Source organism: Bacillus sp. MM09(2025), from assembly GCF_050496725.1.
Lineage (GTDB): Bacteria > Bacillota > Bacilli > Bacillales > Bacillaceae > Bacillus > Bacillus pumilus.
Genome location: NZ_JBNWEN010000001.1, coordinates 1 through 230686 on the forward strand (window position 1 = coordinate 1; position 230686 = coordinate 230686).

244 protein-coding genes, 2 pseudogenes, 7 riboswitches and 1 other annotated feature (1 of these 254 cut by a window edge) are annotated in these 230686 nt (G+C 40.7%); of the genes and pseudogenes, 178 read left to right on the forward strand and 68 right to left on the reverse strand.

Annotated elements, in window-relative coordinates; translation table 11 throughout:
* Positions 1 to 818: 818 nt before the first annotated feature.
* The 3 genes from ACQYAC_RS00005 to ACQYAC_RS00015 form a co-directional block, all read right to left on the reverse strand.
* Positions 819 to 1214 carry a hypothetical protein gene (locus tag ACQYAC_RS00005; RefSeq protein WP_429942499.1) on the reverse strand — a complete coding sequence of 132 codons (396 nt, stop codon included), beginning with the start codon at positions 1212 to 1214 and terminating at the stop codon, positions 819 to 821.
* Between the two features lie 623 nt (positions 1215 to 1837).
* Positions 1838 to 2026 (reverse strand): hypothetical protein, encoded by a 189-nt coding sequence (locus tag ACQYAC_RS00010; protein ID WP_342491643.1) that lies wholly within the window; start codon positions 2024 to 2026, stop codon positions 1838 to 1840.
* Positions 2027 to 2159: 133 nt separating this feature from the next.
* Positions 2160 to 2579, reverse strand: coding sequence for a stress protein (locus ACQYAC_RS00015; RefSeq protein WP_429942500.1), 420 nt, complete (start codon positions 2577 to 2579; stop codon positions 2160 to 2162).
* A gap of 162 nt (positions 2580 to 2741) precedes the next feature.
* Here ACQYAC_RS00015 and ACQYAC_RS00020 point away from each other — a divergent pair, with 162 nt between their 5' ends.
* The 5 genes from ACQYAC_RS00020 to ACQYAC_RS00040 all read left to right on the forward strand — a co-directional run bounded on the left by ACQYAC_RS00020 (position 2742) and on the right by ACQYAC_RS00040 (position 6790).
* Positions 2742 to 3572, forward strand: a complete 831-nt coding sequence (locus ACQYAC_RS00020; protein ID WP_429942501.1) for a sialate O-acetylesterase — start codon at positions 2742 to 2744, stop codon at positions 3570 to 3572.
* Between the two features lie 127 nt (positions 3573 to 3699).
* Positions 3700 to 4362, forward strand: coding sequence for a type A chloramphenicol O-acetyltransferase (catA, locus tag ACQYAC_RS00025; protein WP_429942502.1), 663 nt, complete (start codon positions 3700 to 3702; stop codon positions 4360 to 4362).
* 205 nt (positions 4363 to 4567) lie between these two features.
* The gene (locus tag ACQYAC_RS00030; protein ID WP_429942503.1) at positions 4568 to 5686 is read left to right on the forward strand and encodes a Rap family tetratricopeptide repeat protein; all 1119 of its coding nucleotides are present in this window, start codon (positions 4568 to 4570) and stop codon (positions 5684 to 5686) included.
* On the forward strand, positions 5676 to 5849 hold the full coding sequence (locus ACQYAC_RS00035; protein ID WP_012009624.1) for a hypothetical protein: 174 nt from the start codon (positions 5676 to 5678) through the stop codon (positions 5847 to 5849). Before ACQYAC_RS00030 ends, ACQYAC_RS00035 begins: the two co-directional genes overlap by 11 nt.
* A 110-nt stretch (positions 5850 to 5959) precedes the next feature.
* Positions 5960 to 6790 carry an SMI1/KNR4 family protein gene (locus ACQYAC_RS00040; protein WP_429942504.1) on the forward strand — a complete coding sequence of 277 codons (831 nt, stop codon included), beginning with the start codon at positions 5960 to 5962 and terminating at the stop codon, positions 6788 to 6790.
* Positions 6791 to 6821: 31 nt separating this feature from the next.
* On the opposite strand, the gene ACQYAC_RS00045 is transcribed toward ACQYAC_RS00040, so the two are convergent.
* The 4 genes and pseudogenes from ACQYAC_RS00045 to ACQYAC_RS00060 form a co-directional block, all read right to left on the reverse strand.
* Positions 6822 to 7685: a LysR substrate-binding domain-containing protein gene (locus ACQYAC_RS00045; protein WP_429942505.1), complete on the reverse strand. Its 864-nt coding sequence runs from the start codon at positions 7683 to 7685 to the stop codon at positions 6822 to 6824.
* A gap of 23 nt (positions 7686 to 7708) precedes the next feature.
* On the reverse strand, positions 7709 to 8407 hold the full coding sequence (locus ACQYAC_RS00050) for an aspartate/glutamate racemase family protein (protein WP_429942506.1): 699 nt from the start codon (positions 8405 to 8407) through the stop codon (positions 7709 to 7711).
* 112 nt (positions 8408 to 8519) lie between these two features.
* Positions 8520 to 9074, reverse strand: a pseudogene (locus ACQYAC_RS00055) (GNAT family N-acetyltransferase).
* A gap of 9 nt (positions 9075 to 9083) precedes the next feature.
* On the reverse strand, positions 9084 to 9980 hold the full coding sequence (locus ACQYAC_RS00060; protein WP_144462290.1) for a LysR family transcriptional regulator: 897 nt from the start codon (positions 9978 to 9980) through the stop codon (positions 9084 to 9086).
* Positions 9981 to 10107: 127 nt separating this feature from the next.
* Between ACQYAC_RS00060 and ACQYAC_RS00065 the strand changes: the two genes are divergently transcribed.
* Positions 10108 to 11262, forward strand: coding sequence for a CynX/NimT family MFS transporter (locus ACQYAC_RS00065; protein ID WP_429942507.1), 1155 nt, complete (start codon positions 10108 to 10110; stop codon positions 11260 to 11262).
* A 117-nt stretch (positions 11263 to 11379) separates the two neighbouring features.
* On the opposite strand, the gene lpdA (ACQYAC_RS00070) is transcribed toward ACQYAC_RS00065, so the two are convergent.
* Positions 11380 to 12774 carry a dihydrolipoyl dehydrogenase gene (gene lpdA / locus ACQYAC_RS00070; protein WP_429942508.1) on the reverse strand — a complete coding sequence of 465 codons (1395 nt, stop codon included), beginning with the start codon at positions 12772 to 12774 and terminating at the stop codon, positions 11380 to 11382.
* A 186-nt stretch (positions 12775 to 12960) separates the two neighbouring features.
* On the opposite strand from lpdA (ACQYAC_RS00070), the gene ACQYAC_RS00075 reads away from it, so the two are divergent.
* From ACQYAC_RS00075 to hag (ACQYAC_RS00125), 11 genes are all read left to right on the forward strand, one after another.
* Positions 12961 to 13530: a TetR/AcrR family transcriptional regulator gene (locus tag ACQYAC_RS00075; protein ID WP_339165546.1), complete on the forward strand. Its 570-nt coding sequence runs from the start codon at positions 12961 to 12963 to the stop codon at positions 13528 to 13530.
* 31 nt (positions 13531 to 13561) lie between these two features.
* Positions 13562 to 13987 carry an N-acetyltransferase family protein gene (locus ACQYAC_RS00080; protein WP_429942509.1) on the forward strand — a complete coding sequence of 142 codons (426 nt, stop codon included), beginning with the start codon at positions 13562 to 13564 and terminating at the stop codon, positions 13985 to 13987.
* A 168-nt stretch (positions 13988 to 14155) separates the two neighbouring features.
* Positions 14156 to 14677 (forward strand): ClbS/DfsB family four-helix bundle protein, encoded by a 522-nt coding sequence (locus tag ACQYAC_RS00085; protein ID WP_339165550.1) that lies wholly within the window; start codon positions 14156 to 14158, stop codon positions 14675 to 14677.
* A gap of 232 nt (positions 14678 to 14909) precedes the next feature.
* On the forward strand, positions 14910 to 16031 hold the full coding sequence (locus ACQYAC_RS00090) for a tetratricopeptide repeat protein (RefSeq protein ID WP_429942510.1): 1122 nt from the start codon (positions 14910 to 14912) through the stop codon (positions 16029 to 16031).
* A gap of 236 nt (positions 16032 to 16267) precedes the next feature.
* Complete coding sequence (locus ACQYAC_RS00095; protein ID WP_429942511.1) at positions 16268 to 16501, forward strand: hypothetical protein; 234 nt, start codon at positions 16268 to 16270, stop codon at positions 16499 to 16501.
* A gap of 227 nt (positions 16502 to 16728) precedes the next feature.
* A complete protein-coding gene (locus tag ACQYAC_RS00100) occupies positions 16729 to 17178 on the forward strand; it encodes a GyrI-like domain-containing protein (protein WP_429942512.1) in 450 nt (149 codons plus the stop codon).
* Positions 17179 to 17315: 137 nt separating this feature from the next.
* Positions 17316 to 17945, forward strand: a complete 630-nt coding sequence (locus tag ACQYAC_RS00105; protein ID WP_429942513.1) for a hypothetical protein — start codon at positions 17316 to 17318, stop codon at positions 17943 to 17945.
* A 163-nt stretch (positions 17946 to 18108) separates the two neighbouring features.
* Entirely contained in the window at positions 18109 to 19290 is a 1182-nt protein-coding gene (gene alr / locus ACQYAC_RS00110; protein WP_429942514.1) for an alanine racemase, read from the forward strand.
* A 108-nt stretch (positions 19291 to 19398) separates the two neighbouring features.
* Positions 19399 to 20898, forward strand: coding sequence for a Kelch repeat-containing protein (locus tag ACQYAC_RS00115; RefSeq protein ID WP_429942515.1), 1500 nt, complete (start codon positions 19399 to 19401; stop codon positions 20896 to 20898).
* Between the two features lie 232 nt (positions 20899 to 21130).
* On the forward strand, positions 21131 to 21970 hold the full coding sequence (gene hag / locus ACQYAC_RS00120; protein ID WP_106049058.1) for a flagellin Hag: 840 nt from the start codon (positions 21131 to 21133) through the stop codon (positions 21968 to 21970).
* A gap of 288 nt (positions 21971 to 22258) precedes the next feature.
* Positions 22259 to 23080, forward strand: coding sequence for a flagellin Hag (gene hag, locus ACQYAC_RS00125; RefSeq protein WP_044141245.1), 822 nt, complete (start codon positions 22259 to 22261; stop codon positions 23078 to 23080).
* A 32-nt stretch (positions 23081 to 23112) separates the two neighbouring features.
* Here the strand turns inward: hag (ACQYAC_RS00125) and ACQYAC_RS00130 are convergent, their stop codons facing one another.
* Entirely contained in the window at positions 23113 to 24585 is a 1473-nt protein-coding gene (locus ACQYAC_RS00130) for an NAD(P)/FAD-dependent oxidoreductase (RefSeq protein WP_429942516.1), read from the reverse strand.
* A gap of 220 nt (positions 24586 to 24805) precedes the next feature.
* On the opposite strand from ACQYAC_RS00130, the gene ACQYAC_RS00135 reads away from it, so the two are divergent.
* Entirely contained in the window at positions 24806 to 25630 is an 825-nt protein-coding gene (locus ACQYAC_RS00135; RefSeq protein ID WP_429942517.1) for a methyl-accepting chemotaxis protein, read from the forward strand.
* Between the two features lie 36 nt (positions 25631 to 25666).
* Here the strand turns inward: ACQYAC_RS00135 and ACQYAC_RS00140 are convergent, their stop codons facing one another.
* Entirely contained in the window at positions 25667 to 26038 is a 372-nt protein-coding gene (locus tag ACQYAC_RS00140) for a DUF5412 domain-containing protein (protein ID WP_058014230.1), read from the reverse strand.
* Between the two features lie 244 nt (positions 26039 to 26282).
* Between ACQYAC_RS00140 and ACQYAC_RS00145 the strand changes: the two genes are divergently transcribed.
* The gene (locus ACQYAC_RS00145; RefSeq protein WP_429942518.1) at positions 26283 to 26906 is read left to right on the forward strand and encodes a poly-gamma-glutamate hydrolase family protein; all 624 of its coding nucleotides are present in this window, start codon (positions 26283 to 26285) and stop codon (positions 26904 to 26906) included.
* Between the two features lie 16 nt (positions 26907 to 26922).
* Here ACQYAC_RS00145 and ACQYAC_RS00150 read toward each other — a convergent pair whose 3' ends face one another.
* Positions 26923 to 27471: an ImmA/IrrE family metallo-endopeptidase gene (locus tag ACQYAC_RS00150; RefSeq protein ID WP_058014228.1), complete on the reverse strand. Its 549-nt coding sequence runs from the start codon at positions 27469 to 27471 to the stop codon at positions 26923 to 26925.
* Positions 27472 to 27781: 310 nt separating this feature from the next.
* Between ACQYAC_RS00150 and ACQYAC_RS00155 the strand changes: the two genes are divergently transcribed.
* Positions 27782 to 28681: an N-acetylmuramoyl-L-alanine amidase gene (locus tag ACQYAC_RS00155; protein ID WP_429942519.1), complete on the forward strand. Its 900-nt coding sequence runs from the start codon at positions 27782 to 27784 to the stop codon at positions 28679 to 28681.
* Here ACQYAC_RS00155 and ACQYAC_RS00160 read toward each other — a convergent pair.
* From ACQYAC_RS00160 to ACQYAC_RS00185, 6 genes are all read right to left on the reverse strand, one after another.
* Positions 28670 to 28801, reverse strand: a complete 132-nt coding sequence (locus tag ACQYAC_RS00160; RefSeq protein WP_260850301.1) for a hypothetical protein — start codon at positions 28799 to 28801, stop codon at positions 28670 to 28672. The genes ACQYAC_RS00155 and ACQYAC_RS00160 overlap by 12 nt on opposite strands.
* 100 nt (positions 28802 to 28901) lie before the next feature.
* Entirely contained in the window at positions 28902 to 29078 is a 177-nt protein-coding gene (locus ACQYAC_RS00165; protein ID WP_080984789.1) for a type II toxin-antitoxin system SpoIISB family antitoxin, read from the reverse strand.
* Positions 29047 to 29817, reverse strand: a complete 771-nt coding sequence (locus tag ACQYAC_RS00170; protein WP_003211137.1) for a type II toxin-antitoxin system SpoIISA family toxin — start codon at positions 29815 to 29817, stop codon at positions 29047 to 29049. Before ACQYAC_RS00170 ends, ACQYAC_RS00165 begins: the two co-directional genes overlap by 32 nt.
* A gap of 137 nt (positions 29818 to 29954) precedes the next feature.
* On the reverse strand, positions 29955 to 30953 hold the full coding sequence (locus tag ACQYAC_RS00175; RefSeq protein ID WP_058014225.1) for an inorganic phosphate transporter: 999 nt from the start codon (positions 30951 to 30953) through the stop codon (positions 29955 to 29957).
* 15 nt (positions 30954 to 30968) lie between these two features.
* Positions 30969 to 31586 (reverse strand): DUF47 domain-containing protein, encoded by a 618-nt coding sequence (locus tag ACQYAC_RS00180; protein WP_003212390.1) that lies wholly within the window; start codon positions 31584 to 31586, stop codon positions 30969 to 30971.
* A gap of 206 nt (positions 31587 to 31792) precedes the next feature.
* Positions 31793 to 32251 carry an ASCH domain-containing protein gene (locus ACQYAC_RS00185; RefSeq protein WP_058014224.1) on the reverse strand — a complete coding sequence of 153 codons (459 nt, stop codon included), beginning with the start codon at positions 32249 to 32251 and terminating at the stop codon, positions 31793 to 31795.
* 227 nt (positions 32252 to 32478) lie between these two features.
* Between ACQYAC_RS00185 and ggt the strand changes: the two genes are divergently transcribed.
* The 14 genes from ggt to ACQYAC_RS00255 all read left to right on the forward strand — a co-directional run bounded on the left by ggt (position 32479) and on the right by ACQYAC_RS00255 (position 46458).
* Positions 32479 to 34230, forward strand: coding sequence for a gamma-glutamyltransferase (gene ggt, locus ACQYAC_RS00190; protein WP_429942520.1), 1752 nt, complete (start codon positions 32479 to 32481; stop codon positions 34228 to 34230).
* A 650-nt stretch (positions 34231 to 34880) separates the two neighbouring features.
* Positions 34881 to 35348, forward strand: a complete 468-nt coding sequence (locus ACQYAC_RS00195) for a PTS sugar transporter subunit IIA (protein ID WP_058014222.1) — start codon at positions 34881 to 34883, stop codon at positions 35346 to 35348.
* A 53-nt stretch (positions 35349 to 35401) separates the two neighbouring features.
* Positions 35402 to 36775 (forward strand): PTS galactitol transporter subunit IIC, encoded by a 1374-nt coding sequence (locus tag ACQYAC_RS00200; protein ID WP_058014221.1) that lies wholly within the window; start codon positions 35402 to 35404, stop codon positions 36773 to 36775.
* Between the two features lie 19 nt (positions 36776 to 36794).
* Complete coding sequence (locus ACQYAC_RS00205) at positions 36795 to 37073, forward strand: PTS sugar transporter subunit IIB (RefSeq protein ID WP_003212259.1); 279 nt, start codon at positions 36795 to 36797, stop codon at positions 37071 to 37073.
* Between the two features lie 61 nt (positions 37074 to 37134).
* Positions 37135 to 37581, forward strand: a complete 447-nt coding sequence (locus ACQYAC_RS00210) for a hypothetical protein (RefSeq protein ID WP_429942521.1) — start codon at positions 37135 to 37137, stop codon at positions 37579 to 37581.
* Entirely contained in the window at positions 37578 to 38609 is a 1032-nt protein-coding gene (locus tag ACQYAC_RS00215; RefSeq protein ID WP_429942522.1) for an alcohol dehydrogenase catalytic domain-containing protein, read from the forward strand. The genes ACQYAC_RS00210 and ACQYAC_RS00215 overlap by 4 nt, the downstream gene beginning before the upstream one ends.
* Before the next feature lie 182 nt (positions 38610 to 38791).
* Complete coding sequence (locus ACQYAC_RS00220; RefSeq protein ID WP_169056348.1) at positions 38792 to 39775, forward strand: thiamine pyrophosphate-dependent dehydrogenase E1 component subunit alpha; 984 nt, start codon at positions 38792 to 38794, stop codon at positions 39773 to 39775.
* A gap of 31 nt (positions 39776 to 39806) precedes the next feature.
* Positions 39807 to 40787, forward strand: a complete 981-nt coding sequence (locus ACQYAC_RS00225; RefSeq protein ID WP_144462509.1) for an alpha-ketoacid dehydrogenase subunit beta — start codon at positions 39807 to 39809, stop codon at positions 40785 to 40787.
* 17 nt (positions 40788 to 40804) lie between these two features.
* Entirely contained in the window at positions 40805 to 42130 is a 1326-nt protein-coding gene (locus ACQYAC_RS00230) for a dihydrolipoamide acetyltransferase family protein (protein WP_429942523.1), read from the forward strand.
* A gap of 12 nt (positions 42131 to 42142) precedes the next feature.
* Positions 42143 to 43525 (forward strand): dihydrolipoyl dehydrogenase, encoded by a 1383-nt coding sequence (lpdA, locus tag ACQYAC_RS00235; protein WP_429942524.1) that lies wholly within the window; start codon positions 42143 to 42145, stop codon positions 43523 to 43525.
* 25 nt (positions 43526 to 43550) lie between these two features.
* Positions 43551 to 44252: an SDR family NAD(P)-dependent oxidoreductase gene (locus tag ACQYAC_RS00240; protein ID WP_429942525.1), complete on the forward strand. Its 702-nt coding sequence runs from the start codon at positions 43551 to 43553 to the stop codon at positions 44250 to 44252.
* Positions 44230 to 45015, forward strand: a complete 786-nt coding sequence (locus tag ACQYAC_RS00245) for an SDR family NAD(P)-dependent oxidoreductase (RefSeq protein ID WP_429942777.1) — start codon at positions 44230 to 44232, stop codon at positions 45013 to 45015. Before ACQYAC_RS00240 ends, ACQYAC_RS00245 begins: the two co-directional genes overlap by 23 nt.
* A gap of 93 nt (positions 45016 to 45108) precedes the next feature.
* Positions 45109 to 46065, forward strand: a complete 957-nt coding sequence (locus ACQYAC_RS00250) for a sugar-binding transcriptional regulator (protein ID WP_058014214.1) — start codon at positions 45109 to 45111, stop codon at positions 46063 to 46065.
* A 63-nt stretch (positions 46066 to 46128) separates the two neighbouring features.
* Positions 46129 to 46458 carry a hypothetical protein gene (locus ACQYAC_RS00255; RefSeq protein WP_008358910.1) on the forward strand — a complete coding sequence of 110 codons (330 nt, stop codon included), beginning with the start codon at positions 46129 to 46131 and terminating at the stop codon, positions 46456 to 46458.
* Positions 46459 to 46582: 124 nt separating this feature from the next.
* On the opposite strand, the gene ACQYAC_RS00260 is transcribed toward ACQYAC_RS00255, so the two are convergent.
* Positions 46583 to 47908, reverse strand: coding sequence for an APC family permease (locus tag ACQYAC_RS00260; RefSeq protein ID WP_058014213.1), 1326 nt, complete (start codon positions 47906 to 47908; stop codon positions 46583 to 46585).
* Positions 47909 to 48226: 318 nt separating this feature from the next.
* Here ACQYAC_RS00260 and ACQYAC_RS00265 point away from each other — a divergent pair, with 318 nt between their 5' ends.
* Positions 48227 to 49183 (forward strand): ring-cleaving dioxygenase, encoded by a 957-nt coding sequence (locus tag ACQYAC_RS00265; RefSeq protein WP_339165573.1) that lies wholly within the window; start codon positions 48227 to 48229, stop codon positions 49181 to 49183.
* Positions 49184 to 49317: 134 nt separating this feature from the next.
* Here ACQYAC_RS00265 and ACQYAC_RS00270 read toward each other — a convergent pair whose 3' ends face one another.
* A complete protein-coding gene (locus ACQYAC_RS00270) occupies positions 49318 to 50634 on the reverse strand; it encodes a S1C family serine protease (protein WP_429942526.1) in 1317 nt (438 codons plus the stop codon).
* Positions 50635 to 50801: 167 nt separating this feature from the next.
* Between ACQYAC_RS00270 and proG the strand changes: the two genes are divergently transcribed.
* From proG to ACQYAC_RS00320, 10 genes are all read left to right on the forward strand, one after another.
* The gene (gene proG / locus ACQYAC_RS00275) at positions 50802 to 51626 is read left to right on the forward strand and encodes a pyrroline-5-carboxylate reductase ProG (protein WP_429942527.1); all 825 of its coding nucleotides are present in this window, start codon (positions 50802 to 50804) and stop codon (positions 51624 to 51626) included.
* A gap of 189 nt (positions 51627 to 51815) precedes the next feature.
* On the forward strand, positions 51816 to 52640 hold the full coding sequence (locus ACQYAC_RS00280) for a M55 family metallopeptidase (protein ID WP_169056356.1): 825 nt from the start codon (positions 51816 to 51818) through the stop codon (positions 52638 to 52640).
* An 18-nt stretch (positions 52641 to 52658) separates the two neighbouring features.
* The gene (locus ACQYAC_RS00285) at positions 52659 to 53594 is read left to right on the forward strand and encodes an ABC transporter permease (protein WP_003211100.1); all 936 of its coding nucleotides are present in this window, start codon (positions 52659 to 52661) and stop codon (positions 53592 to 53594) included.
* Positions 53591 to 54553, forward strand: a complete 963-nt coding sequence (locus tag ACQYAC_RS00290) for an ABC transporter permease (protein ID WP_429942528.1) — start codon at positions 53591 to 53593, stop codon at positions 54551 to 54553. Before ACQYAC_RS00285 ends, ACQYAC_RS00290 begins: the two co-directional genes overlap by 4 nt.
* Before the next feature lie 7 nt (positions 54554 to 54560).
* The gene (locus tag ACQYAC_RS00295; RefSeq protein WP_058014207.1) at positions 54561 to 55571 is read left to right on the forward strand and encodes an ABC transporter ATP-binding protein; all 1011 of its coding nucleotides are present in this window, start codon (positions 54561 to 54563) and stop codon (positions 55569 to 55571) included.
* Complete coding sequence (locus tag ACQYAC_RS00300; protein ID WP_429942529.1) at positions 55571 to 57193, forward strand: peptide ABC transporter substrate-binding protein; 1623 nt, start codon at positions 55571 to 55573, stop codon at positions 57191 to 57193. The genes ACQYAC_RS00295 and ACQYAC_RS00300 overlap by 1 nt, the downstream gene beginning before the upstream one ends.
* Before the next feature lie 111 nt (positions 57194 to 57304).
* On the forward strand, positions 57305 to 58246 hold the full coding sequence (locus ACQYAC_RS00305) for a S66 peptidase family protein (protein WP_429942530.1): 942 nt from the start codon (positions 57305 to 57307) through the stop codon (positions 58244 to 58246).
* On the forward strand, positions 58243 to 59322 hold the full coding sequence (locus ACQYAC_RS00310) for a dipeptide epimerase (protein ID WP_429942531.1): 1080 nt from the start codon (positions 58243 to 58245) through the stop codon (positions 59320 to 59322). Before ACQYAC_RS00305 ends, ACQYAC_RS00310 begins: the two co-directional genes overlap by 4 nt.
* Entirely contained in the window at positions 59322 to 60239 is a 918-nt protein-coding gene (locus tag ACQYAC_RS00315; protein WP_429942532.1) for an NlpC/P60 family protein, read from the forward strand. The genes ACQYAC_RS00310 and ACQYAC_RS00315 overlap by 1 nt, the downstream gene beginning before the upstream one ends.
* A complete protein-coding gene (locus ACQYAC_RS00320) occupies positions 60229 to 61197 on the forward strand; it encodes an ABC transporter ATP-binding protein (RefSeq protein ID WP_058014202.1) in 969 nt (322 codons plus the stop codon). Before ACQYAC_RS00315 ends, ACQYAC_RS00320 begins: the two co-directional genes overlap by 11 nt.
* A gap of 38 nt (positions 61198 to 61235) precedes the next feature.
* Here ACQYAC_RS00320 and ACQYAC_RS00325 read toward each other — a convergent pair whose 3' ends face one another.
* Positions 61236 to 62117, reverse strand: a complete 882-nt coding sequence (locus ACQYAC_RS00325) for a dimethylarginine dimethylaminohydrolase family protein (protein ID WP_429942533.1) — start codon at positions 62115 to 62117, stop codon at positions 61236 to 61238.
* Positions 62118 to 62296: 179 nt separating this feature from the next.
* On the opposite strand from ACQYAC_RS00325, the gene ACQYAC_RS00330 reads away from it, so the two are divergent.
* The 5 genes from ACQYAC_RS00330 (at position 62297) to ACQYAC_RS00350 (ending at position 65182) form a co-directional block, all read left to right on the forward strand.
* The gene (locus ACQYAC_RS00330) at positions 62297 to 62818 is read left to right on the forward strand and encodes an acyl-CoA thioesterase (protein ID WP_058014491.1); all 522 of its coding nucleotides are present in this window, start codon (positions 62297 to 62299) and stop codon (positions 62816 to 62818) included.
* A gap of 114 nt (positions 62819 to 62932) precedes the next feature.
* Complete coding sequence (locus ACQYAC_RS00335) at positions 62933 to 63259, forward strand: PadR family transcriptional regulator (protein ID WP_058014200.1); 327 nt, start codon at positions 62933 to 62935, stop codon at positions 63257 to 63259.
* Between the two features lie 4 nt (positions 63260 to 63263).
* A complete protein-coding gene (locus ACQYAC_RS00340) occupies positions 63264 to 64016 on the forward strand; it encodes an HAAS domain-containing protein (RefSeq protein ID WP_429942534.1) in 753 nt (250 codons plus the stop codon).
* A 114-nt stretch (positions 64017 to 64130) separates the two neighbouring features.
* Positions 64131 to 64619, forward strand: a complete 489-nt coding sequence (locus ACQYAC_RS00345) for a small multi-drug export protein (protein ID WP_061407489.1) — start codon at positions 64131 to 64133, stop codon at positions 64617 to 64619.
* Positions 64620 to 64636: 17 nt separating this feature from the next.
* On the forward strand, positions 64637 to 65182 hold the full coding sequence (locus ACQYAC_RS00350; RefSeq protein WP_058014197.1) for a GNAT family N-acetyltransferase: 546 nt from the start codon (positions 64637 to 64639) through the stop codon (positions 65180 to 65182).
* Positions 65183 to 65196: 14 nt separating this feature from the next.
* Here the strand turns inward: ACQYAC_RS00350 and ACQYAC_RS00355 are convergent, their stop codons facing one another.
* Complete coding sequence (locus ACQYAC_RS00355; protein ID WP_429942535.1) at positions 65197 to 66240, reverse strand: bifunctional transcriptional activator/DNA repair enzyme AdaA; 1044 nt, start codon at positions 66238 to 66240, stop codon at positions 65197 to 65199.
* 280 nt (positions 66241 to 66520) lie between these two features.
* Positions 66521 to 66629, forward strand: a riboswitch (guanidine-I (ykkC/yxkD leader).
* Positions 66630 to 66695: 66 nt separating this feature from the next.
* Here ACQYAC_RS00355 and ACQYAC_RS00360 point away from each other — a divergent pair.
* On the forward strand, positions 66696 to 67025 hold the full coding sequence (locus ACQYAC_RS00360; protein ID WP_058014195.1) for a DMT family transporter: 330 nt from the start codon (positions 66696 to 66698) through the stop codon (positions 67023 to 67025).
* A complete protein-coding gene (locus tag ACQYAC_RS00365) occupies positions 67022 to 67336 on the forward strand; it encodes a DMT family transporter (RefSeq protein ID WP_426972662.1) in 315 nt (104 codons plus the stop codon). The genes ACQYAC_RS00360 and ACQYAC_RS00365 overlap by 4 nt, the downstream gene beginning before the upstream one ends.
* A gap of 32 nt (positions 67337 to 67368) precedes the next feature.
* Here ACQYAC_RS00365 and ACQYAC_RS00370 read toward each other — a convergent pair whose 3' ends face one another.
* Positions 67369 to 67554, reverse strand: a complete 186-nt coding sequence (locus ACQYAC_RS00370) for a hypothetical protein (protein WP_058014194.1) — start codon at positions 67552 to 67554, stop codon at positions 67369 to 67371.
* A gap of 162 nt (positions 67555 to 67716) precedes the next feature.
* Here ACQYAC_RS00370 and purU point away from each other — a divergent pair, with 162 nt between their 5' ends.
* The 7 genes from purU (at position 67717) to ACQYAC_RS00405 (ending at position 74586) form a co-directional block, all read left to right on the forward strand.
* A complete protein-coding gene (gene purU, locus ACQYAC_RS00375) occupies positions 67717 to 68619 on the forward strand; it encodes a formyltetrahydrofolate deformylase (protein WP_169056367.1) in 903 nt (300 codons plus the stop codon).
* 43 nt (positions 68620 to 68662) lie between these two features.
* Positions 68663 to 68881: a binding site (T-box leader), on the forward strand.
* 55 nt (positions 68882 to 68936) lie between these two features.
* Positions 68937 to 70034, forward strand: coding sequence for a glutamate 5-kinase (gene proB / locus ACQYAC_RS00380; protein ID WP_180309119.1), 1098 nt, complete (start codon positions 68937 to 68939; stop codon positions 70032 to 70034).
* A gap of 12 nt (positions 70035 to 70046) precedes the next feature.
* On the forward strand, positions 70047 to 71294 hold the full coding sequence (locus ACQYAC_RS00385; protein ID WP_429942536.1) for a glutamate-5-semialdehyde dehydrogenase: 1248 nt from the start codon (positions 70047 to 70049) through the stop codon (positions 71292 to 71294).
* A 124-nt stretch (positions 71295 to 71418) separates the two neighbouring features.
* Positions 71419 to 72555, forward strand: a complete 1137-nt coding sequence (locus tag ACQYAC_RS00390; RefSeq protein ID WP_058014190.1) for a Rap family tetratricopeptide repeat protein — start codon at positions 71419 to 71421, stop codon at positions 72553 to 72555.
* A complete protein-coding gene (locus tag ACQYAC_RS00395) occupies positions 72545 to 72679 on the forward strand; it encodes a phosphatase (RefSeq protein ID WP_339165602.1) in 135 nt (44 codons plus the stop codon). Before ACQYAC_RS00390 ends, ACQYAC_RS00395 begins: the two co-directional genes overlap by 11 nt.
* A gap of 243 nt (positions 72680 to 72922) precedes the next feature.
* Positions 72923 to 73759 carry an ETX/MTX2 family pore-forming toxin gene (locus ACQYAC_RS00400; protein WP_429942537.1) on the forward strand — a complete coding sequence of 279 codons (837 nt, stop codon included), beginning with the start codon at positions 72923 to 72925 and terminating at the stop codon, positions 73757 to 73759.
* A 398-nt stretch (positions 73760 to 74157) separates the two neighbouring features.
* Positions 74158 to 74586 (forward strand): organic hydroperoxide resistance protein, encoded by a 429-nt coding sequence (locus ACQYAC_RS00405; RefSeq protein WP_044138892.1) that lies wholly within the window; start codon positions 74158 to 74160, stop codon positions 74584 to 74586.
* A gap of 32 nt (positions 74587 to 74618) precedes the next feature.
* Here the strand turns inward: ACQYAC_RS00405 and ACQYAC_RS00410 are convergent, their stop codons facing one another.
* A complete protein-coding gene (locus tag ACQYAC_RS00410) occupies positions 74619 to 75065 on the reverse strand; it encodes a MarR family winged helix-turn-helix transcriptional regulator (RefSeq protein ID WP_339165606.1) in 447 nt (148 codons plus the stop codon).
* 161 nt (positions 75066 to 75226) lie between these two features.
* Between ACQYAC_RS00410 and ACQYAC_RS00415 the strand changes: the two genes are divergently transcribed.
* The gene (locus tag ACQYAC_RS00415; protein WP_106049103.1) at positions 75227 to 75643 is read left to right on the forward strand and encodes an organic hydroperoxide resistance protein; all 417 of its coding nucleotides are present in this window, start codon (positions 75227 to 75229) and stop codon (positions 75641 to 75643) included.
* Between the two features lie 58 nt (positions 75644 to 75701).
* Here ACQYAC_RS00415 and ACQYAC_RS00420 read toward each other — a convergent pair whose 3' ends face one another.
* From ACQYAC_RS00420 to ACQYAC_RS00430, 3 genes are all read right to left on the reverse strand, one after another.
* Positions 75702 to 76172, reverse strand: a complete 471-nt coding sequence (locus tag ACQYAC_RS00420) for a nucleoside deaminase (protein ID WP_012009701.1) — start codon at positions 76170 to 76172, stop codon at positions 75702 to 75704.
* 139 nt (positions 76173 to 76311) lie between these two features.
* Entirely contained in the window at positions 76312 to 78600 is a 2289-nt protein-coding gene (metE, locus tag ACQYAC_RS00425) for a 5-methyltetrahydropteroyltriglutamate--homocysteine S-methyltransferase (RefSeq protein ID WP_429942538.1), read from the reverse strand.
* Between the two features lie 154 nt (positions 78601 to 78754).
* Positions 78755 to 78947: riboswitch (cobalamin riboswitch) on the reverse strand.
* A 112-nt stretch (positions 78948 to 79059) separates the two neighbouring features.
* Entirely contained in the window at positions 79060 to 80019 is a 960-nt protein-coding gene (locus ACQYAC_RS00430; RefSeq protein ID WP_012009704.1) for a S8 family peptidase, read from the reverse strand.
* 446 nt (positions 80020 to 80465) lie between these two features.
* Here ACQYAC_RS00430 and ACQYAC_RS00435 point away from each other — a divergent pair, with 446 nt between their 5' ends.
* The 7 genes from ACQYAC_RS00435 (at position 80466) to ACQYAC_RS00465 (ending at position 86451) form a co-directional block, all read left to right on the forward strand.
* A complete protein-coding gene (locus ACQYAC_RS00435) occupies positions 80466 to 81152 on the forward strand; it encodes a response regulator transcription factor (protein WP_058014183.1) in 687 nt (228 codons plus the stop codon).
* 3 nt (positions 81153 to 81155) lie between these two features.
* Entirely contained in the window at positions 81156 to 82505 is a 1350-nt protein-coding gene (locus ACQYAC_RS00440; protein WP_429942539.1) for a sensor histidine kinase, read from the forward strand.
* Between the two features lie 66 nt (positions 82506 to 82571).
* Positions 82572 to 83261, forward strand: coding sequence for a PepSY domain-containing protein (locus tag ACQYAC_RS00445; protein WP_429942540.1), 690 nt, complete (start codon positions 82572 to 82574; stop codon positions 83259 to 83261).
* Positions 83262 to 83354: 93 nt separating this feature from the next.
* Positions 83355 to 83873: a PepSY domain-containing protein gene (locus ACQYAC_RS00450; protein ID WP_058014180.1), complete on the forward strand. Its 519-nt coding sequence runs from the start codon at positions 83355 to 83357 to the stop codon at positions 83871 to 83873.
* Positions 83874 to 83949: 76 nt separating this feature from the next.
* A complete protein-coding gene (locus tag ACQYAC_RS00455) occupies positions 83950 to 84090 on the forward strand; it encodes a hypothetical protein (protein WP_003212346.1) in 141 nt (46 codons plus the stop codon).
* 131 nt (positions 84091 to 84221) lie between these two features.
* A riboswitch (M-box (ykoK) riboswitch) is annotated at positions 84222 to 84385 on the forward strand.
* A 207-nt stretch (positions 84386 to 84592) separates the two neighbouring features.
* On the forward strand, positions 84593 to 85951 hold the full coding sequence (gene mgtE / locus ACQYAC_RS00460) for a magnesium transporter (protein WP_169056375.1): 1359 nt from the start codon (positions 84593 to 84595) through the stop codon (positions 85949 to 85951).
* Positions 85952 to 86052: 101 nt separating this feature from the next.
* The gene (locus ACQYAC_RS00465; RefSeq protein ID WP_429942541.1) at positions 86053 to 86451 is read left to right on the forward strand and encodes a hypothetical protein; all 399 of its coding nucleotides are present in this window, start codon (positions 86053 to 86055) and stop codon (positions 86449 to 86451) included.
* An 85-nt stretch (positions 86452 to 86536) separates the two neighbouring features.
* Here the strand turns inward: ACQYAC_RS00465 and ACQYAC_RS00470 are convergent, their stop codons facing one another.
* Positions 86537 to 87400: a LysR family transcriptional regulator gene (locus ACQYAC_RS00470; protein WP_429942542.1), complete on the reverse strand. Its 864-nt coding sequence runs from the start codon at positions 87398 to 87400 to the stop codon at positions 86537 to 86539.
* 215 nt (positions 87401 to 87615) lie between these two features.
* Between ACQYAC_RS00470 and ACQYAC_RS00475 the strand changes: the two genes are divergently transcribed.
* Together ACQYAC_RS00475 and ACQYAC_RS00480 are read left to right on the forward strand one after the other, a co-directional pair.
* Positions 87616 to 87987, forward strand: coding sequence for a cupin domain-containing protein (locus ACQYAC_RS00475; RefSeq protein ID WP_144462222.1), 372 nt, complete (start codon positions 87616 to 87618; stop codon positions 87985 to 87987).
* Positions 87988 to 88198: 211 nt separating this feature from the next.
* The gene (locus ACQYAC_RS00480; protein WP_429942543.1) at positions 88199 to 88708 is read left to right on the forward strand and encodes a MepB family protein; all 510 of its coding nucleotides are present in this window, start codon (positions 88199 to 88201) and stop codon (positions 88706 to 88708) included.
* 104 nt (positions 88709 to 88812) lie between these two features.
* On the opposite strand, the gene ACQYAC_RS00485 is transcribed toward ACQYAC_RS00480, so the two are convergent.
* A complete protein-coding gene (locus ACQYAC_RS00485; RefSeq protein ID WP_012009715.1) occupies positions 88813 to 89142 on the reverse strand; it encodes a MerR family transcriptional regulator in 330 nt (109 codons plus the stop codon).
* A 191-nt stretch (positions 89143 to 89333) separates the two neighbouring features.
* On the opposite strand from ACQYAC_RS00485, the gene ACQYAC_RS00490 reads away from it, so the two are divergent.
* The 3 genes from ACQYAC_RS00490 to ACQYAC_RS00500 all read left to right on the forward strand — a co-directional run bounded on the left by ACQYAC_RS00490 (position 89334) and on the right by ACQYAC_RS00500 (position 90512).
* Positions 89334 to 89489 (forward strand): hypothetical protein, encoded by a 156-nt coding sequence (locus tag ACQYAC_RS00490; protein WP_200964041.1) that lies wholly within the window; start codon positions 89334 to 89336, stop codon positions 89487 to 89489.
* Positions 89490 to 89527: 38 nt separating this feature from the next.
* A complete protein-coding gene (locus ACQYAC_RS00495) occupies positions 89528 to 89692 on the forward strand; it encodes a hypothetical protein (RefSeq protein ID WP_061407531.1) in 165 nt (54 codons plus the stop codon).
* A gap of 355 nt (positions 89693 to 90047) precedes the next feature.
* Positions 90048 to 90512, forward strand: coding sequence for a MarR family winged helix-turn-helix transcriptional regulator (locus ACQYAC_RS00500; protein ID WP_088004396.1), 465 nt, complete (start codon positions 90048 to 90050; stop codon positions 90510 to 90512).
* 30 nt (positions 90513 to 90542) lie between these two features.
* Here the strand turns inward: ACQYAC_RS00500 and ACQYAC_RS00505 are convergent, their stop codons facing one another.
* A complete protein-coding gene (locus tag ACQYAC_RS00505) occupies positions 90543 to 92966 on the reverse strand; it encodes a bifunctional diguanylate cyclase/phosphodiesterase (RefSeq protein WP_429942544.1) in 2424 nt (807 codons plus the stop codon).
* Positions 92967 to 93211: 245 nt separating this feature from the next.
* Here ACQYAC_RS00505 and ACQYAC_RS00510 point away from each other — a divergent pair, with 245 nt between their 5' ends.
* The 4 genes from ACQYAC_RS00510 (at position 93212) to ACQYAC_RS00525 (ending at position 97052) form a co-directional block, all read left to right on the forward strand.
* Positions 93212 to 93826, forward strand: coding sequence for a DedA family protein (locus tag ACQYAC_RS00510; protein ID WP_058014171.1), 615 nt, complete (start codon positions 93212 to 93214; stop codon positions 93824 to 93826).
* A gap of 79 nt (positions 93827 to 93905) precedes the next feature.
* Positions 93906 to 94077, forward strand: a riboswitch (yybP-ykoY riboswitch).
* Positions 94078 to 94108: 31 nt separating this feature from the next.
* Entirely contained in the window at positions 94109 to 94900 is a 792-nt protein-coding gene (locus ACQYAC_RS00515; RefSeq protein ID WP_144462214.1) for a TerC family protein, read from the forward strand.
* 215 nt (positions 94901 to 95115) lie between these two features.
* The gene (gene sigI / locus ACQYAC_RS00520; RefSeq protein ID WP_429942545.1) at positions 95116 to 95871 is read left to right on the forward strand and encodes an RNA polymerase sigma factor SigI; all 756 of its coding nucleotides are present in this window, start codon (positions 95116 to 95118) and stop codon (positions 95869 to 95871) included.
* Positions 95868 to 97052, forward strand: coding sequence for an anti-sigma-I factor RsgI family protein (locus ACQYAC_RS00525; protein WP_429942546.1), 1185 nt, complete (start codon positions 95868 to 95870; stop codon positions 97050 to 97052). Before sigI ends, ACQYAC_RS00525 begins: the two co-directional genes overlap by 4 nt.
* Before the next feature lie 39 nt (positions 97053 to 97091).
* Here the strand turns inward: ACQYAC_RS00525 and ACQYAC_RS00530 are convergent, their stop codons facing one another.
* Together ACQYAC_RS00530 and ACQYAC_RS00535 are read right to left on the reverse strand one after the other, a co-directional pair.
* On the reverse strand, positions 97092 to 97286 hold the full coding sequence (locus tag ACQYAC_RS00530; protein WP_003211343.1) for an alpha/beta-type small acid-soluble spore protein: 195 nt from the start codon (positions 97284 to 97286) through the stop codon (positions 97092 to 97094).
* Between the two features lie 124 nt (positions 97287 to 97410).
* Complete coding sequence (locus ACQYAC_RS00535) at positions 97411 to 98124, reverse strand: DUF1836 domain-containing protein (protein ID WP_061407541.1); 714 nt, start codon at positions 98122 to 98124, stop codon at positions 97411 to 97413.
* A 279-nt stretch (positions 98125 to 98403) separates the two neighbouring features.
* Here ACQYAC_RS00535 and htpX point away from each other — a divergent pair, with 279 nt between their 5' ends.
* The 5 genes from htpX to ACQYAC_RS00560 all read left to right on the forward strand — a co-directional run bounded on the left by htpX (position 98404) and on the right by ACQYAC_RS00560 (position 101755).
* Positions 98404 to 99303, forward strand: coding sequence for a protease HtpX (htpX, locus tag ACQYAC_RS00540; protein ID WP_339165621.1), 900 nt, complete (start codon positions 98404 to 98406; stop codon positions 99301 to 99303).
* A 143-nt stretch (positions 99304 to 99446) separates the two neighbouring features.
* Entirely contained in the window at positions 99447 to 100793 is a 1347-nt protein-coding gene (locus tag ACQYAC_RS00545) for a TrkH family potassium uptake protein (RefSeq protein WP_429942547.1), read from the forward strand.
* 97 nt (positions 100794 to 100890) lie between these two features.
* Positions 100891 to 101409 (forward strand): DUF421 domain-containing protein, encoded by a 519-nt coding sequence (locus ACQYAC_RS00550; protein ID WP_058014165.1) that lies wholly within the window; start codon positions 100891 to 100893, stop codon positions 101407 to 101409.
* A gap of 6 nt (positions 101410 to 101415) precedes the next feature.
* Positions 101416 to 101580 carry a hypothetical protein gene (locus tag ACQYAC_RS00555; protein WP_200964040.1) on the forward strand — a complete coding sequence of 55 codons (165 nt, stop codon included), beginning with the start codon at positions 101416 to 101418 and terminating at the stop codon, positions 101578 to 101580.
* Positions 101573 to 101755 (forward strand): hypothetical protein, encoded by a 183-nt coding sequence (locus ACQYAC_RS00560; RefSeq protein ID WP_058014164.1) that lies wholly within the window; start codon positions 101573 to 101575, stop codon positions 101753 to 101755. Before ACQYAC_RS00555 ends, ACQYAC_RS00560 begins: the two co-directional genes overlap by 8 nt.
* Before the next feature lie 27 nt (positions 101756 to 101782).
* Here the strand turns inward: ACQYAC_RS00560 and ACQYAC_RS00565 are convergent, their stop codons facing one another.
* On the reverse strand, positions 101783 to 102802 hold the full coding sequence (locus ACQYAC_RS00565; RefSeq protein WP_342498152.1) for an acyltransferase family protein: 1020 nt from the start codon (positions 102800 to 102802) through the stop codon (positions 101783 to 101785).
* Between the two features lie 293 nt (positions 102803 to 103095).
* On the opposite strand from ACQYAC_RS00565, the gene ACQYAC_RS00570 reads away from it, so the two are divergent.
* From ACQYAC_RS00570 to ACQYAC_RS00580, 3 genes are all read left to right on the forward strand, one after another.
* The gene (locus tag ACQYAC_RS00570) at positions 103096 to 105291 is read left to right on the forward strand and encodes a PAS domain S-box protein (RefSeq protein WP_429942548.1); all 2196 of its coding nucleotides are present in this window, start codon (positions 103096 to 103098) and stop codon (positions 105289 to 105291) included.
* Between the two features lies 1 nt (position 105292).
* Positions 105293 to 105784: a methylated-DNA--[protein]-cysteine S-methyltransferase gene (locus tag ACQYAC_RS00575; protein WP_144462200.1), complete on the forward strand. Its 492-nt coding sequence runs from the start codon at positions 105293 to 105295 to the stop codon at positions 105782 to 105784.
* A gap of 91 nt (positions 105785 to 105875) precedes the next feature.
* Positions 105876 to 106010, forward strand: coding sequence for a hypothetical protein (locus tag ACQYAC_RS00580; protein ID WP_257474522.1), 135 nt, complete (start codon positions 105876 to 105878; stop codon positions 106008 to 106010).
* A 25-nt stretch (positions 106011 to 106035) separates the two neighbouring features.
* On the opposite strand, the gene mtnA is transcribed toward ACQYAC_RS00580, so the two are convergent.
* On the reverse strand, positions 106036 to 107097 hold the full coding sequence (gene mtnA / locus ACQYAC_RS00585) for an S-methyl-5-thioribose-1-phosphate isomerase (RefSeq protein ID WP_429942549.1): 1062 nt from the start codon (positions 107095 to 107097) through the stop codon (positions 106036 to 106038).
* A gap of 6 nt (positions 107098 to 107103) precedes the next feature.
* The gene (gene mtnK / locus ACQYAC_RS00590; RefSeq protein WP_429942550.1) at positions 107104 to 108297 is read right to left on the reverse strand and encodes an S-methyl-5-thioribose kinase; all 1194 of its coding nucleotides are present in this window, start codon (positions 108295 to 108297) and stop codon (positions 107104 to 107106) included.
* A gap of 79 nt (positions 108298 to 108376) precedes the next feature.
* Positions 108377 to 108535: riboswitch (SAM riboswitch) on the reverse strand.
* Between the two features lie 165 nt (positions 108536 to 108700).
* On the opposite strand from mtnK, the gene ACQYAC_RS00595 reads away from it, so the two are divergent.
* The 6 genes from ACQYAC_RS00595 to ACQYAC_RS00620 all read left to right on the forward strand — a co-directional run bounded on the left by ACQYAC_RS00595 (position 108701) and on the right by ACQYAC_RS00620 (position 113749).
* The gene (locus ACQYAC_RS00595; RefSeq protein WP_429942551.1) at positions 108701 to 109891 is read left to right on the forward strand and encodes a pyridoxal phosphate-dependent aminotransferase; all 1191 of its coding nucleotides are present in this window, start codon (positions 108701 to 108703) and stop codon (positions 109889 to 109891) included.
* Positions 109892 to 109935: 44 nt separating this feature from the next.
* A riboswitch (SAM riboswitch) is annotated at positions 109936 to 110037 on the forward strand.
* Positions 110038 to 110139: 102 nt separating this feature from the next.
* On the forward strand, positions 110140 to 111360 hold the full coding sequence (gene mtnW / locus ACQYAC_RS00600; protein ID WP_429942552.1) for a 2,3-diketo-5-methylthiopentyl-1-phosphate enolase: 1221 nt from the start codon (positions 110140 to 110142) through the stop codon (positions 111358 to 111360).
* Entirely contained in the window at positions 111361 to 112035 is a 675-nt protein-coding gene (locus ACQYAC_RS00605; RefSeq protein WP_339165636.1) for a 2-hydroxy-3-keto-5-methylthiopentenyl-1-phosphate phosphatase, read from the forward strand.
* Positions 112020 to 112658 (forward strand): methylthioribulose 1-phosphate dehydratase, encoded by a 639-nt coding sequence (locus ACQYAC_RS00610; protein WP_339165638.1) that lies wholly within the window; start codon positions 112020 to 112022, stop codon positions 112656 to 112658. Before ACQYAC_RS00605 ends, ACQYAC_RS00610 begins: the two co-directional genes overlap by 16 nt.
* A gap of 16 nt (positions 112659 to 112674) precedes the next feature.
* Positions 112675 to 113205 (forward strand): 1,2-dihydroxy-3-keto-5-methylthiopentene dioxygenase, encoded by a 531-nt coding sequence (locus ACQYAC_RS00615; RefSeq protein WP_429942553.1) that lies wholly within the window; start codon positions 112675 to 112677, stop codon positions 113203 to 113205.
* A gap of 301 nt (positions 113206 to 113506) precedes the next feature.
* A complete protein-coding gene (locus tag ACQYAC_RS00620; protein ID WP_058014153.1) occupies positions 113507 to 113749 on the forward strand; it encodes an aspartyl-phosphate phosphatase Spo0E family protein in 243 nt (80 codons plus the stop codon).
* Between the two features lie 47 nt (positions 113750 to 113796).
* On the opposite strand, the gene ACQYAC_RS00625 is transcribed toward ACQYAC_RS00620, so the two are convergent.
* Positions 113797 to 115302, reverse strand: a complete 1506-nt coding sequence (locus tag ACQYAC_RS00625; protein ID WP_058014152.1) for an ATP-binding protein — start codon at positions 115300 to 115302, stop codon at positions 113797 to 113799.
* Positions 115303 to 115507: 205 nt separating this feature from the next.
* On the opposite strand from ACQYAC_RS00625, the gene ACQYAC_RS00630 reads away from it, so the two are divergent.
* Positions 115508 to 115963, forward strand: a complete 456-nt coding sequence (locus ACQYAC_RS00630) for a MarR family winged helix-turn-helix transcriptional regulator (protein WP_003211701.1) — start codon at positions 115508 to 115510, stop codon at positions 115961 to 115963.
* Positions 115964 to 115992: 29 nt separating this feature from the next.
* Here ACQYAC_RS00630 and motB read toward each other — a convergent pair whose 3' ends face one another.
* The 3 genes from motB to ACQYAC_RS00645 all read right to left on the reverse strand — a co-directional run bounded on the left by motB (position 115993) and on the right by ACQYAC_RS00645 (position 120013).
* Entirely contained in the window at positions 115993 to 116760 is a 768-nt protein-coding gene (motB, locus tag ACQYAC_RS00635) for a flagellar motor protein MotB (protein WP_058014151.1), read from the reverse strand.
* Positions 116753 to 117547 carry a flagellar motor stator protein MotA gene (motA, locus tag ACQYAC_RS00640; protein WP_003212085.1) on the reverse strand — a complete coding sequence of 265 codons (795 nt, stop codon included), beginning with the start codon at positions 117545 to 117547 and terminating at the stop codon, positions 116753 to 116755. Before motA ends, motB begins: the two co-directional genes overlap by 8 nt.
* Before the next feature lie 363 nt (positions 117548 to 117910).
* Positions 117911 to 120013, reverse strand: coding sequence for an AAA family ATPase (locus ACQYAC_RS00645; protein WP_429942554.1), 2103 nt, complete (start codon positions 120011 to 120013; stop codon positions 117911 to 117913).
* A 244-nt stretch (positions 120014 to 120257) separates the two neighbouring features.
* On the opposite strand from ACQYAC_RS00645, the gene ACQYAC_RS00650 reads away from it, so the two are divergent.
* From ACQYAC_RS00650 to ACQYAC_RS00675, 6 genes are all read left to right on the forward strand, one after another.
* The gene (locus ACQYAC_RS00650; RefSeq protein ID WP_429942555.1) at positions 120258 to 121301 is read left to right on the forward strand and encodes a YkvI family membrane protein; all 1044 of its coding nucleotides are present in this window, start codon (positions 120258 to 120260) and stop codon (positions 121299 to 121301) included.
* A 71-nt stretch (positions 121302 to 121372) separates the two neighbouring features.
* Positions 121373 to 121417: riboswitch (PreQ1 riboswitch) on the forward strand.
* A 159-nt stretch (positions 121418 to 121576) separates the two neighbouring features.
* Entirely contained in the window at positions 121577 to 122233 is a 657-nt protein-coding gene (gene queC, locus ACQYAC_RS00655) for a 7-cyano-7-deazaguanine synthase QueC (protein WP_024424683.1), read from the forward strand.
* Positions 122234 to 122674, forward strand: a complete 441-nt coding sequence (gene queD, locus ACQYAC_RS00660; RefSeq protein ID WP_058014147.1) for a 6-carboxytetrahydropterin synthase QueD — start codon at positions 122234 to 122236, stop codon at positions 122672 to 122674.
* Positions 122667 to 123398, forward strand: coding sequence for a 7-carboxy-7-deazaguanine synthase QueE (queE, locus tag ACQYAC_RS00665; protein ID WP_339165650.1), 732 nt, complete (start codon positions 122667 to 122669; stop codon positions 123396 to 123398). Before queD ends, queE begins: the two co-directional genes overlap by 8 nt.
* A gap of 15 nt (positions 123399 to 123413) precedes the next feature.
* On the forward strand, positions 123414 to 123911 hold the full coding sequence (queF, locus tag ACQYAC_RS00670; RefSeq protein WP_058014145.1) for a preQ(1) synthase: 498 nt from the start codon (positions 123414 to 123416) through the stop codon (positions 123909 to 123911).
* A gap of 267 nt (positions 123912 to 124178) precedes the next feature.
* Complete coding sequence (locus ACQYAC_RS00675; protein ID WP_003211069.1) at positions 124179 to 124397, forward strand: hypothetical protein; 219 nt, start codon at positions 124179 to 124181, stop codon at positions 124395 to 124397.
* A gap of 120 nt (positions 124398 to 124517) precedes the next feature.
* Here the strand turns inward: ACQYAC_RS00675 and ACQYAC_RS00680 are convergent, their stop codons facing one another.
* Positions 124518 to 124706: a YkvS family protein gene (locus tag ACQYAC_RS00680; protein WP_003211747.1), complete on the reverse strand. Its 189-nt coding sequence runs from the start codon at positions 124704 to 124706 to the stop codon at positions 124518 to 124520.
* A 167-nt stretch (positions 124707 to 124873) separates the two neighbouring features.
* On the opposite strand from ACQYAC_RS00680, the gene ACQYAC_RS00685 reads away from it, so the two are divergent.
* The 6 genes from ACQYAC_RS00685 to ACQYAC_RS00710 all read left to right on the forward strand — a co-directional run bounded on the left by ACQYAC_RS00685 (position 124874) and on the right by ACQYAC_RS00710 (position 131610).
* A complete protein-coding gene (locus ACQYAC_RS00685; RefSeq protein ID WP_429942556.1) occupies positions 124874 to 125068 on the forward strand; it encodes a hypothetical protein in 195 nt (64 codons plus the stop codon).
* 307 nt (positions 125069 to 125375) lie between these two features.
* Positions 125376 to 126029, forward strand: a complete 654-nt coding sequence (locus ACQYAC_RS00690; RefSeq protein WP_429942557.1) for a cell wall hydrolase — start codon at positions 125376 to 125378, stop codon at positions 126027 to 126029.
* 311 nt (positions 126030 to 126340) lie between these two features.
* Complete coding sequence (locus tag ACQYAC_RS00695; RefSeq protein ID WP_427365924.1) at positions 126341 to 127657, forward strand: polysaccharide biosynthesis protein; 1317 nt, start codon at positions 126341 to 126343, stop codon at positions 127655 to 127657.
* Positions 127658 to 127711: 54 nt separating this feature from the next.
* Complete coding sequence (gene stoA / locus ACQYAC_RS00700) at positions 127712 to 128200, forward strand: endospore biogenesis thiol-disulfide oxidoreductase StoA (RefSeq protein WP_268498001.1); 489 nt, start codon at positions 127712 to 127714, stop codon at positions 128198 to 128200.
* 291 nt (positions 128201 to 128491) lie between these two features.
* Positions 128492 to 130411 carry a heavy metal translocating P-type ATPase gene (locus tag ACQYAC_RS00705; RefSeq protein WP_429942558.1) on the forward strand — a complete coding sequence of 640 codons (1920 nt, stop codon included), beginning with the start codon at positions 128492 to 128494 and terminating at the stop codon, positions 130409 to 130411.
* Between the two features lie 104 nt (positions 130412 to 130515).
* Positions 130516 to 131610 (forward strand): M24 family metallopeptidase, encoded by a 1095-nt coding sequence (locus ACQYAC_RS00710; RefSeq protein ID WP_058014138.1) that lies wholly within the window; start codon positions 130516 to 130518, stop codon positions 131608 to 131610.
* A gap of 53 nt (positions 131611 to 131663) precedes the next feature.
* On the opposite strand, the gene ACQYAC_RS00715 is transcribed toward ACQYAC_RS00710, so the two are convergent.
* Positions 131664 to 131807, reverse strand: a complete 144-nt coding sequence (locus ACQYAC_RS00715; RefSeq protein ID WP_162900848.1) for a hypothetical protein — start codon at positions 131805 to 131807, stop codon at positions 131664 to 131666.
* A gap of 93 nt (positions 131808 to 131900) precedes the next feature.
* Here ACQYAC_RS00715 and ACQYAC_RS00720 point away from each other — a divergent pair, with 93 nt between their 5' ends.
* The 11 genes and pseudogenes from ACQYAC_RS00720 (at position 131901) to ACQYAC_RS00770 (ending at position 143453) form a co-directional block, all read left to right on the forward strand.
* Complete coding sequence (locus ACQYAC_RS00720; protein WP_429942559.1) at positions 131901 to 132890, forward strand: LacI family DNA-binding transcriptional regulator; 990 nt, start codon at positions 131901 to 131903, stop codon at positions 132888 to 132890.
* A gap of 55 nt (positions 132891 to 132945) precedes the next feature.
* A complete protein-coding gene (glcT, locus tag ACQYAC_RS00725) occupies positions 132946 to 133800 on the forward strand; it encodes a glucose PTS transporter transcription antiterminator GlcT (RefSeq protein ID WP_003212366.1) in 855 nt (284 codons plus the stop codon).
* Between the two features lie 202 nt (positions 133801 to 134002).
* The gene (gene ptsG, locus ACQYAC_RS00730; protein WP_058014136.1) at positions 134003 to 136102 is read left to right on the forward strand and encodes a glucose-specific PTS transporter subunit IIBC; all 2100 of its coding nucleotides are present in this window, start codon (positions 134003 to 134005) and stop codon (positions 136100 to 136102) included.
* 93 nt (positions 136103 to 136195) lie between these two features.
* Positions 136196 to 136462 carry a phosphocarrier protein HPr gene (locus ACQYAC_RS00735; protein WP_003211078.1) on the forward strand — a complete coding sequence of 89 codons (267 nt, stop codon included), beginning with the start codon at positions 136196 to 136198 and terminating at the stop codon, positions 136460 to 136462.
* Complete coding sequence (gene ptsP, locus ACQYAC_RS00740) at positions 136462 to 138180, forward strand: phosphoenolpyruvate--protein phosphotransferase (protein WP_429942560.1); 1719 nt, start codon at positions 136462 to 136464, stop codon at positions 138178 to 138180. The genes ACQYAC_RS00735 and ptsP overlap by 1 nt, the downstream gene beginning before the upstream one ends.
* Before the next feature lie 97 nt (positions 138181 to 138277).
* A complete protein-coding gene (locus ACQYAC_RS00745; RefSeq protein WP_058014134.1) occupies positions 138278 to 138520 on the forward strand; it encodes a transcriptional regulator SplA domain-containing protein in 243 nt (80 codons plus the stop codon).
* Between the two features lie 82 nt (positions 138521 to 138602).
* On the forward strand, positions 138603 to 139631 hold the full coding sequence (gene splB / locus ACQYAC_RS00750; protein ID WP_058014133.1) for a spore photoproduct lyase: 1029 nt from the start codon (positions 138603 to 138605) through the stop codon (positions 139629 to 139631).
* A 117-nt stretch (positions 139632 to 139748) separates the two neighbouring features.
* Positions 139749 to 140771: pseudogene (locus ACQYAC_RS00755) on the forward strand (HAMP domain-containing protein); the annotation flags it as partial.
* Positions 140763 to 141710 (forward strand): methyl-accepting chemotaxis protein, encoded by a 948-nt coding sequence (locus ACQYAC_RS00760; RefSeq protein WP_429942778.1) that lies wholly within the window; start codon positions 140763 to 140765, stop codon positions 141708 to 141710. The pseudogene ACQYAC_RS00755 and the gene ACQYAC_RS00760, both read left to right, overlap by 9 nt.
* 74 nt (positions 141711 to 141784) lie before the next feature.
* Entirely contained in the window at positions 141785 to 142570 is a 786-nt protein-coding gene (locus tag ACQYAC_RS00765) for an SDR family oxidoreductase (protein ID WP_429942561.1), read from the forward strand.
* A 13-nt stretch (positions 142571 to 142583) separates the two neighbouring features.
* Positions 142584 to 143453, forward strand: coding sequence for an NAD(P)-dependent oxidoreductase (locus ACQYAC_RS00770; protein WP_339165658.1), 870 nt, complete (start codon positions 142584 to 142586; stop codon positions 143451 to 143453).
* A gap of 37 nt (positions 143454 to 143490) precedes the next feature.
* Here ACQYAC_RS00770 and ACQYAC_RS00775 read toward each other — a convergent pair whose 3' ends face one another.
* Positions 143491 to 144291, reverse strand: a complete 801-nt coding sequence (locus tag ACQYAC_RS00775) for a CAP domain-containing protein (RefSeq protein ID WP_058014129.1) — start codon at positions 144289 to 144291, stop codon at positions 143491 to 143493.
* 336 nt (positions 144292 to 144627) lie between these two features.
* Here ACQYAC_RS00775 and ACQYAC_RS00780 point away from each other — a divergent pair, with 336 nt between their 5' ends.
* A complete protein-coding gene (locus ACQYAC_RS00780; RefSeq protein WP_429942562.1) occupies positions 144628 to 146754 on the forward strand; it encodes a peptidoglycan D,D-transpeptidase FtsI family protein in 2127 nt (708 codons plus the stop codon).
* A 155-nt stretch (positions 146755 to 146909) separates the two neighbouring features.
* A complete protein-coding gene (locus ACQYAC_RS00785; protein ID WP_339165660.1) occupies positions 146910 to 148739 on the forward strand; it encodes a PAS domain-containing protein in 1830 nt (609 codons plus the stop codon).
* Positions 148740 to 148764: 25 nt separating this feature from the next.
* Here the strand turns inward: ACQYAC_RS00785 and ACQYAC_RS00790 are convergent, their stop codons facing one another.
* Positions 148765 to 149934, reverse strand: a complete 1170-nt coding sequence (locus tag ACQYAC_RS00790) for an aminotransferase A (RefSeq protein WP_339165661.1) — start codon at positions 149932 to 149934, stop codon at positions 148765 to 148767.
* A gap of 292 nt (positions 149935 to 150226) precedes the next feature.
* On the opposite strand from ACQYAC_RS00790, the gene ACQYAC_RS00795 reads away from it, so the two are divergent.
* Positions 150227 to 151111 (forward strand): cation diffusion facilitator family transporter, encoded by an 885-nt coding sequence (locus ACQYAC_RS00795; protein ID WP_429942563.1) that lies wholly within the window; start codon positions 150227 to 150229, stop codon positions 151109 to 151111.
* A gap of 62 nt (positions 151112 to 151173) precedes the next feature.
* On the opposite strand, the gene ACQYAC_RS00800 is transcribed toward ACQYAC_RS00795, so the two are convergent.
* Entirely contained in the window at positions 151174 to 151326 is a 153-nt protein-coding gene (locus ACQYAC_RS00800) for a hypothetical protein (protein WP_162839369.1), read from the reverse strand.
* 301 nt (positions 151327 to 151627) lie between these two features.
* Between ACQYAC_RS00800 and ACQYAC_RS00805 the strand changes: the two genes are divergently transcribed.
* The 3 genes from ACQYAC_RS00805 (at position 151628) to ACQYAC_RS00815 (ending at position 154585) form a co-directional block, all read left to right on the forward strand.
* A complete protein-coding gene (locus ACQYAC_RS00805; RefSeq protein WP_058014124.1) occupies positions 151628 to 152167 on the forward strand; it encodes an RDD family protein in 540 nt (179 codons plus the stop codon).
* A 125-nt stretch (positions 152168 to 152292) separates the two neighbouring features.
* Positions 152293 to 153603, forward strand: coding sequence for an MFS transporter (locus ACQYAC_RS00810; RefSeq protein ID WP_429942564.1), 1311 nt, complete (start codon positions 152293 to 152295; stop codon positions 153601 to 153603).
* 73 nt (positions 153604 to 153676) lie between these two features.
* Positions 153677 to 154585, forward strand: coding sequence for a chemotaxis protein (locus ACQYAC_RS00815; RefSeq protein WP_169056413.1), 909 nt, complete (start codon positions 153677 to 153679; stop codon positions 154583 to 154585).
* Between the two features lie 34 nt (positions 154586 to 154619).
* On the opposite strand, the gene ACQYAC_RS00820 is transcribed toward ACQYAC_RS00815, so the two are convergent.
* The 5 genes from ACQYAC_RS00820 to ACQYAC_RS00840 form a co-directional block, all read right to left on the reverse strand.
* A complete protein-coding gene (locus ACQYAC_RS00820; protein ID WP_012009774.1) occupies positions 154620 to 155081 on the reverse strand; it encodes a YkyB family protein in 462 nt (153 codons plus the stop codon).
* A gap of 508 nt (positions 155082 to 155589) precedes the next feature.
* Positions 155590 to 155805, reverse strand: coding sequence for a hypothetical protein (locus ACQYAC_RS00825; protein WP_003211341.1), 216 nt, complete (start codon positions 155803 to 155805; stop codon positions 155590 to 155592).
* A 398-nt stretch (positions 155806 to 156203) separates the two neighbouring features.
* A complete protein-coding gene (locus ACQYAC_RS00830) occupies positions 156204 to 157481 on the reverse strand; it encodes an MFS transporter (RefSeq protein ID WP_058014121.1) in 1278 nt (425 codons plus the stop codon).
* Positions 157482 to 157554: 73 nt separating this feature from the next.
* Entirely contained in the window at positions 157555 to 158052 is a 498-nt protein-coding gene (locus ACQYAC_RS00835; protein ID WP_339165663.1) for a L,D-transpeptidase family protein, read from the reverse strand.
* 156 nt (positions 158053 to 158208) lie between these two features.
* A complete protein-coding gene (locus ACQYAC_RS00840) occupies positions 158209 to 159066 on the reverse strand; it encodes a metallophosphoesterase (RefSeq protein ID WP_429942565.1) in 858 nt (285 codons plus the stop codon).
* A 137-nt stretch (positions 159067 to 159203) separates the two neighbouring features.
* Here ACQYAC_RS00840 and fadH point away from each other — a divergent pair, with 137 nt between their 5' ends.
* The 15 genes from fadH to ACQYAC_RS00915 all read left to right on the forward strand — a co-directional run bounded on the left by fadH (position 159204) and on the right by ACQYAC_RS00915 (position 170335).
* Positions 159204 to 159968 carry a 2,4-dienoyl-CoA reductase gene (fadH, locus tag ACQYAC_RS00845; RefSeq protein ID WP_058014118.1) on the forward strand — a complete coding sequence of 255 codons (765 nt, stop codon included), beginning with the start codon at positions 159204 to 159206 and terminating at the stop codon, positions 159966 to 159968.
* A 64-nt stretch (positions 159969 to 160032) separates the two neighbouring features.
* Entirely contained in the window at positions 160033 to 161253 is a 1221-nt protein-coding gene (locus ACQYAC_RS00850) for an EAL domain-containing protein (RefSeq protein WP_058014488.1), read from the forward strand.
* 303 nt (positions 161254 to 161556) lie between these two features.
* A complete protein-coding gene (locus ACQYAC_RS00855) occupies positions 161557 to 162453 on the forward strand; it encodes a manganese catalase family protein (RefSeq protein ID WP_012009782.1) in 897 nt (298 codons plus the stop codon).
* A 183-nt stretch (positions 162454 to 162636) separates the two neighbouring features.
* Positions 162637 to 162879, forward strand: coding sequence for a YkuJ family protein (locus ACQYAC_RS00860; RefSeq protein ID WP_003212254.1), 243 nt, complete (start codon positions 162637 to 162639; stop codon positions 162877 to 162879).
* 199 nt (positions 162880 to 163078) lie between these two features.
* Complete coding sequence (locus ACQYAC_RS00865) at positions 163079 to 163534, forward strand: ribonuclease H-like YkuK family protein (protein ID WP_199800926.1); 456 nt, start codon at positions 163079 to 163081, stop codon at positions 163532 to 163534.
* A 149-nt stretch (positions 163535 to 163683) separates the two neighbouring features.
* On the forward strand, positions 163684 to 163875 hold the full coding sequence (gene abbA / locus ACQYAC_RS00870; protein WP_003210802.1) for an antirepressor AbbA: 192 nt from the start codon (positions 163684 to 163686) through the stop codon (positions 163873 to 163875).
* A gap of 146 nt (positions 163876 to 164021) precedes the next feature.
* Positions 164022 to 164465, forward strand: a complete 444-nt coding sequence (cbpB, locus tag ACQYAC_RS00875; protein ID WP_429942566.1) for a cyclic-di-AMP-binding protein CbpB — start codon at positions 164022 to 164024, stop codon at positions 164463 to 164465.
* A gap of 96 nt (positions 164466 to 164561) precedes the next feature.
* Positions 164562 to 165443, forward strand: coding sequence for a LysR family transcriptional regulator (locus ACQYAC_RS00880; RefSeq protein WP_429942567.1), 882 nt, complete (start codon positions 164562 to 164564; stop codon positions 165441 to 165443).
* 123 nt (positions 165444 to 165566) lie between these two features.
* Positions 165567 to 165989 carry a DUF4275 family protein gene (locus ACQYAC_RS00885; protein ID WP_429942568.1) on the forward strand — a complete coding sequence of 141 codons (423 nt, stop codon included), beginning with the start codon at positions 165567 to 165569 and terminating at the stop codon, positions 165987 to 165989.
* 186 nt (positions 165990 to 166175) lie between these two features.
* Positions 166176 to 166652, forward strand: coding sequence for a flavodoxin (locus ACQYAC_RS00890; RefSeq protein WP_429942569.1), 477 nt, complete (start codon positions 166176 to 166178; stop codon positions 166650 to 166652).
* Positions 166642 to 167535 carry a WD40/YVTN/BNR-like repeat-containing protein gene (locus ACQYAC_RS00895; protein WP_429942570.1) on the forward strand — a complete coding sequence of 298 codons (894 nt, stop codon included), beginning with the start codon at positions 166642 to 166644 and terminating at the stop codon, positions 167533 to 167535. The genes ACQYAC_RS00890 and ACQYAC_RS00895 overlap by 11 nt, the downstream gene beginning before the upstream one ends.
* Positions 167536 to 167551: 16 nt before the next feature.
* The gene (locus ACQYAC_RS00900) at positions 167552 to 168010 is read left to right on the forward strand and encodes a flavodoxin (protein ID WP_003210879.1); all 459 of its coding nucleotides are present in this window, start codon (positions 167552 to 167554) and stop codon (positions 168008 to 168010) included.
* A 109-nt stretch (positions 168011 to 168119) separates the two neighbouring features.
* Complete coding sequence (gene dapD, locus ACQYAC_RS00905) at positions 168120 to 168830, forward strand: 2,3,4,5-tetrahydropyridine-2,6-dicarboxylate N-acetyltransferase (RefSeq protein WP_003212204.1); 711 nt, start codon at positions 168120 to 168122, stop codon at positions 168828 to 168830.
* 81 nt (positions 168831 to 168911) lie between these two features.
* On the forward strand, positions 168912 to 170042 hold the full coding sequence (locus ACQYAC_RS00910; protein WP_427128435.1) for an N-acetyldiaminopimelate deacetylase: 1131 nt from the start codon (positions 168912 to 168914) through the stop codon (positions 170040 to 170042).
* Positions 170043 to 170092: 50 nt separating this feature from the next.
* A complete protein-coding gene (locus tag ACQYAC_RS00915) occupies positions 170093 to 170335 on the forward strand; it encodes a YkuS family protein (RefSeq protein ID WP_003211408.1) in 243 nt (80 codons plus the stop codon).
* Positions 170336 to 170364: 29 nt separating this feature from the next.
* Here ACQYAC_RS00915 and ACQYAC_RS00920 read toward each other — a convergent pair whose 3' ends face one another.
* A complete protein-coding gene (locus tag ACQYAC_RS00920; RefSeq protein ID WP_268497774.1) occupies positions 170365 to 171171 on the reverse strand; it encodes a mechanosensitive ion channel family protein in 807 nt (268 codons plus the stop codon).
* A 271-nt stretch (positions 171172 to 171442) separates the two neighbouring features.
* Between ACQYAC_RS00920 and ahpA the strand changes: the two genes are divergently transcribed.
* The 3 genes from ahpA (at position 171443) to rok (ending at position 173578) form a co-directional block, all read left to right on the forward strand.
* Entirely contained in the window at positions 171443 to 171985 is a 543-nt protein-coding gene (gene ahpA, locus ACQYAC_RS00925; protein WP_003211758.1) for a biofilm-specific peroxidase AhpA, read from the forward strand.
* Positions 171986 to 172067: 82 nt separating this feature from the next.
* Positions 172068 to 172526, forward strand: coding sequence for a TlpA family protein disulfide reductase (locus tag ACQYAC_RS00930; RefSeq protein WP_058014108.1), 459 nt, complete (start codon positions 172068 to 172070; stop codon positions 172524 to 172526).
* 470 nt (positions 172527 to 172996) lie between these two features.
* Positions 172997 to 173578 carry a transcriptional regulator Rok gene (gene rok, locus ACQYAC_RS00935; RefSeq protein WP_044142051.1) on the forward strand — a complete coding sequence of 194 codons (582 nt, stop codon included), beginning with the start codon at positions 172997 to 172999 and terminating at the stop codon, positions 173576 to 173578.
* A 50-nt stretch (positions 173579 to 173628) separates the two neighbouring features.
* Here the strand turns inward: rok and ACQYAC_RS00940 are convergent, their stop codons facing one another.
* A complete protein-coding gene (locus ACQYAC_RS00940; RefSeq protein WP_429942571.1) occupies positions 173629 to 174546 on the reverse strand; it encodes a sigmaE regulated sporulation protein in 918 nt (305 codons plus the stop codon).
* An 84-nt stretch (positions 174547 to 174630) separates the two neighbouring features.
* Between ACQYAC_RS00940 and ACQYAC_RS00945 the strand changes: the two genes are divergently transcribed.
* From ACQYAC_RS00945 to moaD, 6 genes are read left to right on the forward strand one after another with little or no spacing between them, the layout of a single operon-like run.
* Positions 174631 to 175212 carry a molybdenum cofactor guanylyltransferase gene (locus tag ACQYAC_RS00945; RefSeq protein ID WP_169056423.1) on the forward strand — a complete coding sequence of 194 codons (582 nt, stop codon included), beginning with the start codon at positions 174631 to 174633 and terminating at the stop codon, positions 175210 to 175212.
* Positions 175213 to 175241: 29 nt separating this feature from the next.
* Positions 175242 to 176258: a thiazole biosynthesis adenylyltransferase ThiF gene (locus ACQYAC_RS00950; protein WP_429942572.1), complete on the forward strand. Its 1017-nt coding sequence runs from the start codon at positions 175242 to 175244 to the stop codon at positions 176256 to 176258.
* Positions 176259 to 176267: 9 nt separating this feature from the next.
* On the forward strand, positions 176268 to 177545 hold the full coding sequence (locus ACQYAC_RS00955) for a molybdopterin molybdotransferase MoeA (protein WP_306012088.1): 1278 nt from the start codon (positions 176268 to 176270) through the stop codon (positions 177543 to 177545).
* Positions 177527 to 178051, forward strand: coding sequence for a molybdopterin-guanine dinucleotide biosynthesis protein B (gene mobB, locus ACQYAC_RS00960; protein ID WP_429942573.1), 525 nt, complete (start codon positions 177527 to 177529; stop codon positions 178049 to 178051). Before ACQYAC_RS00955 ends, mobB begins: the two co-directional genes overlap by 19 nt.
* Positions 178048 to 178539: a molybdenum cofactor biosynthesis protein MoaE gene (locus ACQYAC_RS00965; protein ID WP_169056427.1), complete on the forward strand. Its 492-nt coding sequence runs from the start codon at positions 178048 to 178050 to the stop codon at positions 178537 to 178539. The genes mobB and ACQYAC_RS00965 overlap by 4 nt, the downstream gene beginning before the upstream one ends.
* A complete protein-coding gene (moaD, locus tag ACQYAC_RS00970) occupies positions 178532 to 178765 on the forward strand; it encodes a molybdopterin converting factor subunit 1 (protein ID WP_061407631.1) in 234 nt (77 codons plus the stop codon). Before ACQYAC_RS00965 ends, moaD begins: the two co-directional genes overlap by 8 nt.
* A gap of 46 nt (positions 178766 to 178811) precedes the next feature.
* On the opposite strand, the gene ACQYAC_RS00975 is transcribed toward moaD, so the two are convergent.
* Positions 178812 to 179189, reverse strand: a complete 378-nt coding sequence (locus tag ACQYAC_RS00975) for a hypothetical protein (protein ID WP_003211488.1) — start codon at positions 179187 to 179189, stop codon at positions 178812 to 178814.
* A gap of 507 nt (positions 179190 to 179696) precedes the next feature.
* Here ACQYAC_RS00975 and ACQYAC_RS00980 point away from each other — a divergent pair.
* The 8 genes from ACQYAC_RS00980 (at position 179697) to lepB (ending at position 187993) form a co-directional block, all read left to right on the forward strand.
* Positions 179697 to 180323 carry a YIP1 family protein gene (locus ACQYAC_RS00980; protein ID WP_058014100.1) on the forward strand — a complete coding sequence of 209 codons (627 nt, stop codon included), beginning with the start codon at positions 179697 to 179699 and terminating at the stop codon, positions 180321 to 180323.
* Positions 180324 to 180332: 9 nt separating this feature from the next.
* Positions 180333 to 181439: an efflux RND transporter periplasmic adaptor subunit gene (locus ACQYAC_RS00985; protein WP_429942574.1), complete on the forward strand. Its 1107-nt coding sequence runs from the start codon at positions 180333 to 180335 to the stop codon at positions 181437 to 181439.
* On the forward strand, positions 181436 to 182137 hold the full coding sequence (locus ACQYAC_RS00990; protein WP_061407637.1) for an ABC transporter ATP-binding protein: 702 nt from the start codon (positions 181436 to 181438) through the stop codon (positions 182135 to 182137). The genes ACQYAC_RS00985 and ACQYAC_RS00990 overlap by 4 nt, the downstream gene beginning before the upstream one ends.
* Entirely contained in the window at positions 182124 to 183317 is a 1194-nt protein-coding gene (locus tag ACQYAC_RS00995; RefSeq protein ID WP_180309072.1) for an ABC transporter permease, read from the forward strand. The genes ACQYAC_RS00990 and ACQYAC_RS00995 overlap by 14 nt, the downstream gene beginning before the upstream one ends.
* A gap of 322 nt (positions 183318 to 183639) precedes the next feature.
* The gene (locus tag ACQYAC_RS01000; protein WP_058014096.1) at positions 183640 to 184395 is read left to right on the forward strand and encodes a DeoR/GlpR family DNA-binding transcription regulator; all 756 of its coding nucleotides are present in this window, start codon (positions 183640 to 183642) and stop codon (positions 184393 to 184395) included.
* Entirely contained in the window at positions 184392 to 185303 is a 912-nt protein-coding gene (gene pfkB / locus ACQYAC_RS01005) for a 1-phosphofructokinase (RefSeq protein WP_429942575.1), read from the forward strand. Before ACQYAC_RS01000 ends, pfkB begins: the two co-directional genes overlap by 4 nt.
* Before the next feature lie 13 nt (positions 185304 to 185316).
* Complete coding sequence (locus tag ACQYAC_RS01010) at positions 185317 to 187209, forward strand: PTS fructose transporter subunit IIABC (RefSeq protein ID WP_169056433.1); 1893 nt, start codon at positions 185317 to 185319, stop codon at positions 187207 to 187209.
* A gap of 211 nt (positions 187210 to 187420) precedes the next feature.
* Positions 187421 to 187993 (forward strand): signal peptidase I, encoded by a 573-nt coding sequence (gene lepB / locus ACQYAC_RS01015; RefSeq protein WP_235567033.1) that lies wholly within the window; start codon positions 187421 to 187423, stop codon positions 187991 to 187993.
* 64 nt (positions 187994 to 188057) lie between these two features.
* Here lepB and ACQYAC_RS01020 read toward each other — a convergent pair whose 3' ends face one another.
* A complete protein-coding gene (locus tag ACQYAC_RS01020; protein WP_034619939.1) occupies positions 188058 to 188333 on the reverse strand; it encodes a hypothetical protein in 276 nt (91 codons plus the stop codon).
* A gap of 143 nt (positions 188334 to 188476) precedes the next feature.
* On the opposite strand from ACQYAC_RS01020, the gene ACQYAC_RS01025 reads away from it, so the two are divergent.
* Positions 188477 to 190096, forward strand: coding sequence for an ABC-F family ATP-binding cassette domain-containing protein (locus ACQYAC_RS01025; RefSeq protein ID WP_003212114.1), 1620 nt, complete (start codon positions 188477 to 188479; stop codon positions 190094 to 190096).
* Between the two features lie 38 nt (positions 190097 to 190134).
* Here ACQYAC_RS01025 and ACQYAC_RS01030 read toward each other — a convergent pair whose 3' ends face one another.
* The 3 genes from ACQYAC_RS01030 to mreBH form a co-directional block, all read right to left on the reverse strand.
* Positions 190135 to 191367, reverse strand: coding sequence for an aminopeptidase (locus ACQYAC_RS01030; RefSeq protein WP_306012091.1), 1233 nt, complete (start codon positions 191365 to 191367; stop codon positions 190135 to 190137).
* A gap of 107 nt (positions 191368 to 191474) precedes the next feature.
* On the reverse strand, positions 191475 to 191606 hold the full coding sequence (locus ACQYAC_RS01035) for a protein YkpC (protein WP_003210922.1): 132 nt from the start codon (positions 191604 to 191606) through the stop codon (positions 191475 to 191477).
* Positions 191607 to 191680: 74 nt separating this feature from the next.
* A complete protein-coding gene (gene mreBH, locus ACQYAC_RS01040) occupies positions 191681 to 192688 on the reverse strand; it encodes a rod-share determining protein MreBH (RefSeq protein WP_012009812.1) in 1008 nt (335 codons plus the stop codon).
* 276 nt (positions 192689 to 192964) lie between these two features.
* Between mreBH and ACQYAC_RS01045 the strand changes: the two genes are divergently transcribed.
* The 5 genes from ACQYAC_RS01045 to ade all read left to right on the forward strand — a co-directional run bounded on the left by ACQYAC_RS01045 (position 192965) and on the right by ade (position 198235).
* Positions 192965 to 193243: an AbrB/MazE/SpoVT family DNA-binding domain-containing protein gene (locus tag ACQYAC_RS01045; protein ID WP_012009813.1), complete on the forward strand. Its 279-nt coding sequence runs from the start codon at positions 192965 to 192967 to the stop codon at positions 193241 to 193243.
* A gap of 142 nt (positions 193244 to 193385) precedes the next feature.
* Entirely contained in the window at positions 193386 to 194696 is a 1311-nt protein-coding gene (locus tag ACQYAC_RS01050) for an ATP-binding protein (protein ID WP_061407655.1), read from the forward strand.
* A gap of 4 nt (positions 194697 to 194700) precedes the next feature.
* Positions 194701 to 195537 (forward strand): gamma-glutamylcyclotransferase, encoded by an 837-nt coding sequence (locus ACQYAC_RS01055; protein ID WP_339165667.1) that lies wholly within the window; start codon positions 194701 to 194703, stop codon positions 195535 to 195537.
* Between the two features lie 37 nt (positions 195538 to 195574).
* Complete coding sequence (locus ACQYAC_RS01060) at positions 195575 to 196243, forward strand: potassium channel family protein (protein WP_012009816.1); 669 nt, start codon at positions 195575 to 195577, stop codon at positions 196241 to 196243.
* Positions 196244 to 196504: 261 nt separating this feature from the next.
* Complete coding sequence (gene ade / locus ACQYAC_RS01065; RefSeq protein WP_429942576.1) at positions 196505 to 198235, forward strand: adenine deaminase; 1731 nt, start codon at positions 196505 to 196507, stop codon at positions 198233 to 198235.
* A gap of 99 nt (positions 198236 to 198334) precedes the next feature.
* Here the strand turns inward: ade and rnjA are convergent, their stop codons facing one another.
* Together rnjA and ACQYAC_RS01075 are read right to left on the reverse strand one after the other, a co-directional pair.
* Entirely contained in the window at positions 198335 to 200002 is a 1668-nt protein-coding gene (gene rnjA, locus ACQYAC_RS01070; protein ID WP_012009818.1) for a ribonuclease J1, read from the reverse strand.
* A gap of 5 nt (positions 200003 to 200007) precedes the next feature.
* Positions 200008 to 200217 (reverse strand): DNA-dependent RNA polymerase subunit epsilon, encoded by a 210-nt coding sequence (locus ACQYAC_RS01075; RefSeq protein ID WP_058014087.1) that lies wholly within the window; start codon positions 200215 to 200217, stop codon positions 200008 to 200010.
* A 395-nt stretch (positions 200218 to 200612) separates the two neighbouring features.
* On the opposite strand from ACQYAC_RS01075, the gene ACQYAC_RS01080 reads away from it, so the two are divergent.
* Positions 200613 to 201392, forward strand: a complete 780-nt coding sequence (locus ACQYAC_RS01080) for a Cof-type HAD-IIB family hydrolase (protein ID WP_144462134.1) — start codon at positions 200613 to 200615, stop codon at positions 201390 to 201392.
* A gap of 39 nt (positions 201393 to 201431) precedes the next feature.
* Here the strand turns inward: ACQYAC_RS01080 and def are convergent, their stop codons facing one another.
* On the reverse strand, positions 201432 to 201989 hold the full coding sequence (def, locus tag ACQYAC_RS01085) for a peptide deformylase (protein ID WP_044142028.1): 558 nt from the start codon (positions 201987 to 201989) through the stop codon (positions 201432 to 201434).
* A 111-nt stretch (positions 201990 to 202100) separates the two neighbouring features.
* Complete coding sequence (locus tag ACQYAC_RS01090; protein ID WP_151282361.1) at positions 202101 to 202286, reverse strand: YjcZ family sporulation protein; 186 nt, start codon at positions 202284 to 202286, stop codon at positions 202101 to 202103.
* A 234-nt stretch (positions 202287 to 202520) separates the two neighbouring features.
* Between ACQYAC_RS01090 and ACQYAC_RS01095 the strand changes: the two genes are divergently transcribed.
* The 5 genes from ACQYAC_RS01095 (at position 202521) to lpdA (ACQYAC_RS01115) (ending at position 208564) form a co-directional block, all read left to right on the forward strand.
* Positions 202521 to 203189 (forward strand): YkyA family protein, encoded by a 669-nt coding sequence (locus ACQYAC_RS01095; protein ID WP_429942577.1) that lies wholly within the window; start codon positions 202521 to 202523, stop codon positions 203187 to 203189.
* Positions 203190 to 203599: 410 nt separating this feature from the next.
* Complete coding sequence (gene pdhA / locus ACQYAC_RS01100; protein WP_007498599.1) at positions 203600 to 204715, forward strand: pyruvate dehydrogenase (acetyl-transferring) E1 component subunit alpha; 1116 nt, start codon at positions 203600 to 203602, stop codon at positions 204713 to 204715.
* A 3-nt stretch (positions 204716 to 204718) separates the two neighbouring features.
* A complete protein-coding gene (gene pdhB, locus ACQYAC_RS01105; RefSeq protein WP_012009824.1) occupies positions 204719 to 205696 on the forward strand; it encodes a pyruvate dehydrogenase complex E1 component subunit beta in 978 nt (325 codons plus the stop codon).
* A 107-nt stretch (positions 205697 to 205803) separates the two neighbouring features.
* Entirely contained in the window at positions 205804 to 207147 is a 1344-nt protein-coding gene (locus ACQYAC_RS01110; RefSeq protein WP_429942578.1) for a dihydrolipoamide acetyltransferase family protein, read from the forward strand.
* Between the two features lie 4 nt (positions 207148 to 207151).
* Positions 207152 to 208564, forward strand: a complete 1413-nt coding sequence (gene lpdA, locus ACQYAC_RS01115) for a dihydrolipoyl dehydrogenase (protein ID WP_003211097.1) — start codon at positions 207152 to 207154, stop codon at positions 208562 to 208564.
* 118 nt (positions 208565 to 208682) lie between these two features.
* Here the strand turns inward: lpdA (ACQYAC_RS01115) and ACQYAC_RS01120 are convergent, their stop codons facing one another.
* Complete coding sequence (locus ACQYAC_RS01120) at positions 208683 to 209063, reverse strand: hypothetical protein (protein WP_223250645.1); 381 nt, start codon at positions 209061 to 209063, stop codon at positions 208683 to 208685.
* 316 nt (positions 209064 to 209379) lie between these two features.
* On the opposite strand from ACQYAC_RS01120, the gene ACQYAC_RS01125 reads away from it, so the two are divergent.
* Positions 209380 to 209499, forward strand: a complete 120-nt coding sequence (locus ACQYAC_RS01125; RefSeq protein WP_003212464.1) for a GapA-binding peptide SR1P — start codon at positions 209380 to 209382, stop codon at positions 209497 to 209499.
* Positions 209500 to 209543: 44 nt separating this feature from the next.
* On the opposite strand, the gene ACQYAC_RS01130 is transcribed toward ACQYAC_RS01125, so the two are convergent.
* Positions 209544 to 211016: an aminotransferase class I/II-fold pyridoxal phosphate-dependent enzyme gene (locus ACQYAC_RS01130; protein WP_061407671.1), complete on the reverse strand. Its 1473-nt coding sequence runs from the start codon at positions 211014 to 211016 to the stop codon at positions 209544 to 209546.
* 190 nt (positions 211017 to 211206) lie between these two features.
* Here ACQYAC_RS01130 and ACQYAC_RS01135 point away from each other — a divergent pair, with 190 nt between their 5' ends.
* On the forward strand, positions 211207 to 211476 hold the full coding sequence (locus ACQYAC_RS01135; protein WP_429942579.1) for a UPF0223 family protein: 270 nt from the start codon (positions 211207 to 211209) through the stop codon (positions 211474 to 211476).
* 31 nt (positions 211477 to 211507) lie between these two features.
* Here ACQYAC_RS01135 and ACQYAC_RS01140 read toward each other — a convergent pair whose 3' ends face one another.
* Positions 211508 to 212143 carry a DUF1054 domain-containing protein gene (locus tag ACQYAC_RS01140; RefSeq protein ID WP_012009830.1) on the reverse strand — a complete coding sequence of 212 codons (636 nt, stop codon included), beginning with the start codon at positions 212141 to 212143 and terminating at the stop codon, positions 211508 to 211510.
* A gap of 288 nt (positions 212144 to 212431) precedes the next feature.
* Here ACQYAC_RS01140 and ACQYAC_RS01145 point away from each other — a divergent pair, with 288 nt between their 5' ends.
* Together ACQYAC_RS01145 and ACQYAC_RS01150 are read left to right on the forward strand one after the other, a co-directional pair.
* Entirely contained in the window at positions 212432 to 212620 is a 189-nt protein-coding gene (locus tag ACQYAC_RS01145; protein WP_003211901.1) for a hypothetical protein, read from the forward strand.
* Positions 212621 to 212753: 133 nt separating this feature from the next.
* Positions 212754 to 213560 (forward strand): inositol monophosphatase family protein, encoded by an 807-nt coding sequence (locus ACQYAC_RS01150; RefSeq protein WP_137054683.1) that lies wholly within the window; start codon positions 212754 to 212756, stop codon positions 213558 to 213560.
* A 143-nt stretch (positions 213561 to 213703) separates the two neighbouring features.
* Here ACQYAC_RS01150 and ACQYAC_RS01155 read toward each other — a convergent pair whose 3' ends face one another.
* Both ACQYAC_RS01155 and ACQYAC_RS01160 read right to left on the reverse strand, forming a co-directional pair.
* Positions 213704 to 214339: a hypothetical protein gene (locus ACQYAC_RS01155; RefSeq protein ID WP_012009832.1), complete on the reverse strand. Its 636-nt coding sequence runs from the start codon at positions 214337 to 214339 to the stop codon at positions 213704 to 213706.
* A gap of 273 nt (positions 214340 to 214612) precedes the next feature.
* The gene (locus ACQYAC_RS01160) at positions 214613 to 214792 is read right to left on the reverse strand and encodes a DUF5325 family protein (RefSeq protein WP_003211596.1); all 180 of its coding nucleotides are present in this window, start codon (positions 214790 to 214792) and stop codon (positions 214613 to 214615) included.
* Positions 214793 to 214905: 113 nt separating this feature from the next.
* On the opposite strand from ACQYAC_RS01160, the gene typA reads away from it, so the two are divergent.
* Together typA and ACQYAC_RS01170 are read left to right on the forward strand one after the other, a co-directional pair.
* Positions 214906 to 216744 carry a translational GTPase TypA gene (gene typA, locus ACQYAC_RS01165; RefSeq protein ID WP_012009833.1) on the forward strand — a complete coding sequence of 613 codons (1839 nt, stop codon included), beginning with the start codon at positions 214906 to 214908 and terminating at the stop codon, positions 216742 to 216744.
* A gap of 96 nt (positions 216745 to 216840) precedes the next feature.
* A complete protein-coding gene (locus ACQYAC_RS01170; protein ID WP_044334035.1) occupies positions 216841 to 217122 on the forward strand; it encodes a YlaH-like family protein in 282 nt (93 codons plus the stop codon).
* Between the two features lie 31 nt (positions 217123 to 217153).
* Here ACQYAC_RS01170 and ACQYAC_RS01175 read toward each other — a convergent pair whose 3' ends face one another.
* Both ACQYAC_RS01175 and ACQYAC_RS01180 read right to left on the reverse strand, forming a co-directional pair.
* A complete protein-coding gene (locus tag ACQYAC_RS01175) occupies positions 217154 to 217384 on the reverse strand; it encodes a YlaI family protein (RefSeq protein ID WP_012009835.1) in 231 nt (76 codons plus the stop codon).
* A gap of 101 nt (positions 217385 to 217485) precedes the next feature.
* The gene (locus ACQYAC_RS01180) at positions 217486 to 218106 is read right to left on the reverse strand and encodes a YhcN/YlaJ family sporulation lipoprotein (RefSeq protein ID WP_429942580.1); all 621 of its coding nucleotides are present in this window, start codon (positions 218104 to 218106) and stop codon (positions 217486 to 217488) included.
* 139 nt (positions 218107 to 218245) lie between these two features.
* Between ACQYAC_RS01180 and ACQYAC_RS01185 the strand changes: the two genes are divergently transcribed.
* A complete protein-coding gene (locus ACQYAC_RS01185) occupies positions 218246 to 219568 on the forward strand; it encodes a PhoH family protein (RefSeq protein WP_034619937.1) in 1323 nt (440 codons plus the stop codon).
* Between the two features lie 15 nt (positions 219569 to 219583).
* On the opposite strand, the gene ACQYAC_RS01190 is transcribed toward ACQYAC_RS01185, so the two are convergent.
* Entirely contained in the window at positions 219584 to 220066 is a 483-nt protein-coding gene (locus ACQYAC_RS01190; protein WP_061407693.1) for a hypothetical protein, read from the reverse strand.
* Between the two features lie 120 nt (positions 220067 to 220186).
* Between ACQYAC_RS01190 and glsA the strand changes: the two genes are divergently transcribed.
* From glsA to ACQYAC_RS01215, 5 genes are all read left to right on the forward strand, one after another.
* The gene (gene glsA, locus ACQYAC_RS01195) at positions 220187 to 221116 is read left to right on the forward strand and encodes a glutaminase A (RefSeq protein WP_429942581.1); all 930 of its coding nucleotides are present in this window, start codon (positions 220187 to 220189) and stop codon (positions 221114 to 221116) included.
* A gap of 121 nt (positions 221117 to 221237) precedes the next feature.
* A complete protein-coding gene (locus ACQYAC_RS01200) occupies positions 221238 to 221519 on the forward strand; it encodes a YlaN family protein (protein WP_003212509.1) in 282 nt (93 codons plus the stop codon).
* A 208-nt stretch (positions 221520 to 221727) separates the two neighbouring features.
* Positions 221728 to 222939 (forward strand): putative lipid II flippase FtsW, encoded by a 1212-nt coding sequence (gene ftsW, locus ACQYAC_RS01205; protein ID WP_169056450.1) that lies wholly within the window; start codon positions 221728 to 221730, stop codon positions 222937 to 222939.
* An 80-nt stretch (positions 222940 to 223019) separates the two neighbouring features.
* Positions 223020 to 226466, forward strand: a complete 3447-nt coding sequence (pyc, locus tag ACQYAC_RS01210) for a pyruvate carboxylase (protein ID WP_058014075.1) — start codon at positions 223020 to 223022, stop codon at positions 226464 to 226466.
* 99 nt (positions 226467 to 226565) lie between these two features.
* On the forward strand, positions 226566 to 227999 hold the full coding sequence (locus ACQYAC_RS01215) for a cryptochrome/photolyase family protein (protein WP_429942582.1): 1434 nt from the start codon (positions 226566 to 226568) through the stop codon (positions 227997 to 227999).
* 39 nt (positions 228000 to 228038) lie between these two features.
* Here the strand turns inward: ACQYAC_RS01215 and ACQYAC_RS01220 are convergent, their stop codons facing one another.
* Entirely contained in the window at positions 228039 to 228962 is a 924-nt protein-coding gene (locus ACQYAC_RS01220; RefSeq protein ID WP_429942583.1) for a COX15/CtaA family protein, read from the reverse strand.
* Between the two features lie 393 nt (positions 228963 to 229355).
* On the opposite strand from ACQYAC_RS01220, the gene cyoE reads away from it, so the two are divergent.
* Both cyoE and coxB read left to right on the forward strand, forming a co-directional pair.
* Positions 229356 to 230273 carry a heme o synthase gene (gene cyoE / locus ACQYAC_RS01225; protein ID WP_003211774.1) on the forward strand — a complete coding sequence of 306 codons (918 nt, stop codon included), beginning with the start codon at positions 229356 to 229358 and terminating at the stop codon, positions 230271 to 230273.
* Positions 230274 to 230551: 278 nt separating this feature from the next.
* Positions 230552 to 230686 carry the start of a cytochrome c oxidase subunit II gene (gene coxB / locus ACQYAC_RS01230; protein ID WP_058014072.1) on the forward strand. It continues 933 nt past the right edge of the window, so only the first 135 of its 1068 coding nucleotides appear in the window; the start codon lies at positions 230552 to 230554; its stop codon lies beyond the right edge, outside the window.

Sequence of the window (230686 nt, forward strand, 5' to 3'; positions counted from 1 at the left end):
ACGTAAGCCAATATTAAAATAAGGATGAGATATTTCTACTTGTTAAAATGGTATAAACCGATTTATTTTATTAATTTAAATGAGAAGCAGTTGCCCTAGGTCTTTCAGTATTTAGAGCAGAAACAGCGTTTCGCTTATGCTGAAGCATGCTAAATAGTATATGCAGATGAGTATGGGAAACAAGGTCGATTTGAAGACTACGGCTGCTGATCAAAAGATATTAGAAACACAACTCAAAACGTATAGGCAAAATTAAAACAGACCTGTAGGGTCTGTTTTTTGGGGCTATTGGGGACGAACCCTTTCGGTTTTATTCGGAAATGCACATTTTTTATCGGAAGGGCTCATCATAGAATCTTATTAAATCAGTCTTTTTAAGAGAACATCTGTTTGTTTCGGAGAGGTCATTCACCTTGACGGGTAGAGATCGCTGGTTCGAACCCAGTGGGAATCATCGTTCAAACCTTTGCCTAGCAAGGGTTTTTTTGTTTTGTTAATTAGTCACATCGAAGAAGTAAAATTGCTAACATATTATTAAATAGCACCTTAAAAACATACATAACAAGGATTTATGTAGACACCATTTTGGGCTTTAAATTTGGAGGATGTTATCAACTCTGGCCATGCCGAAGTGTTTGTATTATGTCTGAGTCTAATGGAGTTACTTATGGAGGACAAAAAAACTATAAATAATAAATACCTCGCTAAAAAACACCCTTACTTTTTGTTAGGGTGTTTTTACACTTATTATATCTGAAAAACGTATCAAATTTGTACGCAACGCCTTTTGAGTCACTTAATAAATGGACCAGTACCGTTTAAATCCTATATGATTTGATTTCCTTTATCTTTCCAGATTTTGCAGCACTACTAAAAATATAGACATCGCAGAAATCAATTTTTAAACCATTCGCTAATAACATTACACCATTTATTGAAGCGAATTTTCCGTGTGTGATTACTTGGTAAATTTCAAGGGCGCTAACGATTTCTCTGTCCTCTTTGTACAAAGTGGAGATTAAGGTATTTCGTCCTTCAAGCTTTGTATTATCCTTTAACTGAAACCATATAATAGATTCATCCGCATATTCATTAATTACTTCATTCTGCCGTGTTAATATAGCTACTGTAAAATCAATGATTATTTGCTTCCTGGGAGCATTGTCACATCCTGTTGGAATGGTAAGTTTCAATTCATTGGGGGAGCTGTTCACTAATGTTAACCTCCTAAAAATACATTTTATAAAAGCTTCTTGTGACGTAATCCGGATCGTTTGTTAAAGTTCAACAAAGGCTTTTTTAAACTGATATTGAATTATATCATAAAGAATTTATATTTCATTCCCTAAGATGGGAGAGATTAGTTTAGAAAAACAATTAAATTCTTCCTTTAAAATTGGTTGTTCAATTTTTTGTTTTGCAACTTTCAGTTTTCTTCAGAAGTGCACATTTTTTATTAGAAAGGCTTAGCATAGAATCTTATTAAATTTTTAAGAGAACATCTGGAAGTTTCGGATAAGGTCATTCACCTTGACGGGGAGAGATCGCTGGTTCGAACCCAGTCGGAATCGTATGAAAAGATGTTGATACAGAGCCATTCTTGAGATAGTCAAGAGTGGCTTTTGTTGTATTTCTAAAACAAAAGAAAACATTAGTGAAATGAAAAACCACACTGTATTTTTTCAGTGTGGTCAATTTAAGATACGACAGGTGAGCCATTTAACAATACAATAGTTTCATAGTGTGGTTAAGATCATAAAACCGTATTTTGGTAACCTTATTTCTGCTATTGAAGGACTCATTATCCTGTTTTTCATAGCTACACCTTCGAAAGTCATCAATTTTTCTTTTTTTTGTAGTCTTTTATTAAGCTTGAAACAGTTAAACCAATTACACCAAAAGCTACTACATAAAATAAAATGTTTGTTACAGGTGTATCAATTTTCCCTAAAATCAATACAATTGCGATAATAGCGGCGGGTAAAGTAATTAACAAACTTTTTGATGCCTTATTTTCCTGTGTCACTAACCAAGAACCTCCTCGTTACTTCACCATTTAGATGTGTTTTAGTTCATTATAATTGTTCGCCGCCATCTGAAATAGGGACCATCGGAATCCTCCTTTTTTAAAAATTAAAGAAGCAAGAAGTAAAATTAGACTAATCTATTTCCTTATCCATCACTTTCTTATATTCTTCAAATTCAGAATCTTTCATTTCCCCATTCATTTGTAATAAGAAGTTCCCTTTTGAATATGTGTGAGAGAAAAACATAGATCCAGCATTGCCCAACTCATCATAATAAGATTTTGCTTGCTTAAGATCAGTTTCATTTCCAAATTTAAAAATCCTTCCACCAGCATTTTCACCTAAAGAAGGAATGAGAATCCTTTTTCCTTCTTCTCTTATATTTCCAAACTCTTTTTGTTCAAGATCAGTTGGTTTTTCTGCTTCAAGCCCAGCACTTTTGAAAGCTTTAATCACGTTGTCTGTGGTAAGCTGTTTTTTAGTAGATGCTGCACTGTTACAAGCTGTTAACAATAATAAACATATAAAAAATAATACAAAACATTTTTTCATAGTAGATCCTCCTGATTGATAGATGCATAAGGATATTACACTAAGTAATTCCTATTTACTATCCTTTCGACAAAAGTAGACAAATATGAAAAACAAAGGAAGGGTGAAATGATAACGTTCAGGTAAATATATATTTGATAAAATATTTAGAGGGGGAAAGGTATGAAATCATTTTTACTAATTGGACAATCTAATATGGCGGGTCGAGGCTTCAAGCATGAAGTGCCTCCGATTTATAATGAAAGAATCATGATGCTGCGAAATGGAAGATGGCAAATGATGACTGAACCTATTCATTTTGATAGGCCGGTCGCTGGTGTAGGACTGGCGGCTTCCTTCGCGGAGACTTGGTGCAAGGATCATGAGGGAGAAAAGATTGGTCTTATTCCATGTGCCGAAGGTGGCAGTTCCATTGATGAGTGGTCACGAGATGGGGCATTATTTCGTCATGCAATAAATGAAGCTAAATTTGCAAAGGAAGATAGCGAATTGGACGGGATATTATGGCATCAAGGAGAAAGTGACAGCCAAGATGGGAAATACAAAGAATACGATGAAAAAATACGAAGATTATTTCATGAACTAAGAACTGAATTATCTGTCCCTAACATTCCGCTTTTGATAGGAGGTTTGGGCGATTTCTTGGGAAAGGCAGCATTTGGCGCAGGGTGTGTGGAATATCAACGTATTAATGAGGAACTACAAAAATATGCACAACATCATGAAAATTGTTATTATGTTACTGCGAAAGGCCTTATATCTAATCCGGACGGAATTCACATCAATGCGATGTCCCAAAGAATATTTGGTATAAGATACTATGAAGCATTTCGAAGAACACAACATATACATGAACCATTACCAAATGAACATGAGCTAGTGAATGAATGTCATAATAGAATGAATACCTCAGCGGAGAAAACATATATAGCACTAGAAAAATTCACGTTGGGCAAGATGACTTACGAAGAGTTGCTGAAGGCTTTATCGTAAGCAAAGCTCATGGTAGACTTTGAATAGACAGAAACATGACATATCTTTTGAAAGGATGATTGTGGTGGTGAAAACAGATAAAGTTTCCTCCTGAATACAGTAAATCAAATTCAGGAGGAGATAAAAAATGTTTAAACAAATAGACGAAAATTACCCGCGAAAAGAGCACTTTCATCATTATATGACATTAACCCGATGCTCATATAGCTTGGTGGTCAATCTAGACATCACGAAATTACATGCAATATTAAAAGAAAAAAAGCTAAAAGTATATCCTGTGCAAATTTATTTGTTAGCAAGAGCTGTGCAAAAAATTCCTGAGTTTCGGATGGATCAAGTGAACGATGAGCTTGGTTACTGGGAGATTCTCCATCCTAGTTATACAATTCTAAATAAAGAAACAAAGACGTTTTCAAGTATTTGGACGCCTTATGATGAAAACTTTGCTCAGTTTTATAAAAGCTGTGTAGCCGACATTGAAACATATAGCAAAAGCAGCAGCCTATTTCCGAAACCTCATATGCCAGAAAACATGTTCAATATTTCAAGTCTACCGTGGATTGATTTTACTTCTTTTAACCTTAATGTATCTACAGATGAAGCTTATTTACTGCCAATATTTACGATAGGCAAATTTAAGGTGGAAGAAGGAAAAATCATTTTGCCCGTTGCCATTCAAGTACATCATGCTGTTTGTGATGGCTATCATGTGGGTCAATATGTGGAATATTTGAGATGGCTTCTTGAACATTGTGAAGAGTGGTTAAATGATTCATTGCATATTACCTGAAGACAAAAGGTGTTCTCATGGAAATCTAGAAGATGAAGGCAGACTGAAATGAGTCTGCCTTTTTGTTTTGTGATGATCATGAATTGTGTCAAAGGTTTATTGATGTAACAATCGTTCTTTTTGCGGTTTCTTTTCGGTGCTTTGTAAATTACTGTATGTGATAATAAATGTCATATAAGGGATTTTGGTGGAAGGGGAATAAGGGATGGAGAAAGTTCTTTCTTCACATGTAGGTGTGAAAATAAATGAATGGTATAAAATGATTCGGCAATTCAGCGTTCCAGATGCAGAGATTTTGAAAGCTGAGGTAGAACAAGAAATTGAACGGATGGAAGAAGATCAAGATTTACTCATTTATTATCAATTGATGTGCTTTCGACATCAGCTTATGCTTGATTATATCAAGCCTTCAGAAAAAAGATCACCTTCTGTTTCTGATTTGGTTGATAAAATTGAGAATTCTAATCATCAACTTTCCGGTATGTTGCAATATTACAATGCCTTTTTTAGAGGAATGCATGAATTTAGTAAGAAAGAATACATACAGGCTATTCAATATTACAAGATCGCTGAGAGGCAGCTCGCATTGGTTGTCGATGATATTGAGCAAGCGGAGTTTCACTTCAAGGTGGCTGAGGCCTACTATATTATGAAGCAAACGCATGTGTCTATGCATCACATCATAAAGGCACTAGATATTTATAAAGAACATGAACAGTATAGAGTTCGTCAAATTCAAAGCCTAATTGTCATAGCAGGAAATTATGATGATTTCATGAGATATGAAAAGTCGCTGCAACATTTAAAGACTGCTTATTCAATTGCTGTGGGCGCAAACGATCAACGTTTAGTAGCAAAAACATTATTAAATATTGGTAATACATATGATAGGCAATCAAAGTATACAGAGGCAATAAAGCATTATAAAGAAGTGTTAGATGTCATTTCTTCAGAAAAAAGTGACATAACGCCAATCACTCTATTTAGTTTGTGTTGGTCGCTGTACAAGTCTAATCAAACTGATGAAGCGGATCTGCTCGTTGAAGATGGACTTATATATTCCTCAAAGGTAAATGATTCGCTAAGTGTCTTGTTATTTAAAGCATTAAAAGCTATTTATATGGATACTGATGAACAAGCTTTGAAAGAAGTGTTTGATATTTTTGAAGAAAAGAAACTACATGTCTATGTGGAAGCATTTGCTCAAAGTGTCGGGTTATTTTATGAAAAAAAAGGGGCCTTTGAAAAAGCTGCCGAATATTACAAAAAGGCTCTTAAGGCTCAAAATGATATTCAAAAAGGAGAGTGTCTGTATGATTATTAAAAAATTACTAATCATTTTATCCATTGTATTGTTAAGTGTTTCAACAGCAGAAACTTTAAAAATCATTGAAACAAAATCAATTCGGAATACAACAATGGAGGAACAAAAATCAAATCGAAACACGACTATGATTGATCGAAATACAACCTCTGAAAACGTATAGACAAGATTAAAACAGACTTTAAGAGTCTGTTTTTTTTATGAAGTAGAATGAGCAAATGAACATTTGGTCAATGTTATACTTATCTCAATAGATACGAGGAGGCACCCAATTTGAAATCATTCTGGGAGAAAGAAGAAGAGAGTCCTTTTACGTTAAAAAAGATAGATGAGGAACAAATTCATGAAGCAGAGGGCACACTTGGAGTCATTTTACCTGATACATACAAAAAGCTCATTTTAGAATGGAATGGCGGGTTTACAGTTCGTAATGCTTTTCCAACCGAACAGCCGAATTCATGGGCTGAGGATCATGTTCAATTTGACCATTTAAGAGGAATCGCCAAAGATGATGGCATCATGAATAGTCTTCGGTTAAGTAATGAATTGGATCTGCCTGAGGGACTTGTGATCATCAGCGGAGAAGAAGATACATGGATCGCCATGGATTATCGAGAAACGAAGGAACATCCTTCTATTCACTATTTTGATTTAGAGCTGGAAGTAGATTTTAAGCTGGCAGAAACTTTCGATGATTTTATTGAGAAGTTATATACAGCTGAAGATGCGATGGTAGAAGTAGTAGAAGTTGAGGAGGAAGCTTCGGATTTGTATGTCAGTAAAGAAGAGCTTGAACACATATTTGAGAGGCAGGACCTTCGTCAGCAGAATCTATTCAAAATGGCACATTATCCGATGGAAGAAACAGAAGAGATCGAATGGTTTTTCAATCGTATGAAACAATGCATCCAACAGATAAACGATCAACATGTTTTGTATGAAGCAGCAACAACGATTCACTCCATGCTTCTATTAAACCCAGATATGCCAAGAAATAACCGTATCAATCAAGAGCTGCAAGAAATGGCTGAGTTTTTAGAAAAGAGTGGGGATCCTAATACCGCTTTTTTGGGAGAAGACATTCATCCAGTGGAAAAACAATAGTGAAAGAAGAAAAGCCCCTGTAAAGGGCTTTTTAATCTAAATCATGAAAAAACTGTTTGAGTTGATCAATGAAAACGGATTTGGATTTCCCTTTTTTATAAATGAACTCGATATTGATGTTGAAATTGATGGATGGATCGATTGAAATTTGTTTTAATGTTCCCTGTTCTACCTCATTTCTAACGCAATGATGAGGAAGAAACGATAGGCCCATTCCTTGTAGCACGGTTTCCATGTGATCAACCTCAATGGAAATGTTCGGTGTGATGTTGTTTTTTTGAAATAATCGGTGAAGCATCAACCAATCAAATGACCCATAGTCAAAGAAAATAAAAGGCTGTTCTTCTAGTTCTTTCATATTGATATTGTCAAGGCTGGCAAGCGGATGATGAGTTGGGACGAACAGCCCAATTGGATCGCTGAAAATAGGGATTGATTCAATTTGAGGATGTGTTTCAGTTCTGACAATGCCAAAGTCTACTTGGTTGTTAATCACTTTTTGGACAACATCCTTTGAATGTCCTGTTACAATTTTCACTTTCAGGTTTTCGTATTTTTCTTTTAGGGCGGGCAATATGTTAGGCAATAGATTATTGGAAATAGAGGATGCGCATCCAATTGTCAATTCATAAGGGATCATCGTTTGTTTGAGACTATGCTTTGCTTCTTGATAAGAATGGAGAATCTTTTTGGCATGCGGGTAAAACTGTTCACCTTTTTCCGTCAGAGATAATTTATTTCTCTGTCTATCAAATAATTTCAGGTCTAATTCCTTTTCTAACGATTGAATACGTGCCGAAACAGAAGGCTGGGTTAAATAGAGTGCTTCTGCAGCTTTATTGATACTGCCTAGCTGGCATACATAAATAAACGCTTCTATATTCTCAAAATTCATGTTATCCCCTTATATGACGTTCTTTAAATGTTTAGCTTTTCAAGCTCATACACCAATTTTACAGCTTCTTTCGCCAAAATGACAGTAGGGTCAATCACTTTCACAGCTTTGGTTGGCCTTAGAACTAAAGGGATTTCTGTGCAGCCGGCAATGATGGCTTCGGCTCCTTGATTGATTAAAATTTCTGAAGTTAATGCCAGTTCACTTTCGCCTTTACTCAATTTTCCTACTTTCACTGCATATATCCCATTCATGACATTTTTCTGAAGCTCTTCACTTGGGGTCATGACATCAATCTTGTGATGAGCACAAGCTTTTTGGTAGAGCTTGGTTTTTAATGTGCCATCAGTACATAGTAAGCCCACAGACGTATAGTGATGTTTGATTAGGTAATTTGCGGTTTCTAATGGCATATTCATGATAGGGATATGAGTGGATTGTTGTACGTTTTCTAAAAAGAAGTGAGCGGTATTGCATGCAATCAGAATAAAGTCCGCTCCTGCGCGTTCTAATCTTTTAGCTGATGCAATCATATATTCTGTAGGATCTTCGCCTTTCCCAAATATGGCATTGGTTCTATCAGGAATTTGGGGATAATTATCAGCAATCACATGAAGATGATCCTGATCTTTTATCGCTGGAGTATGTGAAATGATTTTTTTCATCAGATCAACCGTTGCTAAAGGACCCATCCCGCCCATGATTCCGATCGTTGTAGACATATACGCCACCACATTTCTTTTTTTCTATTATAAAAAAAGAAAGCATGGTGAGCGTTATAGAAAAGTTCTATATGTATATAGAAGGTTTATCAAGAGCGTCTTTTAATGCCGCTTAAGCGGCCCACTCTGATTGAAGAATCGCATATTGATATTCATCAACCCAATGTCCTTTTGACATATCATTTTGAAGCAAATGTCCTTCGCGTCTCATGTCTAAACGTTCCAGCACTCGAATGGATTTTTCATTGCGCACATCAGTATAGGCAATGATTTTATGCTTGTTCAGTGTAGTGAAAATATATTCGATCATTGAACTCAAGGCTTCTTGAATATAGCCTTTTCCTTGAAATTCAGGTGCGAGTGTAAATCCGATTTCGACGATTCTAGGCTCACTGTCAAGTGTATGAATGGCGCAATCTCCTATCAGTTGATTGGATTCAGAAAATGCAATGGCGTATTGAAACCATGTCCCTGGTTGATTAGGTGTTTGCGTCATTTGTTGCTAAACAAATGATTCAGCTTGTTCATACGAATAGTTTTCCCAGGATTGATAGATTGCAATAGAGGGGGTTGCTCGATACTGATAAAATGCCTCAATATCTTGTAGATCAAATTGACGAATTACTATCCGGTTTGTTCTTGTAAATACGCTGTTTACCTTCTTCATGTTTTACCCTCATTTTTCGTTTGTTTTTGATTTGAAAAAGTCAATCAGCCATTCAGATAGCTGCTGCTGTGCTTTACTGACAAATCGATCTGCATAATAAGTTAATTCTAAGTGACGAACAGGTGCCGGATCAGCAATAGGAATCGACACAATATTTGACCATGTCGCATGTTGTTGCAGCAATCCTCGCGGCTGAATGGTTGCACCGATGCCGGCTTCAACCAGCTGCAATAATGAAGATGCGGAACCAACTTCCATGACAGTGTCTAGTTCAACACCCTGTTCTTTACATACGTCATCTACTAAATCTCTTCCTAGATATCCCTTCGGATACATGACCAAAGCATGCTGCGTCAGCTCTTCCAATGTCACTTCACATTTTTGGGCTAGTTCACTTTCTGAATGAGCAAATAATTCGTAGGGCTCACTTCCAAGTGGAATTTGAATAAGCCGCTTATCCGCAGGCCCTCGCAGCCCGATGCCGAGATCCACTTTATGCGACAGTACTTCTTCACGAACGAAGATCGTTGAATATGCTTTCAAATTGGTTTCGGGATAAAGTGTTTTAAATTCTACAAAAAGCGGAACAAGCTGAAAGTCAAGATCGGAGGGGAGAACGGCAAGTCGAACGTTTCCCCGTTTTTCAGATAATAGTTCTTTCATCGCATTTTTTGCATCTCTTTCAGCTTGAAGCATTTTCATCCCATATTGATAAAGCAGAGAACCCGCTTCGGTTGCAACGACTTTTTTGCCGATTCGATCAAAGAGCGGCATCCCAACTTCTGCTTCAAGCAGCCGAATCTGCTGGCTTAATGTAGGCTGTGATATCCCTAATTGCTCAGCAGCTTTTGTGAAATGTAAATGATCAAATACTGCCATGAAATATGTAATATGCCGAGTATCCATTTGTCATCCCTTCATTAATCATAGTTTTTTACTATCATCATAATACGAATTATTGTATTGATCAATGAATGCGGCGGATTTATACTCAAAGTAACTTCAACAAGTTGAGAGAGGAAGAAGTGCATTGATGAAAAAAATATTTTATTTAGCCGCTTTATTTTTAGCAGCATTAAACTTGCGCCCAATCATTACGTCCGTCGCTTCTATGATGAGTATGATCCAATCAGAGCTTGGTGTGAACGCACTGACAGCAAGTCTTTTAACCACTTTACCTGTCCTTTGTATGGGGGTATTTGCTCCCGTTGCGACGACACTCAGCAGGCGATTTGGTTTAGAGAGAACGCTTTTTTTCTCGATTCTTCTCATCACGATCGCTACAGCGCTGCGGGGTACAAGCCAATCAGTCGCTATCCTGCTTATGACTGCATTTGCAGGAGGGGTAGGGATTAGCTTCGCGGGTCCTTTATTGTCTAGTTTTATTAAAAAGTATTTCCCGAGAAATCCTGGTATCGTCAGTGTGTATTCCATTTCGATGACAATAGGTGCAGCACTTGCTTCCGGCTTCACCATTCCGATTTACCTGCGCAGTCACCATCTTCCGTTTGCATTGTCTTGCTGGGCTATTCTAGGGGTGATCGCGCTTATTCTCTGGGTAGGTATTGCTCGCAAAAATGAGCAGAGTGATTTTGTTGCCTTGCCGCTAAAATTGCCGCTGCGAAACAAAAAGGCGATTCAATTTACCTTGTTTTTTGGCTTTATGTCCAGCATGTTTTATTCTTTGACGGCATGGATTTCACCGATTGCTCTTAGTTTCGGAAACAGTCCGCAATATGCTGCCATGCTGCTGACCATATTTACACTCATTCAGATTCCGGTGGCACTACTCGTTCCAGCGGTCGTTACTCGATTAGGAAAACCGAAATTATTTCTCATCTTATGCAGTCTGTCTGAGCTGATTGGTCTCATCTTTCTTCTTCTGCCGATGCCAATCTTGCCAGCTGTCATTTTCCTAGGTATGGGTGCAGGTGGATTATTTCCTTTAGCGCTCATGCTACCGATTATAGAGACGCGTACTCCAGAGGAAGCCGGAACTTGGTCCGCCATGTCGCAGATGGGCGGGTATATCATGGGAGGATTCGGTCCGTTTTTCATTGGCTTAGTTTTCGATCTAAGCGGACATTTTTATGCTTCTATTGTGGCAATGCTTGTCATCGTCATGCTGATGATTGGCGTTCAGTTATCTATGAAGCTTGGTAAAAAGCGCGAAGTAGAATCCAATTAATGATCAATTGACCGACGTTTTAATATTAATACTCATTTGACATCGCCATAGCCTATTCCTAAATAAATAGGCTATGGCGATTATTTTGCTCAATTGTAGAAACTACACATTAAACAATTATCGTGATAGATATTTTTCAACTTTACGGGTGGCCATTTCTGCAGCTTCCATGATTATTTCACCTAATGTTGGGTGAGGATGAATCGTCATTGCTAAATCTTCTACTGTAGCACCAACTTCAATTGAGAGAGAAAGTTCTGATATAAGAGTAGATGCTTCTGTACCTACGATTTGTGCTCCTAAAATAAGTCCAGATTCAGCATGGGCTACAATCTTCACAAATCCTTCTGGTTCTTTTAGTGCCAGTGCTCGACCATTAATGGAGAACATTGATTTTCCAATGACAGTCGGAATGGATTGTTGCTTGCAATCTGTTTCGCTCATTCCGACACTCGCCAATTCTGGGCTGGAAAACACAACAAGTGGGATCGCTTTATAATCTATTATCGAAGGTTTCCCAGCGATTGCTTCAGCTGCCACCTTCGCTTCATAGGAAGCTTTATGAGCCAGAGCAGGACCCTTGGTGATATCACCAATGGCATATATGTGCGGAATGGATGTTTTGCATTGTTCATCAATTTCAATCAGTCCGTGTTGGGTAATAGACAACCCGATAGATTCAAGACCTAATGTTCCATCTGTATTTGGTTTTCTTCCGACAGTAATCAGAGCATATTCCGCTTTCACCGTGTAGCTTTCTTTCTGTTTCTCATAATGAAGATCAATTCCGTTTATATGCTGCTTGGCATCTGTGACATTTGCTCCTGTAATCAGGGTGATGTTATCTTCTTTCAATTGTCGAACGACAGGTGAGACAAGTTCACTTTCAAAGCCAGGCAATACTTGATTGCCGCCTTCCAAAATGGTGACGTTTGCCCCGAACCTTGCAAACATCTGTCCAAGTTCAACCCCAATATAACCACCCCCAACTACGACAAGGCTTTTCGGAATATTAGGAAGGGATAGTGCTTCAGTTGAAGACAATATACGATCCCCGAAAGGGAGTGATCTCATTTCAATTGGACGGGAACCAGTTGCAAGTATTAGGTGTTTGAAGTTGATTCGCTTTTTACCTTTTTCGGCAAGTTGAATCACCGCTGTATGCTGATCGATTAAGCTTGCCTCGCCTTCCAGAATGGTAACTCCCGCTGACTTTAGCAAAAATTGGACGCCTCCAGCTTGTTTTTCCACAACAGCTTTTTTGAACGCTTGAGCTTCATTGAAAGAGCCGCCTTCTTGAAAACCACTCCATTGTGTGCGGAGTTTGAAACGCTCTGCTTCTGCTATCAGTGCTTTAGATGGGATACAGCCTACATGGGTACACACTCCACCTAATTGATCACGCTCTACAATCGCTGTTTTCATGCCGAGGTGAGCTGAACGTAATGCCGCCACGTAGCCTCCCGGACCTGATCCGATCACTAATGTATCTACTGTTTCTAAATGAATCATTTCTTGCACCTCCATCTTCAAAATATGATGATCATAATATATTATATCCATCATATTTTAATGAAGTCAATCCCATCTAAGTGAGGGAAGTTGGATTTCAGTCAATTGACACTCGAAAATATGATGATTATAATATTTTGATAAACACACTTAGCAAGAGTTAAAGTGAAGGAGGGGAGAAAGAAGATGCCTTATCCGAAAGGTCATAAGTCAAAAGTGAGAGAGCAAATCATTGCAAGTGCTGCACGAGCATTTCGAACAAATGGCGTTCGTAATATCAGTTTGCCATTCATTATGAAAGGGGCAGGCCTAACTCATGGAGGGTTTTACGCTCACTTTAAGAACAAGGATCAGTTGGTGATAGAGGCTTTTCATTTTGCTATTACTGATACGATAAAGCTGCTGCAAAGTGTTGCAAACAAGAAAGCAGATCAGCCTCGAATTCAGACGATCATTGAATTCTATTTAAGTTCCGTTCACCGTGATCAGACGGAGGTCGGCTGTATACTGCCTGCGCTTGCAGGGGAGATTTCTCAATTATCGCAAGAGGTACGGAAAGTTTATACTGATGAACTGAAACGATTTATGGCGTTTATAGCTGATGCTGGAAACATAGATCTCTCTAAGAGTTACGCACTAGTAAGCAGCATGATTGGTACAATTGCTCTTGCACGAGCTGTCAATGATTCGCAGTTCAGTGATCAATTGTTATTGGCAGGCAGAACACAGGCAAAACACATTCTAGAGGCGACATAACATTCAAATAAAAAACATAGGGGATGATGCGATGTTGATTAGAGAAGCAAGCATAGAAGATTATCCACAATTAAGACAAATCTATTTAGCATCCCGCCGTCAGAGCTTTCACTGGCTTAATACAGAAGAAATCAATCTGCAAGACTTTGATCAAGATACGCAGGAAGAGCAAATTTTCTTAGCTGAGAAAAACAACAAAATCCTTGGATTCATCTCGCTCTATGTACCAGATCGTTTTATTCATCTCTTGTTTGTGCATCCAAAAGCTGCTGGTCAAGGGGCTGGTGATTTGCTGCTCAAACATGCTATCAAAGTGCTCGGAACACCGGTCACCCTCAAATGTGTCTCTGACAATCACAAGGCTTTATCTTTTTATCAAAAAAGAGGCTGGAAGGCTGTTGTAGAAGAAGGGGAGCCTGGGGAGAGATACTGGGTGTTTGTTTATGATGGAACGTAAAGAGTGTCTTCTTTTTTCGCAGCCGCTCTTATAGCTTTACTTTATTGAGCTATTGCTTTTTCGCTCGATTAAGAATAATTTCAGTATCATGAGCTACAGTTACTTTTTTGTACTTTTGCAAGATATGTTCCGAGAAAAATTTGCACAAAAAAACTAGAGGTGAGTCATATGACAAGCTATGAGTCAAAAGATGTTTTAAAGCAAGCAATCATGAAATCGTACAATCAATACGATGAAGAATTCGATATGATCCCAGAAGAAATGAAAGATGATCAAATAGAGGATGTAAGCCGAACTCCTGCAGAAAATTTGGCCTATCAAGTTGGCTGGACTACCCTGCTACTTCAATGGGAGCAAGACGAAACTGAAGGAAGGGTTGTCCATACGCCAGCAGAAGGTTATAAATGGAATCAGCTTGGCGCATTATATTCTCTTTTTAATGAGAAGTATGCTTGTCAATCACTTGTCGCATTAAGAGCTCAGCTCAAACAGAATGTTTTAACTATTTGTAATATGTTAGATCGTATGAGTGAAGATGAAGTGTTTGAACCTCATCAACGAAAATGGGCGGATGACGCTACAGCAAAGGCTGTCTGGCCAGTTTATAAATTTATTCATGTGAATACCGTTGCCCCTTTTAAAAATTTCCGTACTCAAATTCGTAAATGGAAACGATTAAAACAAGTATGACGTGAAGGATATACTAGATGTAGACCTGAATGTATCATTAGAGAGTACAGGAGGAGAGGTCGAGGGCACTGATTCAAGCTCAGTTATTCTTCCTTATCAAAATTACGATCACACACATGGCTTCTTTAAAGAAGCTTTTTTTGTTCTTTTGCGGTTTCTTTTCGGTGCCGGACGATTTATGAAATGATAATATATGTCATTATAGGGAAAATAGAGGGAGGGGGAAGGGCTGATGGAGAAAGTGCTTTCTTCTCACGTCGGTTTGAAAATCAATGAATGGTATTATCACATTCAACGATTTAACGTACCGGACGCCGAAGCATATAAAGAGGAAATCAAATCAATGCTTGATCATATGGAAGAAAATCAAGATTTATTATTGTATTTCTCACTTATGGAGTTCAGACATAAATTATTGCTTGATTACTTGAATCCTTTAGAAAATGGGAAAGAGCGGGCGAACTTTAGGGAACTCGCACTGAAGATCAAAAGGGATCAAGAGAAATTAACAGGATTGCTCGAGTATTATTTCAATTTTTTCTACGGCATGTATGAATTTGAAAACTATGAATACCTAAATGCGATTACCTTCTATAAGCGGGCAGAAAAAAAGCTGTCTCTTGTCAGCGACGATATTGAACGTGCCGAGTTCAATTACAAGATGGCAGAAATTTATTACCACATGAAACAAACCCACATGTCGATGCACCATATTGCACAGGCGATAGACTGTTACAGAGAAAAAGATACATACACAGTGAGAGAAATTCAATGTTCTTTTGTGATTGGATTAAACTATATCGATATGGGCTGCCCCGAAAAAGCGATACCCCATTTTCAACACGCACTAGAAAAAGCCGCCGACAACTCAACAAAACGATTAAAAGGATCAGCACTTTATAATTTAGGGTTGAGTTATTTTCATAACAAAGAATTAGCACAAGCGATTACTCATTTTAATGATTCAATTCGAGCATTTAAAGAGCAGGGATACGAGCATTTAAATAGAATCTTAGATCCGCTCATTATGTTGTCAAAAGCTTACTTCAAAAAGAAAGAACAGGACTTAGGTACATATGCATTAAATAACGGTATAGAACTATCTGAAAAGCTGAAAGACCATGTTCTATTATTGATATTCAAGTTTTTAAGATCTCTATACATTGACAACAATTTTGAGCAGTTGGAAAAAATAATGGAATTGTTAGAAGTAAAGTCAATGTATCCTGACCTCGAAGATTTAGCAAAAGATGCTGCAAAATATTATAATGAAATGGGAGATAAAGACAACGCGATGCATTTCTATGAAAAGATTCTTTATTTCCAAACTCAAGTAAAGCGGGGGGACTGTTAGTATGAAATTTAAAACGTTATCAGTGGTATTCGTGATGATTAGTGTCATAAGTGTTGTTGGTTATTTTACGTCTGAAGTGACAGCCAGTCATGATGAAGCTAGGAGAGGTCACACTGCAAGTATTGGTTATACTGCTTAAGTAAAAAGCCCTTTAAGGGCTTTTTACTATAAAACGGAATATACGCTATGAACAAAGAATATTTTCTCCATAGAAAACATACTGAGGAGGAAGTGAAATGACAATGTTAAAATCAACAGTATTTCGAAAGATTTTCATTATATTTTTTGCTTTAACCTTTATGATTAGTCTGTTCAATATGGCTGTGTTTCCAGGGGCGCCAGTGTCTTATTATGTTGGCCTGGTTTGTAAGATGTTGTTTATCAGCTTGTTAAATGGTCTGTTTTTCGGAACAATTATCTATTTGATTGTTACCCTTCTCTTTGCTAAATCTTCAAAGGAAAATCAATAAACCAGTGAGCGGCTAAAGACCGTTCTTTTTTATTTTTAAAAATGGGATATGCTATTTAAAGAGATGATGAGATGACTTAATTTATGATCTAAATCGCAATTCCAGTGAATATTTTTCCAACATAATTCAATTATTTTTAATAACCTGCTGTATTATATTTTAAAGGGTGTTACCGTTGGATGTAAGGAATGATTGGCCAATCTTCCACTAAGAGTTGGAGGGAAATCATGAATTACAAAATTGAAATGTTAACGAATATGAAAATGGTGTATATGAGAAATATAGGACCATATGGCAGCAGAGAAAATGTAGAGATGATGAAGAGATTTAAAAAATGGATCAATCAACATCAATTAATTGATGAATTAAAGGAATTTGGTATATATGGTGTTCCTCAAGATGATCCTGGAAAAATTTCACCAGAAAAATGCAGATACGACCTCATGTTGATGACAAATAGAGATTTCTCAAAAGATCAAATGGTTCAGACTGGACATTTTGAAGGGGGAAAGTATGCTGTGTTTACAGTGACACATACAACCGAAAAATTGAATTTATTTTGGAGCCAATTGCCTCAAATGATCCAAAACAATCAATTGAACATGCGTCAGGCATCTATTATGGAGAGATATAGAGAAGAAGAAGGCGTGTGTGAATTCTTACTGCCTATCTTTTAAATACTTGAATGAAGTTCAATGGGAAAGCAGATCTTTATGGTCTGTTTTCTTCATATAAATATTCTTAAATCGCCTTACTTCAAATGCTATACTATGGCTAAACCATTCATGAAGGGTCATGATAGGAGGAGCATTGTGTGATATTCATCATAGGCATTATCATTGCTTTTATGATTGCTGTTTTAGGTTTTACTGTTTTCGTAGATGTAGGGAATGGATTGGGAACGGCTCTCAGCATCATCGGAGGAATGGTCATTTTATTCATTGCCGGTAGATTACAAAGGCGAAAAGAACAGAATGATCCAAACATATTAATGGATAAAATGATGATGCTTTTTCACGAAGATGGGTTTCAAGCATCTACCTATTTCTTCTCAGAGCAAGTTGATAAGGGATTTGCGATTGATGATAAGTTAAAGAAAATGCGCTTTATTGAACATCAGCCTGATGGGTCAACTAGTAAAAATAGATTTGCAGTCACTGAGCTATACTTGAAAGATTTGAAACAAGTTGTGATGTTAGAAGATGGGGTGCCGATTGCTTCAGCTGAGAGAGATGATAAAGAAGAGGTCTCAACGCTTGAATTAAGATTAATAATGAATGACCGAGAGTCATCAACGATCACGATCAACTTCTTGCAATTTGATGTGCCTGTTCATAAAAGCAATGCTCAATACTTAGCTGAACGGGAAAATTTACAGGAGATTTATCATGATATTGATGCAATGATGAAATCGGCGGATGAAATTGAATATCATCGCACATAGAGAAGAAATCACAGTTGATGTGGTTTCTTTTTTTGTGAGACAAGACAAAGCAGGTTCAGTCATTGTAGCTGAATGTTTTTCTCAAAAATGAATAAAGATAGACTAGACACAAAAGTGAACATGGAGATAGAAAGAACACTCATGTGATGAGGAGGAAAAATAAATGAAAAAGCTATGCAGGGAAGTCTGGATCGAAGTCAATCTTGATGCGATTAAAAGAAATATCGAAGCCATTCAAGCGCATATTCCAAGGAAAAGTAAGATCATGGCTGTTGTGAAGGCGAATGCTTATGGACATGGCTCGGTGGAGGTAGCTCGGCAGGCACTGGAAAGCGGTGCGACGGAGCTTGCAGTTGCTAGCTTGGAGGAAGGCATTGTGCTGCGAAGAGCAAAAATTGAAGCGCCGATTTTGGTTCTTGGGTTTACTCCGCTCGATTGTGTGAAAAGGGCTGCGGCCTGGAGAATTGATCTATCTGGCCTTCGTGAAGACTGGATTGTTGAAGCAAATGAGATCTTAGCAGAAGAAGAAAGTCAGCGCCGGCTTGGGATACATGTCAATGTCGATACAGGGATGGGGCGACTAGGTGTACGGACGAAGGAAGAGCTGTTAGGAGTAGTGGAAGCCCTTGAAAAGAGTGAAAACCTTAGCTGGGACGGAATTTTTACGCATTTCTCCACTGCGGATGAGCCTGACCCTGATTTCACGCTGCTGCAGCACAGTATTTTTATTGATTTTCTTCGCTTTTTGAAAAAACAAGGAATTAAGCTGCCGACCGTACATATGAACAATACAGCGGCTGCCATCGCGTTTCCTGAATTTAGCGCCGATATGATTCGGCTGGGCATCGGACTTTATGGACTGTATCCCTCGCAATACATTGAAAGCTTAGACGCTGTTCAGCTAGAGCCGGCTCTCAGTTTAAAAGCGAGAATTGCGTTCGTGAAGGAAATGGTAACAAAGCCAAGGACCGTCAGCTATGGGGCAACGTATGTAGCAAAGCCTGATGAAGTCATTGCCACCATACCAATCGGTTACGCAGATGGGTACTCACGTGCTTTATCAAATCGGGGATTTATGCTTTTCCGTGGAGAACGAATGCCGATTGCTGGCCGAGTCACAATGGATATGACGATGATCAGTTTAGGAGAAATGAAAGCAAAGCAAGGCGAGGAAGTCGTCATTTACGGACGTCAAAAGGGCGGAGAAATTTCTGTCGATGAAATCGCTGAAATGCTCAATACAATCAACTACGAAGTTATCGCCACCCTAAGCCGCCGCGTCCCAAGATTTTATCGTCGAGGCGGGAAGATTATTAAAATATCGACGCCGGTGATGTATGTGTGAAGGTAAATAACAGGAAATGCTGATTCTAGTATACAATGATAAAAATTAAATTTTATTACAAATATGTCGATAAGAGGAGGGATATTTAAGATATGGAGGAAAAAAATGATGAAAAAAGGATTATTTCTAGTGCTTTTGACCATTTTTATGATGGTCACAATTCATCCGTTAAAAGCTGATGCAGCTGAGGCAAATGGCTGGACGAAGCGAGCGGATTTACCGGAAGAGAGACTTCATTCAAGTTCCGTAGTAGTAGATGGGAAGATTTTTGTTTTTGGGGGAAGTAGTGAAAAATCACATAGTAATAAAAATACCTACATGTATGATCCTGACAAAAATGAGTGGAGTTCAAAAGCTGAAATGCCAAGAGAAAGAACAGATAGTGCGGCAGTGGCGATAGGGAAAAAAATATATGTCATTGGAGGAGCATATCAAGATAGCACAAAAACAATTGATATTTATGATGTAGAATCCGATACATGGTCAGAAACACCAATTAATATACCAAACCTAGCTGTGACAAAAGGTGATATAAGCGCGAGTGTTGTAAATGATAAGATTTATATTCTTGCAACGAATAAAAGTCCTTATCAAGAACATAATTTTTATAGTTATGATACAAAAACGGATACATGGCAACAATTGAAAATGTTTCCTCAGCAATTTACTGGTATGTCTATGTCAGAAGTTATTAACAACAAAATTTATGTCACAGGTGGAGAAAGAACAGTTAGTAATCTCCATAATGCCCAAGTATATGAATATAACATTGAAACAAATCAATGGGTACAAACGAAATCAAAGTTGAATTTTTATCAACTAGGGGCTGCATTTACGACATATCAGGGGAAATTGTTTATGGCTGGAGGTCAGTATGACGACAGATCCAGTCTATTATCACCATACACACAGTTTTATGATGCTAAAACGAATTCTGTGAAAAGAAGCTCGATCAATTTACCTGAAGCTAGAGTAGGTTCAAGTGCTGTAACGATTGAGGATACCATATATATCATAGGTGGACGAAATTTCAAGCAAGATTATCATTCAAAATCGATTAAAAGTGATTACAAATCAGTAATCTCTATCTCATTAAAAGACCTGCAAATTGCTGAAGGTGAAACAAAGCCAGACGATGGTTCAGCAGAAGAACCAAAAGATCAGGACGGGACAAAGCCAGGTGATGGCACAGAAGAAGAACCAAAAGATCAGGACGGGACAAAGCCAGGTGATGGCACAGAAGAAGAACCAAAAGATCAGGACGGAACAAAGCCAGGTGATGGCACAACCGAAGAACCGAAAGATCAGGATGGAACAAAGCCAGGCGATGGCACAACCGAAGAACCAAAGGATCAAGATGGAACAAAGCCAGGTGAAGAAGTAACAAAAGGTATACTTTCAATTACCATGATAAACGGGTTGCAAAAGGATTATTTGCTTTCAATGAAAGAAATTAACGATTTTCTAAACTGGTATAAAGAGAGAAGTTTTGGAATTGGGATGAACTTCTATGAAATCAATGATGAGCATAATAAAGGGCCTTTTACAAGTAAGAAGGATTATGTGGTGTACCAAAATATCTTAATGTTTGATATCAAGCAATACTGATATTCATAAAACGATAAAGCTAACTGATGATAGATCAGCAGCTTTTGTTTTTATAGAATTGTTCAAATTAGGATCAACGTCATGAAAAAATACGATATTTTTTTAAAAATCTGCTAAACATCCTATAACTATGTCCGATAATAGAATTGTCAGGGTTGATAAGCCCTAGAACAAAGGACTTTTTTCAGACAAGGACGTCTGTCAGGTCCCACATACATGGAGGTAATAGGAAATGAGAATTAACCACAATATCGCAGCACTTAACACATTGAACCGTTTATCTGCAAACAACAGTGCTAGCCAAAAGAACATGGAGAAACTTTCTTCTGGTCTTAAAATCAACCGTGCAGGAGATGACGCAGCAGGTCTAGCAATCTCTGAAAAAATGCGTGGACAAATCCGCGGCTTAGAAATGGCTTCTAAAAACTCACAAGATGGTATCTCTCTTATCCAAACAGCTGAGGGTGCATTGACTGAAACTCACTCAATCCTTCAACGTGTTCGTGAATTAACAGTTCAAGCGGGTAACACTGGTACTCAAGATGCAACAACAGATCTTAAAGCTATCCAAGATGAAATTGATAACCTTCTTGATGAGGTAGATGGAATTTCTGAACGTACAGCATTCAACGGTAAAAACCTTCTTGATGGTACTCAAACTGATGGATTTACTTTCCAAATTGGTGCTAACAAAACACAACAGCTGACAGTTCAAATTAGTGACATGAGTACTGCTGCTACTGGTCTTGATATGTTGAAAGCTGATTATGTTGTAACAACTGCTACAACAGCTAATACAGATGCTCTATTAGACAAAGTAGATGCTGCAATCAATAAAGTATCTTCTGAGCGTGGTAAACTTGGTGCGGTTCAAAACCGTCTAGAGCACACAATCAACAACCTTGGTGCATCTTCTGAAAACTTAACAGCTGCTGAGTCTCGTATCCGTGACGTTGACATGGCGAAAGAAATGAGTGAGTTCACAAAGAACAACATTCTTTCTCAAGCGTCTCAAGCAATGCTTGCACAAGCGAACCAACAGCCACAAAACGTACTTCAATTACTACGTTAATGAAGAGCCCCTTTTATGGGGCTTTTTTTATGCTGTTTTTTCTTCGCATTTTCTCCAGTCTTATGATTCTTAAATCCCTCTGACAAATCATGAAAAATGACCTTTAAATTTGGCATACTCTAGCGAAACGATCATAACGAATGAGACTTTCACCTCATTTATCCCTTTTTTGTTAAACAAATTCCATTAAAGTTCGATAAATGGATTGTAAGGCTTACAAAAAAATTCTAATTTAGAACTTTTGGACAAGGATGTTCAATTGGTTCAAACACATGGAGGTCATGAAACATGAGAATTAACCACAATATCGCAGCACTTAACACACTGAACCGTTTGTCTGCAAACAATGGAGCAGGGCAAAAGAACATGGAGAAGCTTTCTTCTGGTCTTCGTATCAACCGTGCAGGAGATGACGCAGCAGGTCTAGCCATTTCTGAAAAAATGCGTGGACAAATCCGCGGATTAGAAATGGCATCTAAAAACGCACAAGATGGTATCTCTCTTATCCAAACGGCTGAAGGTGCATTAACTGAAACACATGCGATCCTTCAACGTATGCGTGAACTAACTGTTCAAGCGGGTAACGTTGGGACTCAACAAACAGAAGATTTAACAGCTATTCAAGAAGAGCTCACGGCTTTGGTAGATGAAATTGATGGGATTTCTCAGCGTACAGCATTTAACGGAAAAAATCTGTTGGATGGTAGCGTTGAAGATGGATTCCAATTTCAAATTGGCGCTAACATTGAGCAAAATATCAACGTTCAGATCGGCAAAATGGACGCTGAAACCTTGACTGTCAAAGATATTAAAGTAAATGAAGATGGTTTTGACTTTGACGTTGAAGTAGCAAAAATTGATGAAGCCATCGGCGCAGTATCTAAACAGCGTTCAGCACTTGGAGCCGTCCAAAACCGCCTAGAGCACACAATCAACAACCTTGGTGCTTCTGCTGAAAACTTAACGGCTGCTGAGTCTCGTATTCGTGACGTTGACATGGCGAAAGAAATGAGTGAGTTCACAAAGAACAACATTCTTTCTCAAGCGTCTCAAGCGATGCTAGCACAAGCCAACCAACAGCCACAAAACGTACTTCAATTATTACGTTAATCAAAAAGCCCCATAAAGGGGCTTTTTTTGTTTCAATTGAATGACAGTAGTTGCTGTAAACGAAAGTCAGGAACCGCTTCATGGAAAAAAGCCCGATTGCGTTCATCGTCCTCTTGATTCCACTGACTCCACCATTCAGCCGTTTCGCCAGAAGTGTCGGCTTGAATCATGTCATGCAGCTGTTCTAAGTTGATGATGTCTCTTGGTTCTGTTAAGAAAGAATGCATTCGGTGATACTCCTCAAGACGTTCAGGCTGTTTTGTTACTATGGCGTATTGTACGTAGCGATTTAAAAATCCTTGTACGAACGTCAAATGGGGAATGGTTGTTTCTCCTTTTAATTCAACGCCTTCCCACGCCATATCAGCAATCGCACAAAGCCACCAGCCAAGTTCATTGGCATGCTGCATTTGTTGTAATGTGTCCTTTTCAAAAGATAGCCGCTTATTTTTTTGTGCTTGTTTGAGCATACGCTCAAGAACTTGTGCTTCGAGTGCGGCCTTTGTCATTCCTTGCCCGTGAATAGGGTCTAATGTACACAAGGCATCGCCCATCACCAATAATCCAGTTGGCCATTCGTGCATTTGTTCATAGTGATGTCTTACGCAAGAAGGGACTCTAAACCCTTTTGGTTTAGTATAGGGCGTTAAATGAGTGATGGCATCTGCTATTGCGGGATGCGCGAGTGCAGCTGTTTCTGAATCAAATTGATCAGCATCCGTTGTTGGATAATGTGATCCGCCAGCTGCAGAGAGAAGAACAGCTACTAAATCATGATCTACGCGTTCAAACAGTCCTGTTGGAATTTGCCTGTCTGGCTGACCCACGACGACCATTGATTGCTGGTATGGCGCTTCTGGTGGTATTTTGTAATATCTAGTGCTGTAACCGAGTGACACACTTAATTCATCTGTCTGCGGTAAGGTTAGTCCAGCATCTTTCAGCCATTTTGGCAATTTAGACATTCTTCCAGATGTATCGATCACTAAGTCTGCTTTCATTTCAAAAATGCGTCCTGGCTTTTGATGCCGATCTTTTACGACCAGTCCGATAACTTGATTCGTTCCCTCTTTCAACTGAAGTGAGAGGGCTTCATGTTTTTCTAAACATTGCACCCGTCCCTCATTTAACATTCTTTGCATTAGCACCCACTCTAGCATGGCACGTCTTGTAACGGCTGTTTCTTCTGTATCAGTAAGCGTTAATTCACCATCTTTTGTGATAAATCGAGAGGTTTGTTGCCATGTATTAAATCCGCCCATTGTCAGTAACTCTTTTGTATAGCCAGGGAATAGACGTTCAATGATTTGCTTGCCTAGTGGCAGCATTCTATGTGGATGAAAAGCTTGAGGAGTGCCGAGACGATTCTTAGGAGAGTCTGGCGTTTCGTCCTTTTCGATAATAAAAACTTGATGATAAAACGTTGATAAAACTTTTGCAGCGAGTATTCCCGTCATACCGCCGCCAATGACGATCGCCCGCTCATATGTCATAGGTTGTCTCACAACATGCGCCTCCAATGAATATATATATAATGATTACATGACCATTTCATCATATGTTGATGCTTAAATTATAGCAAATTTACGTTTTGTTGAATATAGAGAGGGAATTTCCCTCTTTTTACTCATACATATGAGAAATAACTTTCATCATCATTATTTTTAAAAAATAACTATTATTTTAAGAAAAGCGGCCGATAAATAATATAAGGGGGTAGAGAAATTGGATATACTACAGAGTATAGTGACAGCAGCACCTTATATGATGCAGATTTTAAAAAATGAAGTGACGATGGGTGTCATTGACCGAGAGAAATTTTTGCTGTATTTGCCATCGAAAGATGTTGATTTTCAAATTCGAGCTGGTGAACGTATTAAACCAGATGATCTGAATATGAAAAAAGCGCTGAGAGGTGAGACATCGAGTATGTTTGTGCCTGAATCAGTATATGGAGTACCTTTAAATGCAATGGGATTGCCCATTTTTGATGAAAACGGGCAAGTGATTGGTGCCCTCGCTTTAGGATTTCCGCTCAAAAATCAAATAGAGCTTGAAGCGTATATGGATTCATTGAATGACATTATTCAAAGTATTCAAGAAAAGGTGCACGTGGTGGCGGCGCATTCAGAGGAGCTTTCTGCTACAAGTGAGGAGATGACCTTACAAACGCAGCAAACTCTTGAAAGCTCGAAACAAACAGCTGATATTACAAAAATGATTAAAGGCATCTCGAAACAAACGAGTTTGCTAGGATTGAATGCGTCAATTGAAGCGGCCAGGGCAGGAAAAGAAGGAGCAGGTTTTAGTGTTGTAGCAAGTGAGGTTCAAAAGCTTTCAAGTGAAACTTCACGTGCAACAGAAAACATCGAAAGCTCATTACAAGGAATTTCCTCCAATATACATACATTACTTGAAAGTATGGACCATATGAAAGGTTCTTCATCAGAACAGGCTTCACTTGTGACGGAATTTAGCGAAATTGTTGATCGATTGACAACGGTTAGTACAGATATGAAGAAATTTATGCAAACCGTCATGGCAACGTAAAAAACGAATCCAAGAGGATTCGTTTTTTGTATGTCGTTATTTTCTCTTGTTCTGATCAAAGCGATAATCGTAGGTGTCGCCTTTCACCACATTTAAAAACTCATGTCCAATTTGAACAAGCTGTCCGTTTTTCCATTTGATGAGAGGGTCCTTATCAGGGTATTTCCAGTAAATCGTTTTCTTGCGATGGGTCAGTTTGTTTTCAATTTCTGCTCTGACTGCGTTTTCCTTTAGCTTTCCTCCGCTATGCTGATAGGTGTTGATGATATACATTCCGTCAGGTGAGGACATCGAGCGGATGAATGTTCCGTGAGACACGCCTTGAAGAGAGAAGCATTTCCAATAAATAATGCCAGCGAAGCTAAGGAGTAAGATGATAAGAGTGAGGGTGGTTTTCTTTTTTAACATGAATTCCTCCAGATGTAGATCACAATATTTCTAATTTATGAGAGAGAATACAAAAAGATTCATATAGTCCAAAAGTTCTATTCGTTTCAATTATCGGTCATTTTTTCTCAAAATTCAACAGAATGCCGTAAAAGTAAGGAAAATTTAAGGAAGAATTCAAGTGGTATATTTGATTCGAAACCTCTTTACAAAAGAATGAGGGATCAGTAGACTTATGCTCATATAAAGAAATGGAGCAGATGACATGAGGCAAATTATCGATACGTATCAAAATTATGAAGAGCTCTCCGCTCATGAAAGAAAAGGGATTGATTATCAAATTCTTCACGAGCGAAAAGGTGACCAGCTGCTAGTTTTGTCTCCTCATGCTGGAGGAATTGAATCAGGCGTGAGTGAGCTTGTTCATGAAATTTCTAGTGACTATTCTATGTATTTATTTGAAGGCCTTAAAGTAAAAGGCAATCATGTGCTTCATATTACAAGTACACGCTTTGATGAGCCGCTTTGCCTTTCAGAGGTGCATACCCATCATTATACGTTTGCACTTCATGGCTACGGAGAAACAGAGGTGCTTCAAACGTTAGTGGGAGGTACGGACAGAGAAAGAGCGGCAGAAACTGTGAAGCGTTTAACGCAAAATGGCTTTCAAGCATTGCTGCTAGCCGAATCTGATCGTTTTTCTGGAACGCATCCTGATAATATCAATAACAAATGTCTGACAGGAAAAAGTGTACAACTTGAAATTAGTCAGGCGCAAAGAAGAGCATTCTTTCAAGACTTTAGGCGTCAATACCGGCGAGATACACAAACTGAACAATTTTATCGGTACACAAATGTACTCAAACAAGTATTAGCCCTTTATGAATAAACTTTTATGCGATGATTTACGTTTGATAAACAGCTTCTTTTTCAGCGACTCTTTCTGCTTTCATTAAATAAGACGTAAACTCCTGCTGAAAGCGAATACCTGCTTTTCGCTGTTCGAATAAGGCAAGCCGCTTTTCAGCAAAAGTCCAAGTGACATGAAACGTTTGAGCAATATGAAAAATGGCTTGCTGCCGAAGGGGTGGAAGCTTCATTTTCATCAGCATAAAGGTTGGAACACAAAAGTGATACATGAATTGTTTTGCCTGAAACTCCTGCAATTCTCGAAAGAGTTTGTTCATTTTAAAATGATTTCCTGTATGCTTTAGCACATGACAAAGCTCGTGGGCAAAATCCTGCCACTGTTCTTCAGGTGATAGGGATCTGTTTAAGATAATACTGTAAAGACCTTGATGCTGGATCATCATGCTGCCAGTCTCCTCGTAATGGACCCATACGCGAAATTCAGAAGCGATCCTTTGCATCTCTCTATAAGCAGGACCGCTTATTTGTAATTGAGCATATAAACGCTTAATATCTTCTTCTAAATGGGTTAAAAAACCAGTCATTTGAAAACCTCCATACAAACGTATGTTCTATTCTTAACGTAAAAGAAAAGTCCATATAGGACTAAATAGCTAAATGAGCTATTACTTACTTTTATTATCGGTTTATTTTTAACAATTTTAACATAAAATCAAGGAAAAATGGAATTAATTCCTGTTTTTTTCTGTATTTTTGCACGTTTCACGACTAAAAAGAGTGAATTGAATTCAAATTTTACCATAGTCGTCTCATGAAAACAAACAAGTATTGTCTTACGAATGCCACCGATTGATGAGAAAGATCAATTCAATCTAGCAAAAGGGAGTGCAGTACATGGTACAAATTTATCAAGATTTTATTCCAGTTGGAAACGGAAACCGCCCAGGGTATGCGATGACACCGGAGTATGTAACGGTGCATAACACAGCAAACACGTCAAAGGGAGCGGATGCGAAAAGTCATGCGGCCTATGTAAAAAGCCCAACGACAGAGGTGAGCTGGCACTTTACAGTGGATGATCATGAAATCTTTCAGCATCTGCCGGTAAATGAAAATGGTTGGCATGCAGGGGATGGTCATGGGAATGGTAACCGGAAGTCGATCGGAATTGAAATTTGTGAGAATGTAGATGGGAATTTTCAGCAAGCGGTCAAACATGCACAATGGCTCATTCAAAAGCTGTTAAAAGAACATCACATTCCGCTAGCAAATGTGGTCACACATCAGTACTGGTCAGGAAAAGCATGTCCACGCCAGCTTCTATCTACTTGGAATGAATTTAAAAAAGGGATTGAAACAGCAGAAGATCCTGAGGCGGTCATCACATATGTCGTGAAAAGCGGGGATACGTTAACGAGTATTGCGAAAGCTCATGGGGTCACAGTTCAAGATTTACAGAAGTGGAATGACATTAGTGATCCGAATAAGATTCAAATTGGACAAGTTCTCAAAATTTATCGTAACGATGCAAAGAGCTTGTATGAGCTGCCAGATGGGGTTTTAAAGGTGACTTCTCCATTGACAAAGGGAGAGCACGTACGCCTCGTCCAGCAGGCGCTTGCTGCTGTTTATTTTTATCCTGATAAAGCAGCTGCAAATAAAGGAATAGACGGAGTTTACGGAGAAAAAACGGCGAACGCCGTAGCGCGTTTTCAGCTGGTAAATGGTCTGACAAGTGATGGGGTATACGGACCTAAAACGAAGGAAAAGCTTCTGAAGCTGTTAAATCAGTGAGTGTTTCTGTTTGGATGATTGGATGACTGCTTCACTTTGCTCATTTAATCGACGCATATAAGGCGACGACTTAAATTCAGCAAACTGAACATATCTCAATTGTTTGATTTTCTTTTTCATTTATTGGCACCTCAATCGTTGCAGCGTATAGATTATTGTATGCAAGTCTATGTAAAAATGGAAGCAGGACGCGGATTTTGTTCCGCGTCCTTTAGTGTAATCAAGCCCTTTTATTTTTATACTCATCCAATAGCTGTTCATTCTTTTTAAAAATACGCTCTGTATGGGGGCTTACCTTGTAATCCGCCATACTGATATGTTGCTTTTTCTTTAAAATCTTAAAAGGGTTTTTCTTGCGATTGTTGTTATCCCCTTGAAGTGCGTGGTCCATCTTCATCACCTTCCTCTTCGTCAGGCAAGATTAGGTCATAAATTGTTGTAAGTGACGTCATTAATAAATAGTCGAACTCAGTGACAATATCATCAGAGGTGAGCTTAATGACGAAGTGATCATCTGCTACAGAAAACGGGATGAGCACCAATTTGCCGAAATCATCGTAATAGACTTCCTGCCTGTCAAGCTTCGCCTGAATAAGAGCTCGCTGGTCAAGTGTCCGGAGCAGGTCATCTTTTTGTTCCTGCGTATCGTAAGGACAAAGAACCGCTTGAATATTCATCTTGTCGGCAAAAGAATAAATGAGCCGTTCAATTCCCTCTATATATGCCTCTACACTTCCATAATATACATGAATCGGTTCGTTTTTCAATAGGTATTGGTACGTTTTTAGTTTATTGAGGTAAGAATGAAGTAGATCGTTATTTTGTTCTAGGAGTTGGTGGGTGTCGGTTTCTAGTTCGTGATTTCCGAGTTTTTTAATATAGGAGCTGAGAAAGATGAATGCATCGGTTAATGCGAAAAAAACGGCAATAATCAAGTAGTGCATCCAATCGGTGAAGATTGAAGAAGGATCATTTGTCCAGTACACAACAGCACCAGCTACATAAATCCAATACCACGTTTTACGAATGGCAAACATCTTTTCTTTTACTTTTTGTTCAAAACGCCATACGGCAAATACATATACAGCAAGGGCACCCAGCAATAACCACACGGTCAATTGAAAAAATAATAGCATGATTTTCTCTCCCATAGACAGATGGATACTTACTTTATTTCTATGGATATGATTGGAAACCCTGCTTCATGAAAAAATGGCTTGTAGGAAAAGGGTGCAGACAAATAAAAAAAGACCTGTCAGACAGGTCTTTGATATTAGATAATCGCATTTAACACAAAGTATATAAGAGCCCCGAGAGTTCCTGAAATCGGTAATGTAATTACCCAAGTGACAAGCATACGTTTTGCCGTACCCCAGTTTACCCCTTTTACTCTGTGTGCAGAACCTACACCTAGAATAGAAGATGAGATCACGTGAGTGGTACTAACAGGTAAGTGAATAAATGTCGCACCGAAGATAATAGCTGCACCCGTTAAATCGGCAGATACTCCGTTTACTGGACGAATTTTCATAATTTTACCGCCGACTGTTTTAATAATCTTCCAGCCGCCAATAGACGTACCTAGTCCCATTGCAAGCGCACAAGAGAATTGTACCCAGAAAGGAATATCGTCTGTTGTATGCAAATTCCCTGCAATTAAAGCCATCGTAATAATTCCCATCGCTTTTTGCGCATCGTTTGTTCCGTGGGTATACGATTGTAGTGCTGCAGTTAAAATTTGAACACGACGGAATTGTTTATTTGTTTTTGCGAGATTGTGGTTTCTAAATATAAATTTGACAATGGTGTACACGATATATCCTAATACGAAAGCTAGGATAGGTGAAAGCAACAGTGCTTGAATGATTTTAATGAACCCCGAATAGTTTAAAGCGCCAAAACCAGCAGAGGCAATAACAGCTCCTGCAATTGATCCGATCAGTGCATGCGAAGAACTACTCGGAATCCCGTAATACCAAGTAAGCAAGTTCCAAGTAATGGCCGCAATTAAAGCAGCCAAAATGACGACAGAACCGTTTTGAAGTGTAAAAGGATCTGCGATGTCTTTTGTAATGGACTTTGCCACACCTGTAAATGTCATTGCTCCTAAGAAGTTCATAAACGCTGCCATAATAATAGCATGTCTAGGCTTTAACGCCTTTGTTGAAACCGAAGTGGCAATGGCATTTGCTGTATCGTGGAATCCGTTGATGAAATCAAAAGCAAGTGCACAAATGACAATAAATATGGTAAGGATGAGTAATGTGTCCATGTTTAACTAACCCCGTTACGCATTCTTCATTATGATTGTTTCTAGATTGTTGGCAACACTTTGACAGGAATCGGCAATTTCTTCAAGTGTTTCGTAAATTTCTTTGTATTGAATGACCTTGATTGGATCCGTTTCTTTTCCAAACAAGTTCTTGAGTGATTTACGATAAAGATTGTCACAATTGTGCTCGATCTCTTTGATTTTGATTGCGTGTGGTTGAATATCTTTTAAGCGATTTTCAGCCAGTAAATCGATTGTAATTAAGATTTCCTTCGCACATTCTCTGATGTAGTGGCTGAATTTGTCGATATGTTCGTCAGAGCTTGTCATTGAATAAATTTCCATTGTGGCTGAAAAATGCTCAATTCCATCTAAAACATCGTCGAGGCTATTCGTCAATTGAAGAATGTCTTCACGTTCAATCGGTGTAATAAAGGCTTTGTTCAGCTCTTTAATCATAGTATGAACATGATTATCACCTTTTGTCTCATATTCCTTCAATGTGTCAGAAAATTCTTTCAGAGTGGTTTGATTTGTTACTTTATAGCTAACAAAATACTCAGCAGTTTCATCTAAATTTTTAGCAATTTCCGTTAACAAGACGGAAAACTTGTCTTTTTTCCTTTTTAACATGTAAAAACCCTCCATTGTATAAATGAGACAATGCACACATCAAATAATTATATATTCTTTTGTCGAAAAAAAACAGGTGTAGTCGAAAATTTCTTCACTTTTTCTATTTGATCTTATTCTGACCTAAAGATGTGTTCTCATCACACCTTTTTCAGAAAGGAGAAAAGAAATGAAAAAAGCGGTCCTTTTTTGGCGCCGCTTAAAGCTTAAGAAGCTGAATAAACAAGTTTAAATCGCTCGCAAACGAGGAGCATGTCTTCTTTAAATTCTAATCCGTACGGTTTGAGTGATTCTGTGAAAAATGCTTCATGGGCTCTGTACCAATAGTGATAAGAAAGATCGCCTTCACCTTCTGCTTGGGCAAATGATTCTGGAACTTCATTCATTGGCATGACATCTACATGCGTGATCTCTATGATGGCTTTTGGTTCGTCATGGCTGTCCAAAATGACCGCATATTGCCCTGCCTTTGGAAGCGGCTCCTGTTCCTTTTCGTAAAAAAGATGTCCAGAACATGTCGCTGTTTTTTTCCCTTGCAGAACAAGGTCAAGTAAATGATCTGGGTCTGCTCCAAATGCCCAAGCGGAAACAGATGCGTCAATTGGTGCGCTTTCTGATTTTTCTTTCCAATATGTTTCCCAAAATAAAGTGCTTTTTTGATTCATCATTCTTCCCCCTTTGCGATGCGTTTATTATACCGCGAAATCAAAAACATGAAAGGATAGTGTCTTTATCCCTACTTAGTACGTGTGTCATATGTTTTGAAAATCCGCTTTACATTTGATGAATATAGGATGATAGAATGAAAATTTTAGAAATTTTAGAATAATCTATTGTATTCTGGTCAAGAAGTCGGTATGGTCAAAGTAAGAATATGGAAGGGGTGTTGTGTATGAAACGCATTTCTCTGACTATTTTGTCCATATGTCTGTTGGTTTTCTCGTTTTTTCTGCCTGTCGGTCAGGTCACTGCAAACGAAACTCATGGGAATAAAGTAGCTGTTGGGAAAGATGGCATGGTGGCTACTGCCCATCCGCTCGCATCAGAAGTGGGTGCAGATGTATTAAAGAAAGGTGGAAACGCTGTTGACGCTGCTGTTGCCATCCAGTACGCACTGAATGTGACAGAGCCAATGATGTCTGGAATTGGTGGCGGAGGATTTATGATGGTTTATGATGGGAAGACAAAAGAAACATCCATCATCAATAGTCGAGAAAGAGCACCACAAGGCGCAACACCTGACATGTTTTTAACAGATGAGGGGAAAGCCATCCCGTTTGCTGAGCGATCCACACATGGTAATGCTGTTGGTGTTCCAGGGACTGTGAAAGGTCTTGAGGCGGCATTAGATAAGTGGGGAACCCGCTCGATGAAGGAATTGATTAAGCCTTCCATCCAGCTTGCAGAGGATGGATTTGAAATCGATTCTGTCTTGGCAAAAGCCATTGATGATCATCAAGGAAAATTGAAAAAAACGGCTGCAGCGCCCATCTTTCTTCCAAATGATCAGCCGCTCAAAGAAGGAGACCTCCTAGTTCAGCCAGGCCTTGCAAAAACATTTAAGCTCATTGCGAAAAAAGGAAGCAAAGCATTTTATGAAGGAAAAGTAGCAAAGGCACTTGCAAATACAGTCCAAGATTTTGGCGGGACAATGACAACTGATGACATTGGTCGTTATGAGGTCGAGACTGACAAGCCTATCTGGGGAGACTATAAAGGATACCAGCTTGCAAGTATGCCTCCACCAAGCTCAGGCGGGGTGTTTATGCTGCAAATGCTCAAAATACTTGACCACTTTAACCTATCTCAATATGACCCCAAATCATTCGAAAAATATCAACTACTTGCTGAAACGATGCATCTCTCCTATGCAGACCGTGCTGCATATGCCGGTGACCCCGAGTTCGTAGATGTTCCACTAAAAGGACTATTAGACGATGATTACATTTCAGAAAGAGCCTCTCTTATTCAATTAGACAAAAAGAATCTTAACCCGAAAGAAGGAGATCCGTGGGCGTATGAGGATGAAAAAAATCCATCTCCTATTGTACCGCAGCCTGAAGATAAAACCATTGGTGAGACCACACATTTTACTGTTGCTGATCAGTGGGGAAATGTTGTGTCGTTCACGACAACCATTGAACAGTTATTTGGTACAGGGATTCTCGTCCCGGAATATGGTTTCTTCTTAAACAATGAACTAACAGATTTTGATGCAATACCAGGCGGAGCAAATGAAGTTCAGCCGAATAAACGACCGTTGTCCAGTATGACACCGACCATCATTTTTAAAGATAATGAGCCTGTCATGACAGTAGGTTCACCGGGAGGAACAACCATCATTGCTTCTGTTTCACAAACTATTTTGAATTTGCTTGAATATGAGATGGAGCTTGAGGATGCAGTTGAAGAACCAAGAATTTATACAAACAGTCCAACTTCTTATCGTTATGAAGTAGGTGTCCCTCTCGATGTGAGAACAAAGCTTAATGATATGGGGCATCGTTTCGGCAATTCGCCTATTGATATAGGAAATGTTCAAGCGCTACTCATTGATCGAAAAGCAGGAACCTTTACTGGTGTGGCTGATTCCTCGAGAAACGGAACTGCCGTTGGCGTCAATTTAAAGCTCTCTGCCCAATAAGAACATTTCCCGGGAAAAGAAGCGCCTCTTGAGGATGGCGTTTCTTTTTTTATTTATATAAAAAAAACATCGGATCAGAGAGCCGAAGACGCCTTGGCCATTTGAAGTACAGGACTGTAATGTATTTCAATGGCTAAGGGTCTTTTTGCGTATGAATGACAAAGTTGTTGCTCACAACAAAGATCAAGTACTGAGTGATTAGAAGAAGTCACATTTAATAAGAAGTAGAGCAGAGTTGATGAAAGATGCAGAAAAGATTGCATCTCAGCGTGTAGACAAACCCTCGCATTGGTGTCAGTCCTGCGCGTCGGTACTCACGAATGTCAATTCGCTCCATTCCGGTGCTCGTCCTTCCTAGACTGCAAAGGTTTTCTATCACGCTGAAAAGAAGACAAAGGGCTAAAATAAAAATCATTTTAGCCCTTTGTCAACAATCTGAGAGGCAGAAAAGACTGCATCTTTTTTTATAAAATTTTTCCTAGGAACATTGACTTATAATTTAGAATATTATAATATCTTCACAAAGGTAACAACATTGAACATTTTCAATGATGTATATTTGTAAGCGCTTTATAAAAGGTTCTATTCTAAAATGTTCTTTCTTTTTGTTACATGTGTTCACATTTATACCAAATGAAAGGGGTGGTTGTTTGAACAACTTGTTTGAGTTAGATGAACAACTGATCAAGCTGCAGTACGATGCATCTTCGAGAGAGGAGGTGACCACATATTTAGCAGAGCAATTAGAAGCAGGAGGATATATTAAGTCGAGCTTTTTACCAGCGGTGCTTGAAAGAGAAAAAACATATCCTACAGGCCTTCCACTTGCGACCTTTGGGGTAGCAATTCCACATACAGATCCTGAGCATGTGAACAAACCGGCGATTAGTGTAGCCACTCTAAAGGAACCTGTTATGTTTCACAAGATGGGGAGCCCTGATGAAACTGTGCTGGCCAAAATTGTGTTCGTCCTAGCAATCTCTGAACCTAGTAAGCAGCTTGTGATGTTAGAGAAGCTCATGACACTTTTTAGAAAAGAAGAGGTGATGACGAAGCTGTCTGACATGACGTCGTATGAAGAAGCGGTTGCTTTGCTTCAGAAAGAATTAAACCAATAGCCTTTCTCAAAAGAATGTAAGCGCTTTATTTAAAAAATCCAGGAGGTGGATGTATGATCAAGCAAGCTGTCGATTTTATATTAGACCTTGGACCAACTATTATGCTCCCGATTATTATGACGCTTTTCGGTATGATTTTAAGGCAAGGCTTTAAGAAATCCTTCCGAGCCGGTATTACGATCGGAATTGGGTTTGTCGGTGTCAACCTTGTCATTAATTTGCTTGTGAGCGGCCTTGGGCCAGCAGCAAAAGCCATGGTTACTTCCCTTGGGCTAAAGCTCGATATTTTGGATGTTGGATGGCCGATTGGAGCTGCTATATCCTTTGGAACACCCGTTGCCCCTTTGATGATTCCTCTTGTGCTTTTGTTAAATGTCATCTTATTGTCCGTTAATTTTACGAAAACACTGAATGTGGATATTTGGAACTTCTGGCATTTGATTTTCGCAGCCTCTGTGACTTACTACGCTTATCATAATATGTTCTTGGCACTTGCTGTTGGTTTGATCGTCTCTGCTATCACACTTAAATTAGCCGATTGGACGGCACCGACAATCGAACACCACTTTGGATTGAAAGGCGTATCGATGGCTCATGCTGAAACGGTCAACTTTGCGCCGCTTATGTATGCGTCTAACCGCATCATTGACAAGATCCCTGGTTTAAACAAAATTCATGCTGATCCAGAAACATTGAAGAAACGTTTTGGCATTTTTGGCGAACCACTTGTGATGGGTCTCATACTTGGTATCATTATTGGTCTTTTAGGTGGATATGATGCGAAAGGCGTCATGACGCTTGGTATTCAAATGGCAGCAGTTCTTGTGCTAATGCCAAGAATGGTTGCGTTATTAATGGAAGGTCTTATTCCAATCTCTGAGGGCGCTCGTTCTTATATTCAAAAGCGCTTCCCTGGAAAAAATGTCTATATTGGTTTAGATACAGCGATTGTGATTGGTCATCCGGCAAATATGGCGGTAGCCCTTCTTATGGTGCCGATTACGATTCTACTTGCGGTCGTTCTGCCTTACAATGGCATGCTGCCGTTTGCTGACTTATCAGTTCTGCCGTTTACAGTTGTATGGGCAGTAGCAGCCGCTCGTGGAAATATTATTCGCGGTCTTATTAACAGTATTTTTACATTAATGATTGTCTTCTTTATCGCAACGAATCTCGCACCGCTTGCGACAACAATGGGGAAAGCAGTCGGATTTGACTTCCCAGAAGGAGCCAATATGATTTCAGGTATTGACCTTGGTTCCCACGTCATTCCTTGGATCATGGTGAGACTTCTTGATCCGAGCAATCCATACTTTATTGCAGCCATCATCTGTGCTTTGGCTTATGCGCTTCTATGGTACTGGGTGCGAAATGATATTAGAAAGCAGTATGCGAAAGAAATGGGCTTAGATCAGAAAGATCAATAAACGAGCTGGAGGGATTCTTATGGCAAAGAAAATATTGGTTTCATGCGGAACAGCGGTTGCAACATCAACGGTTGTTGCTAAAAAGGTCGAAGAGACGTTAAAGGAAAAAGGATACGATGTTGTGGTGGAACAGTGCAAGGCATCTGAAGTCCCGCAAAAAGCGGAGGGCGCCGATTTAATCGTAACGACAACACCAGTGAGTGATACGAAAGGAACGCCTGTGATTCAAACATTATCCTTTTTAACCGGATTTGGCATTGAAGATGATATTGAAAAAATCATCGATCATATTAAGTAAACAATCATTCCATGGAGGAGCTTTCCCGGCTCCTTCTAAGTATCTGAAAGGAGGACGTCTCATGCAGCATCATGCTTACAGCCGAACGTCTGCAGTGTTGTCTATTTTTCTTCCAGCCGTACTCATCTGTCTGTTTTTCCTTTGGTCTCTTTATACGTTAATGTCAGCAGGGCCTGAACCGTTAGCTGTGTTAGGCGTTTATACGCTGCCTATCCTCATGCTTTCTAGTATCACTGGACTGAACCAGCCGACAAACGTCATCATTAGTGAAGATAAACTCAAAATCGGAGCGTTTGGCAGATGGCACACATATGCGGTCTCTGATATTAAAGGAAAGCTTTTTATTAAGCCATACCCTCATATCGGAAAAGTCTATGTCAGGGTGGGCCCATCTCGTATATTCGGAGGACGTTACTGGATATCCAGTGAGATGAGTGAGTACAAGCAGCTTGTGCAAACGTTGCAGGGTTTTGCGAAAGGTGATGAAAAGGAGGATGCAGCTACATGAAATCAGCTGTCTTTTATTCTTCAGAGGACATTCGGTATGAGAAGCGGAACCGGCCTGCGATAAGTGAGGATGAAGTTCTATTAAGGATGCGTGCCTGCGGCTTATGCGGCACAGATATTTACAAAGCAACACATGAGACGGTACCTCCAGGAACGGTACTAGGGCACGAAATCGCTGGTGATATTGTTGAAACCGGAAAGCATGTGACAAATATAAAAACGGGAGACAGGGTTTATGTTGCGCACCATGTGCCTTGCTTTACCTGTGACTTTTGTCAAAGGGGATTTTATACAATGTGTTCGCAGTTTGCAGCCACTAATGTAGAGCCAGGCGGGTTTTCAGAGTATATCCGCGTACCTGCATTACATGTCAAGCACACAATGGGCAAGCTCCCAAATGACGTCTCATATGAGCAAGGGGCGATGGTGGAGCCAGTCGCCTGCTGCCTGCACGGTTTTGAACGTGCACCTGTTCATCCAGGAGATTCTGTACTGATCCTTGGAGCGGGGCAAATTGGCTGCATTCAACTACAGCTTGCCAAACATTACTTGGCTGGGAAAGTGATGATAACGGATGTGAATGAGAACCGGCTGCTGCAAGCGAGAAATTTAGGGGCAGACGTCGCTTTTCATCCAGCCTCTGAGCCGGTGGAAGACCGGGTCATGAGAGAAACAAATGGAAAGGGAGCAGACCTCGTCATTATTTCTGTTGGGAGTAGTGCGCTTTTAAAAGAAGCGTTTCAAGCAGTAGCGAGAGGCGGAACGATTTTAGTATTTGCTCATTTCCCAAAGGGAGACGTCTCCATTCAGGCTGATCGATTTTTCCATGATGAAGTGAAAGTAGTAGGAGCCTATTCCTCGCATCCTTATCACTACCTCGAAGCCCTTGAACTTCTAAGAGCTAAAGTGGTCAACACAGAAAAGATGGTGACGCATCGTTATCCGTTAAGTCAGCTGCTTCAGGCGATAGAATGCGCAAGGCACCCTGAAGGTGAGAGTGTCAAAATCATGATGTATCCAGATGAATGAGAACGTAAGGGATTGGAAGAGAAAGAGAAGTTCTTTAGAAAAGGGCTTTGCCTTTCTCTTTTTTTCTGATAAAAGGTGAAAACGCTTAAAAATGAAAGAGAAATGCTTGACTTCAATGATACTTAAACGTATGATAATTACAAATGTAACACATAAGAACAAATGTAAAGGGGAGAGAAGAAATGCAAAAACAAATCACTTTGCCTGAACAGATTAGTCATGAGAGATTAGCAGATTTATATAAACAAATGTGGTTAGTGAGATATTTTGATGAAAAGGTCGATCAATTCTTTGCGAAAGGACTTATCCATGGAACCACTCATTTATGTGTCGGACAGGAAGCGTCAGCTGTTGGATCAATTGCCGTATTAAAGGACGAAGATAAGATCGTCAGTACGCACCGTGGACATGGTCACTGTATTGCAAAAGGTGCAGAGGTCAATAAGATGATGGCGGAACTATTCGGGCGTGAGACTGGTTATTGCAAAGGAAAAGGCGGCTCGATGCATATCGCTGATTTAGAAAAAGGGAACCTTGGCGCAAATGGAATCGTTGGCGGCGGTATCCCGCTGGCAACAGGTGCAGCGCTCACATCTAAAATGAAACAGGAAGGCTTTGTCGTTCTTTGTTTCTTCGGAGATGGAGCGACAAATGAAGGAAGCTTTCACGAAGCACTAAATCTTGCATCCATTTGGGATTTGCCTGTTGTATTCATTTGTGAAAATAACCAGTACGGTATGTCTGGCCCTGTAAAAGAAATGATTAACATTGAAGACATTTCAACAAGAGCAGAAAGCTATGGAATCCCAGGAAAATCAATTGATGGAAATGACATGGTTGAGATTATGAACACAGTAGATGAAGCGGTCAGCCGTGCAAGAGCTGGAGAAGGTCCATCACTTGTTGAAATGAAAACGTATCGCTGGAAGGGTCACTCTAAGAGTGATGCGAAAAAATACCGTACACGTGAAGAAGAAACAGAGTGGAGACAAAAAGACGGGATCAAGCGCTTTAAATCTCTCTTGATTGAACTAAATGTTTTGACAGAAGAGCAGGCAGCGGTCTTACAGGAAGAAGCGAAGAAAGAAATTGAAGCGTCTGTAGAATTCGCTAAAAATAGTAAAGAACCGTCAATCGATACACTATTAGAGGATGTATACGCCTAATTAGGAGGGGAATCACGTGACAAAAACAACAGTGAGAGAGATTTCATATTTAGAAGCCGTTCGAGAGGCTATGAGTCAGGAAATGAGAGAGAACCAAGATGTATTTATTTTAGGTGAGGATATCGGCGTATATGGCGGTGCTTTTGGGGTCACGCGCGGCATGATTGAAGAGTTCGGTCCAGAGCGCGTACGCAATACACCAATCTCTGAGGCTGCCATCGCAGGAGGTGCAGTCGGAGCGGCTTTGACAGGTATGCGTCCGATTTTAGAGCTTCAATTCTCTGACTTTATTACAATCGCAATGGATCAGCTTGTAAACCAAGCAGCTAAAACACGATACATGTTTGGCGGAAAAGGAAAAGTACCACTTGTTGTGAGAACACCAGCAGGATCAGGAACGGGTGCCGCAGCGCAGCATTCACAAAGCTTAGAAGCGTGGATGGCTCATATTCCAGGATTAAAGGTGGTTCAGCCTTCAACAGCTTATGATGCCAAAGGACTTTTAAAAGCAGCAATGGATGATGACAACCCTGTCATTTTCTACGAGCACAAGCTTTTATATAAAACAATCGGCGAAGTGCCTGAAGAGCCTTATTCGATTCCTTTAGGGAAAGCTGATGTGAAAAGAAGCGGGAAGGACGTCACAATTGTAGCAACAGCGATTATGGTACACAAAGCATTAGAAGCGGCGAAGGAACTAGAAGCAGAGGGAATCGATGTTGAAATCATTGACCCAAGAACACTCGTCCCATTAGATGAAGAAACCATTATCGAATCTGTGAAGAAAACGGGTAAATGTATCGTGGTTCATGAGGCGGTCAAACGAGGCGGCTACGGCGGAGAGATTGCAAGTATGATAGCGGAAAGTGAAGCGTTTGACTACTTAGATGCGCCGATTAAACGACTTGGCGGCCTTGCAGTTCCAATACCATACAACCCGACACTGGAAAAAGCGGTCATTCCACAAGTGCCAGATATTATTGAAGCAGCAAAAGAGCTTGCACGCTCTTAAATAAAGGGGAGAAGATCATGCCAAAAGAGATATTTATGCCGAAGCTAAGCAGTACGATGGAGATCGGAACCTTGCTTCAATGGTTTAAAGAAGAAGGAGATTCGGTTGAAATCGGTGAGCCTCTTTTTGAAATTATGACAGACAAGATCAACATCGAGGTGGAAGCCTATGATGACGGCATTTTTCTAAAAAAATACTACGAAGCTGATGATCAAATTCCAGTCAATGCTGTTATTGGATATATTGGAGAGGCAAATGAACAGGTGCCAAGCGAGCCGCCAGCACAGGCAGATGAGGATTCCTCAGAAAGCAGCGAATCATCTTCACCAGACTCGTCTTCATCCAGTTCTACTGAAGCTCCAAAAACATCTGATGAAAAAGTACGTGCCACGCCCGCAGCGAGAAAAACGGCAAAGGATCATCATGTGGCGATTCAAGAGGTATCTGGCACAGGACCAAAAGGCAGAGTCCAAAAGCGGGACGTCGAGGCAGTCGTTCATTCTAGTGAGAAAGACCGACGCGTCTCACCACTTGCAGAAAAAGTCGCTGCTCGTGAAGGAATCGATTTAGCAGCAGTTTCTGGATCTGGCGCTCACGGCAAGATCATGAAGAGTGACGTACAAGCAGCAGCAACGCAAACAGCAGAGGCTTCGCCTGTGAAAACACAAAAATTAGCTGGCATGAGAAAAGTGATTGCTGATCGCATGTCACAAAGTGCTTTTACAGCACCGCACGTCACATTAACAAGTGAAATTGATATGACGAAAGCAAAAGAAGTGCGTCAGCAGCTACTCCCGGCGATTGAAAAAGAGACAGGCTACCGGTTGTCGTTCACAGAAATCATCATTCATGCGGTCAGCCATGTACTCACGCGCCACCCGCAGATCAATATGACATTTGAACAAAATGAGCTCCATTCCCATGAGGATGTACACATTGGTCTTGCTGTTGCAGTGAAAGACGGCTTGATGGTACCAGTCATTTCTCATGCGAATCAAAAAGGATTAAAACAACTAACAAAAGAAGCGAAAGAAATTGGCCGAAACGCACGCGATCAAAAGCTGCTTCCGGACCAGCTGAAAGGGTCCACTTTTACGATTAGTAACTTAGGCATGTATGCCATTGATACCTTTACCCCGATCATTAATCAGCCGGAAGTGGCGATTTTAGGAGTAGGACGGATTCAAGATAAGCCTGTTGCAGTGGATGGAGAAATTCAGGTGCGGCCAATGATGGGTGTCAGTTTATCGTTTGATCACCGAGTGGTAGATGGCGCACCAGCAGCTGCCTTTTTAACAGACCTTAAAAAAGTGCTTGAACAACCATTTGAATTGCTAATGTAGGAGATGAATCGGATGACGAAAACGTATGATCTGACAGTCATTGGCGGAGGGCCTGGCGGGTATACTGCCGCCCTTCAAGCGGCTGAGCGCGGACGGAAGGTTGCTTTGATTGAGGAGGATTTTCTAGGCGGTACTTGTTTAAATCGAGGCTGTATCCCTTCAAAGACCCTGCTGAAACATGCAGAAGTCATTGAATCAATCGAGAAGGCGAAAAGCTGGGGAATCGAAACAGGTGACATGATCCTTTCCTTCGATAAAATGAGAAAGCGCAAAGATGACGTCATTGAAAAGCTCAGAGGCGGAATCGCCTTTTTATTAAAGCAAGGAAAGATTGATGTATATAACGGCAGAGGCACAGCGGTGACTAAGCATCGGATTGAAATAGAAAAACAAGATGGATCAGAATCGATTGAAACGAAAGAGTTAATCATTGCTACTGGATCTTCACCGGCCATTCCGCCAATACCGGGGCTTAAGGATATTTCATTTGATACAAGTGATACAATCTTTGACATCCCAGATATCCCTGCTTCTGTCGTCATTATTGGCGGAGGTGTCATTGGTCTTGAACTTGCTTGTATCTTCCAAAGTCTTCAATCAAAAGTGACCATTATTGAAGCGGCACCGTCCATTATCCCGCAAGAGGATGAAGAAGCATCTAAGCTGCTAGAAAGAGAACTCAAGAAAAAGGGCATCCATATTGCGAAGAAGACCACTGTGACAGAGTTGACGGAAAGCGAAGGAGTCAAAGCGGTTCATGCAACAGATGATAAAGGGGAGACGCACATCTTTACAGCGGAAAGACTGCTTGTCTGCGTTGGAAGAAAACCGAATGTATCAGCTGTCAGCCAGCTTGATCTTCAGCTCGATGGTCCGTTTATCAAGGTGAATGATCAGATGCAGACAAGTGCTGATGGTGTATACGCAGTTGGGGATGTCGCCGGCGGCTATCAGCTGGCTCATGCGGCGATGGCAGAGGCTGCTGTTGCGGTCAGCAATATTTGCGGAGTGCCTGAAAAAATGAATGCAGATATTATGCCTAGATGTATTTATACATTACCAGAGGTGGCAAGTGTCGGCCTAACGGAGAAAGAGGCAATAGCCAAAGGGCTCAGCGTACAAACAGAACGATTTGATTTAGCGGCAAGTGGTAAAGCGTTAGCGGCAGGTGTTCAAACAGGCTTTATTAAATTGGTGTACGATACAGCATATGGTGAAGTAATCGGCGCAACGATGGTTGGTCCGCATGTCACAGAGATGATTTCAGAAGCTTCTTCCTTTATGTATTTAGAAGGAACAGCAGAAGAGATGGCGAAAATGATTCATCCACATCCGACCATCTCAGAAGGTTTTTATGAAGCAGCTCTTGAGATCGTGAGTAAGCTGAGAAAATAAATGCTAAACAAGGGATAGGGAGGAGATGCATGTGCACGTCCAGCTTCATCAGAAAGCGGCACTTGTGACAGGTAGCACAGATGGGTTTGGAGAAGCCATCTGCCTGGCTTTAGCCCGGGCAGGTGCACATGTTTTTTTACACACATTTCATGATGAATCAAAGGCTAGAACCATTTGTGAAGACATTCAAAAAATGGGCGGTCAGGCGAGTATCATCATGAACCCGCTGGAGACGCCGCGTGATGCCACGCGTATGCTGAGGCAAGTGATCGATACGTGCGGGAAACTGGATATTTTGGTCAATCAAGCAGCGCAAGGAGCGGAAGCGGAGCTTGATGCCACTCACCCTAATGAGTGGATGGACGAAGTGGAAACAGCTGTGAATACTGTCTTTCTTTCCAGTCAAGCTGCCGTATGGCACATGGTTGACCAGAAGAAAGGCTGTATTATTAATATATCGTCATCAGGCAGTATCACAGGTGATGGCGGGATTTCACATGCGACATCGAATTCCATGCTGAATGCCATGACAAAAGGGCTGGCGCGAGAATTTAAAGACAAAGGCATTCGGGTGCTCGCCTTATTACCGCCGCCTCTCCATTTGATTCCTAACACAGAGCAAATCAAGGAGACTGTGGCCCATATGACGGTCTTTTTAAGTACATCATATGGTGCATTTACAGATGGTGCAGCGATTATGCTTGATGGGGGTGAGAGTGCTGGCTAATGATCAAAAACCAGTTCTCATCGTTGGCGGTGCCCAAGGGATAGGAAAGGAAATTGCCGAGCGTTTTTTAAAAGAAGGACACCGAGTGGCTGTGTCTGATATAGATAAACAAGGACTTTCACTTTTAAAAAAACAGCACTCTGAGCTGCTGACATTTCAAGCTGACGTTTCATCGTGGGAAAGTGTTCAGCAGATGATCTCAGCAGCTGAAAGGGAGCTAGGCGGCATTGCTCATCTTGTGTATTCAGCTGGGATGACAAAATCACTTCCTTTTTTAGAAGTCGATTTTTCACTTTGGAAAAAGACACTGGCTGTGAACTTGTATGGTCTTTATTATTGCATCAAAGCGTCAGCACCTTATATATGTGAGCGGCAAGAAGGAAGCATTGTTATTATTGGCTCAGGATCTGCTATAACTGGCTCAGGCGGCGGAATTCAGTATTACGCCTCAAAAGCAGGTGCTTTTGGTCTGATGCGTTCGCTCGTAAAGGAATTAGGGGCGCACCATGTGCGTATCAATGTGATTGCCCCCCGCGTAATTGAATCTCAAATGCTTGATACGCTCTATCCTACTGAGGTGGAGAAAAGGCAGCTGCAATCGCTCATTCCTGTCGGGAGATTAGGAAGACCAGACGATATTGCAGGACTCACTTTATTTCTTACAAGTGAGGAGGGAAGCTATCTGCACGGACAAATTATCCTGTTAGACGGCGGGAGAACGTATCAGCCAAAATATACGGAGGGAAAAAGAGCGGAGAGGTAATCGCTCTTTTTGTCATTTTCGTAACAATTGTTCCAATTAGAAACGAATGTTTGGTATACTGGGAATCATAGTATATTAAAAGGATGATGTCACATGCTGAATTGGGAAGAAAGACGACAGCTCGTCAAAGTTGCTCATCTTTATTATACAGACGGGTGGACGCAGCAGGAAATCGCAAAAAAGCTCAATGTCTCGAGACCAGTCATTTCAAAGCTCTTACAAAAAGCAAAAGATGTGGGAATCGTTGAGGTGTACATTAAAGACGAAAGTATTCACACGGTGGAACTGGAAAAGCAGCTAGAAACAACTTTTCAATTAACAGATGCTGTCGTTGTCCCAAGTGTCGGGACAATGTCTGAGATGGTGAAACGTGCCGTCGGTCAAGCTGGTGCCTATTATTTATCTAAAAACATGAAAGATGCGGAGAAAATCGGCATTTCATGGGGAACTACGCTAGCTGAGCTTGTAAAGGAATACCCGTTCGAGCGAAGAAACGATGTGAAGGTCATTCCATTAGAGGGTGGAATGGGCAGGCAGGCAGTCGACATTCATGCCAATCAGCTGGCATATGAGCTGGCAAAGAAAATGAATGGCACGTGTTCCTATTTATATGCCCCGGCGATTTTAGAAACAGAAGAATTAAAAGAGCGGCTTATGGCAATGCAGGATATAGAAGCTGTGCTTGAAGAAGGTAAAAATGTCGACATTGCCCTCATCGGTATTGGCAACCCGCATAAAGGTTCAACGTTAAAAACAGTTGGTTACTTAAAAGAAGAGGATTTATCTGGTTTAAGGCAATCAGGGGCTGTAGGTGATATTGGCTTTCGTTTCTTTGACGGTCAAGGCAAACCTGTCCAAGATGAACTGAATCAAAAGGTCATTGGTTTATCACTGGAGCAGTTAAAGAGCGTCAAAACGGTCATTGCTGTTGTAGAAGGAACCCATAAAGCTGAAAGTATTTTAGGGGCTTTAAATGGCGGATTCATTCAAGTGCTGGTGACAGACGAACTAACGGCGGCAGCCATTTTAAAGGAAGCTTCCGTCCAATAAACGGCTCATAGCCATCGAATTGTATAAAAAGAGCAACATCAAACGAGAAAGGAGCTGTGTATCTTGAAGAAAACCGAAATGGAAGCGAACCTACATTGTACTCGGTGCCAAGAAGAGACCCTCCACAGCATCGTTTATGTGAATGATCAGATGAAAAGCGTTGAGTGTACAGAGTGTCATCAGAAGATCAGTGTGCAAGTCGACATCATGAAGGAATTTTACAAAGAAGTATACGAAAAAATTGCGACAAAGCCAAAACGGATGACGCAAGAATATAAGGCGAATTTGAATGGATTTATCTCAAGACTCCCAATCCGCGTGCTTAGTAAGCCATACCGGCTCATGAGATATTTAAACGAATCATACAAAGTGATTAAGCAATATAAAAAATAGCAGAGCACTAGCGCGTTTAGACAAAACCTCGCATTCTTTGACAGGTCTGCGCTCAGATGCTCGTTCTTTCTAGAAAGCAAAGGTTTTCTATCACGCTGTGAAGAAAGAAAAAAAGCAGAGCTGATTAGCGCTCTGCTTTTTTGTGTGCTTTTTTCATATAATAATAAATAGGCAGTCCAGCAATTCCGATCAGCATGGAGATGAGACAGCTTTTCCAGTCGGTGATCATGGTGCTGATTAAGACGAATAAAGAACCGATAATTGCAACGATTGGAGTGAGCGGGTAAAGTGGTACGCTATAAGCACGCTCCATTCCTTTGTTTTGTTTTCTCAATTTAAAGACTGCGAAAAAGGCCATGACATAAAAGATGTAGATCATGAAAATCGAAACCTCTGACAGTTTTTCTGGATTGCTGACGATCATAAATACAATGGCGATCAAAATTTGTACAAATACCGCAATCCACGGTGTTTTAAATGTAGGGTGAATACGCGAAATCGCGTTTGCGAAAGGAATTTGCTTTCGCTCTGCCATCGCGAAAATCACACGTGGGAATGAAAGAACCTTTCCGTTCAAACAGCCAAAGATACTAATGATGATGCCGATACTAATGACCTTACCGCCGATTGGGCCAAAGAGCATTGTCGCAGCAGTACTTGTCGCATTTTCTCCAAGCTGTACGATTTGATCTGCTGGTAACACGTGTAAAAGAGCAACATTAATAAAGAGATAACAAGCCGTGACGATTAAAATCCCGCCTGCCATTGCACGAGGCAGCAGCTTCTCTGGGTTTTTCATTTCACCGCCAAGTGCTGCAAGCAATATCCAGCCATCATAAGCAAACAACGTAGCCAAAATCGCTGCACCAAAGTTCATTTGAGCGATACTATCGTTGACTGCCATCAAAATATTTTCGTTTCCTTTCCATAAGCCAAACACAATAATAGCGGCAATCGGGACAAGCTTTCCGATGGTGGTCAGTCCTTGTACAAAACCGCCGTATTTTGTTCCCATAATGTTAATTAAACATAAAAATAAAACAGTGATAATGCCGATTGTTGTCGACCATAAAGAAGAAAGAGAAAATAAATTGGCTAACAATGAACCAAAATAAAGACCGAGCGCACCGATGATGGCAGGCCCGTAAATGATAATCTGCACCCATCCGCATAAATAGCCCCAAAACTCACCATACACTTCTTCAAGGTAGGCATACAATCCGCCAGTCCGAGGGATTTGTGTGCCAATTTCAGCAACAGTGAGTCCGCCTGCAAGGGTTAAAATGCCACCTAGCAGCCAAGCGAATAATGCGATATCTGAGCTTCCTGAATAGGAAAGGACGTTGCCTGGCTTCATAAAGACGCCGGACCCGATAATCGTCCCGATGACAAGAGATAGGGCGAAAAATAAGCCGATGTCCTGTTTTAACGCTGGTTGTTCTTTGTTCATTACACACGACCTCCTGCATCACTTTCGTACGTTACTGTGACATGTATTTTGTTCATTGTAATACGATTTTAGGAAAACAAGAATTAAAAAAATTTTCTGATTTTCGTATTTGTATTTAAAAGTGTTCGTTTATTGGAGAAATTAGGGTAAATGTTTCGTTAAAAACGAACGATAAAAGATTATTTTTGATTTAATGTTAATTTTATCGTTAGAAACCGAACATCTAGCCAAATGGTTGACTTTTCTTGAAAAATGACCTATTTTATTCATAAGGATATTATCTTGAATTCGAGATGTTTTGAAATAGGAGTGAATATAATGAAAATCAATGGGATTCACCACGTATCTGCATTAACAGCCAATGCTCAAAAGAATGTTGATTTCTATCGCCAGATTCTTGGCTTAAAACTTGTAAAGAAAACGGTCAATCAGGATGACCCATCTATGTATCACTTATTTTATGGAGATGAGGTCGCTTCACCGGGAACGGAGCTCACCTTCTTTGAAATACCAATGCTCGCCCGTCGTTTGAAAGGAACAAATGCCATCACAAGCACAGGCCTTCTCGTTTCTTCTGAAGAAGCACTTTCATTTTGGGAAAAGCGTTTTGAAAAAAAAGGCGTGCAGCAAGAAACGGCTTCCTTAAGAGGGGGTAGACCTGCCTTGCGCTTTCAAGATCCAGAAGGGCAGCAGCTATTTTTAACAGTAGAACCGAACGCACAAGAAGCAGGCTCACCGCCAGTGCATGATGATATTCCGGCAGAGTTTGCCATTAGAGGTTTGGGGCCAGTGGAATTAACCGTTGCAGAAGCGGACAAAACGATCCGTGTTTTAACAGACATCCTTGGCTTTACCGAAAGAGCGCGTGAACAATCAAATGATGGTGAGATCGTGACCATTTTTGAGTCAGGAAATGGCGGTGCTGGAACAGAAATTCATGTGATCGAAAAAACGGAAGGACCTTCTGAGCGTTCAGGCAGAGGAAGTGTGCATCACGTAGCCTTTCGCGTGGAAGATGCTGAGGAATTGGAAAAATGGTATGACAAAATATCAAAAGCAGGCTTCACAAACTCTGGTGTTGTGGAACGTTTCTACTTTAAAGCCCTTTACTTTAGAGAACCGAATGGTATCTTATTTGAAATCTCAACAGATGGTCCTGGGTTTACAGTGGACGAAGGAGTAGATGAGCTTGGCGATCAATTAGCCCTTCCTCCATTTCTAGAGCACAAACGAGCAGAAATAGAGCAGAGATTAACGCCAATTCAGTCATCATAAAAAGCAGTTCATTCATGAGCTGCTTAGCGTATAGACAAACCCTTGCGTTTTTTGTCAGGTCTGCAAATGTTTTCTATCACGCTGAAAAGAAAAAAGGGTAAAATCATCTTGATTTTAGCCCTTTTTCTTTTGCATTAGGAACTTACCTGCTTAGATTCAGTTTGTGTTAATGTCACCTTCTTCGTTTCTTCTTTTCCGTTTCGAATGAGTGTGATGTTTACGGTGTCTCCAACTTTCGTATTCGTGTATAGTTCATGACGTAATTCACTTCCGGTTTTGATTTGTTTCCCATTGATGGCGGTAATGACATCCTCAGACTTTAAGCCGGCTTTGGCGGCAGGTGAGCCTGCGGCGATTTCTTTGATGTATACGCCCTGATCAAGCTGACTGTTTTTGAGACCGAGTGTTTCTTTCTGATATATGTCTGGGACTTGTTCGAGATCCAGCATGCTGATGCCGATATATGGACGCTCAATCTTTCCTTTTGCGAGAAGCTGATCGGCGATTGGTTTGACATCATTGATTGGAAGCGCGAATCCAATACCTTCAACACCTGTTTCAGAAATTTTCATACTCGTGATCCCCACAACCTTTCCATCTGTCGTAAGAAGTGGTCCGCCGCTGTTTCCTGGGTTAATAGCTGCATCTGTTTGAATCACATTAATGCTGCTTTCGCCTGCTGATGTGTTCATTGAGACTGTTCGGTCGACACCGCTGACAATTCCTTGGGTAACGGTTCTTGATAGATCTTCACCAAGCGGGTTTCCGATCGCGATGACAGTTTCCCCAGCACGCAGCGAGGAGGAATCGCCTAATGCCGCGACCTTCGTTACATGACTGCTGCTAATTTCTACAACTGCTAGGTCAGTCAGCGGGTCAGCTCCGACCAATTTACCTTTGGTGGTTTTGCCATCGTGCAAGGATACTGTGAGTTTATTTGCCCCTTCAATGACGTGGTTGTTTGTTAAGATATAGGCTTTGCTGCCGGATTTTTTGAAAATCACCCCTGAGCCTGTACCGGTTTTTTCCTCTTGACTGCTTTTATTTTGCTGTGATTCATCAAAAGGCGTATTGAAATCGCCAAAGCCCATGTCTGTTTGACTTTGCGCTTGATAGTTTGTAATGCCGACAATGGCTGGCGATACATCTTCGACCATGCTTGAGATACTGCTTGATGAATGTGATGTTTGGACAGCAGTTGTTTTTGACGAACTGGCACTTGTATCATTTGTTGATACAGCTTCTGTTTTTGCAGCAGAATCGCTTGCTGTGTTGTTTGATGCGTGCTGGGCATATGGCGTAAGGACATACACACCTAACGCTAGTATGCCGCCTACAATGCCGCTAACAAATGGCTTAAACCAGCTGTTTGGCTTCTTCTTTTGTTTTTGTGGCTGCTTCATTGTTTGAATCTCATGAGAAGGTTGGTTTTCATGTTTGTGATGTGTCATTCGAATCACTCTCTTTCTTCAATTTTTCATGTATGGTTCGAGGTGGGATGACCTTATGTGTGGCGATTGGCTTTATCGTAAGAAAAAAGTGTGGGATAAAAATGAAAACATTGTGGGAAATTGTTAAAATAAGTAGTGAATCTAAGCCAAATAGAGGAGATTAAACTGTGGAGAAAATTGGAATCATTGGATATGGAAGCATGGCTGATATGATGGTGCAAAAATGGCTGGAAAAAGAAGTGCTCAATGCCCATCAAATCATGATCCATACAAGAAGTGAAACGGACCGCCTGCTTCAACTCAAAGACAAGCATCAAGAAATAAACATCTGCTCATTAGACGAACTTTCTGCGTCATGTGATGTACTTTTTATCTGCGTGCCGCCGCTTGCTGTACTTGATGTACTCGATCAACTGCCTTCAGCAGCCAAATCGGTTCATATTGTGTCAGTAGCCGCGGCTGTGACGTTAGACAAGTTATCAAAGTATACGACTCAACCAATTTCCAGATACATCCCAACGCTCACGTCAGCTGTTGGAACGGGCGTATCCCTCATTGCGCATGGTGAAACTGCTGGAGAGGAAGAAAAGGCACGTTTGCACCGTCTCCTTTCAGCTTTTAGCATCGTACGTGAAATAGGGGAAGACCAGTTTGATGCGGCGAGTAACTTGACGAGCTCATCTCCTGGTTTTATCGCTGCTCTTTTTGAAGAAATGGCGAGAGCCGCTGTGAGAAATAGTGAGCTTTCCTTAGAGGAAGCGTATGAATTTTTAACGTATGCCCTTTTAGGCACAGGTCAAGTTCTTGTAGAACGAGGCCTCACCTTTGCTGAAACCGTCGATAGAGTGGCGACAAAAGGGGGCATTACAGGAGAAGGCGCCGATGTTATTCAAAAGCAGGCACCTCAGATGTTTGATGATCTATTTACACAAACCATGAAGAAATATGAACAGCTGAAATCACAGATTAACGAAGCAGACAAACACCACTAAAGACATAGTTAGTGGTGTTTTATTTGTTAAAAAAATCCTTTCGTATTCAGCTTATTGACCTGTATTATCTGAGTCTAATTTCCTTATTTTCAGACATTGTATTGAAAAATCAATCAAGTAATCATATAATTTTTTAGAAAATTTAGAAAAATATACACAAATTTTAAGTTTAATTAAAGGGGGATGGGGATGAAGCTCTATGTATCTGTCGATATGGAGGGGATTACTGGTCTAGCTGATCATACATTTGTCGATGCCCGTCAGCACAATTATGAACGGGGCAGAAAGATCATGACAGGTGAAGTGAATGCCTGTGTGGAGGCTCTTCTTCAGCATGGCGCAACCGACATTTTGGTCAATGACAGTCATTCCAAAATGAATAATTTGTTGATTGAAGAATTGCATGAAGAGGCATCTCTTATATCTGGTGACGTCAAGCCTTATTCAATGGTTCAAGGGCTAGATCAATCCTATGACGCTGCTGTTTTTTTAGGCTATCATGCGAGGGCGTCTATGAAAGGTGTGATGTCCCACAGTATGATTTTTGGTGTCAGACATTTTTACATAAATGATCATCCAATTGGTGAAATGGGCTTTAATGCGTATGTTGCAGGCTACTACGGTGTGCCGGTGATTCTTGTTTGCGGAGATGATCAAGCAGCACTTGAAGCAGAAAAGCTGATGCCTGGTGTGAAAACAGTGGCAGTAAAAGAGACCATATCAAGATCTGCTGTGAAATGTCTCACTCCTGCCAAAGTCAACCAACAAATCTCGCAGCAAGTGGAAGCCGCAATGAAACAGATTCATCACATCAAGCCGCTGACGCCTCCTGATCAGCCGCTGCTGAAGATTGAATTTGCCAATTATGGACAAGCTGAATGGGCGAATTTAATGCCAGGTACTGCCATCATAGAAGGAACAACAACGGTGACGTATCAAGCAGAGAATATATTAGAAGCCTACCAAGCGATGCTTGTCATGACAGAGCTTGCCGCACGTACAACATTTTGTTAAACGAGGGGGAGACGGCAGATGACCAGCTTTTTGCTCAAGCGTTTTATTGCGATGATTGCCACGATCTTAACAATTACAACGTTAACGTTTATTTTAATGAAGGTCATCCCAGGATCGCCTTTCAATGAAGAACGAAATACAAACGAAACGGTCCAGCGAAACCTCGAAAGCTACTATCACTTAGATGAACCACTGTATGTTCAATATGTCATCTATTTAAAATCCATCGTTACCTTTGATTTTGGTCCTTCCATTAAAAAGCCTTCTGAAAGTGTCAATGATCTATTGGCGAGAGGCTTCCCAGTCTCATTAGAACTTGGTCTTATCTCAATATTGATTGCTGTCATCTCCGGCATCCTGCTTGGGGTCATGGCTGCCCTCCGGCACAATGGCTTGATTGATTATATCGCCATGACCATTGCTGTTTTCGGTATATCCATTCCAAACTTTATCTTTGCTACTTTATTAATTCAGCAGCTTGCTGTGAATTTGAAGCTCTTTCCTACAGCGATGTGGACAAGTCCGATGCATATGGTGCTGCCAACCATTGCTCTTGCCGTTAGTCCGATGGCCATTATTGCCCGGTTAACAAGATCGAGCATGATTGAAGTGCTGTCTCAGGACTATATTCGCACTGCTAAAGCAAAAGGGCTTTCTCCCTTTAAAATTGTGTTCAAACATGCGCTTCGAAATGCGCTTTTGCCTGTTGTGACCATTCTTGGCACACTTGTCGCAAGTATTTTAACAGGAAGTTTTGTCATTGAAAAAATCTTTGCGATTCCTGGCATGGGAAAATACTTTGTCGAGAGTATTAACAACCGTGATTATCCTGTCATCATGGGAACCACTGTTTTTTACAGCATTATTTTAATCACACTTCTTTTCATTGTTGATGTGGCGTATCGCCTGCTTGATCCGAGGATTCAGCTGCATCAGAAAGGAGGAAAGGCATGAGTATACACCTGCAGCAGGATCAACCGAATCCGCATCATGAAGTGCCGGACGAATGGTTTTCTCCGAGAGAGCAAAAGAAAACGGAGGCCCATGCCATTAAAAGACCCTCTCTTTCGTATTGGGCAGACACATGGAGACGACTGAAGCAAAATAAGCTTGCGATGTTTAGTCTATCGGTATTGATTTTTCTTTTTATCATGGCACTATTAGGCCCATTGCTTGCACCTAATAGCGTGACAGAGCAGCGTCTTTCGATGCAAAATCTGCCGCCATCCGCTGCTCACTGGTTCGGAACGGATGAGCTTGGACGAGATGTGTTCACGCGTACATGGTACGGGGCACGTATTTCGTTATTTGTAGGCGTCATGGCAGCCCTGATTGATTTTGCTATCGGCGTGATCTATGGAGGGATTGCCGGTTATAAGGGCGGGAGATATGACCATGTCATGATGCGAATCGTCGAGGTGCTCTATGGTCTTCCTTATTTACTTGTTGTCATTTTATTGATGGTTCTGATGGGGCCAGGGCTTGTCACCATTATTGTAGCGCTCACTGTCACCGGATGGATTGGCATGGCAAGAATCGTGAGAGGTCAAGTTCTTCAGCTGAAAAGCCAGGAATATGTCCTTGCCTCAAAAACCTTTGGTGCAAAGAGTCTGCGTATCATTCGCCGCAACCTGCTGCCGAATACGATGGGGCCGATTATCGTTCAGATGACCTTAACTGTACCGACCGCGATATTTGCAGAAGCGTTCCTAAGCTTTCTTGGTTTAGGCATTCAAGCACCGTTTGCAAGCTGGGGCGTGATGGCCAATGATGCGCTGCCAACAGTGCTGTCAAATAACGGGCATTGGTGGCGTTTATTTTTCCCTGCGTTTTTTATTTCACTCACGATGTTTTGCTTTAACAATTTAGGTGATGGCTTGCAAGATGCGCTTGATCCGAAGATGAAGAGGTGATGGCGCTTTGAAAAAAGTTCTACAAATCATCGATCTGCACGTCAGCTTTCGGACATATGGCGGCTCAGTTCGAGCGGTACGCGGAGTGAATGTGGATGTATATGAAAAAGAAACCCTTGCCATTGTAGGAGAATCAGGCTGCGGGAAAAGTGTGACTTCACAAAGTATCATGAGGCTGCTGCCAGCATACAGCGCTCATGTTGATCAGGGAGAAATCTGGTTTGAAGACCGAAATTTGCTGTCATTATCTGAAAAAGAAATGCGCGCCATACGAGGTGTCGATATTTCGATGATCTTCCAAGATCCCATGACCGCACTGAACCCAACCTTGACAATCGGCGATCAGCTCATGGAGGCGGCAAAGGAGCATCAAAAGCTGACGAATAAAGAAGTGAAAGAAGCCGCCATTCGGATGCTTGATTTGGTCGGCATTCCGCAGCCGAAGGAAAGGCTAAAGCAATACCCTCATCAGTTCAGCGGGGGAATGAGGCAGCGGCTCATGATTGCCATGGCACTGATTTGCGAGCCGAAAGTGCTGATTGCTGATGAACCAACGACCGCACTGGATGTGACCATACAGGCACAAATATTAGAGCTGTTTAAAGAGATTCAGAGAAAAACAGGGGTCACCATTATTTTAATCACACATGATTTAGGGGTCGTAGCCCAAGTCGCAGACCGAGTGGCGGTCATGTACGGAGGGAAAATGGTGGAGGTCGGAACGAGGCGAGATATTTTTTACAGTCCGCAGCATCCTTATACAAAAGGACTTCTGCAATCCGTTCCAAGACTTGATATGAAAGATGAACTCATTCCAATTGAAGGAAGCCCGCCTGATTTATTTGCTCCGCCAAAGGGCTGTCCGTATACAGATCGCTGCCCTGCCGCCATGAAGGTATGTGATCATATCATGCCGCATGAAACGCAGCGGTCACCTACCCATACAGTGCATTGCTGGCTCCAAGATGAGCGTGCGAATCAAACCGTTTTATCTTCAACACAAAGGGGGAGTTTTTGATGAGAAAAAAGGGATGGATCATCAGTATATGTTTGTTCGCGATCATGCTGCTCGCAGGGTGTACAGCCAATGAGCAAGCAGGGAAAGGATCATCAAGCAAAGAGGGTGAAAAGAAAGTATTAACCTTAAATAACGAAAACGAACCGACGTCGTTTGATCCGCCGATTGGTTTTAATAATGTATCGTGGCAAGGACTCAATAATTTAATGGAGGGATTAACAAGACTGAATGAAAAGCACGAACCATCTCCTGCAATGGCGGAAAAATGGGAGATTTCAAAGGATGGAAAAACGTATACGTTCCATTTAAGAGATGGCATCAAGTGGTCAAATGGTGATCCAGTGAAAGCGAGTGACTTTGAATATGCGTGGAAGCGGCTTCTTGATCCGAAAACAGGCTCTTCTGCATCGTTCCTAGCATACATGATTGAAGGCGGAGAGGCATTTAACAGCGGCAAAGGAAAGAAAGAAGACGTGAAAGTCAGTGCTGTAAATGACAAAACGCTTAAGGTCACACTAGCATATCCGCAGAAATCGTTCTTAAATATGACCGCAAACCCTGCCTTTTTTCCTGTCAATGAACTGGTCGCAAAGAAGGACCCAAACTGGGCAAAAGACGCCAAAACCTTTGTCGGAAATGGACCGTTCAAGCTGACAGAGTGGAAACATGATGAGAGCTTCACAATGGAAAAAAGTGAGACGTATTGGGATGAAAAATCAGTTAAGCTGGATCAAGTGAAGTGGCTGATGATCAGTGATCGAAACACAGACTATCAAATGTATCAATCAGGAGATTTAGATACTGCCTTTGTCCCAGCAGAGCAAAGTGAAAATCTGCTGAAAAATAAAGATGTACAAATTGAAGACCAGGCTGGATTGTTCTTTTATCGTCTGAATGTAAACATGGAACCTTTTCAAAATAAGAACATCCGCAAAGCTTTTCAAATGGCGATCAACCCGCAAGATATCGTGGATTATGTGACAAAAAATGAAGAGAAGCCAGCACGTGCTTTCGTCTCGCCAGGCATTCTAGATTCAAAGGGCGAGGATTTCAGAGAAGCTGGCGGTGATCTTGTGAAGAATGATAAGAGTGAAGCTGCGAAGCTATTAGAAAAAGGGCTGAAAGAAGAGAACTATTCAAAACTGCCAGCCGTCACATTGACATATAGTACAAAGCCTGAGAACAAGAAAAAAGCTGAAGCCATCCAACAGCAGCTGAAAGAAGCGTTAGGTGTAGATGTAAAGCTTGCAAACATGGAAGCCAATGTATTTGCAGAAGATCAAAAGGCGCTGAAATTCCAATTCTCACAAAGTTCATTTTTAGCAGACTATGCAGATCCGATCAATTTCCTAGAGAGCTTTCAAACAGGGAATGCGATGAACCGGACAGGATGGTCCAACGATACCTATGATCAGTTGATCAAAAAGGCAAGCCAAGAAGCAGATGAGCAAAAGAGAAACAACATTCTTCATGATGCAGAGGCACTTCTCATTGAAGAAGCACCGATCATCCCGATTCATTTTTATAATCAAGTCCATTTACAAAAAGAAGGCGTGAAAGGGATTGTCCGTCACCCTGTTGGGTATATCGATTTGAAATGGGCACAAGTAGATGGAGAGTGATATGAGGATCAAAAGACGCTTTGAAATAAAAGCGTCTGTTCCTTTATTCGTTCATGTTATGAAGCAGAAACCCATAGATTGAAAGAAACGAAGAGAAAGAGGGGATATGGCATGAGCCAGCTGCCAGTGGCACTTCAAACAGGGGATACGGTGGGGATTATTGCACCAGCAAGCCCGCCTGATGAGCTGAAATTAGCAAAAGGAATTGCCTTTTTAGAAAGCCTCGGGCTAAAGGTGAAAAAAGGGAAGTATTTGGGCCGCCGGTACGGGTATTTAGCAGGTCATGATCATGAAAGAGTGGAGGATCTCCACCGCATGTTTCAAGATCCAGAAGTGAAAGCGGTTATTTGTGCTTGCGGAGGATATGGGACTGGCAGACTTGCGGAAGCCATTGACTATGACCTGATTCGCCGGAATCCAAAAATTTTTTGGGGCTATAGTGATATTACGTTTTTACATACGGCCATCCAGCAGCAGACGGGTCTTGTGACGTTTCATGGTCCAATGCTCTCCTCTGATGTGGGACTTGAGGAGGTCCATCCTTATACGAAAGATACCTTTTTACAGTTGTTCGCACCGAAAGCCTTTACGTATGCGCACCACTTGTCACCCCTTCATACTTTCTATCCGGGCACCGCTTCAGGTGAAATTGTTGGAGGAAATCTTGCCCTCATCGTGACAACACTTGGTACACCTTTTGAAATCGATACGAAGGGAAAGCTTTTGTTCATTGAAGATATTGATGAAGAGCCCTATAAAATTGATCGAATGATGCAGCACCTCACATCTGCGGGAAAATTGGATGATGCGGCTGGATTCATCATTGGAGATTTTCATCAATGTGAACCAAAAAAGAAAGATCAGTCCCTCACATTGAATCAAGTATGGGACACCTACATTGTGCCGCAAAAAAAGCCTGCACTTGGGGGCTTTCGGATTGGCCATTCTTCGCCGAACTTTGCCATTCCAATGGGCACGCAGGCTACATTAGATGCGACAGGGAAAAAACTGCACATTTCTCCCGGTGTTGCAGCGAAAGAGGCGATCAAATGAAAATCGTCGATGTTCGTACATGCAGAATGAGCGTACCGCTAAAAAAACCGTTCAAAACCGCTTTGCGAACGGTGTATGACGCAGCATCTCTGATTGTTATCATCACATATGATCAAGGTGACGTCAGCTACGGAGAGGCAGTCCCGACAGCGGTGATTACAGGTGAAACGCTGGAAAGCATCGACTATGCCATCTGTGAAGTGATCAGACCGATATTGCTTGGGGCTTCCTTGTCCGAGTATGAACAAATTTTTTCTCGTTTGAACCGTGTGCTCGCTTGCAACACAAGCGCAAAGGCAGCGGTTGACATGGCCATTTATGATGGCTTAGCGAAGCAGGCAGGACTTCCGCTTTATCAATACCTTGGCGGATATCGCAGTCAGCTTGAAACAGATTATACGGTCAGTGTGAACCGGCCGCTTGAGATGGCGGAAGATGCGAAGCAATACGCAGCAGAAGGCTTTCAGACATTAAAGATCAAGGTAGGAAAAGATGATATAGACACGGATATTCAGCGTATCAAGCGAATTCGAGAAAAGGTCGGACCGGATATTCAGATCAGGCTCGATGCGAATCAGGGCTGGACGTGGAAGGAAGCGGTCGTAGCCATTCGAAAAATGGAGGCGCTGAATATCGAACTAGTCGAGCAGCCAGTGCCAAAAGAAGATATCGAAGGTCTGCGCCGTGTGACGGAGGCAACAGATACATTCATTATGGCAGATGAAAGCATTTTCAGTTTTCATGATGCGATCAAGGTGCTTGAAACGAGAAGCTGTGATTTGATCAATTTAAAATTAATGAAATCAGGCGGCATAAAAGAAGCCTTAAAAATCAACGCTTTAGCAGAAGCATACGGCGTAAAGTGCATGGTTGGCAGTATGATTGAGTCAAAACTCGGCATTACAGCAGCCGCTCATCTCGCCGCAAGCCAGCCGAATATCAACCGCTATGATTTTGATGCCCCGCTGATGCTAAAAGAGGACATGGTAGACGGAGGAATCGTGTACAAAGGAAAAGATATCTTTTTCCCGCCGCATCATGGATTAGGCATTCAAGGGGTGAAAGGAGTCTCATGATGATATTTGAATCAAAGGTTCCAGTTGCGAATGTATGGACAGCGCCGCAGTCTCCGAGAGAAATCGATCAAAAGGTACTTCAGAGCTCCTTCAAAATCAAAGAGTGGATTGACAAGCAAACATATGAAGAAAAACTGGCTTTATGTGAAGAAAATCTGATCCAGTCGCAAGTACTGCTCGGTGAACGAGTCATTGGATTAGAAGAGACAGACGGCTGGATGAAAGTCGTTATTCCGCAGCAGGCCAGCCGGAAACATCCACAAGGCTATCCTGGCTATATACCTGCGAACCAACTAAAGCAAGTGACAGAAGGAAGTGCGCCAGCTATATCTCATATCGTTTGTCAGAAAAAAGCCACGCTCTATCAAAACGGGCAAGCGGACATGGAAATTAGTTTTTTAACAGAGCTCGCAGCTTTAGAAGAAACGAGTGATTGCTTTCGTGTTGTCACACCAGCAGGGACGAGAGAAATCAATAAAGAAGATGTGCAGCCAGTTTCCTCCACTTCCTCTATGACCGGAAAAGATGTTGTAGACAAGGGAAAACAATTTATTGGTCTTTCGTATTTATGGGGCGGCATGAGCAGCTTTGGCTATGACTGTTCGGGGTTTGCTTACAGCATGTATAAAGCGAGCGGATATCTTTTGCCGAGGGACGCAAGTGACCAAGCAGTGCAAGGAACACCGGTCGCATCAAGCCATTTAGAACAAGGCGACTTATTGTTTTTCGCCAATGACAATGGAAAGGGAGCTGTCCGCCATGTAGGGATCTACGCAGGTGACGGTATGATGCTTCACTCGCCTAAAACCGGCAGAGAAATTGAACTTCTTTCCCTTGCTGGCACTTCATATGAAAAAGAATGGGCAGGTGCAAGACGGTATTTGCCAAGCGAGAGGAGCAAAGGTCATGGCAGTTGAACCACTTTTACAAGTAAACAATCTCAAAAAACATTTTCATCTATCGAAAGGAAAAACGTTAAAAGCGCTAGACGGTGTCTCCTTTCAGCTGAAACAAGGTGAAACGTTTGGTCTTGTTGGCGAGTCTGGCTGCGGGAAATCCACACTTGGAAAAGTGCTTATGCGTCTTTATGAACCGACAGATGGGGAAGCCTTATATGAAGGGAAAAGCCTTCATCACCTTTCACAAAAGGAATCCTTTGATTTTAATCGGCAAATTCAAATGGTGTTTCAAGACCCGTATTCCTCCTTAAATCCGCGGCTGTCTGTAAAAGATATTATGCTGGAGCCAATGGAGATTCATAACCTTTATGGGAGTCAAAAGAGAAGGGTTGCCAGGGTGAAAGAACTACTGGAAGCTGTTGGACTTAGCTATGACTTTGCCACTCGCTATCCTCATGAATTCAGCGGAGGGCAGAGGCAGAGAATCGGTATTGCAAGAGCACTCGCCTTAGCACCGAAATTTATTGTGGCAGATGAGCCAATTTCTGCACTGGATGTCTCTGTTCAAGCGCAGGTCGTGAATCTGCTGAAGAAACTGCAAAAGGAGGAAGGGCTGACATTTCTCTTTATTGCACATGACCTGTCGATGGTCAAATATATTAGCGACCGAATCGGTGTCATGTATTTAGGTCATCTCGTCGAATTGACCAGCAGTGATGCGTTATATCAAACACCGCTTCACCCCTATACACAAGCATTGCTGTCTGCGATCCCCATTCCAGATCCTGACGTGGAGGACAAGCGCAAAAGGTTCATTTTAAAAGGAGAAATTCCAAGTCCAGTGAACCCGCCAAGCGGCTGTGTATTTCGAACAAGATGTCCTGCAGCGATGGATGTGTGTGCTGAAAAAAAGCCAACATTACAAGCAGTAGAAGAAGGGCATGATGTCGCCTGTCATTTATACGATCAGAAATAAAATAGGCAGATAAAAAGCCAGCAAGTAGACAAGCTGTTCTACACGCTGGCTTTTTTAGTGGATGAACGCCGAATCGGCAATGTGCAGCATCTAAAAGAGCCGCCAGATTTAATGATTTCTGAAAAATTCACTTCAATGACAGTGTAGCCGTGAGCGGTTAAAGCAGCATTTGTTTCTTGATTGATAGGCAAACTAATCACTTTTTTCTGTCCAATGGATAAAACGTTTGGTCCGAGTGTGAATTGCTCTTGTTCGCTTATTTCAATGAGATGATAATGCATGTTGAGCAGGTGAAGATCCTCTTTTTTGAACGCTTCAGGATAAATCAATATCTCATCATGAGACAGAATATTCATCACACAATCGAGATGCAAAATGTGAGGAGGAAGATGAATGGGAATGATGTCATGATCCGGTAGTTCTTTTTTTAGCTCATGAATAGCGGCTGTGTTTGTTCTTTTGCTCGTTCCAACAAATACACGTGTTTGATCCACAAGGACATCGCCGCCTTCAATTGTTCCGTTTGTCAGGGGAACAGTATTCAATCCAGTTCCCTGTGCCCACTCTTTTAACAATTGTTCTTCTCCTTGCCGAACCGGAGCGGCCATGCTTGAAACAAAGAGTGTATGTCCAATCGTAAACCCAATATCCCGAGTAAAGACCTGTTCAGGAAAGCGGTCATTTGCAGGAAGCATAATGGGGCGTACTTGATGGTCTTTTAGGATTTGGATCAATTGCTTATGCTGAGCAATGGCTTTCATTTGAGAAATATTTTCTCTTGCAAAATGCTTTTGGGTTTCGTTGATGATCTGTTTGATTTCCATATAGATGGGACTGCATAAAAGGACTTCTTGTAAATCGTCATATTCACTCATGCATTGCGGCATTTTGTGTATTTGTTCTGCTCTCATAGAATCCATCAAATGGCCTCCTTGTTTGTTCATAGTTCTATTATTCCTCGTTCTAGTCATAGTTGAAACATTTCCGAAAGAAAATCTCTCACAAGAGACTAAAGCAAAAAGTTTAGACAAACCTAAAAGAATAGTGTTTAATAAAAGTCGTTCCGCATTCACGAAAACAGCAAGAAGGAGCTATGATGATGAGAGAAGAAAATTTCAAATACTGCAAGGAATCGAAAGTTGTAAAAACCAGCAGGGTATTCCCTCTCGATACGAATAATCACCAAACCTTGTTTGGCGGAAAATTAATGAGTTATATAGATGACATTGCTTCCATCTCGGCAGCAAGGCACAGCCGCAGTGAAACGGTCACGGCTTCTATGGATTCTGTTGACTTTTTAGAGCCAATTGGACAAAAAGAGTCAGTATGCTTGGAATCCTATGTGACATGGGTTGGCACGTCTTCCATGGAAGTGTTCGTTAAAGTTATGAAAGAAAACTTGATGTCTGGAGAGCGAAGACTTGCAGCGACTTCATTTCTAACATTTGTCTCGTTAGATGAAAATGGGAAGCCAAAACGAGTCCCGCAAGTCATGCCGGAAACAGAGGAAGAAATCATGCTGCATCAAACAGCGAAGCAGCGGGCAGAGGAAAGAAAGAGCCGCCGAAAGCATAGTAAAGCTTTGGCTGACGCACTTGGGACAGATAAGCCTTGGGCGTAAAAATCACCCTTTAAGCGGTGATTTTTTTCTAGGGTAGTATCTTGCATGGCAAGATAGTGTGTGGTAAGATGATGCTATCTTGTGATGCAAGGTACTGGAATCGGAGGAACAAAGATGACAACATCCACACAAATGCTAAAAGGAATTTTAGAAGGCTGCCTGCTGTCGATTATTTCAGAGGGTGAGATTTATGGATATGAAATGACGAAGAAGCTCGCGCATTACGGGTTTGATCAAATTAGTGAAGGAAGTATCTATCCGATCCTGCTGCGTATGCAAAAGGAACAGCTCGTGACCACTGTCACAAAAGCATCAGCAAGCGGGCCGAAAAGGAAATACTATACGCTCACACAAGCTGGAGAAAAAGCGCTCATAGAGTTTATTACCCGCTGGAGTGAGCTTTCAAAAAATGTAAACTGTTTACTACAAAAAGGGAAGTGAGATTATGGTATCAAAAGAAACAAGACACGTTCTACTAGAGCTGAAACTCTATCTCATCTCAAAGGGAAAAAATCAGGACGAAATTGATGAGCTGATGGATGAACTGACGACACATGCGGTTGAGGCTGAAAAAGACGGTAAAACAGGGGAGGCTTTGTTTGGCGGAGATCCGCGGGGCTATGCTGATGAACTTGCAAAAGAGCTGTCAGGAAACCATAAAGACTGGATTCCTTTTGTCAGTGCCTTCTTAATTGGTTCACTCTTTTATATGATTTTATCAGATGCGATCAGTCAAAGCTTATCCTATTCTTGGTATGCATTGATTGGTTATCCGCTCGTTTTAGTAGCCAATGTCATCATGATCATTGTCATGTTTAGAGTGTCTTCCTTTCAAACAGGAGGCCGGGCATTTCTTTATTTCTGGATCTTAGGAATCTTTCAGTTGACTTCAATGGTCACAATCAAACTATTGGATCAAAAACTCGGTACACCATTACTTGTACTGACTTCAGGTCAAAGATGGGGCGTCATCCTGCTTATGCTGTTATGTATCATTGTCTTTAATGCAATCATGAAAGCGAATCTCATTTCACTGATTCCAATCATCTTTTTCGGACCGCAGCTCATATTCGAATGGATTGGCTGGACATCACCAAGCGTGCTTCTCTTGCAAAGTCTACTATCTATTGTGATCTTAATCGGGCTTGTGCTCATTGTTTTACGCCGAACGAATAAGAAAAATGAAAATACGATGTAAAAAAACAGGGCACATCCCATCCGATGTGCTTTTCTTTTTCTAAAAAAATGTAGAAATGGTAACGTGTTTTTCATTACAATGGGAAGAGGACAAAAATGAAAAGGGGTTCTGTGTTTGGATATTTTATGGGGATATGTACTTGTTTTTGTATTGGCTGCTTTGCCTTTTTTTGAGGTGGTAGGGGTCGTTCCGCTGGCCATTTTAAGTGGCATGCATCCTGTACCGGCAGCGGTTATTGGGTTCATCGGCAATTTTTTTACCGTTTTCCTGCTCATTGTTTTCGTAGACCGCTTTAAAGCATGGCGGTTAAAGAGAAAAGAGGACAAAAGCAATGAAAAAGGAGAAAAAAAGCAGCAGCGGGCGAGAAAAATTTGGGAACGTTATGGTCTCCCGGGATTAGCGATAGTCGGTCCTTTTATCATTGGCAGTCATTTAGCAGCGTTTATGTGTATGAGTTTCGGGACGAAGAGAAAGCAAGTTGCGGTGTGGATGACAGTCAGTTTAATGATGTGGACGGCGCTGGCAGCTAGTTTAACCGGTGCGGGAATCCATTACTTTGCCCCAGATTCAAATGGACTGTTCGGTGATCTTTTTAATCAGTAAGTGAGGGGGGATCATAAATGAAACTTCAAACACGCACAGTGCTTGAAACAGAGCGACTTAGACTGAGAACGATGAATGAACATGATGCCTCGTTTTTATATGAGATGTTGTTCCAAGATGAAGAAGTAATGAAGTATTATCCATCTTTGAAGGATGAGCAGCAGACGAAAGAGTGGATTGCATGGAATCAAAAGAATGACCGCATCTATCATACTTCTCTCTGGATCATTGAAGACAAAGAAACGAATGAACCACTTGGACAAAGCGGAATTGTTCTGCAAAACATTGAAGGACAAACAGAACTTGAAATCGGCTATATGCTTAAGAAAGCAGCGTGGGGGAATGGCTATGCTGCTGAAGCCGCAAAAGGTTGCCTCACCTATGGCTTTGAAGAAATGAAAGTCAGACGAATGGTAAGCTTAATCCGCCCGGACAATGAAGCATCGGTAAAGGTCGCTTTAAAAATGGGCATGAAAAAAGAAAAAACCATTTCAAAATGGGACCAAATCATTGATGTTTACAGCATCACCCGCAACGAAGAAAACGGCTCGCTTACAAAATAAGCAGAGCCGTTTTTTTATATCCGCTGTTCTAGTTGAAGTAAATATTTCTTACGTTCTATCCCGCCGCCGTAGCCGCCGAGCTCACCACTTGTTTGAATGACGCGGTGGCAAGGAATGATGATCGCCAACTGATTGGCACCATTTGCATTCCCTACCGCCCGGACCAAATGCGGATCGCCCAGCATCACAGCAAGATCTCGGTAAGAACTAGTTTCGCCTGAAGGAATACGTGTGAGCAGGTCCCACACCTTCATTTGAAAAGGGGTGCCATGCATGGAAAGTGGTACTGTAAACTGCGTCAGTTTTTTCTCGAAATATAAGGTCAATTCCTTTGTTAATTGCTGGTGGACGTTTGTTTCCCCAACTAAAATACGCGCATGATGCTTTTTTCTCATCTTCTCAATTTCCTTTTCTAGTCCCCGCCTGTCCATAAATTCCAGTAAATACACATGCGTCGCATCTGTCACGCTGATCATCCGTCCAATCGGTGTAGAAATAAAATTAGCGTGAAGAATCTTGGTTTGCGTCTTTTTAGGGGGATTCCCCATGATTTTCGTAAAGGCATCATTGAAGGCACTTGAAGAATCATAGCCCAATGCGACCTGCTGATCAATCACTTTTTTTCCATTCATAATTTCTTTAAAGGCAAGCCCCATTCGGCGTGATCTCGCATATTGAACAAAGGTCATGCCATAGATTTCTTTGAATTTCCGCCTGGCCGTTGCAGAGTGTATCCCTAACTCGCGAAAGTCCTCTTCTTTCCAGCGTTTTTCAGGATGTGTTTCAACTGCTGAAACGAGTGTTTTGACTTCTTCTGGAATGCTGTTCGGATATGTTAATGGAGTGCAGCGCTTGCACGGACGATATCCTGCTAGCAGTGCTTCCTCTGCTGTAAAGAAAAACTCACAGTTCTCATATTTTGGTTTTCTAGCGGTACATGTGGCATGGCAGAAGATACCGGTGGTCTTAATGCCGGCGAAAAATGTGCCGTCATATTGCGGATTCTTGTCAACCAGTGCTTGATAAAATTCATGTTTCTGTTCGTCGGTTATCATCATATGATCCACCTCTTGGTTTTCTAATAGAATGTGATTCGGCGTGCTTTTGGCTGGTAAACAAAGCGTCATTATGGATCGTTCATCACATCAATCTTTTTTCATTATATCAGCGATGTGATCGTTCCTCTGTCTATCCTTTAGTATACGCTTGCCTCAAATCATTTCTTTCGAAAAATGAACAAGTATATTTGAAGAGGGAGAGCAAACTGGTAGACCGGCATATTGGGGTGTGATAAGATTTTTAATACAGAATCTGCTCTAAGTCAGATCTGTTTATCATGAATTGGTTTTCTAGGGTTCCGTGCGCTGGTGCAGTCTGGTCCGAGAGAAAACACATAGGGTCTTTAGAAGAGGCCGTATGGACACGGAGGGATAAAAGCCCGGGAGATTTGATCAAACGATCGATTTCCAGGCTTTTTTTGTTGGTTGGAATCGTTCAGAAAGGAGAAGATCAGATGAAATGGGGAAATGTCTTTATCGCGGCCATCTTTGAAGTCGGCTGGGTGATGGGGCTGAAATATGCCCACTCGCTCATAGAATGGGGCGCAACCATCATTTGTATTATCGTGAGCTTTTATTTACTCATGAAAGCAACAAATGTACTGCCAGTTGGCACACTTTATGCTGTTTTTACCGGGCTTGGTACAGCAGGTACCGTCGTCATAGGCATGGTGCTTGGTGAGCCGGTTCAGCTTGTCAAACTGCTTTTGATTGTCATGCTTTTGTGCGGTGTATTAGGACTGAAGCTGACAACAGGTGAAAAGAAGGGAGAGGCTGAATCATGAGCTGGCTTTTACTTATTGGAGCAGGCATCTTAGAAATGCTTTGTGTGACCATGATGAACCAATTCCAAAAAGACAAGCATGTCAAATGGATTTTATTCATTGCGGCTGGCTTTTCGATGTCCTTTCTGATGCTGTCTCTTGCGATGAACACGATTCCGATGGGAACGGCGTATGCCATTTGGACTGGAATCGGAGCTGCTGGAGGCGCGATGGTCGGTATGCTCTTTTACGGAGAGTCGAAAGATGCAAAACGTATTTTCTTCATCGCATTGATTTTATCTGCGGCAGTAGGATTGAAAATGATTGAATAAGAAAAGGCTGGCAGATAGATGCCAGCCTTTTGTTACATCGAATGATGATTGGAATCGTTTTCATTTTTGCGGTAAAGCTGGCTCACAAGTAGAAAACACACACCAAATGTGAGAAAAGGAACGAGTCTTTCACCGGCTATAAAAAGGGAAATACCTGTGATCAGACAAACGATGCCGAGCCAAAAGCTCACTTTTCCAAACAAAGTCATACTTTTCATATCCATCACTCCTTTTATGATAAAAGGTCTATTCACATTATATCACGCTAGAGGCAGAATTGAATGAATATTCAATAAAAAATGGGGCTCTACATTGCTTTTTCTCTTTCCAGTCCAGTATAATATTTCATTAGAATGAAAACGTAAATGAGGTTATGATACATGAGAACTTTGATAACAGAGAAACTTGAATTACACAGACAAAAGCATGAGCAAAAAGGAAGATTGCTTGTCAGCTGCCCGGATCAGCCTGGAATTGTATCAGCTGTTTCTTCCTTTTTATTTGAGAACGGAGCAAATATCATTGAATCCAGCCAATACACAACAGACCATGAAAGCGGCCGGTTCTTTTTAAGAATTGAATTTGATTGGAAAGATATCTCGGCAAATATGGATCAGCTGAAGCAGCAGTTTGAGCCAATTGCAGCATCTTTTCAAATGACGTGGAGCATGTCGCGTGCAAGTGAGCTTAAAAAGCTGGCAATCTTTGTGTCAAAAGAGCTTCATTGTTTACATGAGCTGCTATGGGAATGGCAAAGCGGCAATTTGATGGCTGAAATTGCGGTCGTGATCAGCAATCATGAAACGGCAAAAGATACAGTAGAAGCGCTTGGAATCCCGTTCCATTTTGTGAAGGCGAACAAAGACATTCGCAAAGAAGCGGAAAAACAGCAGCTCGCATTATTAGAAGAGTATGATATTGATGCCATTGTGCTTGCTAGATACATGCAAATTTTAACACCTGCTTTTATAGAGCAGCACCCGAACAAAATCATTAATATTCATCATTCCTTCCTGCCAGCGTTTATCGGTGCGAATCCATATAAGCGGGCATATGAGCGAGGTGTCAAATTAATTGGCGCAACTTCTCATTATGTGACCAATGATTTAGACGAAGGACCGATCATTGAACAGGATATAGAGCGTGTAGATCACCGGGATGATGCGGAAGCTCTAAAAAATATTGGTCGAACAATTGAGCGGAGTGTGCTAGCACGTGCCGTCAAATGGCATCTAGAAGATCGAATTATTGTGCATGAGAATAAAACGATTGTATTTAATTGACCGCTTGACTTTTCCTTTGCAATTGGTGATAATATAAAAAAATTAACGAGCGTTGAAAAGGAATAGTAAGCAGGAACTGATGCGTAAAGAGAGCAAATGACATGCTGAAACATTTGCCGCAGACAGCTGCTGAACCTGCCCTTTGAGCCTTAGAGGAAAAATCTAAGCGCGTGCCTGGCGTTACAGGAGTTGAGTGGAATAAGCTGGAAGTATGCTTATTCAATGAAGGTGGTACCACGGAAAATCCCTTTTCGTCCTTTACATAAGGAGAAAAAGGGATTTTTTTGTGCCTAAAGGTATAGCGGAGGGAATCAATAATGAAAAAGCAAAGGATCGTCATCAAAATTGGCAGCAGTTCATTAACAGAGCAAAAAGGAGCCATTGATGAACAAAAAATGCAGGATCATGTGAAAGCGATAGCAAAGCTGAAAGAGGCTGGGCATGAAATTATTTTAATTTCATCAGGAGCCGTGGCAGCAGGGTTTGGCAGCTTAGGGTATCCATCAAGACCTGTGACCTTAAAGGGAAAACAGGCAGCAGCAGCCGTTGGTCAGGGCTTGTTAATGCAGAAATATACAGAACTATTTTCACAGTTTCACATGACACCTGCACAAATGCTTTTAACCCGTAATGACTTTTCAGATCGAACAAGATATCGAAATGCTTACGCAACGATGATGGAGCTGCTGGAAAGAAAAATTTTACCGATCATTAATGAAAATGATTCTGTCTCCATTGAGGAGCTTACTTTTGGGGATAATGACATGCTGTCAGCTCTTGTCAGCGGTTTAATTCATGCAGACCAATTGATCATCTTAACAGACATTAACGGAATTTATAATGCAAATCCAAATGAGCATCCTGATGCGAAGCGTTTTGATGTACTAACACACATTTCAGAAGAATTGTTTTCATATGCGAAGAGTACAGGCTCAAAAGTGGGAACAGGCGGGATGAAATCAAAGCTGTCTGCTGCACAAACGGCACTTTCACTAGGCGTGAAAGTCTTCATTGGTACAGGTACTGGTGAAGATAAGCTGCTTCATATTCTTGCGGGTCAAGGAGACGGAACGTATATCGGAGAACAGGACTTATCAGCGATCAACAACCGCCGTCAGTGGATTCAATTCCATTCACCCGTTTCTGGGAAAATCATGATAGATGCAGGAGCAGAAGCGGCGATTTTGCATCATGGGAGAAGTCTTCTTCCAGCTGGAGTTATTGATGTCGCTGGTGACTTTTCTAAAGGAGAGGTCGTTGAAGTCGTCGGTCCGAATGGGCTAGTAGGTAAAGGACAAACCTTGTACGCATCCGATGAGCTTCTCGGTATTAAAGGACTGCGAAGTGATGAGCTTTCAAATGAGAAGCCTGAAGTTATACACAGAGATCACTGGGTACAGCATGTACAAAACTGAGGAGGGAATATGATGAATGAAGTTCTTGAAAAAGCAAAAAAAGCAAGTGTAGCCAAAGATCAGCTGCTCCTAAAAACGACGGAGCAAAAAAATACAGCTTTACATGCCATCGCAACTGCACTTAAAGCATCTTCCGCTTATTTACTCGATGAGAATAAAAAAGATGTGCAGGCTGCTGAGGAAAAGCAGTTCACGCCTTCTGTTATTGACCGGATTACACTCACAGAAGAGAGAATTGAAGCCATCGCAGACGCGACCCTTCAACTCATTCACCTAAAAGACCCAATTGGTGAAACATTAGAAACCATTCGAAAAGAAAACGGTTTGTTCATTGAAAAGGTGCGTGTACCTCTTGGAACGGTTGGAATGATTTATGAAGCAAGACCAAACGTGACTGTAGATGCTGCCGCCCTTTGTTTGAAAACTGGGAATGCTGTTATTCTTCGCGGGAGCTCCTCTGCCATTCATAGTAATAAAGCGATTGTGAAGGTGATCCATGAAGCGCTTCACACAACGGAAATTCCAGTAGACAGTGTGCAATTGATTGAAGATACAGGCCGTGAAACGGCGAAAACGCTGTTCACTTTAAATGAATATTTGGATGTCCTTATTCCGCGCGGCGGGAAAAATTTAATTGATCTTGTCGTGAGAGAGTCTACCGTGCCAGTGCTTGAGACAGGGGCAGGGAACTGTCATATCTACATTGATGAAACAGCGAAAAACGAAATGGCTGAGCAGATTGTGCTGAATGCTAAAACCCAAAGGCCATCTGTTTGCAACGCGATCGAGAGCATTGTCATTCATGAAACATGGGCAAAAACATATGGTGCTTCGTTATTTGAAGCCCTTCATGCAAATGGGGTAGAAATACGGGGCGATGAAGCTGTATGTGCCCTTGCGCCAAGTGCTTCATTAGCGAGCACAGAGGACTATGAAACAGAGTTTTTAGCGCCGATTGCCAGTATTAAAACCGTAGCCAACATAGAAGAAGCGATTCAGCATATACAAACGTATAGTTCCAAGCACTCTGAAGCGATCATTACAGAAAATGATCAAAATGCGTCACTTTTCTTAACAGCTGTCGACGCTGCCGCTGTCTATCATAATGCTTCTACTCGGTTCACAGATGGCTTTGAATTTGGCTACGGAGCAGAAATAGGGATTAGCACACAAAAACTGCATGCAAGAGGACCTATGGGTCTGCCTGCCTTAACCTCTGAAAAGTTTGTCATTCGCGGTCAAGGACAAATAAGAGAATAACGAATTCAAAAGAGAGTCTTGTGACAATAGGCTCTCTTTTTCCTTTCATTTTTGTATTTCTTCGGTCAAGTATGATAAAATATGGTAATGTTTTATATTTTGAAAAGATTGGAGAAGGCAACGTATGGCGAAAATCATTCCCTCTTCGGATATTGGAGTGAAAATCAACAAGTGGTATGAATTAATCCGCAGATTTGATTCAGAACAAGCAGAACAACTAAAGCAGGAAATTCGCACCTCTCTTGATTCAATGGAAGAAGATCAGAATTTGCTTCTCTATTTTTCTTTAATGGAATTCAGACATGAGGTCATGCTCGATTATTTAAAGCCATTAAAGGAAGGAAAGCTTCGCGCCAACTTTTCCGAGCTTTCGAAAGAAATAGATGAGCATCAAACACATGTCACAGGCATGCTTGAATACTACTATCATTTTTTCAGAGGCATGTATGAATTTGGCCGTAGGCAGTATATTGCTGCCATCTCGTCTTATCAAAAGGCAGAGCACAAGCTTTCTTTTGTGTCAGATGATATTGAACGTGCGGAATTTCATTTTAAAATGTCAGAAATATATTATCACATGAAACAAACACATATCTCGATGCATCATGCCAAACTGGCGCTGGATGTCTATATTCAGCACGAGCTATATGCGCTTCGCACGATCCAATGCGAATTTATTGTGGCAGGTAATTATGATGATATGAGAAGACATGAAAAGGCATTACCACATCTCGAGAGAGCGCTTGCGAGATCAAGAGACTTTCAAAATGTGCGTTTTATTGCTTCCTCTTTGTTTAATATGGGCAACAGTTATTACCGAATGGGAGATCTTGACCGCGCACTCGAACTAATGAAAGAATCCATCTCGTTATTTGACCAAAATCAATCTGATCACCTTCGTCGATCCATAGACCCTCTTTATACAGCCGCTCAGATATTATACAAACAAGGTAAACACGAAGAAGCCTTACACTACAGAGAAGAATGTATGAAGCGAGCAGAAGCACTTCAGGATGACATTCATATTCAAAAGACGATATTTTTAGAAGCATTGTATTTAAAGCAAGACGCGGAGCATATTAAACGAATTTTTCATTTTTTAGAGTCTGCCTATGCATATCCAGATATAGAGGAGCTGGCATTAGACACCGCAAAGTATTATAATGAAATGGAAGATTATGAAAAATCTTCCACGTTCTACGGAGAAGCAGAACATGCTCGAATCTATATTCAGAGAGGGGATTGTTTATATGAATTTTAAAAAATGGGCAGTCGTCTGTACAAGCATCACCATCTTGGCGTTATGGCTGGCAGCAGCAAATGCCGACCCGGATAACAGAAACCATACGTTAGAAAAACCGAATCCGAAGCATATCACGATCTAAAAGTCCTTTTCACAGGGATAAAGCTGTCGAGAAAATCTCGACAGCTTTATTTTTTATAAAATGTACATACCCTCATTTTATGGAAAAAGACGTTTATCGGATACCTATTTATAGTTATGGTGTTGCATTAATTAAGAATCTTGCAACAGCATCTTTTAGATGGTATCATGAATAACGAATTCAAAAAATGTTTAATTTTTCCATAAAAATATCTTTTAACAATTAAAGAGTGGGGGTTTTATTTTGAAACAAGCGATTACGATTACCAATATTAATAACAATTTAAATCAGATCGGAGAATACTATTATAAAAACAACTTAGCAGATACAACAATGGATCGTATGTACAAATTAGATAAAAAACCTCAATCCGTATCCTCTAGAGCCGATTTAGACTTTGATCCTAATAGTGATAATTTAAATTTAAAACAATCTGTTCCTAATTTAATATACGTTGGAGAGAATCTATTTGATAATACTACTAGTACTGATCAAAGTTATGTGACAACCAATTATACTAAAGCCGTGACACAAACTGTATCTACGTCTACTACAAAAGGATTTAAGCTAGATGGGCAAGGATTAGAATTTAAATTACCACTATTTATTGGAGGAAATAAAATTACTGCATCCTTTAATTCCGGTACAACAACAACGAACACTGATACTACTACCGAAACGATTACCTCAGGTGCACAGCCAGTTAAAGTTCCCGCACACAAAAAATATAAGGTTACTGTCTATTTAGAGGAGTTTACTTTTAATGGAACATTCGACTATAAAGCAAAAGGCACAAATATGTATAATAACATCACCGCAAAGGGCTTGTGGATAGACCGTAATGGAACCCCATATAGAAAAATATATAATTTTCATGAATCAGTCGGTGACGAATGGAACAGTTTAAATTCATCTCAGAAAGCAAGTATCAACGAAATAAAAATTAATTCTAGTGATAATAGTATGACTGTTGACGGTTCTGCTGAAGTAAAAGGTGTTATAGGTACTAGAATGTTAATAAAAACTTATGATATTACTGATGGGGAGAATAATCTTATGAGAACCCAAGTTATTGAGTGATAATCTTTGAAAGTTTTTTAAACCTAGTGACATTCTAGAAAAAGAAGCGAAGAGAACAACAAATGCGAAGAATGTTAGTTAACTAGAATTCGGGCTGTCGAGAAAATCTCGACAGCTTTATTTTTTCCTTAAAATTTGCATATTTTCATGTTCTACACTAGAAATTTTTTCAGCATGAAACTGAATTTGTATTGCTGGATCAATGCATTTGTCATAGTAATACTGAATCTGAAAATCGCTTTTATTGCGTACTCATCTCAAATCATCCTGCATTGACCACTCATAAAAATGAAATTCGGAGGAAAGATGAAAGTGAGTGTTTTTCATTGACTCTTAAATTTAAATTGTGTACAATTCAATTGTAGAAAATATTATTGGAGAGAAAGAGGGTTATATACATGTCAGAAGTTTTATTTACTGCAACGGTATCAGCTGTCGGAGGAAGAGAAGGAAAGGTCGTTTCAACTGATGGAGTGCTTGAGCATGATGTAGCAATGCCTGGAACACCAAGAGCGAAAAAAATAGAAAAAGCAACAAATCCAGAGCAATTATTTGCAGCAGGCTACTCTGCATGTTTTGATTCAGCCCTTCAAATGGTCGCAAGACAAGAGCGTATCCGTTTTGAAAGCGAAGTAACAGCACATGTCAGTTTAGTAAAAGACAGTTCAGATGGCGGCTTCAAACTAGGCGTTAAGTTAGAAGTAAAAGGAACTGGAATCGAGCAATCAGCATTAGATGAGCTTGTTCATAAAGCACATGGCGTATGCCCATATTCAAAAGCAACTCAAGGAAATATCGAAGTAGAATTAGTAGCTGTCGCACAATAATTGATATCATAAAAGGCTGAGGGAATATTCCCTCAGCCTTTTGATTGTGTTAATTTTTGCAAAAGCTCATGTAAAGAGGCGCGCAGTGTTTTTAACTCTTCTTCCGATCTGCCTGTCCCAGACAGCATCTGAAATGGAATTGCAGTAGCCTTCTCTTTTAGTTGCCCTCCATATTCCGTTAAACGAATTTGCACAGAACGTTCATCCTCTTTCGAGCGCTCGCGGATGATGAGTCCGTTTTGCTCCATCCGTTTCAGCATAGGTGTGAGTGTACCGGAGTCTAAATATAAAAGCTCTCCCATCGTTTTCACATTTAATGTCCCATGCTCCCACAATAAAAGCAGTGCCAAATATTGCGGATACGTAATGTCTAACTCTTCTAATAACGGTTTATACTGCTTCGTCATCTCTCTTGAACTTGCATATAACAAGAAACAAAGCTGATTTTCCAGCTTCATGTGCTCGAATTCATTTGTCATGTCAGTCACCAACTATTTTTTGTCATACTTATTATTGTATAAGATTTTCTTCTTTTTTAAAATAAATACAGCCCAAAAACGAAAAATTCTTTAATGTGCGATAAATGTTTGAGAAATGGATAGAACGTGAAAGGAATAAATAGATAAAGGAGGAGATAAAGATGAAACCATTATTCACAGCAAAAGTAAAGGCACAACACGGAAGAGCTGGACACGTTCGCTCAGAAGATGGTGTGCTCGATCATAACATTGTCATGCCTAATGCAAAGAAAGACGGAGAAACTGGTACGAATCCAGAGCAATTATTTGCAGCGGGCTATGCAGCTTGTTTCGGAGGGGCGCTTGAACAAGTAGCGAAAAAGCAAGGGGTCGACATTGAATCAGAAGTCGAGGGACATGTCAGTCTTTTAAAAGATGAAAGTGATGGCGGATTTAAGCTTGGTGTCAAGCTGATTGTATCTGCAAAAGGCCTTGACCATGACAAAGCGAAAGAGCTAGTCGAGGCTGCGCATGAATTTTGTCCATATTCAAAAGCAACAAGAGGGAACATCGAAGTAGAGCTTGAAGTGGCTGAATAAAAAGGTTCTCTATCACGCTGAAAAAAAGAAACACCTGCTCATGAGCAGGTGTCTTTTTTTAATATTCTTTCTTTTGTTCGTATGTTGCCCATGCTTCAAATGGTGCAAGGGTTTTTTGAAGTGTCAGCTGATAAAATGGAATATTTCTTGATTCGTAATCTTTATTGATTTCTTCATAAATAAATGAGTCATCAAAACCAGAAACTGCCGCATCCTGATGTCCAGCAGCAAAATAGACCGCTTTTGGTCTAGCCCAGTAAATAGCGCCAAGGCACATCGGACAAGGCTCACAGCTTGTATATAAAATACAATCTTCTAATTGGTATGTATTCAGCGTTTGGCACGCCTTTCGAATGGCTGTGACCTCAGCATGTGCGGTTGGATCATTCGTTGTTGTCACATTGTTGCTTCCCTCGGCAATAATCTGTCCATCCTTGACAATGACTGCTCCAAAAGGACCGCCAGTACCACTATTGACTCCTTCTACTGCAAGATCAATTGCGCGTTGTAAAAAATCTTCGTGATTCATTGTCTTCCTCCCTATGTTCGTCTGACTTCTCTAGTATAAACGAATCATGCTAGAAAAGGAAACCTCCTAGTAGATGGTCAATCAGGACAATTTACGCATTAAAAATCCCCCGCCATGATAGCAGGGGAGAGGAAATCAATTATGCATGCTGCGTCAGCTTTTTACGAGCGACTTCAGCCGCCGTCACCATGTTTTTCAAAGCAGCAATGGTTTCAGGCTCTTGTCTCGTTTTTAGTCCGCAGTCAGGATTCACCCAGAAGCGATCTGTTGGGCATACGTTCAATGCATCATCAATGATTTGACTCATTTCTTCGACAGATGGAACGCGCGGGCTATGGATGTCATATACACCAAGTCCGAGACCTTTCAAATACGGATGTTTCTCTAAATAATCGAGGAATCCGCCATGACTGCGTGAATGTTCAATTGTGATCACATCGGCATCAAGGTCTTCGATCGTATCGACAATATCCTCGAAGTTACTGTAGCACATATGTGTATGAATTTGCGTTTCATTTTGAACAGATGATGTTGATAGACGGAATGACTCTGCTGCCCAGTTTAAATAGTCTGCCCAATCACTTTCTTTGAGCGGAAGACCTTCTCTTAGTGCAGGTTCATCCACTTGAATGACTTGAATTCCTGCTTCTTCTAACGCTTCTACCTCTTTACGTAATGCGAAAGCGATTTGGAAGGCAATGTCCTTTCGGGAGATATCTGTTCTTGGGAAAGACCAGTTTAAGATCGTGACAGGACCTGTCAGCATTCCTTTGACCTTTTTCTTCGTTAAGCTTTGTGCGTAAACCGTCTCTTTCACAGTCATTGGTGCTGTAAACTCAACATCTCCATAAATAATTGGCGGCTTCACGCAGCGTGATCCGTAGGATTGTACCCAAGCAAATTTCGTAAAGGCAAATCCGGCTAGTTTTTCACCAAAGTATTCAACCATGTCTGTACGTTCAAATTCTCCATGTACGAGAACGTCCAGACCGATTTCCTCCTGAATATCAATCCATCTTTTTGTTTCTTCCTTAATAAATTCATCATATTCTGCATCTGTCCATTCATTTTTACGCCATTTTTGACGAGCACTTCGCACTTCCGCAGATTGCGGGAAGCTGCCAATGGTTGTTGTTGGCAAGAGCGGCAGTTCAAGAGATTCGTTTTGGATACGAAGGCGCTCTTCAAAGGCAACTGGACGTTTAAAGTCTTTCGATGAAAGATTGTTGCGTTCTTTTGTGAAATCCGCATTGGTTCCTTTTGCAAATTCTTTTAAAGTAAGAAGTGCTTGCTTGGCTTCATTGATGGCGGCTTCAATCGCTGCGGCGCCTTTTGTTAAGCCTTCTTTTAATGTTGTTAATTCAGCCAGCTTTTCAGTAGCATAAGACAGTCCGTTTAATAGTTTTTCTTCAAGCTGTTCGCTTGGGTGTTTTGCAACGGGTACATGCAGCAAACTGCTTGATGGCTGCAGCCATACTTCCTTTGGCTGAGCGTCAGCAATAACCTCAGAAACGAATGACAATCTTTCGCCAAGATCTGATCTCCAAATATTTCTTCCATCAATGACGCCTGCTGCTAAAACTTTGTCTTTCGGGAAGCCGTGCTTTTTCACTTGATCAAGATTGCGCCCTTGATCATGGACAAAATCAAGACCGATGGCTTCAACAGGATATGTGACAAGCTCTTCATACGCATCTACTGAATCAAAGTATGTTTGAAGAAGAATATTTAAGGCAGGTACGGCTTCTTTGATCGTTTGATAGATTTCTTTGACGGCTTTCACGTCTTCATATGAAGCTGTGACAAGTGCTGGTTCATCAATTTGTACCCATTTGACGCCGGCTTCTTCAAGTTCTTTTAAAAGCTGAGTGTAAAGTGGGATGAGACGCTGCTGAATCTCTTTTACTTCATTTGGTTCATAGCCTTTAGAAAGTGAGACAAATGTATAAAGACCAAGTACAACAGGTTTTGTTTCAACACCAAACGCCTTTTTCACCTTTTCGTAAGCTTCAAGCGGTTTGTTATGTGTGAGTTTGAATTCGGTGCTTTTTTCGTATTCTGGAACGATGTAGTGATAGTTTGTATTAAACCATTTTGTCATTTCACTTGAGACAGCATCTTTTGTTCCTCTTGCCATCGCAAAGTATGTATCTAGCGGGTCTGTTAAGCTGCGGAAGCGCTCTGGAATCCAATTGAACATAACAGCAGTATCGAGCACGTGATCGTAGAAGGTAAAGTCTCCAGAAGGAACAACATCAATTTGTTGATCAATTTGCGTTTTAATGGCAGCTGAAAATTGTTCATCAAGTGTGCTTAAGAGGGTTTCACGGTCTGTTTGACCTTTCCAATAAGACTCAAGTGCTTTTTTCCATTCTCTGTTTAAACCAATTCGCGGAAAACCTAGATTACTTGTTTTAACAATTGTCAATTCCAATTCCTCCTCTAAATATAAAAAGACACTTACACTCATGGTGAAGATTGATGAGGGCAAATGTCTGGTTTAAAAAGACAAAATGTGTGTGCGAAATAAAGCGTGAGCAGAACTGACGCTTTTTTCCGACATCTCCTATCAACCGTAGGGGGTTTGATGTGATAGAGCGGCTGGTATCCTGGCTGGTGAATCTGCAAGCTTTTCATCCTTCCCGTCCTTATGACAGTGGATTCATAAGAAAAGCTCTCCTCACTCACAGTGGCGGGACCGCGCCGGATTTTCACCGGTCTTCCCAATTAAAATTCGATGTGTGATTCGAATTACCGACTCTCAAACTATGAATTTATTGTGTTCGATTATATAACGTCCACTTCATTTCGTCAAAGTAAATTTTGAATAATTTTAATTAAAAAAATCCTGAGAAAATTCGATCTATTCTCAGGACCTCTATTCAAGTTATAGCGATAAAAGATCTGCTTCCAATGTCTTTTCTAAAAGCACATCAGGTGCAGTTAAATATAAAAATCCATTCCCAACGAGGGCTTTCGACTGCTTCAGTGGCAGGGTTCTTCTGACAAGCTGAGCATAGACCTCAGGCTCTGACAGCTTGCGCTGGAACGCTTCTTCCTCGGCATTTTTTATAATGGCTAGTGCACCGCTTACGTGTGGGGCGGCCATTGAGGTGCCTGTCAGTCTGCCGTATTTATGGTTAGGGAGAGTGGATAAAATGTCTTCTCCTGGAGCGACGAGGTCGATTTCTTTATTGGCGTTGGAGAATTCAGAGGATTCTCTTGCAAGGGAGACAGAGCCGACGGCAATGACTTCATTGTATGCTGCTGGGTAGGAGAACTCTTCCGTACGCTCGTCTCCGTCCCCTTCATTTCCTGCTGCGCACACAACAAGTACTCCGCTTTTTACCGCGTTTTGAATGGCTTCCTGTAAGGCGGGCTCATTGCTTGGACCACCGAGAGACATAGAAATAATATCCACCTTCTGCTCAGCGGCATAGTTAATCCCGTTAATGATCCATTCATATTTCCCGCTGCCATTTTCGCCGCCAAGAACTTTCACGATCAGCAGCTTTGCTTCAGGGGCAACCCCTAAAATCCCACCATTTTGATCTGTAGCAGCAATCGTTCCTGCTACATGGGTACCATGTCCGTTATAGTCTTTCACATTTTCAGCATCTCCGTTGTCATCATCGGTAAAGTTTTTGCCTCCGATAATCTGATCTTTTAAGTCGGGATGCTCCGTGTCGCAACCTGTATCAAGGACAGCAATGGTTATGCCTTTTCCTTTGAAGCCACTTGACCAAAGTTCGGGTGCTTTAATCTCCTGAATACTTTCCGGCGTCTCTTTCGCTTCCATCACATTGGCTTTTACTTCATACGGAATTAAGCGAATTTCACCTTTCATAAGAAAGCCCTCCTTATTTTGTTTTCAAAGTAGATTCAGGCTGCGTAATGTTATTGTATAAAAGAAACTTTTGATCGGAAAGGGTCAATTGTAATAATTTTTCAAATAATCAATCTATTATCAAAAGTGCAGTTCTTCTCACATCTTGACGAAAGAACTCATCTTTTGAGGAAAACTCTTGATATCATATGAAAAAGAAGGAAATGCTGCATAGTGAGCTTGCACCTGTTTAGAGGAAAATGGGTGAAAAGGACTAAAAGAGGCAAACTACATAACAATGAGATCAAGCAATAAATGCGATGTGAAAAGGATGTGTAATGTTTTTGTTGAAAAATAAATGTTTCCTTCATAAAAAAATAGACGTGAAGATTGTGTCTGTTCCAAATGCAAAAGGCAACATATAATAATGGAAAGACAAGCTTGCCTTTTAGATAGGAGAGATAGAGATGAACAAAGGGAAGATACTCGTAGTCGAAGATGAAAAGAAAATTGCAAGGGTGCTGTCACTAGAGCTTGAGTATGAAGGGTATGAGGTGACGGTCAAAGAGACAGGAATGGATGGACTACAGGCTCTTGAAGAAGAAAGCTTCGATCTGGTGCTGCTTGACGTCATGCTGCCGGAATTAAGCGGTCTTGAAGTGCTGAGAAGAGTTAGAAAGACTAATACAGCGACACCTATTATGTTGATTACAGCAAGAGATAGTGTGCCTGATAAGGTAAGCGGACTTGATCTTGGAGCGAATGATTATATTACAAAGCCTTTTGACATAGAAGAATTATTAGCGCGAATTCGTGCGCAACTCAGATTGAATATAAACGAGCAAGAAGAGAAGGAGACAGAGCTCAGCATAGCAGATTTGACTGTCAACGAGAAAACAAGAGACATACAAAGAGCAGGCCAAATGCTTGAACTCACGCCGAGAGAATATGACCTGCTTGTCCACCTGCTGAAGCATCAACAGCAAGTGCTCACAAGAGATCAGCTTTTAACAGCTGTTTGGGGTTTTGATTATTTCGGTGATACGAACGTGGTGGATGTCTATATTCGTTATTTGAGGAAAAAAGTCGATTACCCATTTGAAAAACAGCTGATTCACACAGTGAGAGGTGTGGGTTATGTGATGAAAGGATAAAGAATGAGATTAAAAAATAAGATCCAGCTTTATACGTCGTTGTCATTGTTTTTAATGGTGCTCTTATTCCATACAGCCATTTATTTTATTTTTTCTATCACCTTGACGCAAAAAGATATGTCCAGGCTGTCTGAAGTGGCTGAAAATATCGCCATCGCTTTAAAAAAATCAGAAGAAGAAGGTCTTCCATCATCAGAGCTGCTGAAAGCCTACCTGCCCCAAAATGGCATGATCCGTGTCGTGACAGAAACGGGTGAATCAAAGCTGACTGTCACAAAGGAGTCAACGTTTAGTTCACTGCCTTTTACATATGAATCTGGGCAGACAGCAGAGATCAAAGAATACAACAAGCATATGGTTGCGTTCGCTGCGATTCCGGTTATTTGGACAAATGGCGAGATTGTGTCGCTCCAAGTATATGAAGAAATTGAAAATACGGAAGAGAACTTAGCGTTATTAAAAATGATTTTAGTTGCTGCGGGTGTTTTAATTATTGTGCTTTCTTACTTTGCAGGCCATATTTTAACAAAACAAATCGTCCGGCCGATTAGTCGAATGACGAGTACCATGAAGGCGAGTATGAGGGAGAAGGCGTTTAAACGAATCGAACTAACAGGCGATTCTAAGGATGAATTGTATCAAATGGGCCAAACCTTTAATGAAATGTCAGAAATCCTCGAGAAGCATTATGAAAAAGAGCAGCAATTTCTGCATGATGCCTCACACGAGTTGAAGACGCCGATTACGGTCATTATGAGCTACAGCAATTTACTCAAGCGCTGGGGGCAAACACGTCCAGAGGTTGTAGAAGAATCCTCCCAAGCGATACATGATGAAGCGAAAAAAATGAAAAGACTGACAGATCAATTGCTGACACTGGCGAAAAATGGTCAGCCGCTATATGTGGATATGAAGCCAGTTGATCTTGGTCATTTGTGCAAGCAGCTTTGCCATACACTTGAAGTGGCCACTAATCGAACGATTCAATCTCGTGTGCAAACAGATCAGCCGCTTATTGCGGAAGGAGACGAAGAGAAAATCAAACAGCTTTTGACCATCTTGATTGATAATGCCGTCAAATATAGTACAGAGCCAGTTGATGTGACCTGCGGATGGAGAGGAGAGAAGCCGTTTATTTCAGTCATTGACCATGGGATTGGCATAAAAGAAGAGGATCTCCCAAAAATCTTTGACCGCTTTTTCCGTGTAGATGAAGCAAGAAACAGTGAGACCGGCGGAACAGGTCTTGGTCTTTCAATTGCGAAGCAAATTGCAGAAGAGCATGGAGCTGAGCTGAAGGTAGACAGCCGAATCGGCAAAGGGACAACCATGACCATTCTTTTCCCGAAATAAATGGGTCTTTTCTCATCAATTTCTCATTTCCTCCTTATAAAATAGGAAATAGGAAGGAGGCGCTGCATGTCTAGAAAAACGAAAATGGTGCTTGCGCTCGCAGGATGTCTCGTCGTTCTTGCGGCCTTTGCAATGCTCATGATTCAAACCATTGATCAAAAAATATTAAGTGAAGCAGAAATCAAAAAAATGATTGCAAAAGACTACAATGGAAACATTACACAGATTGATTTAATCAATCATAAACAGGACTATACATTGACGCTGGAAAATGCAAATGGCATTTATCAAATCATTGCATCTTCCGCAAGCGGTCAAATGAAAGAGATTAGACAAATAAAGAGCTATCAAAAACCAAATGAAAAAAATGCTGAGCTTCAAGCAGAAGAAGCGGCTGTTAAAAAGGTGAGCGGTACGGTCATTCAAAAGAAAGAAAAGTCCGATCGTTATACCTTTACAATCCAATCAAAAAAAGAATTATATCAAGTCGATGTTGACAAGCAAACGTTTAAAGTGCTTGAAGCAGAAAAGAAAAACCCGACCTCTAAAGAAAAGAAAATGACAAAAATCACGGTCGAAGAAGCCATCCGAATTGCAGTAAAAGAAGTCGGAGGGACAGTGGATGATGCTGATCTTGAAACATTTAGCGGTATGCTCGTATTTGAGGTGGAGCTGGATTTGCCTGACGGGCGCGAGGCAGAGGTGCTTGTAAACGCATATACAGGAGATATTGAAGGGATTACGTACGAAAACTAATCCTTTTCTCATGATTTTCTCATGTTTCTTTCCTTCCTTTATCATCTTGTTTCTTTAAGATAAAGGAGAAATCAAATAGAGGAGGATATGAATATGATGAAAAAAGTACTAGTAGCTACAGCATTAACAGGAACTCTTGTCGCAGGTGGTTTCACACTTCAAGCGCAAAATACAAATCAAACAGCACACGCGGAGCAAGTGGTGCAAAAGAAATCTTCGTTTGTCTCTAAGAAACAAGCAGAAAAAGCTGCCCTAAAAGTGGTGAAAGGGTATGTGGACGATGTGGATCTTGAGCGTAAAAAAGGAAAATGGGTGTATGAGGTTGAGATTAAAAAAGGCGGTTTTGAATATAAAGTATATGTCGATGCCAAAACAGGAAAAGCGCTGAACGATCCAGTCAAAGAAAAGAAACAGAATGTGAAAATTACTAAAAAGCAGGCTGAACAAATTGCCCTTGCAAAAGTAAAAGGAACAGTCACAGATTCTGATTTAGATAAAGAAAATGGTGTGTACTTATATGAAGTCGAAATCACCACACCAAAAGGCGAGGAAGTTGATTTTGAGATTTCCGCTAAAACAGGCAAAATCCTAAAGCAAGAATGGGATGATTAAGCCATCACGAAACCTTACACTTTCATGTGTAAGGTTTTTGCATTGGGACAAACTACGGGAAAGGAGGCGAGAGAATATGAAGAAAAAAGAAGAAGAGCAAACAATGGACCATGCGGAATATGTTCCGCATCCTGACGGAGAAGGATATGCTTTGTTTTTGCATGATTCCTTTCATCTCCTCTCCCAAGAGGATATGAATCAGCCAGAAGAGGAATAAAGACATGAAAGGGCGATGGTCTACTTTGTCTATCGCTCTTTTTTTTGAATGTAAGCGAATACATAAGGGAACTTGGCATCTTGCTTATTGACATCACTGCGCTTTTTCTGTAATCTCAGTGTGTCAACAATATGAGACTTCGTTAGGTGAGGCTCCTGTATGGAGATACGCTGCTGCCCAAAAATGTCCAAAGACGCCAATGGGTCAACAGAAATCATCGACATAAGGTGATTTTTAATGCAGCTGGATTTTTCCTATGCCATACAGTGCTAAAGCTCTACGATTGAAGGAGCAAGTGTTTATTTGTCATGCTTACAAAGCGCCTTCATTCGGTTGAAGGTGTTTTTTTATGGGAAAAGGAGGTGTGGGGATGGATCATCCCGATTCGAGACACATAGAGAATATGTCAAAAGATCAGATTGAGACATCAGATAGAGGAGATCCTGACCCCCGCACATTCTAAGGGATTCGGGTATCTCCTGACTTTGGGGAGGTAACAGCGATGATACAAAATATAACGTACGATGAACTCATTTTACGCATCATTATTTTACTAAGAGATGGAAAACGAAAAGAATTTAAAAACATTATGGAAGAACTTCAGCCATATGATATGGCCTACTTATTTAAAGAACTTCCAGAGAAACACCGCAGCCGCTTCCTCAGCTTTTTACCAGTCGATGACGTGACAGAAATGATGGGTGAGCTGGAGCGGGAATATCAAGAAATCGTTCTTGAAAAAGTAGGGAAAGACAAAGCGACCTTCGTCACAAACAAAATGGATAACGATGATCTAGCCAACTTGTTTGATGAGATGGAGGATGAGCTAAAGGATCAGCTTTTATCTAACATGGAAGCAGAGGAATCCAAGGCTGTCCAGCTTCTTATGAATTACCCTGCTGAGACAGCGGGACGGATCATGACCAACCGTTACGTTTGGATTCCTCAGCATTATACAGTACAGGATGCAGTTGTGAAGCTGAAAAGCTTTGCTGAAATCGCGGAATCAATCAACTATTTATATGTGATTAATGATCAAAAACAGCTTGTAGGCGTTCTCTCATACCGGGATCTCATTTTAGGTGAACCGGATGAAAAGGTACAGGATCTCATGTTTACAAGAGTCATTGCCGTTGGAGCCTTTCAGGATCAGGAGGAAATCGCAAAGCTGATTGAACGATATGATTTCCTTGCGATTCCTGTTGTGGAAGAGAACAATGTCCTAGTCGGAATTGTTACAGTTGATGATATCATTGATGTTGTGATTCAAGAGGCAGGCGAAGACTATGAAAAGTTTGCTGCCTCTGGTAAAGATATCACGTTCGACACACCGGCATTTGTGGCGGCATACCGCCGTCTTCCGTGGCTCATTTTGCTCTTGTTCATTGGGCTGATTTCAGGCAGTATTTTAAATTATTTTGAAGATACCCTTCAGCAAGTTGTTGCTTTAGCGTTCTTCATGCCGATGATTGCTGGGATGACAGGTAATACAGGGACACAGTCTCTTGCCGTCGTCATTAGAGGGCTCTCAAAAGAAGAATTAACGAAAAAAACCATTATGCGTCTTATTTTTAGAGAGCTGAGAACGAGTATTTACATTGGGATTGTTTGTTCCATAATTATTACAGTTGTCGCAATGGTGTGGCAGGGCAATATGATTTTAGGTTTTGTTGTCGGTTCCTCGCTGCTTGCAACACTGATTATTGGGACAATGGCAGGTACGGTCGTGCCGATTATTTTACACAGATTAAATGTGGACCCGGCCATTGCATCTGGGCCGCTGATCACAACATTGAATGATATTTTATCCTTACTGATCTATTTTGGAATTGCAACAGCATTCCTTCATACACTGATGTAGCATGAAGACTGTAAAACGTGACGTTTTACAGTCTTTTTTGAATAAAGATTGCATATAGCGCTTCCATCCTTTACATTTTAAGGAGAAGGTGGGAGAGAAAAATGAAGAAGTTTTTATTCATTTTAATGTGCATTGTTTTGCTAGGTGCATGTTCAAAAGAAGACGAGGGGAAAGACAGAAGACTGGTGGCAGCAGAGCATATGATTGAAGCTATTAGCGAAGGAAATAAACGAAAAATAGAAAATATCTATGTTGAACGCGCTGTCCCAAGTCCGAATGACATTCTAAAAATGAAAAAAGAATGGGGCATAGAGACACTTTCTTATGATGATTTTCAATTGGAAGAAGCCAGCATTCATGTCTTTCATGCGAATTACGAAGATGAAAAAACAGGGGAGAAAAAGGCGCTGGCCATGCGGGTCATAGAAGATCCTGAAAAAGGCGGTGTACGGATTGACTTTGTAGGGCTCGTTGAAGGAACTGACGCTTCCTCTCAATGAAAGCTAAAATGATTTTATTGAAAAGGATAGAAGAGCTGAAAGAATGTCGCTCTATCTATCCTCTTTTTTACCATAAATGACCCGATCATATATGAGTTATGCCCAATAATTCCATAAACCGTGAGAGGGCACTAGTCATGTACGAATCGCGGCGCCTTATAAACACAGTGGGCACGATTCTATGTGGTTCCGGTAAAGGATGACAGGTAAATCTGCCTTGCATCCGAGATTCAACCATAGATTTTGGTAATACGGTAACCCCTAGCCCGTTTTCAACGCATTTAAGCACGCCCTCTAAAGTGCCATATTCCATTACCTTCATCGGAGCAAAGCCATTGCTCTCTAACCATCGTTGCCAACGCCCCAAATAGATGCAATGCGCAAATGACGAAAGCAATGGTTCATGTAAAATTGATTCTACCTGGAATTCCTCCTCAGAGTAGCTTGTAATGAGAACAAGGGATTCTTCTAATACCGGATATTCAATAATGTCGGGATGAAGAATGGGCCCATCAACCAATGCACCGTCTACCTTGTAGTTGAGAATAGCATGAACCTGATCTACAGTAGGTGCCATATACATGCTTAATTCTACTTGTGAAAATGTCTTGTGATATGCTGCGAAAATGCTGGGCAATCTTGTCGAAGCAGTAGACTCTATAGATCCAATGTGCAAAGTCCCTCGCGGAGTAGAGGAAAGCTTTACGGCCTCTATCGCTTCTTCAAAATCGTAGAGTAATTTGTTTGCATATGGCAGCAGTTCTCGCCCTGCAGGCGTTAAGGATATCTTTTTGTGATATCGATAGAAAAGAGGAACACCTAATTCTTGTTCAAGACGCTGGATTCGTGCAGTGACATTCGACTGCACATAATTTAATTTCTCGGCAGCTTTTGTAATGCTTTGTTCAATAGCTACTGCTTTAAATATCTCCAAAGATGTAATATCCAAAATAATGCTCCTTTTTGCATCACAAATTGTGATGAACTATACACTATTTTTTGATTTTACGTGATCCAATAGAATAAGTAAACTTAATAATATAAGAGGTTGATGCTCATTGTGTCCCTTGATGTTTATCATGAGGAGGAGAATTTGCAAGGTAGGGAGTTTTAGCTTAAGAAAGATAAAAAAAGACGTTTCCAAGTAAATGAGGAGGGAATTTATTGATTTCAAAGGTTAATATCCAAGAGAAATTTTCGCAAATAAATGATTATTGGAATCCTAGAATAAGTGGAGAGTTGAACGACTCATACATGAAAATGGTAAAAATTAAGGGTGAATTCATTTGGCATCATCATGATGACGAGGATGAAATGTTTTTTGTATGGAAAGGAAATCTAGTCATCCGTTTTAGGGATAGAGAAATAGCGCTTCATGAAGGGGAGTTTCTTGTGATTCCAAAAGGGGTTGAACATCAGCCATTTGCTGAAGAAGAAGTTCATTTGCTCTTGATTGAACCAAAAACGACGCTAAACACGGGGAATGTGGTCAATGAACGAACTGTTTCGATTCCTGAACGAATGGATGAACGCTAGATCGACTGCACTTAACAATATACTAAACGTTATTTGATAGAGTGTTGGCTCTTAGAAATGAAATGTTATTGAACGCCGCCTGAAAAAAGTAAATTTAAACTGATGTCCTTGCTTATATAGCTTATTTCACTTAATAGGATTTGGCATTGTGTTCAAATTAAGATAATGTTGAAAGTTTGTTGGAATAAGTAATAAATAAGGGGATAAAGCAGTGAATGAATTTTATAACGCGTTAACATATGTCAATAAAATGTTTTATGAACCTAATCGTCTGTCTTTGAAAGCTGTCCGAGAAGAAGTCCAAAATTCGGATTATGGAGCTTGTGTGTTTCAGCTAAATTCAAAGTCGATTCGATTTAGAGTGGCAAAAAAAACGCCTATTAAGATAGGACAGTTTGTTGCTTTTTGGGAAAAGGATGAGGAAAATAAAAACCAGCCTTTTTCATATGAAAAAGCTACGGATTTATTGGTGATTAATACCTTTACTAGTGAAAATGATTTTGGTCAATTCGTTTTTCCAAAAGAAGTTCTTGTAAAACAACATATTCTTAAAACAGATACGACAAAAGGAAAAATGGCGATGAGAGTTTACCCTAGCTGGGATAAGCCTGCTAACAAACAAGCTATCGAAATGCAGAAATGGCAATTAGAATATTTTGTTGGCATGAACAATACAAATAGTTTGCCAGCACAAGAACTATTAAAGCTATACTCTAACTAAAAATAGCTCTAAGCCGTAAATGGGACGGAGACAGCAAAAAAGCTGTCTCTTTTTCATGAAGTCATGACCAAAAAGCCTAAAAGAGTCAGCGATACTTTATTTGTTTATCGATTTTTGTACCGGAAGTGTGCGTTAATTTGACCTTCCAGCATTTTTTTCTTATATTGTCCGCTTTTTAATGCCTGTTCTTTTTTCTTCATGTCTTTCAAAATCTCCGCTGTTTGCACACCGTCTTCTCGTTTGTTGGCGATATCCATTAAACGTTCTACATCAGAAAAAGAATATTTACGCGTGCCTCTTGTTGAGCGCTGGGGGTAGATGAGTCTGCGTTCCTCATAATATCGGATTTGCCTGACGGATAGCCCTGTTAATTCACTGACAATCCCGATTGAAATGACTTTTTTATCTTTATATGATACATCTTCCTGCGTCATATACTCACCCCTGCAAGTTTTTTCTTCATATTATACAGAATGACAACGAAAAAAAATCATCGTTTGTTAGAAAATATAACATAAAAACATAAAAATGAAAAAACAATGGAAGGAAAGTTTACAACAGATGTGAAATGATTGCTGCGCATGCATATAATGATGATGAGTTGAAATAGGAGGAGGAGCATATGATGGAGCAAACACGGATCATCTGTATGGCAAAAGAAATCATCGCATTAGATATAAAGAGGGATGAATTACTGGAGCGATTCATGCAGGCGGCAGGTCAGAATGCACATGCTCTTCTAAGAGCCGTACAAAATGATTTGTATAAAAGGTCTTCATAAGCACCTGGTCCAGATCAATTGATAGGAGGGGATAATCGGTGCGGCGTATCTTAACAGAAGCTTTAGCAAAGGAAAGGCATTACTATACGAAGCAGCTCTGTTCATTGGGCGTGTACAGTCCTAGTGCGGCCAAGAACATGACAATTAGTGACTTAAAAAAAGAGTATCACTTCTTTTTCAACAAAACAGAGCGTGATTTGTGAAAATCCCCTTGAAATGTGCGCATGTCACATAAGGGGTTCTTTTTTGTTTAATATTATAGCAATATTGAATTTTGTAGAAATTTGACGAATGCAGTGTAAGAAAACATAGAGTCTTTACAGATTATGTTAAACCATGTCGTATCTTGATGGTTTGCTAAAAAACCTTTTTTTCGAGATGGTTGTGAAAAATAAGAAGGATTTTAAAAGTTTATATCGAAATCTTATACATAACACGAATGGAGTCACTTATGTGGTTGAAAGGGTTTTCAAAAACGTACTTCTATTTTTTACGAAAGGCTCCAACTGCACCGCAAGAAAGCCTTGAAGTTAAAAAAATATTATAAGAGGTAGATATGTGATGAGACTATCGTTTAATGAAGAAGAAGTAGAACGTTCAATGACACTTTACAAGGTATTTGCAAGAGCATTTAAAAGCGTTTCAGAACACAGCATTAGAGACAGCAAAGAGCATGGATTTAATCCAACTGAATTTGCGGTTCTTGAATTGCTGTATACAAGAGGTGCTCAAAAACTTCAGCAAATCGGCTCAAGACTCCTGCTGGTCAGCGGGAATGTGACGTACGTAATTGACAAATTAGAACGAAATGGTTTTATTGAAAGAGAGCAGGACCCAAAGGATAAACGGTCGGTTTATGCCCATTTAACAGATAAAGGGCGCAGTTATCTTGATAAGATTTACCCGATTCATTCTCTGCGGATTGCGCGTGCCTTCTCAGGCCTCTCGCGAGAAGAACAAGAACAATTGATTAGTCTATTGAAAAAAGCAGGTATTCACAGTCAACATTTATTATTTAGATAGAACGAAAAGGTGCCATGATTGGCACCTTTTTTATGTGTCCAGCTGATGCGCTGGATAGGCAATGAATTTTTCGATATCGTTTGCTGGAAGGGGCTTTGCATAATAAAAGCCTTGCAGGTCGTCACATCCTTGCGCAGATAAAAGCTGCGCCTGCGCAAAGGTTTCAACACCTTCTGCTATGACCTCGAGAGAAAGTTGATGTCCCATCGCAATAATGGCACCTGTAATCTGTTCAGATTTCGAATCATGTAAAATATCTTCAATGAAGGATTTGTCGATTTTCAGTCGATGAATGGGCAAATCCTTTAAATAGCTTAAGGAGCTATGCCCTGTACCAAAGTCATCAATACTAATGCGAACGCCTAGGTGTTTCAGTGACGTCAGCACCTGTTTTGATTGCTTAATATTGTCCATTGTCATACTTTCTGTGACTTCAAGCTCAAGCAGTGACGGTGTCAGATCGTATTTTTTTAATGTCAGCTTAATCAAATCAATTAAGTCTTCAGAATTAAATTGTTTCGCAGATAAATTGACAGCCACAGGAATTTTCAGCCCGTTATCATACCACGCCTTAGCCTGCCTGCACGCGGTATCAATGACCCATCTGCCAATATCAATGATCAGCCCTGATTCCTCTGCCAGCTCAATAAAAGCCTCAGGTGATTTTAACGACCCATCTGGTGCTTTCATTCTTAGAAGAGCTTCTACGCCAGTCATCTGTCTTGTTTTCGCACTGACTTGCGGCTGGTAATGAAGCACAAACTGTTCTCTTTGAATGGCATCCCGTAACTCAAGCTCTCGGTTCAACCTGTCTTCACTTGATCTTTCCATTGATTCGGTGAAAAACTCATAACGGCTTTGCTTATGTTTTTTGGATAAATACATCGCCATATCGGCTTTCCTCATTAATTCCATCCCATCTTTGCCATTCTGAGGTGAGATAGCGATTCCAATGCTGATAGATGTTATCAGCTGATGATTCTGGATGAAAAAAGGACGCTCAAATTGACGAATGATATTTTGAGAAAGCTGTTCAATTTTCTGTGTGTCATGCCCCATGTCAGGAAAGATCATTAAAAATTCATCTCCGCCTAGTCTTGCTATAAAGCCGTTGTCTGGTAAACATTTCGTCAGTCTGTTTGCAGCTGCTTTAAGAAGTAAGTCCCCTATGTTATGACCAAGTGCATCATTAATAATTTTAAAACGATTTAAATCAAGAAACAGAACAGCTGTCGATGTTCCTGTCTCTTCTTGAGCCGAGAGAACATCACTTAAATGGTTGATGGCATGGCGCCGATTAGGAAGCTCAGTTAATGCATCATAATGTGCCATGACATGAATTTCTTTTTCTGCAATCCGCTGCTGCGTTAAATCTTTTAAGACAAGATAAATACTGTCAAGCGTATTGTTGACATGAACAGGTATGTAAGTGACATGATAATAATAAAAGCGATCTGCTGCTTTTAGTTCTGCTTCACGTGTGATGGCTTTTTTTGACTCGTAAATAAATTCTTCCCACATGTCAGTTGGCATGACGTATTGGCTAACATCGTCACCAATCCAAGAATTGCACATTTTTAGGATTTGTTTACCTGAGTCGTTCGCAGAAAGCACCTTTCGATTGACCGATAACACGATAATGCCATCGATATTATGTTTGATGAGCGATTGGAACCGCTGTTCATTTTCCTTTAGCTTATCTGCCTGCTTCATGATTCGGTGATCGATATAGGCACCAAAAATCATCAGTGTTTGGACAATCAGTGTCATAAGGCCGATGAAAATTGACAGACTGAATGGTGATAATTCAAGAGAACCACCCCCAGAGGACTGTCCGTCTGAATGAAAAAACATAGTAGAAGCAGCCATACCGGTATAATGCATCCCAGAAACAGCCCCGCCCATCACGAGTGCACCAGCTATTTTTAACAGATGATCCTCCTGTTTTTTCCCGGATCGATGGAGCCGAAAAAAGAAATGAAGCGAAAAGAAAGACGCTATCGCAGCAATGAAAAACGAAAGAAAAAAGAGGACTGGATCATAGCTGATGGAGACATTGGCCATTGATTCCATTCCAGGATAATGCATACTGCAAATAGCTGAGCTCATGGTGATTGAACTAATGAGCAGCCGTCTTGTGGAGAGCTGCTCTTGAATGCATATTGTGAATGCGATCAAGGACCCGGCAAAAGATGCCAAAATCGATAAAATGAGCAAGGGTGTTTCATATGTGATACCAGCACGCATGTGAAATGCCATCATGCCGATAAAATGCATCGACCATATCCCCATCCCCATGATCATGGCACCAACGATCAGCCACACCTTTTTCTTTGCACCGCTTGACTGTGCCACTCGGCTGGCTAAATGAAGAGCTGAGTAGGAGGCGACAGCGGCGACTGCGATTGACAGAAAGACAAGCCATCCATTGTAGCTTCCTGTTAAATGGGTCATGTAAGAAAACCTCCAGTATTTTAAAACAGACGTATACTTAATATATCGGATCGAATGGCTCCTGTGTTCACTTTTCCTTCACTTAAATACCACAATCAACGTTTTCTTCACTTGTCTTTTATAGTAAAATCAAATTTAATGTAAAAAAACGACGAAAAGTGAATCGTTTCTTCGGTTTTATTCGTTTAATATATGTGCGATTCTAAAAGAGATAGAATCAGTTAAACGATTATGTGTGAAAGGGATTGATAAACATCGAAGATTTTATTATTTCTTTAGCTGATGCCTTTAAGAACTTGTCGTACTTTGGCATCTTCCTTGCATTATGTATTGAATTTGTTCCTGCTGAAGTGGTTCTGCCTCTTGCGGGTTACTGGGTCTCAGAAGGGGACATGGCTTTCATAGGTGTTGTGGCAGCCGGCTCTATTGGCGGCGTGGCTGGTCCTTTGACTTTGTACTGGTTAGGACGTTATGGCGGCAGACCCTTTTTAAATAAATATGGAAAGTACTTTTTTGTGAAACCGGAGTCACTTGATAAATCGGATGCCTTCTTTGAAAAGCATGGTGGATTCGTCGCATTTAGCGGCCGATTTATTCCAGGAGTCAGAACGCTTATTTCCATCCCGTGCGGTATTGCCAAGATGAATGTGTGGGTCTTTTGCCTGTACACGTTTTTAGCAATTACGCCTATTACATTTGTATATGTGTATCTTGGATTTGTGCTCGGGGAGAACTGGAAAGAGGTTGGCGCAATGTTAGATCCATATCTTCTGCCGATTGGGATCGGGATTGTGTTGCTTTTCGCGATGTATATATGGATGAAACGTAGAAAAAGAAAAGCAGAAACACCAACTGCCTAATCACTGGACCCGAGGTGAAAGTCACCTGTTGACATTACAGTGTCTATTGATTAAAATATAAGTAATCTAAATATTCTTAAATCCCACCAAAGGGGAGTAGCGTCCGGTTTTTACCGGAAACAAAGTCGTCATTACATGGACTTAAGTTCCATCGGCTTTGTTGGCATGATTCTACATATCACATGTCTAGCAAGACCTTTGCCATTACAGGCAAAGGTCTTTTTTGCATTCATAAGCCTTTGTCTGTTGTGGGACAATAGATAAAAACAAGGAGGAATGATGATGGATGCAGCAATTATTTTAGAGTACGGATGGGTTCTTCTCGTACTGATTGGATTAGAAGGGATTTTAGCCGCTGACAATGCGCTGGTCATGGCTGTGATGGTGAAGCACCTTCCTGAAAAGCAAAGAAAAAAGGCGTTGTTTTACGGACTTGCGGGTGCTTTTGTCATGCGATTTGGTTCCCTGTTTCTTATTTCGTTTTTAGTAGATGTGTGGCAAGTTCAAGCCATTGGCGCAATTTATCTTCTTTATATTTCCATTCACCATATTTTAAAATCGCACGTATTTAAGAAAAAGGAATCAGACACAAACATGAAGCAAAGCGGCTTCTGGGCAACAGTCGTAAAAGTCGAGCTTGCTGACATCGCCTTTGCTGTCGATTCCATCTTAGCGGCGGTCGCATTAGCCGTAACATTGCCGAAAACAAGTCTTCCGCAAATCGGTGGACTTGATGGCGGTCAATTTATTGTCATTCTCTTAGGTGGTATCATCGGTTTGATCATCATGAGATTTGCAGCGACTGTCTTTGTGAAATTGCTCAAAACAAGACCGAGCCTAGAAACAGCAGCTTTTGTCATTGTCGGATGGGTTGGTGTGAAGCTCACGCTTTATACACTGTCACATCCAGCCATTGGTATCGTGTCCTCTCATTTTATTCATTCAACATTATGGAAAGTGATTTTCTGGACAGTGCTTCTCGCAATTGCAGCATTTGGCTGGTTTTTATCAAGTCCATCAAGAAAAGGCGGGCAACAAAACAAGGAAAAACAAGAGGGGCGCCTAGAAGAGTAGGTTTTTTGAAAGAAATATCATTTCATTTTCATAACACATATATTACAAATAAGGGGGAGATACCCCCTTATTTCTTTGCTTTTAGACGAAACATTGTAAAGTAGATGATGATATTCATGTCACAATTGAGTAACAGGAAATGAATTCCTCATTTCTTCCTTTGCGCTTCCCTCATAAATTAGCTATCATAAATGAGTAATATAGGGAGAACTGAGGTGAAACCATTGCTTAGCCTTTTGTTTAAAAAAGGAAAGAAAAAGCAAACATTAGAGCAGTCGGCTATCAGTATTCAACAAGGTGATATCGAGCTGCAAAATGCATTAATAGAGCAATACAAACCATTTGTCGCTAAGACGGTTTCATCCGTTTGTAAACGATATATAGATGAAAAAGATGATGAATTCAGCATAGGCTTAATTGCCTTTAATGAAGCGATAGAAAAATACTCTGCCGAAAAAGGAAACTCACTCCTTGCTTTCGCAGAATTAATTATTAAAAGAAAAGTGATCGACTATATTCGAAAAGAAGCGAGAAATCCGCCAACGGTTCAAATGGACCTGCAAGAAAGTGAAAATGGCGAGTACTCTCAAAGCATGATTGAAGCAGAGCTGTCTACAAACGAATATAGACGTTTAATTGAACAAGAACACAGAAGAGAAGAAATTGAACATTTTAAAGAACGATTAAAAGTATACGGTCTCACGTTTCAAGAGCTGCTTGAACATTCACCAAAGCATGCAGATGCCAGGCAAAATGCCATTAAAGTAGCTCACACACTCGTTGAACACGATGAGCTCCGAACCATTTTATTTCAGAAAAAACAATTGCCAGTCAAACAGCTTGAAAAGCTAGTGGAAGTCAGCCGCAAAACGATTGAAAGAAATAGAAAATATATCATTGCGATGGCGATCATTATGACGGGTGATTATGTGTATTTGAAAGATTACCTTAAAGGGGTGCTTAATTCATGAGAAGAGGCATTATAGTAGAGAAAAACAAAAAATATGTCACGCTGCTGACCCCTGATGGACAATTTCTGCGGACAAAATATGAACAGCAAGATTATGAAATCGGTCAAGAAGTGACATTTCCGAATGAATCACGTCTCGAAAGAAAAAAAGCCGGTTTTTTTGACTTGCTTCGTTTACGTCCATTAAATGCAGGAATCCTATCAATCGCAGCGATTATTGTCGTGATTTTTACTATGATGCCATCGTTCTCAAGTCAAAGAGCATATGCATATATGACGATTGACATTAATCCAAGCTTTGAACTAAAGCTTGATCACAATTATCAAGTGATCGGTGTCACGCCACTGAATAAAGATGCGAAACAAGTACTGGCCAGTATGAAGGGTTTAGAAAAAAACGACATGACCAAAGTCGTGCAGGAAATCATAGATGACTGTGACAAAAAAGGTTACGTGAACCACTCTAAGAGCATTTATATTTCAACGGTTTATGAAAATAAGCAGGACCATACATATAAAACCAACGTCAAAAGTAAAATTAACACCATCTCTGGTGAATATCAAAAGCGCGATTACAAGCTAGAAACTGTAGAAAGTGACCTGGAAACAAGAGAAAAAGCTCAAAAGGCAGGCATTTCAACAGGCACATATATCAGAAATCAAGAAATGCAAGACAAAGAACAAGAAGACATTCAACAGGATGAAGACGCAGCAGAGAGTGATGCTGTCAAAGAAGAAGAGCCTAAAAAAGATGATGAAGATCAAGCAGACAAAGACAAACAAGAAGACGTCAAGACAGACGATAGCGAAGATTTGAAGCCAGATCAAGAGGCTCCTGAAGCTGAAGACGAAGAGCAGAAGGATCAAGAGAGGGAAGAGCAAGGATCTATTCAAAAGCCTCACCAAGCAAAACCTGATGATAAAAGCAAAGACAATCAAATAAAGGAAGAAAAGGATCGTTCTATCGATAAAGAACAAAAAAAAAATCACTCAACGGAACCTGATGACAAAAGGAATCCAAGTGGCACATCACGTGGTGGTGCTGAAAAGCACGTAAAAAAAAACGACAGGGATCAGAAACAGCCGTCCACTGAACGAAAAAAAGAACATGTGAAGAAGCAAGGAAATGGTGCACCGTCCCCGTATCGTGAGAACCGGTATGAGCACACATATGAACAATAAAAAAACGCCAGAATTGCTCCGGCGTATTTCACCATGTTTTTATTTAGATTGATTGCCCATTTGTGATTGAGCCTGTTGAACGAGTCTTTTTGTAATTTCGCCGCCAACAGAACCGTTTGCACGTGCGACTGTATCTGAACCGAGAGTCACGCCAAATTCTTGAGCGATCTCGTATTTAAATTGATCTAATGCTTGTTCTACTCCAGGAACAAGAAGTTGATTTCGATTTGCCATGTCCGTATTCCTCCTTTCACCTTATGTTTGTTGCGCCTTCTTATTTTGAAGAAAACGACATGCAATTATGCTGGCAATTGCTGTACAAAAAAAGAACCGAGGTGAATCATCACCTCGGTTCTTTTTAATCCTGATGCTGCAGTGTATGAAACATCATTTCTTGTGCCGTACTTTGCAAGTGTGAAGTAAAGACAGAAAAAACGGTTGAACTGATAATACCTTTGATCAAACGCCATTGGTGCTGCGATAATTCAGCAAATTCTTCACGGAGCTTATCTGTCTGTTCCTCTGTGATTTCCCGTAAGTTTGTTTCTTTTAACGGAAAAGGAGTATGATGATAAATAAAATCAAGGACATGCGCATATGCTTCATAAAAACGCAGTGGACTAATAATATCATCAGTTCGATCCGTAATCGTATTAAATAAGGCAGATAAGATGGTGCGGATGGCATCAAAGTCAAAAACTGATTTTAAATCTCTCACAATTAATAAAATAACGACCTGATCAATTGAGTACTTCTTTCCAAGCTCAGGGTGGCCAATCATATCTTTAATATCACGCTTGATCCAGTTTTGAATCGCTGTCGATTTAAGAGAAGTCAGTTCGCATAGATTTCCTAATTCTACAATTTCATTTGTGGAGAGCCCATGCTCTGATTTTTGTTTCCGCCGTTCAAGCCTCTCAAAAAAAGAAGGGATGATGAGCTCGTCAAGTTCGTGATGTTTGTCTTTTTTTACAGATAAATTTAATAGCTGAAGCGGAGTTAGATCTCCCTCTCCTTTTAGAGAATAAAGAAGACTTGTCATGTCAATTCTCGTTAATTTAAAAGCACCCATTGTTCCACCTCGTTTGTTGTCAAAAACGTCATAATTGATCTAATTCAACATCATAATCTCTTTTTGATAAAAATGCAAAATAAACTAAAATCCAGAAAGCGGCGTCACAATTTATTCACTTTTCAGTTGTGGCATATGTCGTAAATATTGAAGTGACGGGGCTTAAGACGATATGATAAATAGAGGAAATGATCCCTTTTTCCTTGCAATTTGAGACGTTTATTTTTATAATTTTATTAATAAGTTCAAATGAACTTAATATGACAGCGGAGGTTATGTATGGGTAAAAGAATATTTCTGTTTATATTAACGAACATTCTTGTTATCACTACGATTGGTATTGTACTATCGGTTATTAGTGCAGCAACTGGTGTTGGTTCTTATATAGGAGCAGACGGTGGAATTAATTTGGTGGCACTGTTAGTATTCAGTGCAGTTGTTGGTTTTGTTGGCTCGTTCATGTCACTTGCGATGTCTCGCTGGATGGCAAAAATGATGATGGGTGTACGTGTGTTAAACCCTGAAAAGGATTCATTAACATATGATGAGCAGCAGCTTGTTGACCGCGTGCACAGATTATCAAGAGCAGCAGGTCTTACTAAAATGCCTGAGGTTGGTATTTATCAATCATCTGAAGTAAATGCTTTTGCGACAGGTCCTTCTAAGAGAAGATCACTTGTTGCGGTTTCCACTGGATTACTTCATGAAATGGATGATGCAGCAGTTGAAGGTGTCATCGCTCACGAAGTGGCTCACGTTGCGAACGGAGACATGGTGACAATGACTCTGCTTCAAGGGATTGTCAACACGTTCGTTGTCTTCCTTTCAAGAATTGCGGCATGGATCGCAAGCCGCTTTGTTTCGCGTGAAGAGCTTGTGCCGATTGTTCATTTTATTGCAGTGATTGTTTTCCAAATCATTTTCTCTGTCCTAGGAAGCCTTGTCGTGTTTGCATATTCTAGACACCGTGAATTTCATGCAGACCGCGGCGGAGCTGACCTTGCTGGTAAAGATAAAATGGTTCATGCGCTTCGCTCGCTTGAGGCGTATACGTCAAGAATCAAAGATGATGATCAAACAGCAGTTGCTACGCTTAAAATCAGTGGTAAACGAAAAGCTTCTCTTTTCTCAACACACCCTGATTTAAACGAAAGAATTAGAAGACTAGAAGCAAAATAAGAGAGACAAAAAGACATTCTGTTACAGGATGTCTTTTCTTTTTTGATGAAAAAGTAAATAAAGCATAAAATATCTTTAAAATCATGTCTCTTTTCATTAAAATGATAAGTATTGAAAAATGAAAGTTAAAAGAAGGAATGACAATGAACCCAATTAAAAAGCTAATTGACCGGCTATCGGCTTTCCAGCTGATTGCCCTTTATTATTTTCTCGCTGTAACCGTCTCATTTATTCTTCTCAGTCTGCCAGTCGCTCATCAAGATGGGGTGAAGTGGACATTTATCGATGCTTTATTTACGGCGGTGAGTGCGGTAAGTGTCACAGGACTCACGGTTGTTGATACTTCGCAAACATTTAGTGTGGCAGGTATGTGGATCCTTGCGTTTGTCCTCCAAATCGGAGGTATTGGTATTATGACGCTTGGTACCTTTGTGTGGATTGTCATGCGAAAAAGGATTGGGATAAAAGAAAGAAAGCTCATTATGGCAGATCAAAACCAGAGCAATTTATCAGGAATTGTGAAATTAATGAAGCAGGTCTTATATTTAATTTTGCTCATTGAGTTTGTAGGCGGTCTGATTTTAAGTATGTATTTTCTCAAATATTACGATGTACAAACAGCATTCTTACATGGCTTCTTCTCAAGTATTAGTGCGACCACCAATGGTGGCTTCGATATTACAGGGAACTCGCTCATCCCATACAAAGATGATTATTTCGTCCAATTTATTACGATGCTGCTGATCATCTTTGGAGCTATTGGCTTTCCTGTGCTCGTGGAAGTAAAGGATTACTTATTTAATCAGGACCGAAAGCACGCATCGTTCTCGTTGTTCACAAAAATCACAACGATTACGTTTGGCGGCTTAGTCATTGTTGGCGCTATTGGAATTTATGCACTTGAAGCCCGGTTTACGTTTTTAGGGAAGAGCTGGCACGAAGTTTTGTTTTATTCATTGTTCCAATCGACGGCCACAAGAAGTGGGGGACTTTCTACATTAGATATTACTCAATTGACAGAACCAACGCTGTTATTTTTATGTCTGCTTATGTTTATCGGGGCATCTCCAAGTTCTGTCGGGGGCGGAATTCGGACAACCACGTTTGCCCTAAATTTACTCGCACTGTTTCATTTTGCCCGGGGAAATAAGTCCATTAAAATCTTCAAAAGAGAACTGCATCAAGCAGATATAAACAAATCTCTAATGGTGACGATGATGGCCTTTATCTTGGTGTTTGGCGCTACATTCTTATTAACCTTATCCGAGCATAATACGCTTCTTCAAAATTTATTTGAAGTCTGTTCAGCATTCGGAACAACAGGGCTATCACTAGGGATTACCTCTGAGCTCTCTGTTTTCGGTAAGTGTATCATCATGATGGTCATGTTTATTGGTCGGATCGGCATTCCAAGCTTCTTGTACTTAATTGGCCGAAGAGAAAGCGAAGCGAATTATCATTATCCGAAAGAGCGTGTCATCATCGGCTAAACAGCATTCCGAGCGAATGCTGTTTTTTTATTTCCATTATATAACTGGCTAAATCACGCGAGATGTTCGCAATCTATAGGTAAGAGGTGAACGAGACGTGCTAGATGTGATATGGAAAGCAATTGTCATGCTGCTAGTTGGTACCTTGCTGCTGAGAATAGCAGGGCCCAAATCCATTAGTCAATTAACTGTTCAACAAACAGTGATCATGATTTCAATCGGATCGATTATTATCCAACCCTTTATTGAGCACAATTTACTTGAAACGATTTATGCAGCCGCTACATTTATCATTGCACTCGTCATCATGGAAAAATTGTCTATCCAATCTGATTTCTTTGAAAAATTGGTTTCTGGGAAATCTGTGGTCATTTTGCAGGATGGAAAAATGCTTGATCACAAGCTGAAGAAAACGAGGCTCACAAGGGATGAATTCAAAATGCGCTTAAAGCAGCAAGGCATTACAGAGATCAGCAGTCTCAAAAAAGCCACCCTAGAAGCCAATGGACAAATCGGCTATGAGTTAAAGCCAGAGGAAAGGCCCGTGACGGTCAAACAAATGAAGGAACTCCTAGACCAATTAAAAGAAGAACTAAATATGTTAAAAAAGGACTGATTTCAGATGAAAAGAAAAGCAGCGAAAAATGAAGCACTGACAAATAATATGACACCGACAGAGAGCATGGCACATGATCAAGGACAAACTCAATTTGATGAACAATCTAGAGACCGTCAGGCAAACCGAAATTCTCACAAAGGGAAACAAGGGGGAGAATCTCGTGACTAAGAAGCATGTAAAAAGCAAGGACATGAAAGACCATAAAAAGCCAATGGACCCAGATATCTTAGAAGAGGAATTTGGCAGTGAGCTTGGAGATATCAACAGCAGCAAATGGATTGATACTCTTGTAAAACCTAAGAAAGATGATGAATGCCACAATGGACATATGAATGAAAAATAGAAAAAACGATCCGCACAGGATCGTTTTTTATTTGCTATAACTGCCTTGTCTGCCGGTGATTGTACGCATGAGACTGGTCATTTTGAGCTCAATCACTGGCTGTGCAACGGTTTTAACAAAGGTGCTAGACAGGGTGAAGGTAAGCAGAATGGTCAGCAGCAATAACATGAGCACACTTGCTGCATTCAGGGCCCAGTCATCAAACCAAGTCGTTCTAAGAAGCTTGATAACAAAGCCATGTAATAAATACACATATAACGTTCTTGTGCCCCATTTTGTAAAGAAGAAACGGCGTGTTGGCACTAAAGCAAAGAAGCTGAATGTAGCGCCGAATGCAAGCAGATACCATGCCATTCGTTTCATTGCCGCAATCACTCCCTCATCACCAAGAGAAGCATATGACTGTGATCCAAATAAGAAGGAATAATCAAATTCATAGAAATAGCAAAACAAGAATACAGCCATTAATACAAGGAGTGCTGCCAGCTTTCCTTTGCTTGTACGGATGAATTCAAAATGCTGCTTTTTTAAATAGAAGCCAGCTAAAAACATCGGCAAAAAGACAAACGTACGTGATAAGCTCAGCGTATTGCTAATACTGTCCACGTAACCGACAAGTAACGCAATCGACAAACTGACGATCATCGCCCAGTGAAATGGCAGTTTAGAAAAAGGAATGAGCAGCAAATTCCAAAAGAATAAACTAATTAAAAACCATAAAGACCATTGCGGATCAATTGGATTTAAATTGGCCATGCTTTGATCCTGTAAGAGATAATAGTAAACGGAATAGATCACCTGAAAAATGAAATATGGGATGATCAGCTTAACAGCAACTTTTTTCATAAAACCTGGCTTTCTAAACCCTTTTGCAAAGAAGCCAGAAACCAAAATAAAGGCAGGCATGTGAAAAGTATAAATAAACTTGTATAAATAAAGCATCCAATCATTATCATGAATGAATGATCGTAACAAATGACCAAAAACAACTAGAAAAATCAGAAGAAATTTCGCATTATCAAAATAACTATCTCGTGAAGATGCCATAACATCACCTTTCCTGCTTGATTTTAAACATAAATGATCTAAGTGCACCGTTCCCGTATTTGCCCCATTTTAAAATACATTTTGGCTCATTTCGCTATTTGATGTGAAATTGTAGAACGGTTGTAAAAGAAGCGTAAGAAAAGAGAATCGCGGTTCAATCCTGTCATCCAAATGAAACAAAAGAGACAGACTTCGTGTAAAAAGTTATCTTTTTTTATGAGTCGAATGAAGGAACAATGAAAATATTGTAGAAATATTGTAAAGGAATGAGGCTGGAAAAGGAGTGTAAGAGAATGACTGAAACGCTCGATGGCGCAGAAGATATCAGAAAATTAGAAAAAGAGAACGAATATTTGCGAACAGAGTTGATGCAGCAAAAAATGCTGTTAAATAAGACGTTAGATGCCATTTTCATATTTGATCAACACCTCAATATTATCCAAGCCAATGAAGCGACATGCAGGCTTGTACAGACATCGAAAGAAGACCTCCTCAATAAATCCGTTCTAGATTTCCTATACGGCATCCCGAAAGACAAAATTGAATGCTCCCTTGATTTATTTTTTCGTAAAGGAACATTAAGAAGAGAAATTTCCATTCAGCTTGAAAACGGTGAAACAAAATACATTGAATTTGTCGCAGAGCATGATGTCTTGAATCAGCAATATATAGTGGTCATGCGAGATATTTCCTCAAAGAAAATATTAGAACGAGAACGATCCATGAATGAGCAGTTGTTCAAAGATTTGTTTGACCGAGCCATTGACGGCATGGTCATTTTTGATCAGGATGGCTGCATAATCGACGCCAATCACTCTTTTTGTCAGAGCTTTGAACTGCAAAAGACGGATTTAACCGATCGTTATTTAAATGAATTTGTCGAAGATGAAAATCTTCCAGCCTTGCAGCACCTTTTAACGTCACTGAAAGAAACAGGGAAAGCCAAGGGAGAACTTCCCGTTACCCTTCAATCTGGCCAGTACAAATTATTCGAGCTCACCATCACATCAAATGTGATGAGCGGTTTTTATATGTCCATCATGCGGGATATTACAGAAAAAAGGTTAATGGAAGAGAAGTTGTTAAAAAGTGAGGAACGCTTTAGAGAAATTTTTGAAAATGCAATGGATGCGATCATCATATGGGCGGATGATGGAGAGATTGTGAGAGCCAATGAATCAGCTTGCCGCATTTTTGAATTGCCTATGCATTCACTGATTGGCAAAAAACTCACAGACTTTCTTGTGAAATCTGATCGGAGATATAGACCGACTAGAAGACGATATATTCGGAATCATGAGATAAGGGAAGAACTTTTGTTCAGAATGGCAAATGGTCAGTTTAAAGAGCTCGAGTTTACATCAAAGCATGCGGTATTAGAAGGACAGCACTTAACCATTTTACGTAATGTGAGTGATCGAAAAAGGATGGAGGAGGAGCTGCGCGAAAGTGAGCTCAAATTCCGTAAAGTATTTAATGGATCAATGGACGGCATTGTTCTTTTTGATAACCAATACCGCATTATCGAAGTCAATCCATCCGCAAGCGAGCTGCTCGGGTTGAAAGATGATCATTTAACGGAAATGAATCTATTCCATATCCTTGCGCCTTATGAAATTGAACATTTGGCACAGCCTGCCCAGGCGATGTCATTAGATGAAATGGACAATGAAGTGCCGTTTGTGCTGAACCATCCAGATCAGCGGATATTGGAATTCTCTTTTAAACGTAACATTATTCATAATATGAATTTGGCGATCTTTAGAGATGTGACAGAGCGGAAGGAATTAGAAGAGCGGGTGAGAAAATCAGATACCCTTCATGTGGTCGGAGAGCTTGCCGCTGGAATTGCGCATGAAATTAGAAACCCGATGACAGCATTAAAAGGCTTTATTCAGCTGTTAAAAGGAAATATAGAAGGGGAGTATTCGCTCTATTTCAATGTCATCACTTCAGAGCTGAAAAGAATTGAATCGATCATCACCGAATTTTTGATTTTAGCGAAGCCACAAGCTATCGTATATGAAGAAAAAAATGTCGTGCAAATTGTGAAAGACACGATGGATCTGCTACACGCACAGGCGAACCTTGGCAACGTTCAAATGCATCTCAATGTAATGGATGAGATTCCGCTCATTTATTGTGAACAAAACCAATTAAAACAAGTCTTTATTAACATTTTAAAAAATGCAATTGAAGTCATGCCGAGAAAAGGAAATGTCTATGTGAGCATTCAGCGGAAGGGCGAAGAGCATATTGTCATTTCATTGCGGGATGAAGGCTGCGGAATGGCAGAGGACAAGCTGAAGCGTTTAGGGGAACCATTTTATACGACAAAAGAAAGAGGAACTGGACTTGGCTTAATGGTTAGTTATAAAATTATTGAAGAGCATCAAGGAACCATTGAGGTAGAAAGTGAGGAAGGGGTAGGAACCGTCTTCCATCTCACGCTGCCACTTAGGCAGAAGAAACAAGAAGGAGAGCATTAACGTGTATTATACCGTCTATCACGCACCAATTGGGGCATTATACATACTAGAAAAAGACGATGCCATCATCGAGGTGATGTTTGATGATGAGCCGTTTTTAGAAAAAAAGCAGGAAGCCAATCTAAAAGAAGAAGAAACGTCTGTATTACAAGAAGCGAAAAAGCAGCTGGATGAATATTTCAAGGGGGAGCGCCAAGTATTCGATCTCCCGCTCAAGCAAAAGGGAACTTCGTTTCAAGAGCAAGTGTGGGAAGCACTTTCGACTATTCCGTATGGTGAATCAAAAAGCTATGCAGACATTGCAGAAGCGATTGGTAACCCAAAGGCAGTGAGAGCGATTGGACAAGCCAACAGACGCAATGCATTACCTATTTTTATTCCCTGTCACAGAGTGATTGGAAAAGACCGTTCTCTAACGGGCTATGCAGGAACGAAGACAGACATGAAAGCGGTTCTGCTTGAATTAGAAGGTATCCCATTTGTTCAAAAATAAATCGATTGACCTGTTCCAAATGTTTTCCAAGCAACATATCCTTTTATTAAGCTAAAAAAGTTGGTTGAGGGAAAAAGGAGGGCGCTAGGGAATGTTTTGGGACAAAAAGAATAAAATGTATGCCATCACATCACTATGTGTCAAAATGAACGTTTTGACAGAAGAACAGAAAAAAGAAATCTTAGCAAAAACGAATGAAATAAAAAAGCGCGGTGCTCTTAAATAATAAGTACACGGCGCTTTTTTTATGATCAGAGTGAGATGCTTTCATTGAACAGAGCATCAATCTCTTCTGTATAATTCGACGTGATAATCCCTTTCTCTGTAATAATCCCTGAAATGAGATGGTGAGGAGTGACATCAAAGGCGGGATTGAATACCTGAACATCAGGCGGTGCAATTTGGACGCCGTTAAATTCCTTTACTTCCAGCGGGTCGCGCTCTTCAATTGGAATATCTGCCCCGTCTTTGGTTGAGACATCAAAGGTAGAGAGCGGTGCAGCTATAAAAAACGGAATTTGAAAATGCTTGGCTAAAATAGCAAGATTTAACGTGCCAATCTTATTTGCAGTATCTCCATTACGGGCAATACGATCTGCTCCAACTATAACAGCAGAAATTTGCTTTTCTTTCATCGTATGGGCTGCCATATTATCTGTAATGAGCGTCACATCTACGCCGCCTTGCATGAGTTCCCATGTTGTCAGCCTAGCCCCTTGGAGAACAGGGCGTGTTTCACAGGCATAAATGTGAAGATCGAGATTTTTCTTTTTGGCTAAATAGAATGGAGCAAGGGCTGTTCCGTAACGGCTCGTGGCGATAGAGCCTGCATTACATATGGTCATAATCCGATCACCCGATTTAAAGAGCTGAAGTGCATTTTGACCGATTTGTCTGCATGTTTCTTCATCTTCAATTTGAATTTGAATGGCTTCATGGACAAGGTCTGTTTTGGCTGCATTGACCGAGGCTGCACGCTCAATGCGCTGCAATAATCGCTCTAATGCCCAGGCTAGATTCACAGCGGTTGGACGAGCACTGTTTAAATATTCTTTGATCTGAATGACTTCTTGTTTAAACACAACAATATCTTCTGTTTCAATGTCTTGGGCACTGAGCGCCAGTCCAAAAGCTGCTGTGATGCCAATGGCAGGTGCTCCCCGCACTTTTAACGTGACAATGGCATCATACACGTCTTCTTTTGTATATAGATGTTCAAATACGGTTTCTGCCGGTAATTTTTGCTGATTCAAAATGTTAATATGGTTTTCTTCCCATTCGACAGAACGGGGGACTTCAAATTCTTTAGACAAAACCCGTCACTCCTTTACAGATTGCTGGAATAATGCGACGAGGTCAGACGCTGTTTCCACTGCATGATATTGTTTGATGAATGTTTTTCCGAGCGTAAGTGCTGCTTTTTTCTGCTGAATCCGTCTAGATGGTGATGGAATTGCATCGAGATCAGCGGCATGGGCAAGACCGATCGTTCGGCGGACAAGCTCACAGCCCGCAAATCCTGTCGCTTCTTTTAAAATACGGTCAAAGGTTGTTTCTAAAAAGCTGTCAGATACACTAAATGCTTCAATGCTGTCTTCTTTCCAAGCTTTTGCGAACACTTCTTTGAAGGTCGCCCATACATTGACGACATGGTCAAAAAGGTGCTGTTGATCATGTTCATTCTCACGAGACAAAGCATTTAGGAACAGGTTAGCGATAAAGTGACCGATATCGAATCCGAAGGGACCATAAAAAGCGAATTCTGGATCAATGATTTTTGTTTCCGTCTCACTTGCAAAAATACTGCCTGTATGAAGATCTCCATGAACTAATGTTTCGGCAGATGTCAGGAAAATACGCTTCAATTCAGCTGCTTTTGCCTGCACTTCAAGATCTGCCCAAAGCGCTTTGGCAGCTTCTCTTAATTCTTCTTCGAAATCATTTGTGCCGCTATCAAAGAAAGGATCTGTGAAGACGAGCTTTTCGGTAATGTCACAAAGGTCCGGATTCGTAAATTGCTTTACAAATTGTTTTTTGATTTTAGGATTTGTGGCAAAGTCAGAAGTGTAAAATAACGTTTTTCCTAAAAATTCTCCGACATGGTCAGATAAATGCGGATATTGTTTTCCGGCAATTAGCCCTTTTCTGACGATTTCTAGGTGTGATAGATCCTCCATTGCCGTCACAGCAAGAGCTGTATCTGAATAATAGACTGCTGGTACGAGGTGCGGCGTATATTCTGACTGCTTGATCAGGGCAGCACTTTCGATTCTCGCACGGTCTAATGTAAGCGGCCAGCTCTCTCCGACCACCTTGGCGTAAGGCAGTGCCTGCTTGATGATCAAACCTTTTTCTTGTTTATGATCAAAAATATGAAAGACATAATTTAAATTCCCGTCACCGATTTCCGTACATGTCAAATGACTGCTTTCTTGGATCAAGCCAAGTCTAATTGCGAGTGCAACTGCCGAGCTTTCTGTTAATTCTTCATATGATGCCGTAAGTGTAACCAATTGCTTCCCCTCCAAATCATATAAAAAAGCCTCTTTCTCCTGAGAGAAAGAGGCTTGATGTTGTGTATGCTCAAAGCCTCTCTTATCTCTCAGCACATACGTCTGATGGAATTAGCACCGTGCCCTATAAGACAATTGTCTTGGCGCTTACTTGCTGCGCCCCACTTCACAGTGGTATTAACGGTCGGTTGCTGTTGGGGTCAAAAGGCCAAATCCCTCGCCCAACTCTCGATAAGAGAAATCAATATGTAATTGTTTCGTGTTTGTTTGCATTTCTTAATTCAAGATATTATCAGAGCTGCGCTTCACATGTCAATCCTTTTTCGAAATTGCTTTACAATTCGTAAAACAATCCATTACAGTGTTTGTATTGCTATGTAACTTGAATAGAAGGTGAAGAAAAATGGAATTCCAGCATTCAGATGTACTGAAACAATTACCGACACAATTTTTTGCAACCCTTGTCCAAAAGGTTCAGAAAAAAGTGCAGGAGGGCGCAGATATGATTAATTTAGGGCAGGGAAATCCTGACCAGCCAACGCCCGCGCACATTGTAAAAGCCATGCAGGAAGCGGTATTAAAACCTGAAAATCATCAATACTCGTCATTCCGCGGAACAGCGAAATTAAAAAAGGCTGCCGCTGCCTTTTATGAAAGAGAATATGGTGTCACGCTTGATCCGATGACGGAAATTGCGATTTTATTTGGCGGGAAAGCGGGACTTGTTGAGCTGCCGCAATGCCTGCTGAATCCGGGTGACACACTTCTTGTTCCAGACCCAGGTTATCCTGATTACTGGTCAGGTGCCGTGCTTGCTGGAGCTCAGATGGTGACGATGCCGCTTCTTGAACAAAATGATTTTTTACCTGACTATGAAAGGTTGCCTGAGGATGTTAAGGAAAAGGCAAAGTTGATGTATTTAAATTATCCCAACAACCCGACAGGTGCCACGGCAAGCCGTTCATTTTTTGAAGAAACCGTTACATTCGCAAAAGATCACAAGCTCTGTGTTGTCCATGATTTTGCTTATGGCGGCATTGGGTTTGATGGGGAAAAGCCGATCAGCTTTTTGCAAACAGATGGAGCGAAAGAGACGGGGATTGAAATTTATACATTGTCTAAAACGTATAATATGGCCGGCTGGAGAGTAGGTTTTGCAGCAGGAAATCCATCTGTTATTGAAGCGATTGAGCTTTATCAGGATCACCTGTTTGTTTCACTGTTCAAAGCCACTCAAGATGCAGCAGCGGAAGCTTTGTTAAGCGACCAAACGTGCGTACAGGTGCAAAATGAACGATATGAGAATCGGCGAAATGTGTGGATTGCTGCCTGTAAGGAGATTGGCTGGGAGGTCACTGCACCAAAGGGGTCGTTTTTTGCTTGGCTAAAGGTGCCAGAAGGGTATACATCTGAATCTTTTGCTGGCGTATTATTAGAGAAAGCGCATGTGGTTGTGGCACCGGGAAATGGGTTTGGTACTCACGGTGAAGGATACGTGAGAGTCGGACTTTTAACAAATGAGGAGCGGTTAAAAGAAGCCGCCCGGCGAATCGATGCCTTGAATCTGTTTGAAAATAAGCCATTGACAACATGAATAAACGGTGCGATAATTCAGACAATATTTAAGAAAATTGAATATTCTTATCAAGAGTAGGCAGAGGGACTAGCCCAATGAAGCCCGGCAACCGACTTCCATGAAGCACGGTGCTAATTCTTGCAGCAAGCGCTGAGAGATAAGATTCGGATGAATGACACGAAACAACCTCTTTCAGGCGCTGATAAAGCACTTGAAGAGGTTTTTTTATTGACCATATGCATGACGCAATCGAAAGGGGATTCCTAGTGAGTGAATTACTGGCAACATACGTATTAACACATCGAGAGGATGAACAAGTGAACCGAAAAGCGGAGCAGATCGCGCTTGGTCTAACAGTTGGATCATGGACGGATTTGCCGCAGCTCAAAAAAGAGCAGCTTCAAAAGCATAAAGGCCGGGTAGAAAAGGTATCAGAAAAGTTTGCTTCAGCCGAAAATGGCCTATATCAATCTGAGGTGACCATTGCTTATCCTGAGGCTAACTTTTCAGCGGATATACCGGCCGTTTTGACGACGATCTTTGGAAAGCTTTCACTAGATGGAAAAGTGAAGCTAGTCGACATTCAATTTTCAGATAGATTGAAAAGAAATCTGCCAGGACCGGTATTTGGAATTGATGGCATACGAAAAAAAATAGGCGTGTTTGATCGACCTTTGTTGATGAGTATTTTTAAAGGTGTCATTGGACGTGATATGGCAGATTTAAAAGAACAGCTCCGTTTACAAGCATTAGGCGGTGTTGACTTTATCAAAGACGATGAAATTTTATTTGAGAGCCCGCTAGCCCCTTTTGAAGAGCGAATCAAAGAAGGAAAAAAGATATTAAAAGAAACATATGAAGAAACAGGGCACCGAACGCTATATGCCGTTAATTTAACAGGCAGAACCTTTGAACTGAGGGATCGAGCAAGAAAGGCAGCTGAGCTTGGAGCGGATGCCCTCTTATTCAATGTCTTTGCCTACGGGCTAGATGTCATGCAAAGCTTAGCTGAGGATCCAGATATTCGATTGCCTATTATGGCCCATCCCGCAGTAAGCGGTGCTTTGACATCATCGCCTGAATATGGATTCTCCCATTCTCTTCTTTTAGGTAAATTAAATCGATATGCTGGCGCTGATTTAAGTCTTTTTCCCTCACCGTATGGGTCGGTCGCACTTCCGAAAAAAGATGCCTTTGGAATCTATGAAGCTTGTGTAAAAGAGGATTCGGTTCAAAAAACGTTCCCAGTCCCGTCAGCAGGGATTCATCCTGGAATGGTTCCAGTATTGATCAAAGATTTTGGACTTGATCATGTGATAAATGCTGGCGGAGGAATTCACGGCCATCCGCGTGGAGCCATTGGCGGAGGGAAAGCATTTCGATCGATCATTGATGCGGTGATACATGGAGAGTCGATCCAAGAGAAGGAAGCTTCTTGCCAAGACTTAAAAGCAGCACTTGAACTATGGGGAAGGGTAGCAGAATAAATGAAAAAACCAATTGTATGTTGTGATTTTGATGGAACCATTACGAAAAATGATAATATCATTCGCATCATGAAACACTTCGCACCAAGTGAATGGACGAAGCTGAAGGACGATGTTCTCACAAAGGAGATCACCATTCAAGAAGGCGTCGGGCAGATGTTTCAATTACTGACGAGTGATCAAAAAGAAGCCATTCAATCGTTTATTTTAGAAGATACAGAGATTCGAGAAGGATTCAAGCAATTTGTTGATCATGTAAAAAAGGCTGATATTCCCTTCTATGTGCTAAGCGGCGGGATGGATTTTTTTGTTTATCCCATACTCGAGGGCATTGTGGATAGAGACGATATTTATTGCAATCATGCCTCATTTGGGGAAAAGTATATTCAGATTGAATGGCCGCATGCCTGCGGTTCGCAGTGTCAAAATGGCTGCGGCTGCTGCAAGCCGTCAATCATTCGGGAGCTGACCAGTGAGAATGACTTCATTATCATGATTGGGGATTCAGTCACCGATGTGGAGGCGGCAAAGCATGCGGATCTCACATTTGCGCGTGACTACTTGCTAAACGAATGTAAAAAGCTCGGGCTTGTTCATGAAGAGTTTGAAACATTTATTGATCTTAAAGCACAATTTGATCAAATAAAGGAAGTGAAGAAATGGCAGACGCAATGAACAAGCGCTGGCAGGAGCTAGCTGACGTCAAACGTGAACTGGCACAAAGAGACTGGTTTTACGGAACAAGCGGCAATTTATCAATCAAGGTGTCGGATGATCCAATCACGTTTTTGGTGACGGCAAGCGGCAAAGATAAACGAAAAGAAACAGATGAAGACTTTGTTTTAGTAAATGCAGCAGGTAAGCCTGTTGATCCTGACGAACCGCTTAGACCATCAGCTGAAACACTGCTTCACACGTACGTGTATGAACGGACGAAAGCAGGCTGCTGTCTGCATGTCCATACAATCGATAATAATGTAATCTCTGAGCTGTATGGGGATAAGGGCGAGGTTCGTTTCAAAGGAAACGAAATCATCAAAGCGCTTGGTTTCTGGGAAGAGGATGCAGAAGTATCATTACCGATTATTGAAAATCCAGCCCATATTCCGCAACTTGCAGCACAATTTGCAAAGCATCTCACTGAAGAGTCGGAATCAGGTGCTGTGCTCATTCGAAATCACGGCATCACAGTCTGGGGAAAAACAGCCTCTGAAGCAAAACGAGTATTAGAGGCGTATGAATTTTTGTTTAGCTACTACTTAAAATTAACGCTTTATCAAAAGCAGCTTGTCACATAAAAAGGAGGAAAAGCACATGGCGACGATTTTGATTCATAATGAAGAGAACACATTACTTGAAAGCGAGCAAGAGGTAGCAGCCTATTTAGAAAATCAAGGGGTCATTTATGAACATTGGGATATTGCAAAGCTGCCAAACCGATTAGCAGAAAAGTATGATTTAACAGATGAGGAAAAGGAAGAGATTTTGACTGTTTTCCAAAAGGAAATCGAGAGTATATCTGAAAAACGAGGATACAAAGCGCAGGATGTGATTTCACTATCTTACGCCACACCAAACCTAGATGACCTGCTCCAAAATTTTCAGCGTGAGCATCACCATACAGATGACGAAGTACGCTTTATCGTAAGTGGTCATGGAATCTTTGCCATTCAGGGGAAGGATGGCGTCTTTTTTGATGTGAGACTGAATCCTGGTGATTTAATTTCTGTTCCGCCGCATATTCGTCACTACTTTACACTTCAAGAGGATCGAAAAGTGGTCGCAGTTCGCATATTTGTCACAACTGAGGGCTGGGTGCCAATTTACGAGGAAGAAACGGTTTAATGACAGGAGCTGATCATTCCGCATGAGGCGGAAGATCAGCTTTTTTTTAGGAAAATAGGTATAAAATGAGAAAGAAAATAGTTGATTTTGAGCTTCTGCATAGGATAAAATTCTGTTTAATCCATGTGTCAGTCCTGCCCAAATTTGAAGTTTACCCCCAAATAAGATTGGGTAAGAGGTCTTTAGGCTGTAAAAAATTAAATAAAATAAGCATATTTAATTTAATTTACAAATAAAGTATAATTTTGGTGTCGGATCATTTTGAGCACAGACAGTCGAATTTATTGCGGGAGCTGAGATCATGAATAGTTATGTAAGAAAAGAACAATTGCTAATGTCAATTGATGAGAAGAGAAAACAGATGGTAGAAGCTGCTCAAGCAGAAGGCTACACTGGTGAGACGACAATTAAATATAGTCAAGAACTGGACAACCTGATGAATGAGTATCAGTATCTTCTTTTTCATGAGAAACAATCTGTTGCAACCTTTCATGATCTTGTCTCTCAAATGAGCCTTCTATCTGTGAACCGTCCCTCTTATTGACATGAAAAAACCGGTCTTGCCTAAGCAAAACCGGCTGAATGTTTCAGCTATGCTGAGTGAGCAGAAGGAAGCATGATCATGACGGTTGTTCCTTTATTCACTTCGCTCTCGATATCAATTGTTCCGCCATACATCGAAATGATTCGTTTACACACGACTAGTCCAAGACCTGTCCCTTTTTCCTTCGACGTAATAAAAGGGAGGAAGATATGTTTTAACATTTCTTCTGGTATGCCCTCGCCTGTATCTTTCACTTTAATAATGACATGTTCTTTTTCAGCCTCAATCAAAATCTTCAAATGACCGCCATTTGGCATCGCTTCTAACGAGTTCTTCGCTACATTTAATACGACTTGTTTAATGTGATCCTTTGTGCAATATACCCCAACATCTTGAATCGTATTAATTTGCAAATCAACCTCAACATTATAAAGGTTCGCCTCAGAGAAAACGATCGGCATGATCTCACTTACAATTTCTTTTACAGAGTTATTCTGCCATTTTTCTGCCGTTGGTTTCCCTAATACAAGAAACTCACTGACGATTTGGTTGATTCGTTTAATTTCTTCTTCAATGACAGAAAAATAGAGCTGATCTTCTTCAGAGTGATACTTCTTTTGCAAAAGCTGTATAAATCCACTAATCCCTGTTAATGGGTTGCGAATTTCGTGTGCCGTACTTGCTGCGAGGGTCCCGATTAATTCAAGCTTTTGCGCTTCATTTTGGTGACGCTCCTGCTGGGTTTGCCGCCTTAAAATGATATATTGAACAAGTGTGAATAAAATATTTAATAAAATAAAAGCACTGGATAAGGGGATCAGCATAACAGACAGCACTTCACCTGTAGAAGCACGCTGCGGATAGACCTCCAGCTTCCAGCTGTTTTCATCTAAATATGTAGACACGGTACTGCCATTTTCTGATGCTGGCTGTGGACCACTTGTAAACACGACATGTCCATTTTGATTCAGCATCTTAAAATGAAGATCAGGGTTCAATACATTCATAATATTTCTTAAATAATCAATTTGAATGGCGGCGACTAGTACATTGGTGACTTCTTCGTTTTCATCCAGCACAGGCACACAAATGGAAAGAATCCGCTGTTTTGTAATTCGGCTCACATAATTATCTGTGATCACCGTCTGCTTGGTCACTTGAATGCGCTTAAAGTAATCTCTGAATGATAGGTTGATTTTTTCCTTTAACGGTGTGGTGCTTACTGTTACATTTCCTTTTTTGTCTAGGAGATACAGACCCGAAAAACGAGGTTCTTGTTTATAGATTTTCTCTAGGATGTTTTGTACTTTTTTCGTCTCGAGAGGCTGGTCAAATCCCATGGCAAGTGAAGTTAATCTCGCTTCTGTTTCACTAATTAAATAATTCATTTGGTTTTTGTGAATATTTAACATAAGTGTAGCAGTTTGTTTGTTTTTTAAGTCGATTTTTTCCGTTTCTTTTTCGTAGATAAAATAACTAATGATTAGGGTTGGAATCATGACCAAAATAAGGTACAGCCTGATCTTCTTCCAAAACCCTTTCAATATACTCATCATTCATCGCTCCAACGTATTACCTAATAGACTTATTATAGCATTGAACCTATCTTTATTACGATGACTTGTGTGATTTTTAAAAAATTAGGTGATTCGTTCTGGTCTCATTTTCATGCTAAAGATAGATCAAGATGTTGACATTTTACTTATTGTTTATTAATGTCACATTAGTGGGTTGCATTTCATAAAGGATGATAAAAAAATGGAAAATCATAATGTTGAAAAATCTTTGAAATTATTTATTGTATTATCACGTGCCTATCGCTCAATTAATCATCACATGAACAAACATATTGTGAAGCACGGGCTGAATCCGACTGAATTTGCAGTATTAGAATTACTGTATCATAAAGGGGATCAGCCACTTCAGCAAATCGGTGATAAGATTTTACTTGCAAGCGGCAGCATCACGTATGTGGTCGATAAATTGGAGAAGAAAGAACTCCTCAGTCGTAAGGCCTGTGCAGAAGACCGGAGGGTCACATTTGCACATATTACCGAGCAGGGACGAGCTTTGCTTGATGATATCTTCCCAGATCATGCGAAAGAAATTCATGAGATGATTAGTGTCCTGAGCGAAGAAGAGAAGGATGCCTGCATTGACATGCTTAAACATGTGGGACTGCGTGCAAAACATTTATATGATCATAAAGAATAAATAAAAAAGGAAGCCGAGGGCTTCCTTTTTTATTTTGCTTTTTTCTCGATCGGTAAAATAAGTACTTCTACGCGCCGGTTTTTACTTCTGCCTTCTGCTGTATCATTTGAAGCGATAGGCTTAAATTCACCGAAACCTTTTGTACTAAAGTTCTCTTGGTTTAAATTGCTGTTCTCAAGAAGAATACTCAAAAAGTTTACAGCACGTATGGCACTTAAATACCAGTTGGATTCAAAATCTGAATTTCTGATTGGTACATTATCAGTATGTCCGCTAATGACGATGTCACGAGCGGGGTTAATGACGAGTAGTTTTGAGATTTCCTTTGCTAACGGGACATCTTGAGGACGAATAACCGCCCGGCCAGAATCAAAGAAGATACTGTCTTCTATCGTAATGAGCAAACCTTCGTCCGTGAGCTTTGTTTCGAGCTTAGCTCCAAGTTTCTTATTGGCAATGAAGGAATCCACTTGCTTTTTGACCTTTGTGAGAACGGCATGATCTCGAGCTTTTGCTTTCGCTTCTTCATCTTCTTCTTCAGCTGCTTTTTTGGTCTGGTTGCTATTTTCAGTTTCTTCAGTACTTTGCATGCTGGTTTGATCCATGACACCAGTACCGCCCGTAAAGACGACATTAAAAGACTTGGCCATCTGTTCATACTTTGCCGCATCAATCGAACTAGATGCAAAAAGCACAATGAAGAGAGCGAGCAGAAGCGTCAGAAGATCGGCATAAGGGATCAGCCAAGATTCATCTACATGGTCATCGTGATCATGTTTTTTACGTTTCCTAGCCATTTTGTTTTTCTCCTTCTTCAATGACAAGATTTGCACGTTCTTTCGCTGGTAAGTACATGAGAAGTTTTTGTTCAATCACTTTTGGAGATTGACCTTCAAGAACAGAAAGAATCCCTTCGATCATAATCAGACGAAGTTTTACTTCTTCCTTTGATTTACGCTTTAGCTTGTTGGCAAATGGATGCCATAACACATACCCAGTAAAAATCCCAAGAAGTGTGGCAACGAAGGCTGCACTGATTGCATGTCCAAGTGCTTCAATATCTCCCATGTTAGCAAGTGCAGCAATAAGTCCGACAACGGCGCCAAGTACACCAAGCGTCGGAGCGTATGTACCAGCTTGTGTAAAGATTAATGCACCTGACTGATGTCTTTCTGACATGGCGTCAACTTCTTCTGTTAAGACGTCGCGAATAAATTCTGCACTTTGACCGTCAACCGCCATGCTTAAGCCGTTCTTAAGAAAATCGTCATCTACTTCCTCAATGCTAGCTTCTAATGCCAAAAGACCTTCACGACGCGCAATTTGTGCCCAGTTTGAAAAAAGAGGGATCATTTCTTGAATCGTTGGAAGCTTGTTGTCTTTGAAAATTTTGCCGAACAATTTTGGTGTTTTCTTAATTTCACTAGATGGGAATGCGATGACAACAGCTGCAATCGTCCCAACCACAATGATCAATATAGCCGCTGGGTTGATAAGAGCGGTTAGACTTACACCTTTCAAAACCATACCGACACTCAGTGCAATAAATGCTAAAATAATACCAATTAACGATGTTTTATCCATTATCTCACCAAATCCTTTAACTATCTTTTTCTATAGTTAATATCGGTGTCTTCTAGAAGGGTTTTAGTCTGAATATCAAATTAAGGCAGTTTCTGTGAAGAAATTTTGACGAAAGCGCTTTCTATTACCTTAAAAAAGAAACTCCCTCTGATATAAAGGGAGTTTCTTTGAGCAGTTTCAATTAAAAGCAGCTCTTTTAATTTTTCCTCATACATGATTTTGACAAGATCATAGCTACAATTCATCATGTGATCCACCTCTTTTTCTTTTATCTTAAAGGAAAAGAGGCGGGGGAGCGTCGGCGTGCGGATGGAATTTAGACACCGCAACATGATGGAGCTGTAGATCCTTCTTAAGATGTACTTATCCTTTTTTTACGACAATTTCGTTATCTTCAACTTCTACAGTAAATCCTGAAAGCTGTTCTTCTTCAAGCAATATTTCCGTCATTTGATCTTCAACGTGCTCTTGAATGGTTCTTCGCAGTGGACGAGCACCAAATGCAGGATGGTATCCAAGTTCTGCAATTTTTTCTTTCGCTTCATTTGTCACATGGACTGTTAAATTTTGTTCTTTTAATTGTTCTGACAGCTCATTGAGCAGAAGGTCCACAATCTTCACTAAATCATCTCGATCTAATGAGTCAAACTGAATGATGCTGTCAAAACGGTTCAAGAATTCTGGCTTGAAATAAGCGCTGAGTGAATCAATGAGTGATTGCTCCTCAATTGCTTCTTCCTGATCAGACTGGAAGCCGACTTTGACCGTTTTATCTGTGCTACCTGCGTTACTTGTCATGATGATGACCGTATCTTTAAAGCTGACGGTTCTGCCTTGGCTGTCTGTTAACCGGCCATCTTCCATGATTTGTAGGAACATGTGCTGTACATCAGGGTGTGCTTTTTCGATTTCATCCAGCAAAATGATGCTGTATGGTTTTCTGCGCACTTTTTCCGTTAGTTGACCCGCTTCATCATGTCCAACATAACCAGGAGGAGAACCGATGAGCTTAGATACTGAGTGTTTCTCCATGTACTCACTCATATCTAAACGGATAATCGCATCTCTTGAACCAAATAATTCTTCAGCTAGCGTTTTTGACAATTCGGTTTTTCCGACACCTGTTGGTCCAACGAATAGGAAGGAGCCAGTTGGTCTATGTTTCGATTTTAAGCCGGCTCTGCTTCTTTTCACAGCTTTCGCTACTTTTTCAACCGCATGTTCCTGGCCGATCACTCGTGCTTTTAAGCGGACGTCAATTTCTTTCATTTTGGTTTGTTCGTCTGCTTGCAGTTTGCCAACAGGAATGCCTGTTTTTTGTTCGACAATGGCCTGAATGTCTTCTGCTGTGACGACATGTTCTTTGTCATTTGTTTTATTTTGAAGTCTAGCTTCAATGGCTTCTTCTTCATCTCGAAGCTTCGCTGCTTTTTCGTACTGTTCTTCTTTTAAAGCGGCTTGTTTTTCAGCAGCAATTTCTCTCAGACGATTTGTTAGTTCATCTTCACTTGCGGCATCAATGGAGAGGTTCGCTTTTGAACCTGCTTCATCCATTAAATCAATCGCTTTATCCGGCAAATGACGGTCCTGGATATATCGTGAAGATAATTGAACACATGCTTGAATGGCTTCGTCTGAATAGGTGATGCCATGGTAGCTTTCGTACTTATCTTGAATGCCTTTTAAAATTTCAATCGCTTCAGCTTGTGTTGGCTCATCTACAATAACGGGCTGAAAGCGTCGTTCAAGTGCAGCATCTTTTTCAATTTGACGATATTCTTTTAATGTTGTCGCACCTACTAGCTGGAGCTCGCCTCGTGCAAGGGCTGGTTTTAAGATGTTTCCAGCATCCATTGACCCTTCGGCAGATCCTGCGCCAACAAGAAGATGGATTTCATCTACAAATAAGATAATATTTTTACGGCTTTGCAGTTCTTTGATTAACTGCTTCATTCTTTCCTCAAATTGACCACGTATCCCTGTATTCGCTACAAGGGAGGAGACATCTAATAAATAGATTTGTTTGTTCTTTAATTTATTTGGTACATCGCCACTTGCAATTTTCAGTGCAAGTCCTTCAGCGATCGCTGTTTTCCCAACACCTGGTTCACCAATGAGGACAGGATTATTTTTATTTCTTCTATTTAAAATCTCAATGACTCTTGCGACTTCTTCATCACGGTCGATGACTGGATCAATTAAACCAGCATTTGCGCCATCTGTTAAATTGCGGCCAAGTTCATCGAGTAAGCCTTTTTGTTTTGGCTGCTCTACGTTTTGCGTATGTCCTGCTTGCTCAGAGAAGAATGAGCTTCCTCCGAACAATTGAGGTCCCATTTTCATTTTTGATTGCTCCATCAAAGAGGTGTAGCAGTCTTCACATAAAACCATTTGGCTCCGGGATGAATTCACTTGCATATTCAGGCGAATAGTTGCTTCATTTACTTGACAATGTTGACAACGCATTTGCCATGACCTCCTTATGATAAAAGTTTGACTTTATTTGACCAATGAATGTTAAAGAAAATGGTCTGTTGTTTGACCATCTTTGACTATAGTATACTCTGACCTATTTTGACTTTCAACTGTTTTGCTCAAAGGCAGGTAAAATCCTTTTTTTGCATTTAATCATGGTTTGTCCTTCTTTTCAAGGAACTTGTCTCATAGGATAAAAAAAGACAATCGAAAGTGATGGGTGCGGAGGGGTCACATGAAACGTTCAAATGAATCCGCTTTTCAGCTTGCCTTTGTATATGTAGGAACAGTGGTTGGAGCTGGGTTTGCGACAGGGAAAGAAATCGTAGAATTTTTTGTTCGTTTTGGCTGGATTGGACTATTCGGAATCTTGATTAGCGGCGCTATTTTTACTGGACTTGGAGCAAAAATGATGCTCATTTCTAAACGAATTGAAGCAGAGTCATATCAAGATATGAACCGTTTTCTATTTGGCGCAGCTGCCAGTCGATATATTAATGTTGTCATGTTTTTTATTTTACTAGGCGTCACTTCAGTGATGATTTCTGGCGCAGGTGCTATATTTGAAGAGCAGCTTGGCGTATCGAAGGAATATGGGATTTTTTTAACGATCATTCTGAGCGTTATTGTGCTTTTGAAAGGCTCAAAAGGATTATTTGGTGTCAATGTTCTCGTCGTCCCAATGCTTATTTTCTTTTCATTGATTGTGTTTCTTGATTCATTCGTTTTTAGCAGTAGTGAAAGTTATGTTCTTGCACTACAAATGGGTGAGGGAGAGTGGATTTTATCAGCTATCTCATATGGTGCTTTTAATTTGGCACTTTCTCAAGCGGTATTAGTGCCTGTCGCAAATGAAATGACCTCTGAAGCGGTGATCAAAAAGGGAGCTGTGATTGGGGGCGTCATGCTGACAATTATTTTATTTGTATGCTTTTTATCTCTTTCTTCATTAGATATGCTGGAGGCGTTTGATATTCCAATGGCTCAGGTCGTGTATCAAGTAGCAAATTCCATTCACCTCATTTATTTATTTGTGATCTTCGGAGAAGTCTTTACATCCGTCATAGGCAATTTATATGGACTGGAGAGACAAGTGAGGGCGTATATTCGAATGAACAGTGTCTTGACAATATCCCTTATTCTCTTATGCTGCTATGTGATTAGTAAAATTGGTTACGGCACATTGATATCAACGGTTTATCCTATTTTTGGCTATGTGAGCATCTTTTTTATCCTCTTTCTTTTTCTAAAAAAAGTGCCTGCATCACTTGATAAGTAAAGAAGGGATAGCCTGCATGAAAAATATATGGTACACTATCTTCTGTGAAAATTGAACAAAAATCCGTTTAAACGGGAGAGGTTCTAGCAAAACCCTCTATAAAAAACTAAGGACTTGCCGTATCCTTGGATGTGGCATTTTTTATTTTTTATGGCTGGGACACCTCATACACATGTAAAGGTGTCTTTTCTTTTGAGAAAAACAGGGGTTTTCAAGAGCCTTTCAGATGCAGCTTTGTACGAGGGTATAGATCTGCAAAAGGAGGAGAACAGAAATTGAAAAATGAAAAAGCAGTCGTTGTCTTTAGCGGGGGACAAGACAGTACGACATGTTTATTATGGGCACTTCAACAATTCGAAGAGGTAGAAACCGTCACCTTTCATTATAATCAGCGTCATCAAGAAGAAATTGATGTCGCCAAAAGAATTGCTGACAAGTTAGGTGTGAAGAACCATCTATTAGATATGTCTCTTTTGAATCAGCTGGCACCAAATGCTTTAACAAGAGATGACATTGATATTGAGGAAAAAGAAGGAGAGCTGCCTTCCACATTTGTACCAGGAAGAAACTTAGTGTTCTTATCCTTTGCTTCTATTCTTGCGTATCAAATCGGAGCAAGACATATTATCACAGGTGTATGTGAAACAGACTTTAGCGGCTATCCAGATTGCCGTGACGAGTTTGTAAAGTCTTGTAATGTCACAGTGAATTTGGCGATGGAAAAACCATTTGTCATCCATACACCGCTCATGTGGCTCAATAAAGCAGAAACATGGAAGCTAGCAGACGAGCTGAATGCATTAGATTTTGTGAAAAATGAAACGCTCACTTGCTATAATGGCATCATTTCTGATGGCTGCGGGGAATGCCCTGCGTGTAAGCTTCGGAAAAATGGCTATGACACGTATATGGAAATGAAGGAGGCAAAATAAATGCTTTCTCAGATCTATCCACAAACGAATCATCCATACTCATTTGAATTGAACAAAGATATGCATATATCAGCTGCCCATTTTATCCCGAGAGAAGATGCAGGTGCTTGCAGCCGTGTACATGGTCACACGTACACCATCAATATAACCATTGCTGGAGATGACCTAGATGAATCGGGCTTCCTTGTCAATTTTAGTACATTGAAAAAACTTATTCATGGTAAATATGATCACACGCTGCTCAATGATCATGAGGAATTCTCATCAACCGATCCATACGCGATGCCTACTACAGAGGTTGTGGCAAAGACAGTCCATGACAAAGTCGCAGCATATTTATCGACTTTAGCAAATGAACCAGTATGTGTTCAGGTCTTTGTTAGGGAGACACCAACAAGCTACTGCATTTACCGACCGAAACGAGTTGAACACAATGGCTAAGGCGATTCCTGTATTAGAAATCTTTGGTCCGACCATTCAAGGAGAAGGGATGGTGATTGGACAAAAAACCATGTTTGTCAGAACGGCTGGCTGTGACTACTCTTGCAGCTGGTGTGATTCCGCCTTTACTTGGGATGGCTCAGCAAAGCATGACATTCAGTGGCTTCACGCAGAGGACATTGTGAAAGAATTAAAAAGAATAGGTGGACAGGCTTTTTCTCATGTCACTATTTCAGGGGGAAACCCTGCGCTTTTAAAACAAATGGGATCACTTATTGATTTGCTACACGAAGAAGGAATTGATACAGCGCTTGAAACACAAGGGACGATGTATCAGGACTGGTTTTTGAAAATTGATGATTTAACCATTTCTCCGAAGCCGCCAAGCTCAAATATGAAAACAGATTTCGCGAAACTCACACGTATCATAGATGAGCTAAAAAACGGAAATAGATTAGAGCATGCAAGCCTGAAGGTCGTGATTTTTGACGATCATGATCTAGCCTATGCAAAGGATGTTCATGCAAAATATCCAGAGCTTCCTTTTTATTTACAGGTAGGAAATGATGACACGACAACAGGTGATGATGCGTACTTATTGACGCATTTATTAAAGAAATATGAAGCGCTTGTTGATCAAGTAGCGCAAGACCCAGACTTAAATCGTGTAAGAGTGCTGCCGCAGCTGCACACATTATTGTGGGGAAATAAACGAGGCGTATAGAAAGGAAGAGAAGACATGACGACAAGAAAACCAGAAGAATTAGAAGGTGTCACTTTACTAGGAAATCAAGGCACCAATTATTTGTTTGATTATGCACCACAAGTGCTTGAAACATTTCCGAATAAACATACAAATAGAGATTATTTTGTGAAATTCAACTGCCCAGAATTCACGTCACTTTGTCCGCAAACAGGTCAGCCGGATTTTGCGACAGTTTATATCAGCTATATCCCAAATGACATCATGGTCGAAAGTAAATCATTAAAATTGTATTTGTTCAGCTTCCGTAACCATGGTGATTTCCATGAGGATTGTATGAACATTATTATGAATGATCTTATTGAATTGATGGACCCAAGATACATTGAAGTATGGGGCAAATTTACACCAAGAGGCGGTATTTCAATTGACCCGTACACGAACTACGGAAAACCTGGTACCAAATATGAAGAAATGGCATCGTATCGTATGATGAACCATGATATGTATCCAGAAACGATTGATAATCGCTAATAAAGGAAAAGACATGCCTAATGACATGTCTTTTTTTATGGGTTTGAAAGAGATGATTCAGACTGAAGTGATAAAAAAAGAGAAGAGTCATGTCGCTCTCCTCATACAAATGGGAATAGAACTTGCTAGGACGGCTGGGGGCTACCAGCTCGTAAAATTATTATACATGACAGAACGTATGTTTGTAAAGAGGAATTGTGTTTTTTGCTTATCTTATTTGCTTTAAGATAAAATAGAGGCAATGAACGACTAATGGAGGCGTTTGAGTTGGTAAACAAAGAAGAAAAGACAGAGAAGCTGCTGAGGGAGCTAAAAGAAGAACTTCAAATGCTTGAACATCAAAACAAAGAACGATATAAATGGAGTGCCTCTACATTGCTTGGAGTGATTGCACTTTTGATTGATAAAGGCGTTATCACCCCCGAGGAAGTGGACATGTACAAAACGAAAGCAGAAATGCAAACCTTTCATACGCAAAAAGACTGACACTTCTTCATATGGTGTCAGTCCTTTTCATATGTGATTGTCAAAGAGAGCTAAACTGTCAGAAAGCAGCTTTGCTTCGTATTTACGTATGTATCGATAATCTGAATTGAGGATTGCAAATTAATGTACGGAGTCTTTGATGATTTTATAGTTTTTATGATTAACGACTGTTAGTGAATCCAGTTCTAAATCTCTATAGTTGTCCATAATGGTGACATCCACAATGACAGAGTTTTCGTTCACTTTTTCAACTACACCTGTTAAACCATTTCTAAATTCGATCACATTTCCAATTTTTGCAATCTTCAACCGATCCCTCTCCTTTAAAAACAGATTTCATTCCCTATTAAAAAGTATTTTGCAATATTTTCATACCAATGTAAAGGATAAAGACGTTTTTGTTTTGTTTTCGTTGTATGCTTTCCTAACGGATGGTATATTTAATATTTGATAATGGCTGTAAAGGAGCGGTTTTTTTGACGGAAGAACAAATCCTCACAATACTTGAATCGTTACGAAATGGGACAGAAAAGCAAGTAACCATCAAGAAAGATGATTTCTTAACGTTTCGTTCGACCTTGGTAAATCAAGATGATTTTAAGCATTTTCGCGGGATTGCGAAACATGGTGGAGATGTTATTTTTGAATATCTTACAGAAGCAAGAAGCTAAAGCTTTTTCTCATGAATGAGAGAAAGCTTTTTTATTTTAGTTCTTTTGTCACACTTCAAACGAGCTTGATACATCTGAAAAGAAAATGTAATAACCCATAATCAGGAGCATAAGGATGATTATAGGCGGAAAAGGGACCTTTTTAAGCGCTAACAATTCCAGTTGATACGCAAATCAACTAGGACATGCCAATTAATGACGGAATTTGGACAGGCATGCAAATCTTTGTGCGTGAAAATAGAAGGAGCTCTTGTTAGAGTGGACAAGTATCTTACCGCCTACTTTAATTAAAGGAGGAATGAGGCGAATGATGAAAATTCATACCGCTCTTTTTGTCATCCTTATGCTGATTGCAGCCATGAAGATGGACAACATACAAGAGCAGCAAGGGACATTAAGTCACGAACTTTCACAAGCACCTGTTAAGCATGAGCTTTCATATATAGATCGAGATGATCACGATCAAGTCATCCCAGCATTTTCAGAGGAAAAGCGTCAGCCGAAAGTCAAAATGCTAAGTACGTCTACAGAAGAAAAGTCTTCAAAATCGAAGCAAAAGAAAAGAGTAAAATCAGAAACAACGAATGAAGAAAGCGCCAAACGCTATTCTAATGAAGAAATGGAACTGCTCTCACGATTGGTGCATGCTGAAGCAAAAGGAGAATCTTACGCAGGTAAAAAAGCTGTGGCAAGCGTCGTCTTAAACAGGGTGGAGCATCGCTCTTTTCCTAACAGTGTCAAAGGTGTTATTTATCAGCGAAATGCTTTCCAGCCAGTATCAAATGGAAGTATTCATGATAAAGCAGATCAAGATTCTGTTAAAGCTGTGAAGCAAGTAGTGAAAGAACATGACAGAACAACAAAGGCCATTTATTTTTATAATCCCAAAACGGCAACAGATAACTGGATTCGTTCTCGCAAAATTTTAGAACGTATTGGTCGTCACGTATTTGCCGTATAAAGAATTGAAGCGATCAATCAGATCGCTTCAGCGTGTAGACAAACCCTCGCATTCTTTGTCAGGACTGTGCTCCGGTGCTCACGAATAATCAATTCGCTCCGCTCCTGTGCTCGCCCTTCCTAGACTGCAAAGGTTTTCTATCGCGCTGAAAGGAAGACAAAGAACTAAAATAAAAACATTTTTAGCCCTTTGTCAATGTTCTAAAGCGATCAATCAGATCGCTCTTTTTTTTGTCTTCATTTATCAAAATATTTTCAGGACTTGTCTCATAGAATGTGAAAAGAATTTGCTTTAGATAAAGGGGAGGCTACATGAATCGATTTGTAAAAGGGGTCATTCTGCTATCTGTCGCAGCTTTCATTGCGGAGTGTATAGAGTTTTTAGTCAATATGATTTTAGCGAGAGAGCTTGGAGAGCATGGAATGGGTCTATATATGAGTATCCTTCCAATCATCATGCTTGTCCTTGTGATTGCCAGCTTAGAGCTGCCAGTCTCCATTTCTAAATTCATTGCAGAATCGCATGAGCGGCTCCATAAAAGTATGCTCCGCCATGCGTTTAAAATGACGCTTGTGGTGACGAGTACAACAACGGGGATCGCTGCGATTGTTCTGCCGTTCATTCCTGTATTTCAGTCGTATCATCCGCTCATGAAAGGGCTTGTGCTGTCTCTTATTCCAATTATTGCGTTTACCTCGATTGCACGCGGCTATTTTATGGGAAAGCAGCAAATGGGAAGGATCGCTCTTGCCAATATGCTGAAGAAAACGATCCAGCTTATTTGCTTGTTTTTGTTCTTTCATTGGTATTCGTTTGATATTGAAACAGCGGTACTCATTGCCATCGGTGTCATTGTCGCGAGTGATCTTGTCGTCTTTATTTATTTATACTCCCAATACGTCATGGCAAAAAATGCTGTCCATGTCAGGTCTGTTGAATTAAGAGGGATTGACGTGAGAAAGCGACTATTAGCCGTCTCTATTCCAACAACGGGCATGCGGATTTTTCATGCAATCGCAAATGCCATAGAACCATTTTTAATCAAAGGGGCACTTATTGCTGCAGGCATCTCTGGCACACTAGCTGTTGATCATTACGGCATGCTGGCTGGTGTCGCGATGTCGATTGGTTTTTTCCCAGCGTTTATCGCTCATTCCATCATGATTGTGATGATTCCCAATGTATCTGAAGCCTATGCTTTAGGTCAGTATGATCTTGTGAAAAAACGTGTCAGGCAGGCGATTATCATTACATTTGGGTACGGGGTACCGGCAGTGATGGTGATGTATTATTTTGCTTATCCGCTCACACAGCTCTTTTTTGATTCACCGCAAGCTGCTGTCTACTTACAGCTGCTTTGGCCGTACTTTTTATGCCACCTGTTTGTGATGCCGTTTCAAGCGTGCTTAATCGGTATGGGGCTCATTAAAGATGTGTTCCTACATAATATATGGGTGCATGTCGTCTCGTTTTCAATGGTGTATTTTCTCGGATCAATTGAAAGCTTAAATATGATGGGGGTTATATTAGGGATGAATACGGGCATGCTCCTCTTGACTGCACTGCATTATGCGACGATTTGTAAGGAGCTCGGTGTTTCCATGTTTCTTAGAATGAAAAAAGCATGAATGCCCTCTTCGGCGAGCGGGCAAGCTATAAGAAAACTGGGAAGGAAGATCCTGATGAATCTTAAATATCTACCCGCCAGTCTTCTTATGATGACCATGCTTCTATTACTCATAGGCAGCGAGGCTGGAGCGAAAGAGCCCGTTATGGCGCCAAAGATAGAGGCTCCTACATTAACTGGTGAGACGCAGATGATTCCGATGAAAGGAAAAAAGACCATTTTGCATTTTTGGACAACATGGTGCCCGTCCTGCAAAATGGAGCTGCCTGTATTTGACCAGATCGTGAAAGAAAATCAGAGTGATGTTGATATCTTAACGGTGAATTTACTAGGTGCTGAACAAAGTAAACATGCGGTTGCCCAATTTGTGAAAGACAGAAAGTTTACATTCCCGGTCATACTAGATGAGGGAGGGCACATGATGAAGAAATACCAAATCATCACCATTCCAACCAGCTTTTTGATAAATGAAAAAGGAGAAATAGTGAAAAATCATGTAGGTCCACTGACGAAAAAACAAATCAAAGAGTGGACGAATTTTTAGAACAAAACCTTATTTCAAGAACCAAGGGTCATTCCTTTGGTTCTTTTTTGTGTTCAATTTCTTTTCATCTGAATAAACTGTGCTCAGAACATGGAATGGTCCCTATCAATAATGATAATTATTATCAAAAAGAAATTATAATAATTATTAATTGAAAATCAGTCAGAACCTGTTATAATGAATAACAGACCTATAAAAAGCTTGAAATAGCAGAAAATATAGATGAAAAAAGGAAACGGGCAACAATTGATGATGTGAAAACCATTATCAATTAGAGAGGAGAAAACAATCATGAATGAGAATACAGCACTTTATCAAACAACAAATCAAAAGGAATCGAAATGGTCCTTGCATAAATGGGCACAGCACGGAGAATTAATGGCAGCAGGTATCTCGGGGATTCTCATTTTAATTGGATGGATTTTAAAGGATCAGAGCATGTGGAGCATTCCTTTTTTCATCCTAGCATTTGTCATTGGAGGTTTTGCAAAGGCGAAGGAAGGAATTGAAGAAACCATTTCGTCTAAAAGCTTGAATGTTGAACTTTTAATGATTTTCGCAGCCATTGGCTCAGCGATCATTGGATATTGGGCAGAGGGCGCGATCTTAATTTTTATTTTCTCGCTTAGTGGTGCGCTTGAAACGTATACATCAAATAAAAGCAAGAAGGATTTAACAGCTTTAATGAGCATCGCGCCAAATGAAGCGACTTTAATTGAAGAAGATGGCACGACCATTCAAGTCGCTGCTTCATCATTAACACCAGGTGACCGTATCATGATCAAAGCTGGGGAACGTATTGCAGCAGATGGTGTGATTTTAAGTGGAAGAACAAGTGTAGATGAATCTGCGCTCACGGGCGAGTCTGTGCCTCAGGAAAAAGGGCAAGGTGAAGACGTGTTTGCAGGAACAGTGAACTTAAATGGCTCCTTAACAGTAGAAGTGACCAAACATAATGAAGAAACGCTTTTCCATAAAATTATTAAACTTGTCGAATCGGCTCAAGAAAGTGTGTCGCCAAGCCAGGCATTTATTGAAAAATTCGAAGGTGCTTATGTAAAAGGTGTACTAATCACCGTCGCGATTTTATTGGTTCTGCCTCATTTTGTACTAGGCTGGAGTATGAGTGAAACCTTCTACCGGGCTATGGTGTTTATGGTTGTAGCATCACCTTGTGCGCTTGTAGCATCTATTATGCCAGCTGCTTTGTCACTGATCTCAAACGGCGCAAGAAACGGAATGCTTGTCAAAGGGAGCGTCTTTTTAGAAAAGCTAGGCACTAGCAGTATGATTGCTTTTGACAAAACGGGGACAATTACAAACGGAAAGCCAGCTGTAGAGCAGGTGGTGATCGCTAAAGGACAAGAGGAAGCGGCCTTTTATCAGGCGCTTTATCAAATTGAAAGTCAATCAAACCATCCATTAGCGAAAGCGATCTCTGATATGGCACAAGAGCAACAAATAGAAAGATCAGCTCATGTCACCATTGAAGAAACCTCTGGTTTTGGTGTAAAGGCACAATTGAATGGAGAAACGTGGCGAATTGGGAAGAAAGACTTTGCTGGAAAGGCTTCAATGGACCGTGAGATTGAAGAGACAGAAGAGCATCTTTCTGAAAAAGGATATACAGTGGTGTATGTTCAAAAGGATCAAGTAGTCGTTGGGTGCCTTGGCCTTAAAGATCAAATGAGACCTGAAGCGAAGAAAATGATTCAAGAGCTGAATGATTTAGGCATCCAAACCGTCATGCTGACAGGAGATCAGCAAAAAACGGCTGAAGCCATTGCGCAGGAAGCTGGCATCCAAACGGTTGTCGCTGAGTGTCTGCCAGATGAAAAGGTCCATGAGGTCAATCAACTAAAAAAACAAGGAAACTCAATCATCATGGTAGGTGACGGAATCAATGATGCACCTGCACTCGCCACAGCAGATGTGGGGGTTGCGATGGGCGGAGGAACAGACGTAGCCTTAGAAACAGCAGATTTGATCTTAATGAAAAACAATTTAAATAACTTAACAAAGATGATCCGTCTTTCAAGAAAGATGAATCGAATCATTAAGCAAAATATTATTTTCTCATTAACGGTGATTTGCTTGTTAATTTGTGCGAATTTCTTACAAGTGCTTGATTTGCCTTTTGGCGTAATCGGGCATGAAGGAAGTACGATTTTGGTCATTTTAAATGGACTGCGTCTGCTTCGTGCATCTTAAGCAAATCATCATAGCGCACTTGGCTTCTGCCAGTGCGTTTTTGTGCGAAATATAACAAAAACTGATACAATAGATCAGTAGTAAAACGTGTGAGGAGGATCACGATGAACCGAATGAAAAGCTTGTCTTCTTGGCTAAAGGAAAAAGACATTCAAGGTGCATTTATACATACAAAGGAAAATGTGTTTTATCTATCTGGATACTTCACAGAGCCGCATGAAAGAGTAATGGGGCTGTTTGTGTTTCAAGAGGCAGATCCATTTTTTATTTTGCCTAAAATGGAAGTCGAGCAGGCGAAAAATGCTGGGTGGTCAGGCGATATTATTGGCTATGAAGACCATGAGAATCCATTTGATTTCATTCAGTCAGCAGTAGAAAAACGCGGTGTAAGAGCAACTCGACTTGCAATTGAAAAAGAGTCAATTCCGCTTCAAAGAGCAGAACAGCTTCAAGCTGCTACTGGGGCAGAAACTTTTGTCCGGGCAGAAGAAGAGCTCAATCAGCTAAGACTCATTAAAGATGAATCTGAAATTGCTACACTGAAAAAAGCCGCTCAATTGGCAGATGAAGGGGTAAAAATTGGGGTGAACGCCTTAGAAGAAGGAGTCACCGAAACAGAAGTGCTCGCTGTCATTGAATATGAGCTAAAGAAAAAAGGCATTCAAGGCATGTCCTTTTCGACGATGGTTCTTTTTGGCGAAAAATCAGGAGAGCCTCACGGAAATCCAGGACAGGCAGTCTTAAAAAAAGGCGACTTTGTGTTATTTGACCTTGGTGTCATTGTTGATGGATATTGCTCAGACATTACAAGAACATTTATTTATCAGGAAGCTTCTGATCAGCAAAAGGACATCTATCAAACCGTCCTAAACGCAGAAATGGCGGCACTTGAAATGAGTAAACCGGGCGTGAGAATTGGGGACCTGGACTTAAAAGCACGCGGGCTAATCGCAGATGCTGGATATGGAGAGTATTTCCCTCACCGCCTTGGACATGGTCTAGGGGTGTCTGTTCATGAGTTTCCTTCGATGAGCCAGGCAAATGATGATCTTCTCCAAGAGGGCATGGTGTATACGATCGAACCGGGAATCTATGTTCCAGGAGTCGGCGGCGTCAGAATTGAAGATGATGTACTGATCACAGCGGATGGTCCAGTTACTTTAACCAATTATCCGAAAGAGCTGACGATCATCAAGTAATAAAAAAATCACGATGAACGCCCATGTCATGGAAGTGTCATCGTGATTTTTTGTCACTCTTTTCGATCCTTATCAACAAAAAAATCATCAATTGATTGAAACGGTTTGATTTTATGTTCTTTTCCTAAAGGATGTAGTGCAAAACGAGCAGAAAACAAAACAGTCATACATAATATAATCCATATGATGAAACCCATCTTGAATTCCCCTTTCCACCCAGTGATTTGTTCAGCTCACATACATCTTAAAGTATGAAACGCTTACCATATCAAGAGAAAGTAGGAGAAAAATTGGCAAACATAAGGGAGATTGCAAAAAGAGCGGGCGTATCTGTGACAACTGTATCACGTGTGTTGAATCATCATCCTTATGTCAAAGAAGATAAACGAGATCGTGTTCTTGGTGCGATGAAAGAGCTCAAATATACGAGAAACATTCAGGCTGTCCATTTAGCCAAGGGTTATTCAAATATGCTTGGCATCGTTCTTCCAACAATTGATCATTCTTATTTCAGCAGACTTGTCACAGGGATTGCAGAAAAAGCACAGGCGCGCGGCATGCATTTTGCTTTATTTCAAACAGGATATGATCCTTTAAAAGAAAAAGAAGCCTTGATGAGTTTAAAAGAGCGCCGCGTGGATGGATTAATCTTTTGCTCAAATGCGTTAAGTGATCGAGACATTTTAAGGTGGCAGGAATCCGGGCCTATCATTTTTTGCCATCCGGCGCCAATTGAAGACTGTTCAACGGTGTCAATTGCTCATGATCAAGCTTTTAAAGAAGGGCTGCATCATTTAGCAGCATGCGGGCATCAGCGAATCGCAATTGTTCTAGCCAGAATAGAAGGCGCAAACAGCCAGTCACGCCTTCAAGCTTATCAAGATATGATGAAAGCGCTCGGGCAGGAGATTGATGAAGAATGGGTCATCGAAGGGAAGCTAACACTTTTTGATGGAAAACAATTATTTACAGAGTGGCAAGAAATGAAGAATCGCCCCACAGCATTATTCATCACAAATGATGACGTATCAGCAGGCTTTTTATTAGAGGCGCAGCGTCACGATATAAAAGTAGGAGAATCTCCAGCCATACTCGGCTTTCAAAACGATCAATTAAGTGAGGCCTTGGGGATTTCCAGCATTGATATTCCGCTGAAACGAATGGGGCAGGAAGCGTTTGACTTGTTCGACCGAGCTATAAAAGGAGAGGTGCCAGAGAAAAGAATGCTGCCATTTCGCCTGATCGAGCGATCAACCACCGTTTTCAAAAACAATCGTTGACGCACGTTTCATCTGTTTTGTACGATAAGAGGGATTGAATAAGAAGGAGGTGGGGATGTTCATGGAATCCTTCACCGTTGATAAAGCGTTAAATAATAATGTCATCATTGCAAGACACCCTTCTTTGGGCGAAGTAGTTCTGATTGGGAAAGGAATTGGCTTCGGGAAAAAATCGGGTGATGTTCTCGATCAAGATACATTTGAAAAAATGTTTGTTCTTAAAAATACAAAGGAACAAACAGAATATAAACAGTTGCTTCACCACATTGATGAGAACATGATCGAGCTTGCCAATGACGTCATTTATCATATACGAGAAAAAATGGGACACCGTTTGAATGAGCATATTCATATTGCCCTAACTGACCATATTGCGTTTAGTTTTAAGCGGGTGCAGCAAGGATATGATATCACCAATCCCTTTATGCTTGAGACAAAATCGCTGTATCCGAAAGAATACGAGGTCGCAAAGGAAGTCGTTGAGCTCATTAACGAGCGTCCTGATGTCGAAACAAAGCTGCCAGAAGGAGAGATTGGTTTTATTGCGCTCCATATTCACTCAGCTTTAACGAATCGGCCATTATCTGAGGTGAACCGTCATTCGCAGCTCATCACGCAAATGGTCCAAGTCATAGAAGATTCATTTCATATGAAAGTCGACAGAGAAAGTATTCATTATTTACGCTTATTGCGCCATATTACGTTTTCGATTGAGCGTATTAAACGGGAAGAATCTTTAGAGGAGCCAGAAAAATTGCTTCATCTATTGAAAAATGAATATCCTTTATGCTACAATACTGCTTGGAAAATGATCAAAATATTACAACATGCATTGAAAAAGCCTGTACAGGATGCAGAGGCTGTCTACCTGACACTTCATCTGTACAGATTGACAAATAAAATTTCATAGTTTCCTAGAAACGTGTAACTGATTCGATCAGGCATGAGTGACTTAAGGTAAATACAGGATAAGATCCTGTTATTTGCGCAACCTTATATCACCATGCCTTTTTTTGTGTTTGAAAGTGAAATGTAAACGGTTAACTATGAAATGGATGTCAGGGAGCGTCCCGCATGTGCGTTGTAAGCGAAAATAAAAGGAGGTTCAACTAGTGTTTAAATCACTTTTTGGTGTGTTGCAAAAAATTGGACGAGCACTTATGCTTCCAGTTGCGATCCTTCCTGCTGCTGGTATTTTACTAGCACTTGGGAATGCGATGCAAAATCCGCAGCTGATTGATGTAGCTCAATTTTTAAGCAATGATACAATTCAGCTTGTTGCAAGCGTCATGGAAAATGCAGGGAACATTGTCTTCTCGAATCTTCCGCTCTTATTTGCTGTAGGGGTTGCCATCGGTCTAGCTAATGGAGACGGTGTGGCAGGGATTGCCGCAATTATCGGTTATCTTGTCATGAACGTGACAATGAGTGCCGTATTAATGGCCAATGGATCAATTCCATCTGATTCCATCAAATTGGCTAAGTTCTTTAAAGAAAGCCATCCAGCGTATATTAATATGCTTGGCATTCCGACCTTGTCTACCGGCGTCTTTGGCGGGATTATTGTCGGGGTATTAGCAGCTTATATGTATAATAAATTTTATAAAATTGAGCTTCCGCAATATCTCGGCTTCTTTGCTGGAAAACGCTTTGTTCCAATTGTTACATCTATTTCAGCACTTATTTTAGGGCTTTTGATGCTAGTCATTTGGCCGCCAATCCAAGGTGCACTGAACTCGTTCTCAACGGGACTGCTCGCAGCGAATGAGCCGCTTGCTGCCTTTGTATTCGGTGTCATTGAACGCTCATTAATTCCGTTTGGTCTGCACCACATTTTCTACTCGCCATTCTGGTATGAGTTCTTTAGTTATAAGAGCTTATCAGGTGAGCTTGTCCGTGGTGATCAGCGTATCTTCATGGCACAAATCAAAGATGGTGTTCAGCTGACAGCTGGTACATTCATGACAGGGAAATATCCGTTCATGATGTTTGGACTCCCAGCAGCAGCACTTGCGATTTACCATGAAGCAAAACCAAAGAATAAAAAGCTTGTCGCTGGAATTATGGGATCAGCAGCCCTGACTTCTTTCCTAACAGGGATTACTGAACCTCTTGAATTCTCATTCTTATTTGTTGCACCAGTGTTATTTGCAATCCACTGTGTATTTGCTGGATTATCCTTTATGATAATGGATATTCTAAACGTGAAAATCGGTATGACCTTCTCAGGAGGATTAATCGACTTCTTCTTATTCGGAATCTTGCCAAACAGAACTGCTTGGTGGCTTGTGATTCCAGTTGGTCTTGTACTTGCCGTTATTTATTACTTCGGATTTAGATTCGCTATTCGCAAATTTAATCTGAAAACGCCAGGCCGTGAGGATGAAGCAGCTGACGGTGCAAGTAGTGCTAAGTCTGAAAAGGGTAATGACTTGCCTTATGAAATTCTTGAAGCAATGGGTGACCAAGAAAACATTAAACACCTTGATGCTTGTATTACGCGTTTACGTGTTACTGTGAATGATCAGAAGAAAGTGGACAAAGACCGCTTGAAAAAGCTTGGTGCTTCAGGAGTTCTTGAAGTAGGAAACAACATTCAGGCTATCTTCGGACCACGCTCTGATAATTTAAAAACACAAATGCAGGACATCATTGCAGGCCGCACGCCTCGTCCAGCGAAAGACCCTTCTGCAAAAGAAGAAGTCAGCCAGCAGGTCGAAGAAGTCATTGCAAAACCACTTCAAAACGAGCAAGGTGAAGAAATCTTTGCTTCACCAATTACAGGGGAGCTTCATCCGATTACAGATGTACCAGATCAAGTATTCTCAGGGAAAATGATGGGTGACGGTTTCGCCATCTTGCCAACAGATGGAACGGTGGTTTCACCGGTGAAAGGGAAGATCTTAAATGTATTCCCAACGAAACACGCAATTGGCCTGCAATCTGATGGTGGACTTGAAATTTTAATCCACTTCGGTATTGATACGGTCAGCCTCAAAGGAGAAGGATTTGAAGCATTTGTACAAGAGGGAGATCAAGTAGAAATCGGTCAAAAACTCTTAGAGGTTGATATTGATAAAATTAAGTCTGAAGTACCATCTTTAATGACACCAATTGTATTTACCAACTTAAGTGAAGGACAATTTATTGACCTTCAAAAATCCGGTGAAATCAACGCTGGTCAAGAAAACATCATGAAAATTTCAAAATAATTTTCATAACTGCCGTTCTTGTTAGATGACAAGCTCGGCAGTATGATATAATATTGTGGATGTATTAATTGTATAAAAAGGAGATTGATAAAAATGGCTCAACAAACATTCAAAGTAACTGCAGATTCTGGAATTCACGCACGTCCTGCAACAGTTCTTGTACAAACTGCTAGTAAATATGATGCTGATATCAACTTAGAATATAATGGTAAAACAGTGAACCTGAAATCTATTATGGGTGTAATGTCTCTAGGAATTGCGAAAGGTGCTACAATCACTATCTCTGCTTCTGGTTCTGATGAAAATGATGCACTTGCTGCACTTAAAGACACAATGAAAAGTGAAGGCCTAGGCGAGTAATGCAACAACTGAAAGGAATCGGTGCTTCAGCAGGCGTTGCGATTGCAAAAGCATATCGTCTGGAAGAACCAGATTTAACAGTTCACCAAAAAGACATCAACGATCCAGAGACAGAAGTGAAGCGTTTTGAAGAAGCAATTCATGTTTCTAAACAAGAACTTGAAGCAATTAAAGAACATGCGCTAAAAGAGCTTGGCCAAGACAAAGCAGATATCTTTTCTGCACACCTTCTTGTGTTAAGTGATCCAGAGCTGCTAAACCCAGTAAAGGATAAAATCAACTCTGATAAAGTAAATGCTGAATTTGCTTTAAAAGAAACAGCGACAATGTTTGTCACAATGTTCGAAGCAATGGACAATGAATACATGAAGGAACGTGCAGCGGATATTCGCGACGTAACAAAACGTGTAACTGGACATTTGCTAGGCGTTGACATTCCGAATCCAAGCATGATTTCTGAAGAAGTCATCATCATTGCTGAAGATTTGACTCCTTCCGATACAGCTCAGCTGAACAGACAATTTGTCAAAGGTTTTGCGACAGATATCGGCGGTCGTACTTCTCACTCAGCAATTATGGCAAGATCAATGGAGATTCCAGCCGTTGTTGGAACAAAAGAAGCAACAAAAACGGTGAAAAACAATGATCTGATCATTGTTGATGGTATTAGCGGAGACGTCATCATTCAGCCTTCTGAAGATGAAGTGAAAGCGTATCAAAAAAAGCATGAAGACTACTTAGCTCAAAAAGCGGAATGGGCGAAACTTGTTGATCAGCCAACGGTCACAAAAGACGGCGTTCACGTAGAGCTAGCTGCAAATATCGGAACACCTGAAGATGTAAAAGGTGTACTTGAAAATGGCGGCGAAGCAGTCGGATTGTACCGTACTGAATTTTTATACATGGGCAGAGATCAGCTTCCTACAGAAGAAGAGCAGTTCAATGCATATAAAACTGTTTTAGAGAGAATGGAAGGCAAAGCAGTGGTTGTCCGCACACTAGATATTGGTGGCGATAAAGAACTTCCTTACTTGCAGCTTCCAAAAGAAATGAACCCGTTTCTTGGCTTTAGAGCGATCCGCCTTTGCCTCGAAGAACAGGAGATTTTCAGAACACAACTACGTGCCTTACTTCGTGCAAGTACATATGGAAACTTGAAAATCATGTTCCCTATGATCGCGACGTTATCAGAATTTAGAGAAGCAAAAGCCATTTTACTTGAAGAAAAAGAAGCATTGGTTGCCGCTGGTACAGACGTATCCGATTCCATTGAAATCGGTATAATGGTAGAAATTCCATCAACAGCTGTCATCGCAGACCAATTTGCAAAAGAGGTTGATTTCTTCAGTATTGGAACGAATGACTTGATTCAATACACAATGGCTGCTGATCGAATGAACGAACGAGTGTCTTATCTTTACCAGCCTTACAATCCAGCGATTTTACGTCTGATTACGCTTGTTATTGAAGCAGCGCATAAAGAAGGTAAATGGGTTGGCATGTGCGGTGAGATGGCAGGAGATGAAATCGCCATTCCTCTTCTACTTGGATTAGGATTAGATGAATTCTCAATGAGTGCAACATCTATTCTTCCAGCAAGAACTCAGCTAAGCAAGCTTTCTAAGGAAGAAGCTGCATCATTTAAAGAGCATATTTTATCACTTAGCACTACAGAAGAAGTGGTTGATTTCGTGAAGAAAACGTTTCAACAAAACTAAGTGAATTCAAACCAGACAGTCACCCTGTCTGGTTTTTTTGTCGAATTTTATCATATTGGGTCATATCCGTCAGAGAGAAGGGCATTCTATAAGAAAAATGGAGGTGACCAGATTGCCTTTCTCAGACTATCAACCGGGTGATCAAGTCTATGTGATTTATCGAAATCCACATGCAGCAAACGTAGCACAAATCAAAGAAGCAGAAATTGTTTCACATCCATACAACGAAGAGGAGCTTGCCCTATTTTTACTTGAAACGTACCATCCTTTAGCTCCAGATGATGCGGTCTTTTCGACATATGAAGAAGCAGAAGCTCTTTATCAAGATTTGTTTGAATAAGGGAGATTTTAGAAAGGATAAAAGCCATCCTGCACGGTTAAAGTAACGGTATGAAAACCTATAGGGTAAGGATGTGCTAAATATGATCAAACCTTTTGTGCCCCAGCTTGTGTACATTGAACCACGGGCGTTAGAGTACCCGTTAGGACGAGAACTGAAGGAAAAGTTCGAGGGTATGGGGATTGAAATAAGGGAAACGACTTCACATAACCAAGTAAGAAATATTCCGGGTAAAAATGACTTGCAAAAGTATCGTAATGCGAAATCAACGCTTGTCATTGGTGTGAGGAAAACATTGAAGTTCGATACGTCTAAACCATCTGCAGAGTATGCGATCCCATTTGCGACAGGCTGTATGGGGCATTGCCATTATTGCTATCTGCAAACGACGATGGGAAGTAAGCCATACATTCGAACATATGTGAATGTTGAAGAAATATTAGATCAGGCGGAGCAGTACATGAACGAACGTGCGCCAGAAATCACGAGATTTGAAGCTTCTTGTACGTCAGATATTGTAGGAATTGACCATCTGACACATACACTAAAGACAGCAATTGAATACTTCGGCCAGACTGATCTTGGCAAGCTTCGCTTTGTGACCAAATTTCATCATGTCGATCATTTACTTGATGCAAAGCATAATGGCCGGACAAGATTTCGCTTTAGCATCAATGCAGATTATGTCATTAAATATTTCGAACCTGGTACATCACCGTTAGATCAGCGGATTGAAGCGGCTGTCAAGGTTGCGAAAGCGGGTTATCCTCTTGGCTTTATTATTGCCCCAATCTACATTCACGAAGGCTGGCAGGAAGGATATAAAGTTCTTTTTGAAAAGCTCGATGCAGCTTTACCTGAAGATGTGAGGCACGATATCACCTTTGAAATGATCCAGCATCGTTTTACAAAACCAGCGAAGCGTGTGATCCAAAAAAACTATCCGAAATCAAAATTAGAATTAGATGAAGAAAAAAGACGTTACAAGTGGGGTAGATATGGAATTGGGAAATATATCTATCAAAAAGATGAGGAACAAGAACTAAGACAGACGTTAGAATCATATATCGATCAGTACTTTCCGAATGCAAAAATTGAATATTTTACTTAAAGCAAGCCTTTATGGCTTGTTTTTTCTATTTAAATTTTCTCACAACTATTGAATGCGGTATCAATAATGCCGATATATATAACAAGGTATGAAAGTAGGATATAGGGGTGTGAGGAGATGTTTAAGAAACTTCAAGTGAGAATAGCTGTTTTCATCTCAGTTATTTTAATTTTAACCGTTGTGGCAGTTCAAGTGGGTTCCAACTTGGTATTAACACCACTGATTGAACGAGATGCAAAAACGACCGCCACAGCAACGGCAGAAAGCCTGAAAGATATTATTACAGAAAAGCTTGATAATTACGGCAATACCATTAACAAATTGGCAACAGGTAAAATAACTGAAGAGTTTGCGCAAAAACAAACAAAGCAAACACTGGATTTTGAAAAAAGTGCAATAAAAAACCTCCAGGAACAGGATAAACTCATTTCGTTTGCTTATATTGGAACAACTGATGGCAAAATGCTCGGCTTCCCGGAGTTCGATCTTGGCCAAGGGTATGATCCATCTAAACAAGGCTGGTTTAAACAAGCAGCCGAAAAGCCTGATCAGGTTGTTTGGACAGATCCATATATTGATGAAGCAACGAAAAAAGTGATTGTTTCAGCCACGAAGGCGATTGTCAAAAATGGAAAGGTCATTGGAGTCGCTGGACTTGATTTGAAGCTCTCCTCCATTCAATCTTATATAAATGAACAAGAAATCCCTTATAAAGGGACCGCTTTCTTAGTTGATAACACAGGCACCATTTTGGCGCATCCAACACAGCAAGGAAAAAACATATCAAAGGTCTCCTCTGTGAAAAAAGCGCTTGACAACTCAGGTATTGATGACAGCAAAGAACTGACGGTTATATCTAAAATCAAAGAAGCCGATTGGACGGTTGGCGTGAGCTTTGAGAAAAAGAAACTGCTTTGGATTACAGAACAAATGAATCAGACAAGTATCATTATATCCGTCATTGCCATTATTCTTGCGATGATCCTCAGCTTATTATTGGCAAGAAGCATTACAACGCCAATCAAGCGTCTAACAGGGCATGTGCGTAAGGTGTCAGAAGGCGATTTAACAAGTACGCTTGAAGTGAAGTCCAAAGATGAAATTGGTCTCCTCACGAAAAGCTTTAATCAAATGATAGAGGACATTAGGGAGTTAATTGAAAAAGTGAAAGGGGCTTCAGATCAAGTTGTGACATCAACGGATGAAGTGACCCAAATTTCAAATGAAACCCTGCTGTCGAGCGAGCAGATTGCAACGGCCATTCAAGAGGTGGCAACAGGGGCGTCTAAGCAGGCTTCAGATGCAGAAACGATTAATGAGAAATCAGAGCATTTGTATGAGAAAGTGCGCCATATGGGTGAGCTTGCCTCACAAATGCAAACCAACTCAAAATCATCAGAAGACGCAAGCTATAAAGGGCTAGATGCACTTGGGGTGCTCGTTCAAAAATCAACAAAAGCGAGCGAAGAATCGAAAAAGGTAGAGCAAATGCTGCTAGACCTGGAGCATAAAACAAAAAATATTGAAAATGTAGTGACAGCCATTTCTCAAATCTCGGATCAAACGAATTTACTTGCACTGAATGCAAGCATTGAAGCAGCGAGAGCTGGAGAAAGCGGACGAGGCTTTGCTGTTGTTGCAGAAGAAGTCAGAAAGCTTGCTGAACAATCTGCGGAATCAACAAAACACATTAGTGAAACCGTTAAACTCATTCAAGATGAATCGAAGAAGGCGGCTGAAGCGATGACAGTAGCAAGTAAGATGAATGAGGAACAAGGTGACGCCATTAATGCAACAGGCGAGGCACTCAGCAGCATCACAATGGAAATGCAGGCACTTGTCGGATCAATCGACAGCATTCATACACAGATCAATGAAATGACAGAAGAACAGCAGAAGATGAGTGATTCCATTCAAAGCATTGCTGCAATTTCTGAAGAATCTGCGGCTTCAGCTGAGGAAGTACATGCGTCTACAGATGAACAAGTCCAAGCGTTAGAAAGAACGAAAACTTCGACTGAAATGCTGAACGAATCAAGCCAGGCGTTACGTCAGGCGGTTGACAGATTTAAGGTGTAATCAAGCAGAAAGGAACCTTGCGGCGTGAGCAAGGTTCTTTTTGTATGATAAAATAAAGCAGAGGAGGTGTTGACATGAATGTCAATTTATCTGGAAAAAAAGCATTGGTCGCTGCAAGCAGTCAAGGTATTGGAAAAGCCATTGCCTTTGCTCTAGCAAAAGAGGGAGCTGATGTCATGCTTTCAGGAAGGCATGAGCACACGCTGAAAGAAACGTTAAAAGAATTATCTCCGCTTGTAAAAGGAAAGCTGACTTATCAAGTATGTGATGTGTCTGACGCGCAGCAAATCAAGGCGCTAGTTCAAGCGGCAGCTGGTGATGAGAAGTATCTAGACATTCTTGTGAACAATACAGGCGGGCCTAAAACAGGGACGCTTGAAACCTTAACAGATGAAGACTGGATGGAATCATTTCAGCTTCATTTACTCAGCTATATTCGATTATTAAAAGAGGCCTTGCCTTACTTGCAAAAACGCGGTGCACGCGTGTTAAACATTGCGTCTATGTCAGTAAAAGAACCGATCCCAGGCTTGATGCTGTCAAATACTTTTAGACCGGCTATTGTGGGCTGGACAAAAACAGCCGCTCAGGAGCTTGCCAAGGATGGGATTTTGATTAATACGTTAGCCCCAGGAAAAATTGAAACAGACCGAGTCAAACAGCTGGACAAGCACCGCGCGCAGGCAGAGCACCAAACGGTTGAAGAAATCAAAGCACAGGCTGAACATGCGATTCCGCTTGGCCGTTATGGACAGCCAGAGGAATTTGCAGCATATGCAGCTTTTCTTTTATCTGAAGCAAGTACATATATGACAGGTCAAACACTTATCATTGATGGTGGATTGACAAAGTCTCTTTGAGGAGGAATAAGTGATGACAATCAAAACAGTTGGTTTTATTGGAATTGGTGTAATGGGACGCAGTATGGCAGAACATTTAATGGATGCAGGTTATGAAGTTCTCGTTTATACAAGAACAAAAGCAAAAGCAGATGCACTCATTCAAAAAGGCGCATCATGGAAGCCGGCAGTGAAGGAAATTGCAGAACATGCAGATGCTGTCATCACAATGGTAGGATATCCATCAGATGTAGAAGAAATCTATTTAGGTGAAGAGGGGCTTGTGGCATATGCTACGCCTGGTACTTATCTAATTGATATGACTACATCGAAGCCTCAGCTGGCAAAAGATATTGAAGTGAAAGCGAAAGAAAAAGGGCTGTTTGCCTTAGATGCACCAGTTTCTGGCGGAGACGTAGGCGCAAAAAATGGAACGCTTGCGATCATGATTGGCGGAGAAAAATCAGCCTATGAAGCGTGTCTGCCCTTATTTGAGAAAATGGGTGAAAACATTCAATATCAAGGACCTGCAGGAAGCGGCCAGCATACCAAAATGTGTAACCAAATTGCGATTGCAGCAGGCATGGTAGGTGTCGCAGAGGCTATGGCCTATGCCGAAAAATCAGGACTTGATCCAGAGCACGTGCTCAAAAGTATTACAACGGGCGCGGCAGGAAGCTGGTCCTTGTCAAACCTTGCACCAAGAATGCTGAAAGGTGATTTCGAGCCAGGGTTCTACGTGAAGCATTTTATTAAAGATATGGGCATAGCACTTGAAGAAGCAGAGCTGATGGGAGAAGAAATGCCAGGACTCTCACTTGCAAAGTCACTATATGAAAAGCTGAGTGAGCAGGGAGAAGAAAACAGCGGCACACAGAGTATATATAAATTATGGGTGAAATAAAAAAGCCTGTCCCATATAGGGGACAGGTTTTTTGCTCTTATTTTCCGATGAATTGCTGCGTCCAGTAGTTGCCAGATTTCACATAACCAACACCAATATGTGTATAGTTTTTGTTTAAGATATTGGCTCTGTGACCTTCACTGTTCATCCAAGCAGTCACCACTTCTTGAGGAGATCTTTGACCTTGGGCAATGTTTTCACCTGCTGATTTGTAAGTGATCCCGAATTGCTTCATTTGATCAAATGGAGATCCGTAAGTTGGGCTTGTATGAGAGAAGTAGTTTTTATCTTTCATATCTTGAGATTTTGCGCGAGCAGATTTGCTTAGCTTTGAATCAACAGAAAGTGCTTTTAATCCTTGCTTTGCACGCTCTTTGTTTGTAAGCTCAACGACTTCTTTTTCAAATGCATTCAAGCTGCTGTCTGCTTTTGCTGCTGTTGTGTCTTTTTGGTCAGCTTTTGTATTGTTATTGTTGTTTGTGTTTTGTTTTGCTGGCGTACTTGGTTTAGAAGCAGTAGGTTTTTTCACTGATTCTTGTTTTTGTTCATTTTTTGCTTTGTTTACTTCTTTCACCACTTTTGTGCCAGTAACAGGTTGACCGCTTTTGATTAGCTTGTTTAAAAGAGCTTCGATCTCTTTTTGATTCGACTTGCTTAGCTTGTTTACATCTGAAGAGATATGTAATTTTGCAGCTAATGTATGAAGATCAATAGTTTGATGCTGTACTTGTATCACTTGTTTCAGGTTAAGCTCCTTCGCATCAGCTGAATGTCCCCCAGTGAACGTGATGAGTGCAGCAGCCGTTAGCGCTGAAAAAAAGAATGATTTCTTCTTCATATTGTAACTCCTCCTAAAATCTTTGTTTTGTTTTCTCACAGAAAATCATAACATGGACTTTTTGTTATAAACGTACCAGCATCCTCCATTGACAAGGCCTTTTTGTCATTTTTGTTAAAGTCATAAAAAAATCCGCCTCATATCAATGGCTAGGGGATTCTTCCATTTAATGAAAACGACATAAACATACCAATATTTTAAAGTGTTAGTATATTTTTTTTCATAATAGGGATTGACAGCTTTTTTTCACTTGTTTCGCTGTAACAACTATTACAAAAGTGTTACAATAATGAGTGGTAATTGTAAAAGATTGAAAGGATGAGAGGAGCTACATAAGTGGGAGAGAAACAGCATCAAGGTGGTGCCGAGCAGAAAAAATTCAAGCGCCGGAACGCCTGGAGGATTAATCTCTTTTTCTTCGCTGTCTTTAGTTTATTTGCTGTACTTGTGATCAAGCTTGGTGTGCTGCAGATCGTCAATGGTGAGGATTATAAAAAGCAAGCAAACCGAACAGAGGTCAAAACAGCATCATACCCGTCCCCAAGAGGAAAAATGTATGACGCGAGAGGAAGAGTCGTCGTTGATAACGAAAGTGTACCTGCCATCGTTTATACATCAGAAAGCGGTGTGAAAGCGAAGGATAAGATTAAAGTAGCAAGAAAACTTGCGACTTATATAAAAATGGATACTGATTTTTTGAGAGAGCGTGACATTCGAGATTTTTGGCTGGCAAGCCATCCGAAAGAAGCGGATAAGCTCATTTCAAAAGCAGAGCAAAAGAAACTTAAAGCAAAAGATGTCTATCCGCTTCAAGTAGAGCGTGTGCCTAAGGAAGAGGTCAAGGCGATCGAAAAAAATGCAGAGGAAAAAGCAGTTGCAGCGATCTATCGTAGATTTACAGGCGGATATGCCTTTGAGCCTCAAATCGTGAAAGCAATGGACCCAAATGAAGAGAAAAAAGGGGACGAAAAAGTTGCTTTACTCGATGAAACAAAAGAGTCAAAGCAGACATCATCTGTGAGTTTGACCTATGAAGAGATTTCACTTGTGTCAGAACATCTTGATGAACTGCCTGGCGTGAATGTCATCAACGATTGGACAAGAAAATATCCGTATGAGAAGACCCTTTATAATGTACTTGGCGGTGTGACTACACCAGAGCAGGGGATTATAAAAGAGCGTGAAGATTACTATATGGCAAGAGGCTACTCACGTAATGACCGAGTAGGGAAGAGCTATTTAGAGTATCAATACGAAGATTTTCTGAACCCGGAGAAAGCGACCGTTCAATATACTCAGGTTGGCGGGAAGCTGCTCGATGAAATCAAGCGGACAGAGGGACGAAGAGGACTTGACCTTGCACTGACATTTGATATGGAGCTGCAAAAGGAAGTCGACAAGATTGTCGAATCAGAGCTTAGATCCGCTAGTGCGAGAAACTATATGATGGACCGCGCATTTGTCGTGATGATGGACCCGAACACTGGGGATGTTCTTGCGATGTCTGGAAAGAAAATGGACGGCAGAGACGTCACTGATTATGCCATCGGAACATTTACGACCCAGTACGAAATGGGCTCTGTAGTCAAAGGAGCCACAGTACTTGGCGGTTATCAGGACGGAATGTCGCACAACCAATCCTATATGGATACACCGCTCTTTTTTGCAGGAAGTGGTGGAAAGCCGAAACAGTCATACAAAGTTCTTGGATGGGTCAATGACCTTCAGGCTCTCCAAAAAAGTTCCAACGTCTACATGTTCCAAGTAGCGATGAGAATGGCAGGCATTACTTATCAAAAGGATGGTCCGTTACCAGCAAGACCTGAGCACCTGCAAAAAATGAGAAACTACTATGCGCAATTCGGTCTTGGCGTGAAAACAGGGATCGATTTGCCGCAGGAATCAAGCGGGATGCAGACACATCCGAAGACGGTCGGCGGACTTTTGCTCGATGAAGCAATTGGCCAGTATGACACGTATACACCGCTTCAAGTTGCCCAGTATATGTCAACGATCGCTAATGGTGGAAATCGCGTTCAGCCAAGAGTGGTGAAAAGCATTCATCTTCCAACGAAGAAGGATGAAGTAGGTCCAGTCGTGAAAAAATATGAGCCGAAGGTATTGAACACGATTAACAACTCGAAAGCAGATATTGATCGTGTCAAAATGGGACTGAAAATGGTCACATCGACCGGCGGTACTGCCGCAGGCCGCTTTGGTCAGCATGATGTCTCAGGAAAAACAGGGACTGCCCAAACCTTTTACTATGGTGCCAACCGCAGCTGGTGGGGCAATCCAACATACAATTTAACCTTTGGAGGATACTATCCATCGTCCAATCCAAAAGTGGCTTTTAGTGTCGTGACACCTTATGTCTCAGACAAAGATCCTGTCATTAAAACCATTCCAAGTAAAATTATTGATAAGTATGTTGAATTACAAAAGAAATACGAAAAGCAGTAAACAGCAGAGAGCACAGCAAGAGAATGTGCTCTTTTTTGCTGAAAATATGGACGTTTCCCTCGATGACGGAAGGAAAATACGGGTTTTCTAGCGAATCTTTTTTATACATCAATCTAAGGACAACCCTAAAAAATGAAAAGGAGGGTCGGACGACGATGGAACAAAAAATGAAAGATTCGAATCAGCTTTATTCGAATATCGATTTACATGCCGTTCTTTCTTCTAATGGCCGCTTTCTCTACATTTCTTCTAACTGTAAGCAGCTTTTGCTCTATGAACAAAAGGATTTACTAGGGTGTTTTTTGAAAGACTTTGTTCATACCGAAGATCAATTTCTCGTCGAGAGTTATTTCTACAATCAGCACATGCTGGAGATTTGCCACTTTAGGCTGCTGAGAAGTGACCTAACAGCTGTATGGATTGAAGCTAGTATTGATTTTGTTGATTGTGATGAGTTAGACAGTGAATTAAGTAGAGAAATGATCCTAAAAATGAGGGTGCTGGACGCTGAACCGCAAAAAGCAGCATTTCAAACAACATCAGAAGTGTCAGAACAGTCGTTAGGCAGTCTGCCGGCTTTCCAACATGTCAGTGAAGCTGAACAATTGATTGCCATGCTGCCAAATCCGTTATGTATTACGATTTTAGGGGAAATTGTTTATGCGAATGATGCGATGCTTCAATTAATGGGGGTCAGTACAAGAGATGACATGATCGGCAAAACTGCATTTGACTTTATTGCTGAGGAGTACCATGACATTGTGAGAAGCCGAATTACGAGGCTGCAGCAAGGTCTTCCAGTCGGAATGATTGAACAGATATGGAAGCGGAAAGATGGGAGCAGCATTCATATCGAAGTGAAGTCATCACCAACGATCTATCAAAATCAGCGAGCAGAGCTTTTGCTGTTAGTAGACATCTCATCCCGTAAGAAATTCCAAACCGTTCTGCAAAAAAGCCGGGAGCGGTATCAGCTGCTCATCCAAAACTCCATTGATACGATTGCGGTCATTCACGATCACAAATGGGTGTTTATGAATGAATCAGGCATTAAATTATTTGAAGCCGAGCATTACGATAAATTAATAGGAAAAGATATTTTCCATCAAATCCATTCCTGTGACCAGCCAAAAGTGAAAAAGAGCATATCACGTATTATTGAAAGAGCATCAGATTCTGAAATTGTCACGATGAGCTGTCATACATTTAAGCACAAGCTGATCTATACAGAAATGGTGTGTATCCCAACTACATTTTTTGGAGAAACAGCCGTTCAAATTATTTTAAGAGATATATCCGAACGTAAGCAGACAGAAGAGCTCATGCTCCGATCTGAAAAATTATCGATCGCAGGTCAATTGGCTGCTGGCATTGCACATGAAATCAGGAACCCATTGACTGCCATCAAAGGCTTTTTGCAGCTCATTAAACCGAAAACAAAAGATCGGGATCAATATTTCGAGATTGTTTTCTCTGAGCTGAGCCGGATAGAAATTATTTTAAGCGAGCTGCTCATGCTGGCAAAACCGCAGCAAACGGCATCAATGCAGACACTAGATTTGAAAAAAATCATCAGCGAAGTCACGGCTTTATTAGAAACACAAGCGAACTTAAATGGCATTTTAATGAACACAAGTGAGATAGAAGAGGGCCTCCTGATAAACGGGGATCAAAATCAGCTCAAGCAGGTGTTTATCAATTTAATCAAAAATGCCGTAGAATCCATGCCGGACGGAGGGAAGGTTGACATTACGGCCAAAGCAGAAAGAGATGGAATCCATGTCACCATTCGTGATGAAGGGGTCGGTATTCCTGAATCGGTCATGAAGCGAATAGGAGAGCCCTTTTTAACGACAAAGGAAAAAGGGACTGGACTTGGCCTTATGGTCACATTTAATATTTTAGAAAATCACAACGGGACGATCCGTGTAGATAGTCATCCCGAAAAGGGCACCGTATTTCACATCATGTTTCCTGCAAAATAAAATCAACGGCAGGAGAGCCGTTGTTTCAGTCTGTTAAATGAATGGAACGTTTTTCAAGAACGAAATGTTCTAGGCGGTCAAGTCCTTCTTTCAGTGTTTCAAGTGAATAAGCATAGGATAGACGCACATACCCCTCGCCGAGTGGAGAGAAAGCAGACCCTGGTACGACAGCAAGTCTTGTGCTTTCTAACAGCTCCATACAAAAATCAAAGGAACTCATCCCAAACGATTCAATGGATGGAAAAATATAAAAAGCGCCAGAAGGCTTAATGACCGGAAGCCCCATAGAAATGAGCCGATCGTATACATAATCGAGCCTTTTCTTATATTGCTCTCTCATGATAAGTGCATCATCCACACCATTTGTCACAGCTTCAAGTGCCGCCTTTTGTGAGACAGCCGAGGCACAAGACACGTTATATTGATGTACTTTTAATACATGTTTAGCAATTGGAGCTGAAGCAAATAAAAAGCCAATTCTCCAACCAGTCATGCTATGAGACTTAGACAGTCCGTTAATCACAATGGTCTGTTCCTTTAAGAAAGAAGCGATTGAATGATGCGGCCGGTCAAATGTCAGCTCGCTATAGATCTCATCGGATAAAATAAAGATGTCTTTTCCTTCAAGTAGCTGGGCAATCTCTTTCAATTCTTCTTCTGAAAGCGTGACACCAGTTGGGTTCGAAGGATACGGAAGCACAACACACTTTGTCTTTTCCGTTAATGCATCCTCAATCAGCTTGGCATTTAATTTAAAGCCAGCATTCGTTGTGTCGATATGTACGGGCTTCCCGCCACACATTCGAATGATCGGTTCATAGCCAGGGTAGACAGGTCCAGGTAAAATCACTTCGTCACCCTCTGACAAAATGGTTCGAAACGCAGCATCAATCGCTTGACTTGCACCTGTCGTCACAATGATCTCTGACTCAGCTTCATAATCAAGATTGACTTTCTTCTTGATGTAATGCTGGATCGCTTGTCTTAGCTCTAGAAAACCAGCATTATGTGTGTACGAGGTGAAATTCTCATCAATGGCTGCTTTGGCAGCTGTCTTGACATGATGCGGCGTATAAAAATCGGGCTGGCCTATCGTCAAAGAAACGACATTCTCATATGACGATACGAGATTTGAAAATGTTCGAATGCCTGAAATTTCAATATCCTTTACTCTTGGATTCAGCAAATGCTCCATTTCTCATCACCTTAAAAATTTATGTTTTTATCCTATTTTACCATTCACTGCATAAATGTCACCTGCGAAAGGCACTGGATATCATTATCTGTAGTCTATTCTCCTATTCATCACAGCATGAGTGATATATTGAAGAAAGAGCAACATTTATTATAGCGTAACCTCACGAGAAAATACAGGCTGCGATGAACATGATTAGAAAGCAGCAAAACTGTGTAAACTGAAAGAACGAGCGAATCAAGTCATGGGAAGTGCTTTCATAGACATACGATCTCCTAAAGGAGGACGATAAATGGAACAATCAGCGAAGACATCGAAAATAGCGTTTCTATCCGTGATGAGCAACACATTTGTTGTCATCTTAAAAATCATTGTAGGTCTGCTCACTGGATCTGTTGCGGTGTTATCAGAAGCCATTCATTCTTTTCTCGATTTAATGGCATCATTTATTGCATTTATCTCTGTTCGTATTTCAAGAAAGCCAGCAGATTCGAAACATCCTTATGGACATGGAAAAGTCGAAAATATTTCTGGAACGATTGAAACTCTGTTGATTTTTGTTGCAGGCATTTGGATCATCTACGAATGTGTTCACAAATTAATGCATCCAGAGCCAGTCAAGCTGCCTGTACTTGGCATTGTGGTCATGCTAATAGGTGCGATCATCAATTTTATCGTATCGAAGGTTGTGAACAAAGAGGCGGAAAGGGTCCATTCTGTCGCCATGAAATCGAATGCATTTCATCTGTTAACAGATGTGTATACGTCATTAGGGGTGGCAGTCAGTTTATTGCTTGTCGCATTAACTGACTGGTATTTCCTAGATCCGATCATTGGAATGATACTTGCTCTTTTTATTATGCGCGAAGCATTTAAACTCATGAAAGAAGCTTTCCCGCCGCTCGTAGATGCCCGGCTAATGCCTGAGGAAGAACAATCGATCGAAGCAATCATTCAAGGGTTCAGTCAGGAGTTCATCGAATATCATGACTTTCGAACAAGACGATCCGGTGCAGAGGAATATATTGATTTCCATTTGATTGTAGATGGCAAGACAACGATTGAAGATGTTCATCAATTGTGTGATCGAATTGAAGAGAAGATTCAGCAAAAATTTCCGCATGCACAAATCTTTATTCATGTAGAACCTGAAAGTGAAAGAAGCACACAAATGTAAAAAAGGCGATCAACCAACTTAGGTTGTATCGCCTTTTTTTACGCTTCATCTATGAAATGAAATCAATATCCATAAGCAGTATCGTAATCTTCATACCAAGAGATATAAGCTGCGTCATCATTTGACAAATCATGCTTCATGTCTAAAAAATCGGCCTCGCAAATATCTTCAATCACAGTCATTTCATTGTTCTTTAATAGTACGACAGTTCCCATCATGAACACCTTTCTTTAAAAAATCCTTGACTATTGTACCATGTGAAGAATGATTGTCAACAGCAGAATGGAAACAAGACGAAAATATCACAAAATGTTAAAAAATCAGGAGGTAAAAGAACTAGAAGTGCCATGATTTTCACAAATTTTCAGTATTTATTCACATAAATCATTGAGGATGAACTAATCTGAAATATATGTAAAAGTGTAAAGTTACATTGATCTTGCGATATTCATAAGATATAATAACGAATGATTATAAGAAATTTATAGAAAACATACATAATAAAGGAGAAATAGGATGGAAACAAATATAACAGAACCACACATTCTAGAAAAGAAGCATCCTGAACTAGCAGGCGTAGGCTATCGTTTTCTTGCACATCTTTTAGATGGTATTATCATCGGCGTACCATATTCTTTTGTCATGTTTATTTTGGCAACACTCTTTTTTGTCTCAAGTCCTGAGGCAGCAATGATGATGGATGACGACAGCTATTACTATTCAACAACTGTTATGACAGATGAGGACTGGGCAGTGATTATGGGACTTATCTTTTTCTACATAGGAGCGATCTTGGTCGGTATCGTGGTGACATGGCTTTATTACGCCATCATGGAATCATCAAAACTGCAAGGAACGCTTGGTAAAATGGCTCTTGGGATTAAAGTAACAAGAGTAACGGGTGAAAAAGTGACATTCGGCCGTGCAACAGGCCGCTTTTTTGCAAAAGGCTTTTTGTCTCCAATCTTATACATTGGCTACATCATTGCCTTTTTCACAGAGAAAAAACAAGCACTTCACGATTTAATTGCAAGTACCATTGTTGTGAAGAAATAATGAAAAAAAGCACCTCTGCTCAATCGTAAGAGGTGCTTTTTCTATAGATTGCTTGTATGGAAGAGGGACGTATGACATAAAATAGAATGATAGTGGAAAATTAGGCAGGGAAGGGAGACGAACGATTGAAAACAGGGAAAAAGACCATGCAGAAAAAAGGGGCAGGCTTCGGGCTGTTTTTGACAGCACCCATTTTGGCCTGGGCATTGTATGACTTTGCAAATACGATATTTTCATCGAATATGATCACCATTTTCTTCCCGTTCTACTTGCAGGAAACGATCGGAGACAGTGCAAGAATGGATCAGATCGCTAGTACTTTTATATCTTATGCAAATGCACTAGCTAGTTTTTTTCTCGTCATTTTCACACCATTATACGGAGTTCTGATTGATCGTACAGGAAAAAAGAAGCGCTACATCACAGTGTTTACTCTCATATGTATAGTTTGTACGTTTTTGATGGGGATCATTGCTGGAATTGATATCTCAAGCGAATGGTTTGGGCTGCCTGTCTCTTTATTAGTCGTTGTCACCTTATTTGTGATCGCAAAATTCTTCTATCACTCGAGCCTAGTGTTTTATGACACCATCCTGCCCGATCTTGGGACAAAGGATGAAATACCGCTTATTTCTGGATTTGGCATAGCCGTTGGTTATTTAGGGACACTCGTCGGTCTCTCAGTTTATTTACTTGTTGGCAATGACCAATTTCATGAAGCATTTATTCCGACTGCACTTTTATTCTTTCTCTTTTTCCTGCCATTTCTCTTTTTTGTAAAAGACCCTCATCCACTGCCGCAACAAGAGAAAAAGGCGTCATTTTTCAGCGGGTATAAAGAAATTATTCGCACGTTTAAAGAGATGAAGCATTACAAGCCGGCTTTTATCTTTATGATCGCGTTCTTTTTTATGAATGATGCCCTGCAGACAGCGATTGCGATGATGGCTGTGTATGCCAAAATCATCATTGGCTTTACCGCTGGGCAATTTATACTCCTTTATCTTGTGTCGACTATTTCAAGTATCATTGGCTCCTTTTTATTTGGATATATCACAAAAGCGATTGGGGCAAAGCGCTCGATTACAGTCGTGTATGTGATTTTGATCGTTGCTCTGATTCTGGCTGTGACAGCCGCAACAGAATGGGTCTTCTGGGTGGCTGGCAGTTTATTTGGAATTTCACTCGGTGCAAGCTGGGGAGCATCACGAATATTGATTATTGAGCTGACACCAAAGGAAAAGAGAGGACAGTTTTTTGGTCTCTTCGCATTCTCAGGGAAGGTGTCGTCCATTATTGGACCCATCATTTATGGGTCAGTCACTCTGCTGTTTGCAGAGCACGGAAATCTCGCAAGTCGCCTTGCACTAGGGTCTTTACTCATTCTTGCAGCGATAGGACTCGTGATTCATCAATTCGTACGAGAGAAAGCGTAAAGAAACGTCAACTTTTTACCTATGCTGCCGATATAAAAAGTACAATCTTATATTGAAGAATAGAGGGATTTCCGTGGCTTTAAACAAACAAGAAATTTTACTTGACTCTGGTACCAATGAATTGGAAATTGTGAAATTTGAAATTGGTTCAAATCAATTCGGCATTAACGTCATGAAAGTAAGAGAAATCATTCAGCCGGTTGAGGTGACGGTAGTACCGCACTCTCACCAAGATGTAGAAGGGATGATTAGTTTACGAGGCGAGATTTTACCAGTCATCAATCTATTTTCCTTTTTTAATGTCGAGTCAGATCAGTCAGAACAAGAGAAATATATTGTGACTGAATTCAACCAACGGAAATTTGTGTTCCATACAGGAACGGTATCACAAATTCACCGCGTCAGCTGGGAAGAGATTGAAAAGCCAACTGCACTCAATCAAGGGATGGACCGTCATTTAACCGGTATCATTAAGCTTGATGGAAAAATGATTTTCCTTCCAGATTACGAGAAAATCATTTATGATATTGAATCCGCTTCTGGCGTAGAAACGTATCATATGTTTGACGGTGAGAAAGACGAGAGAAGAACAGGGAAGAAGCTTTATGTCGTTGAAGACTCTCCGCTTCTCATGCGTTTATTAACAAATGAATTAACCGAAGCAGGCTATAAAAACATTGTGACCTTTGAAGACGGGAAACAGGCATATGACCACGTGATGGACCTTGTGAGCAAAGGAATTACTGTGACAGAAGAAATTGATATGATTATTACAGATATTGAAATGCCTAAAATGGATGGTCACCGATTAACGAAACTGTTGAAGGAAAATCCTTTAACGAGTTCTATACCGATTCTCATCTTCTCTTCGTTAATTACTGAAGATTTGCGCCATAAAGGGGAAACAATCGGTGCAGATGATCAAATTAGTAAACCAGAAATTCATCAGCTGATTGAAAAAGTCGATCACTTTATTATCTAAAGGAAAAACCACTCGTCATGAGTGGTTTTTTTGTTTAAAAATAACTTTCCCCGAGTCGTTTGAAGACGGGCTTTGTATAATGTGATTTTTGTTTTGTGGCGGTAGGTTTTTCTTTTAAACCGACATACGTTTGAAGCAGCTGCTTTGCTCGGTTTAATGACATATTCGCTTTCGGATTGCGATATGATTGATTTAAATTTCCTAAGTGTGGCAAAAATTCGAAGTCTTCTTTAGTTGGTGGCAGGTGAAAATAATAATCTCCAATTTCAATCAGCACGTCGGACTGTTGTTGACTATATTTGGGATTGTTAGAGAAATGTAGGCCCACTTTTCTTCCTTTACCTTCTTGCAATAGTTTTTGCAGCGCACGTTTTTTCAAAAGATAAAGAAACTTGGGATTTGGTGCGGTTTTAGCATGGCGGTTAACAGTATAAATGGCTTTTGCGATGTTTTCTGCTGTAGGTTCTATGTCTTTAGTATGAGCATAATCGTCCATTTTTTCTCTCCTTTGTCTTTCGTCTTTCTGTGCTTAGTATAAATTATACGTTTTTATTAGTAAATTGCAAATAGACTTATTGTAAAAAGCGATAGGATTCCTATCTCTCTTATGTACAATAGCCATTCAGGGAGGTTCTAAAACGTAGGTGAAGATAAAAATGGCAGAAAGGTCAGCAAAGACACTAGCATCTATCCAATATGATTTTTCTTCTATCTGCTTCAGGTGGAAAGAATGCGGCGTATTTAAATTTATATATGCTAAAGGTGTCGTATATTCATCACATAACTTGTGATGGTGCCATTGGTGTTAATGGACAAAGAAGAAAAGACGTTCATTGCAAGAAGCGCAGAATAATTGACTGAATCAAATATATATGAAGTGAACTATTAGCTCATGATAACTACCTATTTAAATAAATGGGTAGTTTCTCAATTGTATTCATTTTGTATCTGAAACTTTACCATATGCCAGACAACATGTCGAACATATGGTTTCATCACATAGTCTATTTCTTATGACTTGAATAAGCGCAATAGAAACAACCATTAAAATCAGTTTCATTCGTCATTTGTTTAGCTTCATCTATGGCACTCTCGCCACTCATGTGCAGACCAATCAATTTACGGCTTGCAGCATCACCTAAAAATGCACAATCTTCTGTATGTACAACATACTGACCTTGATCATCTTTTGTATGAATAAAATAATAACTTTTTAGCATACCTCTCACCTCCAACCTGACTATACTACTATAAAATTCCCAAAGATGTAAAGATTTTTAATTAAAAATACTGCGATTTTATACACGTTCCTTTTATGTCATAAAAAGAAAAATATGTTATAAAATAAGAAGATCAAATTCTATGAGAACAGAAAGGATTGTTAAGATTGAAAGCTATTTTAACTCCTTTATTGGTCGCATTTGTCGTTGGATGCATTGTGTACGTGATAGATGACCAGCCGATTCATATTCCTCATCCTATTTATTAGCATTTATGCAGTTGAAAGAATTATTCATTTTGCTTCCAATTATTTCGATGAACAAAAAAAATAAGCGCCGTTGTGTTTCAGAGCCATACAAAAAGGACTTTCTATAGAAGAAAGTCCTTTTTGCTTCATTTATTGTGCTCCCTGACCTTTAAGTTCACGCTGCACGTCTAAGTCGTCAGCTTCTCTGCTGAACTTTGGCAGTGTAAAGAAGTAAAAAAGGAAAACGAGTAAAATAATAACGCCCATTCCGTAATAAATATAAGAAACGTTTGTAATGAGTTTTGGAAATAGTACCGCAATCAAACCTAATGTCATGGATTGAGCAAACATGGTAAGTGGATCAACCCAGCCTGACACACGTCCCATCAGACGAGGGTGGACGATTCTCGGCAGCCAGCCGCCAATGACAATGTTGACCGGTCCAATGCATGTACCAATGACAAATGATGTGACATAAAACAACCATAGTGTATGGGTGGAACCAAGTACAAAAATCAGAATGCCTGCAACCAAAATTGGAAGTGACATGAGATATTGCATCTTTACTTTCTTAGCGAGAACAGAGCCCATTAAGCTGCCAACAAGCAGGCCTGCACCGATCGCGATTGTAAAGAAGGATGTATGCAGTTCAAAATGATCCGGTGAAAGGCCATATTTCATTGTAAACATCGGAAGTACAGCAAATGCGCCATTGACTAGACCAAAAACAAAAAAGCCGAAAATTAAAGAAGCCAATAATTTATTTTTTATAATGTAAAGAATGCCTTCTTTAAAATCTTTTAGAGACGTTTTAATGGTCATACCTCTCCAGCCTGCTTGTCCATTTGGCTGACGTGCTTCAATTGGAATGTTACATGAACGAATCAAGATGCCTGACACAATAAAACTGATCAAATCAATGGTAATGGCTCCGTGAAGTCCAATTGTCTTATACATAATCGCACCGATTCCAACACCAAATACCATGAATAAACTAAACAGCATTTGATTTAAACCAGCGGCTTTTGCATATTGATCTTTATTTAAAATCGCCTGAACGAGAGAGGCTTCAGCTGGATAGAAGAACTTCGTAATGGCACTTCGTATAAATAAGATCAAGAAAATAAGTGGAAGTGAATTGAAATAAATAACGATGAATAAAACAATCGTCAGCCCAGCTCGTATCCAATCACAATTCTCTGCGACTTTTTTACGATCAAAACGATCTGCTACGACACCGACCATAAAAAAGACAAAGATCGTTGGAAGTGAATACATGAGCTCTGCTAATGTGGCATAGGCGGGCTGATGACTAAAATGATCGAGCAAATAAAAGGCAAACGCCATATTGCCGACTGTTGTCCCCATTTGCGAAGCAAGTGCTGCAAAAAAGAGACGAACAAAATTTCTGTTTTTAAAAATATCCATAAATACGCTCCTTAACCTGAAGATCCCACTTTATATCATATAAAATTTTAAGCATTCATACAATTGATTTCTCCTACTGGCTAATGGTCACAGGTGTTCCATTTGGAACGAGTGAAGCAAGTTCGATGACATTCTGATTATACATACGAATGCACCCTCTAGACACAGCTTTACCAATTGAAGAGGGGTTATTCGTACCGTGGATGCCGTAATGAACTTTCGAGAGGCTCAGCCAATAGGCGCCAAAGGGACCTCCTGGGTTTGGCTGTCTGTTCACAATATAATAAGAACCTGTCGGCGTCATATTTAAAATTCTTCCTGTTGCAATCGGATACGACCGAATCAGCTCTGATCCAGAAAACAAGACGAGACGTTTCCTAGAAATTGAAACAGAGATGCGGTAAGGGATCGTATTAGGATCGGGCAGACCAGGAATGATGATGACCTCATTTTGTACCGGTTCTTGACCTTGAAGTGAAGGGTTTGCAGCCTTTAAGGCATCTGTTGTTGTTCGAAAATCAAGCGCTATAGAAGCAAGCGTTTCTCCGCGTTTTACCGTATATCGCAGCACCAAAGGACACTCCTTTTGCTCAAATAAAAGCAGCCATGATGCCCGTCACTTGCTATATATATGGACGGAATCAGGCTAAGGAAGGTTTCTCCTAACATTTGTCATGAGAAAGATCTTTGATTATCTATATGCAAAAAGAAGCGTTTTGGCCTCTGTCTAAATGCGAGAAGAGAGGGTGAAAAAGGTTAATTCAGGTTTGGCTAAAAATCGAAGCGGCAGTCTTGTTGTCCCAAGGCCGCGGTTGACATAGATGCGGTGCTGATAACTTCCGTATAAACCTTCCACATATGTATGGCCGAAAGGTGCTGTGAGGATGGGTCCATAGAAGGGAAGCTGCACCTGTCCGCCATGGGTATGTCCAGAAAGCTGCAAGTTAATGGGGGTTGTATTCAGCTCCAATGCTGCATCAGGCTCATGTACGAGCAGCAAGGTAAATAAATCAGATGATACTTCCCGTTTCATTAGGTCATAATCCGGCACACTCATCATCAGGTCATCCATAGTAGCAATCTGAATATGCGCCCCTTCTTTTTCTAATGGAAACACATCATTTTTACATATTGTAAAGCCGCAAGCTTTCATCGTATTCTCATAAAGATCAATGCCAAATGGTCCGTAGTCATGATTACCGCATATCGCGAGCTTACCAAACGGGGCATGGAGCTTAGTCAAATAGACTTTCGCTTTTTCATGCTCTTCAATCGATGCTTGAAAATCAACGAGATCCCCTGTGAACACAATGAGGTCTGGAGACTCAGCGTTGATTTGCTGGACGACGGATTCTAATTCCTTCGCAGGAAATGTATCACTTAAATGAACATCACTAAATTGAGCGATTTTAAACTGGTCAAATGAAGCTGGAAGCTGAGCATCCCGAATGGTCATTGACACGGTATCGATCATGCGTGGTTCGATGTATCTGGCATATCCGTACCCACATGTTGTAGCTAAAAAACCGAGAATGCTCGCGCCAGCTACTCCTTTTAAAAACTGTCTCCGAGAAAATTGCTTCATATAAGACTCCTTTATAAATAAAATTAAGTATAGCATCATATTTAAAGAATCTCCCTTATGGTGCATCTAGGGTCAATCGTGATATGATAGAAAATAATGAATGAATAGTCATTCAAAACTACAGAGGGGGAGAACAAATGACGAAACAAACAGTGATTGTCACAGGAGGATCAAGCGGAATGGGGAAGGCGATGGCTGTCCATTTGGCACATGAAGGCTGGAATGTTGTGATTACTGGAAGAACAGAAGAAACGTTAGAAAAAGCGGCAAATGAAATAAAACAAAATGGCGGCTCGATCGCTTACTTCCAAATGGATGTGCGAAACCCAGAAGATGCTGATCAAATGGTCAAGTTTGCCGTAGATACGTTTGGCGATGTGGATGCTCTCATTAACAATGCTGCAGGAAACTTTTTAGTTCCAGCAGAAAAACTATCTCCTAACGGCTGGAAGGCTGTCATTGATATTGTATTAAATGGAACATTTTTTTGCAGTCATGCAGTGGGCAATTACTGGATTCGTCAAAAGAAAAGCGGAAGTATGGTCAATATGGTGGCGACCTATGCATGGGGTGCTGGTGTAGGTGTGGCGCATTCAGCGGCAGCAAAGGCAGGTGTTTTATCTCTCACTCGAACGCTTGCAGTGGAATGGGGAAAGCAATATCGAATTCGCGTGAATGCTATCGCGCCAGGTCCAATCGAGAGAACAGGCGGTGCGGATAAACTATGGGAATCGGAAGAGGCAGCGCAAAGAACATTAGATAGTGTTCCTCTTGGCAGACTGGGCACACCAGAGGAAATTGCAGCGCTTGCAAGCTTTTTATTATCTGAACAAGCGTCTTATATAAATGGAGATTGTATTACAATGGATGGAGGGCAATGGCTCAACCAATCCCCATTTTGAATGACGATGTAAGACCTGCTTTTGATGTGTTATAATCACACAAAGAGAGAAGCAGGTGATGAAAATGGTCGATCCATTGGATATTTTAACGAATATTGAAGATGTTTTCCCGCACTATCAAGCGATATTCAGTGCGGAAGAGCAAAAAGTGATAGGCTATGAGATTTTAGGAAGAATGAAGCTCGAGTCTGAAACAGTTAGCCTAGGCTCCTTCTTTACGGATTCATCTATTCCTGACGAATATAAAGTAGAAGTAGATCATAAAGTACTGACGCAAGCACTTGATCTTTTCACAACAGCAGATGATGATTTGCTCATTTTTATTAACCATGATGCCAATATCCTGATGCTTGATCATGGTGAAAGCTTTTTAGAACTCTTGAAGCAATATGAAGCAAGAGGCATTCAGCTTAATCGATTTGTTATCGAATTTACAGAGCATACGTTTAGCGGCGATATTGAACAGCTTTACCATACGTTAACGTATTTTCGTACATATGGTATTAAAATCGCCATCTCGAATATTGGAAAAGAAAGCAGCAATCTTGACCGGATTGCCTTGCTCTCACCCGATCTATTAAAAATAGATTTACACGCATTAAGAGCATCGGCTCCTTCACCTTCCTATGAATATGTCTTGTACAGCATTTCATTGCTTGCGAGAAAAATAGGGGCGGCTTTAATTTATGAAGACATTGAAGCAAATTTTCAGCTGCAATATGCTTGGAGAAATGGCGGCAGATACTTTCAAGGGTTCTATCTTCACGAGCCGGCGGCGGAATTAATCGACCGTAATAAACGAAAAGATCAGCTGAGAGAAGAATTCCAGCAATTTATTGCTCATGAGAAAAAGAAACTACAAACTGTCTACGAACATTCTGAAACATTTTATAAACGAATTCACCAAGCTGTCACGACCTTAAAAAAATCATGCAGTACAAATGATGAACTCATCCAAAAGCTGGCATTAGAATTAACGGATTGCAGCTTTCGGATATATATGTGTAATGAAGAGGGCTTTCAAATCACTGGAAATGTGTTTAAAAAAGAAAAAGAATGGCTGTTTCAGCCTGAATATATTGAGAAAAACTGGAGCTGGCGTCCTTATTTCCTAGCGAATATTCTCCAAATGAGAATGAGCGGGAAAGGATTTTTCAGTGATATATACAGCGATTTAGAAACTGGTGAGAGGATACGTACGTTTTCTTACCCGTTAGAGGGAGATATGTATTTATTTATAGATCTTCCGTATGCCTATTTATATGAGCAGGATGGATTAATTTAAACGAACAGAGTGAAGATTATATTAACCATTTATTAACAATCCAAGCAGCCTTTTAGGCTGCTTTTTTTGATTGAAAAAAAGAAATAAAAAATGGTTGACAATGAAACTGATAATCATTATCATTTAGTTATAGAGAGAAGCTACTCTCTGTTCCCCAACCCCTCTATCAGATCAAGATCCAAAAAACTTGGCGCTACCCCCGCCAAGTTTTTTTTATGCTTTTCATCTTCGCCTCATGCATAGGACAGCCCAATCACTCCATACATCTTAAGTGATGACAGTTAGACGGTAGGAGGGAACGTCATGATTAAACGTGACAAGCGGCTGCTGATTGATTTGCCAAGGCCAGATCACCCAGATGCAAATGGTGCTGCTGCTGTGCAAGAATTACTCGGCGGAAAATTCGGTGAAATGTCCACATTAAATAATTACATGTTTCAATCCTTTAACTTTAGAGGAAAACGAAAACTCAAACCGTTTTATGACCTCGTATCCAGTATTACGGCTGAAGAATTCGGTCATGTAGAACTTGTGACCACAGCTGTGAATCTCATGATTACAGGGACCACCCATGGCGGAGATCCAGATACGACACCGATGAAAGCGGCTGTCGATAAACGAAATACACAGCATTTTATTCAAACGGCTCAAACAGGCTATCCATTTGATTCCATGGCAAAACCTTGGACCGGCGAGAATGTGTTCTCAAGCGGAAACCTAATTCTTGATCTCCTTCATAATTTCTTCCTTGAATGCGGGGCTCGTACGCACAAAATGCGCGTATATGAAATGACAGATCATCCTACAGCAAGAGAGATGATCGGTTATTTACTTGTGCGGGGCGGTGTGCATGTTGTGGCATATGCAAAGGCGCTTGAGGTAGCTACAGGAGTAGATGTAGGGAAAATGCTCCCGATCCCAAACCTCGACAACAAATACTTTGATTCAGCAAGGAAATTTGAAGACCAAAATATTCATACAAAACTGTACACATTTAGTGATACGGATTACAAGGATATCAATAAGATTTGGAAAGGCAGCCATCCGATTGATGGAAAACCGCTCACAGTGATTGAGGGAACCCCGCAAGGAGCACCTGTGCCAGATTATAGAGAATTACCGGAAGAGTTTGCCCCAGGCATTTCCAAAGAGGATTTTGACGAAATTGCCAAACGGCTGATGAGATCTGCGGGTTTATAAAAACATGGTGCATGAGATCAGAAAAAAGACTCAAACTAAAAAAACAGATTCTTTTTCTTTTTTTGAATTCAAGAGGAAAAATATCATCTGAGAACACTTTATGGTATGATGCTTTGTAGGACTTGTGTATAATCAATACGGGTTCATCTTGAGTTGTTTTTTTGAAAGGAGTCTTTTTTTAGAATGTCACAATTAATGGGTATCATTACAAGGCTGCAAAGTCTTCAAGAGACAGCAGAAGCTGCAAACGAACCGGCACAGCGTTATTTCGAAGTGAACGGTGAGAAAATCTGTAGTGTTAAGTATTTCGAAAAGAATCAAACGTTTGAATTGACTGTTTTTCAACAAGGGGATAAGCCAAATACTTTCCCATTTGACAACATTGATATGATTTCGATTGAGATTTTTGAGCTTCTACAATCCTAAGCTGAATCGTATGAAATGTTTTTTCTAAGAATCCCTTCGTTGATTGCGGAAGCATACACTTCATAGGTGATAAGCAAAAGGAAGATGATCATTCAGCGCAATATTCGGATAAGAGACCATTAAAAAGGAGTTCCTTTCTGTGAGTAATTCTTTTTACTACAATCTTTCTGAAGATCATTTAGCGTTTTCTGATGTCGTCATGAGAATGAAAGACTTTATTCGAAAAGACCCTAGATCCGCCTATGTGTTATCAATTGGTACGGACTCGCAGGTCAATCAAAATGTCACAAGATTTATGACTGCAATTCATCTCCACCGGATTGGCAAAGGGGCTTGGGGCTGTCTTACGCAACAAGTGATCAGCAGGCCTGTGCAAAGCCTTAGAGAAAAAATTTCATTAGAGACAGCGTTTAGCCAAAAGGTATGTGCAGACATCCTTGAGGGGCCTTTAACAGAACTGATGGATTTGCTTCTTCCCTTTGCTGAGGAAGGGGCAGACCTCCGTTTTGAAGCCCATCTAGATATTGGCAAAAAAGGAAGTACAAAAGAGCTGATTCAGGAAATGACCGGAATGATCACAGCTATGGGAATTGAAGCTAAAATAAAACCCGACTCATACGCAGCATTTTGCTATGCCAATCGATACACAAAATAAATTCCGTCATTTTTCTCCAAACCTTGTCGAAACGTGCGGTTGACGATTCGATTCTAGTTCCTTATTCTAGCTGTATAGAGAGGAAGCAGACATTCAAAAGCCTGCTAATCAATATAAAAGCATATATGAAACAGGGGGCCTGATGTTGGATGAGCGTCATCGAAAATCGTTTTAATGAAGAAGAGAAAAAGCTATTATTAAACGTATTGCTGAATCAGGAATATGCTGTCGAATTACTAAGCAGTGAGATCAATGATATAGAATGTGGAACAAAAAATGTCGATGACAATACGTATAAGCAATTGATCACATTGTATGACAGAGTAAGGTTTGAGAATTAATATTGATTGAACATTCTATTAGATACTCGGGAGCTGAGTATCTTTTTTATGCAGAAAAAATCTTTCGACAAATTTCGTTTTAGTTTATGCTTAATGGTAAAGGGGAATGTATGATTGATGATTGAGAGAAAAGGGGTCGAAGAAACATGATAGAGATAGAACCAACTCAATTGCTTGAGTCCACAGTAGCTGAGCATATGATTGATGCAGATAAAGTGGCACATGTTCAAATTGGAAATAATCTTGAGCATGCCCTATTGGTCCTTACAAAAACAGGATATACAGCCATTCCAGTATTAGATCCTTCGTATCACCTGCATGGGTTAATTGGAACGAATATGATTATGGATAAGATCTTTGGTTTAGAACGAATTGAATTCGAAAAGCTGGACCAACTGAAGGTAGAAGAAGTTATGCTCACTGATATCCCAAGGCTTAAAACAACGGATCCTGTGCTAAAAGGCGTTCACGCTGTAACGAATAATGGATTTGTTTGTGTCGTAAATGGGGAGCAAGTCTTTGAAGGAATATTTACACGACGTGTTGTATTAAAGCGCTTAAATGAAGTGATTCATGCCGCGAAAAAATGAGCTGAAGCCCAGCTTATTTTTTTTGCCTTCATAAGCTATAATTTATATAATGACCATATGGAATAAGAAAAACTTATAGAGAGAAAGGGGACGCCCATGCAGCTTCAAGAGTTACATATGCTTGTTGTGCTAAGTGAAGAATTGAATATGAGAAAGGCTTCGGAGCGGCTCTTTGTCTCTCAGCCTGCTTTATCCCAAAGATTGCAGACGATCGAAAAAGAGTGGGGAACCAAAATCTTTTTTCGTTCTCAGAAAGGTCTCACCGTAACTTCGGCAGGTGAACAGATCATTCAATTTGCAAAAGAGGTGACGGTTGAGCAAGATCGAGTGAGAGAAAGAATCGATGAACTTGAAGGGGAAATTCACGGTACACTAAAGCTTGCGGTTGCCTCCATTATTGGACAGCACTGGCTACCGAAAGTGTTAAAGCGGTATGTCGAAAAGTACCCAAATGCGAAGGTATCACTTGTGACCGGCTGGAGTAGTGAAATGCTCAAAAGCTTATATGAGGACCATGTGCACATTGGGATCATTCGCGGAAACCCTGATTGGAAGGGAACAAAGGAATATTTGATGACAGATCATTTATATTTAGTCGATTCTGTTATCAAGGACGTGGACGAGTTAATCGAGACAGAACGCCCGTTTATTCAATTTAAAAGTGACAGCACGTATTATCAGGAAATCCAGCACTGGTGGCATCAAAAATTCAAAGTGTCTCCAAAGCAGACGATTCTAGTGGACCAGATTGAGACGTGTAAACAGATGGCCTACCACGGCATCGGCTACGCCATTTTGCCTTCGGTCACCTTATACGACCACGAAAAAAGTGTTCATAAAACACCGCTTGTTGACGTGAATGGAGAACAAATCGGACGTGACACATGGCTGCTAGGCTATGAAGCTTCTTTTCAATTAAAACAAGTGCAAGCATTTGTTGGTGTGGTCAAAGAAATGCTTGAAAATGATGCGGTGTAAGCACCTTCTTGGAAGAGGAAGGTGCTTTTTTTAGGTAAATAATCAGCTTGATTCAATTTACTTATTGTACGCATATCAAAGCAATAGATAGATGGAGCGAATCATAGAGGAGACCTCGATTTTATGAAAAACAATCAATTAATCAAAATGAACAAACCTGAATGGGGAGATCATTTGCGCGCGAGGTGGCGTGAACGTTTTGCTAGTCATCTTTCAGTTAAAGAACAAAACGATATATCAGTAGATGATTTTTTATGGCATTTATGCAGTTTTGGAATGGTTACATGCCTTGAAAAGGCTGAGGCGATAGACGCATTTCTTCAACAATCAAAGGATAAGTGTACTGTTTTTTATCAATTTGTTGACGAGGCGTATCTTTTCGAAAATGCCAGCTCTCTTTTAATCAATGATTTACCATATCAGTCTAATAATATGGATTATAACGATATGTATGTGATGGATTGGAATGAAAAATGGACATTTGTGATGACGCACGAACCGAATTATGGTCCATATTTTATTCGAATAGATGAAACGAGCGAATGAGGAACCGATGATCTCTTCGATACGAAAAACCCGCCTTCCAATTGGATTAAGCGGGTTTTTTATTGGGTTAGAGTATTGATTGGTCAAAGCTTTTTTATGAAATCATTTGACAATGAAAATCATTATCATTTAAAGTGTACATATAATAATTGAAAATGATTATCATTTAGATGAGGTGACCGATAGATGAAAGCACTAATTGCATTTGCGAGTATGTCTGGTAATACAGAAGATATGGCAGCGATTATAAAGCAAACACTAGAAGGAAAAGGGATCGATACTGAGATGATGGAATTTGATGATACAAGCGCAGAGGATCTTTCTTCATACGATTATGTGTTCATCGGTTCTTATACATGGGGTGATGGCGATTTACCTTATGAAGCAGAGGATTTTTATGAAGAGGTTTCTGCGCTTGAACTAAGTGACATCAAAGCAGCTGTGTTCGGATCAGGAGACTACAGTTACCCGAAGTTTTGTGAGGCTGTCCATACATTTCATGACATGCTCAAATCAACCGGTGCATCTGTGTTTCCTGAAACATTGAAAATGGAACTTGCGCCTGATACAGATGAGGTTGTGGCGTGCTGTCAGGAATTTGCGACAAGCTTTTTAACATGGGCTGCGCTATCTGTGAAACGAGTTGAAAACCATGTTTCATAAAGGAGCGACGGCCGTTGCTGCCTCTAAAAACGGTGGATACTTTGTTGCTGTAAAACGTGAAGGTATCTTTCACTACAGTGTGGAGAGCGGATGGCAGCAACTGTTTAAGCTCAAGCATAAAATTCATGCCATCAGCTATATTGGACCTTATTTATTCGGTGTTGGTGAAAATGGCACAGTGATTAGATCAGGAGATGAAGGCCATACATGGGCGCTATCATCATTTCCAACAAATGCAGTCGTTTGGTCGATTACAGGACGCAAAGACGGGTTTGTGTGTGCACATGGAAAACATAGTATATATGTGTCAAATGATTTCGGGATTTCCTGGGAAATTATGAAGCCGTTTGCTCATGTGAACCATCCGCCTGTCATTCGTTCCTTATGTGCTGCAGGTGATCACCTTTATATTGGAACACAGATTCATGAGGTTCACGGAGGAGTATGGGTGTATGACTTGGAGAGTGAACAGGTTTTCCTCCTAAACAGAGAGGAGCACCGGATGACAGCTTCTATGCTGCTCTGTCAAGAGCATCTGCTTGTTTGCGCATTGGGATCAAAAAAAGGCAAAAAGGGATCTGTTCAAATTTTAGATTTACATACCAATATGCTGCATGATATTCAATCACAAGCCTTTGCTAGAGAAGAATCATTTTTGGATGTGTCAGAGGATAATGGCATTGTGTATGTGACAACCTCACAAGACGAATACGGGTTTTCTAAAGTGTATCAGCTTGATATAGAGCAAAAAGAGCTCAAATGGTTTGATACGATCAAAGGACACGGTTTTCGTGTAGCCAATCAAAATGAAAACTTTTTCTGTGCTGGTTTATATGAAAGCAAGTTTGTAAGGCCATATGAGGAGCCGGCATTGATTCATTGATAAGGAGGAAGAAAAAGTGACAGAAAAGGTTTTACTGGTGTATGCCACGATGTCTGGGAATACAGAAGCGATGGCGGATCTAATTGAAAAAGGAATAACAGAAGCAGGAGCTGGCGTGGACCGTCATGAAGCGATGGATATTGATGCAGAACTTCTCAATGATTACACGCACATTATGTTAGGTGCGTACACATGGGGAGATGGTGACCTTCCTGATGATTTTATTGATTTATATGAAGAAATGGAAGAGCTTGATTTAACGGGAAAAGCATTTGCTGTATTCGGTTCCGGGGATACATCTTATGAGCATTTTTGCGGAGCTGTTGATCTAATCGAAGAAAAAGTGAAGGAACTTGGCGGGGACATTGTCCTGCCATCAGTCAAGATCGAGCTAAATCCAGAAGGAGAAGAAGAAGAGAAATTGATTTCTTTTGGTAAACAATTTGTTCATCTTCACCAGCAGGAAGCGGGGTAATCAGTCCCGCTTGTTTTATTTTCCATTGAAGAGTCAACTCTTTCACTTGTCATTAAAACTCTCCTTTGGTACAGTAATGAAGTATAAATTAAGAGGAGGACATACATACATGAAACAAATGGACGCTAATGAAATTATTTCATTTATTCAAAATAGTACAAAATCAACACCTGTCAAAGTCTACATCAAAGGTGATTTAGAAGGCATTGAGTTTGGTGAACATGCAAAAACGTTCATCACAGGAAACACTGGAGTTGTTTTCGGTGAGTGGAGCGACATTCAAGAAGCGTTAGAAACGAACAAAGACAAAATTGAAGATGTTGTCGTGGAAAATGACCGCCGCAACTCTGCAATTCCGATGTTAGATTTAAAGAACATTAAAGCACGTATTGAGCCAGGTGCGATCATTCGTGACCAAGTTGAAATCGGTGATAATGCAGTCATCATGATGGGGGCTTCTATTAATATCGGTTCTGTGATTGGCGAAGGCACGATGATTGACATGAACGTGGTGCTTGGCGGCCGTGCGACAGTAGGTAAGAACTGTCATATCGGTGCTGGATCTGTTCTTGCAGGTGTCATTGAGCCACCATCTGCTAAACCAGTTGTCGTAGAAGATGATGTTGTCATCGGTGCGAATGCTGTTGTTCTAGAAGGTGTGACAATTGGAAAAGGTGCAGTTGTAGCTGCAGGTGCGATCGTTGTGAATGATGTAGAGCCTTACACAGTTGTAGCAGGTACACCTGCAAAGAAAATTAAAGACATTGATGAAAAAACAAAAGGTAAAACAGAAATCAAACAAGAACTGCGTCAGCTTTAATTTATATAATTCGCAGCTGAAGACATAGACGTGGATATATATCCACGTCTTATTCGTATAGAGGAAAGGAAGCGAGTTCACTTGTTAAATCGTGAGCAATTGATATCCATTCGAAGAGATTTACATCAAATCCCTGAGCTTGGTTTTAAGGAATTCAAAACACAAGCATACCTCATCAAGCATCTTGGTGCTTATTCAAAAGATCGAGTTGAGATAGAAACATGGCGAACTGGACTTTTTGTCAAAGTAAAGGGAACAAATCCTGAGCGCGTATTTGCGTATCGTGCAGATATGGACGGCCTGTCTATTCCTGAGGACACAGGGTATCCATTTCAATCAGTACATGAAGGGAAGATGCATGCGTGTGGACATGACCTTCATATGACCATCGCACTTGGGGTCATTGATCATTTCGTTCATGAGCCAATCAAAGAAGATCTATTATTTATGTTCCAGCCGGCAGAAGAAGGTCCAGGCGGAGCTGAACCGATGCTTACAAGTGATGTGCTGAAAAAGTGGACGCCAGATTTTATTACAGCGCTACATATTGCACCTGAATATCCTGTCGGAACGATAGCCACAAAGCCAGGGCTGCTTTTTGCCAATACGAGTGAGCTTGTGATTGATCTTGAAGGAAAAGGTGGACACGCTGCTTACCCTCATTTAGCGAATGATATGGTTGTGGCTGCGAGTGCACTTGTAGGTCAGCTGCAATCGGTTATTTCTCGTAATGTCGACCCTCTTGATAGTGCGGTCATTACGATTGGCACGATTACCGGGGGAACGGCTCAAAATATCATTGCGCAGCATGCAAAGCTTGATGGCACCATTCGTACACTTTCACCAGAGTCTATGGAAAAAGTGAGAAAGCGAATTGAAGCACTAGCAAAAGGGATTGAAATTGGCTACGAATGCAAGGCAACCGTGCGATACCCTTCATCTTATTACGAAGTGGATAATTCAAAGGAACTGACAGAGGAATTTATGTCATATGTTGCTGGAGAAGGGCTTGCGAATGTGGTTGAATGCAGAGAGGCCATGACAGGAGAAGATTTTGGCTACATGCTGAAAAAGTACCCTGGATTTATGTTTTGGTTAGGGGTCGATTCAGAATATGGCCTGCATCATTCAAAACTCATGCCTGATGAAAAAGCGATAGAAACAGCTGTAAACGTTATGACGGCTTATTTCAAAAAGCAAGCAGGTGAATGAATAATCAAGCTGCCTCCTGTACACCTTATGAACAGGAGGTGTTCTTGATTATGACAAGAATTGGTGTAGAACCATCTTTATCCGATGTAGAAGAACTACTGAAGCAAAAAGGGTATGACGTCGTACGTATTCAAAATGAACAGCAAATGGATCAGTGTGACTGCTATGTTGTCACAGGACTAGATTCAAATGTTCTTGGCATTTCAGACACAACGACAAAGGCATCTGTGATTACCGCGTCTGGTATGACGGCTGATGAAATTTGTCAAGAAGTAGAACAGCGTGTTCAATAAAACAAACAAGAAAAAGAACCGGTAGCTTATCATCCCGGTTCTTTTTGCTCTTTTTCTATATCGAGTACTTCTTTCATTTTTTTGCGCAAGATACGTTCTACCCGCCATTGCTCCATTGTTTCAGTTTTTGCAATGATGCGCAGTACAAGGGAAGAGGATCCGAACGCCTCCACCCCGACAACTTGAGGTCCTTCGATAATTTGAGGAATGTCCTCTCGTACCTCATCACACGCCGCTTGAAGGGCTGTAATCATTTGATCCACATTCTCTTCTGGAGATAGCTCGATATCAACGAGTGCCTGCATAGTCCCTCTTGAATGGTTGCTCACGTTCAATATGCTTCGATTTGGAATAAAATGAAGGGTGCCGTCAAAACTTCGAAGCTGCGTGGTCCTAAGTCCAATTTGTTCTACGATCCCATCAAAACCAGCAACTGTTATATATTCTCCCACATCGAATTGTTTCTCTAATAGGATAAAGAATCCTGTCACAATATCACTCACTAGTCCTTGAGCGCCAAAGCCGATCGCAAGCCCCGCGACGCCTGCGCCAGCTAACAATGCGGTCGGGTTATAATGAAATAAGTCGAGGATCATGACGACTAGAATAAAAATCAATAAGTAGGCGAAAATATTTAACGTAAGACTTTGCAGCGTTTGAGCTCTTGATAAAGAGACATCATGCTTTTCGGAGAATGTAGAATAAGCACGTTTAATCATCTTATTTCCGATGGCTCTGATGATAAAATAAATCGCGAAAATAGCGATGAGTTTTAGCAAAATCATACTGCTATTCAGGATAATGGAAACCCAATCTACTTGTTCAAATGCTTTCATGATCTTCAAAACCTTTCTATGTATGCTCTAATAGAGAAGCTAATCATTTGTTCCCTTCTGCAAGACATGTTAAACTTTCGTTAAGTGGAGTAAGAGATTGTGACAAATCGTTAATTAAATTTATTATTAATTAATATTGACTAAAAACCGCTTAAGTATTATAATTGTAATTGTGAAGTTATTAACTAAATGAGAATTTCAACTTTTGATTCTCATTTTATATACAGCTTAGAAGTCTGTATAAAGATATTATTTTTGGAGGGATTTACATATGGCAGAGCGTTTTGTAGGAAAACAAGCTCCACGTTTTGAAATGGAAGCAGTACTTGCTAACAAGGAATTTGGTAAAGTGAGTCTAGAAGAAAACATGAAGAATGACAAATGGACAGTTCTTTTCTTCTACCCAATGGATTTCACATTTGTTTGCCCAACTGAAATTACAGCAATGAGCGATCGTTATGATGAGTTCGAAGATTTAGATGCTGAAATCATCGGTGTATCTACTGATACAATCCATACGCATCTTGCTTGGATCAACACAGACCGTAAAGACAATGGTCTAGGTGAATTGAAATATCCGCTAGCTGCTGACACAAACCACACAGTATCTAGAGAATACGGCGTTTTAATTGAAGAAGAAGGAATTGCACTTCGCGGTCTATTCATTATCAACCCAGAAGGCGAACTTCAATATCAAACAGTATTCCACAACAATATCGGTCGTGATGTAGATGAGACATTACGTGTTCTTCAAGCATTACAAACTGGTGGACTTTGCCCAGCGAACTGGAAGCCTGGTCAAAAAACACTTTAATTGATAACTGAAGAAACAGGAGGGTCTAACTGATGTTAGACCTTTTTGTTTCGACACATACAATGGATGGAGGCGCTTCATAATGAAATTACGTCAACCAATGCCAGAACTAACTGGTGCAAAAGAATGGTTAAATGGAGAAGTAACAAAAGAAGATCTAATTGGTGACAAACCAACATTGATTCATTTCTGGTCAGTCAGCTGTCATCTTTGTAAAGAGGCAATGCCTCAAGTCAATCAATTCCGTGATGAATACAAGGATCAACTAAACGTGATAGCCGTTCATATGCCGCGTTCAGAGGATGACCTAGATCTGGAGAAGATCAAGGAAGTTGCGAAAGAGCATGAAATCACGCAGCCAATTTTTGTGGATAGTGATCATAAACTTACAGAAGCCTTTGAAAATGAATATGTACCTGCATATTATGTGTTTGATAAAACAGGTGCTCTGCGGCACTTCCAAGCTGGCGGAAGCGGAATGAAAATGCTTGAGAAACGTGTCAATCGAGTGCTTTCTGAGTCTGAAAAGGCTGCAGAATAGGCTTTCCCCCATAATTGGGGGTTTTTTCATGGACAAAAATAGGCGACCTATTGCACGGAATGGACTTGTCCTTCTTAAGAAAAGAGAAATTGAGGGAGTTTATTAAAAAATATTCCTGAAACAAAAAGGTATAACGACCTATTTACATTTTTGTTTTGAAATGAAAATGTAAAGATTTTAACTTTTTACTATTCAGAACGTTTTTGCACAAAAGAAATTTCAGTTTGGTAAATAACGATGTAAATCAAGTAGTATAAGTGTTTATTCAAATTTTTTACAATATTTTAAGGTTTGTCAAAAGCCTTTAGTGGCAATGAAATGGATGCCGATTGTTCCTCTTTGGCAAAATTTTAGTTGAAAATACCTATCTGATAACAAACTGTAAAATGATAAAAAAATAGTTGATAAAATTAGTTTTCTAATCTAATATTTACTATAGAATATTTTTTATATGATGAGGGGGAAATCCATTGTTTAATGAGAGGGAAGCGTTACGATTACGATTGGAACAATTAAACGAAGCAGAAGTAAAGGTCATCCGTGAATATCAAATTGAGCGAGATGCGATTTATGCAAAATTAAGAGAATTAGACCGTCAAGGAACAGGTCTAGTGTCAGATACAAAAAAAGAGGTGCGTACAGAAAGAAAAACGGATTCACTGCCTGTATTAGCTGAACTGGCTGCACAAGAAATGAGAAGCTACCAGCCGCCTGCACAATCACAATCAAATTCTGCATCAACTTTAGGAACAGGACAGCTAAACGGTGCACCTGTAGGTATTCCTGAAGGATCTACAAGACGCAGAAGAGGCACAGCTCGCCCTGGTTCAAAGGCAGCTAAGCTTCGTGAAGCTGCGATTAAAACGTTAAAGCGTCATAATGCAGCGATTAAAAGCTCTGAACTTCAAAAAGAAATTGAAAAAGAGAGCGGTCTTGAAATTCCAAATATGACAACGTTTATGCAAAGCTTAATTAAAATGTATCCTGAAGTGAAAAAGCCATATCGCGGACAGTATATTTTAGAAGGCGATATTCAAACAGAAGACGAATAAGTAAAAAAGAAACTGCTGACGTCATGCCAGCAGTTTTTTTATTGCGAGAATTACTTTTTCTGATCAACTGTATAGACAATTTTTCGTTCCTTTGACAGGTGATCACGCTGTTTTTTGAAGCCATCAATCTTCACTGTCATGACATCTCCATTTTGCTGCACCGCATCGACTTGTGCTTGTAGCGTTTGAACTTGTTCGTTCAGCTTTTTCAAGAGGGGTTCGATTTCTTCCGTTGTTTCCAGGAGGCTGTCTCGAGAGAATGGCTGTGAATTTGTTTGGGCTGACTGGTCAATATCAGCAAAATGAGATGCGATCCATTCCTCACTTTCGGCTAACTGCTTTTGATAGCTTATGAGTGTTTCATAAAAAATTGCTTCTTTTGCTTTTTCGATTTGCAGTAATTTCTCTTGTGTTTCATAAAAACGCTCTTGTAGGTGTCTAACGCCTTCCTGTAATAGATTGAGCTCTGCGTTTTTATGACTTAATGTTTGCTGCAGTTTCTCAATCACAGCGGATAAAGTATTTCCTTTTTTCTCCTCTTTTGCAAGCCGTTTATCTTGATCCTGCATTCTTTCATTTAATTGTTGAGAGATTTCTTTATATTTGATGACTTTTAAATGCAGCCGGTGTTTGTCTTCCGTTTCTTTCCTTCTATGAAAGGTTTCTTTTTGGAGCATTTCATGAAGAAGGACTATTTTATGTAATAATTCAGATTTGCTGTAGGAAAGATCCTGTATTTTTGAGGCTGCATGATCTTGATCAATGGTCAATTCATCCAATTGTTGCTTTAATTGCGTGTAATCCTTTTTCATCTCGTGATATTCTTGAGTTAACTTCTTGTTTTTAGAATACGTATATGATGACTGTAAATCAGAGATCATTTGTTGATATTTGGCTGTTTCTGCTTTTAAGTATAAATTCTCTTGAGATAGATCATGGAATAGGGGAGAAGCATGGCGCCTGTTCATCGATAGACCCTCCTTATTCATGTTACCAATAAAGTATGCGAGATGAGAGTGATTAGAACAACCATATCAAAGGAGGGTGAGCGGATGGACGTAGTCAATGTCATTTTAGCTGGAGGAGCATCGAGACGTTTTGGAGAGCCAAAGGCAAGTTATATGTATCAAGGAAAACCACTATATGAGCATGTGAAAAAGCAGCTTTTGAAAGGACAGATGGTGATCATCAGCCATTCAACACTTCTGCCCTTTTTTAAAGAAAGAGGTGAACGAGAAGTGTGGTTGGATGATGAACAGGTGCGCGGATGCGGGCCGCTTGCCGGCATCTATACGGCGATGCAAAAGAAAGAAGCAGCATGGTATTTAGTGACGGCATGTGACATGCCTTTCATCCGGAGAGAGACCGCCGAAGCATTATCCTCCTATTGCAGCGAGAACGTAGATGCAATTATCCCACTTGTTCAGGGAAGGTTACAGCCTTTATTTGCACTTTATCACCGCCGCTGTCTGCCGTCCATTGATGCGTGTTTAAAAGAGAATCAATTAGCCATGAAAGAGTTACTTCAAAGGATTAAGGTGCGTATCGTTCCAGAGGAGGAACTGAACGTAACACCAAACGATTTTCGAAATATCAATAAAAGAAGCGATTTACCTGAAAACGGTATGATATGATACATAAAAATGGTGAGGAGAGAGCAGCATTGAATGACCGATATTCAAGACAAATTTTGTTCCCTCCGGTTGGGGAAAAGGGTCAGCGTGCGCTTGCTGACAGTCATGTTTTAATTGTTGGAGCGGGTGCACTTGGAACGGCCTCTGCGGAAGGGCTTGTCCGGTCTGGGATCGGCACGTTGACGATTGTCGATCGTGATTATGTAGAATTTTCAAATTTACAACGGCAGCAGCTGTACACAGAACATGATGCAAAGGCACATGTGCCAAAAGCAGCTGCGGCAAAAAAACGTCTCCACGAGATTAATCATGAAGTGACCATACACGCCCTGATTGAAGATGCAGGGGTAGAGCTGTTAAGACCGTTATTTCACAGTGCAAATATTGTCATTGATGCGACGGATAATTTTGAGACGAGAATGGTTATGAATGATTTATCGCAGGAAACGAAGACGCCGTGGATATATGGTGCTTGTGTGAGCAGTCAGGGGATGTATATGACCATTTTGCCGGATAAAACGCCGTGTTTATCGTGTGTCTTTACAGAACTGCCTGTTGGCGGCTTGACGTGTGATACAGCGGGGATTATTTCTCCAGCAGTTCAGATGGTTTCTGCTTATCAGCAAACAGAGGCGCTAAAATATTTAACAGGACATGAAGATCAAATCGAACGGAAATTTGTCACATTTGATCTTTGGCAGGCGACATCGTTTAAAATGGATTTGTCTCTTACTAAGCAGAAGGACTGTCCATCTTGCGGCAAAGATAGAACCTATCCTTATTTACACGAGCAGCGTAAAAAAACGACGATTCTTTGCGGGCGAGATACAGTTCAAGTCGTATCTAAGGATTTAGCTAATCTATCATTTCAGCATGTGAAAGAGCGGCTGTCATCTATTTGTGAGGTGGAAGCGAATGACTTCTTAATCCATGTCCGCTATGAATCTTATCGCATTGTCTTTTTCAAAGGTGGACGTGCATTAATTCATGGGACAAATGATGAAAAAGCAGCCAATTCATTACTAGCAAAACTGCTAGGGATATAGGAGTGAAGTGTGATGGAAAGACGTCAGCCAATTCCAGTACAAGAAGCCATTCAGAAAGTCCATCAATATGAAAAGCATGGAGAACAAGAATGGGTGCCCTTAAGAAATAGCCTTGAAAGGTTCATTGCAGAAGACATTTTGGCAGATCATGATGTGCCTGCATTTGATCGGTCCCCGTATGATGGTTTTGCACTTCGGGCAGAAGATACAATAGAAGCGTCAAGTGAGCATCCGATTGAATTTGAGGTCATTGATCACATTGGGGCAGGAGTGGTCTCAGCAAAAACCATCGGTCCCTTTCAAGCCATCCGTATCATGACAGGAGCAAAAATCCCGGATGGAGCAAATGTCGTCATCATGCTTGAGCTCACTAAGTCCTACGAAAAAGAGGGCAAATCATATATGTCACTTAAAAGAACGCTGAAAAAAGGGGACAATATTTCTCGTCAAGGAGAAGAGGTACTTGAAGGGAATGTGATGCTTAAAAAAGGAACCAAAGTAACTCCGGGCGTTACGGCCCTATTGGCGACATTTGGATATGCGGTAGTCCCAGTTGTCAAAAAGCCAGTGATCGGCATCATCTCAACAGGTACAGAGCTTCTTCAAGTGAGTGATGCGATGGTGGACGGGAAGATTAGAAACAGTAACCTTAGTATGGTTTATGCCCAGATCCTTAAGGCTGGGGGAGAGCCGCTTGATTTAGGCGGTGTTTCCGATGATTTTGACAAAAGCTTTCATGCAGTCAAAGCAGCTTTAAGCAAGGTAGACTACTTAATCACAACAGGCGGAGTTTCAGTAGGTGATTTTGACTTTCTCCCCGCGATTTATGAGAAGCTTGGAGCTCAGGTGCTATTTAATAAAGTGGCTATGAGACCCGGAAGTGTGACGACGGTTGCTGCAATGCCAAATGGTCAACTGCTCTTTGGCCTGTCAGGAAATCCTGCTGCCTGTTTTGTTGGCTTTGAATTATTTGTGAAACCGATGATCTATAAATGGTCTTTGAAGAAACAGCCGTTCCCCGATTTTGCTGAGGCGAAGCTGACACACGATTTTCCAAAAGCCAATCCGTTCACTCGATTTGTCAGAGCAGCACTTCAATTCACGGGCAGTCAGCTCAGTGTAACCCCAACAGGTCTCGATAAATCAAGTGCCGTAACCTCAATTGCAGAGGCTAACTGTTTCATCGTGCTGCCAGGTGGAACAAGAGGTTTTAAGACCGGTGATCAGGTGCATGTTCTGCTGTTTCAGCACGAAGGCGAGGGTTCCCCATGCTGGATGACACATTAAGTATATTACAGGTGGTCGGTTATCAAAACAGCGGCAAGACGTCGTTGATTGAAAAGCTCTGTCAGCTGGCTGTACTTGATGGGCTGAAGCTAGGCTGCTTTAAACACCATGGACATGGCGGTAAACCAGATCGTCTTTTGAAAGAAAAAGACACTGATCGATATGTCGAGGCAGGTGCATTTGCCGCTGGCGTCGAAGGAGAGGGTGAATTTCACTTTTCAATGCAGCACATTACGTTAGAGCAATTGCTCAATATGTGTGAGCATCTTCCATTAGACGCGGTCTTGATAGAAGGGTATAAACAGGCGCCATACCGCAAAATCGTTTGTGCAAAGAATGAAGAGGAGCTCATTGAACTTTCAACACTTTCCAATATACAAGCAGCTATTTATTTTTCTCAAGAGTTTCAGTTAGCCGAAAATTATTCTTTTCCAGTGTTTTCAGCCTTTGATAAGGATGCGCACTCATTTTGTTATAACTTATTGAAGGGAGGCGGCTCTATTTGAGTGAACTTTTTAAAATTACAAAAGTGCCGATTGATGTGAATGAATTGATTCAGCATGTGACTAAGCGGAAGGCAGGGGCCATTACGACGTTTATCGGGACGGTCAGAGAGTGGACAAACGGTAAGAAAACGCTGCGCTTAACTTACGAAGCTTACATACCAATGGCAGAAAGCATGCTAAGTCAAATTGGACAAGAAATCAAAAAACGGTGGCCTGATACTGAGGCTGCCATTGTGCATAGGATCGGGACACTTGATATAACGGATATTGCTGTTGCGATAGCCGTTTCATCTCCTCATAGGAAGGCTGCATACGAAGCGAACGAATATGCCATTGAGCGAATTAAGGAAATTGTGCCGATTTGGAAAAAAGAATATTGGGAAGACGGGGAAGCCTGGATAGGTGATCAGCTTGAAACAGTTTCATATCCAGAGGGGAAACCTAGTGATCTTCAACTTGCAAAGAAAGAAGGTGATCAGGTTGATTAGTGTATTATTGTTCGCCGGCCTTGCTGAGAAGGCCGGTAAACAACAAATCATCATTCAAAAAGATCGAACAACGGTTGATGAGATTAAATTAGAATTACAGGAGGTATATGGTGTTGATGCTGCACAAAATGTGATGGTTGCAGTCAACGAACGATATACGAGGGGAAACGCTGAAGTGTGTAGCGGGGACACTGTTGCATTCATTCCTCCTGTAAGCGGTGGATAATAGATATTAGAGGATTTGGTTATGGCCAGCGGCTGTAACCAATTTTTTATGTGTGAAAAGATTGTAGAGGTATTTGGGTGTGATCTTCGTAAATAAAACATCCCCTTCGTGCTTTAGAAATGTGAGGATCGAGCTGCTGTATTAGATCATACAATTCGCTAATTCGTCTCACATTGAAATCTGTCTGGGCTTGAAGTTGTTCTTTTAATTCTTTTGTGCTTACAATGCTTCCCTTTTTCTCTTTAATAATATCTACACATCTAGCAGCGTAGTATATTTTGTCATTAGAGGGTCTGCTTTCTTTCATATCAAGTAATTTGAGCTCATGATAAATCAGTTCTCTTTCCTTTCGAAAGTATTGCCATGCTTCTTGTTCCTTTTCATAAAGTAAAATCAATTGCGTTTTCAATTTTTCTCTTAACATTCACTTGACTCCATTTCCACTATCATTTAACCTACCTCTATTTTACATTATATGAAAAAATAACTTTTGATCAAGTGAAATCATGATATTTTTAATTTTTTAATATGAAAGTATTGTTACTAAAGGCTCATTTGTTCTATAAAAGAAACCAATCATAGTCCTATAAAGCCGGGATTTGTTGAAATTACTAGGATTATTTTAACAAAAAATTGTTGTGTCTCACAAAGACCATCCGAATTTAAAGGAAAAGGATATTTATTCCGAAAGACATGGGTTTTTTTATAAAATGTTTTTAGGTCAGAAAAACCTTTATTTCTTGATATGAATATGGTCTAGTCATGGTGTCATTTGGAGGATTTCATTCATGATAATAGATAATTTTCCCCTCAATGAAAATAAGAAAACCAAATCATCCATCACTTATTGGCAATCTTTTGATAAAATAGAAAGAATAAGAGAGAGCATGTGCGTTTGCATACTTGCATGACATAGAGAGGATGACATTTGATGAAAGAAAATATGCAAAAGCCTACGATCATTGGAGTGAGCACAAGGCCTTCGGAGCACCTGAAAAGAGTATGGGAAAATCCGGTGGTTTGGTGGCCTTTATCCTGCGTACTTCTTTTAACAGTGATTGTGACTTATTTGTCAGAGCTGGTGAATGAAGGAATGTGGGCAGATTTAAGCTTGCCGGTATCGGTCGTTTATGTGGTGACGCTAATTGGTCTACTTCTCGGGCTTGTGGTTAATGCTGCAATCTATAAGTTCATCGTTTTTTTAGCAAAGGGTGATGCATCGTTTCAGCAGCTGTTTTCAGCGGTCCTGTTTATTACACCAGTTACGATCGTTGGTACGATTATTTCTCATCTGTCCATCATTCTGTTCCATGTACCAAAAAACATCACAATCACCTCATTAAATGCACTCATTCAAACGTCTGGTCCATGGCATGCTGTGCTTGCCAATATTGATCTATTTGTGATCTGGAACCTTGTTTTAACAGGCTTTTTATTGATGAAAGTTGGCCATATATCGCCAAGAATAGCTTGGACCATTATAGGAGTCTTTTATCTCTTATCTATCATTTTTCAATATGTAGGAACTGCAATCACCATATCAGTAAGCTGGGGGTAGAATGTCTTTATGAGAAAGAAAATCATCATCGGATCCATTTTTATTATTGTTATCGGTCTATTTATTGGCTTTAACATTGCGAAAAATCAAGCAAAGCCTGCTTCAACAGCAGCGATCAAAACAGTAAAACCCTCGCAAAAAGAAATCACCACTAAGGTGATGACGCCAGGGACACTTTCATTCTTTGAAGAACAGTTTATTTATGCAGAAGAGGAAAAGGGACAATTGAAGGGAATTTCTGTAAAAGAAGGAGAAAAGGTAAAGCCTGGAACGCCGCTTCTTACATATGAAAATAGAGAGCTGGAGCTTGAAGAAGAGCAGCAAGCTCTTGCGGCTGAATCCAGTACTTTAAAACGCGAACAATTACAAAATAGATTGAGCGAATTAGACAAAAAACAAGAAGGCGAATCCGCCACCAATTCTAGAAACGAGCGAGACCAGCTTGAATTAGAGCTGAAAGCGGCTGAATTAGAACAAAAACAAGCAGAGATCAGCCAAGAAAAAGTAAAAGCACAAATAGAAGATTTAATCGTACATAGTAAAATTGATGGTACAGTGATTTCCATTGAGCAAGAAGAAGGGGCAGGAAAGCCGGAAGAGAGGCAGCCGATCATTCATATTGGCAATGAGAAAAAAATGGTTGTGCGAGGATTGATTTCTGAGTATGACGCCATAAAAGTGAAAAAGAAACAAAAAGTAAAGATAACGTCTGATGTCATTCGCGGAGAGAGCTGGCAAGGAGTCGTGAAAAAAGTGGGGGTTGTACCTGCTCAGGCAGCATCCGAAACACCTGCAGGTGATCAAACGGTGCAATATCCAGTTGAAATCGAAATAAAGGGAAAAAAACCTGAAGCAAAACCTGGTTTTAAAATGATCATGGAAATTGAAACAGATAAGCGTCAAGCCCTAACGATTCCTGAATCAGCTGTAAAAAAAGAGGATGATGGACAATACGTTTATGTTGTCAAAAAGAATGTACTTAAAAAAGTAAAAGTGGTGCTAGGGGAAACGTCAGGTCATGATCTTGAGGTGACAAAAGGTGTCGTAGCAGAGGATCAAATCATTTCTCATCCATCAGATGACATGTATGACGGAATGGAAGTGAATGCTGAATGATTCAGCTTTCAAACGTGACAAAAAGCTATGAGGTTGCCGAGGAATCATTTGATGTATTAAGTGAGATCGATCTTGTCATTGAAAAAGGCGAGTATATGTCCATTATGGGCCCCTCCGGCTCTGGAAAATCGACGTTAATGAATATCATTGGCTGTTTAGACCGGCCAACTACAGGACAATATCATTTTCAAGAAAGAGAGCTGTCAGCAGCAAAGGATCAAGACCTCGCAGTGATTCGAAATCAATTCATTGGATTTGTCTTTCAGCAATTTCACCTGCTGCCGAGGTTAAATGCAAGGCGTAATGTTGAGCTTCCGATGATTTACGCTGGTATCAGTCAAAAAGAAAGAAAAGAACGTGCAGAGATGGCACTTGAAAAGGTTGGTTTGTCAGACCGAATGAAACACATGCCAAGCGAGTTGTCGGGAGGGCAAAAGCAAAGGGTGGCAATTGCCCGTGCAATTGTCAATAAGCCGCAGCTTATCTTAGCAGATGAACCGACAGGCGCTCTTGACTCAAAAACAAGCTTCTCAATCATGGAACAGTTTACGAAGCTGAATGAGGAAGGAACAACGATTGTGCTTGTTACCCATGAAGAAGAAATAGCTGCGTATACAAATCGGACGGTCGTTGTAAGAGATGGGCGACTCGTTGAAGATAGATTGACACAAGGGGACGCTATGAATGAAACTCTTTGAAAATATCAAAATAGCGATGAATTCTGTTTTAGCTCATAAATTACGTTCTATTTTAACGATGCTTGGGATTATTATTGGTGTTGGATCAGTCATTGCGGTCGTGGCTATCGGTCAAGGCGGCGAGCAAATGCTAAAAGGGTCGATTTCAGGTCCAAACAATACCGTTGATATGATGTATACGCCTTCTGACGAAGAGTTAAATGCAAATCCCAACGCTTTATTCGACGCCGCATTTACTGAGGAAGACATCAAAAGCATTAAGACAATCAATGGGGTGAATCAGGTTGCCTCTTCGACTGCGCAAGGAATGCAGCTGAGATTTCAAGATACGACAGTGGATGCGACAGTTAACGGTATAAATGAAGGGTATACGAATGTACATTCATTACAAATAGCCGAAGGACAGAATTTAAGAGATATTGACTTTAGAAGCGGCAGAAGAGCCGCCCTTATCTCTGAAGGCTTACAAAAAGAATTATTTAATGGACAGAAGGCATTGGGCGAAATGATTTGGATGAACGGACAGCCGGTTGAAGTCATCGGTGTTTTAGCCAAACAAAAAGGGATGCTTTCATTCGATATGAATGAAATATATGTCCCATTCGCCATGCTCACCTCCACATTTGGGATCAATGAATACGATAAGTTGTCAATTCAAGTCGCACATGCTGATCAAATGAAGGAAGTAGGAAAGAATGCGGCTGCATTATTAAATGAAAATCATCATACAGAAGATGCTTATGAAATGATCAACATGGAAGAAATCGCAGAAGGCATCGGTCAAATCACGTCTGTCATGACAACAATCATTGGCTCAATAGCTGGAATTTCTTTACTTGTCGGAGGTATCGGCGTGATGAATATTATGCTTGTTTCTGTGACAGAGAGGACAAGGGAAATCGGTATTCGAAAAGCGATTGGAGCAACGAGGGCTCAAATACTCGTTCAATTTTTAATTGAGTCTGTCGTCTTAACCTTGATCGGCGGGTTGATGGGGATTGCACTAGGTATAGGCGGTGCCTCGTTAGTATCACTCATTGCCGGCTGGCCGTCCTTAGTATCTTGGCAAATCATCTGTGTAGGTGTACTGTTTAGTATGCTAATTGGGATTGTTTTTGGGTTAATTCCTGCGAATAAAGCAGCAAGACTAGATCCTATTGATTCTCTTAGATATGAATAATTTAAAGAAGAACAAAAAGCATACAAACAGTGTGAATTCCGCTGTAATCAAGGATCAAAAGCTTTTATGCACATCGCATAAAAGCTTTTTTTAGTTCTATTGAATGAAATGAAAAATGATAGAAATGCTAAGATCATGACTTTCATCTTAATGTCACATATTTTTCAGTTTACAAATGGTACATATAAAGGTAAGATGACCATGGTGAAAGATTTTGATAGTTATTGAATGTATTTGATTGTTTTATATTGATAATGTGGAAAAAAGCGATTACAATAAAGGTGCGCGCGAAATGAATACGTTTTCAAAAGGGGGTGTTTCCATGTTAACACCGGAAAGACATCAACTCATTATTGACTGTTTAGAAGAAAATGATGTCATCAAAATACAGGACTTAACGATTATGACGGATGCGTCTGAATCTACTATTAGAAGGGATTTATCAGCCCTTGAAGAAAAAGGATTTCTAAAAAGGGTCCATGGGGGAGCAGCCAAGATATCAAGTATCCGTCTTGAACCAGATGTATTTGAGAAATCTGCCAAAAACCTTCAAGAAAAGTCATTGATTGCGGAGGCAGCTGCTTCACTTTTAAAACAGGGAGATTGTATTTATTTAGACGCTGGTACGACCACACAGCAAATGATTGAATATATCGATCCAGATCAAGATATTGTTGTGGTGACAAACGGTGTTATGCACATTGAAGCACTCATGAGAAAAGGCATTTCTTTTTACCTGATAGGCGGATCAGTGAAACATCGAACAGGAGCCATGGTCGGTGCCGCAGCTTTGACGGCGATGGAAAATTACCGTTTTGACAAAAGTTTTGTTGGGACGAATGGCATTCATCCCGAGGCAGGATTTACAACACCTGATCCAGAGGAAGCGCTCATGAAAAAAAGGGCCATGAAGCAGGCAAAAAAAACCTATATCTTAACAGATGCCTCCAAGTTTGGCGAAATATCGTTTTCAACCTTTGCTAGTTTACAGGAAGCCACCATTATCACAAACGACGCAAAAGAAGATTCATTCGATAATTACCATGAAAAAACGGTTATAAAGGTAGTGAAAACATGATTTATACAGTTACTTTAAACCCATCAGTTGATTACATCGTACACGTGGAGGATTTTGCAGTCGGCGGTTTGAATCGTTCAACCTATGACAAAAAATATCCGGGCGGAAAAGGGATCAATGTCTCAAGGCTTTTAAAACGTCACGGTGTGGAATCAAAAGCGCTTGGATTTATAGGCGGATTTACAGGCAAATATATTCAAGACTTTTTACAAAACGAACAATTACAAACAGCCTTTCACGAGGTGTCAGAAGATACACGAATTAATGTGAAACTAAAAACAGGTGAAGAAACCGAAATCAACGGACTCGGCCCATCCATTACTGAAGCACAATTTGAGTCGTTTCTGTCTCAATTTACTTCATTGATTGAAGGAGATGTCGTTGTGTTAGCTGGCAGTATTCCTTCTTCATTGCCTCATAACACGTATGAACGTATTGCTGAGGTATGTGAAAAGCAAGGCGTTAGAGTTGTCCTTGATATTTCTGGAGAAGCCCTAAAAAAAGCAGCAGGCTTGAAACCGTTCTTAATGAAGCCAAACCATCATGAACTAGGTGAAATGTTTGAGACGAGCATCTTTACTGCAGAAGAAGCTATTCCTTATGGAAAGAAGCTGTTAGAACAAGGTGCTGAACATGTTATTGTATCCATGGCTGGTAATGGCGCTCTCTTATTCAGTAAGGAAGGGATTTATCAGTCCAATGTTCCAAAGGGTACGCTTGTTAATTCGGTTGGTGCAGGGGATTCAGTCGTTGCAGGATTTTTAGCCGGCGTTTCGAAAGGCCTTTCGATTGAAGAATCATTTAAGCTTGGCGTCACATCAGGCAGTGCTACAGCATTTTCTGAGGAGCTTGGGACAAAAGAGCTTGTTGACACACTATTACCACAAGTAAAAGTCACACGCATTTAAAGGAGGAGTCACCATGAAAATAACAGAACTACTCACAAAGCAGACCATTAAGCTTCAATTAGACAGCCAGCAGAAAGAAGCAGTCATTGAAGAACTAGTCACTGTTTTAGATACAGCTGGCAAGTTAAATGATAAAGAGGGCTACAAAGAAGCGGTGATCAACCGTGAAAAACAAAGCTCTACTGGTATTGGCGAAGGAATTGCTATTCCTCACGCTAAAACAGCAAGTGTCAAAGAGCCTGCTATTGCATTTGGCCGCTCGACAGCTGGTGTAGATTATGAATCACTGGATGCGCAGCCGAGTCATCTTGTCTTTATGATTGCAGCAACTGAAGGCGCAAACAACACGCATTTAGAAGCCCTTTCTCGTTTATCAACACTTCTGATGCGTGAAGAAATCAGAAAGCAGCTTCTTGAAGCGGCTACTGAAGATGAAATCATCGATATCATCAATACGCATGACAAGGACGATGAAGAAGAAGAGGAAGTTCAAGAGGAACCAGCTCCAGCAGGTAAGCCAGCTAAGATTTTAGCAGTAACAGCTTGCCCAACGGGTATTGCACATACATTTATGGCGGCAGATGCTTTGAAAGAAAAAGCGAAAGAAATGGGCGTTGACATTAAAGTCGAAACAAACGGCTCTGGTGGTATTAAACACGCTCTCACCGCAAAAGAAATTGAAGAAGCACCAGCCATCATTGTGGCAGCGGACAAGCAAGTTGAAATGGAACGCTTTAAAGGCAAACATGTCATTGAAGTGCCTGTGACAGCAGGAATCCGTCGTCCGCAGGAATTGATTGAAAAAGCAGTCAATCAAGATGCACCGATCTATAAAGGCTCTGGCGGCAGTTCTTCAAAAGACGAACATGAGTCATCTGGCAAAGGTAGAAGTGGTTTCTACAAGCACTTAATGAGCGGTGTAAGCAACATGCTTCCATTTGTTGTCGGAGGCGGTATTCTTGTTGCAATTTCATTCTTCTGGGGAATTAACTCAGCAGATCCTAAAGACCCTTCATTTAATTCATTTGCAGCTGTATTAAAAGGAATTGGCGGAGATAATGCGCTTGCCTTAATCGTCGCTGTATTAGCCGGATTTATTGCGATGAGTATTGCAGATCGTCCAGGTTTTGCGCCAGGTATGGTCGGTGGATTTATGGCGTCAGCAGCAGGTGCAGGATTCCTAGGTGGACTCATTGCCGGTTTCCTTGCTGGTTATGTCGTTGTGTTACTTAAAAAAGTATTCACATTTGTACCGCAGTCACTCGACGGGATTAAGCCGGTTCTTCTGTATCCATTGTTCGGTATTTTCTTCACAGGTATCATCATGCATTACATTGTGAACACACCAGTAAAAATGGTGATGGACGGATTAACTCATTGGCTTGAAACTTTAGGTACTGGAAACCTTGTCTTAATGGGCATTATTTTGGCAGGTATGATGGCAATTGATATGGGTGGTCCAATTAACAAAGCGGCTTACACATTTGGTCTTGCGATGATTGCTGCTGGAAACTATGCACCGCACGCTGCCATTATGGCAGGCGGAATGGTACCACCACTAGGTATTGCACTTGCGACAACAATCTTTAGAAATAAGTTCTCAAAACGTGACCGAGAAGCAGGGATTACATGCTACTTCATGGGAGCTGCCTTCATCACTGAAGGGGCGATCCCGTTTGCAGCGGCTGACCCTCTACGCGTGATTCCTTCAGCTGTCATTGGAGCAGCTGTGGCTGGCGGATTAACGGAATTCTTTAGAGTCACACTTCCTGCACCGCACGGCGGACTATTCGTTTTCTGGGTAACAAATCATCCAGTTCTTTATATCATCAGCATCTTAATCGGTGCCGTTGTAACAGCGATTTTACTTGGTATTTTGAAAAAACCAGTGAAACTAGAAGCGTAATTTAGAGGAGAAGCATCGTGAAAAGCGGTGTTTCTTTTTGTTTAATTACGAACAAATTAGGAAAAAATATATAATTGAATGGTTGTCTTGTGAATTTTTAAATGACATGTGATAAAGTAAAGTTATTCAATTCACGTTTCAAGTCTTTTAGCAGAAAGTCTTAGGAGGAAGCAGTATTTTGAACGAAGAAAACAAACAAAACGAAAATGATATTCAATCTGATGCAAAGCAAGCCAAAACAGAGAAGAAAAGTTCACTGTTTGAATGGATCAAAGCCATTTTAATTGCACTTGCGCTCGTCTTGCTCATCCGTACGTTTATATTTGAGCCGTATGTGGTGGAAGGAGAGTCGATGGAACCGACCCTTCATGATGGGGAAAAGCTGTTCGTCAACAAAACCATTAACTATCTAGGTGGAGTCAAACGAGGTGACATCGTGATTATTAATGGAAAAGACGGCCAAAAAATTCATTATGTAAAACGATTGATCGGTCTTCCGGGAGACACGATTGAAATGAAGGATGATACGCTTTACATTAATGGTAAAAAAGTAGATGAGCCTTATTTAAAAGAGAACAAGGCACATGCGAAAGAGTATGAAGTGCATTTGACAGGGGATTTTGGTCCAGTGAAAGTACCGAAAAACGATTACTTTGTGATGGGGGACAACAGGCTCAACTCCATGGACAGCAGAAATGGCCTTGGACTCATTGAAAATGATCGGGTTGTCGGGACATCAGAATTTGTTTTCTTCCCATTTGGCGACATTCGGCAAACAAAATAAAAGCACCCTTCTCAGGTGCATGAGAAAAGTGCTTAAATGGCGGCCCTTAAAAATAGGGTCGTTTTTAATTTGGCGTGAGCACTGTAACAATGAGCACAATGGCCAGCACAGAAGCGAAGACAGAGCCAGTAATAGCTAAAACGGACCGAAACAATCCGATCTTATGATTTTCTTTCCCTCGCTTTTGTAAAAAGCGTTTCGAAAAGATGTGTACCAGTGTGTAAATAAGCACAAGCCCAATATAAAGGCCGAAATCCCTCGCATTAAATCCTGTTGCTGATAAATAAATACCCATAAAGAAAATCAATAAACAGTATTCCATCAGTGTAAGTAATCTCAAATCGCACGAACTCCTTCAATAAATCATTCCCACTTATTATACCATATTGGACAATTTGCCTTCGTTCTTAGTGAGAGACGTTTCTATCAAACGTTATTCATGTTATACTTCATAATGATGAATGAGTGATGGAGGATTAATAAATGATTGCAGTAAATAATGTTAGTTTACGTTTTGCTGATCGTAAACTATTTGAAGAAGTAAACATTAAATTCACTCCTGGCAACTGCTACGGTTTAATTGGTGCCAATGGAGCTGGTAAATCAACGTTTCTAAAGATTCTTTCAGGTGAAATTGAGGCTCAGACGGGCGATGTTCATATGAGCCCTGGTGAGCGTTTAGCGATCTTAAAACAGAACCACTTTGAATACGAAGAATTTGAAGTATTAAAAGTCGTCATGATGGGTCACAAACGTTTATATGATGTGATGCAGGAGAAAGATGCGATCTATATGAAACCTGATTTCTCAGATGAAGACGGGATTCGTGCAGCAGAGCTTGAAGGTGAGTTCGCTGAGTTAAACGGCTGGGAAGCAGAAAGTGAAGCAGCGATCTTACTAAAAGGTCTTGGCATTCCAGAGAGCCTTCAATCGAAGAAAATGTCTGAGCTTGGTGGTTCTGAAAAGGTTAAAGTACTACTAGCCCAAGCTTTATTTGGTAAGCCTGACGTCCTTCTTCTGGATGAGCCAACAAACCACTTGGACTTACAAGCCATCCAGTGGCTGGAAGAGTTCCTTATTCATTTTGAAAATACCGTCATCGTCGTTTCGCATGACCGTCACTTCTTAAACAAAGTATGTACACATATTGCGGACCTAGACTTCGGAAAAATTCAAGTATATGTCGGAAACTATGATTTCTGGTATGAGTCCAGCCAACTAGCGCTGAAACTCAGCCAAGATGCAAATAAGAAAAAAGAAGAGCAAATTAAGCAGCTTCAAGAGTTCGTTGCCCGGTTCAGTGCGAATGCTTCTAAATCGAAGCAAGCGACGTCAAGAAAGAAATTGCTTGATAAAATCTCTTTAGACGATATTAAGCCATCTTCACGTAAATATCCGTATGTCCATTTTGCGCCAGAGCGCGAAATCGGGAATGATGTTCTTCAAGTAGAAGGTCTATCGAAAACAATTGACGGTGTGAAAGTACTTGATAACGTCAGCTTTATTATGAATCGCGAGGATAAAATTGCGTTCCTAAGCCGTAATGAGCTTGCTGTGTCTACTTTATTTAAAATTCTTGCTGGTGAGATGGAGCCAGACAGCGGGACATATAAATGGGGCGTCACAACATCTCAAGCCTTTTTCCCGAAAGACAATAGTGAATATTTTGAAGGAAACGATGTCGATCTAGTGGATTGGCTTCGCCAGTATTCTCCTAATGATCAAAGCGAAAGCTTCTTACGCGGATTCTTAGGACGTATGCTATTCTCTGGGGAAGAAGTAAAGAAAAAAGCAAGCGTCTTATCAGGAGGAGAAAAGGTTCGTTGTATGTTATCGAAAATGATGCTGTCAGGAGCGAATGTACTGCTTCTAGATGAACCGACGAACCACTTAGACCTAGAATCCATTACGGCGCTGAATAACGGTTTAATGAGCTTTAAAGGAGCGATGCTCTTCTCATCTCATGACCATCAGTTTGTTGAAACAGTGGCAAATCGTATCATCGAAGTGACGCCAAATGGCATCGTCGATAAGCAAACAACATATGATGAGTTCTTATCAGATCAAGAGATTCAAAAGAGACTCGTTGAGCTTTATGCGTAAATAAAAAAAGACATCCATTTGTGGATGTCTTTTTTCGGTTAAATCGCCCAGTTTCCATTACGGAAGATCGGTTCGCGTTTCCCGTCTTTTGTAATACCGTCAATATTCATTTCCTTTGAACCAATCATGAAATCGACGTGTGTAATACTGTTGTTTACACCAGCTGCATCCAATTCTTCACGATTCATCTCTTTTCCGCCTTCGATATTGAACGCATATCCGCTGCCGATGGCAAGGTGGTTCGATGCGTTTTCATCATAAAGGGTATTGTAATAGAGGATATTCGAGTTTGAAATTGGTGAATCATCTGGTACGAGAGCAACTTCACCTAGATAATGAGAGCCTTCATCTGTTTCAACGAGCGAAGTTAAAATGTCTTCGCCTTCCTTCGCTTTCACATCGACAATTCGGCCATTTTCAAATGTTAAAGTAAACTCATCAATGATATTTCCTGCATAGCTGAGCGGTTTTGTGCTTGAGACTGTCCCATTTACACCATCTTTTTTAGGTACGGTAAAGACTTCTTCTGTTGGCATGTTGGCCATGAAAGAGACGCCGCGCTCACTCACGCTGCCGGCACCTACCCAAATGTGCTTTTCAGGGAGCTCAATCGTTAAATCAGTGCCAGGAGCATCATAATGTAGCTTGTGGTAGTGGCGCTCATTTAGGATTTTGACCTTTTCATTTAGCGACTCATCGTGCTTTTTCCAAGCCTCCACAGGATCTGCTTGATCAGCGCGAGCGACTTTAAAGATTTGTTCCCATAATAAAGCGACAGCTTCTTCATCTGTATGGTCAGGGAAAATCTTTTTCGCCCAATCTTTTGATGCAGCGCCTACAACCGTCCAAGCCACTTTGTCTGATTGAACGTATTGGCGATATGTATGAAGGGCAGATCCAGCGGCTTTTTGCTGTGCAGCGATTTTTTTCGAATCAATGCCTCGCAGAAGGTCAGGGCTTTCTGACAAGATCGTGATAAAAGCGCCGCCGCGTTTTGCGATGGTTTCCATCATCTGTGCTTCCCATTCTGGGAATTGCTCAAACACATCCTGCGGTGCGTGCTCATATTTTAAACGAGCAAGAACACCGTCAGCCCAGCGGATATGTACGTTTTTCGCCCCGCGCTCATATGCATGTTTCGCGACAAGGCGAACAAGGTCTGCAGAATCAGTAGATGCAGATACGACGACTTCTTGTTCTTTTTGAACATTCACACCTACTTCAACGATGGTCTTCGCATATTGATCTAGTTGTTTTTCAAATGAACTCATAAAAAAACCCTCCTTTAGTCATGTTCATCATATCAGATTTAAGACCGAAAAGGAAAATGGGGAGCACGCGAAAAGCCAAAATAAAAAAGCCGCTTTCATGCGGCTTTTTAGCGGTTCAGTTGTTTCACAGGCTGTGCGTTAGAAGGGGGCATATGTGAAAATGACAGGCTCATTCCTCCTAAGATAATACCCGTTAAAATGACTGTGACAACAACCCGTTTACCTAAATCAAGCAACATGTTCTTCCTCCTTCACGTTTATCCATTCCTCACGATATGATCGAAATGATAAAAAAAGAAGTAGAACAAGAAGATTATTTTAATGTTTTTTGCAATTTATGAATGACTTCTAGTGAACGACCTGTTCCGATTGCGACAGATTCAAGTGGATTTGCTGCAATATGAACTGGAACGACAATTTCCTGTGAGAGCCATTCTTGAATCCCGTTTAACAAAGCGCCACCACCAGTTAAGATCACGCCGCGGTCTACGATGTCACCACTAAGCTCTGGAGGGCTGTCCTCTAATGTTGCACGAATCGCCTCTAAAATATGAAGAAGTGACTCTCGCATGGCTCCTTGAATTTCATGAGATTCAAGTGTGATTGTTTTTGGAAGACCTGTCACTAGATCACGTCCACGTACTTCTAATGACTCTGGCTCATGCTCAATGAGACCATAACCAATTTCCATTTTCACCTGCTCAGCTGTCCGTTCGCCGATTAATAGGTTATATTTCTTTCGCACAAACGTAATGATATCTTCATCCAGCTGATCTCCGCCAATTCGAATGGAATGACAAGAGACAACGCCGCCAAACGAAATGATAGCAACTTCCGTTGTTCCTCCGCCAATATCAACTACGACGTTTGCAACAGGCTCATCTACTGGAAGATCAGCGCCGATTGCGGCTGCAACAGGTTCTTCGATTAAATGCACGTGCTTTGCTCCGCAGTTTTTCACAGCATCACTGATGGCACGGCGCTCAACAGCTGTGGAACCAGAAGGTGTACATACGACGACCGTTGGTTTTCTGAAGGTAAATCCGATATTTTTTCCTGCTTTTTTCATGATTTGTTTGAGTAAATCTGTTGTCATATCATAATCAGCGATGACACCGTCTTTCATCGGACGGATCGCCACAATTTTCCCAGGTGTTTTCCCAATCATTTCTTTTGCTTCTGTTCCGACGGCAAGTACAGTTTTTGTTTCTGTATCGACTGCCACGACGGACGGTTCATTCAAAATAATCCCCTTATTTTTACTATAAACCAATATGTTAGCTGTTCCTAAATCAATTCCAATTTCGGCATTTTGAAACATGTTTTCACCCAATCTCTATTTTTGCTGTTTTAAACAATTTTACATTTAAAAGTTCAGGGGGGTGAGGTCATTTGTGGGGGTTTGTGATGACCTTGAAATGAACTTGTAAAATTCGAGTATCATTTTGACAATCACAATAAATTTTCCCTTTGTTTTTTCTTTTGTGAAAAAAATTTTTATAGAAGAGAAACCTTTTGAGAATCTCTTACGTCTACGATATATCAATTGGTGAAAAACAGATTGATCTTGAGCTAATGAAAGAAAGAGGGAACGAATTTGAAATCTATCGGAGTCGTAAGAAAAGTAGACGAACTAGGGCGTATTGTGATGCCAATCGAATTAAGAAGAGCACTTGATATTGCTATTAAGGACAGTATGGAATTTTTTATAGATGGGGATAAAATCGTCTTGAAAAAATATCAGCCAGAGGGAGTTTGCCTCATGACTGGTGAGATTACATCAGAGAACCATGATTATGGAAATGGTCAAATTACATTAAGCGCTGAAGGCGCAGAATTACTGTTAAAAGAACTTCAAGAAGCTCTTCAGCAGTAATGAAAAAAGCCTGTTCTCTTCCTTTGTGCTGAGAACAGGCTTTTTTTCTGAAAAAGTTCCTTAAAAATGCCCCATCTCCCTCAAAAAACAAGTGGAAAATGGTACAATTGACAAAGAATCTCAGGGCGGCAGGTGGAATCATTTGAACAAAACATATCAAGTGCGGATCGTGTTATCTGTTCTTGCATTTATTTTAATTTTAAGCTGGGATTTCTTTTATTATCTAGGTGGCTATCAAATTAATTGGCCGCTCGATCTAGCCTTTACAGTCCTGGTTCTAACAGGAATCTGGGTTGTCTCAGGCTATGTAGACCGCCTAAATCTACTTGTGTCAGACTTAAATACGAGAGAGAAAGAAGCACACGAACTGACAGAGCGGCTGAATCGAATCACAGATAACTTGCAAGAAATCGTCTTTGAAACAAACGAAAAAGGTGAAATTATTTTCTTAAATCAAGCATGGACACAAATGACGGGCTATGACATCGATGAATGTCTAGGCACCATGTACAATCAGTACTTTGATCAAGAGGAACGCGTGGTCCAGCATTTATTGTCTGTGATCAAGGAGCATAAGGATGCGGGGCGTGTAGAACTGCAGCTTCTCCATAAAGAGGGAAAGAAGGTGTGGGGAGATGTTCATTACAAGCTTTATTTTGATGAGCATCACCAGTTTACCGGAGGAATTGGAACGGTAGCTGATATTACGAAACAAAAGCAGGCAAAGCTTGAGCTTGAAAGATCCAATCAGCAATTGCAAATGCAGGCGCAAAAGCTGGCCGTCGCTGGACAAATAGCCGCTGGAATCGCCCATGAAGTCAGAAATCCACTGACATCAGTTAATGGTTTTTTGCAGCTGATGAAGACTCAATATCCTGAAAGAACCGATTATTTTGACATTATCTTTTCTGAAATTAAACGGATTGATTTTGTTTTAAGTGAGCTGCTTGTATTGGCTAAGCCTCAATCGGTCCATTTTCAAGAGGTCCAGCTTCATGAGCTTCTAGAACAAGTGATTACTTTATTAAAAACAAATGCCGTTCTTTCAAATATTGATCTCAAGCAGCCATTTAAAAGGCAGGATGCCGGCGCAATCCTAGCAGACGCTAACCAAATGAAGCAGCTGTTCATTAATTTAATCAAAAATGCGATTGAGGCAATGCCTGAAGGTGGCAGCATATACATATCTACAGAAAAAGTATTGAATGAATGGAAGATTACCATTCAAGATGAAGGAAAAGGGATGTCTGAAGAAGATATTCAAAAAATATATGATCCTTTCTTTTCCACGAAAAAAGAAGGGACAGGGCTTGGTCTGACCATCTGTGCGACAATTTTAAAAGATCATCAAGGAAGAATGGACGTGTCAAGTGAGCTTGGAAAAGGCACAGCTTTTCATATTTATTTGCCTGTGTGTCAAAAAAGCAGACAGCAGCAAGTTGAGAGGACGTGAAGTCATGACGGTAAAAGCTTTATTTGTATATGGGACGCTATTGCAGCATGAAGAGCATCACGAAACGTACATGAAGGAAAACAAACTATTAGCTAAATCCGCTTGGATGAGTGGAAGGATCTACGATACAGGTCAAGGATATCCAGCGTGTGTTCCTGCAGAAAAAGGCACTGTATTCGGGGAATTGTACGAGGTAACCGCTGACACGTTGAATAAGATAGACGTACTAGAGGAAGGGTATGACAAGCAGGAAATCAATATCATGACGGATCAAGGTCAGGTAGCAGCCGTGACATACACTTTGCCAGAGCAGAAGGCATCAGCGCTGAAAGAAATAAAGAGAGGGTGCTGGAAAGCTTATCAACTTTGGCAGCAGAAGCCATCAACCTTCTATTATTTTGCCTATGGCTCCTGCATGGATAATGCTAGGTTTAAGCTCGCAGAAGTCGATCATCACTTTAAACAAATCATCGGCGGTGGTGTACTAAATGGTTTTACTACGAGATTTACATTGGTGAGGCCAGATGGATCAAGAGCTGATATGGTAGAAGACGGCGGCGAAACAGAGGGTGTTTTATATGAAGTTCCTTTTGATGCCATTCGTTATTTGTATAAACGAGAAGGAGTATATGAAGGTACATATCGTCCAGCATTTGTCGATGTCAAAATAGGTGATCAAATTTACGAGGACTGTTTAACCTTTCTTGTGCTTCAAAAAAGAGAAGAAATCGCTCCGCCAGCTCATTATCGCAGTGAAATCGAAAAAGGAGCAGATCTTTACTTAAGTGAAGCGTTCCGCAAAAAAATTCGTTCACATATGGATTCATTAATCAAACCGTAGTAAAATGCATGGTAAGTGAGATAAAAGGAGTCTGAACATGAAAAAGGAATATGCAGTCATTGGTCTTGGACGCTTTGGTGGAAGTATTTGCAAGGCGCTGAGTGAAGAAGGACTTGAAGTCATGGCAATGGATATGAATGAAGATCGAGTAAACGAGTATGCGAAAATCGCCTCACATGCGGTGATTGGTGATTCGACGGACGAAAACGTTTTAAAAAATCTTGGTATTCGCAATTTTGATCATGTCATCGTTGCAATTGGCGAAAACATTCAGGCAAGTATTTTAACAACGATTATGCTGAAAGAGCTTGGCGTCAAAATGGTCACTGTGAAAGCGCAAAATGATTATCATGAAAAGGTACTCAACAAAATTGGCGCGGATCGCGTCGTTCATCCAGAGCGAGATATGGGGAGACGGATTGCACATAAAATCATTTCAAATAACGTGCTTGATTACCTTGAGCTGTCAGATGAGTACAGCCTGATTGAGATTGTTGCAAACAACAGGCTTGCAGGGCATTCCCTTTTAGATCTTGATATTAGGGCAAGATACGGTATCAATATTGTTGCGATTAAGCGCGGTAAGGAAGTCATTGTTTCCCCGCTGGCTGATGAAATGATTCAAAAAGAAGATATCCTCATTGTCATTGGGGCAGTAGCCGATATAGGACGCTTTGAAAAACGAGAAATGCAGAACGATTATTAAACACTCCGATGACGGGGTGTTTTTTTACATGAATGTGTTCATGACAGGTGGACATTGAGATGAAAATAGACATTGAAAAGGGCTGCGTTGTTCTGTATAATCGCAAAAATAAGTCGTGATATTTTTCATGCAATTATCACTATTCAGAAATAAAAATCAGTGTTTTGATATGGTTGATTTTCTCTAAATGTCATTGACTGGGCAAACAGATTCGTTTACGATAAGAAACATTATATTGTTTACTTGGAGGAGGCAGTGTCGTTGGATAAGGAGCTTTTCAGACATCAAATTGAGGTAGCAGCAAAGAGAAAAAAAGCAGCCCTCGTGATTAAACATGCGAAAGTCATGGATGTGTTTAACCAGGAATGGATAGACGCAGATGTCGCTGTTGAAAATGGACAAATCGTTGGGATAGGAGAGTACGAAGGAGAACAGGAGCTAGATGCATCAGGTCAAATGCTTGTGCCTGGTTTTATTGATGGCCACGTTCATATCGAGTCTTCTATGGTGACCCCTGCTGAATTCTCCAAAGCTGTCGTTCCTCACGGCGTGACAACTGTCGTAACAGATCCGCATGAAATCGCCAATGTGTCAGGTATAACAGGCATCCGTTTTATGCTGGAAGAAGCGAGGAAAGCTGCCTTACATATTTATTTCATGCTGCCATCTTGTGTACCGGCAGTCAGTTTTGAACGATCAGGTGCTACGTTAAAAGCGCAAGATTTAAAACCTCTTTATCAAGAAAAGGAAGTGCTTGGTCTTGCTGAGGTGATGGACTATGTTGGTGTGGAGCAGGCAGAAGAAGATATGCTTCAAAAGCTGCTTGATGCTCAAAACGAGAATAAACTGATTGATGGCCATCTAGCAGGCTTAACAGATCGATTAATCAACGTCTACCGGACAGCAAGTGTCCAAACAGACCATGAGGTGACAACAGCACAGGAAGCCCTTGAGCGTGTGAAAAGAGGCATGTATGTGATGCTGAGAGAAGGATCTGTTGCCAAAAACGTGAAAAATGTTTTACCCGCAGTGAATGAGAAGAATGCGAGACGCTTTTTCTTTTGTACAGATGATAAACATTTGGATGATTTAATGGCACAGGGAAGTATTGACGAGCAAGTACGAATGTCCATAAAAGAAGGCTTAGATCCATTTTTGGCCTATCAAATGGGAAGCTTAAATGCCGCAGAGTGTTTTGGTCTTAAAACAAAGGGAGCCATTGCACCAGGCTATGATGCTGATTTTATGCTTGTCTCAGACTTTCATCATGTAGACATTACAAGTGTATTTATCGCAGGTCGATTGGTTGCACAGAACGGAGAGTATAAGCCGAGTGTCGAAAAGATTGCACCGAGCCCGGCATTATTACAATCTGTTCATGCCGTAGATGTTCAAAAGGAAGACATTGCACTACCTATCACAGGCGATCAACATATGAATGTCATCCGTATTATTCCGAATCAGCTTGAAACAAAGTTAGAACAAGTCTCTCCTTCAGAAATGAACGGACAATTTACAAGTGATACAGGCAGAGATGTATTGAAAATGGTGCTTGTTGAACGTCATCAAGGTTTATCTGAAATGGGCGTAGGGATTGTCAGCGGCTTCGGCATCCAACAGGGCGCGATTGCAACAACAGTTGCACATGATTCACATAACTTAATTGCAGTTGGTACAAATGATGCTGATATCATCAAAGCGATTGAGGCGTTAAAAGAAGCAGGCGGCGGGTTGACTGTTGTGAAAGAAGGGCAGTCACTTCATACGCTGCCATTACCAATCTCTGGTTTGTTGTCAGATCAGCCGGCACATCTCGTCAATGAAAGCCTTCATACACTTCATGAAGCGCTAAAAGAAACTGGCTTTTCCTTAGACTTTAATCCGTTTTTGACGCTGTCCTTCTTGGCACTTCCAGTCATTCCTGATGTGAAAATGACGACAAAGGGCTTGTTTGATGTCAGAAGCTTTCAGCACCTCCCAATTCAATCATAAAAAGTGAGAAACCGCATGTGTACGATGTATATATGCGGTTTTTTTTAATACTTGATGAAAAAAAGAGACACAGCCAGTCGGCTTGTGTCTCTTTTTTGATTACACTTCCATAATAATCGGTAAGATCATTGGGCGGCGTCTTGTTTTTTCGTAAAGGAAAGGAGCCAGTGTGTCCGTAATTTCGTTCTTAATTTCAGACCACTGAGTTGTCTTACGTTCCATTACTTTTTCAAGATGCTTTGAAATGAGATCTTGTGCGTCGTTGATGAGGTCGCCAGATTCTCTCATGTAGACAAAGCCTCTTGAGATGAGATCAGGACCAGCAGAGATTTTGAATTCTTTCATGTCCATGCTGACGACTACAATGACAAGACCTTCTTCTGAAAGAATGCGGCGGTCTCTTAAGACGATATTCCCGATATCGCCAATTCCGCTTCCGTCGATATATACGTTACCTGAAGGAATTTTGCCAGCGACACTTGCTTCGTCACCTTTTAGTGCAAGAACTTCACCATTATCCATGATAAAGCAGTTTTCCTCAGGAATTCCGCAATCATTCGCCAGTTTAATATGCGTTTTTTGCATGCGGTATTCACCGTGAATCGGCATAAAGAATTTTGGTTTAATTAAACGGAGCATCAGCTTTTGTTCTTCTTGTCCGCCGTGACCAGATGTATGAATATTATTAAGTGAGCCATGAATGACCTCAGCGCCAGCACGGTACAGCTGGTTAATGGTGCGGCTTACACTAATATTGTTACCCGGAATCGGTGAAGATGAGAAGACAACAGTGTCTCCAGGATTAATCGAAATCTGGCGGTGAGTGCCGTTTGCAATACGAGAAAGAGCAGCCATCGGCTCACCTTGGCTCCCAGTACAAAGAATCGTCACTTTGTTTGCTGGTAGACGGTTGATTTCATTGTGTTCAATGAACGTGTTTTTTGGACATTTAATGTAGCCAAGATCTTGTCCAATATCAATAGCAGACTCCATACTTCGTCCAAACACCGCAACTTTTCGGCCGTTGGCAACAGCGGACTCGATCACTTGCTGAAGTCTGTGAATGTTTGAAGCAAACGTAGCAAAGATGATACGGCCGTCGACTTTTCTAAAGATGTCATCAATGCTTTCACCTACGCGTCTTTCAGACATCGTAAATTCTGGAATTTCACTGTTTGTACTATCGGATAAAAGACATAGAACGCCTTCTTTCCCGATTTCAGCCATTTTTGTTAAGTTGGCAGGCTCGCCAACAGGCGTAAAGTCAAACTTGAAATCACCTGTATGTACGATGTTACCAGGAGGTGTCTTCACGACAATTCCATAAGAATCTGGAATACTGTGTGTTGTTCTAAAGAAAGACACAGCTGTTTTTCTAAATTTAATGGTATCCTCTTCTTCAAAAATGTGAAGTTTTGTCTGTCTCAAGAGACCATGCTCTTCCAATTTATTACGAAGTAGGCCGATTGCGAGTTTGCCGCCGTAAACTGGAATATTCACTTGCTTGAGAAGGTAAGGGATACCGCCGATGTGGTCTTCATGTCCGTGAGTGATGAAAAGACCTTTGATTTTATCTTCGTTTTTAACTAAGTACGTATAGTCAGGGATGACGTAGTCAATTCCAAGAAGCTCATCTTCAGGGAACTTGATACCAGCATCAATTAAAATGATTTCATCTTGAAATTGAACGCCATACGTGTTTTTACCGATCTCGCCTAAACCGCCGAGCGCAAAAACTGCCGCCTGATCGTTTTTTACAAATTTCATTCCTCTCATAGCTCCAATACTTTAAAATTTTCACTTTCTCGTTCATAGTCTAAAAAAGCACCGTCTACAGGCTGAATGAATTCAATGTTGTAGCTATGTTTTTTCAACTTATCGCGTACGTCTCTTTCAGAAACCGCTTCAACGTATAGTGAATCTGTGTGTTCTCTTACAGGTACCTCAGTAGTAGTTGCCTGAAAAAATACCTTATATATCATCCAAATCTCTCCTTAAATACCGTATGTTACACTCGCTATTTCTATTATATTAAAAAAACGCGCATAAGAAAAGTCTCTGAGAAAAAAGGACCCTCAGCAAATGTGCGGAAGATCCTTTTAAGCGATCGATTTTTTACGAAGCATGTCCTTCCATTGTCTTCTAATTTTCTTGCGCAGACGACGAAGCATCGCAGGTCGCCTCCTTTCGAATTGAAGTGAGATTAGACCTTGTATTCCGTTCTCTCTTTATACTTGTATTATATGACGTTTCCATTGAATGTTACATGGTTATATGTGGGAAATGGGCGTTTTCATAGGAATTGGTTTCGAAAGCAGAAATCTTTCTGTATGATGAAAGGGAGTGGGTATACATAACAAGAGACAGGAGACGGGATATGAATAAAAAAGTCATCTTCTTTGATATCGACGGTACTTTATATGATCATGATAAAAAAATACCTGAATCAACGAAGAGAGCAGTTCGTTTATTAAAAGAAAAAGGCCATCATCTCTTCATTGCATCTGGGCGTTCGCCTTTTTTAATTAAGCCTATTTTAGAGGAATTAGGGCTTGACTCCTTTATTGCTTATAACGGTCAGTATGTCATGTATGAGGGAGAAGTCATTTACGGCAATCCGCTTAAACTGGAGCTGATGGAGAAAATTTATGAAACGGCAGATCGTCATGATCATCCGCTTGTTTTCATGGGGGAAAAAGCGATGAAGGCTTCTGTGCCAAATCATCCGTTTATCCATGAGGGGATTGGGACTTTAAAAACAGAGCATCCTGAACATGATTTGTCTTACTTTAAAGAAAACGAGATTTTTCAAATGCTGTTATTCTGTAAGGCAGAAGAGGAAGTCCAATACGAGGCGTTCCGCGAAGAAATTGATCTTGTCAGGTGGCACGAGCTGTCAACAGATGTCTTGCCAAAGGGCGGTTCGAAAGCTGAAGGCATTAAACGAGTTATCGAAAGACTGCCTTACGAGCAAAAGGATACCGTTGCCTTTGGAGACGGTCTGAACGATCGAGAGATGATTTCGTTTGCTGGTACAGGTGTCGCCATGGGAAATGCTGTGAATGAACTAAAAGATTTGGCTGATTTTGTGACAAAGCCGGTAGATGAAGACGGCATATTCTATGCAGTGACCCATCTAGGCTTGATTGAAGAATAAAAAAAGAAGACCCTGAGGTTATTGGGTCTTCTTTTTAATTTATGATCTGCCGATCGCAACAGAGTTGTCTGGCTCAGCGAATGGCTGATCCTTTTGAATATGATCATAAAACATAATGCCGTTTAAATGGTCGATTTCATGCTGAAATACAATGGCTGGAAACCCTTTTAGGCGAATATCAATGTCTTCTCCTTCAAGCGTTGTGGCCTTCACCCTGATCTTTTGATATCGCGGGACAAATCCAGGAATGGCTTCATCAACAGATAAGCAGCCTTCACCTGTCGTTAAATAAGCTCTTTTGACGGAATGACTGACAATGCGCGGGTTGAAAAGGGCATAGCTGTATTCCTCTCCATCTTCATCCTCACAGTGAACAGCGATCATTCGCTTACTGACATTAATTTGCGGAGCCGCGAGTCCAACGCCAGGTCTGAGTCCATACTTTTCAGCCAAGTCAGCATCTTGACTATTTTTGACGAATTCAATCATGTCAGCTAATTGCTGTTTTTCCTCTTCTGTCGGCGGGAGCTCGACCGCTTCAGCTGTTTGTCTTAAGACGGGATGTCCGTCCCGTACGATATCTTCCATGGTAATCACAAATCTTCACTCCTATTTCCTTTGTATGTAAAGTATATAAAATGTTACACAACATATGCAATGAAATAAAGAAGACCGGTCTATGAGACCGGTCAGAGGCTTAAACAGCCATTAGCAGCAGCCACCGCCGCCTAAGAATGCTGCGCCAACGATGATTAATAGGATGAAAAGGACAACGATTAAAGCGAATGTGCGTCCTCCGCCGTATCCGTAACCACCGCCATAACTTGGGTAACAACAGCCACCACCATATCCGCCACCGTATCCATACCCGTAACCGCCGTATCCACCATACATACTTCCATGACTATAATTAGACATACTTTTGACCTCCTTTGGAAATACACTCGGCCTCTCATAAGTGAAGGCGAAGCGTGTAATATAAACTATGTATGAATGCACTATTTGTATAGTCATGCGCCTATCACTTGAAAAAAATCTTCTTCGGCTCATCATAATGACCTCTTTCCTTGTCACAAACGCCTATAAAAATTATAGTTGTATGTGGAGATATAAAGGGGGAACCTTGTGATGAAACAAATAAGAAGAAGCATGAAAGCAGGTGCTGCTTTAGCGGGGATATGTACCCTTTTGCTGACGGGATGCGGAGGTCAAAGTTCATTTTATGACATGCAAGATGCGATGACGAAAATGAGCGAAAAAGAGGCGTCTTTTGAAAAAGAGCAAGGCACACTGCAAAGCTATGAGAAAAAAGAACAGCAGCTCTATAAAAAAATGATACAAACCACAAAGGATCACACAAAAACAGTGTCAAGCCTTTCTGATCAGGCGTTAGCATCTGCAGCGAAACGAGCAGAACATTTGAAAACAGAAAAAGACAGCATGGATGAATCGAAAAAGGAATTGAAAACGGTCAAAGAATCTGCGGGACGTATACAAGATACAGATTTAAAAGAAAAAGCAGATGAAACGGTCAAATCGCTTGAGAAAAGATATGCGTCGTATGACCAGCTTTACAAGGAATATCAAAAGGCGCTGAAACAAGATCAGCATTTGTATCAATCTTTAAAAAAGAAGGACTTAGGATATAAAGAGCTGAAATCCAAGTTGAAGACAGTGAACCGTTCTTATAGCAAAGTCAGAAAAGAAGGTAAAAAGTTCAATCAATATACAAAGCAATTGAATGAGCATAAACAGGCTTTGTCTGAAGCGGCAGATCAAGAGTTGAAAAAGAGCTGAAAAAACAGCTCTTTTTTTATTTTTCGACAAAAACAAACATTTTCTATTGTAGTACAGTAGTACACTCTATACTAGTACAGTTAGAGTTGTTTGTTAAACAGATTGATACAGCTCACCATAAAAAGTAAAGCGAATACATTTATTTAAATAAAGCCGTTAAATCAATTGACGGACTATTTTTCTTGTTGTAAACTAGTCCTTGTTAACAGAAGTTGTATTAGTTATTTGTGAACTATCGTTAATACAGTTAGAAGAACTCAAAAACGAGTGATCATTCAATGTTTCGACAACGATCCCAGTGGCTATTATATACAGGAGTCATATGCGTATTTTGGGTTATCCTATATCTGTATGTATAAATGGATTCACGACAAATTGACTGTTAAAAGAAAGGAAGAGGTGACTTTAGAATGGCTGCAAAAACAAAAAAAGCAATTGTTGATAGCAAAAAGCAATTTGATGCCATCAAAAAGCAGTTTGAAACGTTTCAAATTTTAAACGAAAAAGGCGAAGTCGTAAACGAAGCGGCAATGCCGGATCTCTCAGATGACCAATTAAAAGAATTAATGCGCCGTATGGTGTTTACACGAGTATTAGATCAACGTTCAATTTCATTGAACCGTCAAGGACGTCTTGGCTTCTATGCGCCAACAGCTGGACAAGAGGCTTCTCAGCTTGCAACTCACTTTGCACTTGAGAAAGAAGATTTCATTCTTCCAGGATATCGTGATGTACCACAATTAATCTGGCATGGCCTTCCATTAACAAAAGCGTTCTTGTTCTCTCGTGGACACTTTGTTGGTAACCAAATGCCTGAAGATGTAAATGCACTTTCACCACAAATCATTATCGGTGCACAAATCATTCAAGCTGCTGGTGTAGCTCTTGGTTTGAAAAAGCGCGGTAAAAATGCTGTTGCAATCACTTACACTGGTGATGGCGGAGCTTCACAAGGTGATTTCTACGAAGGTATTAACTTTGCAGGGGCTTACAAAGCGCCAGCGATTTTTGTTGTCCAAAACAACAGATATGCGATCTCTACTCCTGTTGAGAAGCAATCTGCTGCGCAAACAATTGCACAAAAAGCGGCTGCAGCTGGTATCGTAGGCGTACAAGTTGACGGTATGGATGCATTAGCTGTATATGCAGCAACTGCTGAAGCTCGTGAGCGTGCTGTTAATGGCGAAGGTCCAACATTAATCGAAACTCTTACATTCCGTTACGGCCCACATACAATGGCTGGTGACGATCCAACAAGATATCGTACAAAAGAAGATGAAAACGAGTGGGAGCAAAAAGATCCATTGGTACGCTACCGCAAATTCTTGGAAAACAAAGGACTATGGTCTGAAGAAGAAGAGAATAAAGTCATCGAAGATGCAAAAGAACAAATCAAACAAGCGATCAAAGAAGCTGACGAACAGCCTAAGCAAAAAGTTACTGACTTGATTGAAAACATGTACGATGTAAAACCATTCAACTTAGTTGAACAGCTTGAAATTTACAAACAGAAGGAGTCGAAGTAAGCCATGGCGCAAATGACAATGATTCAAGCGATCACTGATGCGTTACGCACAGAACTGAAAAATGACGAAAACGTTCTCGTTTTCGGAGAAGACGTTGGTAAAAACGGCGGCGTATTCCGTGCGACTGAAGGATTGCAAAAAGAGTTTGGTGAGGATCGTGTATTCGATACACCACTTGCTGAATCTGGTATTGGCGGTCTTGCAATTGGCCTTGGACTACAAGAATTCCGCCCAGTAATGGAAATTCAATTCTTCGGATTCGTTTACGAAGTATTAGATTCTGTTTCTGGACAAATGGCTCGTATGCGTTACCGTTCTGGCGGACGCTGGCATTCTCCAGTGACAATCCGTTCTCCATTCGGTGGGGGAGTTCACACACCTGAGCTTCACGCTGACAGCTTAGAAGGTCTTATCGCACAACAGCCTGGTATCAAGGTGGTTATTCCTTCAACACCTTACGATGCAAAAGGACTATTAATTTCTGCAATCCGCGACAATGATCCGGTTGTATTCCTTGAGCATATGAAACTTTATCGCTCTTTCCGTCAGGAAGTTCCTGAAGAAGAGTACACAATTGAAATCGGTAAAGCTGACGTGAAACGTGAAGGTTCTGACCTTTCAATCATCACTTACGGTGCAATGGTTCACGAATCACTTAAAGCTGCTGAAGAGCTTGAAAAAGAAGGCGTTTCTGCTGAAGTAATCGACCTTCGTACAGTAAGCCCGCTTGATATTGAAACAATCATCGCTTCTGTTGAAAAAACAGGTCGTGCGATCGTTGTTCAAGAAGCACAAAAACAAGCTGGTATTGCTGCAAACGTAGTAGCTGAAATCAATGACAGAGCAATCCTTAGCCTAGAAGCACCAGTACTTCGTGTAGCTGCACCTGATACTGTATTTGCTTTCTCTCAAGCTGAGAGCGTATGGCTTCCAAACCATAAAGACGTGCTTGAAACAGCTAAGAAAGTTCTTGAATTTTAATTAAATGACTGAGGGGAAAAGAATTTATTTCTCTTCCCCTTTATCAATTACAAGACCGTGTAAACATACACAACAAGGATTCAACAAAATCTAGGAGGCGAAAAACAGTGGCATTTGAATTTAAACTTCCGGACATCGGAGAAGGTATCCACGAAGGTGAGATCGTTAAGTGGTTTGTAAAACCAAACGACGAAATTAATGAAGATGACGTTTTAGCAGAGGTACAAAACGATAAAGCAGTTGTAGAAATTCCTTCACCTGTTAAAGGAAAAGTATTAGAATTAAAAGTTGAAGAGGGAACAGTTGCAACTGTAGGACAAACAATCATTACGTTTGATGCACCTGGTTACGAAAATCTTCAATTTAAAGGCAGCGAAGAAGAAGGCGAAGCAAAAACTGAAGCTCAAGTACAAGGTACTGCTGAAGCTGGTAACGAGCCAGAGAAGAAAGAAGTGGCACAAGAAGAAGCGGCAGCAGCAACTGGTGCAGGCGCACAAGAGCAAGTAGATGCTGATCCAAACAAACGCGTTATCGCTATGCCATCTGTACGTAAATATGCTCGCGAAAAAGGCATTGAAATTTACAAAGTTGCAGGTTCTGGTAAAAACGGACGTGTGTTAAAAGAAGATATCGACAGCTTCGTTAATGGTGGTTCTGCAGCTCAAGAAGCAGCGCCTCAAGCAGCTGAAAGTGCGAAAGAAGAAGCAGCTCCTAAAGCGGCAGCAGCAGCTCCAGTTCTTGAAGGAGAATTCCCAGAAACTCGCGAGAAAATGAGCGGAATCCGCAAAGCGATCGCGAAAGCAATGGTGAACTCTAAGCATACAGCTCCTCACGTAACATTAATGGATGAAGTTGATGTAACGAACCTTGTTGCTCATCGTAAACAATTCAAACAAGTTGCAGCTGATCAAGGAATCAAGTTAACTTACTTGCCTTACGTTGTAAAAGCTCTTACTTCTGCTTTGAAAAAGTACCCAGTACTTAACACTTCTATCGATGATAAAACAGATGAAGTTGTTCAAAAGCATTACTACAACATCGGAATTGCAGCTGATACTGAAAAAGGCTTGCTCGTTCCAGTTGTGAAAAATGCAGATCGCAAAGCAATTTTCGAAGTGTCTAACGAAATCAACGAGCTTGCAACAAAAGCACGTGATGGTAAATTGGCTCCAGCTGAAATGAAAGGTGCATCTTGCACAATCACAAACATCGGTTCTGCTGGTGGACAATGGTTTACTCCAGTCATCAACCACCCAGAAGTAGCGATCCTTGGTATTGGCCGTATCGCTGAAAAAGCGGTTGTTCGTGATGGCGAAATCGTTGTAGCTCCAGTCTTAGCTCTTTCCCTAAGCTTTGACCACCGTATGATTGACGGAGCTACTGCGCAAAATGCCCTTAACCACATCAAGCGTTTATTGAATGATCCACAATTAATTTTAATGGAGGCGTAATGTCATGGTAGTAGGAGATTTCCCAATCGAAACAGATACTCTTGTCATCGGTGCAGGTCCTGGTGGATATGTAGCTGCTATTCGTGCTGCACAGCTTGGACAAAAAGTAACAATCGTTGAAAAAGGAACACTTGGCGGTGTATGTCTAAACGTTGGTTGTATTCCTTCAAAAGCATTAATCAATGCTGGCCATCGTTTTGAAAATGCTAAGCATTCTGAAGACATGGGTATCAAAGCTGAAAACGTAACAGTTGATTTCACAAAAGTTCAAGAGTGGAAAGCTTCTGTTGTAAACAAATTAACAGGTGGAGTTCAAGGTCTTCTTAAAGGAAATAAAGTAGACATCGTTAAAGGTGAAGCTTATTTCGTAGACAGCAACTCTGTACGTGTAATGGATGAAAATTCAGCACAGACTTACACTTTCAAAAATGCAATTCTTGCAACTGGATCTCGTCCAATTGAATTGCCTACTTTTAAATACACAGACCGCGTGATCAACTCAACTGGTGCTTTAGCGCTTAAAGAAGTACCTAAGAAGTTAGTTGTTATCGGTGGTGGATATATCGGTACTGAGCTTGGTACTGCTTATGCAAACTTTGGAACAGAAGTTGTCATCCTTGAAGGTGGAGACGAAATCCTTCCAGGTTTCGAAAAGCAAATGAGCTCATTGGTTAAACGTAACCTGAAGAAAAAAGGAAACGTTGAAATTCATACAAACGCTCTTGCAAAAGGCGTTGAAGAAAAATCTGATGGTGTCACTGTTACGTTCGAAGTAAAAGGTGAAGAAAAAACAGTTGATGCTGATTACGTACTTGTTACTGTTGGTCGTCGTCCAAACACAGATGAGCTTGGTCTTGAGCAAGTTGGTGTTGAATTGACTGACCGCGGAGTTGTCAAAACAGACAAACAATGCCGTACAAGCGTTTCTAACATCTATGCAATTGGTGACATCGTTGATGGACCACCACTTGCACACAAAGCTTCTTACGAAGGTAAAATTGCAGCTGAAGCAATCGCTGGAGAGCCAGCTGAAATTGATTACCTTGGTATTCCTGCTGTTGTATTTTCTGAGCCAGAACTTGCAACAGTTGGATACACTGAAGCAGAAGCAAAAGAAGAAGGAATCGACATCGTTGCAGCGAAATTCCCATTCGCAGCAAACGGACGTGCACTTTCTCTTGACGCAACTGATGGCTTCATGAAGATGATCACTCGTAAAGAGGATGGTCTTGTGATTGGCGCACAAATCGCAGGTGTTGGCGCTTCTGATATGATTTCAGAGCTTAGCCTTGCAATCGAAGCTGGAGTGACTGCTGAAGATATCGCAATGACAATTCATGCTCACCCAACTTTAGGTGAAATTACAATGGAAACGGCTGAAGTAGCAATTGGAAGCCCAATCCATATCGTAAAATAATGAACTTATTAAAACCCTCTCCATCAAGGAGAGGGTTTTTTTGAGCGCTGCATGAGAAAAACCCCTCATTTCATGAGGGGCTTTTTCATATGGATTATATAAGTGCAAGGTGAGACCATTAATTTGTATTCACGCGGTCTAAAGCGTGGCATAAGGGCGATAAAATATCCTCTTTGCTGCTGACATTTCCTTCAACCTTCACTATGACTTTTTCATTATTTACAAGTAAAATAGCCGGCAATTCGTCTACTTCATTTTTCCAGCCTTTACGATCTTCTTTCACAATCATCTTTGACATTTCCTTCGGGTATTCATTCTTTAAATCGAGGACTGCATCATAATAAGGACTTTCTTTATCAAGATTTTCTGCGTCTGTAAAAAAGAGAATTCTTGGTTTTTGAATATGACTGACTTGGTCTGTCTGATTCGGTATGATATACGCAAATGAGCATGAACTAAGTACAAAGAGCATGGGGAATATAATGAGAAGTGTCCTCATAAAATTCAATCTATTCACCTCAAAATCTTTTGGGGTTGTCCCAACATTTTTAGGAGCTGGTTACCTGTTAGTCACTCTAGTGTATCATGTCCTTTTTGACAATTTTCGATTGTTACTCAATTGTTACAGAATTGATATGAAGCAAAATACAATTGAAACGTTCCCTCAATATGATAAGAAAAGAGCACATATTCATAAAAAATAATTAAATGTGCCATACAATTAACCGTTGACAACTTAAATGTGACATCATATTATAGAAGTATGAAATAGATTAAACGCTTTCAAATCATGAATGAAGAAAAGGGGAATGTACGTGGGTACAATTATTTGTCAAGATTGCAATGAGACCATTGATCAATTTGAAAATGAAAAAGTGACAACACTATACGGAACGTGTGGTCACTGTCATTGCTGTGATGAAGCCTCTGAATAAATAAAAAAAGCATGCAGCTCCATTTGGGGCTGCATGTTTCTTTTTTATAAAATTGGTTTCTGTTCTTTAATGACACGGATCATTTCCAGCGTTGAATCTTCTGGTCCTTGGACAGGGAGCCCAATTTCAATGTTTTTAAAGATATAGGAGATATTTTCTTCTGTGATAATCTCTCCTGGTATAAAAATAGGTATGCCTGGCGGGTACACCATGACAAACTCTGCGATGATGCGGCCCGTTGCTTCTTTAAACGGAACCACTTCAGTTGTGGCGTAAAAGGCATCACGCGGCGTCATGGCAAGCGATGGAATCTCAGGAAGTAGGACTTCAGTTACCGCTTGTGTGCCGCTCTCACTTTTAGAGGCTGCAGCAATGTCTTTCATAGCCATTATAAGCGTATCGATTGTTTCATCAGAATCACCAGGGGTCACAATACATAAAATATTGTAAAGATCAGAAAGCTCCACTTCAATCCGGTAGCTTTCTCTCAGCCATTTTTCCACATCATGGCCATTGAGACCAAGGTCTTTAATTGAAATAATTAATTTCGTTGGATCATAATCGTACGTAGAAGCTGAACCGAGTATTTCCTTACCAATACACGTAATGCCATCAATTTGATTCAAACGGTTTCTCGCTGATTCAGCTAATCGGATGGCTTCATCTGCAAGTGCCTTTCCTTCAGTGGCTAATCGCTTTCGAGCGACATCAAGTGACGCCAAGAGTAAATAAGAAGTAGAGGTTGTTGTCAGCATGCTCAAAATCGATTGCACGCGATCTTTTGAGATAAGCCCTTCCTTCATATTTAAAATAGAGCTCTGGGTCAGGGAACCGCCGAGTTTATGAACACTTGTTGCTGCCATGTCGGCACCTGCCTGCATGGCTGATAGCGGGAGCTTATCATGAAAATGAATATGCACGCCGTGTGCTTCATCAACAAGGACAGGCACATGAAATGAATGGGCAATGTCTACAATCGATTTTAAGTCTGCTGAAACGCCAAAATACGTCGGATTAATCACAAGCAGACCTTTTGCATCTGGATGCTCTATGAGTGCTTTTTTCGCTGATTCTGGTGTAATGCCGTGAGAGATGCCAAGCTCTTTGTCTATTTCTGGATGAATAAAAACAGGAACTGCGCCAGAAAATACAATCGCGGACATAATCGATTTATGGACGTTACGCGGAACGATGATTTTATCCCCAGGTCCGCATACGGTCATCACCATTGTCATGATGGCGCCGCTTGTTCCTTGAATACAGAAAAATGTATGGTCAGCACCGAAGGCTTCAGCAGCTAAATCTTGTGCTTCTTTTATCATTCCTCGAGGTGAGTGTAAATCATCAAGAGGTTCTATATTAATGAGGTCAATGCTTAATGCATTGTCGCCAATGAATGCTCTAAATTCAGGGTCCATTCCAGCTCCTTTTTTATGGCCAGGAATGTGAAATTGAACTGGATTGGTTGCTGCGTGTTTTTTTAGTCCAGTATATAAGGGTGTATCATGTTGTGACAATTGCTTTCCCACCTTCGTCGAAATACCTGCTATTATTGTGCCAATAACGACAGATTTCATTGCATAAAACAAAAGAATTATATTATGAACTGATCGGAATGTAAAGCATAAAATCAATCGGTTTCTGATCGAACAGATGCTATAATAAAAGTTCAAATAAGAAATGAGTGTTAAAGTGAGGGACAAGTAAATGGAATATCAATATCCAATTGACGTCGACTGGACGACAGAGGAAAAGATTGCGGTTATTTCGTTTTTTCAAGCTGTTGAAAAAGCCTATGAAAAAGGAATAGCGAAGCAGGAGTTATTAAATACTTATAAACGCTTTAAAGAGATTGTGCCATCAAAATCAGAAGAAAAGACGCATTGTGCAGCGTTTGAAAAGGAAAGCGGGTATTCTCCTTATCGTGCAGTGAAAACGGCAAGAGAGGCAGAAGAGTCCGCCATGATACGTATGTAAGAAAAAACGAGCCTAGATGGGCTCGTTTTTTTTATACAGATTGTTTTTGTGTAAAGCGGTATAGATAAGTCACCGTGCGGAAGGCATCTTCGATTTTTGATAAGAATTCTTCATTATTCATTTGAACGACTTCTTCTCTAGGCAGCTGAATACCGCAAAGGAGCTCGGCTTTTTTCACCGTTTGGACACGTTCAAACAGCGTTTTCAGCTGTTCTGCATCGAGCTCGCTGTGACGCATGACATCTGGTTTCATATGATCTTTAGACCAAACAAAATCTTGCGGTATTTTCTTCTGAATGGTATCTAGTTCTTTTTCGAATAATTGACCATATTCGCCTTTCACAGGAGATTCATAAATAAGAGCAAACCATACAAAGACATGTGTTTTCCAAAGCCCAATTTGAAAATGAGGGAGTTTTTTATACCCACGCTTGCTGTTTGCAAAAGCAACCCACGTATCATTAGGCGGATTGACTGATCTTCTAGCATGCTTTGCGACGTGTACAAACATTTCGTCACCTGTAATAGAAGAAAGAAGTGGTGCAAAGTGTTCTCCAAGTGCTTCAAGCTTTGGACGGACTCTTTCTTTTAATACGGTCATTCGTTCATCTAAACCGTCAACAGTAAATGTCTCAAAATCTTCATCTCTAAAACGCATTTCACTCATAGTATGCCTCCTGTATTCTTTCGCTGATCATATTTTATCATAGCTTGGGTTAAGCTCAAAAAAAGATGCACCGTCAGATCAAAGATTGTAGAGGAAGTAGGGCAGCGTTTAAAAACAACGATTTTGTGGTACATAACAAATAGGTAAAGACACAATTTTCAGAATGTCGTTGCGGTTATGCGATCGCTTCATACGATATAAGCAAGAACCAATTCTCTTATCAATTGAATTTTTTATCAATGAAAACTGACAAGGAATGAATCATTCTCTGGAAGGGGCGTTGACCAAATGAAGCAAATCGTGAAGCAGGGGTATAGACAGGAGAAGAAGAATCGCATCGCTGTGTGGAGATTAGAGGTGGACTATGAGCTTTCTACGCTTCATGAAGCCATCGAGCAAAAAGATGACATCCAAATCGAACGCAGCAAACGAAAGCTTGAGCGCCTAAGAAAAGAATGGGAGCAGCTTAAAGGGTAAAACAAGGTGAGGTAAAAACGAACCAATTCATCGGTTCGTTTTTGTATGAAGCTGCTTTTTTCTTGCTTTTACGTACATAATATCAGTATGCTATTACAAATAGGTATTACATAGAAAAGAGGTTTACAGTCTGATGACAAACTGGGTGGAAATTGACCGTCTTGCAAAGCTTTGGGTAAAAGAAGCAGGAAGCCGTATTAAAGCGTCCATGCAGGAAGGTCTATCAATTGAAACAAAATCAAATCCAAATGATCTTGTCACAAATATCGATAAAGAAACAGAACGTTTTTTCATTGAAAAGATACAATCGACATTTTCAGATCATCATATTTTAGGTGAAGAGGGACAAGGGGAAGAAGTGACCTCACTGGATGGAGTCGTGTGGATCATTGATCCAATCGATGGCACAATGAACTTTGTCCATCAAAAACGCAACTTTGCCATTTCAATCGGGATATTTGAAAATGGCATTGGGAAAATCGGTCTCATTTATGACGTCATTCATGACGAGCTTTACCATGCGATCAAAGGAGAAGGGGCTTATATGAATGATACCCTGCTTCCTCCATTAAAAGATGTAGCGATTGAAAAAGCCATTGTTGGCATTAACCCGACCTGGGCGATCGAAAGCCCTTATTTTGATGCTAAACCGTTCGCCCGCCTTGTGCGAGATGTGAGAGGGACGAGAACGATTGGATCAGCTGCACTTGAGCTCGCTTATATCGCAAGCGGCAGAAGTGACGCATATGTCACGTTAAGGCTTGCGCCGTGGGATTATGCAGCAGGCTGTGTGCTTTTGGATGAAGTAGGGGCAGTCTACTCAAATATACACGGAGAACGCCTAACGTTTCTAGACAAAAACAGTATCGTCGCCGGAAATCGATCCGTTTGTGAAAAAATCTTGCATGATTACATAAAAGGCAGTGAAAATAAAAAATAAACCAAATCACTTCATGAGAATGAAGTGATTTTTTGTGTTTAATGAAGCACAACTGGCTATCGATATGAAAAAACAGTTGATCATTCTTTATTGGCTGAAATAAAAGACCCCCATCTGGGCGATCCAGGTGGGGGTTTTCGTGCTTAGCTTAATTTTTCTTTAGCAATTTGGATTGCATCATAGACTGATTTTAATTGCTCTTGAGGAATTTTCTTCAGCATTTGGTTGAAAACAAGTAATTCAGTAGAGCTGAATCCAATACCTTTTGCGATTTTTGAATCAATGACAACATTACCTTTTTTGTCTAAAACAAGTGCATCACCAGCAAGATCAGCAATTCTGATCACTGATTTAAACAGCTTTTCAAATTTAGCTGCTTCTTCTTTTGTAAGACCAAGTTCAACAGCTTTCGCTGCATCAAAAACCAATTTTCCTTTTTCGTTTTTAGTGACGCTCTCACTGAAAACGATTGTCAGAACAGCTGCGCGATCTAAGAATTTCTCAGCAGTCGCCGCTTCTTCTTCAGTTAGTCCGAGCTCAACAGCTTTTTTCACATCAAATGTGTAGTTGTTGTCTTCCTCAACAAATGAGTTGATGAGAATGTTGATGACACGCTCGTTTTTCTCCAATAATTCTTTAATGACTTGCTGCTGCTCAAAAGGAATCCCTTTGAAAGTTGCAGCACTTGCTTGCCCAGGAGCTACTGTTGTGAAAGTAAGAATAATAGCTAAAGCGAAAAATACAACAGAGCTGAGCGATTTGCTCAAAATCTTCTTCATGCTTCTTTTCTCTCCCTTTTCTGTTAAATTTTGTTGCAAGAACAGCATACCACGAGAAACTTTGTGGAAGAATAGGAAAATTGTAACTTTATGTTTGATTTTGGAGAACTATAAATGTTATTGTCGAAAAATGGAGAGGTTCAGATGGCTTACTTTTGCCAAGTATAAATGATATGTTCTGTCCTATACACGACCTTTCATAGGTGGTTGGTCTTGTTTTTACCTAAAATAAAAGCCTTCTACATATAGAATGTAAAAGGCTTTTGAGAAATCTTATGATTGCACGTTTAATTTTCTTTTTAATGTAAATCCTGTACCCATGAAAATCATGGCAAACACAATACTTAGACAAATACCCAGCACGTTTTTTTCTGCAAGAGTTACCCCAATAAACGCCATACTGACAACCGCAAGTAATGCACATAATAATAGAAGCCATTTGATTTGTTTCATTTGTCTCCATCCCTTTTTTTAGAGTTAATATAAGTTTACAGAAAAACGATCGGCATTTAAAGGGGATTGTGATATAATATGAAAGTTATCTAATTATTTTAGGAGATGAAAATGTGAAACTTCGAAAAGATCTTCGCAACATCGCAATTATTGCCCACGTTGACCATGGTAAAACGACGCTTGTTGACCAATTGCTCCATCAAGCTGGTACTTTCCGTGCGAATGAAAATATCGCTGAGAGAGCCATGGATTCAAATGATTTAGAGCGAGAGCGCGGTATTACGATTTTAGCTAAAAATACTGCGATCCATTATAAAGATACACGCATTAATATTTTAGATACACCAGGACACGCCGATTTCGGTGGTGAGGTTGAGCGTATCATGAAAATGGTAGATGGTGTACTTCTCGTTGTGGATGCTTATGAAGGCTGTATGCCTCAAACACGCTTTGTGCTTAAAAAAGCACTTGAGCAAAACTTAACACCAATCGTAGTTGTCAACAAAATTGACCGCGACTTTGCTCGTCCGGCTGAAGTAGTCGATGAAGTAATTGACTTGTTCATTGAATTGGATGCAACAGAAGAACAACTTGAATTCCCAGTTGTCTATGCATCAGCAATTAATGGTACAGCAAGTAACGATGCGAGCAAGCAAGATGAAAACATGGAATCATTGTTTGAAGCCATTGTTAACCATATCCCTTGCCCAGTTGATAACCATGAAGAGCCGCTTCAATTCCAAGTGGCACTACTTGATTACAATGATTATGTTGGAAGAATTGGGATCGGTCGTGTATTTAGAGGAACAATGCAAGTAGGACAGCAAGTAGCCTTAATGAAAGTTGACGGCAGTGTGAAACAATTCCGTGTGACAAAGATTTTTGGTTTCCAAGGGTTAAAACGAGTGGAAATCAACGAAGCGAAAGCAGGAGATCTTGTTGCTGTATCTGGAATGGAAGACATTAACGTAGGTGAAACGGTTTGTCCGGTTGAACACCAAGAGGCTTTGCCAATCCTTCGTATTGATGAGCCGACACTTCAAATGACGTTTGTTGTGAACAACAGCCCATTTGCAGGCCGTGAAGGAAAATACGTAACATCACGTAAAATTGAAGAGCGCTTAGAGCAGCAGCTTCAAACAGACGTTAGTCTTCGTGTTGATCCAACTGATTCACCTGATGCTTGGGTTGTATCTGGACGCGGAGAGCTTCACTTATCCATTCTTATTGAGAATATGAGACGTGAAGGATTTGAATTACAAGTATCGAAGCCAGAAGTTATTGTAAAAGAAGTTGACGGTGTTCGATGTGAGCCTGTTGAACGCGTTCAAATTGATGTACCAGAAGAGCACACTGGCTCTATCATGGAATCAATGGGCGCACGAAAAGGTGAAATGATTGACATGATCAATAACGGTAATGGTCAAGTTCGCCTGATCTTTACAGTGCCATCACGTGGTTTAATCGGATATACAACTGAATTTCTTTCATTAACTCGTGGTTTTGGTATTTTAAACCATACGTTTGACAGCTACCAGCCAATGCAGTCTGGTCAAGTCGGCGGACGCCGTCAAGGAGTACTTGTTTCAATGGAAACAGGTAAAGCAACTGCTTACGGAATCCAAGGCGTTGAAGAGCGCGGTGTGATCTTCGTTGAGCCGGGTGTTGAAGTATACCAAGGAATGATTGTTGGTGAGCATAACCGTGAGAACGATCTTGTTGTCAACGTAAGCCGTATGAAACAACAAACAAACGTGCGTTCAGCGACGAAAGATCAAACGGTGAGCATGAAAAAACCACGTATTATGTCACTTGAGGAATCTCTTGAGTACTTGAATGAGGACGAATACTGTGAGGTTACGCCTGAATCAATTCGTTTAAGAAAGAAAATTCTAGATAAAAACGAACGTGAGAAAGCAGCGAAGAAGAAAAAGCTAGCAGGATTATCGTAATTCCATGAAGAATTAAAAAGATAGAACCCTGAAAGGTAAGGGGAGGGAATCTTTTTGAATGATCAGGAAGTAAGTGAAAATCTATCCTTTTTCGCGATGCTATTTCGTGTCGATGAAAATCCGCAAACAGGGATGTGGCTCCTATATGGTACCATCCTTGTTTTAGCGATTATTGTTTTTAAGCTCGGCTTTGCTAGACGTTTACCGATTTTAAAAGCACTCGTGATTTACTTGTTTTTGATTTTTGGCTGCACGTTTCTCACATTTCTAGGTATCTTCCTGCCAGTAGCGGAAGGTCTAGTCGTGGCAGCTGCCATTTTGATTATTTATAAAATCAGGCTGCATCGTGCGAAAAAAGAAGGAACAGTGAATACGTAAAAAAAGACCTGAACTTGTGTCAGGTCTTTTTTTATGTCTTTTGTTCTTTTTTTCCTTTTTTCTTCTTTTTCTCTTTCGTCGCAGGATCTTGATAAAGAGAGAATCTGCCAGTCTTGATGCGTGCTTCTGTCTTTACTTTAATACGTTCCTGACAGTCATCGCACATATATGTATGAATCGGTCGATTTCTTAACCGCTTAGCAACGAGTGTATCATCATCAATGGTTTCAAGCTTCTCACATAATGAGCACTTCACTCTCATCCTTTTCACCTCACTTATTGCATTTATTATAGCATGTTTTCCAGCTACTTAAAATCAGCGTAGAAAACGGCTTATATCACAGGAGATATAAGCCGTTTTCTTTATTTCTTTTGATTCATATGGTGGTTTGATTGATCGTTTTGCTGTTCGTCTAACTGCTTTTGATCGTTTTGTTTAAGCTGATCATTCGGCTCATTTGTTGGATCTGTTTCGTGGCGATCAATTTCATTTCTTGGCATCTCTGGCATTACGCGACCGACAATGGCGGCTAGTTCATCCATAATCCCACTGACAGGACGGCCTGCTTGTATTTCTTTACCCATCTCTTTTAACCGGCTGACTGTATCCGGATCAGCGACCACAACAGCATTCGCACCTTCTGGATCATTTTTCAGCGCTTTTGCAACTGAATATTTAATGTTTTCTACCTTGCTTCTATCTAAATCATCTTTTACATCAATACCAACAACCGCATATCGGCCGATAACGATCGCCGTTGCATCATTAACATCTGCTACGTGCTCTGTCACTTTGACAAGATGCTGCGCAACATCTGTAGATGACCGGGCTTGATTGATCTTTTTCTTAGTCGAGTCTGACACCCGTACTACGTGCTGGCGTCCATCTTGCTGCTTGTCAAGTGCCTCTGGCTTTTCCTGCTGCTGGCAAGCGCCCAACAAAATGATGGCTTGAATCATGAATAATGTCAAAAATAGTCGCATCTGTATTCCCTCCTTCACAAACTGCATGATTTATTTTATTGTTGAATTAACCTTCTAACTTTATTCATGAAAACATATATTTTAACAATCGTTTTGGGAAAGACAGGATGAATGAAACCCCGATCAGGAGGCGAAGGACCTGAGTAAAATTTATGTATTAGACACAAATGTGTTATTACAGGATCCGAATTCAATCTTTTCATTTGAAGACAACGAGGTCGTCATACCCGCCGTTGTGTTAGAAGAAGTAGACTCAAAAAAGAGATATATGGACGAGGTTGGGCAAAATGCCCGGCGCGTCTCACGCCTAATTGACGGATTAAGATCGAAAGGGAAACTGCATGAAAAAATTACACTAGAGTCAAAAGGGACGCTGCGCATTGAACTGAATCACCGCTCTTTTCATGAGCTTCAAGAAATTTTTATTGAAAAAACAAACGATAATCGAATTTTGGCAGTCGCGAAAAATTTAAGCTTAGAGGAAGAAACAAAACCTCATGGCAGGCCTGTTATCTTGGTCAGCAAGGATGTGTTAGTGCGGGTAAAGGCGGATGCTATAGGGCTTCAAGCAGAAGACTTCTTAAGTGACCGTGTTTTGCAAAATGAAGACATCGATAATGGCTATCATGAGCTCTACATTCCAACTGAGCAATTGAATACATTTTATAAGCAAAATCAATTACCAATAAAAGAGGTCACAAGTGCACCATTCAACCCTCATCAATTTGTCATCATGAAGGGAAATGAAGGTGGTTCTGCTTTAGGAATGCTTGATCAAAAGGCAGAGCATGTAAAGCGTCTCGTTTATGATCAAGAGCATATTTGGGGAATTCGTCCAAAAAACGTCCAACAGACGATGGCGCTCGAGCTGCTTTTGCGACGTGACATTCCGCTCGTGACACTGATTGGAAAAGCGGGGACTGGTAAAACATTGCTTGCACTTGCTGCCGGATTAATGCAGACAGAGGACCTCGGTATGTTTAAAAAGTTGATCGTGGCGCGCTCCATCGTGCCTGTTGGGAAAGATATCGGATATTTGCCAGGAGAAAAGGAAGAAAAGCTCAGACCATGGATGCAGCCGATCTATGACAACCTAGAGTTTTTATTTAATACAAAAAAGCCTGGTGAGCTTGATGCGATTTTGGCGGGAATTGGATCTATTCAAGTCGAAGCATTGACGTACATTCGGGGAAGAAGTATACCTGATCAATTTATTATCATTGATGAGGCGCAGAATTTAACAAAGCACGAGGTGAAAACATTATTAACGCGAGTCGGAGAGGGAAGTAAAATTGTGCTGATGGGAGATCCAGAGCAGATTGATCATCCTTATTTAGACAGCTTAAATAATGGGCTTACGTATGTGATCGAGCGGTTCAAAGGGCAGCAAATATCTGGACATGTCAAGCTTGTCAAAGGAGAAAGGTCTGGACTTGCACAGCTTGCCGCTGATTTGCTATAGTCCAGACCCTTTGACTTATGTAATGATCAGCTCTTTGACACCTTTTATCGGCTGAGTGAGGTTGGACTGATCCGCGAAATAGACATGGATTGGTCCTTCTTCTGTGATTGGCTTACCATGCTGGCTGAAATGAGCAATGCTTTCCATTGCCTGAGAAAGTGGTACAGCAATAGTACCTGTTTCTGTGACAAATTCGCATGTATCCGCATGTTCAAGCGGCTCAGCATTTTTTAGCATATCGCCAAGCTTCATCCCGAAGCTGCCTGTGACGAGTCTTTCCTTTTCGTACTTCTTCTCTGTTTTTAACGTAGGTGGAAGAGTTTGACCTTCTCTTATCACCCGCTCTTGGTCAAGCTCCTGATCTAGCTGATTCTCTTCACTTGCTGCATTTTTTTCAAAAAATGAATCCATTAAAAATTTGCGGTCATCAAAAATCCATACACTTGGATCAATGGTGATCTTGTACTGTACGTTCCCCTTGATTTGAATGATGCTCATGTTCAAGACAACCCCTTTCCAACATAAATTATAGAAGTTTTTGTCCGCTTTGTCACTTTCATAAACATGCTGCACCTTGTACACACTAATCATACATGAAAGATAGGGAGTGTATGAGGCATGGCATGTCGCGACAATGAAGAGCTTCAACGATTTGTAGAAGAAGCAAAAAAAGTGGCCAAAGATGGTCAAGTAGCATCCTATATTCCCGCTCTCGGCAAAGCGGATCAGACGGATTTATCTGTGGCAGTGTATCATGTGAGTAATACGTGCCACTCAGCTGGAGATGTAGATAAACGATTTACCCTTCAAAGTATTTCAAAAGTATTAGCACTGGCGCTTGTGCTCTTAGAAGAAGGGCCAAAAAAAGTCTTTCAATTTGTTGGACAAGAGCCAACAGGTGACCCGTTTAATTCAATGATTAAACTGGAAACAGCGAGTCCGAATAAACCGCTGAATCCAATGATTAATGCAGGGGCGCTCGCAGTCACGAGTTTAATCAGAGGAGCAACTCCGCAAGATCAGCTGAGCCGGTTGCTCAGCTTCATTAGAGAGCTTGCAAATGACAAAAGCATTACATACTGCAAGGAAACAGCTGCCTCCGAATTTGAGACATCCATGATTAACCGGGCGATGTGCTATTATATGAAGCAATATCATATTATTAGAGGGAACGTAGAGGAAGTCATGGACGTCTATACGAAACAATGTGCCATCATGATGAACAGCTTAGATTTGGCAAAAATTGCTTGTGTTTTTTCATTAGACGGCAGACATCCAGAAACGGGGCAGCAGATTATTTCAAAAGATGTCGCTAGAATTTGTAAAACCTTTATGGTGACGTGCGGCATGTACAATGCGAGCGGAGAATTTGCCATTAACATCGGAATTCCTGCAAAAAGCGGTGTCTCAGGCGGAATTATGGGAGCTGCACCATATGATTTTGGGATCGGTATCTTCGGTCCTGCTCTGGATGAAAAAGGGAATAGTATTGCTGGAATTAAGCTGCTTGAGCTGATGAGTGAAAAATACGAGATGAGTATCTTTTAATGGAGGGAGGCTTCTTTTTATTTTTACAAGCGAACTGTACAAATCTGCTTGCAATTTTGGGCGTTTCGCTTTATGATAAATAGAAGAATTAGGTACTCGCCTGGGGAACGGAGGGATACTTTTGGCGTCAGAAATTTTAGTCGATCATCGGCAAAAAGCACTGGCTTTATTAAAATTGGATGCAGATAAAATTTTAAAATTGATCCAAGTGCAAATGGACAACTTAACGATGCCGCAATGTCCTCTTTATGAAGAGGTTTTAGATACTCAAATGTTCGGATTATCGAGAGAAATTGATTTTGCTGTCCGGCTTGGATTAGTTGATCAACATGAAGGTAAGAAACTACTCGATAAACTTGAGAGAGAGCTTTCCGCACTTCATGATGCGTTCACAAAAAAATAATGATTGAAAACTCAAACTTCCTTAACATAAGTTTGAGTTTTTTTGTCCTCTATTTTTTTCATTGATTCATGTCAAACGGACTTGATTCCTTCATGAATGACGAACAATATAAAAGAGGTAAAACGAGATCAAACGGAGAAAATGTAGTAGAATAAAAACAGCTAAGAGGATATCAAGCAGTAGAAACAGACGTTAGGAAGAGGATTATATGTTAAAGAGAATGCTAAAATCGTATGACTACTCATTATTGTTCGCCATTATTTTAATTAGCGCATTCGGTTTGGTCATGGTGTATAGCTCAAGTATGATTACATCTGTGATTAGATACGATGCCGCGCCAGATAATTTTTTTAAGAAACAGCTTTTATTTATGATCGTTGGAGCGGTCATCTTGCTCTTTACGGCACTCGTTCCATATCAGCTGTTTTCAAATAAAAAATTTCAGATCGGTATGCTGCTGCTATCCGTTTTCTCCCTCATCTATGTGTACTTTGGCGGTCATATTGCTGGGAACGCAAGAAGCTGGATTAAAGTAGGCCCATTCAGTCTTCAGCCAGCGGAATTTGTAAAGATTGTCGTCATTATTTATCTTGCTGCTGTGTATGCAAAAAAGCAGCATTATATTGATCATATTTTACGAGGAGTCACACCTCCAATCGTGGTTGTTTCGATCTTATGCGGATTTATCATTTTGCAGCCAGACTATGGGACAGCCTTTATCATTGGGATGATTGCTCTTGCGATGATTTTATGCTCAGGGTTTAGCGGGAAAACACTTGCGAAGCTGCTGGCGTTATTTAGTGCCGTGATGGTCGTCGTGACCCCATTTATTATTCTGTTCTGGGATAAAATTTTCACGCAAAATCGTCTCGGGCGTTTTGAGAGTTTCCAAGATCCCTTTAAAGATGCAGGAGCTACTGGACATCAATTGATTAATTCCTATTATGCCATTGGATCAGGCGGCTTTTTTGGACTGGGTCTAGGAGAAAGCGTTCAAAAGTACGGGTATCTTCCAGAGCCGCACACAGATTTTATCATGGCAATCATTTCAGAAGAGCTTGGCTTTTTCGGAGTATTTTTTGTACTCGCTCTCCTTGGCTTCATCGTCGTGAAAGGTTTTTATATTGCAAGAAAGTGTGAAGATCCATTTGGAAGTTTGCTTGCAATAGGAATTTCCTCCATGATTGCGATCCAAACATGCATTAATTTAGGCGGTGTTTCAGGTTTGATTCCGATTACTGGGGTCACACTTCCGTTTATTAGCTACGGGGGATCATCTATCATTTTACTGAGTGGTTGTATGGGAATATTGCTGAATATCAGCATGTTTACTGAATATAAAGAGCGTTACAAAAAGAAAAAATCAATGAGCAAACCACCAGTTCAAAAAAATGGATTGCAGAAAACTTTGAATCTTTAGAAAACAAAAGTGTACAGTTTTCATTTCTTCCTTTATTATAGAGTACATATAAAATTTTAAGGGATATGGAGGAGTGAGAAATGTCACAGAGAACAATTCAAAAGGTTCTAGTTGCAAACAGAGGGGAAATTGCTATCAGAGTCTTCAGGGCCTGTACGGAGCTCAATTTACGTACAGTAGCCATTTATTCCAAAGAAGACTCAGGCTCTTATCATCGCTATAAAGCAGATGAAGCATATCTAGTTGGAGAAGGAAAAAAACCGATTGATGCCTACCTTGATATCGAGGGGATCATCGAAATTGCAAAACGAAATGACGTGGATGCAATCCATCCAGGTTACGGATTTTTATCTGAAAATATTCATTTTGCAAGACGATGCGAAGAGGAAGGCATTCAATTTATCGGTCCAACTTCTCAGCATTTAGATATGTTTGGAGATAAAGTAAAGGCAAGAGAAGAAGCGAAAAAAGCCGGAATACCAGTCATTCCAGGAAGTGACGGACCAGTTGATTCGGTCAAAGAAGTCGAAAAATTCGGTGAAGAATACGGTTACCCGTTTATTATTAAAGCTTCACTAGGCGGCGGCGGCCGGGGTATGCGGATTGTCAGAACGAAAGAGGAGCTGAAGGAAGCCTATGACCGTGCGAAGTCAGAGGCAAAAGCGGCTTTTGGAAATGACGAAGTATACGTTGAAAAACTGATTGAAAATCCGAAACACATTGAGGTGCAGGTGATTGGTGACAATCACGGCAATATCATTCATTTATATGAGCGTGACTGCTCTGTTCAAAGGCGGCATCAAAAGGTCATTGAAGTGGCGCCAAGTGTGTCTCTTACAGATCAACTGCGTGAAGACATTTGCGAAGCGGCTGTTCAGCTGGCTCGGAATGTATCATATATCAATGCAGGCACTGTAGAATTCCTTGTTGCAAATGGAGAGTTTTATTTTATTGAAGTCAATCCAAGGGTACAGGTAGAACACACGATCACTGAAATGATCACAGGTGTCGATATCGTCCAAACCCAAATTCTTGTCGCGAAAGGTCATGACCTTCACAGCAAGGAAGTCGGTATACCAAAGCAAGAAGATATTTTCACACATGGTTTTGCCATTCAATCAAGGGTTACAACAGAAGATCCTTTAAATGATTTTATGCCAGACACAGGGAAAATTATGGCCTACCGTTCAGGCGGAGGATTTGGTGTACGACTTGATACAGGGAACAGCTTTCAAGGTGCAGTCATTACACCTTATTACGATTCTCTATTGGTCAAGCTGTCCACATGGGCGCTCACATTTGACCAAGCTGCTGCTAAAATGGTTCGAAACTTACAGGAATTCAGAATCCGCGGGATTAAAACAAACATTCCGTTTCTTGAAAACGTGGCAAAGCATGAGAAGTTTCTAAAAGGGGAATACGATACGTCATTTATCGATTCAACGCCAGAGCTATTTAATTTCCCTAAACAAAAAGACCGTGGAACGAAGATGCTGACTTATATTGGTAACGTGACCATTAATGGATTCCCTGGTATTGCGGAGAAAAAGAAGCCTCATTTTGACAAGCCTGTTGTACCGAAGCTTCCTCTCAAGCAAGAGATTCCATCTGGGACTAAACAATTATTAGATGCGCATGGACCTGAGGGTCTTGCCAATTGGGTGAAAGAACAAAAGAGCGTCCTTTTAACAGATACAACCTTTAGGGACGCGCATCAGTCTCTGCTTGCGACCCGCTTCAGAACTCATGATTTAAAGAAAGTAGCCCAGCCAACAGCAGGTTTATGGCCAGAGCTGTTTAGTATGGAAATGTGGGGCGGTGCTACATTTGATGTTGCGTACCGATTCTTAAAAGAAGATCCTTGGCAGCGATTAAAAGAGCTTCGCCAAGAAGTGCCAAACACGTTGTTCCAAATGCTTTTAAGATCATCAAACGCTGTCGGATATACAAACTATGCGGATAATGTGATTAAAGCATTTGTAAAGGAATCGGCCGAAGCAGGCATTGACGTGTTCCGTATTTTCGATAGCTTAAACTGGGTGAAAGGCATGACACTTGCCATTGATTCTGTTCGTGAATCAGGCAAAGTGGCAGAGGCAGCGATTTGTTATACGGGGGACATTCTCGATCCATCGCGTCCGAAATATGATCTTAAGTACTATGTATCTCTTGCGAAAGAGCTTGAATCTGCCGGTGCGCATATTTTAGGTATTAAAGATATGGCGGGATTATTAAAGCCGCAGGCAGCTTATGAGTTAGTCACTGCTTTAAAAAATGAGCTCACAATCCCTATTCATCTTCATACGCATGATACGAGTGGAAATGGACTGTTCACCTATGCAAGGGCAATTGATGCAGGTGTTGACATTGTCGATGTGGCCGTCAGCTCTATGGCGGGACTCACATCGCAGCCAAGCGCAAGCTCACTGTACTATGCTTTAGATGGGCATGAAAGAAAGCCAGACATGAACGTCCAATCGGTCGAACACCTTTCTCAATACTGGGATTCTGTTAGAAAATACTACAGTGAATTCGAAAGCGGCATGAATTCACCTCATACAGAAATTTATGAGCATGAAATGCCTGGCGGACAGTATAGTAACTTGCAGCAGCAGGCGAAAGGTGTCGGGCTTGGCGACCGCTGGAACGAAGTAAAAGAAATGTACAGACGTGTGAATGACATGTTTGGTGATATTGTGAAGGTGACTCCTTCCTCTAAAGTAGTCGGAGACATGGCACTTTATATGGTGCAAAATGATTTAACAGAGGAAGATGTCTATGAAAAAGGAGCAACTTTAGACTTCCCTGATTCTGTTGTGGAACTATTTAAAGGCTATTTAGGCCAGCCGCATGGTGGATTCCCTGAAAAATTGCAAAAGCTGATTTTAAAAGGAGAAGAGCCGCTCACTGTTAGACCTGGTGAAAAGCTGAAGCCAGTTGACTTTGAAGCTATTCAGCAGCAGTTTAAAGAATCTCATGATCTGACGCTGACAGAGAAAGACGCAATTGCGTATGCCTTATATCCGAAAGTCTTTTCTGAATTTGTCCAAACAGCAGAAAGTTACGGAGACATCTCTGTTCTTGACACACCAACGTTTTTCTACGGGATGAGGCTTGGTGAAGAGATTGAGGTAGAAATCGAAAAAGGAAAAACCCTCATTGTTAAACTCGTGTCAATTGGAGAACCGAATCCAAATGCCACAAGAGTTCTTTACTTTGAGCTAAATGGACAGCCTCGTGAAGTCGTCATTAAGGATGAAAGCATCAAATCATCCGTTCAAGAAAAAATGAAGGCGGACCGTTCAAATCCAAATCACATTGCCGCATCAATGCCAGGCACTGTCATCAAAGTGCTCGTGGAAAAAGGACAGAAAATCTCGCAAGGTGAGCATTTGATGATCAATGAAGCCATGAAAATGGAGACGACTGTGCAAGCTCCATTCACTGCGGTCGTAGATGAAATACATGTGACAAATGGAGAACCGATTCAAACGGGAGATCTGCTCATTGTTTTAAAGCCTGAATAATAATTGAGACACATCCATCGTGATGTGTCTTTTTTTGAGCGCATTAAAATGTGCAGCAGCCTGCGAGAGTGATTACACTATAGAGTGAGGTGAAGAAAGTTGGAAATTGTCGTGATTTGGTTTCGCCGAGATCTGCGATTGGATGATCATATCGCCTTGTCAAAAGCGATCACATATGCAAAAAAACATGAGTACAAATTATTGGCTCTTTATCATCTAGATCCATTTTTTACTGAAATGGAAATGGATATAAATAACGAACATTTCTTTCAAAGCTTGGCGCATTTCGTCAAGGAAGCGAGAGAATCTCAAGTGTATGTCCACCTTCTCCATGATGATGTCCTGCGCGCCTTTCAGCAGGTCATGGATGTGTATGACATCAAAGCCGTCTTTTTTAATGAAGATGAAGTGGGTATCGGCCAAAGGCGTGACAAGCAAGTAACCGATTTTTTAGGTAAGAAGGGCATTCATGTGTCAATGTGGCAAGATACACATCTTCACGGGGCGCTAGATATTTTAAAAGCAGATGGGTCACATTATCAAGTGTTTACCCCATACTATCAATCATGGCGTAAGCAAGAGAAGCAGCCTGTGATAAAAGTTGACAAATCATTTTTTAGCAGTGGGCATACGATTTGTGATGAGTCACTTTCACAAAAAGGAAATGATAAACTGCGAGAATTGATAAAGGGCTGCTCAAGGAAGTTTGATCAAATTGGCTCAGACAAAGCGATGAGCACGCTGCATCACTTTATCCAAAAAAGATTAACACGTTACCATGAGAAACGTGATATTCCGTCTGTTTTTGGAACGAGCAAGCTGTCGCGGTTCTTAAAAACAGGTACTATTTCAATTCGAACGATCTTTCATTCGATATATGAAGAAGCACTCTATGAAGATGAGGGCAGAGAGACCTTTATTAAAGAGCTGGCTTGGCGTGATTTTTATCATATGATTTATGCGCATTATCCCGAGATGAAAGAAAAAGAAATCAATTTGGCGTTTCAAGGGATGAAATGGAATGAAGATGAGACGCTGTTTGAAGCTTGGTGTAAAGGAGAAACAGGCTTTCCACTCGTTGATGCAGGGATGAGACAGTTAAATGAGGAGGGCTGGATGCATAACCGTTTGCGAATGGTCACAGCCTCATTTTTAACAAAGGATTATTTGATTGATTGGAGAAAGGGCGAATCGTATTTTGCAAAAAAACTTGTGGATTATGATGAGGCGTCAAATATCGGAGGATTTCAGTGGGCAGCCTCAGTCGGAACTGATGCGGTGCCGTACTTCCGTATTTTCAACCCGACCACTCAGTCAAAGCGATTTGATCCGAGCGGAGAATATATTAGAAAATATGTACCAGAGCTAGAGTATGTCGATGAAAAATGGATTCATGAACCAAGTAAAATGCCGATTGATGAGCAATTGAAATCGGGATGTGTGCTAGGTGATACATATCCGCTGCCGACGGTAGACCACCAGGAAAGACGCAAAAAAGCCATTTCGCTATTTGAAGAAGCAAAACAACAATAAAACAAATCCCCCTTCCATATGGAAGGGGGATACAAATTCTTATTTGAATGGTTCTTTGCTTTCATATTTAAACCGGGCAATAAGTAAGCAGAAGTAACAGAGTACGCCAAACAAACCGGAAATAAATAATGAATGAGCCAGCGCGTAACCAAGTGCGAGATGAGAATACACAGACATCACACCTGAAATCGCTTGAAGTGTAATAAGAATGGCTGAAATAATCCATCCATAATACAGCTGCTTCTGTTCTTTATAATGTTTCATGGCATGAAACATCGCAACAAATATCCAGACGAATAAAAGAAGTGCTGCTGCTCTGTGAGACATTTGCACCCACTGATTAAAGTACGCTGGAAGTGCACCGTCTTTTGAACAAAACGGGAAGACAGAGCAAGCAAGACTTGACTTTGTATGCCTCACATAAGCACCCGTGTACACCACGATATACGTATAGGTGATCAAACCATAAATATGAAACTGCATTTTTTTGCCGATATGAAGCGGCTTCACAAGCTTTGTTTCAGATCGGGTTGCCTCGAATACAAGTAGCGCAAGCAATAACACTGAAGCAAAAGAAATGAGTGAAATACCGAAGTGCAGAGCCATGACAAGTGCGTTGGAACCAAACACGACGGCAAGAGCCCCTAACAGCGCTTGTAGCAGTAAGAATATAACCGACATGATGACCAAAAATTTGGTTTCACGGAATACTGGACTAATCTTTTTCCAGCATAAGACCGCCAGTGCCAAGACAAGAATGGTTGAAACCCCTGTTGACATGCGGTGACTCCATTCGATGATGGAAGCAGGGTTCATTTCAGGGAAGAAACGACCGTGGCAAAGGGGCCACTGCCTGCCGCAGCCAAGACCCGAGCCGGTTTTCGTCACAAGCGCACCGCCAATCAAAACGATCAGCATCACAAACGTTGTGATCACGCTCAATAACCTTAAAGCAAATTTCATCAAATTATTTCACCTTCTCTAAAAAACTTCTGATTTAAATGAAAAACCTCACATGCTCTCAAGTTTAAGCCAAATGCGTGTTCTGTTGCAATTCATAATGACCAAAGTTCACAAAAAAATGATATGTTAGTTCACAAAGTTTACAGATTTAGAGTGCTTGATCTTTCTTTCACAGTCTGATAGAAATAGAGGAGAGAATATTTCATTTTGCACCGCCTTCTGAAACACAGATAAATCCTAATAAATTCACGAAAAGTTCACAAATAACTTCGAGATTGTCGTTTATTATTTAATAGGATGTTTTTTTACAGCTGTTTATCTTGTATGATAGAGTTGTAACGAATTTACGTTTCATAGTTCGTTTGAAGGTTTGGGCAAGGGAGGTTATACACATTGGCAAATTCCAAAACAGCCGCAGAAGCAGCTATTCATGGACAAATAGAAGAAACAACAGCTTGGAAAGATTTTCTTGCTCTGATTAAAATGGGCATCGTCAATTCCAATTTCATTACGACATTTACTGGAATGTGGCTTGCTTTTTATTTTACAGGGATGAGTTTCCTTGGGAATCTAGATATTGTGCTGTTAACAATGATTGGTTCTTCTCTTATTATTGCCGGTTCATGCGCCATTAATAATGCGTTTGACCGTGATATTGATATATTAATGGAAAGAACAAAAACAAGACCGACGGTTACAGGTAAGATTCAGCCGGGGCAAGCGTATGCATTTGGTATTTTGCTTGTTGTACTTGGACTCATCATGCTTCTGATGACAACCATAACATCAGCAGTGATTGGATTTATTGGAGTCTTTACTTATGCGGTTCTTTACACCATGTGGTCTAAACGTCATTACACCATCAATACCGTTATTGGAAGTGTGTCTGGTGCAGTGCCGCCATTAATCGGCTGGACAGCTGTCACAGGTACAATCGACACAACGGCTTGGGTTTTGTTTATGATTATGTTCATTTGGCAGATCCCGCACTTCCTGTCACTTGCGATTAAGAAAACGGAAGATTACCGTAAGGCAGGTATTCCAATGTTGCCAGTCGTTTATGGCTTTGAAGTCACGAAACGCCAAATCATCATTTGGACAGCATGTCTTCTCCCGCTTCCATTTTTCTTAGGTGGATTAGGATGGCCGATTGTCGCACTTGGCACATTGCTGAATATTGGATGGCTTGTCATTGGCCTTATGGGCTTTAAAATGAAAGACGTCATGAAGTGGTCAACGCTCATGTTCGTTTATTCATTAAATTACTTAACCATCTTTTTCGTTGCGATGATTATTATTACACTATTCTAGAGTAAAATACACTTTGATCACATCAAAACAAGGCTATATCTTATAACACAACATTTTCTAACAACTATGAAAGCCGCCTGATATTCAGTTCTATTTAGGCGGCTTTCTGTTTATACATAGATGGTATTTTGAGTAAAAACATCATTTTTTTATGAAAAGAGGAAATGTAAGTGCTTTTATAAGAGGCGGGGGTTATGGATGGGTGAAAAGTGATTTTATAAATAAGAGGTAAAAAGCGAAAGGCAAAGGAGATCAAGCAAAAGGGGTTGGGACAAATTATGATAAGAAAATGGCGTGTTTATTCACTGTTTCTCTTACTGACGCTCGTTTTGGCGGGCTGTGGTGAACCATACTTATCAACACTCAAACCAGTTGGGGAAGTAGCAGATAAACAATTCTTCCTAACGGTACTG

Bases quoted from the DNA above. Each gene is read 5' to 3' on its own strand.
- ACQYAC_RS00015 (WP_429942500.1), bottom strand. From the start codon at position 2,579: ATGAAAAAATGTTTTGTATTATTTTTTATATGTTTATTATTGTTAACA.
- ACQYAC_RS00020 (WP_429942501.1), top strand. From the start codon at position 2,742: ATGAAATCATTTTTACTAATTGGACAATCTAATATGGCGGGTCGAGGC.
- catA (WP_429942502.1), top strand. From the start codon at position 3,700: ATGTTTAAACAAATAGACGAAAATTACCCGCGAAAAGAGCACTTTCAT.
- ACQYAC_RS00030 (WP_429942503.1), top strand. From the start codon at position 4,568: ATGGAGAAAGTTCTTTCTTCACATGTAGGTGTGAAAATAAATGAATGG.
- ACQYAC_RS00035 (WP_012009624.1), top strand. From the start codon at position 5,676: ATGATTATTAAAAAATTACTAATCATTTTATCCATTGTATTGTTAAGT.
- ACQYAC_RS00045 (WP_429942505.1), bottom strand. From the start codon at position 7,685: ATGAATTTTGAGAATATAGAAGCGTTTATTTATGTATGCCAGCTAGGC.
- ACQYAC_RS00050 (WP_429942506.1), bottom strand. From the start codon at position 8,407: ATGTCTACAACGATCGGAATCATGGGCGGGATGGGTCCTTTAGCAACG.
- ACQYAC_RS00060 (WP_144462290.1), bottom strand. From the start codon at position 9,980: ATGGATACTCGGCATATTACATATTTCATGGCAGTATTTGATCATTTA.
- ACQYAC_RS00065 (WP_429942507.1), top strand. From the start codon at position 10,108: ATGAAAAAAATATTTTATTTAGCCGCTTTATTTTTAGCAGCATTAAAC.
- lpdA (WP_429942508.1), bottom strand. From the start codon at position 12,774: ATGATTCATTTAGAAACAGTAGATACATTAGTGATCGGATCAGGTCCG.
- ACQYAC_RS00075 (WP_339165546.1), top strand. From the start codon at position 12,961: ATGCCTTATCCGAAAGGTCATAAGTCAAAAGTGAGAGAGCAAATCATT.
- ACQYAC_RS00080 (WP_429942509.1), top strand. From the start codon at position 13,562: ATGTTGATTAGAGAAGCAAGCATAGAAGATTATCCACAATTAAGACAA.
- ACQYAC_RS00085 (WP_339165550.1), top strand. From the start codon at position 14,156: ATGACAAGCTATGAGTCAAAAGATGTTTTAAAGCAAGCAATCATGAAA.
- ACQYAC_RS00090 (WP_429942510.1), top strand. From the start codon at position 14,910: ATGGAGAAAGTGCTTTCTTCTCACGTCGGTTTGAAAATCAATGAATGG.
- ACQYAC_RS00095 (WP_429942511.1), top strand. From the start codon at position 16,268: ATGACAATGTTAAAATCAACAGTATTTCGAAAGATTTTCATTATATTT.
- ACQYAC_RS00100 (WP_429942512.1), top strand. From the start codon at position 16,729: ATGAATTACAAAATTGAAATGTTAACGAATATGAAAATGGTGTATATG.
- alr (WP_429942514.1), top strand. From the start codon at position 18,109: ATGAAAAAGCTATGCAGGGAAGTCTGGATCGAAGTCAATCTTGATGCG.
- ACQYAC_RS00115 (WP_429942515.1), top strand. From the start codon at position 19,399: ATGAAAAAAGGATTATTTCTAGTGCTTTTGACCATTTTTATGATGGTC.
- hag (WP_106049058.1), top strand. From the start codon at position 21,131: ATGAGAATTAACCACAATATCGCAGCACTTAACACATTGAACCGTTTA.
- hag (WP_044141245.1), top strand. From the start codon at position 22,259: ATGAGAATTAACCACAATATCGCAGCACTTAACACACTGAACCGTTTG.
- ACQYAC_RS00140 (WP_058014230.1), bottom strand. From the start codon at position 26,038: ATGTTAAAAAAGAAAACCACCCTCACTCTTATCATCTTACTCCTTAGC.
- ACQYAC_RS00145 (WP_429942518.1), top strand. From the start codon at position 26,283: ATGAGGCAAATTATCGATACGTATCAAAATTATGAAGAGCTCTCCGCT.
- ACQYAC_RS00150 (WP_058014228.1), bottom strand. From the start codon at position 27,471: ATGACTGGTTTTTTAACCCATTTAGAAGAAGATATTAAGCGTTTATAT.
- ACQYAC_RS00155 (WP_429942519.1), top strand. From the start codon at position 27,782: ATGGTACAAATTTATCAAGATTTTATTCCAGTTGGAAACGGAAACCGC.
- ACQYAC_RS00160 (WP_260850301.1), bottom strand. From the start codon at position 28,801: ATGAAAAAGAAAATCAAACAATTGAGATATGTTCAGTTTGCTGAATTT.
- ACQYAC_RS00165 (WP_080984789.1), bottom strand. From the start codon at position 29,078: ATGAAGATGGACCACGCACTTCAAGGGGATAACAACAATCGCAAGAAA.
- ACQYAC_RS00170 (WP_003211137.1), bottom strand. From the start codon at position 29,817: ATGCTATTATTTTTTCAATTGACCGTGTGGTTATTGCTGGGTGCCCTT.
- ACQYAC_RS00175 (WP_058014225.1), bottom strand. From the start codon at position 30,953: ATGGACACATTACTCATCCTTACCATATTTATTGTCATTTGTGCACTT.
- ACQYAC_RS00180 (WP_003212390.1), bottom strand. From the start codon at position 31,586: ATGTTAAAAAGGAAAAAAGACAAGTTTTCCGTCTTGTTAACGGAAATT.
- ACQYAC_RS00185 (WP_058014224.1), bottom strand. From the start codon at position 32,251: ATGAATCAAAAAAGCACTTTATTTTGGGAAACATATTGGAAAGAAAAA.
- ggt (WP_429942520.1), top strand. From the start codon at position 32,479: ATGAAACGCATTTCTCTGACTATTTTGTCCATATGTCTGTTGGTTTTC.
- ACQYAC_RS00200 (WP_058014221.1), top strand. From the start codon at position 35,402: ATGATCAAGCAAGCTGTCGATTTTATATTAGACCTTGGACCAACTATT.
- ACQYAC_RS00205 (WP_003212259.1), top strand. From the start codon at position 36,795: ATGGCAAAGAAAATATTGGTTTCATGCGGAACAGCGGTTGCAACATCA.
- ACQYAC_RS00210 (WP_429942521.1), top strand. From the start codon at position 37,135: ATGCAGCATCATGCTTACAGCCGAACGTCTGCAGTGTTGTCTATTTTT.
- ACQYAC_RS00215 (WP_429942522.1), top strand. From the start codon at position 37,578: ATGAAATCAGCTGTCTTTTATTCTTCAGAGGACATTCGGTATGAGAAG.
- ACQYAC_RS00220 (WP_169056348.1), top strand. From the start codon at position 38,792: ATGCAAAAACAAATCACTTTGCCTGAACAGATTAGTCATGAGAGATTA.
- ACQYAC_RS00230 (WP_429942523.1), top strand. From the start codon at position 40,805: ATGCCAAAAGAGATATTTATGCCGAAGCTAAGCAGTACGATGGAGATC.
- lpdA (WP_429942524.1), top strand. From the start codon at position 42,143: ATGACGAAAACGTATGATCTGACAGTCATTGGCGGAGGGCCTGGCGGG.
- ACQYAC_RS00240 (WP_429942525.1), top strand. From the start codon at position 43,551: ATGCATGTGCACGTCCAGCTTCATCAGAAAGCGGCACTTGTGACAGGT.
- ACQYAC_RS00245 (WP_429942777.1), top strand. From the start codon at position 44,230: ATGGGGGTGAGAGTGCTGGCTAATGATCAAAAACCAGTTCTCATCGTT.
- ACQYAC_RS00250 (WP_058014214.1), top strand. From the start codon at position 45,109: ATGCTGAATTGGGAAGAAAGACGACAGCTCGTCAAAGTTGCTCATCTT.
- ACQYAC_RS00260 (WP_058014213.1), bottom strand. From the start codon at position 47,908: ATGAACAAAGAACAACCAGCGTTAAAACAGGACATCGGCTTATTTTTC.
- ACQYAC_RS00265 (WP_339165573.1), top strand. From the start codon at position 48,227: ATGAAAATCAATGGGATTCACCACGTATCTGCATTAACAGCCAATGCT.
- ACQYAC_RS00270 (WP_429942526.1), bottom strand. From the start codon at position 50,634: ATGACACATCACAAACATGAAAACCAACCTTCTCATGAGATTCAAACA.
- ACQYAC_RS00280 (WP_169056356.1), top strand. From the start codon at position 51,816: ATGAAGCTCTATGTATCTGTCGATATGGAGGGGATTACTGGTCTAGCT.
- ACQYAC_RS00285 (WP_003211100.1), top strand. From the start codon at position 52,659: ATGACCAGCTTTTTGCTCAAGCGTTTTATTGCGATGATTGCCACGATC.
- ACQYAC_RS00290 (WP_429942528.1), top strand. From the start codon at position 53,591: ATGAGTATACACCTGCAGCAGGATCAACCGAATCCGCATCATGAAGTG.
- ACQYAC_RS00300 (WP_429942529.1), top strand. From the start codon at position 55,571: ATGAGAAAAAAGGGATGGATCATCAGTATATGTTTGTTCGCGATCATG.
- ACQYAC_RS00305 (WP_429942530.1), top strand. From the start codon at position 57,305: ATGAGCCAGCTGCCAGTGGCACTTCAAACAGGGGATACGGTGGGGATT.
- ACQYAC_RS00310 (WP_429942531.1), top strand. From the start codon at position 58,243: ATGAAAATCGTCGATGTTCGTACATGCAGAATGAGCGTACCGCTAAAA.
- ACQYAC_RS00315 (WP_429942532.1), top strand. From the start codon at position 59,322: ATGATATTTGAATCAAAGGTTCCAGTTGCGAATGTATGGACAGCGCCG.
- ACQYAC_RS00320 (WP_058014202.1), top strand. From the start codon at position 60,229: ATGGCAGTTGAACCACTTTTACAAGTAAACAATCTCAAAAAACATTTT.
- ACQYAC_RS00325 (WP_429942533.1), bottom strand. From the start codon at position 62,117: ATGGATTCTATGAGAGCAGAACAAATACACAAAATGCCGCAATGCATG.
- ACQYAC_RS00330 (WP_058014491.1), top strand. From the start codon at position 62,297: ATGAGAGAAGAAAATTTCAAATACTGCAAGGAATCGAAAGTTGTAAAA.
- ACQYAC_RS00335 (WP_058014200.1), top strand. From the start codon at position 62,933: ATGACAACATCCACACAAATGCTAAAAGGAATTTTAGAAGGCTGCCTG.
- ACQYAC_RS00340 (WP_429942534.1), top strand. From the start codon at position 63,264: ATGGTATCAAAAGAAACAAGACACGTTCTACTAGAGCTGAAACTCTAT.
- ACQYAC_RS00350 (WP_058014197.1), top strand. From the start codon at position 64,637: ATGAAACTTCAAACACGCACAGTGCTTGAAACAGAGCGACTTAGACTG.
- ACQYAC_RS00355 (WP_429942535.1), bottom strand. From the start codon at position 66,240: ATGATGATAACCGACGAACAGAAACATGAATTTTATCAAGCACTGGTT.
- ACQYAC_RS00360 (WP_058014195.1), top strand. From the start codon at position 66,696: ATGAAATGGGGAAATGTCTTTATCGCGGCCATCTTTGAAGTCGGCTGG.
- ACQYAC_RS00365 (WP_426972662.1), top strand. From the start codon at position 67,022: ATGAGCTGGCTTTTACTTATTGGAGCAGGCATCTTAGAAATGCTTTGT.
- ACQYAC_RS00370 (WP_058014194.1), bottom strand. From the start codon at position 67,554: ATGAAAAGTATGACTTTGTTTGGAAAAGTGAGCTTTTGGCTCGGCATC.
- purU (WP_169056367.1), top strand. From the start codon at position 67,717: ATGAGAACTTTGATAACAGAGAAACTTGAATTACACAGACAAAAGCAT.
- proB (WP_180309119.1), top strand. From the start codon at position 68,937: ATGAAAAAGCAAAGGATCGTCATCAAAATTGGCAGCAGTTCATTAACA.
- ACQYAC_RS00385 (WP_429942536.1), top strand. From the start codon at position 70,047: ATGAATGAAGTTCTTGAAAAAGCAAAAAAAGCAAGTGTAGCCAAAGAT.
- ACQYAC_RS00390 (WP_058014190.1), top strand. From the start codon at position 71,419: ATGGCGAAAATCATTCCCTCTTCGGATATTGGAGTGAAAATCAACAAG.
- ACQYAC_RS00395 (WP_339165602.1), top strand. From the start codon at position 72,545: ATGAATTTTAAAAAATGGGCAGTCGTCTGTACAAGCATCACCATCTTG.
- ACQYAC_RS00405 (WP_044138892.1), top strand. From the start codon at position 74,158: ATGTCAGAAGTTTTATTTACTGCAACGGTATCAGCTGTCGGAGGAAGA.
- ACQYAC_RS00410 (WP_339165606.1), bottom strand. From the start codon at position 75,065: ATGACAAATGAATTCGAGCACATGAAGCTGGAAAATCAGCTTTGTTTC.
- ACQYAC_RS00415 (WP_106049103.1), top strand. From the start codon at position 75,227: ATGAAACCATTATTCACAGCAAAAGTAAAGGCACAACACGGAAGAGCT.
- ACQYAC_RS00420 (WP_012009701.1), bottom strand. From the start codon at position 76,172: ATGAATCACGAAGATTTTTTACAACGCGCAATTGATCTTGCAGTAGAA.
- ACQYAC_RS00430 (WP_012009704.1), bottom strand. From the start codon at position 80,019: ATGAAAGGTGAAATTCGCTTAATTCCGTATGAAGTAAAAGCCAATGTG.
- ACQYAC_RS00435 (WP_058014183.1), top strand. From the start codon at position 80,466: ATGAACAAAGGGAAGATACTCGTAGTCGAAGATGAAAAGAAAATTGCA.
- ACQYAC_RS00440 (WP_429942539.1), top strand. From the start codon at position 81,156: ATGAGATTAAAAAATAAGATCCAGCTTTATACGTCGTTGTCATTGTTT.
- ACQYAC_RS00445 (WP_429942540.1), top strand. From the start codon at position 82,572: ATGTCTAGAAAAACGAAAATGGTGCTTGCGCTCGCAGGATGTCTCGTC.
- ACQYAC_RS00450 (WP_058014180.1), top strand. From the start codon at position 83,355: ATGATGAAAAAAGTACTAGTAGCTACAGCATTAACAGGAACTCTTGTC.
- ACQYAC_RS00455 (WP_003212346.1), top strand. From the start codon at position 83,950: ATGAAGAAAAAAGAAGAAGAGCAAACAATGGACCATGCGGAATATGTT.
- mgtE (WP_169056375.1), top strand. From the start codon at position 84,593: ATGATACAAAATATAACGTACGATGAACTCATTTTACGCATCATTATT.
- ACQYAC_RS00465 (WP_429942541.1), top strand. From the start codon at position 86,053: ATGAAGAAGTTTTTATTCATTTTAATGTGCATTGTTTTGCTAGGTGCA.
- ACQYAC_RS00485 (WP_012009715.1), bottom strand. From the start codon at position 89,142: ATGACGCAGGAAGATGTATCATATAAAGATAAAAAAGTCATTTCAATC.
- ACQYAC_RS00490 (WP_200964041.1), top strand. From the start codon at position 89,334: ATGGAGCAAACACGGATCATCTGTATGGCAAAAGAAATCATCGCATTA.
- ACQYAC_RS00505 (WP_429942544.1), bottom strand. From the start codon at position 92,966: ATGACCCATTTAACAGGAAGCTACAATGGATGGCTTGTCTTTCTGTCA.
- ACQYAC_RS00515 (WP_144462214.1), top strand. From the start codon at position 94,109: ATGGATGCAGCAATTATTTTAGAGTACGGATGGGTTCTTCTCGTACTG.
- ACQYAC_RS00525 (WP_429942546.1), top strand. From the start codon at position 95,868: ATGAGAAGAGGCATTATAGTAGAGAAAAACAAAAAATATGTCACGCTG.
- ACQYAC_RS00530 (WP_003211343.1), bottom strand. From the start codon at position 97,286: ATGGCAAATCGAAATCAACTTCTTGTTCCTGGAGTAGAACAAGCATTA.
- ACQYAC_RS00535 (WP_061407541.1), bottom strand. From the start codon at position 98,124: ATGGGTGCTTTTAAATTAACGAGAATTGACATGACAAGTCTTCTTTAT.
- htpX (WP_339165621.1), top strand. From the start codon at position 98,404: ATGGGTAAAAGAATATTTCTGTTTATATTAACGAACATTCTTGTTATC.
- ACQYAC_RS00545 (WP_429942547.1), top strand. From the start codon at position 99,447: ATGAACCCAATTAAAAAGCTAATTGACCGGCTATCGGCTTTCCAGCTG.
- ACQYAC_RS00555 (WP_200964040.1), top strand. From the start codon at position 101,416: ATGAAAAGAAAAGCAGCGAAAAATGAAGCACTGACAAATAATATGACA.
- ACQYAC_RS00565 (WP_342498152.1), bottom strand. From the start codon at position 102,802: ATGGCATCTTCACGAGATAGTTATTTTGATAATGCGAAATTTCTTCTG.
- ACQYAC_RS00570 (WP_429942548.1), top strand. From the start codon at position 103,096: ATGACTGAAACGCTCGATGGCGCAGAAGATATCAGAAAATTAGAAAAA.
- ACQYAC_RS00580 (WP_257474522.1), top strand. From the start codon at position 105,876: ATGTTTTGGGACAAAAAGAATAAAATGTATGCCATCACATCACTATGT.
- ACQYAC_RS00595 (WP_429942551.1), top strand. From the start codon at position 108,701: ATGGAATTCCAGCATTCAGATGTACTGAAACAATTACCGACACAATTT.
- ACQYAC_RS00605 (WP_339165636.1), top strand. From the start codon at position 111,361: ATGAAAAAACCAATTGTATGTTGTGATTTTGATGGAACCATTACGAAA.
- ACQYAC_RS00610 (WP_339165638.1), top strand. From the start codon at position 112,020: ATGGCAGACGCAATGAACAAGCGCTGGCAGGAGCTAGCTGACGTCAAA.
- ACQYAC_RS00615 (WP_429942553.1), top strand. From the start codon at position 112,675: ATGGCGACGATTTTGATTCATAATGAAGAGAACACATTACTTGAAAGC.
- ACQYAC_RS00620 (WP_058014153.1), top strand. From the start codon at position 113,507: ATGAATAGTTATGTAAGAAAAGAACAATTGCTAATGTCAATTGATGAG.
- ACQYAC_RS00625 (WP_058014152.1), bottom strand. From the start codon at position 115,302: ATGAGTATATTGAAAGGGTTTTGGAAGAAGATCAGGCTGTACCTTATT.
- ACQYAC_RS00630 (WP_003211701.1), top strand. From the start codon at position 115,508: ATGGAAAATCATAATGTTGAAAAATCTTTGAAATTATTTATTGTATTA.
- motB (WP_058014151.1), bottom strand. From the start codon at position 116,760: ATGGCTAGGAAACGTAAAAAACATGATCACGATGACCATGTAGATGAA.
- motA (WP_003212085.1), bottom strand. From the start codon at position 117,547: ATGGATAAAACATCGTTAATTGGTATTATTTTAGCATTTATTGCACTG.
- ACQYAC_RS00645 (WP_429942554.1), bottom strand. From the start codon at position 120,013: ATGCGTTGTCAACATTGTCAAGTAAATGAAGCAACTATTCGCCTGAAT.
- ACQYAC_RS00650 (WP_429942555.1), top strand. From the start codon at position 120,258: ATGAAACGTTCAAATGAATCCGCTTTTCAGCTTGCCTTTGTATATGTA.
- queD (WP_058014147.1), top strand. From the start codon at position 122,234: ATGCTTTCTCAGATCTATCCACAAACGAATCATCCATACTCATTTGAA.
- queE (WP_339165650.1), top strand. From the start codon at position 122,667: ATGGCTAAGGCGATTCCTGTATTAGAAATCTTTGGTCCGACCATTCAA.
- queF (WP_058014145.1), top strand. From the start codon at position 123,414: ATGACGACAAGAAAACCAGAAGAATTAGAAGGTGTCACTTTACTAGGA.
- ACQYAC_RS00690 (WP_429942557.1), top strand. From the start codon at position 125,376: ATGATGAAAATTCATACCGCTCTTTTTGTCATCCTTATGCTGATTGCA.
- ACQYAC_RS00695 (WP_427365924.1), top strand. From the start codon at position 126,341: ATGAATCGATTTGTAAAAGGGGTCATTCTGCTATCTGTCGCAGCTTTC.
- stoA (WP_268498001.1), top strand. From the start codon at position 127,712: ATGAATCTTAAATATCTACCCGCCAGTCTTCTTATGATGACCATGCTT.
- ACQYAC_RS00705 (WP_429942558.1), top strand. From the start codon at position 128,492: ATGAATGAGAATACAGCACTTTATCAAACAACAAATCAAAAGGAATCG.
- ACQYAC_RS00710 (WP_058014138.1), top strand. From the start codon at position 130,516: ATGAACCGAATGAAAAGCTTGTCTTCTTGGCTAAAGGAAAAAGACATT.
- ACQYAC_RS00715 (WP_162900848.1), bottom strand. From the start codon at position 131,807: ATGGGTTTCATCATATGGATTATATTATGTATGACTGTTTTGTTTTCT.
- glcT (WP_003212366.1), top strand. From the start codon at position 132,946: ATGTTCATGGAATCCTTCACCGTTGATAAAGCGTTAAATAATAATGTC.
- ACQYAC_RS00735 (WP_003211078.1), top strand. From the start codon at position 136,196: ATGGCTCAACAAACATTCAAAGTAACTGCAGATTCTGGAATTCACGCA.
- ptsP (WP_429942560.1), top strand. From the start codon at position 136,462: ATGCAACAACTGAAAGGAATCGGTGCTTCAGCAGGCGTTGCGATTGCA.
- ACQYAC_RS00745 (WP_058014134.1), top strand. From the start codon at position 138,278: ATGGAGGTGACCAGATTGCCTTTCTCAGACTATCAACCGGGTGATCAA.
- splB (WP_058014133.1), top strand. From the start codon at position 138,603: ATGATCAAACCTTTTGTGCCCCAGCTTGTGTACATTGAACCACGGGCG.
- ACQYAC_RS00760 (WP_429942778.1), top strand. From the start codon at position 140,763: ATGATAGAGGACATTAGGGAGTTAATTGAAAAAGTGAAAGGGGCTTCA.
- ACQYAC_RS00765 (WP_429942561.1), top strand. From the start codon at position 141,785: ATGAATGTCAATTTATCTGGAAAAAAAGCATTGGTCGCTGCAAGCAGT.
- ACQYAC_RS00770 (WP_339165658.1), top strand. From the start codon at position 142,584: ATGACAATCAAAACAGTTGGTTTTATTGGAATTGGTGTAATGGGACGC.
- ACQYAC_RS00775 (WP_058014129.1), bottom strand. From the start codon at position 144,291: ATGAAGAAGAAATCATTCTTTTTTTCAGCGCTAACGGCTGCTGCACTC.
- ACQYAC_RS00785 (WP_339165660.1), top strand. From the start codon at position 146,910: ATGGAACAAAAAATGAAAGATTCGAATCAGCTTTATTCGAATATCGAT.
- ACQYAC_RS00790 (WP_339165661.1), bottom strand. From the start codon at position 149,934: ATGGAGCATTTGCTGAATCCAAGAGTAAAGGATATTGAAATTTCAGGC.
- ACQYAC_RS00795 (WP_429942563.1), top strand. From the start codon at position 150,227: ATGGAACAATCAGCGAAGACATCGAAAATAGCGTTTCTATCCGTGATG.
- ACQYAC_RS00800 (WP_162839369.1), bottom strand. From the start codon at position 151,326: ATGGGAACTGTCGTACTATTAAAGAACAATGAAATGACTGTGATTGAA.
- ACQYAC_RS00805 (WP_058014124.1), top strand. From the start codon at position 151,628: ATGGAAACAAATATAACAGAACCACACATTCTAGAAAAGAAGCATCCT.
- ACQYAC_RS00820 (WP_012009774.1), bottom strand. From the start codon at position 155,081: ATGGACGATTATGCTCATACTAAAGACATAGAACCTACAGCAGAAAAC.
- ACQYAC_RS00825 (WP_003211341.1), bottom strand. From the start codon at position 155,805: ATGCTAAAAAGTTATTATTTTATTCATACAAAAGATGATCAAGGTCAG.
- ACQYAC_RS00830 (WP_058014121.1), bottom strand. From the start codon at position 157,481: ATGGATATTTTTAAAAACAGAAATTTTGTTCGTCTCTTTTTTGCAGCA.
- ACQYAC_RS00840 (WP_429942565.1), bottom strand. From the start codon at position 159,066: ATGAAGCAATTTTCTCGGAGACAGTTTTTAAAAGGAGTAGCTGGCGCG.
- fadH (WP_058014118.1), top strand. From the start codon at position 159,204: ATGACGAAACAAACAGTGATTGTCACAGGAGGATCAAGCGGAATGGGG.
- ACQYAC_RS00850 (WP_058014488.1), top strand. From the start codon at position 160,033: ATGGTCGATCCATTGGATATTTTAACGAATATTGAAGATGTTTTCCCG.
- ACQYAC_RS00855 (WP_012009782.1), top strand. From the start codon at position 161,557: ATGATTAAACGTGACAAGCGGCTGCTGATTGATTTGCCAAGGCCAGAT.
- ACQYAC_RS00860 (WP_003212254.1), top strand. From the start codon at position 162,637: ATGTCACAATTAATGGGTATCATTACAAGGCTGCAAAGTCTTCAAGAG.
- ACQYAC_RS00865 (WP_199800926.1), top strand. From the start codon at position 163,079: ATGAGAATGAAAGACTTTATTCGAAAAGACCCTAGATCCGCCTATGTG.
- abbA (WP_003210802.1), top strand. From the start codon at position 163,684: ATGAGCGTCATCGAAAATCGTTTTAATGAAGAAGAGAAAAAGCTATTA.
- cbpB (WP_429942566.1), top strand. From the start codon at position 164,022: ATGATAGAGATAGAACCAACTCAATTGCTTGAGTCCACAGTAGCTGAG.
- ACQYAC_RS00880 (WP_429942567.1), top strand. From the start codon at position 164,562: ATGCAGCTTCAAGAGTTACATATGCTTGTTGTGCTAAGTGAAGAATTG.
- ACQYAC_RS00885 (WP_429942568.1), top strand. From the start codon at position 165,567: ATGAAAAACAATCAATTAATCAAAATGAACAAACCTGAATGGGGAGAT.
- ACQYAC_RS00890 (WP_429942569.1), top strand. From the start codon at position 166,176: ATGAAAGCACTAATTGCATTTGCGAGTATGTCTGGTAATACAGAAGAT.
- ACQYAC_RS00895 (WP_429942570.1), top strand. From the start codon at position 166,642: ATGTTTCATAAAGGAGCGACGGCCGTTGCTGCCTCTAAAAACGGTGGA.
- dapD (WP_003212204.1), top strand. From the start codon at position 168,120: ATGAAACAAATGGACGCTAATGAAATTATTTCATTTATTCAAAATAGT.
- ACQYAC_RS00915 (WP_003211408.1), top strand. From the start codon at position 170,093: ATGACAAGAATTGGTGTAGAACCATCTTTATCCGATGTAGAAGAACTA.
- ACQYAC_RS00920 (WP_268497774.1), bottom strand. From the start codon at position 171,171: ATGAAAGCATTTGAACAAGTAGATTGGGTTTCCATTATCCTGAATAGC.
- ahpA (WP_003211758.1), top strand. From the start codon at position 171,443: ATGGCAGAGCGTTTTGTAGGAAAACAAGCTCCACGTTTTGAAATGGAA.
- ACQYAC_RS00930 (WP_058014108.1), top strand. From the start codon at position 172,068: ATGAAATTACGTCAACCAATGCCAGAACTAACTGGTGCAAAAGAATGG.
- ACQYAC_RS00940 (WP_429942571.1), bottom strand. From the start codon at position 174,546: ATGAACAGGCGCCATGCTTCTCCCCTATTCCATGATCTATCTCAAGAG.
- ACQYAC_RS00945 (WP_169056423.1), top strand. From the start codon at position 174,631: ATGGACGTAGTCAATGTCATTTTAGCTGGAGGAGCATCGAGACGTTTT.
- mobB (WP_429942573.1), top strand. From the start codon at position 177,527: ATGCTGGATGACACATTAAGTATATTACAGGTGGTCGGTTATCAAAAC.
- ACQYAC_RS00975 (WP_003211488.1), bottom strand. From the start codon at position 179,189: ATGTTAAGAGAAAAATTGAAAACGCAATTGATTTTACTTTATGAAAAG.
- ACQYAC_RS00980 (WP_058014100.1), top strand. From the start codon at position 179,697: ATGAAAGAAAATATGCAAAAGCCTACGATCATTGGAGTGAGCACAAGG.
- ACQYAC_RS00985 (WP_429942574.1), top strand. From the start codon at position 180,333: ATGAGAAAGAAAATCATCATCGGATCCATTTTTATTATTGTTATCGGT.
- ACQYAC_RS00990 (WP_061407637.1), top strand. From the start codon at position 181,436: ATGATTCAGCTTTCAAACGTGACAAAAAGCTATGAGGTTGCCGAGGAA.
- ACQYAC_RS00995 (WP_180309072.1), top strand. From the start codon at position 182,124: ATGAAACTCTTTGAAAATATCAAAATAGCGATGAATTCTGTTTTAGCT.
- ACQYAC_RS01000 (WP_058014096.1), top strand. From the start codon at position 183,640: ATGTTAACACCGGAAAGACATCAACTCATTATTGACTGTTTAGAAGAA.
- pfkB (WP_429942575.1), top strand. From the start codon at position 184,392: ATGATTTATACAGTTACTTTAAACCCATCAGTTGATTACATCGTACAC.
- ACQYAC_RS01010 (WP_169056433.1), top strand. From the start codon at position 185,317: ATGAAAATAACAGAACTACTCACAAAGCAGACCATTAAGCTTCAATTA.
- ACQYAC_RS01025 (WP_003212114.1), top strand. From the start codon at position 188,477: ATGATTGCAGTAAATAATGTTAGTTTACGTTTTGCTGATCGTAAACTA.
- ACQYAC_RS01030 (WP_306012091.1), bottom strand. From the start codon at position 191,367: ATGAGTTCATTTGAAAAACAACTAGATCAATATGCGAAGACCATCGTT.
- ACQYAC_RS01035 (WP_003210922.1), bottom strand. From the start codon at position 191,606: ATGTTGCTTGATTTAGGTAAACGGGTTGTTGTCACAGTCATTTTAACG.
- mreBH (WP_012009812.1), bottom strand. From the start codon at position 192,688: ATGTTTCAAAATGCCGAAATTGGAATTGATTTAGGAACAGCTAACATA.
- ACQYAC_RS01055 (WP_339165667.1), top strand. From the start codon at position 194,701: ATGACGGTAAAAGCTTTATTTGTATATGGGACGCTATTGCAGCATGAA.
- ACQYAC_RS01060 (WP_012009816.1), top strand. From the start codon at position 195,575: ATGAAAAAGGAATATGCAGTCATTGGTCTTGGACGCTTTGGTGGAAGT.
- rnjA (WP_012009818.1), bottom strand. From the start codon at position 200,002: ATGAAATTTGTAAAAAACGATCAGGCGGCAGTTTTTGCGCTCGGCGGT.
- ACQYAC_RS01075 (WP_058014087.1), bottom strand. From the start codon at position 200,217: ATGATATATAAGGTATTTTTTCAGGCAACTACTACTGAGGTACCTGTA.
- ACQYAC_RS01080 (WP_144462134.1), top strand. From the start codon at position 200,613: ATGAATAAAAAAGTCATCTTCTTTGATATCGACGGTACTTTATATGAT.
- ACQYAC_RS01090 (WP_151282361.1), bottom strand. From the start codon at position 202,286: ATGTATGGTGGATACGGCGGTTACGGGTATGGATACGGTGGCGGATAT.
- ACQYAC_RS01095 (WP_429942577.1), top strand. From the start codon at position 202,521: ATGAAACAAATAAGAAGAAGCATGAAAGCAGGTGCTGCTTTAGCGGGG.
- pdhA (WP_007498599.1), top strand. From the start codon at position 203,600: ATGGCTGCAAAAACAAAAAAAGCAATTGTTGATAGCAAAAAGCAATTT.
- pdhB (WP_012009824.1), top strand. From the start codon at position 204,719: ATGGCGCAAATGACAATGATTCAAGCGATCACTGATGCGTTACGCACA.
- lpdA (WP_003211097.1), top strand. From the start codon at position 207,152: ATGGTAGTAGGAGATTTCCCAATCGAAACAGATACTCTTGTCATCGGT.
- ACQYAC_RS01120 (WP_223250645.1), bottom strand. From the start codon at position 209,063: ATGAGGACACTTCTCATTATATTCCCCATGCTCTTTGTACTTAGTTCA.
- ACQYAC_RS01135 (WP_429942579.1), top strand. From the start codon at position 211,207: ATGGAATATCAATATCCAATTGACGTCGACTGGACGACAGAGGAAAAG.
- ACQYAC_RS01140 (WP_012009830.1), bottom strand. From the start codon at position 212,143: ATGAGTGAAATGCGTTTTAGAGATGAAGATTTTGAGACATTTACTGTT.
- ACQYAC_RS01145 (WP_003211901.1), top strand. From the start codon at position 212,432: ATGAAGCAAATCGTGAAGCAGGGGTATAGACAGGAGAAGAAGAATCGC.
- ACQYAC_RS01150 (WP_137054683.1), top strand. From the start codon at position 212,754: ATGACAAACTGGGTGGAAATTGACCGTCTTGCAAAGCTTTGGGTAAAA.
- ACQYAC_RS01155 (WP_012009832.1), bottom strand. From the start codon at position 214,339: ATGAAGAAGATTTTGAGCAAATCGCTCAGCTCTGTTGTATTTTTCGCT.
- ACQYAC_RS01160 (WP_003211596.1), bottom strand. From the start codon at position 214,792: ATGAAACAAATCAAATGGCTTCTATTATTATGTGCATTACTTGCGGTT.
- ACQYAC_RS01170 (WP_044334035.1), top strand. From the start codon at position 216,841: ATGCTATTTCGTGTCGATGAAAATCCGCAAACAGGGATGTGGCTCCTA.
- ACQYAC_RS01175 (WP_012009835.1), bottom strand. From the start codon at position 217,384: ATGAGAGTGAAGTGCTCATTATGTGAGAAGCTTGAAACCATTGATGAT.
- ACQYAC_RS01180 (WP_429942580.1), bottom strand. From the start codon at position 218,106: ATGCGACTATTTTTGACATTATTCATGATTCAAGCCATCATTTTGTTG.
- ACQYAC_RS01190 (WP_061407693.1), bottom strand. From the start codon at position 220,066: ATGAGCATCATTCAAATCAAGGGGAACGTACAGTACAAGATCACCATT.
- glsA (WP_429942581.1), top strand. From the start codon at position 220,187: ATGGCATGTCGCGACAATGAAGAGCTTCAACGATTTGTAGAAGAAGCA.
- ftsW (WP_169056450.1), top strand. From the start codon at position 221,728: ATGTTAAAGAGAATGCTAAAATCGTATGACTACTCATTATTGTTCGCC.
- pyc (WP_058014075.1), top strand. From the start codon at position 223,020: ATGTCACAGAGAACAATTCAAAAGGTTCTAGTTGCAAACAGAGGGGAA.
- ACQYAC_RS01220 (WP_429942583.1), bottom strand. From the start codon at position 228,962: ATGAAATTTGCTTTAAGGTTATTGAGCGTGATCACAACGTTTGTGATG.